The 227,355-nt window shown below is 72.4% G+C and carries 208 protein-coding genes and 2 pseudogenes (2 of these 210 cut by a window edge); 119 read left to right on the top strand and 91 right to left on the bottom strand.

Annotated elements, in window-relative coordinates; translation table 11 throughout:
* Positions 1-197 carry the beginning of an efflux RND transporter periplasmic adaptor subunit gene (locus N912_RS0104145; RefSeq protein ID WP_169747801.1) on the bottom strand. Its footprint begins 1,363 nt before the window's first position, so 197 of the gene's 1,560 nt are visible here — the first part of the coding sequence; the start codon lies at positions 195-197; its stop codon lies off the left edge, out of view.
* A gap of 411 nt (positions 198-608) precedes the next feature.
* On the opposite strand from N912_RS0104145, the gene N912_RS0104140 reads away from it, so the two are divergent.
* Genes N912_RS0104140 through entS form a run of 4 tightly spaced genes read left to right on the top strand, consistent with a single transcriptional unit; the run spans position 609 to position 16,853 of the window.
* Entirely contained in the window at positions 609-1,397 is a 789-nt protein-coding gene (locus N912_RS0104140) for a siderophore-interacting protein (protein WP_051579923.1), read from the top strand.
* A 50-nt stretch (positions 1,398-1,447) separates the two neighbouring features.
* The gene (locus tag N912_RS49360) at positions 1,448-14,647 is read left to right on the top strand and encodes a non-ribosomal peptide synthetase (protein WP_156993325.1); all 13,200 of its coding nucleotides are present in this window, start codon (positions 1,448-1,450) and stop codon (positions 14,645-14,647) included.
* Positions 14,644-15,612, top strand: a complete 969-nt coding sequence (locus tag N912_RS0104130; protein ID WP_028921437.1) for an ABC transporter substrate-binding protein — start codon at positions 14,644-14,646, stop codon at positions 15,610-15,612. Before N912_RS49360 ends, N912_RS0104130 begins: the two co-directional genes overlap by 4 nt.
* Positions 15,612-16,853 (top strand): enterobactin transporter EntS, encoded by a 1,242-nt coding sequence (gene entS, locus N912_RS0104125; protein WP_037062770.1) that lies wholly within the window; start codon positions 15,612-15,614, stop codon positions 16,851-16,853. The genes N912_RS0104130 and entS overlap by 1 nt, the downstream gene beginning before the upstream one ends.
* 42 nt (positions 16,854-16,895) lie before the next feature.
* Here entS and N912_RS49355 read toward each other — a convergent pair whose 3' ends face one another.
* The 5 genes from N912_RS49355 to N912_RS0104100 form a co-directional block, all read right to left on the bottom strand.
* Complete coding sequence (locus N912_RS49355) at positions 16,896-18,317, bottom strand: alpha/beta fold hydrolase (RefSeq protein WP_156993156.1); 1,422 nt, start codon at positions 18,315-18,317, stop codon at positions 16,896-16,898.
* Between the two features lie 268 nt (positions 18,318-18,585).
* Positions 18,586-19,257: an isochorismatase family protein gene (locus tag N912_RS0104115; RefSeq protein WP_028921435.1), complete on the bottom strand. Its 672-nt coding sequence runs from the start codon at positions 19,255-19,257 to the stop codon at positions 18,586-18,588.
* A gap of 3 nt (positions 19,258-19,260) precedes the next feature.
* Positions 19,261-20,919 (bottom strand): (2,3-dihydroxybenzoyl)adenylate synthase, encoded by a 1,659-nt coding sequence (locus N912_RS0104110; RefSeq protein WP_028921434.1) that lies wholly within the window; start codon positions 20,917-20,919, stop codon positions 19,261-19,263.
* Positions 20,916-22,115: an isochorismate synthase gene (locus N912_RS0104105; RefSeq protein ID WP_028921433.1), complete on the bottom strand. Its 1,200-nt coding sequence runs from the start codon at positions 22,113-22,115 to the stop codon at positions 20,916-20,918. Before N912_RS0104105 ends, N912_RS0104110 begins: the two co-directional genes overlap by 4 nt.
* Positions 22,116-22,164: 49 nt before the next feature.
* Positions 22,165-22,956, bottom strand: a complete 792-nt coding sequence (locus N912_RS0104100) for a 2,3-dihydro-2,3-dihydroxybenzoate dehydrogenase (RefSeq protein ID WP_028921432.1) — start codon at positions 22,954-22,956, stop codon at positions 22,165-22,167.
* 225 nt (positions 22,957-23,181) lie between these two features.
* Here N912_RS0104100 and N912_RS0104095 point away from each other — a divergent pair, with 225 nt between their 5' ends.
* The 4 genes from N912_RS0104095 (at position 23,182) to N912_RS0104080 (ending at position 27,076) form a co-directional block, all read left to right on the top strand.
* Positions 23,182-24,573 (top strand): purine-cytosine permease family protein, encoded by a 1,392-nt coding sequence (locus N912_RS0104095; RefSeq protein ID WP_028921431.1) that lies wholly within the window; start codon positions 23,182-23,184, stop codon positions 24,571-24,573.
* Positions 24,570-25,340 (top strand): LamB/YcsF family protein, encoded by a 771-nt coding sequence (locus N912_RS0104090; RefSeq protein ID WP_028921430.1) that lies wholly within the window; start codon positions 24,570-24,572, stop codon positions 25,338-25,340. The genes N912_RS0104095 and N912_RS0104090 overlap by 4 nt, the downstream gene beginning before the upstream one ends.
* 114 nt (positions 25,341-25,454) lie before the next feature.
* The gene (locus N912_RS0104085) at positions 25,455-26,327 is read left to right on the top strand and encodes a 5-oxoprolinase subunit C family protein (RefSeq protein ID WP_028921429.1); all 873 of its coding nucleotides are present in this window, start codon (positions 25,455-25,457) and stop codon (positions 26,325-26,327) included.
* Positions 26,328-26,395: 68 nt separating this feature from the next.
* Positions 26,396-27,076 carry a GntR family transcriptional regulator gene (locus N912_RS0104080; protein ID WP_169747800.1) on the top strand — a complete coding sequence of 227 codons (681 nt, stop codon included), beginning with the start codon at positions 26,396-26,398 and terminating at the stop codon, positions 27,074-27,076.
* A gap of 22 nt (positions 27,077-27,098) precedes the next feature.
* On the opposite strand, the gene N912_RS0104075 is transcribed toward N912_RS0104080, so the two are convergent.
* Positions 27,099-27,731: a TetR/AcrR family transcriptional regulator gene (locus N912_RS0104075; protein WP_028921427.1), complete on the bottom strand. Its 633-nt coding sequence runs from the start codon at positions 27,729-27,731 to the stop codon at positions 27,099-27,101.
* A gap of 60 nt (positions 27,732-27,791) precedes the next feature.
* On the opposite strand from N912_RS0104075, the gene N912_RS0104070 reads away from it, so the two are divergent.
* The 7 genes from N912_RS0104070 (at position 27,792) to N912_RS49350 (ending at position 35,764) form a co-directional block, all read left to right on the top strand.
* A complete protein-coding gene (locus tag N912_RS0104070; protein ID WP_051579580.1) occupies positions 27,792-29,201 on the top strand; it encodes an MDR family MFS transporter in 1,410 nt (469 codons plus the stop codon).
* 73 nt (positions 29,202-29,274) lie between these two features.
* Entirely contained in the window at positions 29,275-30,060 is a 786-nt protein-coding gene (locus tag N912_RS0104065; RefSeq protein ID WP_028921425.1) for an SDR family oxidoreductase, read from the top strand.
* 30 nt (positions 30,061-30,090) lie between these two features.
* Positions 30,091-31,755 (top strand): thiamine pyrophosphate-binding protein, encoded by a 1,665-nt coding sequence (locus N912_RS0104060; protein ID WP_037062765.1) that lies wholly within the window; start codon positions 30,091-30,093, stop codon positions 31,753-31,755.
* 17 nt (positions 31,756-31,772) lie between these two features.
* Entirely contained in the window at positions 31,773-32,114 is a 342-nt protein-coding gene (locus N912_RS0104055; protein WP_028921423.1) for a cupin domain-containing protein, read from the top strand.
* Complete coding sequence (locus N912_RS0104050; protein WP_028921422.1) at positions 32,111-32,926, top strand: FAD binding domain-containing protein; 816 nt, start codon at positions 32,111-32,113, stop codon at positions 32,924-32,926. The genes N912_RS0104055 and N912_RS0104050 overlap by 4 nt, the downstream gene beginning before the upstream one ends.
* Positions 32,923-33,402 carry a (2Fe-2S)-binding protein gene (locus N912_RS0104045; RefSeq protein WP_028921421.1) on the top strand — a complete coding sequence of 160 codons (480 nt, stop codon included), beginning with the start codon at positions 32,923-32,925 and terminating at the stop codon, positions 33,400-33,402. The genes N912_RS0104050 and N912_RS0104045 overlap by 4 nt, the downstream gene beginning before the upstream one ends.
* On the top strand, positions 33,395-35,764 hold the full coding sequence (locus tag N912_RS49350; protein WP_064745198.1) for a xanthine dehydrogenase family protein molybdopterin-binding subunit: 2,370 nt from the start codon (positions 33,395-33,397) through the stop codon (positions 35,762-35,764). Before N912_RS0104045 ends, N912_RS49350 begins: the two co-directional genes overlap by 8 nt.
* Here N912_RS49350 and N912_RS0104035 read toward each other — a convergent pair.
* Positions 35,761-37,314, bottom strand: coding sequence for an FAD-binding oxidoreductase (locus N912_RS0104035; protein WP_028921420.1), 1,554 nt, complete (start codon positions 37,312-37,314; stop codon positions 35,761-35,763). The genes N912_RS49350 and N912_RS0104035 overlap by 4 nt on opposite strands.
* 36 nt (positions 37,315-37,350) lie before the next feature.
* On the opposite strand from N912_RS0104035, the gene N912_RS0104030 reads away from it, so the two are divergent.
* Positions 37,351-38,316 (top strand): aldo/keto reductase, encoded by a 966-nt coding sequence (locus tag N912_RS0104030; protein ID WP_028921419.1) that lies wholly within the window; start codon positions 37,351-37,353, stop codon positions 38,314-38,316.
* Here N912_RS0104030 and N912_RS49345 read toward each other — a convergent pair.
* Positions 38,233-39,144 (bottom strand): helix-turn-helix transcriptional regulator, encoded by a 912-nt coding sequence (locus tag N912_RS49345; protein ID WP_051579576.1) that lies wholly within the window; start codon positions 39,142-39,144, stop codon positions 38,233-38,235. The genes N912_RS0104030 and N912_RS49345 overlap by 84 nt on opposite strands.
* A gap of 102 nt (positions 39,145-39,246) precedes the next feature.
* On the opposite strand from N912_RS49345, the gene N912_RS0104020 reads away from it, so the two are divergent.
* Positions 39,247-40,152, top strand: a complete 906-nt coding sequence (locus N912_RS0104020) for an MBL fold metallo-hydrolase (protein WP_028921418.1) — start codon at positions 39,247-39,249, stop codon at positions 40,150-40,152.
* A gap of 26 nt (positions 40,153-40,178) precedes the next feature.
* On the top strand, positions 40,179-41,507 hold the full coding sequence (locus N912_RS49340) for a carboxylesterase/lipase family protein (RefSeq protein ID WP_051579574.1): 1,329 nt from the start codon (positions 40,179-40,181) through the stop codon (positions 41,505-41,507).
* Here the strand turns inward: N912_RS49340 and N912_RS49335 are convergent.
* Positions 41,452-42,390: an aminotransferase class IV gene (locus N912_RS49335; RefSeq protein WP_051579573.1), complete on the bottom strand. Its 939-nt coding sequence runs from the start codon at positions 42,388-42,390 to the stop codon at positions 41,452-41,454. The genes N912_RS49340 and N912_RS49335 overlap by 56 nt on opposite strands.
* A complete protein-coding gene (locus tag N912_RS0104005; protein ID WP_028921417.1) occupies positions 42,387-43,169 on the bottom strand; it encodes a MoaF C-terminal domain-containing protein in 783 nt (260 codons plus the stop codon). The genes N912_RS49335 and N912_RS0104005 overlap by 4 nt, the downstream gene beginning before the upstream one ends.
* Positions 43,170-43,289: 120 nt before the next feature.
* Between N912_RS0104005 and N912_RS49330 the strand changes: the two genes are divergently transcribed.
* The 8 genes and pseudogenes from N912_RS49330 (at position 43,290) to N912_RS63240 (ending at position 51,538) form a co-directional block, all read left to right on the top strand.
* Positions 43,290-44,228 carry a LysR family transcriptional regulator gene (locus tag N912_RS49330; protein WP_169747799.1) on the top strand — a complete coding sequence of 313 codons (939 nt, stop codon included), beginning with the start codon at positions 43,290-43,292 and terminating at the stop codon, positions 44,226-44,228.
* 79 nt (positions 44,229-44,307) lie between these two features.
* Entirely contained in the window at positions 44,308-45,906 is a 1,599-nt protein-coding gene (locus N912_RS49325; protein ID WP_051579569.1) for a GMC family oxidoreductase, read from the top strand.
* Positions 45,903-46,109 (top strand): hypothetical protein, encoded by a 207-nt coding sequence (locus tag N912_RS0103990; RefSeq protein ID WP_028921416.1) that lies wholly within the window; start codon positions 45,903-45,905, stop codon positions 46,107-46,109. Before N912_RS49325 ends, N912_RS0103990 begins: the two co-directional genes overlap by 4 nt.
* Positions 46,110-46,397: 288 nt before the next feature.
* A pseudogene (locus tag N912_RS66935) lies at positions 46,398-46,553 on the top strand (helix-turn-helix domain-containing protein); the annotation flags it as partial.
* 145 nt (positions 46,554-46,698) lie between these two features.
* A pseudogene (locus N912_RS65545) lies at positions 46,699-47,139 on the top strand (DUF5753 domain-containing protein); the annotation flags it as partial.
* Entirely contained in the window at positions 47,127-47,363 is a 237-nt protein-coding gene (locus tag N912_RS65540; RefSeq protein WP_028921414.1) for a DUF397 domain-containing protein, read from the top strand. The pseudogene N912_RS65545 and the gene N912_RS65540, both read left to right, overlap by 13 nt.
* Positions 47,364-47,563: 200 nt before the next feature.
* Positions 47,564-50,827 (top strand): hypothetical protein, encoded by a 3,264-nt coding sequence (locus tag N912_RS0103975; protein WP_156993152.1) that lies wholly within the window; start codon positions 47,564-47,566, stop codon positions 50,825-50,827.
* Between the two features lie 180 nt (positions 50,828-51,007).
* Positions 51,008-51,538, top strand: a complete 531-nt coding sequence (locus N912_RS63240) for a hypothetical protein (protein WP_156993150.1) — start codon at positions 51,008-51,010, stop codon at positions 51,536-51,538.
* Between the two features lie 44 nt (positions 51,539-51,582).
* Here N912_RS63240 and N912_RS63235 read toward each other — a convergent pair whose 3' ends face one another.
* Both N912_RS63235 and N912_RS0103965 read right to left on the bottom strand, forming a co-directional pair.
* Complete coding sequence (locus N912_RS63235; RefSeq protein ID WP_156993148.1) at positions 51,583-52,557, bottom strand: hypothetical protein; 975 nt, start codon at positions 52,555-52,557, stop codon at positions 51,583-51,585.
* A 595-nt stretch (positions 52,558-53,152) separates the two neighbouring features.
* On the bottom strand, positions 53,153-53,983 hold the full coding sequence (locus N912_RS0103965) for a molybdenum cofactor biosynthesis F family protein (RefSeq protein WP_028921411.1): 831 nt from the start codon (positions 53,981-53,983) through the stop codon (positions 53,153-53,155).
* A gap of 122 nt (positions 53,984-54,105) precedes the next feature.
* On the opposite strand from N912_RS0103965, the gene N912_RS0103960 reads away from it, so the two are divergent.
* Complete coding sequence (locus N912_RS0103960) at positions 54,106-54,933, top strand: SDR family NAD(P)-dependent oxidoreductase (RefSeq protein WP_051579921.1); 828 nt, start codon at positions 54,106-54,108, stop codon at positions 54,931-54,933.
* On the opposite strand, the gene N912_RS0103955 is transcribed toward N912_RS0103960, so the two are convergent.
* The 7 genes from N912_RS0103955 to N912_RS0103925 all read right to left on the bottom strand — a co-directional run bounded on the left by N912_RS0103955 (position 54,918) and on the right by N912_RS0103925 (position 63,097).
* The gene (locus N912_RS0103955; protein ID WP_028921409.1) at positions 54,918-55,610 is read right to left on the bottom strand and encodes an ABC transporter ATP-binding protein; all 693 of its coding nucleotides are present in this window, start codon (positions 55,608-55,610) and stop codon (positions 54,918-54,920) included. The genes N912_RS0103960 and N912_RS0103955 overlap by 16 nt on opposite strands.
* Complete coding sequence (locus N912_RS0103950; RefSeq protein ID WP_028921408.1) at positions 55,607-57,343, bottom strand: branched-chain amino acid ABC transporter ATP-binding protein/permease; 1,737 nt, start codon at positions 57,341-57,343, stop codon at positions 55,607-55,609. The genes N912_RS0103955 and N912_RS0103950 overlap by 4 nt, the downstream gene beginning before the upstream one ends.
* Positions 57,330-58,190, bottom strand: a complete 861-nt coding sequence (locus N912_RS0103945; RefSeq protein WP_028921407.1) for a branched-chain amino acid ABC transporter permease — start codon at positions 58,188-58,190, stop codon at positions 57,330-57,332. Before N912_RS0103945 ends, N912_RS0103950 begins: the two co-directional genes overlap by 14 nt.
* Before the next feature lie 9 nt (positions 58,191-58,199).
* On the bottom strand, positions 58,200-59,387 hold the full coding sequence (locus tag N912_RS0103940; RefSeq protein ID WP_028921406.1) for an ABC transporter substrate-binding protein: 1,188 nt from the start codon (positions 59,385-59,387) through the stop codon (positions 58,200-58,202).
* Positions 59,388-59,537: 150 nt separating this feature from the next.
* Entirely contained in the window at positions 59,538-60,512 is a 975-nt protein-coding gene (locus N912_RS0103935) for an AraC-like ligand-binding domain-containing protein (protein ID WP_051579567.1), read from the bottom strand.
* 105 nt (positions 60,513-60,617) lie between these two features.
* Positions 60,618-61,991 (bottom strand): amidase, encoded by a 1,374-nt coding sequence (locus N912_RS0103930; protein ID WP_169747798.1) that lies wholly within the window; start codon positions 61,989-61,991, stop codon positions 60,618-60,620.
* A gap of 119 nt (positions 61,992-62,110) precedes the next feature.
* Positions 62,111-63,097 (bottom strand): terpene synthase family protein, encoded by a 987-nt coding sequence (locus N912_RS0103925; protein ID WP_028921403.1) that lies wholly within the window; start codon positions 63,095-63,097, stop codon positions 62,111-62,113.
* 987 nt (positions 63,098-64,084) lie between these two features.
* Here N912_RS0103925 and N912_RS0103920 point away from each other — a divergent pair.
* Positions 64,085-64,648, top strand: a complete 564-nt coding sequence (locus tag N912_RS0103920; protein ID WP_028921402.1) for a dihydrofolate reductase family protein — start codon at positions 64,085-64,087, stop codon at positions 64,646-64,648.
* Here the strand turns inward: N912_RS0103920 and N912_RS0103915 are convergent.
* Positions 64,630-66,012, bottom strand: a complete 1,383-nt coding sequence (locus N912_RS0103915) for an MFS transporter (RefSeq protein ID WP_028921401.1) — start codon at positions 66,010-66,012, stop codon at positions 64,630-64,632. The genes N912_RS0103920 and N912_RS0103915 overlap by 19 nt on opposite strands.
* Before the next feature lie 84 nt (positions 66,013-66,096).
* Between N912_RS0103915 and N912_RS0103910 the strand changes: the two genes are divergently transcribed.
* Together N912_RS0103910 and N912_RS49315 are read left to right on the top strand one after the other, a co-directional pair.
* Positions 66,097-67,068, top strand: coding sequence for an Lrp/AsnC family transcriptional regulator (locus N912_RS0103910; RefSeq protein ID WP_028921400.1), 972 nt, complete (start codon positions 66,097-66,099; stop codon positions 67,066-67,068).
* A gap of 64 nt (positions 67,069-67,132) precedes the next feature.
* Positions 67,133-67,825, top strand: coding sequence for an ATP-binding cassette domain-containing protein (locus N912_RS49315; protein ID WP_037062762.1), 693 nt, complete (start codon positions 67,133-67,135; stop codon positions 67,823-67,825).
* Here the strand turns inward: N912_RS49315 and N912_RS49310 are convergent.
* Positions 67,782-68,789: an MsnO8 family LLM class oxidoreductase gene (locus N912_RS49310; protein WP_037062760.1), complete on the bottom strand. Its 1,008-nt coding sequence runs from the start codon at positions 68,787-68,789 to the stop codon at positions 67,782-67,784. The two genes, N912_RS49315 and N912_RS49310, sit on opposite strands and share 44 nt — an antisense overlap.
* Before the next feature lie 94 nt (positions 68,790-68,883).
* Here N912_RS49310 and N912_RS0103895 point away from each other — a divergent pair, with 94 nt between their 5' ends.
* From N912_RS0103895 to N912_RS0103880, 4 genes are all read left to right on the top strand, one after another.
* Positions 68,884-69,870 carry a sigma-70 family RNA polymerase sigma factor gene (locus N912_RS0103895; RefSeq protein WP_037062758.1) on the top strand — a complete coding sequence of 329 codons (987 nt, stop codon included), beginning with the start codon at positions 68,884-68,886 and terminating at the stop codon, positions 69,868-69,870.
* A 91-nt stretch (positions 69,871-69,961) separates the two neighbouring features.
* Entirely contained in the window at positions 69,962-70,318 is a 357-nt protein-coding gene (locus tag N912_RS0103890; RefSeq protein ID WP_028921398.1) for a YciI family protein, read from the top strand.
* Positions 70,319-70,327: 9 nt separating this feature from the next.
* Entirely contained in the window at positions 70,328-71,572 is a 1,245-nt protein-coding gene (locus N912_RS0103885) for an RNA polymerase sigma factor (protein WP_028921397.1), read from the top strand.
* Between the two features lie 72 nt (positions 71,573-71,644).
* Positions 71,645-72,208, top strand: a complete 564-nt coding sequence (locus N912_RS0103880; RefSeq protein ID WP_028921396.1) for a hypothetical protein — start codon at positions 71,645-71,647, stop codon at positions 72,206-72,208.
* On the opposite strand, the gene N912_RS0103875 is transcribed toward N912_RS0103880, so the two are convergent.
* Positions 72,209-73,039: an IniB N-terminal domain-containing protein gene (locus N912_RS0103875; RefSeq protein WP_156993142.1), complete on the bottom strand. Its 831-nt coding sequence runs from the start codon at positions 73,037-73,039 to the stop codon at positions 72,209-72,211.
* A 209-nt stretch (positions 73,040-73,248) separates the two neighbouring features.
* On the opposite strand from N912_RS0103875, the gene N912_RS0103870 reads away from it, so the two are divergent.
* Positions 73,249-75,567, top strand: coding sequence for a molybdopterin-dependent oxidoreductase (locus N912_RS0103870; RefSeq protein WP_245645171.1), 2,319 nt, complete (start codon positions 73,249-73,251; stop codon positions 75,565-75,567).
* Here the strand turns inward: N912_RS0103870 and N912_RS0103865 are convergent.
* From N912_RS0103865 to N912_RS0103855, 3 genes are all read right to left on the bottom strand, one after another.
* Complete coding sequence (locus N912_RS0103865; RefSeq protein WP_028921393.1) at positions 75,564-75,767, bottom strand: YbdD/YjiX family protein; 204 nt, start codon at positions 75,765-75,767, stop codon at positions 75,564-75,566. The genes N912_RS0103870 and N912_RS0103865 overlap by 4 nt on opposite strands.
* The gene (locus tag N912_RS0103860; protein ID WP_028921392.1) at positions 75,764-77,920 is read right to left on the bottom strand and encodes a carbon starvation CstA family protein; all 2,157 of its coding nucleotides are present in this window, start codon (positions 77,918-77,920) and stop codon (positions 75,764-75,766) included. Before N912_RS0103860 ends, N912_RS0103865 begins: the two co-directional genes overlap by 4 nt.
* 85 nt (positions 77,921-78,005) lie before the next feature.
* Positions 78,006-78,944, bottom strand: coding sequence for a LysR family transcriptional regulator (locus tag N912_RS0103855; protein WP_064745148.1), 939 nt, complete (start codon positions 78,942-78,944; stop codon positions 78,006-78,008).
* Between the two features lie 129 nt (positions 78,945-79,073).
* Here N912_RS0103855 and N912_RS0103850 point away from each other — a divergent pair, with 129 nt between their 5' ends.
* From N912_RS0103850 to N912_RS49300, 6 genes are all read left to right on the top strand, one after another.
* The gene (locus N912_RS0103850; RefSeq protein WP_037062754.1) at positions 79,074-80,081 is read left to right on the top strand and encodes a tripartite tricarboxylate transporter substrate binding protein; all 1,008 of its coding nucleotides are present in this window, start codon (positions 79,074-79,076) and stop codon (positions 80,079-80,081) included.
* Positions 80,078-80,548, top strand: coding sequence for a tripartite tricarboxylate transporter TctB family protein (locus N912_RS0103845; protein ID WP_028921389.1), 471 nt, complete (start codon positions 80,078-80,080; stop codon positions 80,546-80,548). Before N912_RS0103850 ends, N912_RS0103845 begins: the two co-directional genes overlap by 4 nt.
* Positions 80,549-80,554: 6 nt before the next feature.
* Complete coding sequence (locus N912_RS0103840; RefSeq protein WP_037062752.1) at positions 80,555-82,057, top strand: tripartite tricarboxylate transporter permease; 1,503 nt, start codon at positions 80,555-80,557, stop codon at positions 82,055-82,057.
* Between the two features lie 19 nt (positions 82,058-82,076).
* Positions 82,077-83,480, top strand: a complete 1,404-nt coding sequence (locus N912_RS0103835; RefSeq protein WP_028921387.1) for an Nramp family divalent metal transporter — start codon at positions 82,077-82,079, stop codon at positions 83,478-83,480.
* 67 nt (positions 83,481-83,547) lie between these two features.
* Complete coding sequence (locus N912_RS49305) at positions 83,548-84,555, top strand: LysR substrate-binding domain-containing protein (RefSeq protein ID WP_084210561.1); 1,008 nt, start codon at positions 83,548-83,550, stop codon at positions 84,553-84,555.
* The gene (locus N912_RS49300) at positions 84,545-85,297 is read left to right on the top strand and encodes a GntR family transcriptional regulator (protein WP_051579565.1); all 753 of its coding nucleotides are present in this window, start codon (positions 84,545-84,547) and stop codon (positions 85,295-85,297) included. The genes N912_RS49305 and N912_RS49300 overlap by 11 nt, the downstream gene beginning before the upstream one ends.
* On the opposite strand, the gene N912_RS0103820 is transcribed toward N912_RS49300, so the two are convergent.
* Positions 85,270-85,989 carry a ribonuclease activity regulator RraA gene (locus N912_RS0103820; RefSeq protein WP_028921386.1) on the bottom strand — a complete coding sequence of 240 codons (720 nt, stop codon included), beginning with the start codon at positions 85,987-85,989 and terminating at the stop codon, positions 85,270-85,272. The genes N912_RS49300 and N912_RS0103820 overlap by 28 nt on opposite strands.
* A gap of 100 nt (positions 85,990-86,089) precedes the next feature.
* Here N912_RS0103820 and N912_RS0103815 point away from each other — a divergent pair, with 100 nt between their 5' ends.
* Entirely contained in the window at positions 86,090-87,406 is a 1,317-nt protein-coding gene (locus N912_RS0103815; protein ID WP_028921385.1) for an Nramp family divalent metal transporter, read from the top strand.
* 16 nt (positions 87,407-87,422) lie between these two features.
* Complete coding sequence (locus N912_RS0103810; RefSeq protein ID WP_211261120.1) at positions 87,423-89,060, top strand: thiamine pyrophosphate-dependent enzyme; 1,638 nt, start codon at positions 87,423-87,425, stop codon at positions 89,058-89,060.
* 12 nt (positions 89,061-89,072) lie between these two features.
* Here N912_RS0103810 and dinB read toward each other — a convergent pair whose 3' ends face one another.
* Genes dinB through N912_RS0103795 form a run of 3 tightly spaced genes read right to left on the bottom strand, consistent with a single transcriptional unit; the run spans position 89,073 to position 92,381 of the window.
* Positions 89,073-90,266: a DNA polymerase IV gene (gene dinB / locus N912_RS0103805; protein WP_028921383.1), complete on the bottom strand. Its 1,194-nt coding sequence runs from the start codon at positions 90,264-90,266 to the stop codon at positions 89,073-89,075.
* Between the two features lie 28 nt (positions 90,267-90,294).
* A complete protein-coding gene (locus N912_RS66395) occupies positions 90,295-91,692 on the bottom strand; it encodes a sensor histidine kinase (protein WP_064745146.1) in 1,398 nt (465 codons plus the stop codon).
* The gene (locus tag N912_RS0103795; RefSeq protein WP_028921382.1) at positions 91,683-92,381 is read right to left on the bottom strand and encodes a response regulator transcription factor; all 699 of its coding nucleotides are present in this window, start codon (positions 92,379-92,381) and stop codon (positions 91,683-91,685) included. Before N912_RS0103795 ends, N912_RS66395 begins: the two co-directional genes overlap by 10 nt.
* 145 nt (positions 92,382-92,526) lie before the next feature.
* Between N912_RS0103795 and N912_RS49290 the strand changes: the two genes are divergently transcribed.
* The gene (locus N912_RS49290) at positions 92,527-93,549 is read left to right on the top strand and encodes a DUF1259 domain-containing protein (RefSeq protein WP_245645170.1); all 1,023 of its coding nucleotides are present in this window, start codon (positions 92,527-92,529) and stop codon (positions 93,547-93,549) included.
* Positions 93,546-93,914: a hypothetical protein gene (locus tag N912_RS0103785; RefSeq protein WP_028921381.1), complete on the top strand. Its 369-nt coding sequence runs from the start codon at positions 93,546-93,548 to the stop codon at positions 93,912-93,914. Before N912_RS49290 ends, N912_RS0103785 begins: the two co-directional genes overlap by 4 nt.
* A 34-nt stretch (positions 93,915-93,948) precedes the next feature.
* On the opposite strand, the gene N912_RS0103780 is transcribed toward N912_RS0103785, so the two are convergent.
* A complete protein-coding gene (locus tag N912_RS0103780) occupies positions 93,949-94,671 on the bottom strand; it encodes an SDR family NAD(P)-dependent oxidoreductase (RefSeq protein WP_028921380.1) in 723 nt (240 codons plus the stop codon).
* 87 nt (positions 94,672-94,758) lie between these two features.
* On the opposite strand from N912_RS0103780, the gene N912_RS0103775 reads away from it, so the two are divergent.
* Positions 94,759-95,331: a TetR/AcrR family transcriptional regulator gene (locus tag N912_RS0103775; protein ID WP_028921379.1), complete on the top strand. Its 573-nt coding sequence runs from the start codon at positions 94,759-94,761 to the stop codon at positions 95,329-95,331.
* Between the two features lie 2 nt (positions 95,332-95,333).
* Here N912_RS0103775 and N912_RS0103770 read toward each other — a convergent pair whose 3' ends face one another.
* Positions 95,334-96,503, bottom strand: a complete 1,170-nt coding sequence (locus tag N912_RS0103770; RefSeq protein ID WP_028921378.1) for a phosphorylase family protein — start codon at positions 96,501-96,503, stop codon at positions 95,334-95,336.
* A gap of 79 nt (positions 96,504-96,582) precedes the next feature.
* On the opposite strand from N912_RS0103770, the gene N912_RS0103765 reads away from it, so the two are divergent.
* From N912_RS0103765 to N912_RS0103745, 5 genes are all read left to right on the top strand, one after another.
* On the top strand, positions 96,583-96,918 hold the full coding sequence (locus tag N912_RS0103765; RefSeq protein ID WP_028921377.1) for a YciI family protein: 336 nt from the start codon (positions 96,583-96,585) through the stop codon (positions 96,916-96,918).
* Positions 96,919-96,925: 7 nt separating this feature from the next.
* On the top strand, positions 96,926-98,155 hold the full coding sequence (locus N912_RS0103760; RefSeq protein ID WP_028921376.1) for an RNA polymerase sigma factor: 1,230 nt from the start codon (positions 96,926-96,928) through the stop codon (positions 98,153-98,155).
* A gap of 90 nt (positions 98,156-98,245) precedes the next feature.
* Entirely contained in the window at positions 98,246-98,992 is a 747-nt protein-coding gene (locus N912_RS0103755; RefSeq protein ID WP_028921375.1) for a DUF899 family protein, read from the top strand.
* Between the two features lie 4 nt (positions 98,993-98,996).
* Positions 98,997-100,349: an MFS transporter gene (locus N912_RS0103750; RefSeq protein WP_037062749.1), complete on the top strand. Its 1,353-nt coding sequence runs from the start codon at positions 98,997-98,999 to the stop codon at positions 100,347-100,349.
* Positions 100,346-101,200: an alpha/beta fold hydrolase gene (locus N912_RS0103745; protein WP_028921373.1), complete on the top strand. Its 855-nt coding sequence runs from the start codon at positions 100,346-100,348 to the stop codon at positions 101,198-101,200. Before N912_RS0103750 ends, N912_RS0103745 begins: the two co-directional genes overlap by 4 nt.
* Positions 101,201-101,261: 61 nt before the next feature.
* Here the strand turns inward: N912_RS0103745 and N912_RS0103740 are convergent, their stop codons facing one another.
* Positions 101,262-101,783: a hypothetical protein gene (locus tag N912_RS0103740; protein WP_037062748.1), complete on the bottom strand. Its 522-nt coding sequence runs from the start codon at positions 101,781-101,783 to the stop codon at positions 101,262-101,264.
* A gap of 95 nt (positions 101,784-101,878) precedes the next feature.
* On the opposite strand from N912_RS0103740, the gene N912_RS0103735 reads away from it, so the two are divergent.
* The gene (locus N912_RS0103735) at positions 101,879-102,517 is read left to right on the top strand and encodes a TetR/AcrR family transcriptional regulator (protein WP_051579560.1); all 639 of its coding nucleotides are present in this window, start codon (positions 101,879-101,881) and stop codon (positions 102,515-102,517) included.
* A 53-nt stretch (positions 102,518-102,570) separates the two neighbouring features.
* Complete coding sequence (locus N912_RS0103730) at positions 102,571-103,725, top strand: aromatic ring-hydroxylating oxygenase subunit alpha (RefSeq protein ID WP_028921370.1); 1,155 nt, start codon at positions 102,571-102,573, stop codon at positions 103,723-103,725.
* On the opposite strand, the gene ggt is transcribed toward N912_RS0103730, so the two are convergent.
* Genes ggt through N912_RS0103715 form a run of 3 tightly spaced genes read right to left on the bottom strand, consistent with a single transcriptional unit; the run spans position 103,715 to position 106,930 of the window.
* A complete protein-coding gene (gene ggt, locus N912_RS0103725) occupies positions 103,715-105,532 on the bottom strand; it encodes a gamma-glutamyltransferase (protein ID WP_051579558.1) in 1,818 nt (605 codons plus the stop codon). The genes N912_RS0103730 and ggt overlap by 11 nt on opposite strands.
* Before the next feature lie 43 nt (positions 105,533-105,575).
* Positions 105,576-106,241: a hypothetical protein gene (locus N912_RS0103720; protein WP_028921368.1), complete on the bottom strand. Its 666-nt coding sequence runs from the start codon at positions 106,239-106,241 to the stop codon at positions 105,576-105,578.
* Positions 106,238-106,930 (bottom strand): IclR family transcriptional regulator, encoded by a 693-nt coding sequence (locus tag N912_RS0103715; protein WP_028921367.1) that lies wholly within the window; start codon positions 106,928-106,930, stop codon positions 106,238-106,240. Before N912_RS0103715 ends, N912_RS0103720 begins: the two co-directional genes overlap by 4 nt.
* 109 nt (positions 106,931-107,039) lie before the next feature.
* Between N912_RS0103715 and N912_RS0103710 the strand changes: the two genes are divergently transcribed.
* The 7 genes from N912_RS0103710 to N912_RS0103680 all read left to right on the top strand — a co-directional run bounded on the left by N912_RS0103710 (position 107,040) and on the right by N912_RS0103680 (position 113,877).
* Positions 107,040-107,468, top strand: coding sequence for a nuclear transport factor 2 family protein (locus N912_RS0103710; RefSeq protein WP_028921366.1), 429 nt, complete (start codon positions 107,040-107,042; stop codon positions 107,466-107,468).
* Complete coding sequence (locus tag N912_RS0103705) at positions 107,465-108,271, top strand: SDR family NAD(P)-dependent oxidoreductase (RefSeq protein ID WP_028921365.1); 807 nt, start codon at positions 107,465-107,467, stop codon at positions 108,269-108,271. Before N912_RS0103710 ends, N912_RS0103705 begins: the two co-directional genes overlap by 4 nt.
* Positions 108,264-109,700 (top strand): FAD-dependent oxidoreductase, encoded by a 1,437-nt coding sequence (locus N912_RS0103700; protein ID WP_028921364.1) that lies wholly within the window; start codon positions 108,264-108,266, stop codon positions 109,698-109,700. The genes N912_RS0103705 and N912_RS0103700 overlap by 8 nt, the downstream gene beginning before the upstream one ends.
* Complete coding sequence (locus N912_RS0103695; protein ID WP_028921363.1) at positions 109,697-111,007, top strand: MFS transporter; 1,311 nt, start codon at positions 109,697-109,699, stop codon at positions 111,005-111,007. The genes N912_RS0103700 and N912_RS0103695 overlap by 4 nt, the downstream gene beginning before the upstream one ends.
* Complete coding sequence (locus tag N912_RS0103690; protein ID WP_037062747.1) at positions 111,004-111,555, top strand: NUDIX hydrolase; 552 nt, start codon at positions 111,004-111,006, stop codon at positions 111,553-111,555. The genes N912_RS0103695 and N912_RS0103690 overlap by 4 nt, the downstream gene beginning before the upstream one ends.
* A gap of 28 nt (positions 111,556-111,583) precedes the next feature.
* On the top strand, positions 111,584-112,531 hold the full coding sequence (gene ligD, locus N912_RS0103685; RefSeq protein ID WP_211261118.1) for a non-homologous end-joining DNA ligase: 948 nt from the start codon (positions 111,584-111,586) through the stop codon (positions 112,529-112,531).
* 68 nt (positions 112,532-112,599) lie between these two features.
* Positions 112,600-113,877, top strand: coding sequence for an MFS transporter (locus tag N912_RS0103680; protein ID WP_037062746.1), 1,278 nt, complete (start codon positions 112,600-112,602; stop codon positions 113,875-113,877).
* On the opposite strand, the gene N912_RS49285 is transcribed toward N912_RS0103680, so the two are convergent.
* Positions 113,874-114,500: a TetR/AcrR family transcriptional regulator gene (locus N912_RS49285; RefSeq protein ID WP_051579556.1), complete on the bottom strand. Its 627-nt coding sequence runs from the start codon at positions 114,498-114,500 to the stop codon at positions 113,874-113,876. The two genes, N912_RS0103680 and N912_RS49285, sit on opposite strands and share 4 nt — an antisense overlap.
* A gap of 129 nt (positions 114,501-114,629) precedes the next feature.
* On the opposite strand from N912_RS49285, the gene N912_RS0103670 reads away from it, so the two are divergent.
* From N912_RS0103670 to N912_RS0103655, 4 genes are read left to right on the top strand one after another with little or no spacing between them, the layout of a single operon-like run.
* Positions 114,630-115,643: a phosphotriesterase family protein gene (locus N912_RS0103670; RefSeq protein ID WP_037063420.1), complete on the top strand. Its 1,014-nt coding sequence runs from the start codon at positions 114,630-114,632 to the stop codon at positions 115,641-115,643.
* Positions 115,640-116,929, top strand: a complete 1,290-nt coding sequence (locus N912_RS49280; RefSeq protein ID WP_051579555.1) for an MFS transporter — start codon at positions 115,640-115,642, stop codon at positions 116,927-116,929. The genes N912_RS0103670 and N912_RS49280 overlap by 4 nt, the downstream gene beginning before the upstream one ends.
* Positions 116,922-117,800 carry an amidohydrolase family protein gene (locus N912_RS0103660; protein WP_211261117.1) on the top strand — a complete coding sequence of 293 codons (879 nt, stop codon included), beginning with the start codon at positions 116,922-116,924 and terminating at the stop codon, positions 117,798-117,800. Before N912_RS49280 ends, N912_RS0103660 begins: the two co-directional genes overlap by 8 nt.
* Entirely contained in the window at positions 117,797-119,344 is a 1,548-nt protein-coding gene (locus N912_RS0103655) for an AMP-binding protein (protein WP_051579553.1), read from the top strand. The genes N912_RS0103660 and N912_RS0103655 overlap by 4 nt, the downstream gene beginning before the upstream one ends.
* Positions 119,345-119,376: 32 nt before the next feature.
* Here the strand turns inward: N912_RS0103655 and N912_RS0103650 are convergent, their stop codons facing one another.
* The gene (locus N912_RS0103650; RefSeq protein WP_028921356.1) at positions 119,377-119,775 is read right to left on the bottom strand and encodes an ester cyclase; all 399 of its coding nucleotides are present in this window, start codon (positions 119,773-119,775) and stop codon (positions 119,377-119,379) included.
* 106 nt (positions 119,776-119,881) lie between these two features.
* On the opposite strand from N912_RS0103650, the gene N912_RS0103645 reads away from it, so the two are divergent.
* A complete protein-coding gene (locus tag N912_RS0103645) occupies positions 119,882-120,496 on the top strand; it encodes a TetR/AcrR family transcriptional regulator (protein ID WP_064745145.1) in 615 nt (204 codons plus the stop codon).
* A 21-nt stretch (positions 120,497-120,517) separates the two neighbouring features.
* Here the strand turns inward: N912_RS0103645 and N912_RS0103640 are convergent, their stop codons facing one another.
* Positions 120,518-121,468 (bottom strand): quinone oxidoreductase family protein, encoded by a 951-nt coding sequence (locus tag N912_RS0103640; RefSeq protein ID WP_028921354.1) that lies wholly within the window; start codon positions 121,466-121,468, stop codon positions 120,518-120,520.
* A 104-nt stretch (positions 121,469-121,572) separates the two neighbouring features.
* Here N912_RS0103640 and N912_RS49275 point away from each other — a divergent pair, with 104 nt between their 5' ends.
* From N912_RS49275 to N912_RS49270, 3 genes are read left to right on the top strand one after another with little or no spacing between them, the layout of a single operon-like run.
* The gene (locus N912_RS49275; RefSeq protein WP_051579550.1) at positions 121,573-122,478 is read left to right on the top strand and encodes a LysR family transcriptional regulator; all 906 of its coding nucleotides are present in this window, start codon (positions 121,573-121,575) and stop codon (positions 122,476-122,478) included.
* A 29-nt stretch (positions 122,479-122,507) separates the two neighbouring features.
* Complete coding sequence (locus N912_RS0103630; RefSeq protein WP_037062745.1) at positions 122,508-124,571, top strand: hydantoinase/oxoprolinase family protein; 2,064 nt, start codon at positions 122,508-122,510, stop codon at positions 124,569-124,571.
* Positions 124,564-126,420, top strand: a complete 1,857-nt coding sequence (locus tag N912_RS49270) for a hydantoinase B/oxoprolinase family protein (RefSeq protein ID WP_084210556.1) — start codon at positions 124,564-124,566, stop codon at positions 126,418-126,420. Before N912_RS0103630 ends, N912_RS49270 begins: the two co-directional genes overlap by 8 nt.
* On the opposite strand, the gene N912_RS49265 is transcribed toward N912_RS49270, so the two are convergent.
* The gene (locus N912_RS49265; protein ID WP_051579548.1) at positions 126,336-127,772 is read right to left on the bottom strand and encodes an APC family permease; all 1,437 of its coding nucleotides are present in this window, start codon (positions 127,770-127,772) and stop codon (positions 126,336-126,338) included. The two genes, N912_RS49270 and N912_RS49265, sit on opposite strands and share 85 nt — an antisense overlap.
* Before the next feature lie 118 nt (positions 127,773-127,890).
* On the opposite strand from N912_RS49265, the gene N912_RS0103615 reads away from it, so the two are divergent.
* From N912_RS0103615 to N912_RS0103605, 3 genes are all read left to right on the top strand, one after another.
* Positions 127,891-128,508 carry a TetR/AcrR family transcriptional regulator gene (locus N912_RS0103615; protein WP_028921352.1) on the top strand — a complete coding sequence of 206 codons (618 nt, stop codon included), beginning with the start codon at positions 127,891-127,893 and terminating at the stop codon, positions 128,506-128,508.
* A complete protein-coding gene (locus N912_RS0103610; RefSeq protein ID WP_028921351.1) occupies positions 128,505-129,599 on the top strand; it encodes a DmpA family aminopeptidase in 1,095 nt (364 codons plus the stop codon). Before N912_RS0103615 ends, N912_RS0103610 begins: the two co-directional genes overlap by 4 nt.
* 713 nt (positions 129,600-130,312) lie before the next feature.
* Entirely contained in the window at positions 130,313-131,140 is an 828-nt protein-coding gene (locus N912_RS0103605) for a lipase family protein (protein ID WP_028921350.1), read from the top strand.
* Between the two features lie 15 nt (positions 131,141-131,155).
* Here N912_RS0103605 and N912_RS0103600 read toward each other — a convergent pair whose 3' ends face one another.
* The 6 genes from N912_RS0103600 to N912_RS0103575 are packed head-to-tail and all read right to left on the bottom strand — an operon-like array spanning position 131,156 to position 137,352.
* Positions 131,156-131,689: a 2,4'-dihydroxyacetophenone dioxygenase family protein gene (locus tag N912_RS0103600; RefSeq protein ID WP_028921349.1), complete on the bottom strand. Its 534-nt coding sequence runs from the start codon at positions 131,687-131,689 to the stop codon at positions 131,156-131,158.
* 13 nt (positions 131,690-131,702) lie between these two features.
* Positions 131,703-132,749, bottom strand: coding sequence for a 3,4-dihydroxyphenylacetate 2,3-dioxygenase (gene hpaD / locus N912_RS0103595; RefSeq protein ID WP_028921348.1), 1,047 nt, complete (start codon positions 132,747-132,749; stop codon positions 131,703-131,705).
* A gap of 10 nt (positions 132,750-132,759) precedes the next feature.
* Positions 132,760-134,262 carry a 5-carboxymethyl-2-hydroxymuconate semialdehyde dehydrogenase gene (hpaE, locus tag N912_RS0103590; protein WP_028921347.1) on the bottom strand — a complete coding sequence of 501 codons (1,503 nt, stop codon included), beginning with the start codon at positions 134,260-134,262 and terminating at the stop codon, positions 132,760-132,762.
* Between the two features lie 19 nt (positions 134,263-134,281).
* A complete protein-coding gene (dapA, locus tag N912_RS0103585) occupies positions 134,282-135,208 on the bottom strand; it encodes a 4-hydroxy-tetrahydrodipicolinate synthase (RefSeq protein ID WP_028921346.1) in 927 nt (308 codons plus the stop codon).
* A gap of 3 nt (positions 135,209-135,211) precedes the next feature.
* On the bottom strand, positions 135,212-135,925 hold the full coding sequence (locus tag N912_RS0103580; protein ID WP_037062744.1) for a GntR family transcriptional regulator: 714 nt from the start codon (positions 135,923-135,925) through the stop codon (positions 135,212-135,214).
* Complete coding sequence (locus N912_RS0103575; RefSeq protein ID WP_028921344.1) at positions 135,892-137,352, bottom strand: fumarylacetoacetate hydrolase family protein; 1,461 nt, start codon at positions 137,350-137,352, stop codon at positions 135,892-135,894. Before N912_RS0103575 ends, N912_RS0103580 begins: the two co-directional genes overlap by 34 nt.
* A gap of 229 nt (positions 137,353-137,581) precedes the next feature.
* Between N912_RS0103575 and N912_RS49260 the strand changes: the two genes are divergently transcribed.
* Entirely contained in the window at positions 137,582-138,910 is a 1,329-nt protein-coding gene (locus N912_RS49260; protein ID WP_156993140.1) for an MFS transporter, read from the top strand.
* On the opposite strand, the gene N912_RS59910 is transcribed toward N912_RS49260, so the two are convergent.
* A complete protein-coding gene (locus tag N912_RS59910; protein ID WP_051579545.1) occupies positions 138,864-140,066 on the bottom strand; it encodes a nucleoside 2-deoxyribosyltransferase domain-containing protein in 1,203 nt (400 codons plus the stop codon). The genes N912_RS49260 and N912_RS59910 overlap by 47 nt on opposite strands.
* 30 nt (positions 140,067-140,096) lie before the next feature.
* Between N912_RS59910 and N912_RS0103560 the strand changes: the two genes are divergently transcribed.
* From N912_RS0103560 to N912_RS0103540, 5 genes are all read left to right on the top strand, one after another.
* Entirely contained in the window at positions 140,097-141,245 is a 1,149-nt protein-coding gene (locus N912_RS0103560; protein ID WP_028921343.1) for an acyl-CoA dehydrogenase family protein, read from the top strand.
* A 250-nt stretch (positions 141,246-141,495) separates the two neighbouring features.
* Complete coding sequence (locus N912_RS49250; RefSeq protein WP_037062742.1) at positions 141,496-143,040, top strand: carboxylesterase/lipase family protein; 1,545 nt, start codon at positions 141,496-141,498, stop codon at positions 143,038-143,040.
* A gap of 97 nt (positions 143,041-143,137) precedes the next feature.
* Positions 143,138-144,553 (top strand): MFS transporter, encoded by a 1,416-nt coding sequence (locus N912_RS49245; RefSeq protein ID WP_037062739.1) that lies wholly within the window; start codon positions 143,138-143,140, stop codon positions 144,551-144,553.
* Positions 144,554-144,711: 158 nt separating this feature from the next.
* Entirely contained in the window at positions 144,712-146,067 is a 1,356-nt protein-coding gene (locus N912_RS49240; RefSeq protein WP_051579542.1) for an MFS transporter, read from the top strand.
* Complete coding sequence (locus tag N912_RS0103540; protein ID WP_028921342.1) at positions 146,054-147,241, top strand: PucR family transcriptional regulator; 1,188 nt, start codon at positions 146,054-146,056, stop codon at positions 147,239-147,241. The genes N912_RS49240 and N912_RS0103540 overlap by 14 nt, the downstream gene beginning before the upstream one ends.
* Here the strand turns inward: N912_RS0103540 and N912_RS0103535 are convergent, their stop codons facing one another.
* Positions 147,242-148,543, bottom strand: coding sequence for an NAD(P)/FAD-dependent oxidoreductase (locus tag N912_RS0103535; protein ID WP_028921341.1), 1,302 nt, complete (start codon positions 148,541-148,543; stop codon positions 147,242-147,244).
* 108 nt (positions 148,544-148,651) lie between these two features.
* Here N912_RS0103535 and N912_RS0103530 point away from each other — a divergent pair, with 108 nt between their 5' ends.
* Genes N912_RS0103530 through N912_RS0103515 form a run of 4 tightly spaced genes read left to right on the top strand, consistent with a single transcriptional unit; the run spans position 148,652 to position 151,082 of the window.
* A complete protein-coding gene (locus tag N912_RS0103530) occupies positions 148,652-149,023 on the top strand; it encodes a YidH family protein (RefSeq protein WP_028921340.1) in 372 nt (123 codons plus the stop codon).
* Positions 149,024-149,030: 7 nt separating this feature from the next.
* Positions 149,031-149,327 carry a DUF202 domain-containing protein gene (locus tag N912_RS49235; RefSeq protein ID WP_051579539.1) on the top strand — a complete coding sequence of 99 codons (297 nt, stop codon included), beginning with the start codon at positions 149,031-149,033 and terminating at the stop codon, positions 149,325-149,327.
* A 21-nt stretch (positions 149,328-149,348) separates the two neighbouring features.
* Entirely contained in the window at positions 149,349-150,782 is a 1,434-nt protein-coding gene (locus N912_RS0103520) for an amidase (RefSeq protein WP_028921339.1), read from the top strand.
* A 33-nt stretch (positions 150,783-150,815) separates the two neighbouring features.
* Positions 150,816-151,082, top strand: a complete 267-nt coding sequence (locus tag N912_RS0103515) for a hypothetical protein (RefSeq protein WP_156993138.1) — start codon at positions 150,816-150,818, stop codon at positions 151,080-151,082.
* Here the strand turns inward: N912_RS0103515 and N912_RS0103510 are convergent.
* The 3 genes from N912_RS0103510 to N912_RS49230 are packed head-to-tail and all read right to left on the bottom strand — an operon-like array spanning position 151,079 to position 153,952.
* Entirely contained in the window at positions 151,079-152,359 is a 1,281-nt protein-coding gene (locus N912_RS0103510) for a TRAP transporter large permease (protein ID WP_064745143.1), read from the bottom strand. The genes N912_RS0103515 and N912_RS0103510 overlap by 4 nt on opposite strands.
* A complete protein-coding gene (locus tag N912_RS0103505) occupies positions 152,356-152,904 on the bottom strand; it encodes a TRAP transporter small permease (RefSeq protein WP_028921336.1) in 549 nt (182 codons plus the stop codon). The genes N912_RS0103510 and N912_RS0103505 overlap by 4 nt, the downstream gene beginning before the upstream one ends.
* A gap of 1 nt (position 152,905) precedes the next feature.
* Positions 152,906-153,952, bottom strand: a complete 1,047-nt coding sequence (locus N912_RS49230) for a DctP family TRAP transporter solute-binding subunit (RefSeq protein WP_169747797.1) — start codon at positions 153,950-153,952, stop codon at positions 152,906-152,908.
* Between the two features lie 88 nt (positions 153,953-154,040).
* Here N912_RS49230 and N912_RS0103495 point away from each other — a divergent pair, with 88 nt between their 5' ends.
* The 3 genes from N912_RS0103495 to N912_RS0103485 all read left to right on the top strand — a co-directional run bounded on the left by N912_RS0103495 (position 154,041) and on the right by N912_RS0103485 (position 156,508).
* Positions 154,041-155,198 (top strand): CaiB/BaiF CoA transferase family protein, encoded by a 1,158-nt coding sequence (locus tag N912_RS0103495; protein WP_028921335.1) that lies wholly within the window; start codon positions 154,041-154,043, stop codon positions 155,196-155,198.
* Positions 155,195-155,869 (top strand): GntR family transcriptional regulator, encoded by a 675-nt coding sequence (locus tag N912_RS59905; RefSeq protein ID WP_051579535.1) that lies wholly within the window; start codon positions 155,195-155,197, stop codon positions 155,867-155,869. Before N912_RS0103495 ends, N912_RS59905 begins: the two co-directional genes overlap by 4 nt.
* Positions 155,870-155,983: 114 nt before the next feature.
* Positions 155,984-156,508 carry a hypothetical protein gene (locus N912_RS0103485; RefSeq protein WP_028921334.1) on the top strand — a complete coding sequence of 175 codons (525 nt, stop codon included), beginning with the start codon at positions 155,984-155,986 and terminating at the stop codon, positions 156,506-156,508.
* A gap of 3 nt (positions 156,509-156,511) precedes the next feature.
* Here N912_RS0103485 and N912_RS0103480 read toward each other — a convergent pair whose 3' ends face one another.
* Positions 156,512-157,936, bottom strand: a complete 1,425-nt coding sequence (locus N912_RS0103480; protein WP_037062734.1) for a protein kinase family protein — start codon at positions 157,934-157,936, stop codon at positions 156,512-156,514.
* A 107-nt stretch (positions 157,937-158,043) separates the two neighbouring features.
* Between N912_RS0103480 and N912_RS0103475 the strand changes: the two genes are divergently transcribed.
* The gene (locus N912_RS0103475) at positions 158,044-158,763 is read left to right on the top strand and encodes a GntR family transcriptional regulator (protein WP_211261115.1); all 720 of its coding nucleotides are present in this window, start codon (positions 158,044-158,046) and stop codon (positions 158,761-158,763) included.
* A 1-nt stretch (position 158,764) separates the two neighbouring features.
* On the opposite strand, the gene N912_RS0103470 is transcribed toward N912_RS0103475, so the two are convergent.
* The 3 genes from N912_RS0103470 to N912_RS0103460 form a co-directional block, all read right to left on the bottom strand.
* Complete coding sequence (locus N912_RS0103470; RefSeq protein WP_028921331.1) at positions 158,765-159,913, bottom strand: epoxide hydrolase family protein; 1,149 nt, start codon at positions 159,911-159,913, stop codon at positions 158,765-158,767.
* 45 nt (positions 159,914-159,958) lie between these two features.
* Entirely contained in the window at positions 159,959-160,693 is a 735-nt protein-coding gene (locus N912_RS0103465) for a maleylpyruvate isomerase N-terminal domain-containing protein (protein ID WP_028921330.1), read from the bottom strand.
* A gap of 61 nt (positions 160,694-160,754) precedes the next feature.
* Positions 160,755-161,891, bottom strand: a complete 1,137-nt coding sequence (locus N912_RS0103460) for an MFS transporter (protein ID WP_028921329.1) — start codon at positions 161,889-161,891, stop codon at positions 160,755-160,757.
* Positions 161,892-162,037: 146 nt separating this feature from the next.
* Between N912_RS0103460 and N912_RS0103455 the strand changes: the two genes are divergently transcribed.
* Positions 162,038-162,925, top strand: a complete 888-nt coding sequence (locus N912_RS0103455; protein ID WP_028921328.1) for a LysR substrate-binding domain-containing protein — start codon at positions 162,038-162,040, stop codon at positions 162,923-162,925.
* Positions 162,926-163,061: 136 nt separating this feature from the next.
* Here the strand turns inward: N912_RS0103455 and N912_RS49220 are convergent, their stop codons facing one another.
* Together N912_RS49220 and N912_RS0103445 are read right to left on the bottom strand one after the other, a co-directional pair.
* Positions 163,062-163,847 (bottom strand): inositol monophosphatase family protein, encoded by a 786-nt coding sequence (locus tag N912_RS49220; protein WP_037062732.1) that lies wholly within the window; start codon positions 163,845-163,847, stop codon positions 163,062-163,064.
* A gap of 4 nt (positions 163,848-163,851) precedes the next feature.
* Positions 163,852-164,484: a GTP cyclohydrolase II gene (locus N912_RS0103445; protein WP_028921327.1), complete on the bottom strand. Its 633-nt coding sequence runs from the start codon at positions 164,482-164,484 to the stop codon at positions 163,852-163,854.
* A 107-nt stretch (positions 164,485-164,591) separates the two neighbouring features.
* On the opposite strand from N912_RS0103445, the gene N912_RS0103440 reads away from it, so the two are divergent.
* Positions 164,592-165,305: a creatininase family protein gene (locus N912_RS0103440; RefSeq protein ID WP_028921326.1), complete on the top strand. Its 714-nt coding sequence runs from the start codon at positions 164,592-164,594 to the stop codon at positions 165,303-165,305.
* On the opposite strand, the gene N912_RS49215 is transcribed toward N912_RS0103440, so the two are convergent.
* From N912_RS49215 to N912_RS0103415, 5 genes are read right to left on the bottom strand one after another with little or no spacing between them, the layout of a single operon-like run.
* A complete protein-coding gene (locus tag N912_RS49215; protein WP_037062730.1) occupies positions 165,219-166,217 on the bottom strand; it encodes a lysylphosphatidylglycerol synthase transmembrane domain-containing protein in 999 nt (332 codons plus the stop codon). The genes N912_RS0103440 and N912_RS49215 overlap by 87 nt on opposite strands.
* Positions 166,214-167,017 carry a class I SAM-dependent methyltransferase gene (locus tag N912_RS0103430; RefSeq protein ID WP_028921325.1) on the bottom strand — a complete coding sequence of 268 codons (804 nt, stop codon included), beginning with the start codon at positions 167,015-167,017 and terminating at the stop codon, positions 166,214-166,216. Before N912_RS0103430 ends, N912_RS49215 begins: the two co-directional genes overlap by 4 nt.
* The gene (locus N912_RS0103425) at positions 167,014-168,090 is read right to left on the bottom strand and encodes a glycosyltransferase family 4 protein (RefSeq protein WP_425415264.1); all 1,077 of its coding nucleotides are present in this window, start codon (positions 168,088-168,090) and stop codon (positions 167,014-167,016) included. Before N912_RS0103425 ends, N912_RS0103430 begins: the two co-directional genes overlap by 4 nt.
* Positions 168,087-168,485, bottom strand: a complete 399-nt coding sequence (locus tag N912_RS63230; RefSeq protein WP_028921324.1) for a 6-pyruvoyl trahydropterin synthase family protein — start codon at positions 168,483-168,485, stop codon at positions 168,087-168,089. Before N912_RS63230 ends, N912_RS0103425 begins: the two co-directional genes overlap by 4 nt.
* Positions 168,486-168,508: 23 nt before the next feature.
* Positions 168,509-169,489 (bottom strand): zinc-dependent alcohol dehydrogenase, encoded by a 981-nt coding sequence (locus N912_RS0103415; protein ID WP_028921323.1) that lies wholly within the window; start codon positions 169,487-169,489, stop codon positions 168,509-168,511.
* A gap of 89 nt (positions 169,490-169,578) precedes the next feature.
* On the opposite strand from N912_RS0103415, the gene N912_RS0103410 reads away from it, so the two are divergent.
* On the top strand, positions 169,579-170,379 hold the full coding sequence (locus N912_RS0103410; protein ID WP_084210551.1) for a CDP-alcohol phosphatidyltransferase family protein: 801 nt from the start codon (positions 169,579-169,581) through the stop codon (positions 170,377-170,379).
* Here the strand turns inward: N912_RS0103410 and N912_RS49210 are convergent.
* Positions 170,291-170,677, bottom strand: a complete 387-nt coding sequence (locus N912_RS49210; protein WP_051579531.1) for a nuclear transport factor 2 family protein — start codon at positions 170,675-170,677, stop codon at positions 170,291-170,293. The two genes, N912_RS0103410 and N912_RS49210, sit on opposite strands and share 89 nt — an antisense overlap.
* A 114-nt stretch (positions 170,678-170,791) precedes the next feature.
* On the opposite strand from N912_RS49210, the gene N912_RS49205 reads away from it, so the two are divergent.
* Both N912_RS49205 and N912_RS0103395 read left to right on the top strand, forming a co-directional pair.
* Positions 170,792-171,364, top strand: a complete 573-nt coding sequence (locus tag N912_RS49205) for a sigma-70 family RNA polymerase sigma factor (RefSeq protein WP_051579530.1) — start codon at positions 170,792-170,794, stop codon at positions 171,362-171,364.
* A 104-nt stretch (positions 171,365-171,468) separates the two neighbouring features.
* Positions 171,469-171,861, top strand: a complete 393-nt coding sequence (locus tag N912_RS0103395) for a VOC family protein (RefSeq protein ID WP_028921321.1) — start codon at positions 171,469-171,471, stop codon at positions 171,859-171,861.
* Positions 171,862-172,190: 329 nt separating this feature from the next.
* Here N912_RS0103395 and pqqB read toward each other — a convergent pair whose 3' ends face one another.
* The 6 genes from pqqB to N912_RS0103360 all read right to left on the bottom strand — a co-directional run bounded on the left by pqqB (position 172,191) and on the right by N912_RS0103360 (position 175,746).
* Positions 172,191-173,078, bottom strand: coding sequence for a pyrroloquinoline quinone biosynthesis protein PqqB (pqqB, locus tag N912_RS0103385; protein WP_028921320.1), 888 nt, complete (start codon positions 173,076-173,078; stop codon positions 172,191-172,193).
* Positions 173,075-174,157 (bottom strand): pyrroloquinoline quinone biosynthesis protein PqqE, encoded by a 1,083-nt coding sequence (gene pqqE / locus N912_RS0103380; RefSeq protein ID WP_028921319.1) that lies wholly within the window; start codon positions 174,155-174,157, stop codon positions 173,075-173,077. Before pqqE ends, pqqB begins: the two co-directional genes overlap by 4 nt.
* Entirely contained in the window at positions 174,157-174,423 is a 267-nt protein-coding gene (gene pqqD, locus N912_RS0103375; RefSeq protein ID WP_037062728.1) for a pyrroloquinoline quinone biosynthesis peptide chaperone PqqD, read from the bottom strand. Before pqqD ends, pqqE begins: the two co-directional genes overlap by 1 nt.
* The gene (pqqC, locus tag N912_RS0103370) at positions 174,423-175,133 is read right to left on the bottom strand and encodes a pyrroloquinoline-quinone synthase PqqC (RefSeq protein WP_028921317.1); all 711 of its coding nucleotides are present in this window, start codon (positions 175,131-175,133) and stop codon (positions 174,423-174,425) included. Before pqqC ends, pqqD begins: the two co-directional genes overlap by 1 nt.
* Positions 175,134-175,144: 11 nt before the next feature.
* A complete protein-coding gene (pqqA, locus tag N912_RS66750; RefSeq protein WP_156993134.1) occupies positions 175,145-175,276 on the bottom strand; it encodes a pyrroloquinoline quinone precursor peptide PqqA in 132 nt (43 codons plus the stop codon).
* 71 nt (positions 175,277-175,347) lie between these two features.
* Positions 175,348-175,746, bottom strand: a complete 399-nt coding sequence (locus N912_RS0103360; RefSeq protein ID WP_028921316.1) for a nuclear transport factor 2 family protein — start codon at positions 175,744-175,746, stop codon at positions 175,348-175,350.
* Between the two features lie 58 nt (positions 175,747-175,804).
* Between N912_RS0103360 and sigJ the strand changes: the two genes are divergently transcribed.
* Genes sigJ through N912_RS0103345 form a run of 3 tightly spaced genes read left to right on the top strand, consistent with a single transcriptional unit; the run spans position 175,805 to position 178,541 of the window.
* Positions 175,805-176,641, top strand: a complete 837-nt coding sequence (gene sigJ / locus N912_RS0103355) for an RNA polymerase sigma factor SigJ (RefSeq protein ID WP_037063386.1) — start codon at positions 175,805-175,807, stop codon at positions 176,639-176,641.
* Positions 176,638-177,561 (top strand): arginase family protein, encoded by a 924-nt coding sequence (locus N912_RS0103350; protein WP_037062727.1) that lies wholly within the window; start codon positions 176,638-176,640, stop codon positions 177,559-177,561. The genes sigJ and N912_RS0103350 overlap by 4 nt, the downstream gene beginning before the upstream one ends.
* Entirely contained in the window at positions 177,558-178,541 is a 984-nt protein-coding gene (locus tag N912_RS0103345; protein WP_028921313.1) for a nucleoside hydrolase, read from the top strand. The genes N912_RS0103350 and N912_RS0103345 overlap by 4 nt, the downstream gene beginning before the upstream one ends.
* Positions 178,542-178,543: 2 nt before the next feature.
* Here the strand turns inward: N912_RS0103345 and N912_RS63220 are convergent, their stop codons facing one another.
* Positions 178,544-178,750 carry a hypothetical protein gene (locus N912_RS63220; RefSeq protein WP_156993132.1) on the bottom strand — a complete coding sequence of 69 codons (207 nt, stop codon included), beginning with the start codon at positions 178,748-178,750 and terminating at the stop codon, positions 178,544-178,546.
* 188 nt (positions 178,751-178,938) lie between these two features.
* On the opposite strand from N912_RS63220, the gene N912_RS49200 reads away from it, so the two are divergent.
* From N912_RS49200 to N912_RS0103325, 3 genes are read left to right on the top strand one after another with little or no spacing between them, the layout of a single operon-like run.
* Positions 178,939-179,985, top strand: coding sequence for a LacI family DNA-binding transcriptional regulator (locus tag N912_RS49200; protein ID WP_064745142.1), 1,047 nt, complete (start codon positions 178,939-178,941; stop codon positions 179,983-179,985).
* Between the two features lie 9 nt (positions 179,986-179,994).
* Positions 179,995-180,864, top strand: coding sequence for a carbohydrate kinase family protein (locus tag N912_RS0103330; RefSeq protein WP_028921311.1), 870 nt, complete (start codon positions 179,995-179,997; stop codon positions 180,862-180,864).
* Positions 180,861-181,784, top strand: a complete 924-nt coding sequence (locus tag N912_RS0103325) for a pseudouridine-5'-phosphate glycosidase (protein WP_028921310.1) — start codon at positions 180,861-180,863, stop codon at positions 181,782-181,784. The genes N912_RS0103330 and N912_RS0103325 overlap by 4 nt, the downstream gene beginning before the upstream one ends.
* Positions 181,785-181,828: 44 nt before the next feature.
* On the opposite strand, the gene N912_RS0103320 is transcribed toward N912_RS0103325, so the two are convergent.
* Positions 181,829-182,683 (bottom strand): MBL fold metallo-hydrolase, encoded by an 855-nt coding sequence (locus tag N912_RS0103320; RefSeq protein ID WP_245645168.1) that lies wholly within the window; start codon positions 182,681-182,683, stop codon positions 181,829-181,831.
* 78 nt (positions 182,684-182,761) lie between these two features.
* Here N912_RS0103320 and N912_RS0103315 point away from each other — a divergent pair, with 78 nt between their 5' ends.
* On the top strand, positions 182,762-183,184 hold the full coding sequence (locus tag N912_RS0103315; RefSeq protein WP_028921308.1) for a MarR family winged helix-turn-helix transcriptional regulator: 423 nt from the start codon (positions 182,762-182,764) through the stop codon (positions 183,182-183,184).
* A gap of 15 nt (positions 183,185-183,199) precedes the next feature.
* Here the strand turns inward: N912_RS0103315 and N912_RS0103310 are convergent, their stop codons facing one another.
* Positions 183,200-183,469: a DUF2277 domain-containing protein gene (locus N912_RS0103310; RefSeq protein WP_028921307.1), complete on the bottom strand. Its 270-nt coding sequence runs from the start codon at positions 183,467-183,469 to the stop codon at positions 183,200-183,202.
* Between the two features lie 112 nt (positions 183,470-183,581).
* Here N912_RS0103310 and N912_RS49195 point away from each other — a divergent pair, with 112 nt between their 5' ends.
* Genes N912_RS49195 through N912_RS0103290 form a run of 4 tightly spaced genes read left to right on the top strand, consistent with a single transcriptional unit; the run spans position 183,582 to position 188,233 of the window.
* Positions 183,582-184,799 carry a cytochrome P450 gene (locus N912_RS49195; RefSeq protein ID WP_051579527.1) on the top strand — a complete coding sequence of 406 codons (1,218 nt, stop codon included), beginning with the start codon at positions 183,582-183,584 and terminating at the stop codon, positions 184,797-184,799.
* Between the two features lie 47 nt (positions 184,800-184,846).
* The gene (locus tag N912_RS49190; RefSeq protein ID WP_051579525.1) at positions 184,847-186,229 is read left to right on the top strand and encodes a purine-cytosine permease family protein; all 1,383 of its coding nucleotides are present in this window, start codon (positions 184,847-184,849) and stop codon (positions 186,227-186,229) included.
* A complete protein-coding gene (locus N912_RS0103295; RefSeq protein ID WP_037062724.1) occupies positions 186,226-187,188 on the top strand; it encodes an isopenicillin N synthase family dioxygenase in 963 nt (320 codons plus the stop codon). The genes N912_RS49190 and N912_RS0103295 overlap by 4 nt, the downstream gene beginning before the upstream one ends.
* A gap of 52 nt (positions 187,189-187,240) precedes the next feature.
* Positions 187,241-188,233 (top strand): asparaginase, encoded by a 993-nt coding sequence (locus N912_RS0103290; RefSeq protein WP_028921305.1) that lies wholly within the window; start codon positions 187,241-187,243, stop codon positions 188,231-188,233.
* Between the two features lie 10 nt (positions 188,234-188,243).
* Here the strand turns inward: N912_RS0103290 and N912_RS63215 are convergent, their stop codons facing one another.
* Both N912_RS63215 and N912_RS0103280 read right to left on the bottom strand, forming a co-directional pair.
* Positions 188,244-189,596, bottom strand: coding sequence for an NsdA family TPR-like regulatory protein (locus N912_RS63215; RefSeq protein ID WP_483826442.1), 1,353 nt, complete (start codon positions 189,594-189,596; stop codon positions 188,244-188,246).
* Between the two features lie 27 nt (positions 189,597-189,623).
* A complete protein-coding gene (locus N912_RS0103280) occupies positions 189,624-190,085 on the bottom strand; it encodes a DNA-processing protein DprA (RefSeq protein ID WP_028921303.1) in 462 nt (153 codons plus the stop codon).
* Positions 190,086-190,158: 73 nt separating this feature from the next.
* Here N912_RS0103280 and N912_RS0103275 point away from each other — a divergent pair, with 73 nt between their 5' ends.
* Both N912_RS0103275 and N912_RS0103270 read left to right on the top strand, forming a co-directional pair.
* On the top strand, positions 190,159-190,347 hold the full coding sequence (locus N912_RS0103275; protein WP_028921302.1) for a hypothetical protein: 189 nt from the start codon (positions 190,159-190,161) through the stop codon (positions 190,345-190,347).
* On the top strand, positions 190,340-190,705 hold the full coding sequence (locus N912_RS0103270; protein ID WP_028921301.1) for a hypothetical protein: 366 nt from the start codon (positions 190,340-190,342) through the stop codon (positions 190,703-190,705). Before N912_RS0103275 ends, N912_RS0103270 begins: the two co-directional genes overlap by 8 nt.
* A 285-nt stretch (positions 190,706-190,990) precedes the next feature.
* Here the strand turns inward: N912_RS0103270 and N912_RS49180 are convergent, their stop codons facing one another.
* On the bottom strand, positions 190,991-191,929 hold the full coding sequence (locus tag N912_RS49180) for a LysR family transcriptional regulator (RefSeq protein ID WP_064745141.1): 939 nt from the start codon (positions 191,927-191,929) through the stop codon (positions 190,991-190,993).
* 193 nt (positions 191,930-192,122) lie between these two features.
* Here N912_RS49180 and N912_RS0103260 point away from each other — a divergent pair, with 193 nt between their 5' ends.
* Complete coding sequence (locus tag N912_RS0103260; protein WP_425415287.1) at positions 192,123-193,142, top strand: pyridoxal-phosphate dependent enzyme; 1,020 nt, start codon at positions 192,123-192,125, stop codon at positions 193,140-193,142.
* On the opposite strand, the gene N912_RS0103255 is transcribed toward N912_RS0103260, so the two are convergent.
* Positions 193,123-193,722, bottom strand: coding sequence for a TetR/AcrR family transcriptional regulator (locus N912_RS0103255; RefSeq protein ID WP_028921299.1), 600 nt, complete (start codon positions 193,720-193,722; stop codon positions 193,123-193,125). The genes N912_RS0103260 and N912_RS0103255 overlap by 20 nt on opposite strands.
* Before the next feature lie 66 nt (positions 193,723-193,788).
* Between N912_RS0103255 and N912_RS0103250 the strand changes: the two genes are divergently transcribed.
* Positions 193,789-194,994 carry a cytochrome P450 gene (locus N912_RS0103250; RefSeq protein ID WP_028921298.1) on the top strand — a complete coding sequence of 402 codons (1,206 nt, stop codon included), beginning with the start codon at positions 193,789-193,791 and terminating at the stop codon, positions 194,992-194,994.
* Here the strand turns inward: N912_RS0103250 and N912_RS49175 are convergent.
* From N912_RS49175 to N912_RS0103230, 4 genes are read right to left on the bottom strand one after another with little or no spacing between them, the layout of a single operon-like run.
* Positions 194,939-195,814 (bottom strand): enoyl-CoA hydratase/isomerase family protein, encoded by an 876-nt coding sequence (locus N912_RS49175; protein ID WP_051579524.1) that lies wholly within the window; start codon positions 195,812-195,814, stop codon positions 194,939-194,941. The two genes, N912_RS0103250 and N912_RS49175, sit on opposite strands and share 56 nt — an antisense overlap.
* Entirely contained in the window at positions 195,814-196,401 is a 588-nt protein-coding gene (locus N912_RS0103240) for a TetR/AcrR family transcriptional regulator (RefSeq protein WP_028921297.1), read from the bottom strand. Before N912_RS0103240 ends, N912_RS49175 begins: the two co-directional genes overlap by 1 nt.
* A gap of 36 nt (positions 196,402-196,437) precedes the next feature.
* Entirely contained in the window at positions 196,438-199,836 is a 3,399-nt protein-coding gene (locus tag N912_RS0103235; protein ID WP_028921296.1) for a molybdopterin cofactor-binding domain-containing protein, read from the bottom strand.
* Complete coding sequence (locus tag N912_RS0103230) at positions 199,833-200,348, bottom strand: (2Fe-2S)-binding protein (RefSeq protein WP_028921295.1); 516 nt, start codon at positions 200,346-200,348, stop codon at positions 199,833-199,835. The genes N912_RS0103235 and N912_RS0103230 overlap by 4 nt, the downstream gene beginning before the upstream one ends.
* 164 nt (positions 200,349-200,512) lie before the next feature.
* Between N912_RS0103230 and N912_RS0103225 the strand changes: the two genes are divergently transcribed.
* Both N912_RS0103225 and N912_RS0103220 read left to right on the top strand, forming a co-directional pair.
* Positions 200,513-201,838 carry an MFS transporter gene (locus N912_RS0103225; RefSeq protein WP_028921294.1) on the top strand — a complete coding sequence of 442 codons (1,326 nt, stop codon included), beginning with the start codon at positions 200,513-200,515 and terminating at the stop codon, positions 201,836-201,838.
* 15 nt (positions 201,839-201,853) lie between these two features.
* Positions 201,854-202,648: an alpha/beta fold hydrolase gene (locus N912_RS0103220; RefSeq protein ID WP_028921293.1), complete on the top strand. Its 795-nt coding sequence runs from the start codon at positions 201,854-201,856 to the stop codon at positions 202,646-202,648.
* A 60-nt stretch (positions 202,649-202,708) separates the two neighbouring features.
* Here the strand turns inward: N912_RS0103220 and N912_RS0103215 are convergent, their stop codons facing one another.
* Positions 202,709-203,398 (bottom strand): TetR/AcrR family transcriptional regulator, encoded by a 690-nt coding sequence (locus tag N912_RS0103215; protein ID WP_028921292.1) that lies wholly within the window; start codon positions 203,396-203,398, stop codon positions 202,709-202,711.
* A 57-nt stretch (positions 203,399-203,455) separates the two neighbouring features.
* Positions 203,456-204,469, bottom strand: coding sequence for an LLM class flavin-dependent oxidoreductase (locus tag N912_RS0103210; protein WP_051579916.1), 1,014 nt, complete (start codon positions 204,467-204,469; stop codon positions 203,456-203,458).
* A gap of 174 nt (positions 204,470-204,643) precedes the next feature.
* Between N912_RS0103210 and N912_RS0103205 the strand changes: the two genes are divergently transcribed.
* Genes N912_RS0103205 through N912_RS49165 form a run of 4 tightly spaced genes read left to right on the top strand, consistent with a single transcriptional unit; the run spans position 204,644 to position 210,080 of the window.
* Complete coding sequence (locus N912_RS0103205; protein WP_037062717.1) at positions 204,644-206,551, top strand: GMC family oxidoreductase; 1,908 nt, start codon at positions 204,644-204,646, stop codon at positions 206,549-206,551.
* Positions 206,551-207,213: an isochorismatase family protein gene (locus N912_RS0103200; protein ID WP_051579522.1), complete on the top strand. Its 663-nt coding sequence runs from the start codon at positions 206,551-206,553 to the stop codon at positions 207,211-207,213. Before N912_RS0103205 ends, N912_RS0103200 begins: the two co-directional genes overlap by 1 nt.
* Positions 207,214-207,240: 27 nt before the next feature.
* Positions 207,241-208,683: a purine-cytosine permease family protein gene (locus tag N912_RS49170; protein WP_051579520.1), complete on the top strand. Its 1,443-nt coding sequence runs from the start codon at positions 207,241-207,243 to the stop codon at positions 208,681-208,683.
* Complete coding sequence (locus N912_RS49165; protein ID WP_051579518.1) at positions 208,680-210,080, top strand: amidase; 1,401 nt, start codon at positions 208,680-208,682, stop codon at positions 210,078-210,080. Before N912_RS49170 ends, N912_RS49165 begins: the two co-directional genes overlap by 4 nt.
* 33 nt (positions 210,081-210,113) lie before the next feature.
* Here the strand turns inward: N912_RS49165 and N912_RS0103185 are convergent, their stop codons facing one another.
* The gene (locus tag N912_RS0103185) at positions 210,114-210,758 is read right to left on the bottom strand and encodes a class F sortase (RefSeq protein WP_156993128.1); all 645 of its coding nucleotides are present in this window, start codon (positions 210,756-210,758) and stop codon (positions 210,114-210,116) included.
* A gap of 5 nt (positions 210,759-210,763) precedes the next feature.
* On the bottom strand, positions 210,764-211,186 hold the full coding sequence (locus tag N912_RS63210) for a hypothetical protein (protein WP_156993126.1): 423 nt from the start codon (positions 211,184-211,186) through the stop codon (positions 210,764-210,766).
* A 361-nt stretch (positions 211,187-211,547) separates the two neighbouring features.
* Here N912_RS63210 and N912_RS0103180 point away from each other — a divergent pair, with 361 nt between their 5' ends.
* Positions 211,548-212,315 carry a mechanosensitive ion channel family protein gene (locus N912_RS0103180; protein ID WP_028921287.1) on the top strand — a complete coding sequence of 256 codons (768 nt, stop codon included), beginning with the start codon at positions 211,548-211,550 and terminating at the stop codon, positions 212,313-212,315.
* A 55-nt stretch (positions 212,316-212,370) separates the two neighbouring features.
* Here the strand turns inward: N912_RS0103180 and N912_RS0103175 are convergent, their stop codons facing one another.
* The 4 genes from N912_RS0103175 to N912_RS66930 all read right to left on the bottom strand — a co-directional run bounded on the left by N912_RS0103175 (position 212,371) and on the right by N912_RS66930 (position 216,006).
* Positions 212,371-213,504 carry an L-talarate/galactarate dehydratase gene (locus N912_RS0103175; protein WP_028921286.1) on the bottom strand — a complete coding sequence of 378 codons (1,134 nt, stop codon included), beginning with the start codon at positions 213,502-213,504 and terminating at the stop codon, positions 212,371-212,373.
* Positions 213,501-214,400: a LysR family transcriptional regulator gene (locus N912_RS0103170; protein WP_028921285.1), complete on the bottom strand. Its 900-nt coding sequence runs from the start codon at positions 214,398-214,400 to the stop codon at positions 213,501-213,503. The genes N912_RS0103175 and N912_RS0103170 overlap by 4 nt, the downstream gene beginning before the upstream one ends.
* Positions 214,397-215,776 (bottom strand): MFS transporter, encoded by a 1,380-nt coding sequence (locus N912_RS0103165; RefSeq protein ID WP_028921284.1) that lies wholly within the window; start codon positions 215,774-215,776, stop codon positions 214,397-214,399. The genes N912_RS0103170 and N912_RS0103165 overlap by 4 nt, the downstream gene beginning before the upstream one ends.
* A gap of 101 nt (positions 215,777-215,877) precedes the next feature.
* Positions 215,878-216,006: a hypothetical protein gene (locus N912_RS66930; protein ID WP_281176253.1), complete on the bottom strand. Its 129-nt coding sequence runs from the start codon at positions 216,004-216,006 to the stop codon at positions 215,878-215,880.
* Between the two features lie 47 nt (positions 216,007-216,053).
* Between N912_RS66930 and N912_RS66925 the strand changes: the two genes are divergently transcribed.
* Positions 216,054-216,626: a hypothetical protein gene (locus tag N912_RS66925; RefSeq protein ID WP_425415263.1), complete on the top strand. Its 573-nt coding sequence runs from the start codon at positions 216,054-216,056 to the stop codon at positions 216,624-216,626.
* A 64-nt stretch (positions 216,627-216,690) separates the two neighbouring features.
* A complete protein-coding gene (locus N912_RS0103150) occupies positions 216,691-218,193 on the top strand; it encodes an Nramp family divalent metal transporter (protein WP_028921282.1) in 1,503 nt (500 codons plus the stop codon).
* Here N912_RS0103150 and N912_RS0103145 read toward each other — a convergent pair.
* Together N912_RS0103145 and N912_RS0103140 are read right to left on the bottom strand one after the other, a co-directional pair.
* Entirely contained in the window at positions 218,183-219,484 is a 1,302-nt protein-coding gene (locus N912_RS0103145) for an MFS transporter (RefSeq protein WP_028921281.1), read from the bottom strand. The genes N912_RS0103150 and N912_RS0103145 overlap by 11 nt on opposite strands.
* 7 nt (positions 219,485-219,491) lie before the next feature.
* On the bottom strand, positions 219,492-220,559 hold the full coding sequence (locus tag N912_RS0103140) for a class III extradiol ring-cleavage dioxygenase family protein (protein WP_028921280.1): 1,068 nt from the start codon (positions 220,557-220,559) through the stop codon (positions 219,492-219,494).
* Positions 220,560-220,715: 156 nt separating this feature from the next.
* On the opposite strand from N912_RS0103140, the gene N912_RS0103135 reads away from it, so the two are divergent.
* The gene (locus N912_RS0103135; protein WP_028921279.1) at positions 220,716-221,237 is read left to right on the top strand and encodes a MarR family winged helix-turn-helix transcriptional regulator; all 522 of its coding nucleotides are present in this window, start codon (positions 220,716-220,718) and stop codon (positions 221,235-221,237) included.
* Position 221,238: 1 nt separating this feature from the next.
* Here the strand turns inward: N912_RS0103135 and N912_RS0103130 are convergent, their stop codons facing one another.
* Entirely contained in the window at positions 221,239-222,633 is a 1,395-nt protein-coding gene (locus tag N912_RS0103130) for an aminotransferase class I/II-fold pyridoxal phosphate-dependent enzyme (protein ID WP_211261114.1), read from the bottom strand.
* A gap of 116 nt (positions 222,634-222,749) precedes the next feature.
* On the opposite strand from N912_RS0103130, the gene N912_RS0103125 reads away from it, so the two are divergent.
* The 4 genes in view from N912_RS0103125 to N912_RS0103110 are tightly spaced (at most 60 nt apart) and all read left to right on the top strand, a layout consistent with a single transcriptional unit that may run on beyond the window.
* Positions 222,750-223,592, top strand: a complete 843-nt coding sequence (locus tag N912_RS0103125; protein ID WP_028921277.1) for a nitrilase-related carbon-nitrogen hydrolase — start codon at positions 222,750-222,752, stop codon at positions 223,590-223,592.
* Between the two features lie 9 nt (positions 223,593-223,601).
* Complete coding sequence (locus N912_RS0103120) at positions 223,602-224,909, top strand: aspartate aminotransferase family protein (protein WP_028921276.1); 1,308 nt, start codon at positions 223,602-223,604, stop codon at positions 224,907-224,909.
* 60 nt (positions 224,910-224,969) lie between these two features.
* Positions 224,970-226,364 carry a dihydropyrimidinase gene (hydA, locus tag N912_RS0103115; RefSeq protein ID WP_028921275.1) on the top strand — a complete coding sequence of 465 codons (1,395 nt, stop codon included), beginning with the start codon at positions 224,970-224,972 and terminating at the stop codon, positions 226,362-226,364.
* Between the two features lie 10 nt (positions 226,365-226,374).
* Positions 226,375-227,355 carry the 5' portion of a TIGR03842 family LLM class F420-dependent oxidoreductase gene (locus N912_RS0103110; RefSeq protein WP_028921274.1) on the top strand. It continues 18 nt past the right edge of the window, so only the first 981 of its 999 coding nucleotides appear in the window; its start codon is at positions 226,375-226,377; its stop codon lies beyond the right edge, outside the window.

The raw sequence follows: 227,355 nt of genomic DNA, 5'->3' as shown, positions 1-227,355 counted from the left end.
TCACCGACCTTGACGTTGACCTCCTTGAGCTGGGCACCCTTGGGGAACCCCAGGTTCTGCGAGGTCACCGCCGTGAGCGCGCCGGTCGCGGTCACCTTGGCGGCCACCGTGCCGCGTTCCACCCGCGCCGTGGGCGCCGTCGGCGGCGCCGACGAACAGGCCGCCGCCAGTGCCACCACCACCGTCCCGATCGACACCGTCGCCACCCGACGGCATGTGCCGGAACGGACCTTCCAACTGATCACCGAGCCCCCGCCTTCCCCGCGCTAGGTCGCCGGGCGGGAGTTCGACGCGGGGTGCGCCGGCCGTTACCGGTTTCGGCGAAGATCGGCCCCAGGGGCTAGCGGGCGCGGCCGGTCGGCGGCGGCACAATGTTGGGGTCGCTCCACCGGATGGTCCAGAGGCCCCGGGGAGATCAATGCGCGGCGCGAGGGCGTAACAGAGCGCGCGTGACCGACGTCCCGATGCCACTGCTTCGGGCATCAAATTAGGTTAGGCTCCGCTTCCATGAGAGGTACGTGGCCGGCCCTGGACCAGCACGATCACCGGGACGGCGCGGAGTGAGCCTCGACGCCCATCTGGACCGGATTGCCGAGGTCAAGGCCGGCATGAGCTCGGCCAAGGTGGCGTATCCGATCGGCCTGCGCGAGCTCGAGGTGGTGTCCACCCGGATGCTCGGCTCCGGGCTGCTGCGGGTGACGCTCGGCGGCGAGGGCGCGCGCGGGTTCGAGAGCCACGTCCCGGAGGAGCACGTCAGGCTGATCTTCCCCGACGAGCACGGCCAGCTGCGGCTGCCGGAGCGCGACGGGCTGTCGCTGCGCTGGCCGCGCCCGCTGCCGGTGTCGCGGGAGTACACGGTCCGCCGCTACGACCCGGCGGCCGAGCTGCTCGACGTCGACGTGGCGCTGCACCCGGGCGGGGTGGCCTCGGACTGGGCGGTGTCCGTCGAACCGGGCACGCGGATCTACGTGGCCGGTCCGCCGGGCGGCTACGTGACGCCGGAGGTCTACGCCCGGTACCTGTTCGCCGGCGACATCACCGCGCTGCCGGCGATCGCGCGCTGGTTGGAGATGCTCCCGCCGGACATCGTCGGCTGGGCGTTCGTCGAGGTCGCGGACGCCTCGGAGGAGATCGAGATGACGGTCCCGGCGTGCGTGCAGCTGCGGTGGGTGCACCGGGGCGCGGTGCCGATCGGCCACGGCGACGCGCTGGAGCGCGCGCTGCGCGAGGTCCGGCTCCCGGCGGGGGAGCGCACGTTCGTCTGGATCTCCGGCGAGGCCGGCGTGCTCAAGCCGCTGCGCCGCTGGGTCCGCGACGAGCTGGGCGTGCCCCCGACCGACCGGCGGATCACCGGCTACTGGAAGCGCGGCGTCGCGGACTTCGACGACGAGGACTAGATCCTCGCGCGAGGCCCGAATCCGAAGAACCCGAGGAGATCTTGTTGAGCGTGCCCCCCGTCACCGGCTCAGGTACCCGGGTCGGTGAGTCCCTGGCGTTGTCCGGTGCCCAGCTCGGCGTCTGGAACGCGCAACGGCTGGAGCCGGACTCGCGCAACTACCTGGTGGGCGACGTGCTGGAGATCTCCGGTCCGGAGCCGATCGACGTGGGGCTGCTCGTGGAGGCGCTGCGGGACACCGTCGGCGAGGCGGAGACCCTGCGGCTGCGCATGTTCGACACCCTGGACGGGCCGCGCCAGGTGCTGACCGACGAGCCCGTGGAGCCGGCCGGCGTCATCGACCTGCGCGCCGAGCGCAACCCGGTCGCGGTGGCGAACGCGCTGGTCGACGCCGAGCGCGGGCGGTCGGCGGACAGCTTCCGGGGGCTGGTGGACCGGCCGCTCTACACCCACCAGGTGATCAGGCTGTCCGAGACCACCGTCTGGTGCGTGCTGCTGTACCACCACGTGATCATCGACGGGTACACCGCGACGATGCTGACCCGCCGGGCCGCCGCCCGGTACACGGCGGCGGCGCGGGGCACCGCCCTCAAACCCGCCGCGTTCGGGTCGATCGCCGACATGATCGCGGCGGATCAGGAGTACCAGGCCAGCGACCAGTTCGAACGGGACCGGGAGTACTGGCGGGACCTGCTGACCCCGCTGCCCGAGCTGGGCGGGCGGGGTGAGGTCGCCGAGGGGCCGGCGGACCGGACGCTGTCCGCGCGGGCGATGCTGGGCGCCGAGACGCTGGATCGGCTCAGGGCCGTCGCCGACGAGACCGGCACCACCTGGGTGGAGGCGCTGATCGCCTGCTACGCGGCGTTCCAGTACCGGGTGTGGGGCGAGTCCGACGTGGTCATGGCGATGCCGCTGATGGGGCGGCTCGGCTCGGTGGCGCTGCGGACGCCGGCCATGGCGGTGAACGTGCTGCCGCTGCGGCTGGCCGTGCGCGGCGGCGACCGGCTGGGCGAGCTGAGCCAGCGGGTGGCGGCCGCGATGCTGGACATGCGCGCGCACCAGCGCTACCGGGGCGAGAACCTGCCCCGCGACCTGGGCGTACCGGGCGCCGGCGGGCTGCTGCACGGGTCCGGGATCAACGTCAAGGCGTTCGACTACACGCTCGACTTCGCCGGCGCGACCGGCGTGATGCGCAACGTCGCCGGCGGTCCGCCGGAGGAGCTGGGGCTGACCGTGACGCCGGGCGCGGACGGTGCGTTCATGCTCGGCTTCGAGGTCGACGCCCGCACCAACGACCAGGCCAAGGTGGACGGCCGGATGGCGGCCCTGCTGCGGATGATCACCTCGCTGGCGGGGGAGGACGCCCCGTCGGTCGGCCAGGTCTCGCTGGTGGAGCCGGCGGAGCGGGCGCGGCGGCTGGCCGGGCTGGCCAGGCCGGCGCTGCCCGGGCGGCCCAGGGACGTTCCGGCGGTGCTCGACGACCTGGTCGCCGAGCGGCCGGCGGACACCGCGCTGGTGTGCGGCGACGAGCGGGTCAGCACGGCGGAGCTGGGGCAACGGGTGCACCGGCTGGCCCGTGCGCTGCGGGCCAGGGGGGTCGGGCCGGACGAGGTCGTGGCGATCGCGCTGCCCCGGTCGGTGGACCTGGTGGTGGGGCTGCTGGCGACGCTCGACGCGGGCGCGGCCTACCTGTCGCTGGACCTGGACCATCCGGCCGAGCGGCTGCGCGAGCTGATCGACGACGCGCGGCCGGCCGTGGTGCTGGCCACGGGCGAGCTGACCGGTCCGAACGTGGTGGCGCTGGACGCCATCGCCGACGAGCTGGACGGGCTGTCCGGCGAGCCGCTGGCCGAGCACGAGCTGGCCGCGCCGCGCCACCCCGAGCACCTGGCCTACGTGCTCTACACCTCCGGCTCGACCGGCCGTCCCAAGGGCGTGCTGGTCCGCGCCGGCGGGCTCGCCGCGCTGCTGCACCACCACGGCTCGACGATCTTCGCCGAGGCGGCCGGCGGGCGGCGGTTGCGCGCCGCGCACACCTACTCGTTCGCCTTCGACTCCTCGGTCGACCAGCTGCTGTGGCTGCTGTGCGGGCACGAGCTGCACCTGTATGACACCGACCTGACCCGGGACGCCGCCGCCCTGGTCACCGCGTTCGCACGGGACCGCATCGACGCGGTGGACATGACGCCGTCGCTGGCCGCCCAGGTGGTGGACGCCGGCCTGCTGTCCGCCGCGCACCGCCCGGCGCTGTTCGTGATCGGCGGCGAGGCGGCACCGCCCGCGCTGTGGCGGCGGCTGCTGGAGTCCGGGGTGCCGTCGTACAACCTGTACGGCCCCACCGAGACGACGGTGGACGCCACCGGCGCGCCCGTCGACGAGGGCGGCCCGACCATCGGCTTTCCGCTCGCCGGCACCCGCGCCTACCTGCTGGACGCGGCGCTGCGGCCGGTCGCGGAGGGGGAGCGCGGCGAGCTGTACGTGGCCGGTCCGCACCTGGCCAGGGGCTACCTGGACCGGCCGGGCGCCAGCGCGGAACGGTTCGTGGCCGACCCGTTCGGGGCGCCCGGCGAGCGGATGTACCGCACCGGCGACCTGGGGCGGTGGACGGCCGGGCGCGGCATCGAGTACCTCGGCCGGGCGGACAACCAGGTCAAGATCCGCGGCCACCGGGTCGAGCTGCGCGAGGTGGAGGCGGCGCTCGCGGCGGTCGAAGGCGTGGGCGCCTCGGCCGCGATGGTCAGGACCGACAGTGGACGGCCCCGGCTGGTGGGCTACGTGGTGGCAACCGACGGCGCGCAGGTGGAGCCGGATGTGGTGCGCCGCGCGCTGGCCGCCCGGGTGCCCGACCACCTGGTTCCGTCCGCCGTGGTGGTGCTGGACGCGCTGCCGATCACCGTCAACGGCAAGCTCGACCGCAACGCGCTGCCGGCGCCGCCCGCGGTGGCGAGCGCCGGGCGCGCCCCGAGCACCCGGCGCGAGCGGGTGTTGTGCGAGGTCGTCGCCGAGGTGCTCGGGCTGGAGCGGGTCAGCGTCGAGGACGACTTCTTCGGCCTCGGCGGGGACAGCATCACCGCGATCAGCGTGAGCAGCCGGGCCCGGGCGCGCGGGCTGGACCTGCGGCCCAAGGAGCTGTTCAACCGGCGCGACCTCGGCTCGCTGGCCGCCGAGGCGCGCGACATCGACGAGGGGCCCGGCGCCGTTGTCGACGTCGCGACGGGCTCGGTCCCGGCGCCGCCGATCGTGCGGGCGCTGCTCGACCCGAACCCGTCGGACGAGGCGGTGGCCGGCTATTCGCAGTGGACGGCGGTGCGGGTCGAGGAACCTCTTGCGCTCGCCGACCTGGTTGCCGGCGTGGACGAGATCCTGGATCGGCATGACGCGCTGCGCCTGCTGCTGTCCGGCGAGCTGATCGTCCGGACCAGGGGAGCGGTGCGCGCCGAGGACATCGTCACGGAGGTCACCGGCCTCGACGCGACGGCCGTGGCCGAGGAGGAGACCGCCCGGCTCGACCCCCGGGCCGGCGAGATGCTGCGCGTCGCGCTGCTGCGCACTCCGGCCGGCGAGCCGGACCTGCTGGTCATCGTGGCCCATCACCTGGTCATCGACGGCGTGTCCTGGCGGGTGCTGCTGCCCGACCTGCATGCGGCGTGCACGGCCCGCGCGCCCCTTCCGGAGCGGGTCGGAAGCTCCTGGCGGCGGCACGCCACGCTGCTGGCCGGGCAGGGCGCGCGCGGGGAGCGGCGGGGCGAGCTCACACACTGGCGGGAGGTGCTCGGCCCTGTTGGCGAACGGCTCGGGGACCGTGCGCTGGATCCGGAGCGGGATACGGTGGCCACCGCGGCACGCACCCGAACCACAGCCTCCGCCGAGGTCACGGACGCTTTGCTGCACACCTTGCCGGCGGCCTACCGCGCGGGCGTCGACGAGGTCCTGCTCGCCGCGCTGGTGCTGGCCGTCCGCTCCTGGCAACACCAGCGGCGCCTGCCCGCTGACGCCGCGCGGACGGTCTCCATGGAAGGCCACGGGCGCGAGCAGCTCGCCGAGGACGTCGACCTTTCCCGAACCGTGGGCTGGTTCACCAGCGAGTTCCCGGTGCGGGTGCCGATGGCGGCGGTGCACGCCGAGCGGGACCTGGCCGACGCGCTCGGCGGCGGCATCGCGGCCGGACGGCTGCTGCGGGCGGCCAAGGAGGCCAAGCGCGCGGCCCCGGACGCCGGGATCGGGTTCGGCGTGCTGCGCCACCTCGACCCGGACACCGCCGGCGAGCTGGCCGCGCTGCCCGCCCCCGAGCTGCTGCTGAACTACCTCGGGCGGTTCACCGCTTCGGTAGGGCCGACCTGGCGGCTGCCCGAGCGGGACGCGTTCGCCGTGATCGAACCGCCGTCGATGGCGCTGAGCCAGGCGCTGGCGCTCAACGCGTTCGTCCACGAGGCCGGCGCGCCCCGGCTGGCGGTGGAGTGGACGGCGGCGGGCGGCGTGCTCGACGAGGCCGCCGTCGGTGAGCTGCAGGAACACTGGGACATCGCGCTGGAGGCACTGGCCGCGCACGCCGTCCGGAGCCCGGGCGGGCTCACCCCTTCGGACTGCGCCTCGGCGGGCGTGGACCAGGACGGGATCGACGAGCTGGAGCGCCTGCACGGCCCGCTGGACGACCTGCTGCCGCTGTCGCCGCTGCAGGAGGGCCTGCTGTTCCACGCGGTGCGCGACGGCGCGGCCGACGTGTACACCCTGCAGGCCCGGTTCGACCTGGTCGGGCCGCTGGTCGAGCAGCGGCTGGAGGCCGCCGTCAACGCGCTCGCCGAGCGCCATCCGAACCTGCGCGCCGGGTTCCACTTCGAAGGCCTGGACCGTCCCGTCCAGGCGATCCCCCGGGCCGCGCGGGTGCCGTGGCGGGCCGTCGACCTGACGGCGCTGCCGGCCCGCGCCGCCCAGCGCGCGGCCGACGGGCTGGAGGAGGAAGCGGCCGGGCACGTCTTCGACCTGAGCAGCCCGCCGCTGCTGCGCGCGCTGCTGATCCGGTTGCCCGGCGACGCGCACCGGCTGATCCTCAACGCCCACCACATCCTGGTGGACGGCTGGTCCAGCCCGATCGTGATGCGCGAGCTGCTGGAGACCTACCACGGGCGGGGCGCGGACCTGCCGGCCCCGGCGCCGTACCGCCGCTACCTGTCCTGGCTGGCCGCCCGTGACCGGGACGAGCAGCGCACCGCCTGGACCGAGCGCCTCGACGGCCTGCCGGGGCCGACGCTGCTGGCCGCCGGGGCCGAGCGGCGCGCCGCCACGACCCGGATCCCGGTCCCGCTGGCCGAGAACCTCGCCGACGCGCTCGTCGCCCTCGGCCGTGAGCGGGGCCTGACGGCGAACACGCTGGTCCAGGGCGCGTGGGCGGTGGTGCTCGCGGAGCAGACCGGCCGGGCCGACGTGGTGTTCGGGGCGACCGTGGCCGGCCGGCCCGCCGACATCGCCGGCATCGAGGGCATGGTCGGGCTGTTCAGCAACACGATCCCGGTGCGGATGACCGTGGGTCCGGAGCGGCCGCTGCTCGACCAGTTCGCCGCGCTGCAGGACGCCCAGCTCGCGGTGCGCGACCACGAGCACCTCAGTTTGGCCGAGATCGAGCGGTTCGCCGGCCTGGGGCAGTTGTTCGACACGCTGCTGGTGTTCGAGAACTTCCCGAACAAGGGGCGCGGCCAACCCGACTCGGACGAGCTGCGGGTCGCCGGGTTCGCCAACCGGGGCGTGACGCACTACCCGATGACGGTGCTGGCCCCGCCGGGGGACGGGCTGTCGCCGATCTGCGACTACGACCCGGCCGCCGTGCCCGCCGAACGGGCGGAGGCCATCGCGTCCCGGCTCGCGGAGGTCCTCACCAGCCTGGTGGACGCGCCGGAGCTGCCCGCGTCGGAGTTGCTCTCGATCACGGAGACGGCGGTGGCTGTCGCGGCGCCGGCGCCGGTGATCGCCCAGCGCGGGCCGGCCGGTGTCGGTGAGGTGGATGACGCCGTGCTCGCGGCGGTGTGCACGGCGGCCTCGGTGGTGCTCGAACTGCCCGAGGTTCGTCCCGAGGATGACTTCTTCGCCCTCGGCGGGCACTCGCTGACGGCGATGCGCCTGGTCGGCCGGCTGCGTCGGGACGGCGTTCGGCTCACGGTCCGCGAGGTGTTCGACGCGCGCACCGTCCGCACGCTCGCCGAGCGCGCCCAGGTCGACGCCGGGCGGTTCGCGTCCAGGCGGCCCGCCGAGGTCGTGACCACCGCCGAGCCCGCGCCGCCCGTTCCGCTCGACGTGCCCGCGGTGGCGGACACGGCGCTGTCGCCGGCCCAGGAGCGGCTGTGGTTCCTGCACCGGCTGGAGGGGCCGTCGACCACCTATGACGTCCCGGTGGTGGTGCGGCTGCGCGACCGGCTGGACGCCGAGGCGCTGACCGCGGCCTGGCGGGACGTGGTGGACCGCCACCCCGTCCTGCGCACCGCATACCCCGACGACGCGGCCGGCACGGCCACCACCCGGGTGCTGCCCGTCGACCAGGCCGGCGACCTGCGTGTCCGTACCCCCGAAGTCAGCGTCGAGGCGGAGATCGCGGCCTGCCAGTCCGAGCCGGTGGACATCACCGCATCCGCGCCCGCCCGCGCCACCCTGCTCAGGGTCGCGGCGGACGAGCACGTACTGGTCCTGGTCGTGCACCACATCGCGATCGACGAGTCGTCGCTGCGCCCGCTGTTCACCGACCTCGGCCACGCCTACACCGCCCGGTGCGCCGGCCACGCGCCGGACTGGGCACCGACCGGCCCCGGATACGAGGTGTACGCCCGACGCGAGCGGGAACGCCTCGCCGAACTCGGCGCGCAGACCGACTACTGGCAGGGCGCGCTGGCCGGGCTCCCGGTCGAGCTGGACCTGCCGTTCGATCACCCCCGGCCGGCCCGAGCGGCGCACCGGGGCCGCACGCTGACCCGGCCCCTGCCACAACCGACACGCGACGGGATCGCCCGGCTGTGCACCGAGCACGGGGTCAGCCCGCTCATGGTGTTCCAGGCGGCCGTCGCCCTGACCTGGAACAAGCTGGGCGCCGGCCAGGACGTCCCGCTGGGCACCACGGTGGCCCACCGCGAGACCCAGGACGACGACTTCGGCGACGCGATCGGCTACTTCGTGAACACCCTGGTGGTGCGCTGCGACGTGTCGGGCCGGCCGGCGTTCACCGAGCTGCTGGGCCGGGTCCGGGACGCGTCGCTGTCCGCGCTTGCCCACCAGGACCTGCCGTTCGAGCGGCTGGTCGAGGTGCTGTCCCCGCCGCGTTCGCTGGCCCGGCATCCGCTGTTCCAGACGATGGTGGCGCACGAGCGCGCCGCCACGCCGCCGCCGATGGGCGAGCTGACCTGCGAGCCGATGCCACCGTCCACCTCGGCCGCGCGGTTCGACATCGGGCTGTGGCTGGTGGACACCCCGGCCGGTGACGCGGCGCTGCGGATGGTCGCGGACGCGGACCTGTTCGAGCAGGCGACCTCCGACGCGATCCTCGACCACCTCGTCCGGGTGCTGGACTGGGTGATCACGAACCCCGGGCGCCCGACCGGCGAGCTGGCGCTGTCCGCCCCGGCCGAGGCCCCCACCCGCCGGGACAGGACTCCCGACGGCGTCGCGGTGGCCTTCGCCGCCCAGGCCCGGCGCACCCCGGACGCGCCCGCGCTGGTGGCCGGCGGGCGGACGCTGACCTACCGCGACCTGGCGGAGCGGGTCGAGACGCTGGCCCGGCGGCTGGTCGCGGCCGGCGCCGGGCCGGAGCGGGTCGTCGCGGTGGCGCTGCCACGCACCGCCGACCTGGTCGCCGGGCTGCTCGCGGTGCTGCGCACCGGTGCGGCGTACCTGCCCCTGGACGTCGACTACCCGGCCGAGCGGCTGGAGTTCATGATCGACGACGCCAGCCCGGTGTGCGCCCTGACCTGCTCGGAGGTGGCCGACCGACTGCCCGCGAACGCCCCGCCGGCGGTGCTCACCGACCGCGACGGCGCCCGGTCCGGAGAACTCCCCGAACCACTCCCGGCCGGCGACCACCTGGCGTACGTGATCCACACCTCCGGCTCCACCGGTCGGCCCAAGGGCGTCACGGTGACCACCGCCAACCTGGCCGCCTTCGCGGAAACGGTCGTCGGCGAGGGCTGGATCCGTCAAGGTGACCGGCTGGTCGCGGTGACCACCGTGTCGTTCGACATCGCGGCGCTGGAGCTGCTCTGCCCGCTGCTGGCCGGCGCCACCGTGGTCCTCGCCGACCGCTGGGAGGTGCTGGACCCCGACGCCCTGCACGAGCTGATCACCGCCAACGGCGCGACGGTGCTGCAGGCGACCCCGTCGCTGTGGCGCCCACTGGTCGAGCACGAGCACGCCGACCGGCTGCACGGCGTCCGGGCGCTGGTCGGAGGCGAGGCGCTGCCCGCCGACCTGGCCGCCGAGCTGACCGCCCGCTGCGGCCACGTCCGCAACGTGTACGGCCCCACCGAGGTGACCGTCTGGGCCACCGCCGCCGACCTGGCTCCCGCCGACCCGGTGACGATCGGCGCGCCATGGACCGACGTGCACGTCCGCATCCTGGACGACGACCTGTGCGACGTCCCGGACGGTGTGGCGGGCGAGCTGTACCTGGGCGGCGCGCAGGTCGCGCGCGGCTACCTCGGCCGGCCGGGGCAGACCGCGAGCAGGTTCGTCGCCGACCCCGGAGCGCCGGGCCGGCGGCTGTACCGCACCGGTGACCTCGTACGACGCCGCAACGGGCGGCTGGAGTTCCTGCGCCGGGTGGACGACCAGGTGAAGGTGCGCGGCTTCCGGATCGAGCTGGGCGAGGTGGAGGGCGCACTCGGTGCCGCTCCCGGCGTGGCCCGGTCGGCGGCGACGGTGCTCGCCGACTCGCTTGGCACCGGCCGGCTGTTCGGCTACGTGGTGGCCGAGACCGGCGTCGAGCTGGATCCGCCGGCGGTGCGCGAGCACGTGTCGCGGCTGCTGCCGGAGTACATGGTCCCGCAGGCGGTGACCGTCCTCGACGCGCTCCCGCTCACCCTCAACGGCAAGATCAACCGGGCCGCGCTGCCGGAGCCGGCGGTCGCTGTGGCCGGGGGCAGGGCCGCCCGCACCGACGCCGAGCGGCTGGTGTGCTCGCTGGTCGGCGAGGTCCTCGGGGTCCCAGACGCCGGCCCCGACGACGCCTTCTTCGCGCTCGGCGGGGACAGCATCAGCTCGGTCCGGCTGGTGGCGAACGCGCGCCGGCACGGGCTGAACCTGAGCGTCGCCGACGTCTTCGAGCAGGAGTCGCTGGCGTCGCTGGCCCGGGTGGCGAGCGAGCGGACCCCCGCGCCGGAGCCGGCCGCCGACCTGGAGCCGGTCGCTCTGGATGACGACCGGCGGGGACGGCTGGACGCGCTGCGCCCGGACTGGCGCGAGGTGCTGCCGCTGGGGCCGCTGCAGGAGGGCATGTACTACCAGTCCGTGCTGGACGGCTCTTCGGGTACGGACGTCTACCTGGTTCAGCACCGGTTCGACTTCGCCGACGCCGGCGAGGTCTCGGTGCCCGCGCTGCGCGCGGCCGGCGACGCGCTGCTGCGCCGATACCCGAACCTGCGGGCCGGCTTCACCCACGCCGGGTTCGACAAGCCCGTGCAGTTCGTGGTCGACGCCGCCGCCATGCCGTTCCGGGAGGCGGACCCGGGCGAGGTCGACGAGCTGGGCGAGCGCGAGTTCGCGGCCGGCTTCGACCTGGCCGCCCCGCCGCTGATCCGGATGGTGCTGGCCCGGCTGCCCGGTGGCCGGGCAAGGCTCGTGCTCACCCACCACCACCTGCTCACCGACGGCTGGTCCCAGTCGCTGCTGATGGCCGAGCTGTTCGCGCTCTACGAACACGCCCGAACCTCACCGGACACACTGGACACGGCGCTGCCCCCGGCGGCGGACTTCCGCGACTACCTGCGGTGGGCGGCCGGCGCCGACACCGGCGCGGCGGAGTCGGCCTGGCGGGCCTACCTGGACGACCTGGACCAGCCCACACTCGTCGCCGGCAAGCCCAGAACTGGCGGCCCCGACCGTGCCCCGCTGCCGGTGTTCCACACCGCTCACCTCGACGACACGGACACCGACGCGCTGCGCGCACTGGCCCGCGAGCTGGGCGTCACCCTGTCCACGGTGGTCTCCACCGCGTGGGGCCTGGTGTTGCGGGCGGCCACCGGCACGGACGACGTGGTGTTCGGCTCGACGGTCTCCGGCCGCCCGCCCGAGGTGGCCGGCGCCGAGCGGATGGTCGGGCTGATGCTCAACACCGTCCCGGTCCGGCTGGCCACCACGCCGGGAGAGCCGCTGGTCGCGCTGCTGCGGCGGGCGTTCACCGAGCAGGGCAGGCTGACCGCGCACCACCACCTCGGCCTGGGCCGGCTGCAGCGGGCGGTGGGGCGCTCGACGCTGTTCGACACCCTCTACGTGTTCCGCAACCTGCCGCGTGACGAGCCCGCCCGCGCGGCCACCCTGGCCCGCAACGGGATCACCTCGGCGAGCGCGGTGGACGGCACGCACTACGCGCTGACCCTGGACGTCGACCCCGGCGCCGCGCTCGGCCTGACCCTGGAGAACCGGCCGGACCTGGTCCCGGACGAGGTGGCCACGAAGTACCTGACCCGGCTGGTCGACGTGCTGCGGGTGCTCGCCGACCCGGCCACCGCGCGCGGCGAGCGGGTGGTCGCGGACACGGCGGCGGCGGACGCCACGGTTCCCGCCGAGTTCGCCCCCGCCCGGGTGCGGGTTCCCCAGCCGGGGGAGCCCGGCGGCAGCGTGGACGCCCTGCTGCGCGAGCGGGCCGACGCCACGCCCGAGGCCACCGCGCTGGTCTTCGGGGACATCGAACTGACCGCCCGCGAGCTCGACGACCGGGTCGACCGGCTGGCCCGCGTGCTGGCCGCGCGCGGCGCCGGTCCGGGGGAGGTCGTCGCGCTGGCGCTGCAGCGCACGGCCGACCACGTGGTGGCCATCTTCGCGGTGATGCGGACCGGCGCCGCCTACCTGCCGCTGGATACGGCGCACCCACCCGCCCGGCTGCGCGAGCTGATCACCGACAGCCGCGCGGCACTGCTGGTGACCACCGCCGGCCTCGACACGCCGGCGCCCACCGTCCTGCTCGACGACCCGGCCGTCGCCGCCATGCTGGACGGCACGACACCGGCACCGCCCGTACCGGTGACCGGCCCGACGCACCCCGACCAACCCGCTTACCTGATCTACACCTCGGGCTCCACCGGCCGGCCCAAGGGCGTGGTGGTCGGCCACCGTGGCCTGACCGCGATGTACCACAACCACCTCGCGGAGATCTTCCAGCCGACCGAGCATCGCACCGGCGGCCGCCGCCTGCGGGTCGCGCACACCGTGTCGTTCTCCTTCGACATGTCCTGGGAGGAGCTGTTCTGGCTGCTCGCCGGCCACGAGGTGCACGTGATCGACGAACGCGCCCGCCTGGAACCGACGTCCCTGGTCCGGCACTACCACCAGGTCGGCATCGACGTGATCAACGTGACGCCGTCATACGCCCGCGAGCTGCTGGCCGCCGGCCTGCTCGACGACGAGCGGGCGCCCGCCCTGGTCATGCTGGGCGGCGAGGCGGTACCGCCCGAGCTGTGGACCCGGCTGCGCGAGCAGGACGGGGTGGACGGCTACGACCTCTACGGACCCACCGAGTTCACCATCAACGCGATGGGCTCGCCGGTGCGCGGCAGCGCCACGCCGTGCCTGGGCCGCCCGGTCCGCAACGCCTGCGCCCGGGTCCTGGACTCCGGGCTGCGCCCGGTCCCGATCGGCGCCGTCGGCGAGCTGTACATGTCCGGCGACGGCACCGCGCACGGCTACTCCGGCCGGGGTGGGCTGACCGCGTCCCGGTTCGTGGCCGACCCGTTCGGCGCTCCCGGCGAGCGGATGTACCGCACCGGTGACCTGGTTCGCCGCCGGCCCGACGGGGAGCTGGAGTTCGTCGGCCGCTCCGACGACCAGGTCAAGGTGCGCGGCTTCCGGATCGAGCTGGGCGAGGTGGAGGCGGCGCTCGCGGCCTGCCCCGGGGTGCGCCGCGCGGCGGCCAGCGTCCGCACCGACGGCCGAGGCACCGCCCGCCTGGTCGCGCACGTGATCCTGGACGCGGACGAGCCGGACCCGCAACGCCGGCTGCGGGCGGCGCTGCGCGAACGGCTGCCCGCGCACCTGGTGCCGTCCGCGCTCATGACCGTCGACGCGATGCCGCTGACCCCCAACGGCAAGCTCGACCGCAACGCCCTGCCCGCCCCGCCCGAGCGCTCGGACTCCCGCCCGCCGCGCGACGACCGGGAACGCGCGCTGTGCGAGCTGTTCGCGCGGGTCCTGGACCTGCCGAAGGTCGACCCCGAGGAGAGCTTCTTCGACCTCGGCGGGGACTCGCTGACGGCGATGCGCCTGGTCGGCGCGCTGGATCGGGAGCTGGGCGCGACCGTCGAGGTCGCCACCCTGATGGCAAGGCCCACCGTGGCGGACCTGGCCACGGCGTTGGCCGGCGAGAAGCAACCCCGCGAGCACGTGCTGCACCTGCGCCCCGAAGGCGCGGCCGAGCCGCTGTTCTGCGTCCATCCCGCCGGCGGGTACGCCTGGCCGTTCGCCGGGCTGGCGCGCGTGCTGCGGGCGGACCGCCCGGTGATCGGCCTGCAGCTGCCCTGGCTGGACGGCTCCCCGGCCCCTGCCGACACCGTCGACGACCTCGCCGCGCGCTACCTCGCCACGATCCGGGAGATCCAGCCCCACGGCCCGTACCACCTGCTCGGATACTCCTTCGGCGGCAACGTCGTGCACGCCATGGCGTCACGGCTGGCCGCCGGGGGAGAGCCGGTGGCCTTCGCCGGGCTCATCGACTCCGGGCCCGTCACCGACGAGCCGAGCGACCAAGGCGAGGACGCGGCGCTCCTGCACGCCGGCCTCCCGCCCGAGCTGGTCGAGGCCGAGCCCGGGCTGGCCGACACCGTCCGCACCTCGTTCACCTGGTGTGTCCGGCTGCTGGACCGCTCGGAGAACCCCCGCTACGCCGGCCCGCTCACCCTGTACGTCGCCGGCGAGGGAGAACGGCTCGTCCGAGCCTGGCGCGATGTCCACCCGGCCGGGCTGGACGTGCACCCGCTCCCGTTCGATCACGCCGGCATGGTCTCGGCAGCCGGTTGGGCCGCCCTCGGGCCGCTGATCGACGCCCACCCCGGCGTCCGGACAGACCGATGACCCGCTGGCTGCCGGCGGCCTGCGTCACGCTGGTGGCGCTGCTGCTGGCCGGATGCGGCACGGCCGGCGCGGGCAAGGCCGCCGGCCCGGGAACGAGAGTGGTCACCACCGCGCACGGCCCGGTGAACGTCCCGTCCGACCCCCAACGGATAGTCGTGCTCAGCGGCGGCCAGACCGGCTACCTCTACGAGCTCGGCGTACCGGTCGCCGCCACCGACACCAGGGTGCTGGGCATCCCGAGCGACGCCACCGGCTTCCCGCCGACCTGGTCGGCCGACGCGACCAGGCAGGGCACCAAGGCGCTGCCCGGCGGCGACGAGCTGAGCATCGAGGCGGTCGCCGCCCAGCGCCCCGACCTGATCATCGGCGGCGGCCAGGGCATCACCGGCCTGCAGGCGGAGCAGAACTACGACAAGCTGTCCAAGATCGCGCCCACCGTGCTGGTCCCGAACACCGTCGTGACCTGGCAGGAGGAGCTGCGGCTGCTGGCCGACGCGGTGGGCAGGTCGGACCGGGTGCCGGCGCTGATGCGGGCCTACACCGACAAGGTCGCCACCCTGCGCTCCTCGATCAAGGTCCCGCCCGGCCCGGCGGTGATCCTGCTGTCGCTGAGCAACAACCAGCCCTGCCTGGTCCCGGCCGACGCCGCGCTGGCCACGCTGCTGCGCGAGCTCGGGTTCGTCCCCGACGACGTGCTCCGCAAGGCCGGCAACCCGCCCCGCTACGGCACCGGCGACTCCTTCGTGGTCAGCGCCGAGCTGGTCTCGCAGGTCGCCGACGCCCCGACGGCGTTCGTCATCCCCATCGGCGGCCGGTCCGCCTCGGAGCTGGCGAAGGACCCGCTCTACGCCCAGCTCCCCGCGTTCAGGGCCGGCCGGGTGCACGAGCTGCCCGCGCTGAGCTACCGGCCCGACTATCGAGGTGTGATACGCACCCTGGACGTGCTCGGCGGTGACTTCCGGTGATGCGCCTCGGCGGCCTGGCCATCGACATCGACCCGCTGCGGACCAGCCGGCCGTTCCGGTTCGTGTTCACCGCCCGGCTGATCTCCCTGGTGGCGATCGGCATGCTGGTGGTCGCGGTGCCCGCCCAGACCTACCAGCTCACCGGGTCGACGCTGCAGGTCGGCGGCGTCGCCACCACGATGGGGGTGGCGCTGTTCGTGGGCAGCCTGGGCGGCGGGGTGCTCGCCGACCGGTTCGAGCGCAGGCGCACCATCCAACTGGCCCGCTCCGCGGCCGGCCTGTGCTTCCTGGTGCTCGGGCTCAACTCGCTGCTGCCCACGCCCTCGGTGTGGGTGATCTACCTGGCCGCCGTGGTGGACGGCCTGGCCGGCGGCGTCAGCGGCACCGTCCTGATGGCCGTGACGCCCACCCTGGTCCCCAGGGAGAAGCTCGCCGCCGCCGGCGCGCTGGTGGCGCTGACCACCGACCTCGGCGCGATCGTGTCACCGGCCGTGGCGGGCGTCATCATCGCCGCCGGCGGGGTGGCCGTGACCTACTTCGTGGCCGCGGCGGCCACCGTCGCGACCGTGAGCCTGATCAACGGCCTGGGCCCCGCGCCCGCCCCCGGCACCAGCCACGAGCCGCCGCTGCGCGCCCTGGTCACCGGCCTGCGGTTCGCCGGCCGGCACCGGGTGGTGCGCGGCGTGCTCCTGGTCGGGCTGCTCACCATGCTGGCCAGCGGCCCGATGGTGCTGCTCCCGGCGTTCGTGGACCGCGCCCTCGGCGCCGGCCCCTCCACGCTGGGCCTGCTCTACGGCGCCCCCGCCGTCGGCGCCGTGATCGGCTCGCTCACCAGCGGCTGGACCGGACGCCTCCGCCGCAGCGGGGCGGCGCTGCTCACCTCGGTCGCGCTGATGGCGCTGGGCCTGGTGGTGCTCGGCCTCTCCGGCGCCGCGGTCCTGGCGTTCCTCGGGCTCGCCGGCCACGGCCTGGGCCGGGCGCTGACCGACATCCTCCGGTTCGCCGTCCTGCAGAAGAACACCCCCGACGAGCTGCGCGGCCGGATCTCCAGCCTCTGGCAGGTCCAGGTCGTCACCGGCACCGCCGTCGGCTCCATCGTGGCCGGCCTGCTCGGCCGCTGGCTCGCACCGGACACCGCGCTGCTGGCCTACGGCGCCGCCTGCCTCATCCTGACCGCCGCCCTGGTGACCATGCTCGGCCCGCTCTGGCGGCTCACGTCCGAACCCCAGCCGCACCAGTGAGGGCTGGCAGCGCTGTTCGTCGCGTCACGCCGCCGCCGACCGCTACTTGAGACCTGGCCGATCCACGAGGAACTCGGTCACGACATCGCGTCCGACACGGCCAAAGGCGACGTCCTGGGTGATGTGGCCGGCGCCCGGAACCACCACGAGGCGGTGGTTGGGCGCGCGGGCGGCCTCTTTCTGTGTCCAGCCCAGCGGTGTGGTCAGGTCTCTCTCGCCGGCCAGCAACAGCGTCGGCACCGGCGGCAGGTCACGCCCGACGGAGAACGCCGGCACCGAGGTTTCCGGCCACCGTTCGCAGGCCACCACGGTTCCATTCGTGAGCGCGGTGGCTCGGTCGAACGGGAAGAACGCCCGCTCCGGCAGCGCGGCGGCGACCTTGTCCGCGGCTTCTGCCCGCCCCACCGCCGGAGCGGAAACACCTCCCCAAGGCCCGTGCATGTCCTGGCACGAAGTCGTGACGTTCAGACCCCGGCTGAACTCGTCCGCCGGCGACCCGCCCGCGCCCTTGGGTTTGCGCACATCGACCAGGAGGGTGTCCAGTCCTCGGCCGTCGCCCCGCGCGGCCTCACGCAGCGCGACCAGCAGCTCCGCCAGTCGCGGCTTGGGCGCCAACTTGGTGACCACGTTGAGCATCTCGAGCCCGTTGTGTCGAACGCGTATCACCTCAGCGAGGTCGGCCGCGGCATCGGTGGGGCATCTCGACCGGGCGCAGGCGCCGCGCAGCACCTCCGCGGCGCGGGGGAACACGTCCAGCATCAGTGGGTCGAGGCCATCGTGCGGCACCACGGAATCCAGCACGAGCCGTGCGACCCGATCTGGATACTTCATCGCATAGCGCGCGGCGGGTACCGTGCCGTAGGACGCGCCGGCCAGGGTCAGCTTGTCCGCTCCCAACGCCCGGCGCAGGGCCTCCAGATCAGCGACGGTGTCGGCGGTACCGAAGAATCGTCGGTGTGAGCCGATTGCCTGCGCACAGTCTTCCACCACGCCCGGCGGCGGCACCTCCATGGCGGAGCCCACGGCTTCTTGCAGCCCTGGGCATTGCAGGGCATTCGGACCGGTGCCACGCTGGCTGAACAGCACCAGGCGGTAGTCGCGCAGCACCGCCGGATCGAACTGGCCCGCGATCTCACCCGCCAGCTGCACCCCCGGGGAGCCCGGTCCGCCGTTCAGCCACACCAGCACCCCCCGCGGCGCCACCGCGTTCTCCGTCATGGCGATCGGCAACGCCAACTGCCGGTCGACCCGCGGGCCCGGCATGAGACGGTGATCCAGCGGCACCGCGAGCGTCGCGCAGCTGAACTCGACGTTCGGCGGCGGCGCGATCGAGCCCAGCGTCGCCGGGTCGCAGGGATGCACGTCGGCCAGCGCCGGCGTCGGTGGGTGATCACCACATCCGGCCGCCACACCACAACCGGCCAGCACCGCGGCTACCAACACCACTCGCGCGAATCCGCGCACCCGATCCCCCTACGTCGTTGCGTTAGCCGGGACCGCCGATGCGCCAAATCATCCAGTCAACGGTCGAGCCGAAGCTGTTTCACCAGCGTGACAATCCACCAATAGCAGCGCCGAACCGTAGGGACATTCGGAACCTTGCGGCAATTCATTAACAATTCATAAAGAGCCATTAGCAATTTAGACGATATTTCGCCACATCCCAGAGGCGTGGGCGCTGCCCGTGATGGTCCGACCTTGGGCGACGCGATCGACATTCCCCGGCGTAGGGTCACGCCGGCGCGGCCGCCGCCGGGGCGTCCAGGGCGGCGAGCACGTCGGCGGTCGTGATCGTCACCCCGCAGCGCTGCGCCACGTACTCCAGCGCCCGCTCGTGGTGTTGCCGGGAGAAGTCGGCGACGCCGTCCGCGACCAGGAACGGGCGGACGTCACGCATGAACGCCTCCACGGCGGTGGCCTGGCAGCCGATGTGCGCGTAGATGCCCGTGATCAACAGCTGGTCGCGCCCCCGCCGGCCGAGGTCCTCGGCGAACGTGCTGCGCTGGAACGCGCTGTAGCGCCACTTGGTCAGCCGCACGTCGGTGGGCAGCGGCGCCAGCTCGTCGACGATCTCCTCGGCGCGCGGGTCGGACTCGATCACCGCCCCGATGCCCTCGCCCCAGAACTCGGTGAGCAGGCCGCGGTCGCGCACGCTCTGGCGGCCGGGCTGGGCCGTGTAGAAGATCGGGATGTCACGGGCCCGGCACGCCTCGATCAGCGTGGCCACGTTCGAGATCAACCCGGACAGCGGCTCCGCGCCCGGGGTGTAGGGGGCCAGGAAGTAACGCTGCATGTCGTGCACCAGCAGCGCCGCCCGCCCGGGGTCCGGGCGCCAGTCGACCCGTCCGTTCGGGAGCTCGTCGGCACCGGGCAGCGGATAGGGCTGGATGCGAGGAATGGACACGGCTCACCCCTTCGTGGGTTGGTCGGAGAACTCCTGGGCGGCAATGGCGGCGCGCAGCTCGCGTTTGCTGATCTTTCCGACGCCGGTGACCGGGAACGCGTCGACGACCAGCACCCGGTCCGGGACCTTGAACGCCGCCACGCCCCGCTCGCGCACGAACCGGCGCAGCTCGGGCGCGGTCGGGGTGGGGGCGTCGGCCACCGGCACCACGTACGCGCAGCTGCGTTCGCCGAGCTGCTCGTCGGGCATGGCCACCACGGCGGCGTCGAGCACGCCGGGGTGCGCCATCAGGTGGTTCTCCACCTCCTCGGCCGCGACCTTCTCACCGCCCCTGTTGATCTGCTCCTTGATCCGCCCGACCACCTCGATGTGCCCGCCGGCCGTGCGGCGCACCAGGTCCCCGGTGCGGTAGAAGCCGTCGGGGGTGAACGCGACGGCGTTGTGCTCGCCGGCGCGGTAGTAGCCGCGGATGGTGTACGGCCCCCGGGTGAGCAGCGCGCCCACCTCGCCGGGGGCGACCTCCGCGTCGGAGCAGGGGTCCACCACGCGGATCTCGTCGTCCAGCGAGATCGGCCGCCCCTGGGTGCCGAGCACCACCTCGTCCGGGTCGTCCAGCCTGGTGTAGTTGACCAGGCCCTCCGCCATGCCGAAGACCTGCTGCAGCGAGCAGCCCAGCGCCGGCCCGATCCGCTCGGCCAGCTCGCGCCCGCACTTCGCCCCGCCGACCTGCAGCACCCGCAGGCTCGACAGGTCGCGCCGAGTGTGCTCCGCCGCCTGCACCCACACCGCGGCCAGCGGCGGCACCACGCCGGTGATGGTGACCCGCTCGCGCTCGATCAGCTCGAACACGGTGTCCGCGTCCGGGCGCGGGGCGAGCACCACCGTCGACCCCGCGTGCAGCGCGCCGAGCACGCCGGGGGAGCTGAGCGGGTAGTTGTGCGCGACCGGCAGGGTCGCCAAATACACGCTCTCCGGGCTCAGCGCGCAGATCCGCGCGCTCTCCCGGACGCTGTAGAGGTAGTCGTCGTGGGTGCGCGGGATCAGCTTGGGCAGCCCGGTGGTGCCGCCGGAGAGCTGCAGGAACGCCACGCCCTCCGGGTCGGGCTCGGGCAGCTCGCGCGGTGGCGCATCCAGCTCGTCCAGGGCGACGGCACCGGCGCCGTCGGAGGGCCCGAGGACGATCACGTGGCGCACCGAGGCCACCCGCTCGGCGACCCGGCCGGCCAGCGCCGCGTGGTCGTACCGCTCGTGCGTGCCGACGGTCAGGACGGCCTTCGCCTCGGAATGCGAGGCGAAGTGGCACAGCTCGCTGTCGCGGTGCGCAGGCAGCGCGAACACCGGCCACGCCCCCAGCCGGAACAGCGCGAACACCACCGGCAAGAACTCCGGCACGTTCGGCAGCTGCAGCACCACCCGGTCCCCGGACCGCAGGCCCAGCCCGTACAGCCCCGCCGCCAACCGGTGCGCCCGCTCGTCCAGCGAGCGGTAGCTCCACCGCGCCGGGCCGGCCGGCGACTCGCCCACCACCGCGGTCCGCTCCGCGTGCGCCTCGGCGAGCGAGGTGAGCAGCGCGCCGAAGGTCTGCCCCCGCCAGTGGCCGGCGGCTCGGTAGCGGGCGGCCAGCTCGGCGGGCCACGGGGTGTGGTCCGGACCGTCGCTCACAGCGCCTCCTCCACCTCGATCGCCCGGAGCATGGTGCGGAACTTCGCGCTGGTCTCGGCCAGCTCGGCCTCGGGCTGGGAGCCGGCGACCACCCCGGCGCCGGCGAACAGCGTGACCGTCCGGTCGCACACCTCGGCGGCGCGGATGGTCAGCGCCCACTCGCCGTCGCCGTCCAGCGAGCTCCAGCCGACCAGCCCCGCGTAGTAGCCCCGGGCCTCGGCCTCCAGCGCGGCGATCGCGGCGTGCGCCCGGCTCGGCGGCACGCCACCGACGGCGGGCGTCGGGTGCAGCGCCTCGGCCAGCGCCAGCGACGAGACGGCCGGGTCCACCAGCCGCCCGGTGATCGGGCTGGACAGGTGCCACATCGTGGCGGTGCCGGTCACCTCGGGCTCGGACGGCACCCGCACGTCCGTGCAGAACCTGCCCAGCACCTCGGCCACGTGGGCGCTGACCAGGGCATGCTCGCGGCGGTCCTTGTCCGAGGCCCGCAGCGCCGCGATCCGCCGCCGGTCCTCCGCCGGCTCGTGCGCCCGGGCGGCGGAACCGGCCAGCGGGTTCGCCGTCACCTCCCGGCCGCGCCGGCTCACCAGCAGCTCCGGGCTGGCGCCCAGCACCGTGCGGGTGGCCGGGTCGCCGGGCGCGGTGACGTCCGCGGCGAACACGTGCGCGTCCGGGTCGGTGCGCACCAGCTGGGCGAGCAGGCTCGGCACCGCGACCGGCACGGCGGCGGTCAGCTCCAGGCACCGGGCCAGCACGACCTTGCTCAGCTCGCCCGCCTCGATCAGCCGCAGGGCACGGCGGACGGCGTCCATGTAGCGCTCCGGGGCCGGCCGGTGCGAGACCGACCAGGTGCCCCGGTAGGAGGCCGGGAACACCGAGGGCGGCCAGCCGCCGTCCTCCGACGTCGCCGCCCGCCGCACCACCGAGGGCACCACCAGGCTCGCGGCCGAACCGGGCGCGAAGCCGACGGCGCCGACCACTATCGGATCGCGCACCCCCGCCTCCGCCGCCCCGGCCAGCGCCTCGGACACCGCCTCGGCCCGTTCCGGGCGGTCCGCCGGCACACGCGCGTGCACCCCGTCGGCCAGCACACAACCCCGGGGCGAGGCGTAGAAGAACGACCCCGGAAGGTACGCCGTGAGCAGGTCGGCGGGGTTGTGCCGAGGACGTGGCCGGACCAAGGCCGGTGTGGGCATCGAGCGTTCCTTTCGACGGGCGAGACGACTTCGGATCGGTGGGGCCGCGTCAGACGCCGAGCGTCGCGCCGCCGTCCACCGTGAGGGACTGCAACGTGATGTGGCGCGAGGCGTCGCCGGCGAGGAACACGACGACGTCGGCGATGTCGGCGGGGTCGGCCACCCGACCGAGGGGGATGCCGAGGCGAAAGGACTCCGGCGAGCCGGCCACCACCGCATCCGCGCCGCCGTCGTCCTCCGGGTCGGGCCACAACGCCCGCTGCATCGCCGTGTCCGTCGAGCCGGGGCACACCACGTTGCAGCGCACGTGCGGCGCCAGCTCGAGCCCCAGGCCGCGAGTGATCATGACGGAGGCGGCCTTCGACGCCGCGTACGCCGCCATGCCGACCCGGGGGACCGCCGCCGCGTTCGAGGCGACGGTGACGATGCTGCCCGCGCCGCGCTCGCGCATGAGCCGGCCCACCGCGCGCCCGGTGTTCCACACCCCGGTGGCGTTCACCGCAAGGCAGGCCGCCCAGTCCCGATCGTCCAGGTCAAGCACCGGGCCGACCCGGAGCACGCCGGCCACGTTGGCCAGCACGCCGATCGGCCCGAGCCTGCGCTCCGCCGCCGCCACCGCCAGGTCCACCGCGTGCCGGTCGGCGACGTCGGCGACCACGGAGTACACCTCGGCACCCGAACCGCGCAGCCGCTCGGCGGTCTCGTGCACCGCCTCGTCGTGGTCCAGCAACGCGACCGGCGAGCCCGCCCTGGCCAACGCCGACGCGACCGCCGCACCGATCCCACCGGCCGCCCCCGTGATGAAGGATGTCCCGCGTAACGGCGCGGTCGACGCCACCATCGTCCCCCAGACAGTCGCAGTAAGTCACACCTTAGTGTGGTGAGGCTATCCTAATTGGGTGATGGCTGTCCGCAAGCTCGGCGCGACGGAACGTGTCCGAGATCGCGGACGGCGGGGGAGGCCCGGGCCGGCCTGACCGCCGCCCGGACACGATTGACTGACATCTCAATTCGTTCTAATCTGACATATTACTTGCACACAAATCTGCTCGATGCGGGAGTCAGCGTGGACTCGAACCAGACGAGCGCCGAGCTGCACGGGTTCGGCCCCATCCCCGACGACCAGCGGCACGGCAAGGTCTCCAGCCAGTTCTACAACTGGTTCGGCTCGCAGATCCACCTCTCCTCGATGGTGCTCGGCGGCGTCGGCATCGCCGCCGGCCTTGGCTTCTGGGCAACGGTGTCCGCGGTCGCGGTGGGCAACGTGCTCGGCGCGGTGGTCACGGCGGCGTGCGCGTCGATGGGTCCGCGCCGGGGCCTGCCGCAGATGGTGATCAGCAGGCTGGGCTTCGGACACGTCGGCAACTACCTCCCGGCGATCTTCACCACGATGTTGTTCATCGGCTGGGCGGCGGTCGGGCTCTCGCTGAACAGCCAGGCGTTCAACCAGCTCTTCGGCATGGACCGGGTGGCCGCGGTGGTGGTGCTCGCGCTGGTCGGGCTGGCGCTGGCGCTCTACGGGTACCGGTGGATCCACCTGTTCAACCGCTGGCTGACGATCGCCAGCGTGGTGGTGTTCGGGGTGCTCACGGTGGTCGCGTTGGCACGGTCGGACGCGGGCACGTTCGCCGGCACCTCGGCGGGGGTGAACGGCCCCAAGCAGTGGCTGCTGGAGTTCGCGATCGCGTTCTCGTTCACCCTGAGCTGGTCGTCCTACGCCTCGGACTACTCGCGGTACCTGCCCGCGTCGGTCACCAGCAAGCGGGTGTTCTGGGCCTGCTTCTCGGCGCTGTTCGTCGCGGCCACCTGGGCGATGGTGCTCGGCGCGCTGGTCACCGCGCTGGCCAGGACCGCGTCCATCCCGGCGGTGGCGACGATCTCCGGGGCGCTCGCGCCGGTGGTGTTCCTGGTGCTGATCCTGAGCCAGCAGATCGCCGTGGTGCTCAACATGTACAGCGGCTCGCTGGCCACCCTGAGCTGGGACGCGCCCGGCCGGCGGTGGTTCGTGGCGATCCTGCTGGCGGCGGTGTCCACCGCGCTGGCGATCGCGTTCGGGGGCCCGGAGTTCCTGCTGCGCTACGAGCAGTTCCTGTTCCTGATCGCCTACTTCGTGACGCCGTGGTTCGCGGTCACGCTGATCACCGTCTACGTCAGGTACCGGCGGGTGGAGACGCTGCCCCCGGCGTCCGCGTTCTACGACCGCGCCGGCCCGCTCGCCGGGACGCGCTGGCCGGCCTGGTTGTGCTTCGTGGTCGGCATCCTGGCCTCGGTGCCGTTCATGGCGACCAAGCTCTACACCGGCCCGATCGGCCACGCGCTGGGCGGGGTGGACCTGAGCTACCTGGTCGGGTTCGTGGTCGCCGGCGCGGCCTACCTCGCGAGCGGTACGCGGGCGAGCGCCGAGGTCCCATCTAGTTTGTCGGGTGAACCTCTGAGCGACCGAAGGGATCCGGTATGAGCATCGATGCGCCCGCCGTCTCGCTGACCACCGACGTGGGCGAGGGGTTCGGACGGTGGACGATCGCCGACGACGAGGCCCTGCTCGGGATCGTCACCGGCGCGAACGTCGCCTGCGGCTTCCACGCCGGCGACCCGACCATCATGCGCCGGACCTGCGAGACGGCCGCCCGCAACGGCGTGGCGGTCGGCGCGCAGGTCAGCTACCGCGACCTGGCCGGGTTCGGCCGCCGCTACATCGCCGTGCCGAAGGACGTGCTGGTCGACGACCTGCTCTACCAGATGGGCGCGCTGGAGGCCTTCGCCAAGGCGGCCGGGACCGAGACCAGCTACGTGCGCGCGCACGGCGCGCTGTACAACGTCGCCGCCACCGACGAGGAGCACGCCGAGGCGATCGTGGAGGCCACCCGCACCTTCGACGCCTCGCTGCCGCTGCTGTGCCAGGTCGGCACGGCCACCTGGAAGCGGGCCGAGCAGGCCGGCGTCCGCACCGTGGCCGAGGCGTTCGTGGACCGGGCGTACACCCCCGACGGGCTGCTGGTGCCCAGGACCCACCCCGAGTCGATGGTGACCGACCCCGAGGCCGCCGCCCGGCGGGCCGTACAGATGGTGCTCGAAGGCCAGCTGACCGCCCTGGACGGCAGCGTCATCCCGGTGACGGCCCAGTCGCTGCTGGTGCACTCCGACACCCGGGGCGCCGTCGCGATCGCCACCGCGACCAGGGCGGCGCTGGAGGCGGCCGGGGTCCGGCTGACCGCCCGGATATGACGGGTGCGCGGACGCCGGCCTGCTGGTCGAGGTTCCCGGCCTGACCGAGGTACGTGAGCTCTACCTGGCGCTGGCGCGCTCCCGCCCGCCGGTCCGGTTCGAGGAGGTCGGCGGGTGACGGACCTGGAGGTGGTCAGGCCGGGGGTGCTCGCCACCGTGCAGGACCTGGGCCGGCCGGGGCTCGCCGAGCTGGGGGTGGGACCCTCCGGCGCGGCCGACCGGCGCTCGTTCCGGCTGGCCAACCGGCTGGTCGCGAACCCGGAGGGCGCGGCGGCCGTGGAGGTCACCCTCGGCGGGTTCGCCGCCCGCGCGCACCGGCCGCTCACGGTGGCGGTGACCGGGGCGTCCTGCCCGGTCAGGGTGGACGGCCGCCGGCACGGGCTCAACGCCGTGCTGCTCCTGGCGCCCGGCCAGCTGCTCGAGCTGGCCGAGCCGGAGCGCGGCCTGCGCAGCTACGTCGGCGTCCGCGGCGGGCTCGCGGTCGAGCCCGTGCTCGGCTCCCGGTCCACCGACGTGCTGGCCGGCCTCGGCCCGCCCCCGCTGCGGCCGGGGACGATGCTGCCCGTCGGCCCCGCACCGGCTCAGGCACCGGCGATCGACCTCGCGCCGGTGGCCGCCGTGGCCGGCGGCGAGCTGGTGCTGCGCGTGCTCCTCGGCCCGAGGCACGACTGGTTCGAGGAACGGGCCGTGCGCACCCTGCTGACCGAGCCGTACACCGTGAGCACCGACAGCAACCGGGTCGGCATGCGACTGGAGGGCCCGACGCTGCCCCGCACCGTGCCCGGCGAGCTGCCCAGCGAAGGGCTGGTCCCCGGGGCGATCCAGGTGCCGACGCTCGGCCGGCCCACGCTGTTCCTCGCCGACCACCCGCTCACCGGCGGATACCCGGTCATCGCCGTGGTGCGCTCGGCCGACGTGGACAGCGCGGCCCAGGCGTGCCCGGGCCAGGTGCTGCGGTTCCGTCTCGACCGCGTGACAAGGCGGTAGAGCACCGGAAACGACTGGTATGTTACTTGAAGAACGAGCTGTATACGTACCCTCGGAGGCGTGCCGTGGTGGCCGACAAGACGGGCGTCCGGGTGGACGGCCGCAAGACCCGGGGCAGCCGCGACGAGTCGCTGGTCGAGCACGTGCGCCGGCTCGTGCTCGAGGACATCATCCAGGCCCGCATCAAGCCAGGGACGATGTTGCAGCTCACCGACCTGAGCAACCTCTACGGCGTGTCCCGCACCCCGGTGCGCGAGGCGATGACCTTGCTGGAACGGCAGGGCCTGGTGACGGCCATCGCGTACAAGGGCTACCTGGTCAAGGGCATCGAGCCGGGCGACGTGCACGACGTCTACCTGCTCCGCAAGGTCATCGAGAGCGCCGCGACCGAGATCGCCGCCACCAAGATCACCGACGAGCGCCTTGCCGAGCTGCGCGACGCCCGCCCGTCCGAGGTGGCCACGATGAACCTCGATCATGACGAGTACTCGCACGACTTCCACGGCACGATCGTCGCGGCGTCCGGCAGCAAGCGGCTGCTCGCCGTGTTCGAGGACATCTACAACGACGTCCGGCGGATCCAGTACGCCGGCATCGGCAACCCCCGCCCGGACCTGATCTACCAGGAGCACCTGGCCATCGTCGAGGCGTTGACCGACCGGGACGGCCCTAGAGCCCGCCGGCTGATGGAGCAGCACATCGACGCCATCCGCGTCCGCGCCCTGGAAAGCTGGCTGGACGAGCGCTGAGCGGCCGCGCCGGGCCGAGGGCTCAGCGCGTGGTGCCGTACCGGCCGAGCGCGGGTTCGAGCAGGTCGTAGGCGGTGCGCGCGCTGTGGGCCAGTGCGGCGCAGGTGTCGTCGTCGTTCCGCCCGGCGCCGCCGAAGGCTTGCGCCTCGGCGAAGAGGACGCGGTCGACGGCGACGAGCTGGGCGGCGACGATCTTGGGGAGTGGGCCGGGGTCGCCGGTCTGGGTGGCGATGGCGCCGGCCAGTTCGTGTTCGGCCTGGTCGAAGATCTCGCGGAGCCGGGCCTGCAGCGCCCGGCTGCTGCTGATCATGTTTGTCCAGGTGGGGCCGGCCAGGCCGATCGAGTGAGCCCGGTCGGCCAGTCGCCGGGCGTAGCCGGCCCTGGCCGCGGCCAGCACGGAGACGCCGTCGGCGCGTTCGGCGACCGGCCGGACGATGTCGTCGATGACCTGTTCGTGCGCGTCGATGGCGAGGTCTTCCTTGCGCGCGAAGTAGTTGGTGACGGTCATCTTGGACACCCGCGCGGCCGCGGCGATCTCGGCGATCGTGACGTTCTCGAAGCCGCGCTCGCCGAACAGCCGCGTGGCGACCGCCGCGATCGCGTCCCTGGTCTCTTGTTTCTTGATCTCCCGTAGCCGCGGGCCGGCGGTCCCCATACGCACAGTCTACTAGATTTAGGTTGCACACATCTTTAGGTCGGACATAAATTTATGTCCATGACAAACCAGACGACGAGGCAGCCGCTGGATCGGCGGTTGCTCCGGATCGGGGCGGTGCTGCTCGCCGCGCCCGTGATGGCCAACATCGACGCCACCAGCGTCGGCGTGGCGACCGACACGCTGGCCGAGAGCTTCGATGCGCCGCTCTCGGCGGTGCAGTGGGTCGCCGCCGGCTACCTGCTGGCGGTGGCGATGGTGATCCCGGCCGCCGGGTGGGCCAGCGACCGGTTCGGCGGGAAACGGGTGTGGATGTTCGCGGTCACCCTGTTCACCGCCGGCTCGCTGCTGTGCGGGCTGGCCTGGTCGTTGCCGAGCCTGATCGTGTTCCGGCTGGTGGAGGCCGTCGGCGGTGGTCTGATGAACCCGGTGGGGCAGGCCATCCTGGCGCGTGCGGCCGGCCGGGACCGCATCGGGCGGCTGATGAGCCTGGTGAGCATCCCGGTGGCGTTCGGTCCCGCCCTCGGGCCGGTGCTCGGCGGTGTGCTGGTGCACGAGTTCGGTTGGCGCGCGATCTTCTTCGTCAACCTGCCGGTGTGCCTGGTCCTGCTGCCGATCGCGGCGCGGCTGCTGCCCGCCGAGCGCGACGCCAGGGACCGTGGCCAGCGGCTCGACCTGATGGGGCTGGCGCTGCTCTCGCCGGGGATCGCGGCCGCCGTCTACGGGTTCACCAGCCTCGGTGGGGGTGGCGGCGCGCCGTTGGTCGCCGGCAGCCTCGGTGTTGCCTTGCTGCTCGTCGCCGGCTACGTGGTGCACGCCCTGCGCGGTGCCGGTACGCCGTTGATCGACCTACGGCTGTTCACCAGGGGCGGGTTCGCCGCGGCGACCGGCACCGCGTTCCTGCTCGGCGCCTCGCTGTACAGCTCGATGCTGCTGGTACCGCTCTACTACCAGCAGGTTCAGGGCGCGAACGCGCTGACGGCGGGGCTGCTGCTGACCCCGCAGGCGGTCGGTGCGGCCGCCGGTGCGTTCGTCGCCGGCCGGTTCACCGACCGCTACGGACCCAAGTACGTGCTGCTCGCCGGCATCGTGCTCGCCATGGCCGGCACGGTGGTGTTCACACAGGTCACCGCCTCACCCCCGGGGTGGCTGCTGGTCTGCTCGCTCGCCGTCCGGGGCCTCGGGCTCGGCGCGGTCATGGGGCCGAACCTCGCCGCCGCGTACTCCTCGGTCGAGAAGCACGAGGCGTCGCGTGCCTCCAGCGCCTACACCGTGATGCACCGGGTCGGCGGTTCACTGGGCACCGCGATCCTCACCGTGGTGTTGCAGCAGTCGCTGGCGGGGGCGCCGCCCGGGCCGGCCTCGTCCGCGGGGTTCGGCCACACCTTCTGGTGGGCGCTGGCGCTCTGCGTCCTGGCGCTGGTTCCGGCCGCGTTCTTCCCCGCCCGCCGCGCCACCGCGAAGCCATGACGGGAGCGCTTGTCCGAGGCCGCGTATCCAACTAAGGTTCAAGTAACATAATACCTTCGGTAGGGAGCTCGACGTGGAGCTTGGCGTGCGCGGGAAGGTCGCGATCGTGACCGCCGCCAGCCGTGGCCTCGGCCGCCGGTGCGCGTCCACGCTGGCCGCCGAGGGCATGAAGGTAATCCTGGCCGCGCGCAACGCCGCCGCGCTCGAGCTCGCGGTGAAGGAGATCGCCGACGCCGGGGGCACCGCGCACGCCGTGCCCGCCGACCTGGGCGAACCGGGTGTTCCCGAGCGGCTGGTGGACGTCGCGGTGCGGCGGTGGGGGCGGCTGGACGCGCTGGTGGTGAGCACGCCGGGGCCGCCGTCGATGCGGTGCGAGGAGGTCACCGACGACGCCTGGCGGCTGGCGATGGACATGAACTGCCTGGTGCCCATCCGGCTGTCCCGGGCGGCGCTGCCCGCGATGCGCGCGGCCGGCGGCGGGCGGATCGTCTACATCGGCACCATCGGGGTGCGGGTGGCCCAGCCGGACATGGTGCTGTCCAACGCGACCCGGCTGGCGTTGATGGGCTACGCCAAGACGCTGGCGGCCGAGGTCGCCCCGGACGACATCCTGGTCAACACGGTCGCGCCGGGGCCGTTGGCGACCGAGCGGATGGACGAGCTGGCGGCGCAGACGGCGCTGCGGCTGGGCATCGACGAGGAGCAGGCGCTGCAACGCTGGGTGGATGAGGTCCCGCTGCGGCGGATGGGCCGGCCCGAGGACCTGGCCAACCTGGTCGCGCTGCTGGTCTCGGAGGCCTGCGGCTACGTCACCGGCGCGGTGCTCCCGGTGGACGGCGGGAAGGCACCCGCCTACTGAGGCGCCCACGGAAGCGAGGCGAGCAACGACATGGCCGAGGCAGTGACGGGCGGGCGGCTCCTGGTGGAGGCGCTGCGGGCGCGCGGGGTGGAGCGGCTGTTCTCCGTGTCCGGCGGGCCGATCAACCCGGTGTACGACGCCTGCGCGGACGGTCCGGTGCGGCTGCACCACGTGCGGCACGAGGCGGCGGCCGCGTTCATGGCGGAGGCCGGCTACCGCGCCACCGGCCGTCCGGGGGTGGCGGTGGTGACGCTCGGCCCGGGGGTGACGAACACGGTGACCCCGTGCGTGTCCGCCTCGCTGGCCGGGGTGCCGATGCTGGTGGTGGGCGGTCAGGCCCCCGCCGTGGTCGCGGACAGGGGCGCCGGGATGTCCACCGACACGCTCGCGGTGATGGGCACCGTCACCAAGTGGGCGGTGGCCGTGCGCGACGCCCACCGCATCCCGGAGTATGTGGCCGAGGCGTGGCGGCGGATGCGCGCGCCCACGCCGGGCCCGGTGTACCTGGAGATCACCGCCGACGTGCTGCACCAGGAGCTGGACCGCGACGCCGCCGACGACCTGCTCGCGCGGTACGCGCCGAGGCCGGCCCCGGTGCTGACGGCGCCCGCCTCGGTCGGTGAGGTGGTGGAGCGGCTGCGGGCGTCGGCGCGGACTCTGGTGCTGGTCGGGGACGACTGTTTCCATACCGCGGACCGCCCGGCCGTCGCGGGGTTCGTGGCCGCCACCGAGGCGGCGTTCGCGCCGTTGCGGCTGGCCAGGGGGCTGCTGCCGGACCGCGACCCGCGGTGCATCGGGCCGGGCTACCTGCCCTGCAACCCGGTGCTGGCCACCGCGCTCACCGAGGCGGACACCGTGGTGCTGCTCGGCCACCACTGGGAGTTCGACCTGGAGTTCGGCTCGGGTGTCGGGCCGGACACGACGGTGATCCAGGTCGATCCGGACGCCGCCCGGCTGGGGCGCAACGGCCGGGTGGACCTCGCGGTGCCGTGCACGGTCGGGGGTTTCCTCGCGGCGTTCGCCTCGGCGTGGGCAGCCCAGCCGGCCGGGGCGGTGGCGGGGGACGAGGCGTGGGTCGGGCGGCTGGCCTCGGACTGGTCGGCGCACCGGGACCGCTCGTTCGAGCCCGGCGCGGACCCCCGCCTGCATCCCGCCCAGATGGTGCGCGCGGTCGCGGCGGCCACCCCCGCCGGCACCACGTTCGTCACCTCGCACGGCAACGTGGACTTCTGGGCCGACGAGCTGCTCACCGTGGACGGGCAGGGCGGCTACCTGCGCGCCGGGCAGAGCGGCACGCTGGGCGCCGAGGTCCCGTACGGGGTCGCGGCCGCGCTGGCGCACGACCGGCCGGCCGTCGTGTTCGTCGGGGACGGCGGCATCGGGTACGCGGTCGCCGAGCTGGACACGGCGGCCCGCTACGGCGCCCGCGTGCTGGTGGTGGTCGGCGACGACCAGTGCTGGACGGCCATCGCGCTGCCGCAGGCCCGCCGGTTCGGCCGGGCCGTGCAGCTCGACCTGCCCGGGCGCGACTGGCCGGGCGTCGCGGCCGGGCTGGGCGCGCGCGGGCGGCGGGCGGAGACCGAGGCCGAGGTGGCCGACGCGGTGCGCGAGCTGCTGTCCGGCTCGTCGCCGGCGCTGCTCCAGGTGCCGATCCGGCCGGTGGAGAGCGCGTACATGAGGCACATCTCGGGCTAAGACGAGGAGGAGCGCGGATGCATCGTTTCCAGGCCGAACAGGCGCCGAGGGTCGAGCCGGCCGGGCACTACGGCGGGCTGGAGCTGTCCGACGTGGTGCCGTGGCCGGTGGGCGACAACTTCAGCGTCTCGCTGTCGTACTGCCCGCCGGGCGGTGGCGGGCACCGTCATCACCACGACCACGAGGCGCAGCTGTTCCTGGTGGTCCGGGGCCAGCTCAGCTTCGACACCGGCGACGAGGCGTTCACCCTCACCGAGCGGCAGGGGGTGTTGTTCGCGCCGGGGGAGCCGCACGCCACCCGCAACGACGGCGCCGAGGAGTCGGTCTCCGTCGTCGTCACGGTTCGCCGCCCGGCGTGAAGCCGCCGCCCTTCGACTACGTCCGCGCCGAGCACCTGGACCACGCGCTGGAGCTGCTGCGCGAGCACGGCGAGGACGCCAAGCCGGTGGCCGGCGGGCAGAGCCTGATCCCGCTGCTCAACCTGCGGATGGCGCGGCCGGCGCTGCTGGTCGACATCAACGACCTGCCGCTGGGCGAGCTGGCCGTGGACGGCTCGACCCTGCGCACCGGCGCCCTGGTCCGCCATCACGCCCTCTGCTCCGACCCGAGGGTGAGCGCAACGAACCCGCTGCTCGGGGCGGCGGCCAGGCACATCGGGCACCGGGCGATCCGGCACCGGGGCACCGTCGGCGGCAGCGTCGCGCACGCCGATCCGGCCGCCGAGCTGCCGCTGGTCGCGCTGGCCTGCGGCGGGCGGATCGTGGCACGAAGTGCCGGCGGAACCAGGGAGATCGCGGCCGCCGAGTTCGGCAACGGCCCGTTCATGACCGCGCTCGAAGCGGACGAGCTGATCGTGGAGCTGCGCTGGCCGGGCGGCGGCGCCTGGGGTTTCGCCGAGTTCGCCGAACGCACCGGCGACTTCGCGACGGCGGCCGCCGCCGCCGTCGTTCTCACCGGAAGGGTGGCGATCACCGGGGTGCCCGGGTCGCCGGCACGGCTGCCCACCGTCGAGGCGGCGATACGGGCGGACCCCGGCCTGGCGGCGGAGGAGCTGCGCGCGGTGGCCGAGGCGGAGCTGCGCGAGCACGAGCCGCACCTGGCCGGACTGGTGGCCGAGATGGTGGTGCGCGCGGTGGCCCAGGCACGGCACCGAGAACGGGGAGCGGCATGAAGATCACCTTGTCGGTGAACGGCGAGGAGCACCCGCTGGACGTCGAACCGAGGCGGCTGCTCAGCGACGTGCTGCGCCACGACCTGGGCTTTTACGGCGTGCACCTGGGCTGCGAGCACGGGGTGTGCGGGGCGTGCACGGTGCTGCTGGACGGGCGCTCCGCGCGCTCCTGCCTGATGCTCGCGGCCATGGCGCAGGGCCACCGGGTGACCACCGTGGAAGGCCTGGGTACGCCGGCGAACCCACACCCGGTGCAGCGGGCGTTCGGCGAGGAGCACGGACTGCAGTGCGGGTTCTGCACACCGGGCTTCGTGCTCACCGTCAGCGAGCTGGCCGGCTCGTCCTCGGAGCTGACCGACGACGAGCTCCGCGAAGAACTGGCCGGCAACGTCTGCCGCTGCACCGGCTACGTGAACATCCTCCGTGCCGCCCGCCGCGCCGAACACCTGCTGGCCGAGGAAGCGCCACATGAGTGACGCGACGGGGTTGATCGGCCGCCCGGTGCGCCGGGTGGAGGACGCCCGCTACACCACCGGAACCGGCCGCTACCTCGACGACCTGAACCTGCCCGGCATGCTGCACCTGCGGCTGGTCCGCAGCACCATCGCGCACGGCGTGATCGACTCCATCCGGCTCGGCGACTGGGCACCGCCGCCGGAAGGCACCCTGCTCGTCACCGGCGCCGACTGCCCCGACCTGAGCATCGCCGCGGACGTGCCCGTCGAGTCCTGGCAACACTCCGCCCAGCCGGCGCTCGCCGTGGACCGGGTCCGTTTCGTGGGCGAGCCCGTGGCCGCCGTGCTGCACCCCGACCCCTACGTGGCCGAGGACGCCGCCGAGCTGGTCGAGGTGGACATCCGCGAGCTGCCGCCCGTCCTGGACCTGGAGTCCGCGCTGCGCGGTGAGCACGATCCGATCCATCCGAGCTGGTCGAACCACCTGTTCGTGAAACGCCGCCGAGTGTCCGGCGACCTGGACGCCGCCCGCGCCGGAGCCCACCGGGTGATCCGCCGGGTGTTCCGCAACCACCGCCAGGCCGGCGTCCCGCTGGAGAACCGGGGTTGTGTGGCGGTGCCCGACCCGACCGGCCAGGGCGTCACCCTCTGGTCCTCCACCCAGATGCCGCACCTGGTCCGCACCCTGGTCGCCGAGAAGCTCGAACTCCCGGAGTCGGCGGTCCGGGTGGTCGCGCCGGACGTGGGCGGCGGGTTCGGCGTCAAGGGCCACGTGTTCGCCGACGAGGTGCTGGTGTGCTGGCTGGCGCTGCGCCACCGCCGGCCGGTGAAGTGGGTGGAGGACCGCTGCGAGCACCTGCTCGCCAGCATCCACGCCCGCGACCACCTGCACTGCGTGGAGGCCTACGTCGACGAACGCGGCAGGCTGGACGGGATCAGGCTGCAGGTGGTCGTGGACGCCGGCGCCTACTCGGTGTACCCGTGGACCGCCGGCAGCGACTCCGGCATGGTCGGCAAGGTCTTCCCCGGCCCCTACGACCTGCGCAACTACGAGGTCGAGGACCTGGCGGTGGCCACCAACAAGTGCCCGCTGGGCACCTACCGGGGCGTGGGCCGGCCGGCGGCGGTGTTCACCATGGAACGGCTGATGGACGAGATCGCCGCCGAGCTGGGCCTCGACCCGGTGGAGGTCCGCCGCCGCAACGTGATCACCGAGTTCCCGTACACCACCGCGACCGGCTTGACCTACGACCCCGGCTCGTACCGCGAGACCCTGGAGCTGGTCGCCAAGGAGCTGTCCGAGGTTCCCGGAAGCGACGGCGACATCGCGATCGGCACGGGTTTCGCGCTGTACAACGAGCAGAGCGCGCACGGCGCGCTGGACTTCGCGCTGCGCCAGACGCCCATCGAGTCCGGCTACCAGTCCACCACCGTGCGGGTCGGCACCGACGGCGGCGTACAGGTGTTCACCGGCCTGCAGTCGCACGGCCAGGGCCTGGAGACCACCCTGGCCCAGGTGGTGGCCACCGAGCTGGACGTGCCGCTGGAGCAGGTCAAGGTGGTGCACGGCGACACGGCCACCAGCCCGTACGCGATGGGCACCTGGGGCAGCCGGGGCGCCACGCTGGGCGGGGCCTCGGCCGCCTCGGCCGCGCGCGAGGTACGGCGCAAGGCCCTGGAGATCGCCGGCCACCTGCTCGAATGCCGTACCGAGGACCTGGAGATGCGTGACGGCATGGCGCGCGTCAAGGGCCATCCCACCGCCGGCGTCAGCCTGGCCACCGTCGCCTACACCGCCATCCGGACCATCCACGACTTGCCCGAGGGCATGGACCCCGGGCTGGAGTCGACCATCTACCTGGACGGCCCGCCGCGCGGCACGTTCTCCAACTCCTGCCACGGCGCCGTCGTCGAGGTGCACCGGCGCACCGGGCAGGTCAGGGTCCGTCGCTACGTGGTCGCCGAGGACTGCGGCACGATGATCAACCCGATGGTGGTGGACGGTCAGGTGCACGGCGGCGTGGCCCAGGGGATCGGCTCGGCGCTGCTGGAGGAGATGCCCTACAGCGCCGACGGCCAGCCCCTGGCCAGCACCTTCGTCGACTACCTGATGCCCACCTGCACCGACGTCCCGGACATCGAGGTGCATCACCTGTGCACGCCCTCGCCGTGGACCGAGCGCGGCATGAAGGGCATGGGGGAGGCCGGCGCGATCGGCCCGATGGCGGCCATCGCGAACGCGGTCGCCGACGCCCTGCGGGTCCCGGTGTGGGAGACCCCGCTGCGCCCCGCCCGGGTGGCCGCGCTGCTCCGGGGCGCCACCCCCGAGGGCCTGTGGGAACGCTGGACGGGCACCGCCGAGCTGGCCGGCTTCTGGATCTAGTCGATCAGCACCCCCGGGTTGAGCACGCCGGCCGGGTCGAGCGCGGACTTCGCGGCCCGCAGCGCGGCGGCGAACGGCTCCGGACGCTGCCGGTCGTAGCCGGGGCGGTGGTCGCGGCCCACGGCGTGATGGTGCGTGCAGGTGGCGCGGTGGCGGACCAGGATCTCGCTCGCGGCGGCCTTGATCTCGTCGTAGACCGCCACCTCGGAGCCGGGCCGCCCGGTGGCGACCACCGTGAAGTACGGCGCCGGCCCGTCCGGGTACACGTGGGTGAACCGGCAGTTGATCACGCCCGGCCGTCCGGTGATCTTCTCGATGACCGGGTGCAGCTCGGCGCGCACCGCGTCGATCAACCCGACCGCGCGGTCCCAGGTGCACGCCGTCTCGAAGGTCTCCACGATCACGCTCATCCGGGCCAGCCCGTCGCGCCGGTACGGCATCCGCAGGAACGCCGACCGCCACGCCCCGACGGCGCCTCGAGACTCCTGGGGCACGCCGCCGTGCGAGGCGGCGATCCCGACGGCCTGGGCGAGCCGGTCCTCCACCGGGGCCACCGCCGACTCGAACCCCAGCACCAGCACGCTGCTCGTCCCGTCCGCCGCGCCGGAGAACGCGGCCTCGCCGGGGTCGAGCAGCCGGCAGTTGGTCGGGTACAGCGCCGACTGCGACACCGCCCGGACCGCGTCGACCGCCGCGCCGAAGTCGCCGAACAGCACGGCCGCCGACGCCTTGTGGATCGGCCGGTCCTGCACCCGCATCCACGCCTCGGTGATCACCCCGAGGATGCCCTCCGAGCCGAGGAACAGCCGGTCCGGCGAGGGCCCGGCGCCCGAGCCAGGCAGCCGCCACGACTCGTTGACGCCCACCGGCGTGACCACCCGCATCGATTCCACGAACTCGTCGATGTGGGTGTACAGAGTGGCGTAGTGCCCACCGGACCTCGTAGCCAGCCAGCCGCCGAGGGTGGAGTGCTCGAAGCTCTGCGGAAAGTGCCGCAGGGTGTAGCCGCGCGGGCGCAGCTGGTCCTCCAGCACCGGCCCCCGCGCGCCGGCCTGGATCCGCGCGGCCCGGCTGACCGGGTCCACCTCCAGCACCCTGTCCAGCCCCGACAGGTCCAGCGACAGCACGCCGGCGTGCGCGTCGCCCCGGTACTCCACCCCGCCGACCACCGAGCTGCCGCCGCCGTACGGCACCACCGCGACCCCGGCCCCACCGGCCCAGTCCAGCAGGTCGACCACGTCCGCCTCGTTCCGGGGGAACGCCACCAGGTCCGGCGCTGTTGCCACCTCACCGCGCAACGCCCGCACCACGTCCCGGTAGGCCTTGCCGAAGGTGTGCCCCGCACGCACGTCTGGCGCGGACGACACGACCCCGGCCAGCGAGCCCGGCGGGGACACCCGAACCGTCGGCAGCGCCAGCTCGGATACGTCGGGAACCGGCCGCGGCCGAGCCGGCGTGCCCGGCAGCGCCGCCGCCATCGCGACGCACTCCTCGTCGGAGAGGGCGTCCTCGGCCAGTCCCCAACCCCACCAGGAGCGTGTCCCCGTCATCGGCTTCTCCCTCGGCCCGGCGTGTTTAATCGGATCATGTCCGAACGTCGCCCCCTCGGCCCATCCGATCTCGCCGTGTCCCCGCTGTGCCTGGGCGGGAACGTGTTCGGTTGGACCGCCGACGAAGCTCAGTCGTTCGCGGTGCTGGATGCCTATGCCGACGCGGGCGGCAACTTCGTCGACACCGCCGACTCGTACATGTACCAGTTCCCGGGCAACGATGCGGGCCAGTCCGAGACCATCATCGGCCGCTGGCTCGCCACCCGCCGCAACCGCGACGACGTGGTCGTCGCGACCAAGGTCAGCGACCACCCCCGGTACAAGGGCCTCGCGCCCGCGAACATCGAGGCCGCCGCCGAGGCGTCCCTGCGGCGGCTGGGCACCGACCGCATCGACCTCTACTACACCCACTTCGACGACGAGTCGGTCCCGGTCGAGGACATCATCACCGCGCTCGACGGCCTGGTGAAGGCCGGCAAGGTCCGCGCCATCGCGGCCTCCAACATCAGCGCCGAGCGGCTGCGCGCCTCGCTGGACGCCTCCGACCGTGAGGGCCTGGCCCGCTACGTCGCGCTCCAGCCGCACTACAACCTGGTCTCGCGCGACACCTACGAGGGCGAGCGGCGGGAGATCGTCCAGCGCGAAGGCCTTGCCTGCATCCCGTACTTCGCGCTCGCGTCCGGCTTCCTGACCGGCAAGTACCGCCCCGGCAAGGCCGTCGACAGCATCCGCGACATGCCCGGCCTGGCCGGCGGCTACGCGGACACCGAGCGCGGCGTCAACGTCCTCACCGCGCTGGAGGACGTGGCGACGGCGCGCGGCGCGCAGATGGCGACCGTCGCGCTGGCCTGGCTGGCGCAACAGCCGACGGTGGTCGCGCCGATCGCCTCCGCGCGCACGGTCGAGCAGCTCTCAGCGCTACTGGCCCTGCACGACCTTCGCCTGTCCGACACCGAGCTCCAGACCCTGACGGCCGCCTCCGCCGCTCAGCTGTCGGAGTAGGGCGAGAGCCTCCTCGGAAGGGGAGCCGGCGGGGGTCGTGCACACGATCAGCGCCTGATCCGGCGAGCGGGCGATCGACAGCGCCTGCTGGGTCACCGTCACCGTGCCGACGACGGGATGGTGCAGGTCGTAGGACGCGGCGTCGCAGGGTGTCACCCGGTGGTCGCCCCAGAGCGCGACGAACTCCGGGCTCTTCATCGTCAGCTCGCCGATCAGCTCGGCGAGCAGCGGGTCCCTCGGGTGCCTGCCGACGGCGATCCGCAGGTTGCCGACCACCGCGCGGGTCTTGCGCCTCCAGTCCGCGTACAGCTCCCGGCAGTGCGGGTCCAGGAACAGCATCCGGCTCATGTTCGGCCGCCCCGCCGGGTTGTCCGGGCCGTCGACGTCCAGGTGGCCGGCGAGCAGCGCGTGCCCGAGCGTGTTCCACGCCAGCACGTCCGTGCGCCGGCCGAGCACCATCGCCGGGACGCCGTCCACGGCCCGCAGCAGGTCCCGTGTCTCGTCGGCGAGCTTCTCGGGCCGTGGCCGGCGTGCCAGGGGAGCGCGGCGGGCGGTCCCGGCGAGCCGGTTGAGGTGCTCGCGCTCGTGATCGTCGAGCAGCAGCGCGCGGGCGATCGCCTCCAGCACCTCGGCCGAGGCCCCTCGGGACTGCCCCTGCTCCAACCTCGTGTAGTACGACACGCTGACGCCCGCGAGCTGGGCCAGCTCCTCGCGCCGCAGCCCGGCCACCCTCCTGCGTGGCCCGAGGTCGCGCAGGCCGACGTCCTCCGGTCGCAGGCGGGCACGTCTGGCCTGTAGGAAGTCGCCGAGCGGGCCAGGTCCGTCCATGCCCCGAGTATCCGTGGCACGGCCAGACCCCAGCCACACCCCGCGAGGGGTAGGACAACGCGGGAGTGGCTCATGCCTGCCCAGGTGTCCAGGCTCGGCGGCATGGACCAGATCACCCTGGGCGACGTCACCGTCACCCGCATCAAGGAGTTCTACGGCCCGGTCGAGATGACCCCGGGGCAGTTCTTCCCGGACAGCCCCGACGGCTCGTGGGACGAGCACCGCGGCTGGCTGGAGCCCGACTTCTGGGACCCCGAGACGGACCAGTGCCACTCGGCGATCCAGTCCTGGCTGCTGCGCAGCGAGGGGCGCACGATCCTGGTCGACACCGGCGTCGGCAACGACAAGGACCGGCCCTACGCGTCGGTGTGGAGCCGCCGGGACTCGAACTTCCTGGACAACCTCGCCGCGGCCGGGGTGCGGCCCGAGGACGTCGATGTCGTGGTCAACACGCACCTGCACATCGACCACGTCGGCTGGAACACCCGGCTCGACGGCCGCGCCTGGGTCCCGACGTTCCCGAACGCCACGTACCTGATGACGCGGCGGGACTTCGAGTTCTGGGATCCGGCCAACGAGTCCAGGACGGTGCTCGGGCGAGGCAACCAGAACGTCTTCGAGGACAGCGTCCTGCCGGTGCATGAGGCGGGGCTGACGCACCTGTGGGAGGGGTCGTACCGGATCGACGGCAACCTGCGGCTCGACCTTGCTCCCGGGCACACCCCCGGCTCGTCCGTGCTCGCCCTGGAGTCCGGTGGTGACCGGGCGCTGTTCGTCGGAGACCTGGTGCACACCGCGTTGCAGATCGTGGAGCCGGAGACGAACTCCTGCTTCTGCGAGGACCCGGCCGAGTCCCGGGCCACCCGGCACAGGCTGCTCGGCCACGCCGCCGAGCACAACGCGCTCGTCTTCCCGGCGCACTTCCCCGGGCAGGGCGCGGTGGAGGTCGAGCGCAACGGGTCGAAGTTCGCGATCAAGCAGTGGGCGGCCTTCCCGCGCATCTCCTGACATTCAACGGAAAGGAAGCGTTTCTCGTGATCGTCGAAACGAGAGCGGGCGCCGTGCGCGGCGTCCGCGACGACTCCGGCGAGCTCTACCGTGCGATCCCGTACGCGGCGGCACCGGTCGGCGCCGGCCGATTCGCCGCGCCTGCGCCGCATCCGGGCTGGTCCGGCGTCCGCGACGGCACGCAGCCCTCGCCCACGGCTCCCCAGCCGGTCCGCGACTTCGGCCGGCTCGACATGACGCCCTACTTCGGGCCGGGCTGGGTCCCGGGCGAGGAGTACCTGAGCCTCGACGTGCGCACGCCTTCCGCCGACGGCGGCGGGAGACCCGTGATGGTGTTCGTGCACGGCGGTGGGTTCGTCACGGGCTCCAACCGCGCCGCGCTCTACGACGGCGGTGCGTTCGCCCGCGACGGCGTCGTCCTCGTGACGGTGAACTACCGCCTCGGCGTGCCCGGTTTCCTCGACCTGCGCGGCGCCCCGGCCAACCGGGGGCTGCTCGACGTGCTCGCCGCGCTCGGCTGGGTCCGCGCCACGATCGCGGCGTTCGGCGGCGACCCGGACAACGTCACGGTCTTCGGCCAGTCCGCGGGCGCCACGCTCGTCGGAGCGCTGCTCGCGACCCCGGAGGCCAAGGGCCTGTTCCGGCGGGCGATCGTGCAGAGCGGCAGCGGCACGGGCGCCTTCACCCCGGAACAGGCGCAGCGGGTCACCGCCGCGGCGGCCGCCGCGCTGGGCGTCGAACCGACCGCCGACGCATTCGCCGCCATCTCGGACGAGCGGTTCCTGGGCATCCTGCCCGCCCTGGCCGGGCTCGACCTGCGCACCCGCACCGCCACCGACCCGCTCGCCGGCCTGAGCCCGTTCGGTCTGGTCCTCCCGGTCCAGCCCGCCGACGCTCTCGCCGACGGCCCGGCTCGCGACGTCGACCTGCTCATCGGCACCAACACCGAGGAGGGGCGCCTCTACGACCCGGATCCCGCCACGGCGGCGGACGCGCTCGGCGAGACCCTGTTCGGGGCCGGAACCGCCCGCATGGCCCAGGCCCACGCCCAGATCTCGGGCGGCCGTCGCACCTACGTCTACTCGTTCGGATACCGCTCGACGGCCCTGGACGGACAACTCGGCGCCGCCCACACCGTCGAGCTGCCCTTCGTCTTCGACATCGCCGACAAACCGTGGCTGCACGGCGCCACCGGCCTGCTCGGCCCCGACCCCGCCCCAGCCGGCCTCGCGGCACGAGTGCACTCCGTCTGGGTCTCGTTCGCCAACACCGGCGACCCGGGCTGGGCCTCGGACGTCGTCACGACGCTCGGCGCCGGCCCGGCTTCGGGAGCAGCTCGTCCAGGCCGGTCGTGAACGCCGGGTCGGTGAGGACACGCTCGTAGGCGTCGCGCAGCGCGCGGGTGACCGGTCCCAGCGGGCCGTGGTCGGGGCGGCGGCCGTCCACCGCGCCCACCGGGATGACCCCGCCCGCCGTGCTGGTCAGGAACACCTCGTCCGCCGAGTACACGTCGGCCAGCGTGAGCCGCGCCCGCTCGGAGGCCATACCGAGGTCGGTGGCCAGCCGCTCCACCACGCCCCGGGTGACGCCCTCCAGCGCGGCCGACGAGGACGGCGTGCGCAACCGACCACCGTGCACCACGAAGATGTTCTCCGTGGTCGCCTCCGCGACCTCGCCGTTCGTGTCCAGCAGCAGCGCCTCGTCCGCGCCGGCCTCGATCGCCTCGATCTTGGCCAGGATCGGGTTCAGGTAGTTCAGGCTCTTGATCTTCGCGTCCAGCGTCTCCGGTCCGTTGCGCCGCACCGCCGCCGTCTTCAGGGTGATCCCGGCCCGCTCGGCCTGCTTGTCCACCATGTGCATGAGCGGCTCGCCGAACACCACGCAGGTCGGCACCAGCCCGCGCGGGTCCGGCGACGGGGCCGGGCTCGCGCCACGGGACACGATCGCCTTGACGAACGACGCCTCGCCCAGCCCGTTCGCGTGCACCACCTCGGCGATCGCGGTGCGCAGCCGGTCCAGGTCGTAGTCGATGCGCAGCGCGCGCAGCGAACGCCGCATCCGCTCCAGGTGCGCGTCCAGCATGAAGATCCGGCCCTCGGTCACCACCAGCGCCTCGAAGCAGCCGTCGCCGTGCATGAACCCGTGGTCCAGCGGCGACACCGCCGCCTCGGCGCGGGCGACCAGCCCGCCGTCCACGTGGATGTAGGGCGGTGCGTCGTAGTCGTCGTACAGCGTCATACCGGCCGCACCCCGTCCGGATACCGGGTCTCGCTGAGCACCGAGATGAACGCCCCGCCCCAGTTGTTCTCGATACGACCGGAACTGGCGATCCCGAAGAACTTCCCGGTCGACCGCATGTCGTCCATGTTGAAGAAGAACACGGTCGCAACCGGAATCCTGAACTCCCGGAAAGCGAACACATACCGATTCTCGTCGAACTTGTAGTAGCTCGCCAGGTCGCAGTCACCGTGCCCTTGCTGGACACCTTTCAGGCACTGCCAGCAATACCGGTTCGAGTTGACATAAATATGCTCGTACAGATGGTTCGGGCTGTAGTCGTTGAGTATCCGCTTGCCCAGCAGGTCCCGGGTCGGCGCCGGTTCCGGGCCGGTCGGGGGTGCGGACGGATCCTCGATGACGCCGGGCACGAAACGCTGTCCCACCTGGGGTTCTCCCTCTGTGGGCACCTCGGCCACCGTGGAGAAGACGGCCAGCGCGCGCCGGGATCCCATGTTGGCGATGAGCGTCAACGACACCCGCTCACGAGCATGGAACCACACCTCGACGAAATAGGTGTGGGTGTCGACCCGCACGGCCTCATAGCGGTCCGCATCGGCCAGCTCGCCATCGCTCCAGCTCACCGTGTCGCCCCCGGTGAAGTTCAGGGTCAGCCCGGTGCCGTCGGTCAGCGTGACCGACAGCTCACGTCCGACGAGATCCTGGGTCAGCGGAAGGCGGTTCGTGTCGATTCCGTAGGCGAGCTCTTCGAGCGTCTTCCAGTCCGGAGGGTTGGCCATGCCGTCCTTTCTGCCGGCAGTCGGCACCCCGTCACAAGGGGCAAAATGCGAACGAACGATTGGTCTGGCCGATCGGTGCGGGCTATCCTGGCCGCCTCGCTGGACCGTCGGAGGTCGTCGATGGAGCTTCGGCAGCTCCGCTACGCGGTGACGCTCGCGGACACCCTGCACTTCGGCCGCGCGGCCGAGCGGGAGTACATCGCCCAGTCCACGTTCAGCCAGCAGATCGCCCGCCTGGAGCACGAGCTCGGCGTCCTCCTGTTCGACCGCAACTCCAAACGGGTCAGCCCGACGGCGGCCGGCGAGCTGTTCGTCCGCCACGCCCGCCAGATCCTCGCCGCGCTGGCCGCCATGGAGTCCGAGGTGCGCGCCAGCACGACGCTGCGGGTCGGGGTCTTCGCCGAGGGCGCGGGGGAGCTGACCCCGCTGATCTTCCAGGCCTTCCGCGACACCTACCCGGGCACCGCGCTGCACATCGTCGAGCTGTCCTTCGCCGACCAGGTCGAACGGCTCGCCACCGGCGACGTCGACGTGGCCATCCTGCGCCCGCCGCTCTCCGACCCCCGGCTCGCGTTGCGGGTGCTGTTCGCCGAGCCGTGCTTCGTCGGGCTGCCGGTGAACCACCCGGCCGCCACCACCGCGTCGCTGAGCGTGGCCGACCTCGACGGCGAGCGCTGCGTCGACGCGACGGCCTCGCCGGTGCCGTGGAACCGGTTCTGGCGCTACGACGAGGCCGCGCCCGGTTCGCCGCCGGCCCGGGCGGTGGCCAGCGGCTCGGTCGCGGAGAGCCTGGCCGCGATCGGCTACCTCGGCGCCGTGGACATCTTCCCGGCGTCGGCCACCCGCCGCTATCCGCACCCCGGCGTCGCCTACGTGCCGCTGCGCGACCACGGCTACGCGTGCGTCGCGGTGGCGCACCGGCGCGGCGACACCCGGGCGCTGGTGCGCGAGTTCGGCGAGCTGGCGGCGAAGGTGAGCCGCGACAACCTCGACGTGGTGCCGCTGGCCGTGCCGCCCGAGCACGCACCGCCCGGCACGCCGCTGCCCGACCCCGTCTGAACACCGCTGTTCGCCGACAGCCAAGCGCTGTGCCGGCTCACGCAAGACCGCGGCCTCGGCACCCCGATAGAACGTAACAATGCCCGACCAGCGAGGAACCACGCGGCGCGCGGTCGACGTGATCGTCGTCGGCGCCGGCTCCGCCGGGGCGGCCGCGGCCGGGCGGCTGGTCGAGCGGGGCCGCCGGGTGCTGCTGCTGGAGGCCGGCGGCACCGACACGAACCCGGCGATCCACGACCCGGCGCGCTCCCACGAGCTGTGGTTCGCGCCCGAGGACTGGGGCTACCACACGATCCCGCAGCGGCACGCCGACGGACGCCGGCTGCACTGGCCGCGCGGGCGGGTCCTCGGCGGCTCCAGCGCGCTCAACGCGATGGTGTTCGTGCGCGGCCACCGGGCCGACTACGACCACTGGGCCTACCTCGGCAACGCCGGGTGGTCGTGGCACGACGTGCTGCCGATCTTCCGCCGCATGGAGGACTTCGACGCCGGCGCCTCCGAGCTGCACGGCACCGGTGGCCCGCTGCACGTCATGACCCGCTACCGGGCCAACCCCGTGCACGACGCGATCGTCGCCTCCGCCCAGCAGACCGGCATCAGGCTCGACGCCGACTACAACGACGGCGACCCTGACGGCGTCTCCTACATCCAGCTCAACATCAGGGACGGACAGCGCAACGGCACCGCCGCCGGCTACCTGCGCCCGATCCTGGGCCACCCGAACCTGACGGTGCTGACCGACGCCCACGCCCGGCGACTGCTCTTCGACGGCGACCGGTGCACCGGGGTGGAGTGGGTCAGGGGTGGACGCGTCGAGCGCGGTTTCGCCGAGTCCGAGGTCATCGTGTCCGCCGGCACCATCGAGTCGCCCCGGCTGCTCATGCTCTCCGGCATCGGGCCCGCGGACGAGCTGCGCGGGCTCGGCATCGACGTGCGCACCGACCTGCCGGGCGTCGGCGGCAACCTGCACGATCACCTGCTCTCGCCGGTCATCGTCACCGCGCAGCGGGAGATCGAGCCGCCGGCGCCCGGCCTCTCCCAGGCCCAGACGCACCTGTTCTGGCGCAGCCGAGGCGACCTCCCGGCGCCGGACGTGCAGCCGATCCACTTCAGCGTGCCGCTCTACGAGCCGTGGATGGACGGGCCGGCCAACGGGTTCTCGCTGATGGCCGGCATGATCAGGCCGGCCAGCCGGGGACGGATCAGGCTCGGCGGCACCGAGCTGGACTCGCCGCCGCTGATCGACCCGGCCGTGCTCTCCCAGGAGGCCGACCTGGCGGCGCTGGCGGCCGCCGTCGAGCTGTGCCGGGAGGTCGGCGCGGCGGCGGCGCTGCGCGAGTGGGGCGCCGAGGAGCGCTACCCGGGCCCGCGCGTGCGCACCGCCGACGAGCTGCGCCGCTACGTCCGGTCGACCGCGATCACGTACCACCATCAGGTCGGCACCTGCAAGATGGGCGTGGACTCGGAGGCCGTGGTGGACCCCGAGCTGCGGGTGTACGGAACTGAGGGCCTTCGGGTGGCCGACGCCTCGGTCATGCCCGCCGTGACCTCGGGAAACACCAACGCACCCTCGGTGCTCATCGGCGAGCGGGTGGCCGACTTCGTTGCACCGGTAACGACCCCGGCGGGTGGCGCGATGGCCCACATGTCACACCCACCACGCGAAGGCAGTTCATGATCGACGAGCCGCGCTCCCCGCAGGCACACGAAAGCCCCACGCTCGCCTACCTCCAGATGCTCGGCGACACCGACCTCACGCCGGCCCCCATGAGCCACCGCACGCCCGGCTACGCGTACGCGCTCATCGCCGAGCTCCACGACCTGGGCATGCTGACCGACGACGAGCATCAGGCACTCAAGGAACGCTGTCTCTGGCTTTAGCTCGACCGAGTTATTTACGAATCGAGTCCCTAGTTCTGTAGCATCGTTGTCCCTCTGTGCGACGTTCGTGGAAAACGTCCGGCGGATCGTTGTCTTGAAATGATCCTGAACCAGAGGAACCGCGCAGAAAAGAACTCCGTCGCTGTCTGTGCATGACGGTCGAGCCCGGTGGCTTGTACCGAGCTTGTACAAACGGCGGCGGAGTTCAAGGCAGCGGTCAAGCACCAGGGAGCCGAGCGATGCCGCCGTCCAACCGTCCAGACACCCCGCCCGCCATGTGGGGCCGCCATGCTCAAGCACCACCGCGACCGGACCGGGCTCAGCCAGGACCAGCTCGCGCAGCGGATCAACTTCAGTGCCTCGCAGGTCGCGTCGGTGGAGACCGGGCGACGCAGGCCCAGCGAGGAGCTGGCGCGCCTCTGCGACGAAGCCACCGGGGCCGAAGGCACCCTGACAACCCTGTTCGCGATTTTTCTCGAACACCCCGGCTTCAAACCCGGTTTCCGAGAATGGGCCGAGCTGGAGCGTAAAGCCGCCATGATTCGAGGCTGGGACTCAAGGCTGGCGCCCGGGCCCCCAGACCCCCGACTACATGGCGGTCGTGCTCCGCATGGAGAACCCGGAGGCCCTCGCCAACCGGCTCGCCCGGCAGCGAATCCTCACCAAGGAACAACCTCCGGCGGTACGCCTCGTGATCGACGAATACGCCCTGCGACACCCGGTCGGCAACGCAGAGATCATGGACGCCCAGCTGGAGCATCTGGAGCAGGTCGTTGCCGACAGGCTGGCTCACGTTCAAGTGGTTCCGGCGGGCGCGCTGCCCGGCATCGGCGGGTCGTTCGTCTTGGGCACCATCGATGGCCGAACAGTAGGCTACGAAGAGTCGACAACCCACGGCACGGTCTTCACGGGCGAGGAGGATCTGCACCAGTTGGAGGTCGTCTACGACCATCTCCTTGGCGAGGCGGACCCGCCAGCCCGCTCGATAGAGCGGATACAGAGAGTAAGGGACGAGCTATGGAGGAGCTGACTGGGCTCCGCTGGTTCAAGTCGAGCCACAGCGGCGGCAGCGGCGGTGCGGGCGCCGGTGAGTGCATCGAAGCCGCCGCGCTGGGCGACCGCCGTGCGGTGCGCGACTCCACGGACCCCGAAGGGCCGGCGTTCGTTTTCCCGAGCGCCTCGTGGGCCGGGTTCGTCGCGGCCGTCAAGCGCGGCGACTTCGACGGCGGAGAAGCCGGTTCCGCAGTGGCCTAGGCCAGCCTTGTAGATCATCCGCCGGCCGGCTCGCAGCGGAGGCCAGCGGTCGCGGCGGTTGGTACCTGACGCCTTGTGAGCGTTTGATTCCCGGATTCGAGCCGCGTTCACACCGGGCGGCGGGACGGCGCCGCAGGCACCCGGCCATTTGCCAACACGTCAGGCGTTAACAAACGACCCGCGCAACATATGCTCACCGCATGACAGGTGTCGGAGGCGGCGTTGCAGCAGCATTCGGATTTCGATATCAATACCTGGTCACCGTCGAGTTGCTGCTGGACATGTACGAGTCGTTCTCGCAACCGGACTGGCGCGTTGACGTCGACCGCGTCGATCAGGATTCAGCGGACATCCTCGTCTGTGCGGCCGCGGAGCAGTGCCCGGTTCGCGCCCTGCAGATCAAGGCTTCGATGCCCGCGTCGTCCACCACCATGGGCTTGCGCATGGCCGTAAGCTGCCTCGACGCACTGGAAGCCGAGCACCCTGATGCGCGCGAACTGATACTGATCACAAACCGTAGGCTCACTTCGGATGCCGTCGAGCACGCCGCCCGGCTGGAGGCGCGCAGCGCGGTCGCACCGGATGAGCGGCGCCGGATCATCGACGCACGCACGGAGACGCTGCTCGCGCTGACCTCCAGGCTTGTCGAGCGCGTTGCCCGGATTCGAGTGCGCGGCAAGGGCGGGATCGGTCAGCGGGTGCACCTCATCCTGGTCAGGCAACTGGTCGATCTTGTCCACGACTGCGGCTCGCAGACCGCGTGCCAAGGCATCGATCGCGATCAGATCGCCAGCATTCTGGACGAGTCTGCGGCCGTGCTCGCGGATGTCGGCGGCGGGCGCACCTGGGGACGGACGTTCGGCGTGCCCGACGACAGGTACCTCCCGCGACCGGAAATCGCGTCCTTCCTCTCCTTCCGGCTGGACGGCGACGGTCTGATGTCCGGGGCGCCTCCGGTCGCCGTGCTCTCCGGCATATCAGGGTCGGGCAAATCTGCTGCGGCGGCGGCATGGGCCGCTTCCCGCCGAGATCATTATGCCTTCACCCTGTGGATGGACGCGTCGTCCAACGAAGTGCTGATGGAGCAGCAACCAGCGATCCTGAGCCGGCTGGGCGGAGAAGGCTACGCGGGGGATACGTTTGCGCAGTCCTTCTGCGATCTTCTGTCGGACGTGCCCGTTCCCTGGCTTCTGGTTCTCGACGGAGCCGCAGACTGGTCCACGATACGCGAGTGGGTTCCATCCTCTGGGTATGGCCATGTGATCGTGACGACGAACCGGGGCGACTGGCCGCACGATATCGCTCCGCTGAAGGAGGTCGAGGAGATGACCCCCGCGGAAGCGACTGGTCTGATCCGAGACAGGCTATCGACGCCGAGCCCGGCGGATTCGGCCCACGCCGCCGATCCGGTCGCGGCCGAATTGGCCGCTCGCCTGGGCTTTTGGCCGCTGGCGATCGATCTGGCGTGCGCTTGGGTCCGCTCGCTCGGCGGCGACTTCTCCCACCTACCAGACTTTCTGGAACGAATGGACCGCTTCGACCTGACGGAAGAAGACAAGACGCTGGAAAGCTATCCGAAAAGTGCCGGGCGCGTCGTCCGCGAGCTCCTGGACGGCCTTTCCGAGCAAGGACTTGTTGTGCTCTACATCGTCGTCATGGGCGGAGGATCTCACGTTCCGGTCGTGCTCGTCGAGAAGTGGGCGTCGTCCTTGCCGGAAAACGGCCTGAGCCTGGTCGATGCGCGGGCGGCTGTCGACGAACTGGTAAATGTATCTCTGGTCAAAAAGCGGCTTCGTTACGATGTCAAAAGCGTTCAACGTCTCGACGAAGCCCTTTATGTGCACGACGGCGTCCTGGCCGTTGTTCGCGGATTGGCGATTGGGATCGAAGTCGGCTATGCGTATAACTGGGTGCGTTCCTGTAGCGACGTTCTGACCAGACTGGTCGATGAAGCACTTTTTTCCGACGCCTCAGCATTGCTGCCTACCGCCGATGCCACCTTGAGAGCGGTACTGTCTGTGGCGCCCGGCAACGACGATCCGAATCGACAGGTCGCAGATTCGTTCCAACTCGTCGCTACGATCCTGATGCACAATGTCGGCACGCTGGCGACCTTGACCGGCCTGTTCGATCTGGCGTCGAAGTGGCTGACCGTGGCCTTCAATCTCCGCGAACACCTGGGCGACGATGCCGATCGCAACGAACCAATGCTGGCGGCCACGCAGATCCAGACACTCGCCACACTCGTACAGGCAGTCGTCCGTGAGAGGCGCCTCGATCAAATCAGGCCCATTCTCGCTGCGGCCGCGCGCTACGGGCAGGCGCACCCTATTGCTGATCTCGACACACCTATCACACCGATTTCAGCTGCGCTCCATACTCTTCGAGACGCGGCGAACTACGCGCTGGAAGACTGCACGGACCTTCGCGGCTGGATCGTCGACGCACTGGAGCAGAAGCAAAGCAAAGCGCCAGAGAAATCTCCGGGCCAACTTCGAATCCGAGGGTTCGCCGATGCCGTCGAACATGCTCGACGTTATGCGGAAACCGAGCAGTGGTCCAAAGCGACGGACACAGTGCTCGTCCTTGTCAACGAGGCGGCAGAAGCCGGAGTGCTCGTCCACGACGGAATCGAAGCCGTACTCGACGTCGGGCTGTCCCTGATCGGTTCGTTGCTTCGGCGTCCGCATCGCCAGACCCCCGCATCGTTGACAAACGCCATGCAGCGACTCGCTCGATGGTGTCACGAATTCTCTGACTTGCTGAACGACGCTCAGCGAGCGCGAGCCTCCATCCTCGCGCCGATCGCCGAGCTTGACGTTCACGAGTTGCGCCTCGCTCTCGAAAACGTCCGCATGACAGCAGAGGACTCGAGACAACTGCGAGGCTGGGTAAAGCTTGGAAAAGCAGTGGGAGAAACCATCGAGGCATCGAACCGAACGCACCAGCTTTGGGGCGTTGGCAACCTTCCCGAGGGTTTCACTGTTGTGCGGTCGATCGACGGCGGAACGAACACACTCTGGTGGTCGGTGATTGCCAGCGGCGAGCCATTGCTTGTCTTCGTGACCGCGAGCGCATCGAAGTTCGTCGGCGATGTCGTTACGGACCCATTACTGGAGATGATGGTGCACGCGGGGTTCCCCGATCGGCTTGACGCCGACAGGCAGCCGCGTGCTATCCCCGGCTGGACGGTACAGGTCGATGGGCTGAACCTGGTGCTGCGCGACGGGAGCGGCCACGTATGGCTCGAACTGGACGTCGACCCAGACGAGCAGATGCGAGTCGTCTGGATCAATGCCATAGACCAAGCGGACCGGGTCCGTGTGATATACACCGACCCGGCGGACCTGCCTCTCGACGAGTTGTTGACCGTCCCGAACCAAGGACTCGTGGACGTCACCGGAAAACTCACCTGGTTCGCGCACCGGCTGCGGAGATTCCTGACGCGAGGCAGCAACCGCTGAGCACGATGTTCTCCCGCTGCATGGCGCGGACCGCTCCACCTGGCGGCCACGCGCGCCGTCGTGAAGCAAATGGTACTTGTTATCTCCCGCGAGGAATGCTGTGACCATTTCTAACCAGCCTCTACCCCAACGGCGCAGGCGACGCAAGCCTTGCTGGCAGGGAGCGCGCGCACTGCGCCGGTGAGCGAGCGGCGCTACGTCGGCTTGAACCTCCGCCGCTCTCGTCACCCGTTCAGCTCTCTTGATGACAGCGGGTTGGGTTCTAATCTGGTCACTATGAGAGCCCAGACGAAGCGGAAGCTGGGTAAGTTCATGCTCCATAACTGGGGTTACATCGTTTTGATCGTGGTCGCCATCTGGTGGCACCTTGGGACGATTGGCCCACTTCCGATCGCCATAGGATCAAGCCTGGTCGTGATCTTCGCCTTATTCTGCGCAGAAGTACCTTGCTGCGCACCCAACAAGCGTCTTGTGAACGGGGAGATCGACTTCTGCGGCAACAACGGGAATGGGATCCTGGGTGCCTGCCATTTGAAAAGACACAAGTGGCTCAATCTCAAATCCCTGGTCAGTAGGCAGACCTACGTGCGGTCACTGAAGCATTGCGTTTCGTCGTTCAGTGGAGCTGCCGGCTCCTTCTCCGCCTTGGCCGGTCTCGGTTCGTTCACCGTGGCACTCTTGACCTATCTCTTTGTTACGACCAAGAAGTAGGTGAGTCGGCACCCCTCGAGGGCGAGTGGAAGGCTAGCCGCCATTTACTCAGCGTGAACTTGAGATTGCTGGATGTATCTGTCCCTGTCGCTGCTAGGCGGCGGCTCTGATTCCGGATCGAGACCTTCGGTGAGCTCCGGCGGCAGCGCCGCTTTTAGTCTTTCTTTGATCTCCTTCTCCAACACCATGTTGCCGACGGGAACGACGCAGTATTGCATGACTGTGCGATGGTTCTCGAGCGCAGGGCAGCACAGAATCGCGAGTAGCTGGAGCGCTAGACGTGCTTTCTTGTGATTGAAACTCTGCTCAATCAACTGCTCGACGGCGCCCCATGCTTTCGTGACTGCGGCCTTGACGATGGGGCGGATGATGAGCGTTCGCTTTTTGTGGTGCTCAGATGTGAGGATGGCATCGGTGACCCACTCCGGCACCTTGTCCAGCGCATCTTCAAAGAGCTTGATTGCCTGGGCGAGAGTGGCGAAAAGGTCGCACCAGAAGTGATGTTGCGCGAGTTGCTTTCGTGTGGGCGTGCGGGTGGGCTTCAGAACCAGGGCATCAATCACTTGCAGGGTCGGCTTGGCGATGGCGCTGCCTAGGGCATCAACCGCCTTGACGAGCGCCTCATCAACGACTGGTGTGTCAACGAGTTTCTCGACATCGCTCTCCGGTGTTGTGTCCGCAACGGGCCGGAGGCCGCCACTCGACCCAGATGACGGCATTGGTATCCCACGCGTCGCTTGGGCGACCCTGGGGAACAAGGCGCGGGCGAGCCAGCGAACGAATCCGAGCTTGGCGCCGTCGGTGGCAGCCTCCCGGCTGGCCTTGCTCGGTCGTCGAGCACCGGGCTTGAAGCACGAGCGCCATCGAGCGTCAGCTTCCCGCACGCGCCGGTCGAGCTCATCGGTTCGATCGGCTGCGGCCAGGGCAAGAGCGCCGCCCCAGCCGTGCTCGGCTCCACCACAGCCGGTGCACGTACAGGCGTGTCCAGTTGCTTCTGCGCAGGCGCTGGTATGTGCCACGATGATCTCCCCGACGGTGACCTCTCCGAGGCTCCTGAGCGGTATGCACCGGCCCTAGAGCTCGGTGTGCTCAGATTGAGAGGCTTGGGGCTGGCTGCGTGATGTTATGAAGGACAATCACTGAAAAAGAGCAGCCGACGACCTCGGACCGTTACTTTCGACTGGTGGTGTCTCCCTGTTGTGCGCAAATGCCAATGCGAGTGAACGGCGAGCTAAGTAGGCCAGGAACCCTGGCTGCAGCCGAGGACAGGTTCAGACACCGTGCCAGGTCGCTCTAGGTTTTCCGGTCTCGCGCTTGCCGTCGGAGAGCTCGTAGCCAGGCTTACAGTCGGTTTCCTGCTTCTTAGTCGCCGTCGCCGTGCTGCCCGTTCGTGTGCGTGCTCCGTGGGGTGCCCGTTGGCGCGCTCTTGGCTAGGGGGGAGGAGTCCTGTGCTTGCGTCGCCCCGTGCCTCCGTTACCTCACAGCATGATCCCCAGCCGATCTGTTAATGATCGGTTTAGTAACGTCAGGCGCCTGAAGTTCGTTCAGACAAGCCGGAGGTTCGTGGCGGCCAGTCCGATTCAGGAGTCGACGCGGCGCGTGCTCGCTAGCGGCTCACCGGGCCGGGTCGTACTCGGCGGGGTGCACGGTGCTGCTCAGCAGCCGCCCGTAGGCGCCGAACGTGAAGTGGGTCGGCACCTTGCCGGACTCGTCGAGGCCGAACAGCACGCCGTGCGAGCGCAGCGCGCTGACGTCGCGGTGGTCCGCGATCGTGACCGAGGCGCACGGGATGACCTTCTCCCGCCAGGCGAACACGTAGATGCCCGGGCGCACCTCGTACGCGGTGTTCTCGTCGGTGTCCGCGAGCCCGCGCTCCGGCCCGGCGAGGCAGTGCCACGTGTACCAGTCCGGGGTGAGGTAGACGTGCTCGTAGGCGTGTTCCTTGCTGTACACCCACATCACCCGCCGGCCCAGCAAAGAAGTAGTCGGCGCGGGCGCCGGGCCACTGGCCTCGATCCCGTCGATCCGGCCCGGGACGAACACCTGCCGCACCCGGGTCCGCCCGGGCTCCGGGTCGGCGATCGTGGTGATCACGGCCAGGGTGTGCCCGGTGGAGAAGTCCAGAACCAGGCTCACCGCCTCGTTCGCCGGGTCGCTGTGGCGGAACTGGGCATAAACCAGCCCGTCGGCTACGTCGAAGGCTTCGTACGGATCCTGCCCAGAAGACTCCGGAATGGGATCACCCGTCCCGGGGGAGTAGTTCCAGCTCACGGTGTCCGCGTCGAAGCGGTGGGTGATCCGGGTGCCTCGGTCGTCGACCACGACGACCTCCCGCCCGGCCAGCGTGGCCGACGGCTCGGCCTTGTTGGCATCGAACCCCGGCGCCAGCCCGTCCAGGGGCAGCCAGGTCGAGGTGTCCGAGATGTTGACGCGCGTGTCCGCCATGAGGTGAGTATCGCCCCCACCGGCCGGGCCCGACTTGTCGCTGCGCGCGAGGACGTGTGCCGCACGCGCACACCGCCCGCCGCGCGCGCGGCGGGCACGCCAGGATGCTCAGTATGACCACGATGGCGGACCGGGTGGTTGCGATCACCGGCGGTGGCACCGGAATCGGCGCCGCCGTCGCGCGCCGGTATGCGAAGGAAGGCGCTCAGGTCGTCGTGATCGGCCGGCGCAGGGGACCTCTGGACGAGGTGGCGGCCGAGTCGGGCGCGATGGTCGTGGTGGCCGACGCGAGCGACCGCGAACAGGCCGACCAGGCGATCGTCGAGATCATCGACCGGTTCGGGCGGCTGGACGTGATGGTGGCGAACGCCGGCGGGAGCCACGGGCTGAGCCCGGTCGGGGACCTCGACGACGCCGAGTGGGCGCTGTCCCTGCAGTCCAACCTGACCAGCGCGTTCGTCATCTGCCGGGCGGCGCTGGGGGCGCTGGTGGACGCCGGCGGCCAGATCGTGATCGTGTCCTCGCTGGCCGGGCTCTTCGCCGGGCCCAACGTGGCCGGCTACACGGTCGCCAAGCACGCCCTGGCCGGGCTGACCCGCAGCATCGCCCGCGACTACGGCCCGAGGGGAGTGCGGGCGAACGCGGTGTGCCCCGGCTGGGTCCGTACCCCGATGGCGGACGCGGAGATGGACGAGTTCGCCACGGTGGCCGGCCTCACCGACCGCGACGAGGCCTACGTGCGCGTGACCGAGGACGTGCCGCTGCGCCGGCCCGCCGAGCCCGAGGAGATCGCGTCCATCGTGCGCTTCCTCGGCTCGGCCGACTCGTCGTACATGACCGGCGCGGTCCTGGTCGCGGACGGCGGCGCGCACATGGTCGACCTGCCCACGCTCGCGTTCGAGCGCGTCGGCCGCGACGCCGTCCGCGAGCCCGCTCAGCCGCCCAGATAGGCCGAGTGCAGCAGGTCCGGCGCGTTGATCAGGGCCTGCGCGTCGCCCTGGTAGGTGACCTTCCCGGAGGCCACCACCAGGGCGTGCTGGGCCAGGCCGAGCGCCAGGTGGGTGAACTGCTCGACCAGCAGGATGCCTGCGCCGTCCTCGGCGAAGCGCCGCACGATCGGCAGCAGCCGGGTGAACACCACTGGCGCTAGCCCCAGCGACATCTCGTCGATGAGCAGGAACTCCGGCTTGGCCGCGAACGCGCGGGCCAGCACGACCATCTGCTGCTCGCCGCCGCTGAGCAGCGCCGCCGGTGAGTCGCGGCGCTTGTCCAGCTCCGGGAAGACCTCCATGGCCCGCTCGAACTCGGAGGCGTCCCTGGCGGTCAGGCGCAGGTTCTCCGCAACGGTCAGGCCGGGGAACACCGCCCGGCCCTGCTCGATGTGCGCCAGCCCGAGCTTGGTGCGCCGCACCCGGGACAGCTTGTTGATCGGCGCGCCCCGCATCAGGATCGTCCCGTCCGACGCCGCCACCACGCCGGAGATCGCCTCCAGCAGGCTGGTCTTGCCGGCGCCGTTGGGGCCGACCAGGGCGGTGATCGTGCCCGGTTCGACCGTGAGGCTGACGTCTCGGATGACCGGGCCGGCGCCCCTGGTGACGGTGACGTTCCGCAGCTCCAGTGCCGTCACAGCATCTCCGTCTCGCCCATGTACGCCTTGAGTACCGCCGGGTTGGCCAGCACCTCCTGCTGCGGGCCGCTGGCCAGCACCTCGCCGAAGTCCAGCACGGTGATCGTGTCGCACACCGACCGAACGAGGTCCAGGTCGTGCTCGATCAGCAGCACCGACACCCCGAACCGGTCGGGGACCTGACGCAGGCGCTCGCCGAAGGCCACGTGCTCCTCGTGCGACAGGCCGGCCGCCGGCTCGTCCAGCAGCAGCACCCGGGGCCGGGACAGCAGCTGACCGACCACCTCGACCAGCCGCCGGGTGCCGGCCTCCACGGTGGCCAGCCGGGTATGCGCCGGCGGGCAGCCGAAAAAGTCCAGCACGTCGGCGATCTCGGTGGGGGACAGCCGCCGCCGCGCCACGAACCGCAGGTAGGCCTCCACCGTGAGGCTCGGCGGCACCCTGTTCTGCTGGAAGGTGCGGCGCAGGCCCCTTCGGGCGCGCCGGGCGGGGGAGTGACCCGCGAGGGACTGGCCGTCCAGCGTGATGGTGCCCTCGGCCTGGGGGAGGAAGCCGCTGATCGCGTCGACCATGGTCGACTTGCCGGCGCCGTTCGGGCCGATCAGCCCGACCACGGCGTGCTCGGCGACCTCCAGGTCGACCCCGCGCAGCGCCTTGACCTCACCGAAGGTCACCGACAGCCCGCTGACCGTGAGCACCGGCCGGCCGCCCGAGGCCCGGGGTGCGACCGGCGCGGCGGCCAGCTCCGGCGCGGCGCCCTGCAAGGTCATCGACGCGGTGCCCCGCGAACGGCGCCACCACAGCTCCCGCAGCGCGGTGCCCAGGTTGCTGCCGCTGGTCAGCGCCTGCACACCGAGCACGCCGAACACCACGAAGCCCCAGTCCTGCGGGATGCCCCAGCGTTTGAGCAGCTCGGGCACCACCACCCAGAGGATGCCGCCGAGCACCGCCATGTCGATCAGGTGCGCGCCGGACATGATCGCCAGCACGTAGAGCGCCAGCGACTGGATCGGCGTGAAGCTGGCCGCGAACACCAGCCCGACCTGCCCGGCCACCAGGCCGCCGCTGACGCCGCCGAGCGTGGCGCTGACCGCGAAAGCCGTCAGCTTCGAGACGCTCACACTCGCGCCCACCGACGCGGTGGCCCGCTCGGAGAACGCCACCGACCGCCACCCGCTGCCCCAACGCCCGAGCTGCAGGAAGTACACCAGCACGGCGCACACGACCAGCACCAGCACCGCGAGGAAGAAGTAGCCCCGGTCGTCGCTGAACGCGTCCGGGCGGGTCACGAACGTCCCGGATGTGCTGCCCGGGAACTGCGTCTGCACCAGCGCCAGGTCCGCCGCGGCCGCCAGGCCGAGGGTCACCACCGCGAGGTTGACCCCGCGCAGCCGCAGCGCCGGCAGCCCGACCACGACGCCGACCGCCCCCGCCGCCAGCCCGCCCGCCACCAGCCACCCGACGAACCCGCCCGGCGCGTTGATCAGGTTGAGCCCGGACACCACCCACGCCCCGACCGCCGCGAAGGTGAGCTGGCACAGCGCGATCATGCCCGCGCTGCCGGTCACCACGCCCAGCCCCAGGATGGCGATGGCGGCCACGATCGCGCTGGTGCCCAGGTAGACGATGTAGCTGGGCAGGCCGACGCTCAGCCCGTACCCCACCCCGACCGCGGCCAGGCCCACGAGCAACGGCACCGCCGCCCGCGCCGGGCCGCCGCTACCGAGCCGCATCCCAGACCTCCTTGCGCTGCAGCCACAACAGCAGCCCCAGGATGACCAGGAACGGCAGGAAGTGCCGCAGCAGCGAGAGCTTGTCGCTCTGCGCCGCGGCGCCCTGGATCAGCCCGAGCATCAGCCCGCCGCCCACCGCCAGGTCCAGCCGCCGGAACGCGCCGGACAGCGCCGCGGCGGCCGCCGGCACCACCAGCATGGACAGCGCCGTGGCGTCGTTGGACTGCGACGGCGCGATCAGCGAGATGACCGCCGTGCTCACCACCCCGGTCGCACCCCAGACCGCGATGCTCAGCGGCGTGGCCGGGATGCCGGCCAGCTCGGCGGTCGTGGGCCGCTCGGACAGCGCGCGCAGCCTGATGCCGATGGTGGTCTTCACCAGCACCAGGTGGCACGCCACCGCGACCAGCACCGCCAGCGCCACGGTGACCACCGTGACCTGGCTGATCACCACCCCGCCGACCTCGAACGCCGGACCGGCCAGCACCGGGCGGAACGGCTGCGGCTTGTTGCCGAACAGGATGAACGACAACGAGATCAACAGCAGCAGCACCGCGACGGTGACGGCCGACCGGGTGCTGGTCTCCGCCTCGGACAGCCACGTCGCGACCACCCAGCCGATCAGCGCGTTGAGCGCCCCGCCGATGACGATCCCGATCACGGTCGCCAGCGCGATGCCCAGGCCCTGCTGGCTGACCAGCCAGACGGCGATGTACGTACCGAACATGCCCGATGCCGCCTGGGCGAAGTTGACCACTCGCACCAGGCGGGACATCAGGGTCAGGCAGACCGCGAGCACGGCGTAGAGCCCTCCGGCGGCGAGTCCCGCCAGTGCTCCCTGGAGCATCTGACTCCCTTACTGTGACTTGGCGGGGATGCGCAGCCAGTCGTTGGCGATGCGCTCCCACTGGTTGCTGCCGGTGGACAGCTTGACCGGCCAGCCGGACGTACCACCGGAGTGCACGTTGGCGGTGCCGAACTGGAACGGGTCGCCGACCATCGGGTTGGAGACCGGCTTCATCTCGTGCAGCGCCTTGGTGACCGACTCGCGGGTGACGTCGCCGTTGATGCCCTGCGCCACCTCGACGAAGTACTTCGCGGCCAGGTAGCCGCCCTGGCTGAACGAGGTGAGCGGGATGTTGTTCTTGGCCATCAGGTCGTGCCATTCCTTGTTCTGCGGGCTGTTCACGTCGGTGAACGGGTAGAACTCGGCGGGGACGTAGACGCCCTTGCCCGCGTTCGTGACGGCCTTGGCGTAGTTCGTGCTGTAGACGCTGGTCAGCAGCAGCCAGGTGACGTCGTTCCAGCCCTGCGCCTCGGCGGCCTTGAGCTGGCCGATCGAGTCCGGCTCCACCGGGTTCACGGTGACCGCCTGGCAGCCGGCCTGGCGTGCCTTGACGATGTAGGAGGTGTAGTCCGAGCCGCCGTAGGGCACCGTGGCGTCGATGTACTTGAGCTTCTTGCCGGTGATCTGGCTCCACTTGTCGATCGCCGCCTGGTAGGAGGGCAGCGTGTTGCCGGCGATCTCCAGCAGGGCGCAGATGTTGTCGAGCTTGAGCACCTCGGAGCCGTAGAGCAGCGTCAGCGTCATGTCGTTGTACGGCCCGACGTTGGCCGGCGAGATGTTCGGGCTGTTGAAGCACGCCGGGTCGACCCCGATGCCCGGGATCGAGAGGATCTTGTTCTGCTCGTAGTACTTGGTGTTGATCTGGCACTCCAGCAGGCTGGCCGAGCCGATCAGGGCCACCGCCTCGTCGCTGCCGACGACCTGGCGCGCCGCCGAGGCCGCCGAGGCCGGGTCGCCCTTGTCGTCCACCGCGCGGTAGGAGATCTGCCGGCCCTTGATCCCCCCGCTGGCGTTGACCTGGTCGAACACGGCCTTCGCCGCCTGGGACGCCTCGGGGAACGTGGCCGGGCCGCTGATCGAGTTCACCGAGCCGACGACGATCGGACCCTGCGAACCGCCGCCACCGCCCCCGCAGCCGCTCACGATCAGGAGGATGGATGCGGCGAGAGCGACCAGCCCGAACGCCTTGGTTCTCATGGTTGTCTCCGTGATGGCAGGACCCTCCGCTGAGGGCGGGTCGTCAGGCTGTCTCGCCGGTGGTGCGGGTCTCAAGGGGGTGCGCCGGGTCAGCACGCTCGCCGACAACGCCTGTTCGCTCCTGGTCAACCCCCGGCGCCAACCCCGGCGTCAGCCCCCGGACGGGAGGCGGTTGCACCGCAGGTCGCTCGGCGGGCGGCCGAACGCGGCCTTGAACACCCGGCTGAAGTGCGCGGCGTCCACGAAGCCCCACTTCGCGGCGATGGCGGCGATCGGGCGGTTCGCGTAGACCGGGTCGAGCAGGTCACGGCGGCAGCGCTCGAGCCGCCGTGACCGGATCCAGTTCGACACGGTGGTGCCCTGCTCGCGGAAGATGCCGTGCAGGTGCCGGGTGGAGATGTAGTGCGCGGCGGCGATCTGGCCCGGACCGAGGTCGGTGCATGCCAGGTTGGCGTCGATGTAGGCGCGGATGCGCTGCATGAGCGCGTGGTGCGGGTCCTCGGCGGCGCGGCCCAGGTCGAGCTCGCTGGCGAACAGCGTGGTCACCAGGTCCAGCGCGCCGTGGGTCAGCCGGGCGCCGGTCGCCCCGTTGAGCTGCTCCAGGTTGTCCGCGATCCTTGCCAGGAACGGCACCACCACGTTGCCCAGGCCCTCCCGGCCCGAGATCGGTACCGCGGTGAGCTGCCTGATCATGTCGGCCGGGAGGTCGATCAGGTGGTACGGGAACATCACCACCATGGTCCGGAAGTCCCGTTCGAAGATCAGCGAGTACGGGCGGCGGGTATCGTATATTGCCAGGTCACCGGGGCGCAGCAGCGCCTCGCGGTTGTCCTGGATGAGCAGGCCACTACCCGCGAGCAGCAGGCTGATCTTGTAGTACTGCCGGTCCGCCTGCTTGATCAGCTCCGGGGTCCGGTGCACCACGTGCCCGGCGGCGTTGATCTCCGTGACGCTGACCTCGGAGACCGCGCAGGACCTGATGCGGCCCCAGAAGTTGTCGGCACGGTCGCTGGTGACGCTCAGGGGCACGAAGGAGGCGGACACCGCGTTACGGAAGTCGTCGAACTCCTGGATCACCGAGGTCTTGACATGGTTGGCCCGTTCGGCCCGAGCGATGCTGGTCACGAGCTACCTCCATTGGTGATCGTGAGGACCCGACCACGGTCCGCGTATACGATGTTCTATACGAGCCGGAGCGTCAAGGCGCCGGAGAACCCCATGCCGGCCGCGCTAGACGGGGTCGGCGACCTCGACGGCGGGCAGCAGCGGCTCGATCGCCTCGGCGGTGGCGAGCAGGTCGGGCTCGTGGAACCGCCGGGTGACCAGCTGGATGCCGTTGGGCAGGGCCAGCCCGGGCAGACCGAACAGGTTCACCCACGGCACGCAGCGCATCCGGTCGAACAGGCGCGCGGAGGCCTCCCGGCCGATCAGGTGGTCGAAGTCCAGCGGTGGCGCCGGCATCCCGGCCACCGGCGCGACGATGATCGGGTAGTCCTCCAGGAATCGGACCAGGGCGTCCTGCAGCGCCCGCCGTTCGAGCCACACGGCGTGGTAGGCGCGCAGGTCGAGGCCGAGGTCGAAGATGCCGAACATGTCTTCGATGTGCTGGCGGCCGCTGCCGGTCATCTCGGCGCCGACCTCGGGCAGCGCGATGTTGATCAGCTCGGTGCCGTTGATGGCCGCCCACACCTCGGGCGCCCTGCGCAGGTCCGGGACGACGTCCTCGGCCACCTCGAAACCGGCCCGGCGCAGCGCGTCGACGGTCGCGTCCAGCCGCGCCTCGATCTCGGCGTCCAGGACGGCCCCGGTCTCTCCGCGCAGCACGGCCACCCTGGGCGACGCGGTGCCGGCCAGCGGCGCCGGGACGGACACCGGGTCGTGCGGGTGGGCGCCGGCGATCACGGAGAACATCGTCCGCAGGTCGGCGGCCGAGCGGGCGAACGGGCCGCTGGTGCCCATCGCGTCGAGGGTGGGGCTGGCCGGGAACGGCGGGATCACCGACAGGTTGGGCACCGTGCCCGCGCCGGGGCGCAGCCCGTAGACGCCGCAGAAGCTGGCCGGCACCCGGATCGAACCGCCCAGGTCCTGGCCCATGCCCACGGTGGCCATCCCGGCGGCCACGTTCGCCGCATCGCCGCCGGAGCTTCCCCCGGCGGTCCGCGACGGGTCCCTCGGGTTGCGCGCGATGCCGTAGAGCCCGCTGATGGTGTTCCACCTGATGCAGATGTCCGGGACGTTGGCGTGCCCGAGCACCAGCCCGCCCGCGTCGCGCAGCCGGGCGACCACCTCGTCGTCCTCGTCGGCGACCCGGTCGGCGTGCACCGGCAGGCCGTCCGTGCGGCGCAGGCCCCGCACCGCGAAGCTGTCCTTGATCGACATCGGCACGCCGTCCAGCGGACCGGACAGCTCACGCCCGTACTCCCGGTCCGCCGCGCGTGCCTCGGCGAGCACCTGGTCGCCGCGCAGCTCGCAGTAGGAGTTCGTGACCGGGTTGATCCGCTCGGTCCGACCGAGGTGCGCGGCCACGACGTCCTCGCGGCTGTACGCGCCGGACGCGATGCCCGCCTGGAGCTCGGCGATCGTGGCGTGACACGGTTCGGACACGGCGTACCACCTTCCGGTCGAGAGGGCGCTCATCATCGCCGTTCGGTCGGCACCCGGCCACCGGAGCGGGCCGGGGGAGCCCGCCGGCATCACCGGCGGCGGGCTCCCCGCGCGGGCGTCTACCGGGCCTTCACCGCCCCCAGGTCACGGTCGCGTTGGCGATAGCGCATCGTCTCGATGTGCCAGTCGACGCTGCCGCGCGACCAGTCCCACAGGTTGGTGGTGAACCGCCGCAGCGCCAGCGCGTCGGACACCGGCGCGATCCCGTGCTCGGCGAGCAGCTCCGTCTCCAGCCTGGTCAGCTCGACGGCCAGCACGCCCACCTCGTCCCTGGCCAGCGCCACCGCCTGGTCCCGGGTGCGGTTGCGGGTGCGCTCGATGACCAGCACGGCGTTGAGGTGGTCGCCGAGTGCCTCCTCCTTCTCCACCGAGAACACGTCGTTGACCAGGGCGATCATCTCGCCGGCCAGCCGGCGCATGGTGAGCAGCCGCTCGTCGCGGGCCAGCTCGGGCGCCAGCTCGCAGCGGTAGAGGCGCTCGGTGAGGTCGAAACAGGTCTCCATGCCCACCGAGCGCCGGCGCAGCGCCAGGTACTCCTCCAGCGAACCGGGCAGCGTGTGGTGGTAGCGACTGGCCGCCTCGTCGCCGTACGAGGTCAGGAAGTCCACCCAGTTGGCCCGGCTGCGCCCGATCCAGTCCTCGGACATGGCATCCGTCGCCTCGACCCACAGCAGCTGGAAGGCACGCAGCAGGCCCGAGGCACCCTCGATCCGGGCGCCGTTGACCACATCCACGAAGTCCTGGCACAGGGCGCTGGCCGCGGCCGGGTCCTGCCCCACCGGCCCGTCGAACTCGTCGTCATGCAGCAGGTACCAGCCCAGGAACTTCGCGGCCAGCAACAGGTCGGCACCCGTCGCCTCCGGCCACACCCGCGCGGCGCAGGACGCCACCTGCCAGGAGTCGAAGCTCTCCAGCGCGGCCCCGGGGTGCGCCGCCTCAACGATCCCGGAGTCCGCCAGCCACGCCTGGACGCCGCGGCGCGCCGCGTCGGCCTCCGGATTGAACTTGCTCGGATACGGAATGGGAAAATCCGCCACGTACGGCACCAGCCAAGCTTCCTTTCACACTGACTCGTTACGCCATCGCGATCGGGTTCTCGACCATCGCAGTCCTTTCTCGTCCCCCGACCCTGACCGCTGGTTCACCGTAACCCCCAATGCCCGGCCGCGGCGGCGAATTCTCGAAACTGACCTTCCGAACGTGATCGACCCGTCACCACAAACTCCCAGGTGGACAGACATATGCGCAGATGAACATCGATGATCGACGACAGACCACCTTGAAAAGATCGCACCGATGTTCGTTACACACGCGGTTCACGCCGAAACCTTCAGCATATGTCGGTTGTACCGGTTCTCGGTGCCGCGCGCTAATGAGGTTAAGGATTGAGACAACAACGTGGCATCGGCGCGAAAACGCAATCAGCTCGGCCCATTCGCCACCGATCCGCGATCAACTGGACGACATTTGTCGACGGCGGCACGGGCCGGCAGCGGCGATCAGTGGCACCGATGCGAACCGGTGCCCACACCCGGGAAGGTCATCCGAGCGACGAGCGCGCATTGAGTGGAACAGTTGCCGAACGGCCGTCATGGCCGTGGGGTGAGCGACTCTCCCCGGCGATCACGATCGGCCCCCCCAGGCCCATCGGACCACCTGTCGCTCACCCCACGGCTTCCCTCCCGTCGCTCGGCGGACCGACCGACGGGGTGGCCTTCGTGGCGATGCTCGCCGTGGTTCCAGTGGTCTCAACGACCGACCCGATCCGGGAAGAACTGCAGGTGGGCCGACTTCCCACCATCGAGTGACATATGTGATATCCAGGGGATTCGTGGTTCGTGACGGTAGCGCTCCGGCGCGCCCGACGTGTGGCCGGTGGCGGCCGAAGGGTGATCCACCTCACCGCCGGTAGCCGACGCGGCGGGTTGGTCCGAGGCGGTTGTCGATTCCGCTCCGACCCGGGCGTCGTACCAGTCGTACGGCCGGCGAGCCTCGGGCGCGCCGGGCATCCGACACAGGGAAGGAACCACGCCATGAGAACACTGATCGTCTCCGCGTTCGTCACGCTGGACGGCGTGATGGAGGCCCCGGGCGGCGAGCCCGGCCACCCGCACACCGACTGGGTCCGCGACTACGAGGACGCCGAGCAGATCGACCACAAGATGCACGAGATGCTCGCCGCCGAGCTGCTGCTCATCGGGAGGGTGACCTACGAGAGCTTCGCCGGGGCGTGGCCCACCTACACCGGCGAGTTCGCCGACCGGATGAACGGCATGCCCAAGTACGTGGTGTCCAGCACGCTGACCGACCCCGCCTGGAACAACACCACCGTGCTGCGCGGCGACGTCGTCAAGGAGGTGGCGGCGCTGAAGGCGGACGGTGACGGCCAGATCGTGGTGCAGGGCAGCACCACGCTGGTCCACGCCCTGCTGGAGAACGACCTGGTCGACGAGCTCCGCCTGATGGTCTTCCCGGTCACGGTGGGCTTCGGCGCGCGGGTGTTCCCCCGGTCGACGAAGAAGACGTCCTGGCGGGTCACCGGCTCGCGGACGTTCCCGTCCCAGGCGCGGGAGGACATCTACCGACGCATCGCCTGATCGCCGGCTCCCGCGGGTGCGGTGAAGAAGGCCACCGCGAGCAGGCCGGCGAGCAGGCTCAACGCGGCCGCGACCATGTTGACCCGCACCAGGCCGGCCGTGACGGCCCCGTCGCCGGCCTGGAACAGGATGCCGAACGCCGCCACGCCCAGGGTCTGGCCGAGCTGGCGGGTGGTGGACATCGCCCCGCTGGCCATCCCGGCCCGGTGCGGCGGCGCGGCCGCCAGCACCGCCGAGCCGAGCGCCGGGCCGGCCAGCCCGACCCCGATCCCGGTCACGACCAGGCCGAGGGTGAGGGCGGCCGGCCCGGAGTCGGCGTCCAGCCCGGTCTGCAACGCGCACCCCACCCCGTTGAGCACCAGGCCGGCGCCGACGGTCAGCCGGGGCGAGCGCCCGTGCAGCGCGCGGCCGGCGACCGTCGAGGTGAGGAAGGCGGCGCCGGCGAGCGGGACCATGGCCAGGCCGGCGGCCACCGGGCCGAGGCCGAGCCCGGCCTGCAGCCACACCGAGGTGAAGACCAACGCCGCGAACACCACCGACCACACCGCGCACGCCACCAGCGCGCTGGCGAACGCCGCCGTGCGCAGCAGCGACACGTCGAGCACCCCGTCCGCTCGGCGGGCCTCGACGGCCAGGAAGCCGACCAGCGCCGCAACCGCGACGGCCAGGGCGGCGACGGTGGCGGGGGAGGCCCAGCCGTGTTCGGACGCCGAGGTGAGGCCGAACGTCGCGCCCGCCGCGAACACGGCGAACAGGGCCATGCCCGGCAGGTCAAGTCGGGCGGGCCGGCCGGCGCGCGCGGGGTCGGCGGGCAGCGCCCACGCGGACATCGCCATGGTGAGCACGACGACCGGAACGTTGACGAAGAAGATCGACCGCCAGCCGAGGTGCTCGGTGAGCAGGCCGCCGACGATCGGCCCCACCGCCGCGGCCAGGCTGTTGACCGCGAAGTACACCCCGATCGCCGTGCTCCGGCGGCGGCCCTGGTACGCGGCCGCGACCAGCGCGAACCCGGTGACCGCCAGCGCCGCCCCGCCGATGCCCTGCGCACAGCGCGCCGCGACCAGCCACCCGGTTCCCGGGGCGAGCGCGCAGGCCAGGGACGCCACGCCGAACACGCCCAGCCCACCGAGGCAGGCGCGCCGCTGGCCGAGGCGGTCCGCGACCGACCCGGCGGACAGCATGAGCACCGCGAGCACGAGGGTGTAGCCGTTCGGCACCCACTCCAGCGTGGCCAGCGAGGCCGTCACATCGCCGCTGAGATCACGGCCGATGTCCGGCAGCGCGACCGCCACCACCGTCGTATCCAGCAGGAACAAGAACGACCCGAGACAGACCGCCACCAGCGGCCACCATGTACGCACCGCCGCAGAGTGGCGCGACAGCGTCACATGCACATACTCAGACGAGCGCACACGACAAATACCGTCGCGCTCTAGGCTTCTCCGGTGGATACCGTCACGCTGGACGACCTCGACCGAGCCCTCGCGCACGCCCTGCGCATCGACGGCCGCGCCCAGCTGCGCACCCTCGCCGAGGTCCTCGGCGTCTCGGAGAACACCGTCGCCCGCCGCTACCGCCGGTTGCGCACCTCGGGCGTGCTGCGTGTGGTCGGGGCGCTGGACGGCACCCGGCTCGGCTACGAGTCCTGGCACATCCGCCTCCGGGCCACGCCCGACGCCGCCGGGGCGATCGCCGCCGCGCTGGCCCGCCGCGACGACGCCTCCTGGGTGTACCTGGTCTCCGGCGGCACCGAGGTGGTGTGCACGGTGCACGTCAGCTCGTCGCAGGCGCGCGACGACCTGCTGCTGCACAAGCTGCCGCGCACCGACCGGGTCCTCTCGCTGTCCGCGCACGCCCTGATGACCGCCTTCGCCACCCCGTCCGACTGGGGCGGCCTGTCCTACCTGACGCCCGACCAGGAGTGGGCGCTGCGGCCCGCGCTCCCCGACCCCGACGACGTGCCCGCGCAACCGAGGCCGGCCGACCGCCCGCTGCTCGACGCGCTGGGCGCGGACGGGCGAACCTCGTACTCGGACCTGGCCGCCGCGACCGGATGGTCGGTGTCCACCGTGCGCCGGCGGCTCGACCACCTGCGCGCCGCGGGCATCCTGAACTTCCTGCTCGACATCCCGCCCGAAGCCCTCGGGCTGCGCGCCCAGACCCGGCTGTGGATGTCCGTCGCACCGTCCGGCCTTGTCGACACCGCGCGGACCCTGGCCACCCACCCCGAGGCCTCGTTCGTGGCCGCCACCACCGGGTCGACCAACCTCACCGCCACCGTGAACTGCCGCGACACCACCGACCTGTACCGCTACCTGACCGAGCGGGTCGCACCGCTGGAGGCCATCCGCGACCTGGAGACCGCCCCCATCATCCGCACCGTCAAACGGGCCGGGACCCTGCTCCCGCACCTTTGAAGTTGCCCGAATGGCGCATACTGAGGTGGTCGCTGTGTGACGGAGGACACCTTCTGGGGCCGCCATGATCGAGCTGGACCACGTCACCAAGATCTACCGGATGGGCACCGTGGAGTTGCGCGCCCTCGACAATGTCAGCCTCCGCATCGACGACGGTGACCTGGTGGCGATCATGGGACCGTCCGGCTCCGGCAAGACCACGTTGATGAACATCGTGGGCTGCCTGGACGTGCCGACCGACGGGCGCTACCTGCTCGACGGGATCGACGTGGCGACCCTGAAGGACAAGGAGCTGGCCTCGATCCGCAACCAGAAGATCGGGTTCGTGTTCCAGTCGTTCAACCTCATCCCCCGCACCAGCGCGCTGCGCAACGTCGAGCTGCCCCTGGTGTACGCAGGCGTCCGGAACCGGCGGTCCCGGGCGCGGAAGGCGTTGGAGGTGGTGGGGCTCGCCGACCGCGCGAAGCACCAGCCCACCGAGCTGTCCGGTGGCCAGCAGCAGCGGGTCGCGATCGCCAGGGCGCTCATCATCGAGCCCACCGTGCTGCTCGCCGACGAGCCGACCGGCAACCTGGACACCGCGTCCAGCGCGGAGATCATGAAGCTGCTGGTCGAGCTGAACAACGCCGGCCGCACCGTCGTGATCATCACGCACGAGGAGGACATCGCGGAGTTCACCAAGCGGGTCGTGCGGCTGCGCGACGGCCAGATCATCAGCGACGAGTCGCGACCGGCCCGGACGCCGACGATCGGCTGACCAGCGCGGCGAGGCGGGCGTCCGAGGAGCGCAGCGCGTCCAGGTCGAACGTCGAGGTCGACGCCAGCAGCTCGTCGGCCCCGGTGCGGGCCAGCAGCTCGTCCAGCTCGGCCGCGACGGACGCCTCGTCGCCGTGGATCGTGCGCCCGACCGCGTCCTCGACGATCGCGGCCTGGCGCGCGGACAGCGGCCGGTCGGGGTCGACGGGCTCCAGCGCGGGGAAGCGGCCGGTGGTGCGGGCGGCGGCGAGCGCCCAGGCCTCGGGCAGCGCCAGCTCGCGGGCGGCGCTCGCCGAGTCGGCCACCAGCACGTCCACCGCGACGACGACGTAGGGCTCAGCTCCCGCCGCGCGCGCCCGGGCGCGGTAGTCGTCGAGCGCGGCGTCCAGGGTGTCGCTGGTCAGGATGGGGCCGCCGAGCACGACAGGCAGGCCGGCGTCACCGGCGACGGCCAGGCCTCGGCCGGTGGCCAGGACGAACACCGGCAGCGGGCGGTCCAGCCGGGGCCGCGCGGTGACCGGGGCGCGCCCGTCAAGGTAGGCGCGCAGCTCGTCGAGGTCGTCGGCGAAGGTGTCCGGGGCGTCGGCGTCGCGGCGCAGCGCCCTGCGCACCGGCGGGGTGAACCCCAGCGAGCGGCCGACGCCGAGGTCGATGCGGCCGGGGAACAGCGCGTCGAGCATGGCGAACTGCTCGGCCACCACGATCGGCTGGTGGTTGGGCAGCATGACGCCGCCCGAGCCGACCCGGATCCGCTCGGTGCGGGCCGCGATCGCGGCGATCAGCACCGGAGGGCTGCCGCTGGCGATGCCCGGCACGGCGTGGTGCTCGGCCACCCAGAAGCGGTGGTAACCGAGCCGCTCGGCCCGTTGCGCGCGCTCCGCTGTGTGGCGCAGCGCCGTCGCGTCGGGCTCGCCGGCACGGGTGCGGGAGCGGTCGAGCAGCGACAACCGGACTGGCGGGGACATCGCCCCGACCAACGCCGGCGGCCGCGGCGGAATTCCGTCCGGCCGGTGGGGCGGGGCGGAGTAATCTGCTGCCGCCGTCGAGGGGGGAGCGCGCATGACGCGGGTGTCGCCGGACAACGCGGAGTTCGTCCGCCGCACCGAGCCGTACCGGCGTGAGCTGCTCGCGCACTGCTACCGCATGCTCGGTTCCATCCACGACGCCGACGACCTGGTGCAGGAGACCTACCTGCGGGCCTGGCGCTCCTACGACAGGTTCGAGGACAGGTCGTCGGTGCGCACCTGGCTGTACCGGATCGCCACGAACGCCTGCCTGTCCGCGCTGCGCAACCGCTCCCGCCGCCCGCTGCCCTCCGGCCTCGGCGGCCCCGGCGACGACCCGCACGCCACGCCCGAGATGGCCGGCCCGGAGGTCACCTGGCTGCAGCCGGTGCCGGACGCGCTGGTCGGCGCCGAGTCGGACGACCCGGCGGCGATCGTCGCCTCCCGGGAGAGCCTGCGGCTCGCGCTCATCGCCAGCCTGCAGTACCTGCCCGGCCGGCAGCGCGCGGTGCTGCTCCTGCGCGACGTGCTGGCCTGGTCGGCCTCGGAGGTCGCCGAGGTGCTCGACACGTCGGTCGCGGCGGTCAAGAGCACGCTGCAGCGCGCCAGGGCCCGCCTCGACGAGGTCACCCCGTCGGCCGACCGGGTCGCCGAGCCCACCGAGCCGCAGGCCCGCGCGCTGCTCGACAGGTACATGGCGGCCTTCGAGAACGCCGACACGGCGGCCATCGAGAAGCTGCTGCGCGAGGACGCCGTGCTGGAGATGCCCCCGTCCCGCACCTGGTTCTCCGGGCGCCGGACCTGCGCGCCCTACATCATCAACTACGCGCTCGGCGCGCCCGGCGACTGGCGGATGGTGCCCACCCGGGCGAACGGGCAGCCGGCCGCGGCCGCCTACCTCCGCGCGGAGGACGGCACCTACCAGGCCTTCGGCATCGCCGTGCTCACACTGGCCGCCGACGGCATCGCCCGGATCGTCGCCTTCGGCGACCCCGACCTGCTCGCCGCGTTCGGCTTCCCGCCGACTTACCAGAACTCGTGACGGGCGGGGTGTCGATACGGCGGTGGGCCGTGCGTATAGGGGGTGAGAGGCTGGCACCGGGCCGGCGCTCGCCGCACGAGGAGGCACCCCGATGACGCAGTACATGCTCAGCATCTACCAGCCCGACGGCGCCCCGCCGCCGCCCGAGGTGCTGGACCCGATCATGGCCGAGGTGGCGGCGGTGAACGCCGAGATGAAGGCGGCCGGCGTCTGGGTGTTCTCCGGCGGCCTGCACCCGCCGAGCACCGCCACCGTGCTGCGGCTCAAGGACAGCGACGTGCTCATGACCGACGGCCCGTTCGCCGAGGGCAAGGAGCACCTCGGTGGGTTCACCCTGATCGAGGCGCCCGACCTGGACGCCGCCCTGGAGTGGGGCCGCAAGCTGGCCCGGGCGATCACCCTGCCGATCGAGGTCAGGCCGCTGCAGGGCGGCGAGGGCTGCGGGTGACGCGCGCAGGTGCCTGAGCCGCTGCCCGCCCGCGAGATCGAGCGGGTGTTCCGCGAAGAGCACGGCAGGGCGGTCGCCGTCCTGATCCGCGTCCTCGGCGACATCGACCTCGCCGAGGAGGCGGTCCAGGACGCGTTCACCGAGGCCGTGCGCCGCTGGCCCGCCGACGGGCTGCCGCCCAGCCCGGCCGGATGGATCATCACCACGGCCCGGCGACGGGCGATCGACCGGCTGCGCCGGGAGTCCTCCCGGCACGACCGCCAGAACCAGGCCGCCGCCCTGCTGCACGCGCGCGGCGGCGACCCGGAACCGGGCGAGGAGGAGAGCGCGGTGACCGACGACCGGCTCCGGCTGATCTTCACCTGCTGCCACCCGGCGCTGTCCACCGGCGCCCAGGTCGCGCTCACGCTCCGGCTGCTCGGCGGGCTCAGCACCCCGGAGATCGCGCGCGCGTTCCTGGTGGCCGAGCCGACCATGGCGCAGCGGCTGGTACGGGCCAAGGGCAAGATCCGCGACGCCCGGATCCCGTACCGGGTGCCCCACGAAGCCGATCTCCCGGACCGGCTGGCCTCGGTGCTCGCGATCGTCTACCTGGTGTTCAACGAGGGCTATACGGCCAGCTCCGGCGATCACCTGGTGCGCGAGGACCTGTGCGCGGAGGCCATCCGGCTCGGCCGGTTGCTCGCCGAGCTGATGCCCGACGAGCCGGAGGTCCTGGGCCTGCTCGCGCTGATGCTGCTCGTCCAGTCGCGCCGGCCCGCCCGGACCGCCCCGGACGGGGCGATCGTGTTGCTGGCCGACCAGGACCGGAGACGGTGGGACCGCGAGCTGGTCGCCGAGGGCCAGGCGCTGGTGCGGCGGTGCCTTCGGCGCGACCGGCCGGGCCCGTACCAGATCCAGGCCGCGATCAACGCCGTGCACAGCGACGCGCCGACGGCGGCCGCCACCGACTGGCGCCAGATCCTGGCGCTGTACGACCGGCTGCTGTCGATCACGCCGAGCCCGGTGGTGGCGCTGCACCGGGCGGTCGCGGTCGCGGAGGTCGACGGCCCGCACGCCGCGCTCGACGTGATCGACGAGCTGGACCTCGACAGGTACTACCTGTTCCACGCCGTCCGCGCCGACCTGCTCCGCCGCTCCGGCCGCGACGCCGAGGCCGCACAGGCATACCGGGAGGCGATCGCGCGCACCGAGAACGCGGCCGAGCGCGCCTTCCTGGAACGCCGTCTGTACACCGTGGGCGATGTCCGCTGAGTCCATACCTGGGAGGGCTCCCCTCCGCGAGGGGCTAAGAACTGGGACATGAGGGCACCCTCCGTAGCGTCCGTGCGCTGGTACCTGATGAACGCTCCGGCGTGGGTGCTCTCCGTGATCACGGGGCTGGCCTTCGGGCTGCTCATGACGATCGCGTTCGCGCTGTTGTCTTCGGCGATCTGGAACACCCCGGCGACCTCGCTGACGTTCGACATCGTCGCTGGGGCGATCGGCGGTCTGATTTTCGGCGCGGTGATGGGGCCATTCGCCGCGATGCGCTATCGGCACGTGCGCTCCGTGCTCGGTCCGCTGTCGGCCGAGGACCTCGCCGTCGTGCTGCGCGCCGTCGCCCGAGGTCCCGTTCCCGCCGATCCCGAGCTTCGGCAGGCGGCGGGACGGCTCGCTCGACTGAAGCTCGACGATCTGCGTCGCAACAGGGTGTGGACGACGCTGATTTTCGTGTTGTTTCTTCTGCTGGAGGTCAGGGAAGCGGTGGTCACCTCGCCGTGGTTCTGGCTCGCCGCGGTGTTGTTCGCCTACTTCATCCTGCTCCAGCTGTGGTTGCCGCGCCGCCTGCGACGGCGCATCGAGCGGCTGGGCGCGTACGACGGTGAACGGCGTGGCCCTGTCGGGTAGTCAGGCGAGGTGGGCCTCGTAGTCGTGGCTGTCCGTGGCGGCGGTGTCGTTGAACGAGTCCGTCACGTTGTGGCTGTCGGTGTGTGAGGCGTCCTGGACGTGCTCGTGCGCGCTGGTGTCCAGGTCCTGCTGGTCGGCCATCTGGTCGGCGTAGCCGTGCGTGCCCGCCGCGTTGAGCGAGGTGGAGCCGGACCCGGAGGCGTGCACGGCGGTGTTCGTGTCGTTGTCGGTGGCGTAGCCGGCCGCCTCACCGGTCAGGGACACGGCGGCGCCGTCGCCGAAGCTGGCGTGGTCGAAGTTCGCGCTGGTGGCGTCGCCGGTGCCGAACGCGGTGGAGTTGCCGTCGCCGGTCACCGCCTGGTTGCCGTCGCCGACCACGTTGCCGTCGCCGGTGGTCAGGGTGCTGTCGGTGATGTCCCCGCCGGCGGCCACCGCCCCGTCGCCGGACGCCACCAGCGGGTCGTTGTCGATGACCTGGCTGAAGTCGCCGCCGTGGGTGTCGATGTCCTGGTGCACCGAGTTGTCGATGTTCGTGTCGTGCTTCTCGACGAACGTGTAGTTGTTGACGTGGTGCTCCAGGTACCGGGTGCCGTCCTCGTCGTGGTGGTAGTCCCGGGGCGGCGGCACCCGGCCGTGGTCGTCGTCGTCATCGGACCCGCCACCGGAGTCGTCCGCGTGCAGGCACAGGATGTCGTGCACGTCCGCGGCCGATAAGTTCCCGAAGCCGTGCTCGGCCGCGTATCCCTTCGGGTCCGCCTGGAACGCCTCGCGGGCGGCCGGATCCCGGAACAGACTGAGGATCCAGTCGAGCAGCGAGGTCGATGTCGTCATGCCGGTCGTCTCCTGAACGCGGGCCGGGCCGCCGTTTGCGGTGGCGGTCACCGTACGTGATCAGCTCGGCCACAAGATCGGGAAACAGTCGACCAGGTGACCCCCGACCAGGGCTTGTTCGTCGAGCGGCACCCCGACCGGGTGACTTACGCTGGACGGAGAGTCAGATCGGACGGCAAAGCGAGGTGCCCGTGGACCGTGGTCATCCGGTGCCGAACAGTACCCACTGGGGTGCGTTCACCGCGATCTCGGACGGCGGCCGGCTCCGCGTCGAGCCGCATCCGCTCGATCCCGAGCCGTCGCCGCTGCTGGCCAACATCCCGGACGCGCTCGACCACCCGGCGCGGGTCGCCCGGCCCGCGATCCGCAGGGGGTGGCTCGAACGCGGGCCCGGCGCCGACCCGGAACGGGGCTCTCACCTGGGCTCCGACCGGTTCGTCGAGGTCGAGTGGGACACCGCGCTGGACCTGCTGGCCGGCGAGCTCGACCGGGTCCGGTCCCGGTACGGCAACGCCTCGATCTACGCCGGGTCCTACGGCTGGGCCAGCGCGGGCCGGTTCCACCACGCCCAGAGCCAGATGCGGCGGTTCCTGAACTGCATCGGCGGGTTCGTCCGCTCGGTGAACACCTACAGCAACGGCGCGTCGACGGTGATCCTCCCGCACGTCGTCGGCGCCGCCGGGTCGCGGGAGGTGATGGCCGGCGGCACGTCCTGGCCGGTGATCGCCGAGCACACCGACCTGCTCGTCGCGTTCGGCGGGCTGCGGACCTCGAACGTCTGGGTGGCCCCCGGCGGCCACACCAGGCACCGGCTGGGCTCGCACCTCGCGGCGGCGGCCCGAAGGGGCATGCGGGTGGCGAGCTTCAGCCCGCTGCGCGACGACCTGCCGGCCGACGTGCCCGGCGACCGGTACGCCCTGGTCCCCGGCACGGACGTCGCGGTCATGCTCGGGCTGTGCTCGGTGCTGGTGTCCGAGGGCCTGGCCGACCTGGAGTTCCTCGAGCGGTACACGGTCGGCGCCGACCGCTTCCTGGCCTACCTGCGCGGCGAGGCCGACGGGCAGCCGAAGGACGCCGAGTGGGCGGCCGGGCTGTCCGGCATCCCGGCCGACGAACTTCGAACGCTGGCCCGGCGGATGGCGGCCGGGCGGACCTTGGTGCACGTGAGCTGGTCGCTGCAACGGACGCAGCACGGCGAGCAGCCGGTTTGGGCGGGGATCGCGCTGGCCGCCCTGCTCGGCCAGATCGGGCTGCCCGGCGGCGGGTTCGGCCACGGCTACAGCTCGATGGCCGACGTCGGCGACGGACGCGCGGCGTACGGGTCGCCGGTGATGTCGCAGGGGTACAACGCGGTCAGCGACTTCATCCCGGTCGCCAGGGTCGCGGACATGCTGCTCGACCCCGGTGGCCGGTTCGACTACGACGGCGGCGAGTACACCTATCCGCACGCCCGCCTGGTGTACTGGACCGGCGGCAACCCGTTCCACCACCACCAGGACCTGCAACGGCTGGGGCGGGCGTTCACCATGCCGGACACCGTGGTGGTGCACGAGCCGTACTGGACGGCGACGGCGCGGCACGCCGACATCGTGCTGCCGGCCACCACGACGCTGGAGCGCGACGACCTCGGGGTGGGGCGGGCCGACAGCCACCTGCTGGCCATGAAGCGGGTGCGCGGCCCGGTCGGGCAGGCGCGCGACGAGTACGACATCTTCTCCGGACTGGCGCGGCGGCTCGGAGTGGCCGAGGCGTACACCGAGGGCCGTACGGCCGAGCAGTGGCTGGTGCATCTGTACGACAGGTGGCGCTCACGGATGGCCGAGCGCGGGTACGAGGTGCCCGACTTCGACAGGTTCTGGTCGGACGGGGCGTTCGAGCTGCCCGACCGGCGCGAGGACCGGGTGCTGTTCGCGGAGTTCCGCGCCGACCCGGACGGGCACCGGCTGGACACCCCCAGCGGTCGCATCGAGATCTACTCGGAGACGATCGCCGGGTTCGGCTACGACGACTGCCCGGGCATGCCGAGCTGGCTAGAGCCCCGGGACTGGCTGGGCTCCGCGCGGGCGGCCGACTACCCGCTGCACCTGATCGCCAACCAACCGACCACCCGGCTGCACGCCCAGCTCGACATGGGCGCGCACAGCCAGGACTCCAAGGTCGCCGGCCGCGAGCCGCTGCGCATCCACCCCGACGACGCGGCCGCGCGCGGCATCCGCGACGGCGAGGTGGTCCAGGTCTGGAACGACCGGGGGAGCTGCCTGGCCGGGGCCGTGGTGTCCGAGGACGTCAGGCCCGGCGTGGTGCAGCTGTCCACCGGCGCCTGGTTCGACCCGTCCTCCGAGCTGGCGACCTGCGTGCACGGCAACCCGAACGTGCTGACCACCGACCTGGGGACCTCCCGGCTCGCCCAGGGCTGCGCCGGCCAGCACGCCCTGGTCGAGCTGGAGCCGGTGTCCGGCCCGGTGCCCCCGGTGCGGGCGTTCGAGCCACCCCGGTTCGCCGCCCTCGACGAGACGGCGCGGGTCTAGCAGCAGCGGCTGCCCGGCTCCGGGTCGCTGTGGTCGATGCGCCAGCGCTCGAACTCACGCCTGGTCATCGCCGGTTCGCCCGGGTGCTCGCGGCGGTGGCGTTCGAGGTAGTGGTCGTACGCCGCCTCCCCGGAGAACTCGCGCAGGTACCAGCGCACGCCCCGCCACGCCGACCCGATGCTCTCGGCCACCCGGCTCATGGCGAGCTCCCGTCATGGCCGGCGCCGACGAGGGCCTTGCGCTCCTCGGCGGTGGGGATCAGCCCGGACGGCGCGGTGATCTTGGACTCGACGAACGGCGCCTCGGTGCTGGGCAGCGGTTCGGTCGTGCGCAGCGCCTTGATCCAGACCCGGACCGCGTCGGCGAGGACCACCACGATGAGGATGGCGAACAGCGCTGACAGGATGCCGTCCACCGTCGAGTTCGTGACCACCGCACGCATGTCGTCGATGCTCTTGGCCGGGGAGAGCACCTTGCCCTGCTCCAGCGCGGCGGCGAACTTGGCGCGCTGGGCGAAGAACCCGAGCGTGGGGTCGGAGGAGAACACCTTCTGCCAGCTCGCGGTCAAGGTGACCGCCGCGTCCCAGGCCAGTGGCACCCCGGTGACCCACGCCCACTTGGCCTTGCCGGACTTGATGATCAGCGTGGTGCACACCGCGAGCGCCACCGCCGCGAGCAGTTGGTTGGCGATGCCGAACAGCGGGAACAGCTGGTTGATCCCGCCCAGCGGGTCGGCCACCCCGACGTAGAGAAAGTAGCCCCAGGCCGCGACGACGACCGCGCTGGTGGCGTACAGGCCCGGCTTCCAGGACACCTGGCGCAGCGGCTTGTACAGGTTGCCGAGGGTGTCCTGCAGCATGAACCGCCCGACCCGGGTGCCGGCGTCCACCGTGGTCAGGATGAACAGCGCCTCGAACATGATCGCGAAGTGGTACCAGAACGCCTTGAGCGCGGCCCCGCCGAACACCCCGGAGAAGATCTCCGACATCCCGATCGCCAGGGTCGGCGCCCCGCCGGTCCGAGCGATTAGCGTCTTCTCCTGCACCGCGGCGGCCGCGTCGTTCAACGTGTCGGTGGTGATCGCGAACCCGAGGTTGTTCACCGCCGCCGACGCCGACTGCACGGTGTTGCCCAGCAGCCCGGCAGGCGCGTTCATCGCGTAGTACAGGCCGGGGTCGATGATCGAGGCCGCGATCAGCGCCATGATCGCGACGAACGACTCCATGAGCATCGCCCCGTAGCCGATCATCCGGATCTGCTGTTCCTTCTGGATCATCTTCGGGGTGGTGCCCGAGGAGATCAGCGCGTGGAACCCGGACAGCGCACCGCAGGCGATGGTGATGAACACGAACGGGAACAGCGCCCCGGCGAACACCGGGCCGTTGCCGTTGATCGCGAACTTGGTGATCGCCTCGTTGTTGATCACCGGAGCGGCGATCACCACGCTGATCGCCAGCAACCCGATCGTGCCGATCTTCATGAACGTCGACAGGTAGTCCCGGGGCGCCAGCAGCATCCACACCGGCAGCACCGACGCGGCGAACCCGTACACGATCAGCCAGATGACCAGCGCCTTCGGGCTCAGGGTGAACGCACCCGCCCAGCTCGAGGACTGCACCCAGCCGCCGGCGATGATCGCCACCAGCAGCAGCGCGACCCCGATCGCGGTCGTCTCCATCACCCGACCCGGCCGCAGCGTGCGCAGGTAGAACCCCATGAACAGCGCGATCGGGATGGTCATCGCGATGGAGAACGTCCCCCACGGCGACTGCGCCAGCGCGTTGACCACCACCAGCGCCAGCACCGCCAACAGAATGATCATGATGACGAACACCGCGATCAGCGCCGCCGCCCCGCCGATCGGCCCGATCTCGTCGCGGGCCATCTGCCCCAGGCTGCGGCCGTTGCGGCGCATCGAGAAGAACAGCGTCACCATGTCCTGCACCGCGCCGGCGAAGATCACCCCGAACACGATCCACAACGTCCCGGGCAGATACCCCATCTGCGCCGCCAACACCGGACCCACCAACGGCCCGGCACCGGCGATCGCCGCGAAATGGTGCCCGAACAGCACCCGGCGATCCGTCGGATGGAAGTCCATCCCGTTGTTCAACCGCTCCGCCGGGGTGGCGCGCCGGTCGTCCACCCCCAACACCCGACGGCAGATGAACCGCGCATAGAACCGGTAGGCGATCGCGTACGAACCCAACGCCGCCGCCACCAGCCAGATCGCCGAGATCCGCTCGCCGCGCGACAGCGCCAGCACGCCCCACGCCACGGCGCCGACGACAGCGACGGCCGACCAGACCAACACCGACTTCGGCTTCAACCGGGACACTTGGAGGTCACTCATCGTCCAGTCACTTCCCTCAACGGCTTCGTCGCCCGCCCGCCTTCCGGCGCCCTGGCGCAACGTTAGCCATAGAGCATCCTTCTCGTCACTCACCGGCACCAAACTCGACGGTGCCGGATGGGGGAGCGGTGGCCACTATCTGCTCCAGCAGCGCGCCGGCGGCCCTGGGCAGGTAGCGGCGGGGGTCCCAGAACACGCCGACGGTCCTGCCCTGCGACAGCGTGCCGACCTCGGTGACCACCACGCCGGCGGTGTCGGACACGGTCATCGCCAGCCTGTTGGTGATGCCCACGCCCAGCCCGGTGCGCACGAAGTTGACCAGGGTCTGCGGCTGGTCGGTCTGCCAGGCGATCGTGGCGGGCGTCCCGCACTGCTTGAGCGCCGCGTGCGCCTCGTACATCACCTCCCGGTGGGAGCCGCCGATGGTCACCAGGCGGTGCTTGACCAGCTCGGACAGCTCCAGCGGTGCCGGAAGCCCGGCCAGCGGGTGGTCCGGGGGACAGACGGCCACCAGGGGCTCGCGCCACAGCGGGCGACACGCCAGCCCGTCGGTGTCCTCGCGCGGCGCGAGCGGGCGCAGCGCCAGGTGCACGCGCCCGGAGCCGAGCGCCTCGGACAGGTCCAGGCTGGGGCGCTCGGTGAGGTCGACGCCGACGTCCGGGTACCGCGCGCTGAACCCGCTCAGCACGGTGGGAACGAAGGCGGCGCTGGCGCTCGGGTAGCTGCCGAGCACGACGTGGCCCCTGACCACGCCGAGCACGGCGTCCACCTCGTTCTGCCCGCGCGCCAGGCCGGCCAGCACCTCGCGGGCGTGCGGCAGGAACGCCTCGCCGGCGTCGGTCAGCAGCACCGGGCGGTGGCTGCGGTCGAACAGGCGCGCGCCGAGCGCCTGCTCCAGCGAGGCGACGTGCGAGCTGACCCGGGACTGGGAGCGGTGCACGGCGTCCGCGGCCGCGCTGAAGCCACCGCTGTCGACGACGGCGACGAACGTCTCCAGCCAGTCCAGGTGCTCCACCCGTCCCACGCGCGTCACGTTATCCGTTTCGCGGATGGGAGCTAGCCGGGGAAGGCGATTGACCCGGATCGACCCGGCTGACCATCATCGGGAACCCGCTTCTGTCAATGCCGACCGGAGTCGACTGGAGCCGTGCCGATGTCGCGTCGTCGTATCCGGATCGCGGTGCTGTCCGCCGTTCTCCTGCTCGTCCTGGCCGGCTGCGGTTCCAGATCGCGCGCGGCGGGGGACACCCGGTGCGACCTGGCGCCGAACTATCCCCGGGGCACCGTCGAGCTGATCGTGCCGTGGGCGGCCGGCGGCGGCACCGACAGCGTGGCCCGGTTCATCGGCAGCCAGCTCGCCGAGAAGCTCCACACGCAGGTCAACGTGGTGAACAGGACGGGGGGCGGCGGCGCGGTCGGGCACAGCGCGATCGCGGGCGCGCGCCCGGACGGCTCCACGATCGGCCTGGCCACCGTCGAGATCACCATGATGCACTGGCAGGGCCTCACCGACCTGTCGTACCGACAGCTCACCCCGATCGGCATGGTCAACTCCGACCCGGCCGGCGTCACCGTGCGCGCGGACGCGCCCTGGACGGGCATCGCGGCCCTGCTCGACCACGCCAGGGCGAACCCGGGGGCGACCACCGCGTCGGGCACCGGCCGGGGCGGGATCTGGGACCTGGCCAGGGCGGGGCTGCTGCTCAAGACCGGCCTCGCGCCGGACGCGATCCGGTGGGTGCCCAGCGAGGGCGCGGCGCCGGCGCTGCAGGAGCTGGTGGCGGGCGGCATCACCGTCTCCACCGCCAGCCTGGCCGAGAACCAGACGATGATCCGGGCCGGCCGGGCCAAGGCCATCGCCGTGATGAGCGAGCAGCGCGACCCCAAGTTCCCGGACGTGCCCACGCTGCGCGAGCAGGGCATCGACTTCACCATGGCGGCCTGGCGCGGCATCGCCGGGCCGGCCCGGATGCCGGAGAACGTGGTGAACGAGCTGAGCTGCCACCTGGACGAGATCGCGCACGGCCCCGCCTATCAGGAGTTCCTCGCCAAGACCGGGTTCGGGCTCGCCTGGCGCAACGCCAAGGACTTCGGCGCCTACCTGGCCGAGCAGGACGCCCAGAAGGGCGAGATCATGAAGGCCGCTGGTCTCGGCTCGTGAGCCAGGAGTCTGGGCACGCCGACCTGGTGGCAGGGCTGCTGGCCGCCGCGCTCGGGGCCGGCGTCCTGGTCATGGTGCAGGGCTTCCCCGAGCTGCCGGCCGGGCAGCCGGGTCCGGCGCTGTTCCCTGGCATCGTGGGCGCCCTGCTGGTGCTCTTCGGGCTGGTCCTCACCGGGCGGTCCGCGCTGACCTTCCGCCGGGCCGCGTCCGAAAGCCCCGCCGTGGTCAGCTCCCCGCGAGGACGTCTCAACGCGCTGGCCGTGCTGGGGGCCGTCGCCGGTTACCTCGCGCTGGCCGAGACGCTCGGCTTCGTGCTGACCATGGCCCCGCTGTTGTTCCTGCTCATGTGGCGGCTCGGCACCCGCCCCCTGGTGGCGGCCGGCGCCTCCGTGCTCACCACCGGCGTCATCTGGGTGCTGTTCCAGCACGTGTTGCTGGTGCCGCTTCCTATTGGGCTCGTGGGGTAGCGACCGATGCTGGACAACCTCGGCACCGCGCTCGGCATGCTCGCCGACCCGACGTTGCCGCTGGCGGTGCTCGCGTCGGCGGTGTACGGGCTGTTCATCGGGGCCATCCCGGGGCTGACCGCGACGCTGGCCACGGCGCTGTTGGTGCCGTTCGCGTTCTTCCTCGAACCGCTGCCGGCCATCGCGTCGATCATCACCATGTCCGCGATGGCCATCTTCGCGGGCGACCTGCCCTCGGCGCTGGTCCGGATGCCGGGCACCCCGGCGAGCGCGGCGTACACCGAGGACGCCTACCGGCTCACCCAGTCCGGACACGGCGCCCGGGTGCTGGGCGTCGGGCTGGTCGGCTCGGCCATCGGCGGCATCGCGGGCGCCGTGGTGCTGATGGCCGCCGCGCCCGCGCTCGCCGAGTTCGCGCTGCGGTTCACCTCCTACGAGTACTTCTGGGTGGCCGTCCTCGGCCTCACCGCCTCGGTGATCATCTCGCAGGGCTCGCAGGTCAAGGGCGCGCTGTCGCTGCTGCTCGGGGTGCTGCTCTCGACCGTCGGGATCGACGTCGCGCTGGGCTACGCGCGGTTCACCTTCGGCAGCACGTCGCTGCTGCAGGGGATCAGCTTCATCCCGGCGATGATCGGCCTGTTCGGGCTGTCCGAGGTGCTGCGCAACGTGCTGCACCCGGCCGGGCGCCCGGACGCGGCCCGGATCCGCACCCGGGGCATGTTCCGGGACACCGCGCGCACCCTCTGGCGCTACCGCAAGGGGGTGGCCAGCGGCAACGCGATCGGCGCCGCCGTCGGGGCGCTGCCGGGGGCCGGGGGAGACATCGCCGCCTGGGTCTCCTACGCGGCGACGAAGAACGCCTCCCGGGAGGGCCACCTGTTCGGCAGGGGTCAGGGGCACATCGAGCCGGTCGTCTCCGCCGGCTCGGCCAACAACGCCGCGCTGGCCTCGGCGTACGTGCCCACCCTGGTCTTCGGGATCCCGGGCGACACGATCACCGCGATCCTGATCGGGGTTCTCCTGGTCAAGGGCGTACAGCCGGGGCCGGAGCTGTTCACCTCGCAGTCCGCGCTGCTGTACGGCATCTACCTGATCTTCATCGTGGCGAACCTGCTGATGCTGCCGCTGGGCTACCTGGCGGTCCGGGCCAGCGGGCTGCTGCTGCGGGTGCGCTCCGCCGTGCTGATGCCGATCATCGTCGCGTTCTGCGTCGTCGGGGCGTTCGCGATCAACAACGGCCAGCTGGAGATCGTCGTCATGCTCCTGTTCGGGGTGCTCGGCTACCTCATGGAGCGAACCGGGTTCCCGCTCGCCCCGGTCGTGCTCGGGCTGGTGCTCGGGCCGATCGTCGAGAAGAACTTCATGCAGAGCGTCATCAAGACCGACTGGGACCTCACGCAGTTCTTCACCAGGCCGATCAGCGCCACCCTGATGGTGATCACGCTGCTGGTGCTGCTCTACCCGGCCCTGCGCGGGCTCGTCCCGCGACGACGGACCGCCGATCCGTAAACCAGCAAGGGAGCTGGACATGTCCACCACGCCCGGGTACGACCGGACCGACCCGTACACCCTCACCGAGGAGGGGATCAAGGACCCGCCGGTGGGCTGGCGGGCCAGCTTCCGCTACCTCGGACCCGGGTTGATCCTCAGCGCGTCCATCGTCGGCTCCGGCGAGCTCATCGCGACCACCGTGCTCGGCGCCCAGGTCGGGTTCACGCTGCTCTGGCTGGTCGTGTTCAGCACGTTCGTGAAGGTCGCCGTGCAGGTGGAGCTGGCCCGCTGGACGATCGCCACCGGGCAACCCGCGCTCACCGGCTACAACCGGGTGCCGCCCACGGTCGGCGGGGTGGGCTGGGTGAACGTGCTGTGGACGCTGCTGGCGCTGTCCAAGCTGCTGCAGGCCGGCGGCATCATCGGCGGCACGGCGGTGGCCTTCAGCATCCTGCTGCCGATCGGCGGGGACCCGCTCGGCTCCACCTCGATCGTCGCCTGGACCGTGTTCCTCGCCGCGGGCAGCATCGCGCTGCTGTACTCCAACAGGTACTCGCTGATCGAGCGCGGCGCGTTCCTGCTCGTCGTCGTCTTCACCTTCGTCACGGTCCTGATCGCGCTCGGGCTGCCGCTCACCCCGTTCCCGTACGGCGCCGGCGACCTGGCCAGCGGGATGACCTTCCTCATCCCGGCCGGGGCGGTCGGCGCGGCGGTCGCGATGTTCGGCATCACCGGTGTCGGCGCCGACGAGGTCACCTTCTACACCTACTGGTGCATCGAGAAGGGCTACGCGCGCTGGGCCGGGCCGAACGACGGCAGCGAGGCCTGGCGGCGCCGGGCCAACGGCTGGATCAAGGTCATGTACAAGGACGCGCTGGTGTCCTGGGTCATCTACACGTTCGGCACGCTGGCCTTCTATCTCATGGGCGCGGCGGTGCTGCACCCGCAGCGCCTGGTGCCCCAGGGCAACGGGATGATCACCACGCTGTCCCGCATCTACACCGACACGCTCGGCGGCTGGGCGAGCGTGGTGTTCCTGATCGGCGCGATCGCCGTGCTCGGCTCGACCATGTGGGCGGCCATTCCGAGCTGGTCGCGGATGTACGTGAACCTGCTGGCCACCCTCGGCGTGCTGGACTGGCAGGACCCGGTCGTGCGGATGCGCTGGATCCGGGTGTTCACCGTCGCCCTGCCGATCGTCTGGGCGATCGCGTACCTGGCCATCCAGTCCCCGGTGCTCATGGTCCAGATCGGCGGGGTGATGACCGGGATCTTCCTGGTCGCCGTGGTCGCCGCCGTGTGGTACCTGCGGCGGGCCGAGACCGACCCCGGGCTCTACGGGGGGCGGGTCTTCAACGCCCTGCTGGTCGTGAGCAGCATCGCCATCGGGCTGCTCGGCATCTACACGCTCCTGCAGGTCTTCGGGGTCAAGATCGGCTGAGCGGAGCCATGCTCGTGTGCACAAGTCGCTCACGACAAGCATGGCCAGTGAGGCATATCCTCATGCGATGAACCCCGCGCGGCTGCTCGACGGCCGGTTGAAGCTCCGGCACCTGGTGCTGGTCACCACGATCGCCGAGCAGGGCAGCGTGGTCCGCGCCGCCGAGCAGCTGCACATCACCCAGCCGGTGGTGACGCGGGGCCTGCGCGACCTGGAGGCCATCCTGGGCGTCGAGCTGTTCGAGCGCGGGCCGCGCGGGGTGTCGCCCACGCTGGTCGGGGAGGCGTTCCTGGAGCACGCGCGCGCCGTGCTGGCCCAGATCCGCCAGGCGGGCCAGCACGTGACGGAGCTGAACGAGGGCCACGTCGGCACCGTCACGGTGGGCACCCATCTCGCCGGGTCGAACCTGCTGCTGCCCAAGGCGATCCTGAGCCTCAAGCGCGAGCGCCCCAGGGTCACCGTGGTGGTGAAGGAGGCCACGCCCGACGTGCTGGCCGCCGACCTGCTGGCCGGGCGCATCGACCTCATGGTCGGGCGGCTGCGGCCGGGGGAGGACGGCGGCCAGATGGCGCAGATCCGGCTGTACCAGGAGCCGATCCGGCTGGTCACCCGCGCCGGGCACCCGGCGCAGGCGCTGCCCGAGCCGTCGCTGGGGGAGCTGCTCGGCTACCCGTGGGTGCTGCCGGTCAGCCAGACCGCGCTGCGACACGAGCTGGAGGAGGTCTTCTTCGCCGACGGGCTGCCGCTGCCGCGCGACCGGGTGGAGTGCACGTCCATCCTGACCCTGCTGCACCTGCTGCTGGACAGCGACCTGATCGCGGCGCTGCCGATGTTGATCGCCGAGGAGGACGACCGGCTGACCACGCTGCCGACCGCGCTGCGCTCGGTGCACCGCCTGGTCGGGGTGACGGTGCCCAGGGACCGAGCGCCGAGCCCGAGCACCAGGCTGCTGCTCGAACACCTCCGACAGGCCGCCTCGGAGATCCGCGAACGCCTCACCGACCGCCCCACGCCCGCCGACGTCGATGCCGGGACGCTGGTCAACGCCGTGGTATACCAATCTGGTGACGCGTGAACCGGGTCAGCCCTCGCTGCCCCCGCTGGGCCGCTCGACGACCCGGTCGGACCTCGTCGCGGCGTCCCTCAAGACCGCGATCCTGTCCGGTGAGCTGAAGCCGGACGAGGTGCTCGTGGAGCGCCGGATCGCCGAGCTGCTGGGCGTCTCCAAGACCCCGGTTCGGGAGGCGCTGATCTCGCTGACCTCGACCGGGCTGCTCACCTCGACCCGCAACAGGGGCATCGCCGTGCGGCGGCTCGGGGCCGAGGACGTGCGGCGGATCTACGAGATGCGGATGCTGCTGGAACCGTGGGCGACGGCCCGGGCGGCCTCGGACGGTGGATTCGACCCCACCGAGGCGCGGCGAGCGCTGGACGACGCGGCGCGGTTCGTCGAGGCCGACGACCAGGTCCGGCTCAGCCTGGCGAACCGGGGGTTCCACCGCGCCCTGTACTCGACCTGCCCGAACGATATGGTCGTCTCGGCGCTCGACGACCTGCAGGACCTCACCGCGCTCGGCACCGTGAGCCTGCTCTGGGAGCAGTGGCCCACCTGGCGCCGCGAGCTGGACGAGCACCGCGAGATCCTGCGCGCCGTCGAGCGGCGCCGCCCCGACGAGGCCGAGGACCTGCTGCGCCGGCACATCGGGCGTTCCATCACGCGGCTGACCACCGCCGAGCCGAGTTCCTCGGCCGAGCTCGCGCCGAGCGGCTCGGTCGCGGGCCTCGACACTCACCGGTCGCTGGTCGACCGGCGGTAGTCCCGCAACGTGGACTCGTCCGGCGGATAGGTGCCCCGCAGCGGCGCGCCGGCGTCCACCCGGGCGAGGATGAACTCCTCGAGCCGGTCCTGCTCCACGGCGGCCGCCGCCACCTCGTCGGCGAGATGGCGTGGCACGCAGATCACGCCGTCGTCGTCGGAGACCATGATGTCGCCCGGATACACCGCGACCTCGGCGCAGCCGATGGGCACGTCGATGTCGACGGCGTGGTGCTGGGCCAGGTTCGTGGTGGCGGACACACCGGCCGCGAACGTCGGCAGGTCGAGCGCGGCGAACCCGTGGCTGTCCCGGACCGCCCCGTCGGTGACGATCCCGGCGCAGCCCCTGCGCATCAGGCGGGTCGCCAGGATGTGCCCGAGGGACGCCGCCCGGGTCCTGCCCCGGCAGTCGATCACCAGCACGGCGCCCGGGGCGACCGACTCCACGGCGCGGCGCTGCGGGTGGTCGTAGTCCTGGTAGACGGCGAGTACGTCAAGGTCCTCGCGGGCGGGGATGTAGCGCAGCGTGAACGCCTCGCCCACCATCCGGGTGCGTCCGGGGTTCAGCGCCGTCAGCCCGGACAGGTACGTGTTGCGCAGCCCGCGCGCCATCAGCTGGGTGGTCAGCGTCGCGGTGCTCGCGGCACCGAGCGCGCGCAGGGTGCCGGGCGCCAGCGGCGGATGGGTCGTCATCGCGGGATCCCTCTCGTCGGGAGTACCTCATCGCCGTGCGGCGTGGTATACCAGCGTACTGGCGCACCATCGGACCTCGACAACGGCGACGAGGAGAGTCATGGGCGAGCGGGAGTCCACCGGCACCACGCCACGGCGCGCGGCCAGCGATCCACCGGCCGAGAACTTCCTCGCCTACCTGAAGGCTTTCGGTCCGGGCATCGTGGTGGCGCTGAGCTGGGTCGGCACCGGCGACCTGATCGACAACTCGGTGGCCGGAGGCAACTACGGATACGCCCTGCTCTGGGTGCTGCCGCTGTCGCTGGTGTTCCGGTTCGTGTTCGTCAACGCGCTGGGCAAGTACCCGCTCTACAACGCGCGACGGGATCCGAGCATCGTGCGCGGCATCGCGCGGGTGCACCCGGCGTTCGGGTGGCTCATGCTCGTCTCGTTCGTCATCTACACGCACATCCTGCTGGCGTTCAGCCTGAGCGGGGTGGGGGTGGCGCTGGCGGGCCTGTTCGGCGGGCTGCCGTCGTTCTGGTGGGCGGTGGTCGGTGCGCTGTCGGTCTTCGCGGTCACGCTCAGGGGCGCGTACCGGGTGATCGAGCGCATCTTCAAGGCGGTGCTGGTGATCATGGTGGTCACCTTCGTGGTGGGCATCGCGCTGGTCGGGATCCGCTGGGGCGAGCTGGCCAAGGGCTTCGCCTTCGAGCTGCCCGCCCAACAGGGCATCTTCGACTCCGGCCTGGTCGCCTCCAGCCTGGTGTTGGCCACGCTCGGCTCCATGGCCAACCTGTTCTACCCGGAGTTCCTTCGTGAGAAGGGCTGGACGACCCCGGCACACCGCAAGGTCCAGCGTTACGACCTGCTGTTCGGCACGGTCGTCGTGCTGTTCCTCGCGGTGGCCGTGTGGGCCATCGGGGCCGAGGTGCTGTTCGGCAGGCAAGGCGTCAGCGAGGCAGGCGACATCGCCGGCGCCCTGGGCACGGCGGTGGGGCCGGTCGGGCCGTACATCTTCTACCTCGGCCTGCTCGGGGCGGCCTGGACCACCGTGGCCGGGTCGCTGTTCGCGCTGAGCACGATGGTGGTGGAGTCGCTGCACGTGGTGCGGCCTCGGCGGGCCGAGCGTTACCCGGAGGGCGGCGCCGGGCGGGACCCCGTCTATCGGTGGATGATCGTCTGGGGACTGGCCGCCGTGGTGTGGTCGCTGCCCCAGGCGCCGGGCTTCGTGGCGCTGGTGGTCGTCTCGCACGTGCTCACGTCGCCGTTCCTGCTGCTGATCGTGATCGCCCTGATCGTGCTGCTGAACCGGCGGGACATCATGGCCGAGTACGTGAACGGCTGGAAGGAGAACCTCGGCCTCGGGCTGGTGGCGCTGTTCGTCGCGGTGGCGGCGGTGCAGGGCATCGGCAAGGCTGTCGCGGAGATCTTCTGACGAGGGGAGACCGGCCGTGACCACAGTCGCCCACGCGGTCGTCGACGTGCTCGCCGAGGCCGGCGCCCGGCGGTGCTACACGGTCCCGGGCGAGTCGTTCCTGTCCGTGATCGACCAGATCGCCGCGCACGACCGGCTGCGGCTGATCTCGGTGCGGCACGAGTCGGGCGCCTCCTTCATGGCCGACGCCGACGCGCGGCTGACAGGCGTCCCGGCGGTGGCGCTGGCCAGCCGCGGGCCCGGAGCCGCCAACCTGGCCATCGGCGTGCACACCGCGCGGCAGGACTCCACCCCCATGATCGTGCTGTTGGGCCAGGTCGACTCCTCGGTGCGTGGCCGGGAGGCGTTCCAGGAGGTCGACCTCACCGCGTTCTACGGCCCGATCACCAAGTGGGCGGTCACCGCCGAGCGTGCCGAGGACATGCCCGAGCTGGTCGCTCGCGGCTGGCGGATCGCGACCACCGGGCGCCCCGGCCCCGTCGCCATCGCGGTGCCCAGCGACTTCTCCGGCGCCCCGTTGTCGGACGGGGCGGTACGGGGCAGCGTCTCGCCGACACCTTCCCCGACCGGCGGCTCGGCCGTCGAGTCGCTGGCCTCGCGGCTGCTGGACGCCGGCCGCCCCGTCGCTGTGCTCGGCGAGGGGGCACGGCCGGCCGGCGCGGCGCTGACGCGGATGGCCGAGCGGTTCGGTCTCGGCGTGTGCACCTCGTTCCGGCGCCAGGACGCCTTCCCGGTCGATCATGCGCAGTTCGTGGGCCACCTCGGCCTCTCCGTCCCGGACGAGACCTTCCGCGCCGTGCACGACACCGACCTGCTGCTGGTGATCGGCACCAGGCTGGACGAGATCACCACGCAGCGGTACCGGCTTCCCCGTGCCGGTTGCCCGGTGGTGCACGTGGGCCGCTACGGAGCGCCGGACTCGGAGAACCACGACTGGCTCGACGCCGACCCCGTCGAGGTGGTCGACGCCCTGGCCTCGTGGCCGGGCCCGGCGCGCGCCGTGGACTGGCGCTCGGCGCACGCGGCCGCCGACGCGTGGTCGCTGCCCGATGCGGTGGGCCAGCCACCCGCCGGCGACGGCGTACATCCCGCTCGGGTGGTCACCGCGCTGCACGCCGTTCTCCCCCCGGACGCCGTCGTCACCAGCGACGCGGGCAACTTCTCGTCCTTCCTGCACAGGTACTGGCGCTTCCCGCCGACGACCCGGCAGCTCGCACCGGTGAACGGGGCGATGGGATACGCGGTGCCGGCGGCGGTGGCCGCGAAGCTGGCCGCGCCGCACCGCGCCGTCGTCGCGGTGGTGGGGGACGGCGGAGCCCTGATGACCGGGCAGGAGATCGAGGTCGCCGCGCGTCACGGCGCGCCGATCGTGGTGGTGGTCATGCAGAACGGGCTGTACGGAACCATCGCCATGCACCAGGCCCGCGACCTCGGCCGCACGGCCGCCGTGGACATCGGGGCGGTCGACCTCGTGTCCTGGGCGGCCGGGCTGGGCGCGGCCGGCTATCAGGTCTGCGATGCCGGCGACCTCCACGCCGTGCTCCGCGACGCGCTTGCCCAGCCGCGACCGGCGGTGGTGGCCGTCCGCACCGAGCCGGACGTCATCTCGCCGACCGCACGGCTGGACCAACTGCTGGCCCGGCATCGCCATTGACGACCCGCGCGCTCAGTCGGGCAGCCGGGGCATCTCGTAACCCTGGTCCTTCCCGAGCAGCACGCCCCTGGTCACCGCCGAGGAGCCGAACCTGCCCTTGACCCGGTCGACCGCGATGTCCAGCGCCATCGGCGGGCCGTCGAACGGCAGCGTGAGCTGGACGGTCTCGTCGTCGCCCAGGTTGGCGACCGCGATCCCGACCAGCGTCAGCCCGCGCCGCTCGATCATCGGCGTTGCCGCCGCCAGCAGGGTTCGCGCGGTGGCCAGGATGGTCTCGGTGTGCGCGGTCGGGCCGGCCAGGGTGTGCGAGCGCGTGACGCGGGCGAAGTCGTCGAACCGCAGCCGCAGCACCACGGTGCGCCCCACCCGCCCGGCCGCGCGCATCCGCCGGGTCACCCTGTCCACCAGCCCGACGAGCACCGCGTCGACGGCCTCCGGCGACAGCCGCGAGCGGCCGAGCGCGCGCTGCGAGCCGATGGAGCCGCGCCGGCGCCCGGGCTGCACGGGCCTCGGGTCACGGTTGTTGGCCAGCGCGTGCAGGTGCCGCCCCGCGGCCCGCCCGAGCAGCGAGACCAGCGTCGACTCGCTCAGCTCGGCGACCTCGGCAACGGTGGTGATGCCCCAGCCGTGCAGCTTCTCGGCGGTGACCCGGCCGACGCCCCACAGCATCTCCACCGGCAGCGGGTGCAGGAACGCCAGCTCGCGCTCGGGCGGCACCACCAGCAGCCCGTCCGGCTTGGCGACCCGGCTGGCCACCTTGGCCAGGAACTTGGTCCGCGCCACGCCGACGGTGATCGGCAGCCCGACCTCCTCGGCGACCCGGCGCCGCAGCCGTTCCGCGATGTCGGCCGGCGCGCCCCGGATCCGCCGCAGGCCGCCCACGGCGAGGAAGGCCTCGTCGATGGACAGCGCCTCGACCAGCGGCGTGGTGTCGTGGAACACCTCGAACACCGCCCGGCTGGCCTCGGTGTACGCCGACATCCTCGGTGGCACCACGATCGCCATCGGGCACAGCCGGCGGGCCTGCGCGCCGCCCATCGCGGTCCGCACCCCGTAGGCCTTCGCCTGGTAGCTGGCCGCGAGCACCACCCCGCCGCCGACGATCACCGGGCGGCCCCGCAGGCGCGGGTCGTCCCGCTGCTCGACCGAGGCGTAGAACGAGTCCAGGTCGGCATGCAGGATGTCCGCGTCGCCCGACACGAACATATGTTCGCATGCGGCACCGACACTTGAGTCAGCCTCGACGGAGGGTGTGGGGGGTATCGGTGGGGGCGGGCAGGGTGATGGTGATGGTGGCGCCGCCCTCGGGGTGGTTGTGTGCGGTGACGGTGCCGTGCATGTGGTGGATGAGGGCGGCGGTGATGGCCAGGCCGAGGCCGGTGCCGGAACCGCCGCGGGCGGCGTCGGCGCGGGTGAAGCGTTCGAACGCGTGGGGCAGGAATGCGGCGGGGATTCCGGGGCCGTGGTCGCGGACCTCGATGGAGACGGCACCGTCCGCCGGGTTGTGGTGGGCGCGGAGGTGGATGGGGGCGTGGCCGTGGCGGGCCGCGTTGTCGAGCAGGTTGCGCACGGCGCGTTGCAGGTCGTCGGGGTCGGCGTGGACGGCGAGCTCGGCGGGGCAGTCCACGATGATCTCGCCGGCGCCCGGTGAGGTGTGCTCGGCCGCGGCCGCGAGTATCGATGCCAGTCGGGTGGGCAGGGCACCGGTTTCACCGCCGGCGTGGTGTGGCGAGTGTTCGGTGCGGGCGAGCAGCAGGAGGTCTTGGGCGAGGGTGGTCAGGCGGCGGGTCTCGTCAAGGGCCGAGCGCAGTGCGGCCCGTAGCTCGGTGGACTCGCGGGGGCGGTGCAGGGCGAGCTCGATCTCGGTGGTGAGCAGGCTGAGCGGGGTGCGGAGCTCGTGGCTGGCGTCCGCCACGAAGCGCTGTTCACGGTCCAGGGCGGCGCGGAGCCGGTCGAGCATGGCGTTGAGCGTGTGTCCGAGCCGGGCGAGCTCGTCTCGGGTGGGTGGCACGGGCAGGCGTTGGTGGGTGTTCTCGGCGCTGATCTGCTCGGCGTGCGCGCGGAGGCGTTCCACCGGGCGCAGCGCCGCGGTGGCCACGAGGTAGGCGCCGACCGCGGCGGCGGCCAGCACGAGCGGGAACGCCACCGACAGCTCCTCGCGCAGGTCGGCGACGGCGTCGTCGCGGCTGGCGAGGCTGCCCGCGACCACCGCCACGGCGTGTGCGTCGGAGGTCGGGGCGGCGAGCACGCGCACCGGCCCGGTCATTCCCGGCGCGGCGTCGTGCTCGGCGCGGACGAGCCCGCCCCGGCTGGCGGACGCGATCTCGGCGGGGTCGAGCAGCGCCCGGCCACCGAGCACCCCGGAGCCGGCCAGCGGGGCGCCGGCGAGGTCGAGCAGCTGCTCGGTGGTGTCCGAGGCACCGGTCGAGTCGCCGATCACGGCTCCCGGTCTCCGCAAGGCGTCCAGGCGGGCCTGCAGGGCCGCGTCGAGGGACTCGTCGTAGGCGCCCCGCAGATGCAGCACCGCGCCGATGCCCACCCCGGCCAGCACGAGCGCCATCACGGCCACCGACCACGCCGTCAGCCGCATCCGCAGCGGCCAGCGAGCTGCCGGCCAGCGCGTCACGGGCATGGTTGGCCACCGTCGGGATGGATGCGGTAGCCGACGCCGCGCACGGTCCGCACCGATGCGACCCCGAAGGGCCGGTCGACCTTGTCGCGCAGCGACCGGATGTGCACGTCGATGACGTTGGATCGGGCGGACCGGGACTGGTAGGCGAAGTCCCAGCAATGCTCCAGCAGTGCCTCGCGGGTGACCACCGTGCCCGGCCGACGCAGCAGCGCCTCCAGCACGGCGAACTCCTTGCCGGTCAACACGATCTCGTCGTCACCGCGCCAGCACCGCCGGCTGGCCGGGTCCAGCCGAAGCCCTCCGGCACTCAGCACGGTGGGCCGGGCGACCGGGCCGCGCCGGATCAACGCCCGGAGTCGGGCGAACAACTCGACCAGGTGAAAGGGCTTCGTCAGATAGCCGTCCGCGCCGCCGTCGAGGCCGTGCACGCGGTCACCGACACCGTCGCGGGCGGTGAGCAGCAGCACCGGCACCCACACCCGGCGCCGGCGCAGCTCGCGGCACACCTGAAAACCCGAGCTCCCCGGCAGCATCACGTCCAGCACCACCACGTCGTACGGGTGGGCGACGGCGGCGGCGAGCCCGGATGGTCCATCGGCGGCGAGGTCGACCGCATAGCCTTCCTCGGCCAGGCCCCGACGCAGCAGACCGGCCATCTTCGGCTCGTCCTCGACCACCAACACCCGCATCTCGGCCCGTCCTCTCGCCCGGGGCACACCAGTGTGGCCCCGAGCGGGTGATCGCCCCTTCCACCTTCATGAAGGCTTCATCTCGCCGGACTACCCAAGCACCATGCAACCACGCTCCCACCCACACTCGCGGGTGTTCCCGCCGGTGACCGCGGCAGCACACCAGCCACCAACCGCGCCGAGGAGAGCGCTGCGGGCCGCCGTGTCGCCCGCACTGTTGGCAGTGCTGTTGGCAGTGCTGTTGGCCGCGGTGGTCGCCTGCGGCGGGGGCGCCACACCCGACCACCCGCCCGGCGGCACATCCGCCGACCAGGCGCCGATGGCCACCACCGACGCGGACTGGAAGCCCGTCGCCGACGCACTCGCCCGCACCGGCAAGCTCGACAGCGCGGGCGTATACCGAATCCCGCTCACCCGCTCCGACCTGGCGGTGGTCTCCCAACAGGTGGCGATCAAGCCCGGGCTCTCGCTCGGCGGTTACGCCGCCTTCGCGCGCTACCACGACGCCACCCTGGCCATGGGCGACCTGGTCGTCACCGAGGCCGAACTACCCAAGGTGACCGACGCCCTGCAATCGCACGGCATCACCCAGACCGCGCTACACAAACACCTTCTCCAACAGACCCCGCCGGTGTGGTGGACCCACTTCCACGCCATGGGCGACCCGGCACGGCTGGCTCAGGGCCTACGAGCCGCGCTCGACACCACCACCATCCCGCCGGCCACCAACACCCCGCCGACCTCGGCATCCGGTCAGCCGCCGCTCGACCTGGACACCCCGGGCATCGACCACGCCCTCGGCCGCCCCGGCACCGCCGACGGCGGCGTCTACAAGTTCAGCATCCCGCGCCGCGAAACCATCACCGACAACGGGCACATCCTCCCGCCAGGTACCGGCGTCACCACCGCGATCAACTTCCAACCCCTCGGCGGCGGCCAGGCCGCCACCAACGGCGACCTCGTCCTGACCGCACCCGAAGTCACCCCGGTCATCCAAGCACTACGCCGAGGCGGCATCGGCCTCGTCGAACTGCACAACCACGCCCTCACCGACCAACCACGCCTGTTCTACCTGCACTACTGGGCCACCGGAGACGCCGTCACGCTCGCCACCACACGTCGCGCGGCAACCGAGGCCACCAACACCCAACCCGGGAAGCCGCAATGATCAGCTGGCCCACCATCGGCTACGGCGCCGCGCTCTCCGCGATCGTCGCCGCACTCGCGCTCGCGCTCACCAGCCGCAACCACCGCGTCCCCGTCACGGCCGCCGGCGCGCTCGCCGCGGCCACCGGCCCACTGGCCTGGAACGCCATCCTGCGCGCCACCCACGCCAGCACCTTCTTCACCGACGCCCCCATCCCCGTCTTCCCCATCAGCTGGCAGGACACCGGCTCCGGCATCTTCGCCCTCGCCTCGGCGTTCCTCCTGCTCTGCCTCGGCCCGCTGCGAACCGACCCGGCCCACCGCGTGATCGCCCCAGCCGCGCTGACCGCGCTGGCCGCCCTACTCGTCGACATCTACCTCTACTAGCACCCGACAACCACCGCCGGCACCGACAGGGGTGTCAGCGGTTGAGGATCCCGTCGGGGTAGGCGGCCTCGGCCGGACCCTTGCTGGCGTGCATGTCCCGGAGCAGGCCGGCGAGGTGGTCGGGGTTCACGGTCGGCCCCCAGTCACGGGCGCCGCCGCCGTCGGAGGTCGTCGTCCAGGTGTGGAAGGCGCTGTGCTCGACGATCGCGCCGATGTAGAGCATGCCGACGTAGACGCCCTTGCCGGCCACCTCGGCGTGCAGGGACTGCAGGTAGTTGCGTTGCGCGGCCTGCGCGGGGCCGGGGCCGCTCATGGTCGGCAGGCCTCGGAGGGAGCTGGCGCCCTGGGCGGTGAGGATTGCGCCGTGGCCGCGTTCGAGCATGCCGGGGAGGAACTGCTCCACGAGGTCGAGCAGCGTGTAGTAGGCGAGCGGCAGGTACTCCCGGGCGCGCCGGGCGGTCAGGTCGGCCGCGGGGACGAAGCCCCCGTCCGGAGTCGGGGCGTAGTAGAACGCGTCGAGGTGGCCGACCCGGCCGCGAACCCACTCGGCCAGCGCGGGGACGGACGCGGTGTCGGACAGGTCGGCGGCGACGACGTGGACCGCACCGCCACCGCCGGCCAGGTCTTCGGCCAGCCGCTCCAACGGCTCCCGGCGGCGGGCCACCAGGACGACGTCGTACCCCTCGCGGGCGTAGCGCCGGGCGACCGCCTGACCGAGGCCGGGCCCGGCGCCGAAGACGGCGATGGACGTGGACATGGCGAAACCCCTCATCTGACGACCACTGAAGCTAACTTGACGCTACTGTCATGTTGACGCCAGGGTCAAGTTGCTAACCTGGTGCTCATGACGTCCAGCGCGGGACCGGGCCTGCGGGCCGATGCCGCCCGCAACGTCGCCCAGATCCGGGCCGCCGCCATCGCCGCCTTCCACGGCCGGGGGCTGGGCACGCCCCTGGAGGAGATCGCCGCCGCCGCCGGGGTCAGCAAGGCGACCATCTACAACCGCTTCGGCGGCCGCCAGGGCCTCATCGACGCGGTCATCGAAGAGCTCGTCGGGGCCGAGATGCGCGCCATCCTGGACCGAGCCCGCCGGCCCGGCGACCCGTGGGAGCGGCTCGCCACCTACGTCACCGACCTGCTCGACCTGCAGTACCGCGAGCCGGCGGCGGTCGACGTGCACCTCAAGTCCTATCCCGACTCCGCGCAGGTCGCCGCGCAGTGGAACGCGGGCCGGGCGACCGGAATCGCCCTCGTCGAGCGGGCGCACAAGGCCGGCGTGCTCCGCCCCGACTTCACCGCCGAGGACATGTACCAGGCCCTGGTCGCCAACGCGCTGGTGCTGCGCCACCGGCCCAAGCCCGCCCGCGAGGACTACGACCGGCGCGGCCGCTTCCTCCTGGACAGCCTCCGCCCCTAGTTCTACTTCGCCCCGAACAGCGGCTCGTCGGGCGCGCGGATGTCGTCGTGGGGAAGCCCGTCGGGATATTCGGTGCGGACCCGGTCCAGGCAGGAGAGCGCGATGCTGAGATGTTCGCGCTTGCTCGCCTGGTAGAAGGCCATCGCCTTCGTGGAGAGTTTCGGCGACGCGTGCAACGGCTTGTCCGAGACGGCCAGCAGGGTGGCGTTGGGAATGCGATAGCGAAAACCGTTCGCCGCGACGGTGGCCGATTCCATGTCGATCGCGACACCCCGGGCGGCCTTGATCGCGGCCAGGGTCGCGCCCTGGTTGAACTCCCAGTTCCGGTTGGCGGTGGTACAGACCACGCCGACCCTGTACTTGGCGTCCCTGGCGTCGAGGGCGTCCAGCAGGAACGTGTTGAGCCGATGGTTGGGGAGCACCGGAACGGTGGCCGGCAGCACGTCGTCGAGGACCTTGTCCGCGCGCAGGTACGAGGTGGCGAGCACGAAGTCCCCGATGTTCTGATGGTTCCGCAGCCCGCCGCAGTGCCCGATCATGATCATCGTGTCCGGGCGCAGCACCGCGAGGTGATCGGTGATGGTCTTCGCGTTGGCGGGGCCGACCCCGATGTTCACCAGGCTCACGCCGTCCCCGGCGGGGGTGCGGTGATGCCACGCCGGCATTTGCACGCCGTCGCGGCCGGGGCCCTCCGTGTCGGTGAACCGACGTTGAAACTCCTCGACATGCATGGAGTAGTTCGTGAACAGGATATGCCGTTGGAATGATTCCGCGGGCGTGCCGCAGTAGTGCGAGAGGCGGTCGATCGACAACGCCATCCGCTCCGGGCCGAAAAGGAACAGCTTCTTCGCCCGCAGGTCGGAACGGTCCTCGTCCAGCGCACCGAAGAAGTCGGGGTCGGCAAACGTCAGCGCACGCCGGGACGGGCGAGCGGTCACCGCCGCACCCCTGCGCAGCAGCGTCATCAACTCGCGTCGCAAATACCACCGGACCGCGTCGGGCCGGGCAAACTCCCCGGTTATGCGTGGGTTGTGATCCGACCAGGGACGGACAACCTCCAACCCGGAGTACCAGCCATCCCGGTCGACGCCGGCAATAAAGTCCAGCAATCGCGTGACGGCCTCGTCGAGTTCCTCCGGTCTCAGCGTGGCCCCGTCTACGACCTCTTTCACGCAAGCAACCCTAGTGCCGCGTAAACGACACCAGACAGCCGGCGCGAGGCCCGGCCGAGGGGCGGGGCAGAATCGCGGTATGAAGTACGCGCTGTTGATCTGCGACGACGAGTCCGCCTCGCCGAGCAACGAGGAGCTCGAGGCGGACCCGGTGCACCAGGCGTGGCGGGCGGACCTGGACCGTCGTGGCGCCCTGGTCGTCGGCGCGCGGCTGCGCCCGGTGGTGGACGCGACGACGGTGCGGGTGCGGGACGACGAGACCCTGGTCTCGGACGGGCCGTTCGCCGAGACCAAGGACTTCGTCGGCGGCTTCGTGATCGTCGAGTGCGCGAACCTGGACGAGGCGATCGCGATCGCCGCCGGCCATCCCTACGCGCGGTGGGGCGGCGTCGAGATCCGGCCGCTCTGGGAGTGACGGCACCGTGACGCGGCCCGACGAACGGGTCCGGGCGGCGCTCGAGGCGGCGTACCGGGACGAGTGGGGCCAGGTCGTGGCGACCCTGATCGGGCTGACCGGCGACTGGGACCTGGCCGAGGACTGCGCGCAGGACGCGTTCGCCTCGGCGCTGGCCACCTGGCCGCGCGACGGCGTCCCGCGCCGCCCGGGCGCCTGGCTCACCACCACGGCCCGCAACCGCGCGACCGACCGGCTGCGCCGCGACACCGCCGGCGCGGGCAAGCTGCGCGAGCGGGCCGTGCTGGACCGCGACCCGGGCGAGGCGCCGGTGGAGGAGATCCCGGACGAGCGGCTGCGGCTGATCTTCACCTGCTGCCACCCGGCGCTGCCGTTCCCGGCCAGGGTCGCGCTCACCCTGCGCACGCTGGCCGGGCTGAGCACCGCCGAGATCGCCAGGGCGTTCCTGACCGCCGAGTCCGCGATGGCGCAGCGCCTGGTCCGCGCCAAGCGCAAGATCCGCGAGGCCGGCATCCCGTACCGGGTGCCGCCGGCCGAGCTCCTCCCGCAACGGCTCGCCGCCGTCCTCGCGGTGCTCTACCTGATCTTCAACGAGGGTTACGACGATGACGCCGAGGCCCCGAGGCGCGCCCTGACGGCCGAGGCGATTCGCCTGGCCAGGGTCCTGGTCGGGTTGATGCCGCGCGAGCCCGAGCCGCGCGGGCTGCTGGCGCTGATGCTGCTGCACGAGGCCCGCCGCGCGACGCGCACCGACGACGACGGCGTGCTGGTCACGCTCGAGCACCAGGACCGTTCCCGGTGGGACCGCGAGCTGATCGCCGAGGGTGTCGCGGCGCTCGACCGGGCGCGTGGCATGCGGCGCACCGGGCCGTACCAGGTGCAGGCCGCGATCGCCGCCTGCCACGCCACTGCGCCCGACGCCGAGAGCACCGACTGGCGCGCGATCGCCGGCCTGTACGACGAGCTGGCGCACCTGGCGCCGTCCCCGGTGGTGGACCTCAACCGCGCCGTGGCCGTCGCGATGGCCGACGGCATCGCGGCCGGCCTGAGCCTGGTCGACCAGCTCATCGCGTCCGGCCGGCTCGACGGATACCACCTGCTGCCCGCGACCCGCGCCGACCTGCTGCGCCGGGCCGGGCGCGCCGCCGAGGCCAGGGTGGCCTACCAGCAGGCCCTGGAGCTGGCCCCGACCGAGGCCGAGCGCCGCTACCTGACCGGCCGCCTGCGCCGGCTCTGACCCGGTCGCGAAACTTCCCGGCGGTCGATGTCGATCCTGGGCGGTGTCCTTCGTCGGTGGGGCGAAAGTCCACCGGGAAGGAGAAGTTCCATGAACACCGACACGACCCCGCCGACGCCACCGGTGACCGACCGGGCCGCCTGGCAGGCCGAACTGGACGCGCTGCGGGTGCGGGAGAAGGCACACACCCACGAGGGCGACGCGATCGCGGCCGCCCGCCGGCGGCTGCCGATGGTGGCGGTCGACCCCACCATCACGCTGGTCGGGCCGAGCGGGCCGGTCACGCTGCTGGACGTGTTTGAGGGCCGCCGCCAGCTGGTCGCCTACTTCCACGCGTGGTGGCCGGGCCACGACGCCGCCGGCCAGTGCGAGGGCTGCACGTTCTTCAACGGACAGGTCCGCGAGCTGTCGTACCTGCATTCGCGCGACGTCACCTACGCCACGTTCTGCAAGGGCCCGTACGCCGAGAGCGTCCGCTACCGGGACTTCATGGGCTGGGAGATGCCCTGGTACTCGGTGCGGAACTCAGCCGAGGCGCTGCTGGCCGGGCGCCCGGTCGAGATGTTCTACCTGGTGTGCTACCTGCGCGACGGCGACCGGGTGTTCGAGACCTACTGGACCAGCGGCCGGGGCATCGAGCCGATGGCCCCGACCGAGGGGCTGTTGGACATGACCGTGTACGGGCGGCAGGAGCTGTGGGAGGACTCGCCCGCCGGCTGGCCCCAGCGGTGGGACGCCAAGAACCCCGAGGTGTGGCGGACCAACGGGCGTCCCACGTCCCAGTGGCCCCGGCTGGCGGCCGGGCACTCCGACGACCTCGGCACCGGCGGTCGCTGAGCCCATGACTACCACTACCTGCCCGCCGGAGCGGATGACCGGGCAGCAGCGGCTGACCGTGTTCCTGCTGCTCGGTGCGAACTTCATGCTCTCGGTCGACTTCTCGATCCTGAACGTCGCGCTGCCCCACCTGGGCGCGGGCGTCGGCCTCGAGCTGTCCGCGCTGCCGTGGGTGGTCACGGCGTTCGCGCTGCCGGCCGCCGGGTTCACGCTGCTGTTCGGCCGGATCGCCGACCTGTTCGGGCGGCGCCGGATGTTCCTGGTCGGGATCGGGCTGCTGGCGGTGTCCTCGCTGGTCGGTGGGTTCGCCGCGAGCCCCGCGATGCTGCTGACCGGCCGCGCCCTGCAGGGCCTGGCCACCGCGATCGCCACCCCGGCGGCGCTGTCGCTGCTGGTCACGACGTTCAGCGAGGAGCGGCAGCGGGCGCGGGTGCTCGGTCTCAACGGCGCCCTGCTGTCCGGCGGGTTCACCGTCGGCGCGCTGGCCGGCGGCACCATCGTCGGCGTGCTGAGCTGGCGCTGGGCGTTCCTGATCAACGTGCCGGTGGCGGTGCTCATCCTGGTGGTCACGCCGTTCGTGGTGCGCGCGAGCCGGGCGCCGTCGGGGGTGCGGTTGGACGTGCCGGGCGCGGTCGCGGTGACGCTCGGCCTGCTCGCGTTCGTCTTCGGCGTGACCAACCAGAACCCGTATGCCCTGGCCGGCGGGGTGGCGCTGCTGGTGGTGTTCTGGCTGATCGAGCGGCGGGCGCAGGCGCCGCTGGTCGCGCTGGACATCCTGGCCCGGCCCACCGTGAAGTGGGGCAACCTGGCCGGCCTGACGGTGTTCGCGATGGAGTCCGGGCTGGTCTACCTGATGACGCTGTACCTGCAGGACGTGCTGCGCTTCGCGCCGCTGGCCACCGGGCTGGTCTTCGGCGTGCCCGGCCTCGCCTCGGTGGCCGCCGGGATAGTGGCCGGGCGGTTCATCGCCCGGCACGGCGCGCGCCACGTGCTGGCCGCCGGCCTGCTGGTGCAGGCGGGGTGCACCGCCCCGCTGATCCTGCTCGGCACCGACACGACGTCGCTGGCGGTGCTGATGCCCGCGCTGTTCCTCGGGTTCTTCGGGCACGTGACGGCGATCGTCGCGTTCATGGTGACCGTGACCTCGGGCCTGCGCGACTCCGAGCAGGGCCTGGCCACCGGCCTCGCCACGCTCACCCAGCAGGTCGCGCTCACCGTCGGCGTGCCGATCCTGGGCGCGGTCGCGGTGAGCCGGGCGACCCTGCTCGACGGCATCCACCTGGCGCTGGTGGTCGACGTCGCGCTGACCGCGGCCGTCGTGGCCATGGTCTGGACACGAACCGGGGAGAAGCGATGATCGGGGAGGGGTTCGTCTCCGGAACGGCCGACGTGAACGGCACCCGGATCCACTACGTCCGGGGCGGCCGCGGGCCCACCGTGGTGCTGCTGCACGGCTTTCCCCAGGACTGGTACGCCTGGCGGCGGATCATGCCTCGGCTGGCGGCGCGGTTCACCGTCCTCGCCGTCGACCTGCGGGGCGTGGGGGAGTCGGCGCCGAGCGCGGACGGCTACGCCTCGGTCGAGCTGGCGCGCGACGTCCACCAGCTCGTCGAAGGGCTCGACCTCGGGCCGTCCCACCTGGTCGGCCACGACATCGGCGGCATGGTCGCCTACGCGTTCGCCCGCGAGTTCCCCGAACGCACCCGCACCGTCGCCGTGCTGGAGGTCCCGATTCCCGGTATCGAGCCGGCGCCCGTCCTCGAGCTAGACGCACCCCTCTGGCATGCGGGCTTCCACATGACGCCCCACCTGCCCGAGGCACTCGTGACCGGCCGGCAGTCGGTCTACTTCCGCTACTTCTTCGACACGTTCACCGTCGACAACACCGCGATCGGCGACGCCGACCTCGCCCACTATGCCCACGCCTACCGCGACCCGGACCATTTGCGGTCGGCCTTCGAGTTCTACCGCGCCATTCCGGCCACCGCGGCCTACAACGCCGGGCGTACCGAGCCCATCGACGTGCCGCTGCTGCTGATCGGCGGCGAGCATCTCTTCGGGCCGATAATGCCTCGGATGGCCGAAAGTTTGCGCTCGAACTACGGCTGGTCCGATGTCCGGGTCGACGTCGTCGAGAACGCCGGTCACTATCTGGTCGAAGAACGGCCCGACGAGGTCGCCGGGCTCATCGAGCGCCATATCGGGTGACGAGACGGCACTGCCCGCCGCGCCGTCGAGGCGGCGCGGCGGGCAGGGGACCGGCGTCCGGTCAGGGCGTCCTGATCGGGGTCCAGGCCACGTTGGGCCCGCGCAGGTCGCGCTCGTCCTCGGTCGGCTTGCCGCCCTTGAGCGGCACCACCAGTGCGCCGACCGGGCCGAGCACCTTTCCTCGCGGCGCGTCCGGGGCGACGGTGAACGGGGTGTTGTGCACCCGCGACTCCCCGGGGGCCATCCTGCCGGAAGCGTCGCTGAAGTTGCAGCTGATCAGCGCGCCGCCCTGGGGGTTGTTGCCGGTCTTCTGACACGGCACGCCGGGGGACAGGGCCAGGTCGACGCGAGGGGGAAGCGAGACGTTGAGCAGGATTCCGTCGGTCGGGGTCCGGCCGGTGTTCGTGATGGTGTACTGCAACACGCCCTGCCCGCCCGGCACGGTCGCCGGAGGCCCTGTCAACTTGGTACGGAGCACCGACTGGGGCGCGGCGTACGCCGTTCCGGAAAACACCGTGCAGAGCGCGCCGATGGTGACGGCCACCGCCGCGGCGCCGACCACCCTGCCGATTCGTCTGCTCATTGCTGAGTTCATACAGTTCCCCTCTTCGTTTCGGGTCTCCCCGACTACGGCAGGCAATGTAGTGGCGCGTTCGGCGCGGCGGGTACCTTGGCGGCGTGTCGACCCCGGCCGAGGCGGCCACCGCCGCGATCCCGCTGACCGCGAAGGGCAGGGCGACCCGTGCGCGGCTGCTGGCGTGCGCGCGGGAGGAGGCCATCGCGCACGGCGGCCACCTCGAGATCGCGGGCGTGGCCCGGGCGGCCGGGGTGGCCCCGAGCCTGGTCCACCGCTACTTCGGGTCGAAGGCGGGGCTGGTCGGCGCGCTGGTGAACGAGTTCTTCGACAGGTTCCACGCCGAGGTGCTCGACGTCGACCTGAACGAGGAGGGCGACTGGGCGACCCACGAGCGGCTGCGCCTGGAGCTGGGCGTGCGGTTCCACTACGCCGATGCGTTCGCCGTCGTGCTGTACGCCCAGCTCGGGCGGGAGGCCGAGGTGGCCCGCACCGAGGCGGCCAGGATCGCGACGGTGATCGAGCACGCCGCGACCAGCATCCGGCGGGCGCAGCGGCTCGGCGAGCTGCCGGCCGGGGTGGACCCGAAGCTGGCCGGCGCGGCGATGTTCGGCGCGATACAGCGGGTGATGGTCGAGGTGCTCGGCCGCGACCCGCTGCCGCCCGCCGAGCAGGTGATCGACGTGCTGTGGCGGCAGGTCGCCGCGTCGGTCGGGATCGACCCGGGTCACGGCCAAAAGTGAATTGACGTCACTTCACTTTTTGCTAGCCTGGACACCCCTCGACGTGGAGGTGCATGGCGGTGACACTCCTGGCCGACGACCAGTCAGTCGCGCGGCGAATCCTTGATCACATCGACCACTCGACGACGGACCTGAGCGCCTCCACCTGGCGGGAGCCCGTCGAGCACTACCGGTCGCCGGGGCGTCTCGCCCTCGAGCTGGAGCGGGCCTTCCGGCACAGCCCGACCCCGTTCTGCCCCTCGGCGGCGCTCGCGGAACCGGGGGCGTACCTCGCGCGGGAGGCCGCCGGGACGCCGATCCTGGCGGTTCGCGGGCGCGACGGCGAGGTACGGGCGTTCCGCAACGCGTGCCGTCATCGCGGGGTGCAGGTCGCGGAGGGCAGCGGGTGCGGGACCGCGTTCGTGTGCCGCTACCACGGCTGGACCTACGGCCTGGACGGCGCGCTGCGGCACGTGCCGCACGCCCACGGGTTCCCGGACCTCGACCCGGCGCGCCACGGGCTGGTGCCGGTGCGCGCGGTCGAGCGGCACGGGCTGGTGTTCGTCACCCAGGACGAGCCCGAGCTGGCCGAGCCGTGCCTGGACGAGCTGGCCGGGGTGCTCCCGCCCGAGCTGCGCCTGCACAGCGTCACCGAGGAGGTGTTCGCGGCGAACTGGAAGATCCTCATGGACGGCTTCCTGGAGGGCTACCACCTGCGCGCGACGCACCGGCGGACGTTCTACCCGATCCAGTTCGACAACCTGAACGTCATCGAGCGGTTCGGCCGCAACAGCCGGGTCGCGTTCCCGTACCAGCGGATCGGCAAGCTGCGGTCGGTGCCCGCCGCCGAGCGGTCGGTGGATGGCATGCTGACCTACGTCTACCACCTGTTCCCGAACGTGGTCGTGGCGACCTTCCCGCTGACCAGGGCGGTGATCGTGCAGGAGCCGCTCGGCGTGGATCGCACCCGGGTGATCAACTACACGCTCACCGCGCTGCCCGAGGGCGACGCCGACGCCGAGGCGGCCCTGAAGAGCGCGCTGGACTTCCAGCGGGAGGGCGCCGCCGAGGACAGGGACGTGGCGTGCTCCGCCCAGCGGGCACTGGCCAGCGGCGCCAACGAGTTCTACGAGTTCGGGCGGTTCGAGGGCGCGCTCACCCACTTCCACCGCTCGCTGGCCGAGGTCGTCAACGGCGCGGCTGGAGCGGCTAGAGCGGCTAGCGGGTGACGGCCATGGCCGAGCCGCCGCCGCTGCGGGAAGTCTCGGCGGCGGCAAGCCAGCGGCCGTCCGGGAGCCGCTCCACGCCGGTTGTCCTGCCGATCTCGGGGTTCGAGCTGAACTTGTGCCCGAGCGCCTCCAGCTGGGCCCGCTCGGGCAGCGCCAGGAACGCCGGCTCGGCCTCGGTCTCGCCTCGGTTGCGCTGCGAGGCCCGGGGCGCCGCGATCGCGTCCACCAGCCGCAGGTCGCGGTCCAGGCGGCCGGTCAGGACCTGAAGCACGGTGGTGATGATCGTGGCGCCGCCGGGGGAGCCGAGCGCGAGCTTCGGCGCGCCGTTGTCGAGCACGATGGTCGGCGACATCGAGCTGCGCGGGCGCTTGCCGGGGCCGGGCAGGTTCGGGTCCGGCACGCCGGGCGTGACGGGGGTGAAGTTGAAGTCGGTGAGCTCGTTGTTGAGCAGGAAGCCCCGGCCCGGCACCACCATGCCGCTGCCGCCGGTCTGCTCGATGGTCAGGGTGTAGGCGACGACGTTGCCCTTGGCGTCGGCGACCGTCAGGTGCGTGGTGTTGGGGCCCTCGTTGCCGGCCGAGGACCCCGGGCCGGGGGCGCCGGCCGCGCAGGCCGCCGGCTTGCGCGGGTCGCCGGGGGCGACGGGGCTGGTCAGGGCGTGCCCCGGGTCGACCAGGCAGGCCCTGGAGTTGGCGAAGTCCTTGCTCAGCAGCGCGTCGGTGGGCACGTCCACGGCCGCCCGGTCGCCGACCCATCGGTTGCGGTCGGAGAACGCGATCCGGCTAGCCTCCAGGAACCGGTGCAGGTACTCCGCGGTGGGCAGCCCGCGCAGCTCGCCGCGCTCCAGGATGTTGAGCGCCTCGCCGACCGTGGTGCCGCCGGAGGAGGACGGGGCCATGCCGTAGACGTCCAGCCCCCGGTACCGCAGGTGGGTCGGGTCCTGCGCCGCGAGCTGGTAGCCGGCCAGGTCGGCCGGGGTGAGCTTGCCGGGCCGCACCACCCGCTTGGACCCCGGCGCGAGCTTCGGGGCGGTCGCGGTGGCGATGATGTCCGCCCCGATCGGACCCTTGTAGATCGCGCCGACGCCGTCGCGGCCCAGCTCGTCGTAGGTGGCGGCCAGGCCGGGGTTGCGCAGCAGGGTGCCGACAGTGGGCGGCGCGCCGCCGGGCAGGTACAGCTCGGCGGTGGCCGGGAACGCGGCGAACCGATCGGCGTTCTCCGCCGTCTGCGACCGGAACGTCTCGTCCACGACGAACCCGTCGGCGGCCAGCTTGGCGGCCGGAGTGAGCGCCTGGCCCAGCCGCAGCGTGCCCCACCTGCGCAGCGCCTCGTCCCAGGTGGCCGGCGTGCCCGGCACCCCGACCGACAGGCCGCTGGTGACCGCCTGGTCGAACGGGATGGGCTGGCCGTTCTCGGTGAAGTAGCGCTCGTCGGCGGTGGCCGGCGCGGTCTCGCGCCCGTCCAGGGTGAACACCTTGCGGCTGGCCGCCTCGTAGTACACGAAGTACCCGCCGCCGCCCACGCCGGCGGAGTAGGGCTCGGTGACGCCCAGCGCGGCCGCCGTGGCCACCGCCGCGTCGACCGCGTTGCCGCCCGCGCGCAGCACGTCGACGCCGATCGCGGTGGCGTACGGGTCGACGCTGGAGACCACGCCACCGTTGCCGACGGCCTCGGCGGCGCGCGGCGGGTGCTGCTGGGCGGGCGGCGCCGCCGGGGCTGGCGGAGCGCTCGAACACGCCGTGACGAGCGCGAGCAGCGCCCCGGCGACGAGCAGGGACCTGCCGACCGTGCGATCACCGGTGACCATTCGAACAATCCTGGTCGCTCCCGGCGGCACACCACAAGACCGCTCAGCGGTCGCGCGCGGGCAGGTAGCGGGCGAAGTGTTCGGCCAGGTCGTCGGCGACGGCCTCGGCGTCGCGCGACCCGTCGACCTCGACCACGCGGATGCCGAACGCGTCGGCGGCGCGCACGGCGTCCTCGGCGACCAGGCGGTCGCGGGCCAGCCGGTTGCGCTGGGCACGCTCGGGGTCACTAAGACCGGAGGCGCCGATCGCGGCGGCCCGGTCCAGGGTGTCGACCTGGTGGCGGCGGAACTCCTCGGTGGGCACCATCACCACCATCCGCCCTGGCGAGTCGATCATGGGCGCGACCAGCTCGGGGCGAAGGCCCCAGCCCTCGGCGAGGATCGGGCGCCCGGACACCAGCGCGCGCAGGTCGTCCAGCGCCCACTCGAACCGGACCGGGAACCCGGCCAGCGTCGAGGCGGCCATCCGCTCCGGCGTGTCGTGCACCCACACCGCGTCCGGGTCCGGGCCCGCCGCCGGCTCGCCGAGCCTGACCCGCCGCGCGACCCGCCGGTCGTCGTGGCCCCGGGCGTCGTGATAGTCGTAGTGGTAGGCCGTCAGTCCGTACCTGACGGCGAGCAGCCGCGCCACCGTCGACTTGCCGGCCCACTGCGCGCCGCCGATCCACAGCGCCGAGGCCAACGTCCCGAACGGGTCCCACACGGTCATCGCAGCAGGTCACCGAGCTGGCGCGCGGCGTCGACGACGATACACCCGAGCCGCTGCTCGTCCGGGGCCTCGAACACGGACAGCCCGATGCTGACGGCCTGGGCCGGGTCCCGGTGCGGCACGGCGGCCGAGATGCCGATGATCGAGTGCGCGATCTCCCCGTAGGACACCGCGAACCCCCGCTCGCGCGCCAGGCTCACCTCCGCGCGCTCCCCGGGCACCGGCGGCGCCGCGGCCAGCATGGCCAGGCCGGCCGACCCCCGGTTGATCGGGTCCACCTGGCCGGGCCGGAAGCTGACGTGCATCCGGGCCTGCCGGGGCTCGACGATCATCAGCATCCGCACCTGCCGCTCGTTCTCCCGCACGACCAGGTGCGCGGTGGCCCCGCCGGCGTCGGTGAGGGCCTCCAGCACGGGCCTGGCCAGGGTGCGCAGGTCCTGGTCGACGGGCTCGGCGAGCCGGACAAGGCCGGGCCCGAGGGTGATCCGCTTCGCGCCGTCGCGGCGACACAGCCGGTGCGCCTCCAGGGTGCGGACCAGCCGGTGCGCCACGGTCCGGTGCACCCCGACGGCCTCGGCCACCCCGGTGAGGGTCAGGCCGCGCGGATGGGCGGCCAGCAGCTCCAGGACCTGCAGCCCGTTGTGCAGCGTCTTGGACATCCCGGAGTCGAGCCGGACGCCTTCGGACATGCCTCTCCCTCGACGTCTTGACGTGCGCGCGACGACACTCTTACTGTTTCCACAGTTCGCACGTAGCGTGCGATATTAGCACACTTCTCGGAACTTCTCGGAGGCCGATGTGACGCCTGAGACGTTGGCGACGATCCACCAGCTCTACGGCGCGCAGAGCCATTTCATCGACGACGGCCGCGCCGCCGAGTGGGCGGCCACGTTCAGCGCGGACGGTGAGTTCGACTCGCCGACCTACCCGGAGCCGGTGCGCGGCACGGCCGATCTCACCGCGTTCGCGCGGCGGTTCTTCACGGCCGGTCGGGAGGCGGGCGAGCGGTCCCGGCACGTGCTGACCAACGTGTTCGTCGCGGCGGCCGGTGCCGAGACGGCGACCGTGCACGCCTACCTGCAGATCGTCACCACCCCGGTGGGCGGGCCGTCCCGGCTGGTGCGCCAGGCCACGATCACCGACGAGCTGGTCGTGGCGGACGGGCAGTGGCGGATCCGCCGCCGGGTGGTGAAGCGCGACGACGCCGCCGACGGGGGTCGGGCATGACCGGCCGGGTTCAGCACGAGCCGATGACCGCCGTGTACCCGGAGCTGCCCGGCAAGGCGGCCGTGGTCACCGGCGCGGCGCGGGGGATGGGTGCCCGGTTCGCGGCGGCGCTGGCCAGCCGGGGCGTGCACGTGGTGGGCGCGGACATCGACTCCGACCGGATGCGGGCGACGGCCGAGGAGATCAGCGCCGAGCCGGGGGCGGTGCACGAGCGGCCGGGGCGGGTAGTCCCCACCGGCGTCGACGTCTGCGACCCGGACCAGCAGGACGCGGTGGCGCGGCTGGCGGTGGCGGAGTTCGGGCGGCTGGACTTCTGGGTCAACAACGCGGGCATCTTCCCGTTCGCGGCGGCCGAGGAGATCTCGGCAGGGCAGATCTCGGACACCCTGGCGGTGAACGTGCAGGGGGTGCTGTTCGGCGCGCAGGCGGCGGCGCGGCACATGCAGGCCGGCGGGGCGATCGTCAACATGTCCTCGGTGGCCGCGGTCCGGGTGCGCAGGGGCCGGGGCGCCTACTGCACCTCGAAGGCGGCCGTCGCGCACCTGACCGAGTCGCTCGCTGTGGAGCTGGGCGACCGGGGGATCCGGGTCAACGCGCTGGCGCCCGGCTACATCGACACCGAGATGACCCGGTGGGTGAAGGAGGACCCGGCCGCGCTGGCGCACGCGTTGGACGTGGTGCCGCTGCACCGGCTCGGCTCGCCCGAGGAGGTGGTCGGGCCGCTGCTGTTCCTGCTCTCCGACAGCGCCCGCTACGTCACCGGCCACAGCATCGCCGTCGACGGCGGCTCCCGGCATGTCTGAGCCGATCCGCTGGGACGTCGTCGTCATCGGCGGCGGCGGTGCCGGGCTGGCGGCCGCGGTGTCGGCGGCGGAGGCGGGCGCGTCGGTCGTGCTGTTCGAGTCCGAGCCGGAGCTGGGCGGGTCCACCCAGCTCTCCGCCGGGATGTTCACCGCGGCGGGCACCTCGGTGCAGGCCGGGCTCGGCATCGAGGACTCCCCGGAGCGGTTCTTCCAGCACTACATGGACCTCAACGCCTGGATGCTCAAACCGGGCCTGGTCGCGGCGTTCTGCGAGCACGCGGGCCCGACGCTGGAGTGGCTGACCGGATTGGGCGTGAAGATCCCGGCCACGACCTCGCGCAACGCGCACATGCCCGGGCTGTGCCGGGCCGGGGTGGAGGACGTGTGGCGTGGCCACGTGCCGAGCGACCAGGGGTACGGGCTGGTCCAGGCGCTGACCGCGGCCGCGCGCCGGCACCGGGTGGAGGTCGTGCCGAACACCCGGGTGCGGCGGCTGCTGGTGTCCGGGGGTGCGGTGGTCGGGGTGGTCGCGGACGGCCTGGAGGTGCGGGCCGGGGCGGTGGTGGTGGCCAGCGGCGGCTTCGCGCGCGACCCGGAGCTGCTGGCCAGGCACTACCCGGCGGCGCTCGCGGCCGGCGACGACCTGTTCGTGGTCGCGGCGCCGGGGAGCAGGGGCGACCACCTGCGGTTCGGCGAGCAGGTCGGGGCGTCGGTCGCCGGGGACGGCTGGGGGCTGCTGCTGCCCACCGCCTACTTCCAGCGGCTGCACCACTGGCAGTCCGGCTTCCCGCCGGCCTCGCGGATCTACGTCAACGGCAACGGGCGGCGGTTCATGGACGAGGACGCGTCCTACGCGGTGTCCGGCGGCATCATCGAGGCGCAGGGCGGGCCGGTGTGGGCGGTGTTCGACGAGCGGGCGCGGCGGTCGCTGCCGCCCGGCTACGCGCACTGGGACGCCGACGCCGTGCTGCGCGAGGCCGACGCCGGGCGCACGGCGCGCGCCGACACCGTCGAGGAGCTGGCCGCGACGATCGGCGTCCCCGCGCCGGCACTGGCCGCCACCGTGCGGCGGTGGAACGACGAGCTTCCCGCCGGCACCGACACCGAGTTCCTGCGGCACCACTCGCTGGCCGCCAAGGGCGTCACCGAGCCGCTGGAGCCGATCGACACCCCGCCGTTCTACGCCGCGCGCACCCTGCCCGCCGAGCTGGTCTGCACCCACGCCGGGCTGGAGATCGACGCCGACGCGGCCGTGCTGGACCGGCGCGGGGCGGTGGTCCCCGGCCTGTTCGCCGCCGGTGAGGCCGGCGCCGGCGTGCTCGGACCCCGGTACGTGGGCGGCGGGAACGCGATAGCCAACGCGCTGACCATGGGCCGGATCGCCGGCCGCAACGCCGCGCACCAGACTCAACGAGGAGCAACGTCGTGAGCGATTCCGTCACCGCCGCCGAGGACAGCGACACCGGCCGAAGCGCCATCCGCAAGGTCGCGCTGCGGGTGCTGCCGGTCGTGTTCGGGCTCTACGTGTTCAACTACATGGACCGCTCGAACATCAGCTACGCCCAGCTCGGGATGCAGCACGAGCTGGCGATCACGGCGGCCACCTTCGGGACGGCGGCGGCGATCTTCTTCCTGGCGTACGTGGTGTTCGAGGTCCCCAGCAACATGATCATGAAACGGGTGGGGGCGCGGCTGTGGCTGGCCCGCATCGCGGTGACCTGGGGGATCGTCACGGTGGTCACCGGGTTCGTGCGGGACATCCCGCAGCTCTACGCGGCGCGCATCCTGCTCGGCATCGCCGAGGCCGGGCTGTTCCCGGGCCTGCTGCTGTACCTGACGCTGTGGTTCCGGGGCCGCGAGCGCGGGCGGGCGGTGGCCGGGCTGGCGCTGGCCCAGCCGGCCGCGATGATCCTGGGCAGCCTCACCGGCGGGGTGATCCTGGACCACGTGCACTGGCTGGGGCTGTCCAGCTGGCGCTGGGTGTTCATCCTGCAGGGCGCGCCGGCGATCGCGCTCGGCGTGTTCGTGCTGTTCTACCTGCCGGACGTGCCGAGCAAGGCCCGGTTCCTGTCCCGCGCGCAGAGCGAGTGGCTGGACCGGGAGATCCGCAAGGAGTACCGGCCGGAGGCGCCGGAGACGTTCCTCGGGCAGCTTCGGGTGGTCAAGAACCGCACGGTGCTGCACCTGGCGGTGGCCAACCTGTTCGCCGCGTGCGGCCTGTACGGGTTCACGTTCTTCCTGCCGTTGATCGTCAAGCAGATGGACCCGTCCTACTCGGCGACCAACATCGGCGTCCTGGGCGCGATCCCGTTCCTGGTCGGCGCGATCGGAATGTTCCTGGTCGCGCGCAACTCCGACCGGACCGGCGAGCGCAAGGGCCACGTGATCGCGATGATGCTGCTGGCCGCGATCGGGCTGTTCGGCACCATCCAGTTCCGGCACGACCCGGTGCCCGCGCTGACCTGCCTGTCCATGGTCGGGATCGGGGTGCTCGGGTACCTCGCGCCGTACTGGGCGATGGCCGCGCGGGTGCTCTCGCGCGAGCACACGGCGGTCGGGCTGGCCGCGATCAACTCGATCGCCGCGCTCGGCGGGTTCTTCGGCCCGTACGTGATCGGCAAGAACGCCACGGCGGACAACGTCTCGGCGGGCCTGTACTTCCCGATCGCCTGCCTGGTGATCTGCGCGGTGATGCTCGCCTTCCTCAGGCCGCCGCGGCTAGCGTCATCGACATGAACGCCGTCGATCTGCTCTCCGGTTACCGCCCCCGCAGCGAGGCCGAGTCCGCCGACCTGGACCGCACCCGCGACATGGTCCGAGCCGCCGACAACCCGTGGTCGCGCTCGACGGCGCTGCACCTCACCGCGTCCGCGATGATCGTGCACCCGGACAGCGGGCGGGTGCTGCTGCGCTGGCACCAGCGGCAGCGGGCGTGGCTGCAGGTCGGCGGCCACGCCGACCCGGGGGAGAGCGACCCGATCGAGATCACCCTGCGCGAGGGCCGCGAGGAGACCGGCCTGCCCGACCTGGCGCCGTGGCCGACGCCCGACCTGCTGCACCTCGTGATCGTCCCGGTGCCGGCGAAGGGCGACGAGCCCGACCACGAGCACGCCGACCTGCGCTTCGTACTGACCACCGCCGACCCGGACGCCGCCCGCCCGGAGCACCCAGACGCCCCGCTGCGCTGGCTGTCCCTGCCGGAGGCGCGGCGGGCCACCACGGAGGCCAACGTCCACGAGACCCTCGACAGGGTGGCCGGCCTGCTCGCGATCGGGGTTGCCTGAACGCCTCCCGCTCGGGAGGGTGATCGGCGTGGACGACAGTACGCGGGACGGCGTGTCGCTGACCAACCTCGACCAACAGCTGTTCGACGGCGCCGGCGCGACCAAGCGCGACCTGGTGGACTACCTGGACGCGGTCCGCGACCGGATCATCCCGGTGCTGCGGGACCGGCCGCTGTCGGTAATCCGGGTGCTGCGCGGCCAGGCCCCGTTCATGCAGAAGAACCTGCCCAAGTACACCCCGGAGTGGGTGGCGCGGACCTCGCTGTGGGCGGAGGCCTCGAAGCGGCAGGTGTCCTACGCGCTGTGCAACGACCGCCGCACCCTGCTCTGGTTCGCCAACCAGCGCGCCATCGAGTACCACGTCACCCTGGTCCGCGCCGAGCGCTGGGACCGCCCGACCCACCTGGTGCTCGACCTCGACCCGCCCAACGCCGACGCGTTCGCGGTGGTCGTCGGCGCGGCCCGACTGGTCCGTGAGGCCCTGGCCGGAGCCGGCCTGGCCGGCGCCGTCAAGACCAGCGGGGCGAAGGGCATGCACATCTTCGTGCCGGTCGAGGCGGAGACCACGATGGAGGAGGCGGCCGCCGCCACCCGCGCCATCGCCGCCCGCGCCGAGCGACTCGACCCGGCGCTGGCCACCACCGCGTACATCCGCGAGGACCGGGAGGGGAAGGTGTTCCTGGACTCGACCAGGGCCGGCGGCGCGACGGTGGCCTCGGCGTACAGCCCCCGGGCGCGTCCCGGCCTGCCGGTGTCGTTCCCGGTGCCGTGGGAGGAGCTGGACAACGTCTCGCCGGCGGACTTCACGGTGCGCACGGCGACGGGGCTGCTCGGCGAGCGCGACCCGTGGGCCGAGCTGATGCCCGAGCCACAGCGGCTGAGCCCGGAGCTGGTCGAGGAGGGCCGCGCCATCCCGGTGGCCAGGGTGGCGGCCATGCACGAGGGCAAGCGGCGGGCGCGAGCCCGTCGCGGCTGACGTCCTGTCGGTTCTGTCGTGCGGAATCTCGCGTCCCGCTCGGGAGAACACCCTTAGAGTCACCGACCATGGATACGAGCGTGACGACGGCGTCACGCCGCCAGGGGGCGGTGCTGGTCACGGCGCTGTGCTGGGTGGTCGTGGTGTTCGACGGCTACGACCTGATCGTCTACGGCTCGGTGCTCCCGGTGCTGCTGACCGAGCCGGGGTGGGGGCTCACGCCCGGGTCCGCCGGCCTGCTCGGCAGCCTGGCCTTCGTGGGCATGCTGGTCGGCGCGCTGCTCGCCGGGCGGCTCAGCGACAGGTTCGGCCGCCGTTTCATGATCTTGTGGTGCACGGCGTGGTTCTCGGTGTTCACCGCGCTGTGCGGGCTGGCGTCCGGGCCCGCGTGGTTCGGCGCGTTCCGGCTGCTGGCCGGCGTGGGGCTGGGCGGGCTGGTGCCGTCGGCGAGCGCGCTCGGCGCGGAGTTCGTGGCGGCCAGGCACCGCTCGCTGGTGGCCACCCTGATGATGTCCGGCGTGCCGATCGGCGGTTCGCTCGCGTCCGTGATCGGCATCGGCGTGCTGCCCGCGCACGGCTGGCGGCCGATGTTCGCCATCGCGCTGCTGGCGGTGGCGCTGGTGCTGCCGCTGTGCGCCTGGCAGCTCCCGGAGTCGCCGGCGTGGCTGCGCTCGCGGGGCCGGACCGAGCGGGCCGCGCGGCTGGAACGGCGCTACGGGCTGGCGCCGGAGCCCGAACCGGAGACCGCCGACGGCGTGGGAGCGCTGTTCCGTAGTCCGTACCCAAGAGCGACCGCCGTGTTCGCGCTGGCCACGCTGGCCACCCTGTTCGCCTGGTACGGGCTGGGCACCTGGCTGCCGCAGCTGATGCGCACCGCCGGCTTCGACCTCGGGCCGGCGCTGGCGTTCCTGCTGATCCTCAACCTCGGCGCCGTGGCCGGGTCGATGCTCAGCGCGTGGGGCGGGGTCAGGTTCGGGCCGGTGCGCACGGCGGTGGTGGCGTGCGCGGCGGCCGCTGCCGGGCTGCTGGCGCTGCTCGGCCAGCCGGGCACGGCGGTCTCGTACGCCGCGCTGGTACTGGCCGGGGTGGGCACGCACGGCACCCAGTGCCTGATCATCGCCGCCGTGGCGTCGCACTACCCGGCCGCCCTGCGGGGCTCTGCCCTGGGCGTGGCGCTGGGCGTCGGGCGGATCGGCGCGGTGGCGGCGCCGCAGGTGGGCGGGCTGCTGCTGGGCGCCGGCCTCGGCGTGTCGGCGAACTTCCTGGTCTTCGCGGTGGCCGCCGGCCTGGCCGGGGCGGTGCTGCTGCTGTGCCCTCGGCCGGTCGGGCCGACCCCGGTGACCTAGGCCGGTTCGCAGGGCAGCCGGCGGGCGCGCAGCTCCGGGCGCGGGCCGTGGTCCGGGCCCGGATAGCGGACCAGGTTGAAGGCCAGGCGCACGAAGATCTCCTCGATGCGCGGCAGGTCGAGCGGCCCGCCCGGCTGGTACCAGTGGGCGACGCCGTTGCACATCTCCAGCACCGCCAGCCGGGTGATCGACAGGTCGTCGACCGCGAAGTCGCCGTCGGCGACGCCCTGGGCGAGGACGTCCGACCAGTACCGCTCGTAGGCGTCGCGCTTGGCCACGATCGCCCGCCGGGGCAGCTCGGACAGGCTCCGCACCTCGCCGTCGACGATCTGGGCCGTGCGCGGGTTGGTGCCCTGGCTCGACACGTGCGCCCGCACCAGGCCCTCCAGCTTGTACGCCGCGGCCCGGTCGCCGTCGGTGGCCACCACCGCGGTCCGGAGCAGCTCGTCGAGCGCGAAGTGCATCACCGACTCGAGGATCGCCATCTTGCTCGACGCGTGCAGGTACAGCGCCCCGGACGTCACGCCGGCCTCGGCCGCGATGTCCCTGATGCCGGTCGCCGCGTACCCACGCTCGGAGAACGTACGGACGGCGGCTCGCTGAATGCCCTCCAGGCTGATCAACCGGCACCCCCGTATCCGTCGCGCCAACCGTAGCTTGACCCGCTCGACCGTTCCTGCCTACTCTACTAATCAATTGATTAGTGCTGGTCAGCAACGTGAGCAACGACGCTAGGAGCGCCAGTGGAGGTCATGCGGACGGTCCGGGGCGACGTTCCGGTCGAGCAGATCGGGCACACCCAGACCCACGAGCACGTGTTGTCCAACCTCGCCGCCACGGCCGTCCAACAGGGCAGCGTGAAGGCCGACGCCGAGGAGATACGGCTGGACAACTACTACGAGGTCCGCCGCCACCACTCGACGTTCGACCTGGTCATGAACGACGTCGACGACGCCGTCGAGGAGCTGCGGGCGTACCTGGAGAGCGGCGGTTCGGCGGTGGTGGACGCCACCAGCCTCGGACTCGGGCGCGACCCCGAGGGCCTGCACGCGGTCTCGGTCGCCACCGGCGTGCACATCGTGATGGGCAGCGGCTACTACCACCGCGACTACCACCCGGCCGACCTCGACGAACGCTCACGGTCGCGGCTGGCCGAGGAGATCTACGGCGACGTCACCGAGGGTGTCGGCGAGCGGCGGATCAGGTCGGGCGTGATCGGCGAGATCGGGCTGGGCTGGCCGGTGCATCCGGTCGAGCGCCGGGTGCTGGAGGCGGCCGCCGACGCGCAGCGCTCCACCGGCGCCGCGCTGCTGATCCACCCGGGCCGGCACGCCGACGCGCCGCTGGACGCGATGCGCATCGTCGCCGACTCCGGCGGTGACGCCTCCCGGGTGATCATGAGCCACATCGACCGGACGCTGTTCGACCTGGACTCGATGCTCCGGCTGGCCGACACCGGCTGCTACCTGGAGTTCGACCTGTTCGGGCAGGAGTCCAGCTACTACCCGCTGGCCGAGATCGACATGCCCAACGACGCCACCCGGGTGGACTACCTGGTGGCGCTCACCGAGAGAGGGCACGGGCGCCGGCTGCTGGTCGCGCAGGACATCTGCAGCAAGACCCACCTGCGCAAGTACGGCGGGGAGGGCTACGGGCACCTGATCCGCAACGTGCTGCCGCTGATGGCCCGCAAGGGCATGAGCCCGGAGGCCGTGCGGGACCTGACCGTCCGCAACCCCCGCGAAGCACTGGCGATCTCGACGTGACCGGGCCCGTGGACACCCTGGCGAGGACACGCTACCGCCCGCTGCTCGGCGCCGGCGTGGGCACGTTCGTGGAGTTCTACGACTTCGCCATCTACGCGCTGACCGTCCCGATCATCGCGACCCAGGTGTTCCCGGCCGGCGACCCGAACGCGGCCCTGATCTCGGCGTTCGCGGTGTACGGGGTGGCGTTCGTGATCCGCCCGCTGGGCGGCGTGGTGTTCGGGGTGATCGGCGACAGGTACGGGCGCCGGCGGGTGCTGACGCTCGTGCTCACCCTGATCGGCGTGTCCACCGCGCTGATCGGCGTGCTGCCCACCTACGCCCAGGCCGGCCTGCTCGCGCCGGCGCTGCTGGTCGGGCTGCGGTTGCTGCAGGGGCTCTCGGCCGGCGGTGAGGCGACGAGCGCGTCCTCGTTCGCGCTGGAGCACGCGCCGCCCTCGCGGCGGTCGCTGTGGAACACGGTGGTCATCGCGGCGTCGGCGGTGTCCTCGGTGGTCGGGCTCGCGGTGGTGCTGGGGCTGAACGCCGCGATGCCGGAGGCGGCGTTCGCGGCCTGGGGGTGGCGGGTGCCGTTCCTGCTGGCGCTGCCGCTGAGCCTGATCGGCCTCTACATCCGGGTGCGCACCGACGAGAGCCCGGCCTTCGAGCGGGCCAAACGCTCGGCGGCGCTCAGCTCCGGGCCGGTCCGGGAGGCATTCCGCCACAACCGGGCGGCGATCGCCATCGCGTTCGCGCTGTCCTCGATGACCGGGCTGGCGTTCTACTACCTCGCCGGGTACCTCCCGACCTACCTGCAGGTCACCGGCGGGCTGTCGCGCACCGGGGCGCTGGTGTCGAACGGGGTCGCCCTGGTGGTGTTCGCGGTGGCGCTGCCCGCCTGCGGCGCGCTGGCCGACCGCTACGGCCGGCGCCCGGCGATCCGCCTCGGCGCCGCGCTGCTGGTGGTCACCAGCGTGCCGGCGTTCCTGCTGGCCGGCGGCGGCGGGCTGGCCGGCGCGATCACCGGACAGCTGCTGCTCGCGCTGAGCCTGGCCGTCTTCGGCGGCGGCAGCTACGTGACGCTGATGGAGGTCTTCCCGACCCGCACCCGGATCACCGGCGCCGCCGTGGGCTACAACCTGGGCTACGCCCTCTTCGGGGGCACCGCGCCGCTGCTGGCCAGCGTGCTCGTGGCCCGCACGGGCAGCGCCAGCGCCCCCGGCTACTACCTCGCGGTCGTCGCGCTGCTGGTCCTGGCCTGCACGTTCCGTGTTCCCGAGACGAAAGAGGTGGACATCCGTGCCTGACGGCTCGCTCATGCCCGTGGACGCCCGGGTCCGGCTGCCCGTCGACCGCCGGCCGGCGACGACGGCCCGACCGGCGGCGATGGAGCGCCAGGAGTACGACCGGGTGCTCGACATGGGCGAGAAGGTGCGCGGGGCCACGGTGGCCGCGCTGCTCACGAGCCTGCGCGAGCACGGCGTCGGGCACGCGGTGGTGCACGCGGAGTACGAGGGCGGCGAGGACGCCGCCGCGCTCAACGCCGCCACCGTCGAGCTGGTCGGACAGCACCCCGGCCTGCTCTCCGGGTTCGGCACGATCACGATGCCGCCGGCCACCGCCGGGCGCACCGCGCGCGAGGTGCAGGCCTGCGCCGACGCGGGGCTGATCGGGGTGAACATCCAGCCCGCGTTCGCCGGCATGGACATGCACGACCGCCGGCTCTACCCCGGCTACGCCCGCGCCGAGGAGCTCGGGCTGATCGTCGCGGTGCACACCGGCGTGCACTACTCGCGGGTGTACCCGATGGCGCACGAACGCCCGGAGTTCCTCGACCAGATCGCCTGCGACTTCCCCGACCTGCGTCTGGTCGCCTGCCACGGCGGCTGGCCGTGGGTCGCGGAGTACTGCGCGGTGGCGCGCCGGCATCCCACCGTCTGGCTGGAACTGGGCGGGCTGTCCCCGAAGTACGTCACCAGGCCGGGCACGGGCTGGGACGTCCTCGCCGGCTACCTGAACAACCTGCTGCGCGAGCAGGTCCTGTTCGGCACCGACTGGCCGATCTTCGGGCACGAGCGCGCGCTGCGGGAGTGGCGTGCGGGCGGCCTGCGGGACCACACGCTGGACGCCGTGCTCGCCGGCAACGCCCGGCGGCTGTTCGGGTTGCCGAGCGCGTGATCACCGGGGACGGCAACCTCTCGGACCTGCTGGCCGGCGCGGCCCGGAGATGGGGGCCGAAGACCGCTCTGGTGTGCGACCGCCTCGGCCAGTCGGTGACGTTCGCCGAGCTGGACCGGCTGGTCGACCGGACGGCGTCCGCGCTGCGGGCCCGGGGGATCGGCCCGGGCGACCACGTGGCCGTGATGTTCCGCAACGACCTGGAGTTCCCGGTCGGCTGGCTGGGCGTGCTGCGCGCGGGCGCGGCCATGGTGCCGCTGAACATCCGGCTCGCCCCGGCCGACCTGGCCCCGATCCTGCGGGCAACGCGGCCCGCGCTGGCGCTCGCGGCCGCCGAGTTCGCCGGGACGCTTCGGGAGCTGGGCATGGAACCGTGGCCGTTCGACGTCGCCCGGCTGGATGTGCCCACGCACCCCGGCCCGCCGCCCCGGCCGGAGACGCTGGCGAACATCCAGTTCACCTCGGGCAGCACCGGCCTGTCGAAGGGCTGCCTGCTGTCCCACCGGTACTGGCTGGCCCTCGGCGAGGCGATGCGCGAGCACGGGCCGAAGCTGCGCCACGACGACGTGCTGCTCACCGCGCAGCCGTTCTACTACATGGACCCGCAGTGGAACCTGGTCGCGAGCCTGCTCACCGGGGCGAAGCTGGTGGTGCTCGAACGGTTCCGCTCCAGCACGTTCTGGCCGTCCGTACAACAACACGAGGCCACGTTCTTCTACTGCCTCGGCGTGATGCCGGCGATGCTGCTGCGCACGCCGCCGGTGGACGGGGAGCGCGACTCGAAGGTCCGCTACATCGGCTGCTCGGCCATCCCCGAGGGAAGCCACGCCGAGCTGGAACGGCGCTTCGGCGCGCCCTGGCACGAGCTCTACGGCAGCACCGAGACCGGTGCGGACATCCTGGTCGAGGCGCGCGACCACGACCGCGCGCTGGACAGCGGCATCATCGGCCGCCCACTGCCGCACCGGGAGATCCGGGTGGTGGACCAGGACGGGCGGCCGCTGCCGCGCGGCGTGGTCGGGCGGTTGCTGGTGCGGGGTGTCGCGATGAGCGACGGCTACCTGGGGGAGTCGTCGGCCAGCACCGTCGGCAACGGCTGGTACGACACCGGCGACCTGGCAATCTGGGAACCCGACGGCTTCGTGCGCTTCGCCGGCCGGGTGAAGGACATCATCCGGCGCAGCGGGGAGAACATCTCCGCCGCGCAGGTCGAGCAGGCCGTGCAGGGGCACCCGAAGGTACGGCTGTGCGCCTGCGTCCCGGTCGCCGACCCGGTGCGCGGCGAGGAGGTCAAGGCCTACGTCGTGACCGTCCCCAGCACGTCGGTCGAGATCGGCGAGCTGGTCGAGCACGCCAGGGGACAGTTGGGCTCGTTCAAGGTTCCGCGCTACTGGGAGCCGCGAAGCTCGCTGCCGCTCACCCCGTCGGAGAAGATCGCCAAGGCCGAGCTGCGCCGCGAGCGCGACGACGAGCTCGGACCGTGCTACGACGCCGTCGAACAGGCCTGGCTGGACCGGGTGCCCCCACTACCTCCGCCTCGATGACCCATGGCCTACGAAAGGCGGCGGGAGTCCTTTCACAGGCCCAACTGGTCGCGCATCGCGTCGCCGTCGAGCAGCGCCCAGTGCTCGATGATCCGACCGTTGCGGACGCGGACCATGTCCAGGCCGAGGACCTCGTAGCGTCGCCCGGAGCCGGTGTGGGTGCCCCGCACGGTGTACCGGTTGACGGAGGTGTCGCCGGAGACGACGTTCTGCTCGATCGTCACGGACACGCCGTGGAACGTGCGGTCCGCGCTGGTCCGCTCCCACTTCTGTCGCCAGGCCTCGCGTCCCCGGTGATCGCCCTGGGTGCCGCCCCGGTGATCGACGACCTCGGGGTCGATCAGTTTCAGGGCGTCCTCGAACCGGCCTTCCAGGACCTGCGCGAAGCTCTCGACGCTGCGCCGGTGAGTCTCTCCCGGTCCCTGCGGCATGCGGCATCTCCTCTGGTGGGGATGGGTGAGGCGACAAGTGGGGAGCTCCCCATTTGGCGTGTTCCGCTACCGTAACTGGGGGAGTCCCCACTTAGCAAGGAGGATCGTGCCGTCGCAGAGCGCCGGACCCGCACCCCGTCCGGAACCCCAGCGTCGTCGTCGCGCGGACGCTCAGCGCAACTACGACCTGCTCGTGTCCGCGGCCAGGGATGTCTTCCACCACCACGGCGTCGACGCCCCGCTCGACGACATCGCCCGCCGGGCAGGCGTCGGCAACGCCACGATGTATCGACACTTCCCGACCCGACGCGAACTGATCATCGCCGTCTACTCCGAGGAAGTGGCCGGGCTCTGCGCCCGGAGCCGGTCCCTGCTGGCCTCGGACCGACCCGGCAACGCCCTCTTCGGCTGGCTCCAGGACTTCATCGCACACGTGGCGGCCAAACGGGAACTGGCGCTGTCGATCACCGATGACCGCACCGCGCTTTTCGACGGCTGGCACCACTCGATGCACACGGCCGCGTCCGCGCTGCTGACCCGTGCGCAGAGCGCCGGCGCCGTCCGCCCCGACCTCACCGCAACGGAGCTACTCACCCTGGCCAACGGGATCGCGCTGACCGCCACGGACGCCACTCCAGCAGAGCGCCTCGTCCTCCTGCTCAGACAGGGCACGGACACTTCCTCGACTCCGACCGACAGCACCCGCCGCCACGACGCCTGATCGCCGGAGGTGACCGCCGGTTCAGGGCAGCAGGACGACCTTGCCGCCTGCGTGCCCGGTGGCCACGAGCCGGTGCGCGGCGGGCGCCTCGGCCAGCGGGAACGTCCTGGCGACCGAGATCGTCACCTTCCCCTCCTCGGCCAGCGAGACCAGCCGGGCACGGGCGTCGGCGCGTATCTCGGTACCGGGGTCGGTGGCGCCGCCGAGGTTGCCGAGGGTCTTGATGCCGGCGTCGTTGCCGCGCTGGAAGGCCAGCAGGGTCGCGATCCTGGCCCGGTCCGCGACGAGCGCGAGCGAGGTGTCGATCGCCTCGTCGGTGCCGACGGCGTCGATGGCGGCGTCGACCGACCGCGTTCCGGCGCTGTCGCGAACCCTGTCGGCCAGGCCCGGCCCGTACTCGACGGGCTCGACGCCGTAGCCGCGCAGCATCTCGTGGCGCGCGCGCCCGGCGGTGCCGATCACGGCCGCGCCCCGGAGCCGGGCGAGCTGCGCGGTGACCAGCCCGACGCCGCCGGAGACACCGTGGATGAGCACGGTGTCTCCGTCCCCGACACCGGTAGCGGTCAGCGCATGGACGGCGGTGGTCCCGACGAGCAGCAGGCCGGCCGCCTGCTCCCAGCCCAGGTTGACCGGCTTGGGAACCACGACCTCGGCCGGCCAGGTGACCTCGCTGGCGTAGGCGCCCGGAACCTCCCGGTGGTAGGCGATGACCTCGTCCCCGGGCCGGATGCGCCCGGCCGCGCCGGCGCCGACCGCCGTCACCACTCCCGCCAGCTCGTGACCCACCGGGAGCGGGAGCGCGCCGCGGTCCGTCCCCAACGCGCCGCTGTACTCGACGTAGTCGAGAGGGTTCACCCCGACCGCGCGGACCCGGATCGTCACCTCGCCCGGCCCGGGGTCGCGGACCGGCCGCTCGACCATCGACAACACCTCCGGGCCACCGAACCCGTTGGCGACCACCACCCGCGCCATCCTCGCCCTCCCTTGCCCCGTTTGTGCCATGCTCGGGCAGGTGGATCACGGTGTGAAACAACCATCGGTGGTGAAGTCACAACCACGAGCGCGAGCCCCGCTCCATGCCTGAGCTGCGCCAGTTGCAGATCTTCGCGGCCGTCGCCGAGGAGCTCAACTTCACCCGCGCCGCCCGGCGGCTCCACCTCGGCCAGCAGGCGGTGTCCAAGGCCGTGCACCAGCTCGAGCGCGAGCTCGGCGTCACGCTGCTCGAGCGCACCACCCACGAGGTGCGGTTGACCCCGGCCGGCGCGGCGCTGCGCGACGACGGCCGCCAGGCCCTCGCCGCCGTCGACGCGGCGTTCGACCGGGCCCGTCAGGTCGGCCTCGGCCTTGCGGGCACCGTCACCATCGGCGTGACGCCGGCCATCGCGCCGGCCGAGCGCGACCGGGTCGTGCGCGTGCTGCGCGACGGAGCGCAGCGGCTGCGGGTGTCCATACGGGACATCCGGCCGGGCGACATCCGCGACGAGCTGCGGGCCAGGGCCGTTGATCTCGTGCTCGCGCGGATCGGTGTCGACGGCGTCGCCAGCGCAACGCTGTCGTCCACCCCCGCCGTCCTGTGCGTGCCCACGGGGCATCCGCTGGCCACCGCCCGCTCCGTGCCTGCGTCCCGGCTCGACGGCCTCCGGCTGCTCACCTGGCAACCGCCCGGTACGCCGTTCACCGACCTCCTGAAAGCCCGGCTGGCGGCCGTCGGGGCCGCTGTCACCCCGGTCCAGTCCCGCGTCACCGGCGCCGTGCTCGCGTCGGAGCTGACAGACGTCGACGCCGTGGCGCTGCTGCCGACCGGGTGGCCGCCGAGCCACGGCATCAGCCTGGTCCCGCTCCAGGACCGGCTCACGTTCCCGCTGCTCATGCTGTGGCATCCCGACGCGACCTCCCCCTGGGTCGAGCGCATCCGCGCTCACTCCCAACGGCGGCACGGCGCGGACGCCGCCACGACGGGCCTGATCGCCGGCCGGGCCTGACAATGGCACCACGGAGATCGGAGGTGCCCATGAGCCTGCGCGTCGGGGTGGACATCGGTGGCACGTTCACCGACCTGGCGATCGTGGACGACGTCGGCATCGTGGCGGTGGGCAAGACGCTGACCACCCAGGCCGAGCCGTCCGCCGCGGTGGAGGCGCTGCTGCGGCGCACGCTGGCCGACAACCGGCTGGACCCCGCCGACATCACCGGCGTCGTGCACGGCACCACCCTGGTCACCAACGCCCTGATCGAACGCAGCGGCGCCCGCACCGCGCTGCTCACCACCGAGGGCTTCCGGGACGTGGTGGAGATGGGCCGCGAGCACCGCTACGAGCTCTACGACCTGGGGCTGGAGCTGCCGCGCCCGCTGGTGCCGCGCTGGCTGCGGTTCGGGGTGCGCGAGCGGATCCTCGCCGACGGCTCGGTCCAGGCCCCGCTGGACGCGGCCACCGTCGAGAAGCTGGCCACCGAGCTGTCCGCCGCCGGGGTGCCGGCGGTGGCCGTCTGCTTCCTGCACAGCCACACCAACGGCGCGCACGAGCGGCAGGCCCGGGAGATCATCGCGGCCGCCGCCCCCGAGCTGCGGGTGGCGCTGTCCTGCGAGGTGAACCCGGAGATCCGGGAGTACGAGCGGGCCTCCACCACGCTGGCGAACGTCTACGTGCAGGCCCTGGTGGAGACCTACCTGGAGGACCTGCGGGGACGGCTGCGCCGCATCGGCGTCCGGACGGACCCGCTGATCATGCTGTCCAACGGCGGGGTCGCCACCGTGGACGTGGCAGCGCGGTTCCCCATCCGGATGCTGGAGTCGGGGCCGGCCGGGGGAGCGCTCGGGGCGATCGCGTTCGGCCGCACCGGGGAGCGCCCGGACCAGATGGCCTTCGACATGGGCGGAACCACCGCCAAGCTGTGCCTGGTCGAGGACCACCGGCCGCTGGTCACCCACGAGTTCGAGGTGGACAGGGTGTACCGGCTGCTGCCCGGGTCCGGCCTGCCGGCCAGGGCGCCGGTCATCGACATGATCGAGATCGGCACCGGCGGCGGGTCCATCGCGCGGGTCAACGCGCTGGGGCTGATCAGCACCGGGCCCGAGTCGGCCGGCGCCGAGCCCGGGCCGGTCTGCTACGGCCGGGGCGGCACCCGGTGCACGGTGACCGACGCCGACGCCGTGCTCGGCTACCTCGACCCGGACCGGTTCCTGGGCGGCGAGGTGGCGCTGGACGTGGCCGCCTCGGCGGCCGCGATCAAGGAGCAGATCGCCGACAAGCTGGGTGTGAGCGTGGTGGAGGCCGCCTGGGGCGTGCACACCACCGCGAACGAGGGGATGGCCAACGCGGCCAGGGTGCACGCCATCGAGCGCGGCCAGGACCCGGCGCGGCTGCCGCTGTTCGTGTCCGGCGGGAACGGCCCGCTGCACGGCCCCGGGGTGGCCAGGGCGCTCGGCTCGCCGTCCGTGATCGCCCCGCCGGCCGCCGGCGTGCTCAGCGCCCTGGGGTTCCTGTCCGCGCCGATGTCCATCGACGTGGTCCGCTCCCGACACGCGGTGTTGGACGAGGTCGAGCAGGCCGCCGAGCTGTTCGACGAGATGGAGCGCGAGGGCGCCGAGGTGCTCTCCGGCATCGAGGACATCGGGTTCGAGCGCACGCTGGAGATGCGGTTCGTCGGCCAGGGCAACGAGATCGAGGTACCGGTGCCGCACCTCGGCGACCGCTGGCGGGACGACCTGCTGGCCGCCTTCCAGCGCGAGTACGCCAAGCGCTTCGGCACCGTCGCCCCGACCGGCGTGCAGGCCGAGGTGCTCACCTGGCGGGTCACCGCGCGCGGGCCCCGGCCCCGTGCCCGGCTGCGGTTCGAGTCCTCGGCGGACGGCACGCCCGAGCCCATCGGCTACCGCGAGGCGTACTTCCCGTCCGAGCACGGCTACGTCGAGACCGCCGTGTACGACAGGTACCGGCTGGCCGTGGGCGCGAGGATCACCGGGCCGGCGCTGGTCCAGGAACGCGAGTCCACCCTGGTGCTGCCGCCCGGCGCCGCCGGCACCGTGACCGAGGACGGCAGCATCGTCGTCCGGCTGGGATACGGCCATGAGTGAGCCCGCCGTGGACCCGATCGTCGTCGGGCTGGTCGCGAACCGGCTGCACTCGCTGCTGCAGGAGCAACAGGCCGCGCTGGTGCACACCGCGTTCAGCCCGGTGGTGCGCGAGTGCCTCGACCTGGCCTGCGCGGTGTTCACCTCCACCGGCGACATGGTCGGCCAGTCCACCGGCGGCACCCCCGGCCACATCAACGCGATGGCCACCGGGATGGCGCACATCGTGTCGGAGTGCGACCCGCACCGATGGGAAAGCAACCACCAGGCGAGCACTCATCGAGCCCCGCCGGCGAGTGAGGCGAAGACACAGTACCCGCCGGAGTCGCTCGCCGACGGCGACGTGCTGATCACCAACGACCCGTGGATGACCGCCGGGCAGATCAACGACATCACCATCGCCACCCCGGTGTTCCGGGACGGGACGCTGGTCGCCTGGTTCGCGAGCTGCTGCCACGCGCCGGACATCGGCGGCCGGATCCTGTCCGCCGCCGCGACCGAGGTGTTCGAGGAGGGCCTGCGCCTGCCGATCCTCAAGCTGCGCACCGCCGCCGGCCCCGACCCCACGCTGGAGCGGCTGATCAGGGCGAACGTCCGCACCCCCGACGAGACGATGGGCGACATCTACGCCCAGGTGTCGGCGAACCAGGTGGGCGCGCGCGGCCTGGCCAGGATGCTCGACGAGTTCGGCCTCGACGGCATCGACGAGGTCGCGCAAGAGATCATGCTCCGCTCCGAGCGGGCGCTGCGGGACGCGCTGCGCGCGCTGCCGGACGGGCGGTACTCCGCGCGCATGACCTCCGACGGGTTCGACGGCGCCACCATCGAGCTTCGCGTCACGGTGACCCTGGCCGGGGACACCGCGCACGTCGACTACACGGGCTCGTCGCCGCAGTCCCCGCACGGCGTGAACGTGGTGCTCAACTACACCCGCGCGTACACCTCGTTCGCGATCAAGGCGGCGCTGGCGCCCGAGGTGCCGCACAACGCGGGCTCGTTCCGGCCGGTCACCGTGGTCGCCCCGGAGGGGTCGGTGCTGAACTGCGTCGACCCCGCGCCGGTGGCGTCCCGACACCTGGTCGGCCACTTCCTGCCCAGCCTGCTGTTCGACGCGCTGCGCGAGGCCGTCCCCGGCGGGCTGCCGGCGGTGAGCACCGACGCGCTGTGGATGAGCGTGTGGCGCGGCGGTGACCTCGGCGAACCCCGGCCGTTCACCCTGACCGTGTTCGGCGCCGGCGGCACCGGTGCCCGGCCGGACAAGGACGGGCTGACCACCACCGGTTTCCCGACCGGGGTGCGGGCGGCGCCGACCGAGGTGCTGGAGACGCTCACCCCGCTGGTGCAGCGGCGGCGCGAGCTGCGCCCGGACTCCGGGGGAGCGGGCCGGCACCGGGGCGGGCTCGGCCAGGTGGTCGAGGTGCGCCGGCGGGGCGAGCACGGCTGGACGGTCAACGCGAACATCGACCGGGTGGACTTCCCGGCCGGCGGGACGTTGGGCGGCCGCTCCGGGGCGGCCGGCGAGTTCGTCGACGCCGCCACCGGCCGTGACCTGCCGCCCAAACGGCTGGTGCGGCTGGACCCCGACGCCCGGGTCAGGATGCGGTTCCCGGGCGGGGGCGGCTACGGCGACCCGGGCGAGCGGCCGGTCGAGCGCGTGCTGGACGACGTGGTGAACGGGTACGTCAGCATCGAGGCGGCCCGCGAGCTGTACGGGGTCCGCATCGAGTACGTGGGAGAACCCGACGCGCTGGTCCGGCCGCCCGAGTCCTACCGGGTGGTCGGCACCTCCGACTCGCGCGCCTCGTCGCCGCGCAGCACCCACTCGCCCCGCCTGCGCAGCCAGAGCAGGTAGTAGGCGGCGGCGATGACCAGCACGGCCACCGTGACGATCAGGCTGGGCCGGCCGACCTCCGGGTCCGTCGCGTTGGCGTAGATCACGTAGACCAGCGCGGCCAGCGCCAGGATCGGCGGCAGCGGGAACAGCGGCATCCGGTAGGCCGCATGCCCGGTGGACCCGGTGCGCCGGCCGTTCACGGCGGCCAGGCACAGCGCCGCGTACACCACGACCAGCGAGGTGCCGGTCAGCACGAGCAGCAGCTTCTCGTCGACGAAGCAGACTCCGGCGGAGATCACGCCGGCCGCGACCGTGGCCACCCATGGCGTGCCGAACCGGGGATGGATCGACTCCACCGCCCTGCTCACCGGCAGCGGCCACGCATCGTCGCGCCCGGTGCTGAACAGCAGCCGCGCGGTCAGCAGCATGATGGCCAGCACCGCGTTGATGATCGCCACCGCGACCCCGAGGCTGAGGAACGTGTTGAGCGTGCTCCCTCCGAGCGCGGTCACCGTGTACGCCAGCATGTTCTCCGACTTGAACAGCTCGGTCAGGTCGGGCGCGCCGAGCAGCACGGCGGTGACCGGGATCAGCTCGGCCGCGACGGTGATCCCGAGCGCCCACAGGATCGCCTTGGCGATGGACCGGGGCGCGTTGTGGGTCTCCTCGCCGAAGTAGACGGCGCCGCCGTACCCGTTGTAGGCGAAGATCGCCACCGCGGTGGCCGTCGCGATGACCGCGAAACTGGCCGGCTGCAACCCGCTCTCACCGGCGACCACCGGGTGCGCGAACAGTTCGGCGAACGACCGGTTCGTGTTCACGAACCCGAGCACGCACAGCACCAGCAGGGCCAGCATCTCGATGGCCAGGAAGATGCCGGTCATCACCGCGTTGACCTTGATGTCCAGCACCGCGAACACCGCCGCGAGCAGGCACACCACCGCGGCCACCACCGGCCCGGGCAGCCCGGGGATCAGCACCCCGAGGTAGGTGCCCACCCCCAGCGCGATCACGGCCAGGATCAGCAGCTGGGTGAACAGGATCAGCAGCATGATCATGAAGCCGGGCAGCCGGCCGAGGGTCCGGCCGACGATCGCGTACTCCCCGCCGGTCAACGGGTACGCCGAGGACAGCTCGGCGTAGACGAACGCCATGAACACGCCCACCACGGCGGCGGCCAGGAAGGCCAGGAACGCACCGGTGCCGGCCTGGCCGATCACGCCCGGCGCGATGATGAACACCGAGGACGCCGGGGTGATCGCGGACAGGGTGATCAGCAGGGTGCCGAGGACGGCGAGCCCCCTGCGGAGCCGGCGCGTCTCCTGCGGCGTGTGCCCGGCCTTGTCGGCGGACTTGTCGGGAGCGGCCACGATGCCTCCCTTGCTCGGGGGTTCTTCAAAGACGTATTGAAGAACTCTCGGTCAGGAACGTCAAGGCCAGCAGTGTGTCCGGTTGTAACTTTCAAACAACTTTGGACATACTTGCCGCATGGCCCGGCCCAAGCGACAGCAGGAGCGACGCGCCCAGCTCGTCGAGGTGGCCCGCCAGATCGTGGTGGAGCGCGGCGTGCTCGCGCTGCGGCTCACCGACGTGGCCAAGCGCGCCGGGCTCACCCCGGCCTCGGTGCTGTACTACTTCTCGGCGCTCACCGACCTGCTCAAGGAGGTCCAGGACCAGGCCGTCGAGCGGTTCTGCTCGGCGCGCGCCGAGGCCGGCCGCGAGGAGTCCGACCCGCGTCGCCGGCTGGTGGCGATGATCCGCAGCGGGCTGCCCAGCGGGCCGGACGACGAGCTGTGCCGGCTGCTCTACGAGCTGGGCACCGTGGCCCGGCACGACCCCGCCTACGCCGCCCGGTACATCGACCTCTGCCAGCGCCAGGTCACGCTGTACGTCGGCATCCTGGAGGCCGGCGCGGCGACCGGCGCGTTCGACCTGACCGACGACGTGCTCTCCGTCGCCCGCAACCTGGTCGTCCTGGAGGACGGCTACGGCCTGCACATCACCATGGCGGTACCCACCTTCGACGTGGCCACCGCCGAGCGCCTGCTGCTCGGCTACGCGGCCACCGCGACCCGCTGCGATCTCGATCCGGAGGTTGTTCGATGACGGCAAGGCCCCGTGCTCGCGCGCTGGACATCCCGTTCGACGGCGAGCCAGGCCCGCACAACGCCCTGACCGACGTGCCGGGCGTCGAGGTCGGCTACGTGACGTTGATCGACGGTGAGTCGGTGCGGACCGGCGTGACGGCGATCCTGCCCCGGGGCCGCGACGGTGTGGACGTGCCGTGCGCGGCCGGCTGGTTCTCGCTGAACGGCAACGGCGAGATGACCGGCACCGCATGGATCGAGGAGACCGGTTCGCTCTCCCTGCCGGTGCTGCTCACGAACACCCACGCCGTCGGCCCGTGCCACCGGGGTGCCATCGACTGGGTCGTGGAGCACAAGCCTGCGCTGGCCCGCGAGTGGCTGCTGCCCGTGGTGGCCGAGACGTGGGACGGCTACCTCAACGACGTCAACGGCCCGCACGTGCGCCCCGAGCACGCCGCCCAGGCCATCGACGCCGCGTCCGGCGGGCCGATCGCGGAGGGCGCCGTCGGTGGCGGCACCGGCATGACCTGCTACGCGTTCAAGGGCGGCAGCGGCACCGCGTCCCGCCGGGTCGGCTACGGGGACGACGAGTACACGGTGGCCGCGTTCGTCCAGGCCAACTTCGGCTCGCGGTCCGAGCTGACCATCGCCGGGGTGCCCGTCGGGCGCCAGCTCACCGACGACAATCCACAGGAGCGCCGCGAGGCCGCCGCCGCGCCGGGCGCCGGGTCTGTGATCGCCGTGGTGGCCACCGACGCCCCGCTGCTGCCCGGCCAGTGCAAGGCGCTCGCCCGCCGGGTGCCGCTCGGCCTGGCGCGCACCGGAACCAGCGGCTCACACTTCTCCGGCGACCTCTTCCTGGCCTTCTCCACGGCCAATGCCGGCGCGCTGGCCAGCGGTTTCCCCGACGACAACGCGGTGTACGAGACGCTGCGCTTCATCCCCTGGAGCCGGATGGACGCCTTCTACACGGCCGTGGTGCGGTCCGTCGAGGAAGCCGTCGTCAACGCCCTGGCGGCGGGGGAGACCATGATCGGCAAGAACGGCCACCGCTCGCCCGCCATGCCGCACGCCCGGGTACGCGAACTGCTCAAGCGTTCGATCAGCTAACCGAGCGAGCCGTCGGCGTCCAGGCCCGCAGTGGTGTGGATCATGGCGGTTTCGGCGACTTTGCCGACCGACCAAAGAACGGCGTGGTGGCAGCCGATGCTCAATGACCCGCGCCCACATGTGCGTCACCGTGCAGGACGACTCCAGCCGCACCTGACCGACAAGTGTTGAATCTGAGTCGATCTGCAAGCGGACTCGCAGGTGGTATTGGACCGAACGCTGTCAACGTCGTTTCCCGGACTCAGGTAGGCCACCACTGACGGCGCGCACGCTGACCCCGCTGATCTCGGGATAAGCGCTACCCTCGTTGTGCTTGACCTTTCTATCACAGGCTCAACTCGCGGCTCTCGCTGAGACCAACGCATGCCTTAAGAGGAGAAGCCGCTGCCCGAGCGACGAGATCACCATCGGCTACCAGCGTGGTTTGATCATGGTCTGGACCACGCCGCCGTTACTCTCTACGAGCTCGCACCGGATTCCGAGCTGAAGTACCACATGATTGACGGTCGACACACGATCGGGGCGTGTTCACGCTTACGCGAGGGATACCTTCGAGTAACTTTGTGTGCCGATTCCTCCATCGAGGGGGCGCCCGGACTGAATCGGTTGACGTCGAGGCACAAGCCTTGAATCCGCTTCGCGCGCCTTGCTTTCATCGAAACGGCCCGGCGGTGCGCGATCAGCGATTCGGCTCGTGAATGGGAGTTTCGGCGATGACCACCTCGATCACGATCGATCACCAGGCGAGCGGCTACAGCGACGAGCTGGCGTACGGGCTGGCCAACGCGGCGGCGTTGGCGTATCAGGATCAGCCGACGGTTGAGGCCGAGGTCGGCCGGTGGGGGTTCGACCGGGTCCGCCATCACCAAACCACGTTCACCCCGCCGTTCCCGCTGCAGGACACCCAGGCGTACACGGCCGCCAGCGACAAGATGATCATTACGGCGTTCCGGGGCACCGAGGTCGCCCAGCTGCGCGACTGGTTGGCCGACACCTCCACCCCGCCATGGCCGGGGCCTGCGGGGCGGGGCTTCGTGCACTACGGGTTCGCGCAGGCGCTGGAGTCGGTGTACCCGGACGTGCTGTCCGCGATCACCGAGCTGCGCGACCAGGGCCAGAGCGTGTGGTTCACCGGCCACAGCCTGGGCGGGGCGCTGGCCATGCTGGCCGGGGTGCGGCTCTACCTGGAGGATCCGCACCTGCTCGCCTCGGGGATCTACACCTTCGGACAGCCGCGCACCTGTGACCGGATCCTCGCCTTGGCCCACGACGACGCGCTGGCCAAGCGCACCTACCGATTCGTGAACAACAACGACATCGTCCCGCATCTGCCGCCGGAGCCGGCGTTCCACCACGTCAACGCCCTGCGCTACATCGACTCGCACGGCAAGGTGCACGAGTCGATGCCGCTGTTCGCCAAGCTGCCCACCCTCACCGCCGCGGGCGTGGCCGAGGCGCTGGCACCGGCCAGCAGGGCGCTGCGCGACCACGGCATGAAGAACTACATAGCCGCGCTCCAGGGCAATCTGACGCGCGCCTGAGCACCCGTCCTTGTCTCAGCGAAACAGCGAGTTGACGTAGGCGGCGCCGATGCCTACCTCGTCGTAGTGGCGGCGGCACATGTCGATGTAGTCGTGCACGTCGAAGTAGCCGGCGGTGTCGCCGTTCTCGTCCAGCCAGATCAGCGGGCCCTTGACGATGAAGAGGGTCTTCATCGGCTCCGGGCTCTCGTAGGCGACCAGGGTGTGGCCCTCGCCCGGTGCCTCGTAGACGAAGTCGCCGGCCGTGGCCGTCCAGTCCCGCTCCAGGTAGCCCCACTTGCCGGAGATGGTGTACGCGAACACCTCGTGCGGGTGGTAGTGCCGGTTCACCAGGCCCGCGCTCTTGGCCCGCAGGATGTCCGACCAGGAGTTGTCCTTGACGTTGATCCACAGCGGCCGGGAGCCGACGGTCTCGGTGAACGGCACGTAGTACCTGTCGTCGTCGGTGGCGACCTTGGACAGGTAGACCTCGGGCAGCGCGTCCGGCTTGGTGGAGTTCGCGATCGGCTTGAGGTCTTTCCAGAACTCCGTGCTGGCCTTCTCGGGCATTTGTTCAAACCTCTCAGACTTGGTGGCCGAGCTTGACGCCCTGGGTGACCCCGTCCTCGGTGATCACGCCGAAGCCGTCGGCGCCGACCGAGACCACTGACTCGCGGTGCGGCGGCTCGGTGGTCGGGACCGGGCGGCCGTCGAGGTCGAGCACGGTGGACGCCTCGGCGTACCAGGACGTGGCGACCTCGTGGCCCCAGAACGAGCGCCGGCGGTTGTCGTGGACGTCCCATCGGATGGTGGGGTTGTCCGGGTCGCCGGTGTAGTAGTCGCTGGTGTAGACCTCGATGCGGTGGCCGTCGGGGTCGCGCAGGTACAGGTAGAACGCGTTGGACACGCCGTGGCGACCGGGGCCGCGCTCGATGTGGTGCTCGCGCTGCAGCGCGCCGAGCATGTCGCAGGTGTGCAGGATCTGGCTGCGCTCGTTGGTGGCGAACGCGATGTGGTGCAGCCGGGGGCCGTCGCCGCCGGTCAGGGCGATGTCGTGGACCGTCTGCTTGCGGAACAGCCAGGCGGCGTAGACGTTGTCATCGCTGTCCTCGATGGTCTCCGAGACGCCGAAACCGAGCGAGGTGTAGTAGTCCCGGGCGGCGGCGACGTCCGGCACCACCACGTTGAAGTGGTCGATGCGGGCCAGCGCGTTGGCGCGGTGCATGTGGTAATGCTGGGTGAGCCGCTCGGTGTGCAGGGCGTGGTAGAAGAACTCGACGGGGAACCCGAGCGGGTCCTGGATGCGGACGGCCTCGCCGATGCCCCGGGTGGTGCCCTCGGGCACCCGCCTGGTGGGCACGCCCAGCTCGGTGAAGTACCGCTCGGCGGCGTCCACCTCGCGCGGGCTCCGCACCCGGTAGGCCAGCCTGGCCAGCGCGGGCTCGTCGCCCTGGCGCAGGACCAGGCTGTGGTGCAGGTACTCCTGGTAGGCGCGCAGGTAGAGGGCGTCGTCGTCCTCGGCGGTCACCACCAGGCCGAGCACGTCGCAGTAGAACCAGCGCGCCTGCTCCAGGTCGGTCACGATGAGCTCGGCGTATCCGGCTCGGATCACATCGGGTGGGTTGTTCACGGCGAGCTCCTCAGGCTGTACGTGCGCCGAACCGAGGCGTGTGCGGGGTGCCGAGCGAGACGTGCACGATCTGCTCGGTGGTGTAGAAGTCGATGCTGCGGTGCCCGCCCTCGTGCCCGACACCGCTGCTCTTCACCCCGCCGAACGGGGTGCGCAGGTCGCGGATGTTGTGCGAGTTGAGCCAGACCATGCCGGCGTCGATCGCGGAGGCGACCCGGTGGCCACGGGTGAGGTCGTTGGTCCAGACGTAGCCGGCCAGGCCGTACTTGACGTCGTTGGCCAGCGTGATCGCCTCGGCCTCGGTGTCGAACGGGGTCAGCGCGACCACCGGGCCGAAGATCTCCTCCTGGAAGATCCGGGCGTCCGGCTTGACGTCGGCGAACACCGTGGGCGCGAGGTAGTTGCCCTCGGGCAGGTGCGCGGGGCGCTCGCCGCCGGCCAGCAGGGTCGCCTCCTTCTTGCCGACCTCGACGTAGCCCATCACCCGCTCGTAGTGCTCCGGGTGCACCAGCGCGCCCACCTCGGTCGCCGGGTCGCGCGGGAGTCCGACCACGACGTTGCGCGCGCGCTCGGCGTAGCGGGAGCAGAACTCCTGATAGATAGATCGTTCTACCAGGATGCGGGAGCCGGCCGTGCACCGCTCGCCGTTCAGCGAGAACACGCCGAACAGGGTGGAGTCCAGCGCGGCGTCCAGGTCGGCGTCGGCGAACACCACCACCGGCGACTTGCCGCCCAGCTCCATGGACAGGCCCTTGAGGTGCGCGGCGGCGTTGCGCATGATCACCTGGCCGGTCAGCGTCTCGCCGGTGAACGACAGCCGGGGCACGTCGGGATGCTCCACCAGCGCCGCTCCGGCCTCCTCGCCGATGCCGCCGACCATGTTGAACACGCCCCTCGGCAGCCCGCCCTCGGCGAAGATCTCCGGCCACAGGCTGGCCGAGAGCGGGGTGAACTCGGCCGGTTTGAGCACCACCGGGCAGCCCGAGGCGATCGCCGGCGCGAGCTTCCAGCTCTCCAGCATGAACGGGGTGTTCCACGGCGTGATCAGCCCGGCCACCCCGACCGGCTTGCGCACCACGTAGTTGACCTGGGCGCCGGGCACCCGGTAGGCGTCCTCGTGCAGGGCGACGATCTGGTCGGCGAAGAACCGGAAGTTCTCCGCCGCGCGGCGGGCCTGGCCACGCGCCTGGGTGATCGGCAGCCCGGTGTCGAAGGTCTCCAGCTCGGCCAGCCGGTCCTCGCGCGCCTCGATCGCGTCGCCGATCTTGTACAGCACCTTGGCGCGGCCGCGCGCGTTCGTGGTCGGCCACGGGCCGTCGGTGAACGCGGCGCGGGCGGCGGCCACTGCCCGGTCGATGTCCTCGGACTGGCCGGCGGCCGCCGTCGCGTAGGGCTTGTTGCTCACCGGGTCGAGCACGTCGAAGGTGCGCCCGGAGACACTGTCGACCCACTCGCCGTCGATGTAGTGACGGATGTGCTCGGGCAGGTCGGCCGGTCGGTGGCCGTTGTCCATGCGTGTAGCCCCTTAGAGGTCAGGCGTCGATGGGGGAGAGCGCGTCGCGCCCGGTCGTGAGCAGTTGGCGGATCTTGTCGCGGCCCGGGGCGGTCGGCGTGATCAGCGGCGGGCGCACCCGGGCCGAGGCGATCAGGCCGCGCTGCGCGAGCACCCACTTCACCGGCGCCGGGTTCGTCTCCACGAAGGTCAGGTCGACCAGCGGGTGCAGCTGGTAGTGCAGGGCGCGCGCCCGGTTCAGGTCGCCGGCCACGAACGCCTCGTACATCTCGGCGACCGCGGCGGGGGCCAGGTTGGCGGTGGCGCTGACGAACCCGGCGCCGCCGAGCGCGAGCAGCGGCAGGCACAGCAGCTCGATCCCGGACCACACCATCAGCTGCGGGCCGACCTCGTGGAGCACCCGGGAGAAGTGCTCGAAGTCCTTGGTGGTCTCCTTGATCCCGACCAGGTTGTCGAAGTCGCGGTACAGCCGGCCCACGGTGGCGGGCGCGATGTCCACCGCGGTGCGGCTGGGCACGTTGTAGATGACCAGCGGCAGGTCCGGGAACTCGGCGGCGACCGTGGCGTACCACCGGTAGAGCGCCTCCTGGGTGGGGCGCGCGTAGTACGGCGTGATGATCAGCACCGCGTCCGCGCCGGCGTCCCTGGCGATGTCGGTGAGCTCCAGCGTCTCGTCCAGCTTCGCCGAGCCGGTGCCGGGCATGAACGGGACCCGGTCGGCGATCTCGTCGGCGGCGATGCGGATGGCGCGGGCGCGCTCGGCGGTGGTCTGCGCGCTCGGCTCGCCGGTCGAGCCGCCCAGGGAGATGCCGTGCGAGCCGTTGGCCAACTGCCAGCGGATCAGCCCGCGCAGGCTCTCCTCGTCGAGCGCGTCGTCATCGGTGAACGGTGTGATCACCGGGGCGATCGAGCCCCTGATGCTGCCGGGGTCACCTCGGAACTTCATGCCCTACCCCTCGCTCTCGTTCTGCTCGTTCTTCCAGGCAAGGAAGGCGTCGATGGTCGCGGTGCGGTGGGCGCGGGCCCGGTTCTCGATCCACTCCGGGGCCACCCTGGCGCGGATCAGCTCGATCAGCTGGTCGTGCTCGACCACCGACGCCTCGGCGCGGCCGGGCACGAAGGAGAAGGTGGACTCCCGGATCGCCGCCATCCGGGACCAGCCGTGCCGCACCACCTCGATCAGCCGAGGGTTCGGGCAGTGCTCGTAGAGGCTCTCGTGGAACTCGTGGTTGAGCCGGGTGAAGGCGATCGGGTCGAAGTCCCGCAGCGAGGCGCGCATCCGCTGGTTCAGCTCCGCCGCCGACGCCAGGGCCTCCTCGGGGATGTGCGGGGCGGCCAGCGCGGTGGCCGCGCCCTCCACGATCGCCAGCATCTGCATGGTGTGCTGGTACTCGACGGGGTCGATCGCGGCGACCGTTGCGCCCACGTTGTGCTCGAAGTGGACGAAGCCCTCCGCCTCGAGCAGCCGGATCGCCTCCCGGATCGGCACCGGGCTCACCCGGAACTCCTTGGCGAGCGTGCCGAGCACCAACCGGTACCCGGGTCCGTAGCTCCCGCCGGTGATCCGTGACTTGATCACCTGGTACGCGTACTGCGACTTGCTCATGCCGACCGGCCCGTCTACCGCCGTCACTGGTCGTCCCCGTTCCGTTTCCGCAGCCATTCCCGATAGGCAGGCTGCCAGTCCGGGCCCAGGGGGTACAGGCCGTCGATGCCCTCGCCCGCGCGCACCTGCTCGGTGATGAACTCCTCCTGGCGCTCCTGCTCGATCGCGGCCGCGAGGACCTCCTCGACCAGTGACGGCGGAATGACCAGCACCCCGTCGTCGTCGCCGACCACGACGTCGCCGGGGCAGACCGTCGTGCCACCGCAGCCGATCGCCACGTCGGACTCCCACGGCACGTGCCGGCGCCCGAGCACCGCGGGGTGCGTCGCGCCGTGGAACACCGGGATGTCCAGCCCGGCCACCACCTGGGAGTCGCGCAGCCCGCCGTCGGTGACGATCCCGACGGCGCCGCGCACCTGGGCGCGCAGCGCCAGGATGTCCCCGACGGTGCCGCTGTCCGGCACGCCGCGAGCCTCGATCACGAGCACCTCGCCGGGGCCGACGCTGTCCATCGCGCGCTTCTGCGCGTTGTAGCCGCCGCCGCGCTCGCGGAACAGGTCCTCGCGCAGCGGCAGGTAGCGCAGCGTCTTCGCGCGCCCGGCGAACCTCGCGCCGGCCCGCGCCGCCCGTACCCCTTCCACGTGCACGTTGTTCAGCCCGCGGGACCGCAGCTGCGCGGACAGGGTGGCCACCGCGACGGTGGTCAGGCGCTGGATCGTCGCGTCGCCGGGCCCGTCCTCGGGCACCTCCGTGCCGAAGGCCGCCGCCCGCAGCCCGTCGTCCACCTTCGGCGCCGCGCCCCAGCCCGCCAGCGGGGGACCGGCGACCACCGTGGTGCGCAGCCGCCCGGTGCTGGCCGGCCGCCCCGGGGCGATGTTGTCCACCTCGACCTCGACCAGGTCACCGGGCTCGACCACCGAGGCGCCGGCCGGGGTGCCGGTGAGGATCACGTCGCCCGGCTCCAGGGTGGACAGCCGGGACAGGTCGGCGACGAGCTGGCCGAACGGGAACAGCAGGGTGTCGGTCGTGTCGGACTGGACCAGCTCGCCGTTCACCCAGGTGCGCACCCGCAGCCCAGCGGGGTCCAGGTCGGCGGCCGGCAGGAAGTTCGGGCCGATCGGGGTGAAGCCGTCGCCGCTCTTGGCGCGCAGGTTCGACCCGGCGTCGGCGTGGCGCAGGTCGTAGAGCCCGAGGTCGTTCGCGGCGCTGACCCAGCCCACGTGCGACCACCCGTCCTCGGGCGACACCGCGCGCGCCCGGGTGCCGATCACCAGCGCGACCTCGCCCTCGAAGGCCAGCAGCTCGGTGCCCTCCGGACGGGCGACCTCGCCGCCGTCGGCCGCCAGCGAGGACGGCGCCTTCAGGAAGTACGACCCGTGCCGGGGCGTCCGTCCGCGCTGGGCGGCGCGGCTCGGGTAGTTCAGGTGTACGGCGATGACCTTCCCAGGGCGCAGGCCCAGCGCCGTGCTGACCGGATCGGGCACGTGGTCACTCCTCGGTCTGCGTCTACGAAATAATATATGAACAAATACTATGGCGGCCGGCTCGTCGTCAAGCTCCACACCCGCCACAACTCCGATGCGTGCTGGTCATCATCTGTTCAACGGGCGAGCGACCCACGTATGGCCCTTGTCACGATCCTCGCGATGTATATACGATCCCCGGCCCAAAGGTGAACAAGGTACCGCTGCTCGCGGGTGACAAGGGGGCATGATGTCCGCAGTGCTCGGAGGCGTCAGCAGGGAGCATCGACGCGTCGTGCTCGCCGCGATGGTCGGCACCACCATCGAGTGGTACGACTTCTTCATCTACGCGATCTGCGCGGGACTGGTCTTCTCCACCCAGTTCTTCGCCGAGCTGGGCGGGAACGCGCTGATCCTGTCGTTCGCGACGATCGGCATCAGCTTCTTCTTCCGCCCGGTCGGGGCGGTCGTCGCCGGTCACCTGGGTGACAAGATCGGGCGGCGGGCCATGCTGATCCTGACGCTGCTGATGATGGGCGTCTCGACGGTGCTGATGGGGCTGGTGCCGCCGGCCTCGGCCATCGGCGTGAGCGCCCCGATCCTGCTGGTGCTGCTGCGGATCGTGCAGGGGCTCTCGGCCGGCGGGGAGTGGGGCGGCGCCGCGCTGCTGGCCGTCGAGCACGCCCCCGCCGACCGGCGCGGGCTGTACGGCGCGTTCCCGCAGATCGGCGTCCCGATCGGGCTGCTGCTGGCCAACGGCGTGCTCGCGGCCGTCGCCGCGACGACCACGCCGGCCGCGTTCCTGGCCTGGGGCTGGCGCATCCCGTTCCTGTTGAGCGTGGTCCTGATCGCGGTCGGTCTGGTGATCCGGACCCGGGTCTCGGAGAGCCCGGTGTTCGAGGAGGTGCGCGAGGCGAGGGCACAGGCGAGCGTGCCGCTGGTCGAGCTGTTCGCCCGGCACTGGGGGCTGGTGGTGGCCGGCGCGCTGCTGTTCGCGGCGAACAACGCGGTCGGCTACATGACCACCGGCGGGTACGTACAGTCCTACGCGGTGAAGACCCTGCACCTGGACCGTTCCACGGTGCTGGTCGCGGTCATGATCGCCGCGCTGGGCTGGCTGGCCAGCACGCTGGCGGGCGGCTGGCTGTCCGACCGGCACGGGCGGGTCCGCGTCTACCAGATCGGCTTCGTGATCCAGCTGGTGTTGATGTTCCCGTTCCTGGCGCTGGTGAACACCGCGAACGTCGGGCTGCTGATCGTCGCGCTGCTGGCGTACTCGATCGGACTGGGACTGACCTACGGCCCGCAGGCGGCGCTGTACTCCGAGATGTACCCGACCCGGGTGCGCTACAGCGGCGCGGCGATCTCCTACGCCCTCGGCGCCGTCCTCGGCGGTGCCTTCGCGCCGACCATCGCCGAGGCGCTGCAGACCAGCACCGGGAGCGTCTACTCGGTGGGCGTGTACCTGGCCGCGATGACGATCGTCGGCATCGTGGCGAGCCTGTTCATCCGGGACGTCCCCGGCCGCGACCTCAGCGCGGGCAACGCGGCGCGAGACCGGGCCGCCGAGGCGTCCTGAGCAGGACCGCGGTGATCGCGCCGAGGGTCGACCAGTCGACGGTCGGCGAGTTGATCAGGTCTTTCAGGGTGTGGACCTCGGGGTAGGTCCGTTCGGAGTCCTCGGCCACGCCGTGCGGGTCGGTGCTCGCGCGGGCGAGGTCGATCTCCTCGGCGGTCAGCTCGACGGAGAACACGTGCTGGTGGTGCGCGGACAGGGTGGCCACGGGCTGGCGGGCGTGGTGGGTGCGGACCCGGCCGGCGTCGACGCGGATGCCGGTCTCCTCGGCCAGCTCGGCGAGCGCCTGCTCGATCGGCGAGGCGGGCACCCGGCCCGATCCGCCGGGCAGCTCCCGCACGAACCCGTCCGGGCTGCTCGCCGGGGTACGGAACTCCCGCACCAGCACCACCTCGGAGTCGAGCGGCTCGGGCGCGCGGCGGTAGGCGACCACGGTGGCGACGTCCGGCCGGGAGAAGACCAGCTCGTTCGCCTTCTCGCGCCCCTCGGCCGCCACCCGGACCACCGCGTGGAACGCCCAGAACAGCACGACGTCCCCGGTGCGGTGGGTCCACTCCAGGCGCCCGGACCGCAGGGTGTTGCCGGCCTCGGTCTGGGCGGTGAGCCAACGTTGGAAGGACTCGGTGCGCCACAGCAGCAGCGGCACATCCCGGTGCCCGCCCGCCCGGAGCGCGCCGGATCCGATGTGGGCCAGCGCGTTGGCCACCGTCGCGGCCAGGTCGTCGGCCAGCGGGACGCCCACCTCGGTGGCGTAGTCGCGCTGGTAGCGCACCTGCATGGCGTCCGGCGGGGTACCGAGCACGGCGCGGCCGGAGTCCTTCCACCTGCCCCATTCGTCGTTGGTGGTGCGGCCCTCCATCCCCGGCCGGCGCGGGATCCAGAACAGCACCACGTCGGCGCGGTCGCCCCAGTGCAGCTCCCAGGTTCGGTTGACGTCGTAGTCGGGCCACCGCCCGCCGTCCCTCGGCTCGGGCACGAACACGGCCAGTGGCGCGGACGCGTCGCCGCCGTTCCAGCCGTCGGTGATCAGGTCGATCGCGTCGGGGCGCCAGCTCGCGAAGTCGTCGGTGCGCGGGGTGGGGCCGGCCAGGAAGATGCTGGCCTGGTAGGCGTCCGGCGGTTCCTCACCGGCATGGACGAGAACGACATTCGCTGACAAGGTTCTGCTACCTCCGAGGGGGACGGGCACATGGCCGATGACCTGGCCGAGCGGGCACGGGGCCTGCACGGCATTCTCGACGGACAGGCCGAGGACAGCGAGCGGCTCGGCAGGCTGACCGACGACATCGACGCCGCGTTCCACGAGCGCGGGCTCTACGGCATGTGGGTGCCGCGCTGCCTGGGCGGTGCCGAGCTGGACCCGCTGTCCTCGCTGGAGGTCGTCGAGGCGGTCTCCTACGCGCAGCCGTCGGCGGGTTGGGTGCTCATGGCGGTCGGGCTGTCGATCGGGACCGCGGGCTCGTACCTGGGCGACGACGCCGTCGGGGAGCTGTTCGGCGGCGAGCGGTTCCCGGTGATCGCGGGCCAGGGCACCCGGCCGGGCACGGCCCGGGCGCGCGACGGCGGGCTCGACATCGGCGGGTCGTGGGGCTTCGCGTCCGGGATCAGGCACGCCGGCTACATCCACACGGCGGTGGCCGTCGAGGAGACCGGCGAGCCACGGATCTGCGTGGTGCCGGTGGGGCGGGCGACGCTGATCGACAACTGGGACGTGCTCGGGCTGGTGGCCACCGGCAGCATCGACTACACGATGGACGAGGTGTTCGTCCCCGGGCCGTGGTCGCACCCGATGCTCACCGAGGAGCCCGTGCGCGGCGGCGACCTCTACCGGCTGGGGATCATCCAGATCGCGATGATCGGCCACTCCGGCTGGGCGCTCGGGGTCGGCCGCCGCATCCTCGACGAGCTGGCGGCGATGGCCCGGCGCAAGGCCGGGCGCCCGGGGCAGTTGGCCGGCAGCGAGCACTTCCAGATCGGGTTCGCGCAGGCCGAGGCCGGTTTTCGCGCGGCGGCCGCGTTCGCGCGAGAGGCCTGGGGCGGGGCGTGGGACACGCTCGCCGCGGGCGGGTCGCTGTCCGTGCGCGAGCGGACGCTGCTGCGCCTGGCGCTGGCGCATCTCACCTGGACGGTTCACGACGTCGCGCAGTTCGCCTACCGCAACGGCGGCACCACAGCGCTGCGCTCGGGCACCCTGCAACGCCTGGTCCGCGACGTGCAAGCGGGCACCCAGCACATCACCTCGGCCCACGGCGTGATCCGGGCCTGCGGCCAGGAGCTGGCCGGGCTCGCCCCCGGCAAGGACTGGCGCTTCCTGGACCTCGCCGACCCCACACGGTGATCGCCCACGGCATGCGGGCGTGTCGTCGCTGCGCGCGAACTCCCGGGAGCCGGGGAGGTGCTGCACGGGAGAAGTGAGAGTGCGCCCGGCTCTCAGGTGTCGGTGATCACTGGACCACAGGGTTGTCCGCCCTCGCGCCGGCACCTACAGTCTCGACTGACCGACAGTCAGTCAGGACCGTCGGAGGAGTTGCGGCCGGCGGAGGGGAGATCCTGTGCGGACGAGGTTGGGGGTCGGGTGCGCTGTCGCGATGGCGGTGTGGGCCGGCGGCTGCGCCGCGGTCACCGGGCCGACCGATGCGACGGTGCGTGTCGAGTCTGGCGAGGTCCGTGGAGTGTCGTCGGCCGACTATCGGCGGTTCGACGGCGTTCCCTACGCCGCGCCTCCGGTGGGTGAGCTGCGCTGGCGCGCGCCACAACCGGTTCCGCCGTGGTCCGGGGTCCGGGACGCGTCCAGGCCCGGCGGCCGCTGCGCCCAGCCCGACAGTCCCATCGGTGGGCCGCGAACCACCAACGAGGACTGCCTGTACCTCAACGTGACCACCCCTCGCGGGGCCGGAGCCGCGAGACTGCCGGTGATGGTGTGGCTGCACGGCGGCGAGAACCAGATCGGCGCGGGCAGCGACTACCTGGCCCACCGGCTTGCCACCGAGGGCGACGTCGTGGTGGTGACGGTGAACTACCGCCTGGGCATCCTCGGGTTCTTCGGCCATCCGGGCCTGCCCGACTCCGGCAACTTCGGCCTGCTCGACCAGCAGGCCGCGCTGCGCTGGGTGCAGCGCAACATCGCCGCGTTCGGCGGCGACGCCGGCAACGTCACGCTGTTCGGCGAGTCGGCCGGTGGCATGAGCAGCTGCACCCACCTGACCTCGCCTTCCGCCGCCGGCCTGTTCCACAAGGTGATCATCCAGAGCGGATCCTGTCTGACCTACTTCTCCCGCAACGGTGTGCGCCCCGGCGATCCGGGCTTCTCGCCGTGGGCACCGTTGCACGCCGTGGAGGACGCCGGGCGGCGGGCGAGCGACCTGCTCGGGTGCGGGGGCGACGGGCAGCCGGTGCGGTGCCTGCGCCGCATCACCGACATCGACAAGCTCCTCGCCCACAACGCGGAGTTCGTCAAGCCCGCTTTCGACTCCACCCTGGTGCCGCTGGAGCCGTCCCTCGCCTTGAGGCAGGGCGCGTTCCACCGCGTTGCGGTGCTGATCGGCACGACCCGAGACGAGATGACCTCGTTGACCTCGCTGATCACCGAGCCAATCGACTCCCAGCGCTACCGGGACCTGCTCCGTGACAGCTTCGGAGCGGCCGCCGATGCGACGGCCGCGCGGTATCGCGAGGCGTCCTATCCGTCACCGGCGGCGGCATGGGCGGCGATCAACACCGATCGGGGCATGACCTGTCCCTCGTTGGCCAGCGCACAGCTCCTCGCGCGGCAGGTGCCGACCTACGCCTACGAGTTCGCCGACCGTGACGCCCCGAACCCCGGCTACAAGATCAAGGACGGGCTGCCGCTCGGCGCCACGCACGCCGCCGAACTCGGATACCTGTTCGACAGGCCCGGTACCACGGAGAGCCTGTCCGCGCCGCAGCGAGATCTCGCCAGCACGATGATCCGATACTGGGCTCGGTTCGCCCACTCCGGCGATCCGAACGGCGCTGGCCTCCCATTCTGGCCACCCACCCAGGCCGGCAACCTCCACTCGGCGGCACAGGTCCTGGCACCGGGGGCAGGGGGCATCCGCTCCGCCGAACCGCATTCCGCGCACCACTGCGACCTCTGGCGGGACGGCCACTGAGATGAACCGGGATGCGCAGACCCCACGCGGCCGCCGACACACGGTCGATCAAGACAAATCCGCGCGGACGGCGGCTCCCGGTGCGCGGGACGGCGCCATGCCGTGGCTGGTGCTCACGGTGCTCGTGACCGGTGCCGCGCTGGCTCAGTTCGCGGTGTTCGCCATCAATGTGGCTGTCCCGGCGATCCAGCGAGGACTGCACGCCTCGGACGCCGCAATCCAGCTCGTGGTCGCGGGATACTCCCTGACGTATGCGATCTTTCTGATCACCGGCGGGCGTTTGGGTGATCAGTACGGGCGGCGCCGCCTCTACCTGGTCGGTCTGACGGTGTTCACCGCGGCGGTCCTCGGCGCCGCCGTCGCCCCCGACGCCGGCTGGCTGATCGCACTGCGGTTGCTGCAGGGCATCGGCGCGGCGGCCATGTTCCCGCAGCTCTTCGCGCTGCTTGTCGACACCGTGCCAAAAGAACGCCAGGCCACGGCGTTCGGGTTCCTGGGTGCCGCGATCGGGTCCGCCGCCGTCATCGGTCAGTTGATCGGTGGACTGCTGGTGCACGCGAACCTGGCGGGCACGACCTGGCGGCCGGTTTTCGGCCTGGTCGCGCTGGTGGGAGTCGGGCTGCTGATCGTCGCACCGTTGGCGCTGCCCGCATCGCCTACGGGGACCGCCCGTTCCATCGATCTCCTCGGCACCGTCCTGCTCACCGTCGTACTGCTACTGGTGGTCGTGCCGCTGATCGAGGGCGGGGACCACGGATGGCCTCCGTGGGTGTGGGTGTGCCTGGTCGCGGCGCTCCCGGTGTTGACGATCTTCGGCAGCCATGAACGCCGGTTGGCCCGGCGGGGCGGCGATCCGCTGGTCGAACCCGGTCTGCTGCGGGACAGGGCCTTCGCCGTCGGGGTGTTGTTGATGTTGGCGGTGTACGCGCTGTTCGCGTCGACCTACCTCGCGCTGGCGGTGACCTGGCAACGGGGACTCGGCTACTCCGCGCTCGACGCCGGGGTGGGTTTTCTCCCGCTCGGGCTTGCGCTCCTGCTCGCCTCGCTGGTCGCGCCCCGGTTCGTCGCGCGCCACGGACGGCCGGTCCTGATCGCCGGCGCCGTGGTGGCCATCGCCGGCCTGGTATGGGCCGCCGCGCTCTCCACCGGGCCTCATCCGCCGGACGCCGTCGCGCTCATCCTTCCGTTGATCTTGCAGGGAGTCGGTGAAGGCTTCCTGTTCAGCCCGCTGCTCGCCGAGATCCTCGGTCGGGTTCGACCGGCGATAGCCGCCACCGCCGCCGGGGTGATGTCCACCGGCCAGCAGGTCGGCGGCGCGCTCGGCATCGCCCTGCTCGGCGTGGTGTTCTTCGGTCACCTCCACGAGGGGCACGGTGCCGATGCGGGCACCGCTCACGCCGACGCCTTCCGCACGAGCATGCTGCTCGGCGCCGGGATCAGCGTGCTCATGGTGGCCATGCTCTTTGCCTTGCCCCGACGCCGAGCGGCCGAACGCGGCGAGGAGGGCAGGTAGCCGAGGAACGCGATCGTCGGTCAGCGCGTCGCCGACGCCGCACGCGCAGCGGTGCAACAGATGTTGTGTCGGGAGGCGTCGAGGTTCGTCAGGCGTCTCTACTGGGGCGCGGCGGCCGCCGTCACCATGAAGGGAACTCAGGGCGGCGGAGGTACGGGATGGTCGGTTACGCGATCGACGACGCCAGGTTCTCGGGCTTCCACCTGCGGGTCACCGCGTACAGCGCGGGCGGCATGTTCTGTGACGGCTACCTGCTCGGGATCATCGCGCCGGCGCTGGCCGTGTACGGGCGCCAGCACGAGGTCAGCACCCTGTGGGCGGGGCTGATCGGCGCGTCCGCGTTGGTCGGGCTGTTCGTCGGCAGCGTCGCGTTCGGCTGGCTCACCGACCGGGTCGGGCGGCAGGCCATGTACCTGGCGGACCTGATGATCTTCGTGGTGGGGTCCGCCGCGCAGGCGCTGGTCACCGAGGTGGCCTGGTTGTTCGCGCTGCGGCTGCTGCTCGGGATCGCCATCGGGGCCGACTATGCGATCTCGCCGACGCTGCTCTCCGAGTTCACCCCGCGCCGGCACCGGGGCTGGATGCTGTCCAGCCTGAACGTGGTGTGGACGGTGGGGTACGTGGCCTCGTTCGCGGTCGGTTACCTGCTCAGCCCGCTCGGGCCGGACTCGTGGCGCTGGATGCTGGCCAGCAGCGCGGTGCCGGCGCTGGTCGTGGCGCTGCTGCGGATCGGGACACCGGAGTCGCCGCGCTGGCTGCTGCACCAGGGCAGGGCGGACGAGGCACTGCGGGTGGTGCGCACGCACATCGACCCGCACGCCACCGCCGAGGACCTCGTGGACGACGAGGCCGAGGGCGGTTCGGACTATCGGGCGCTGTTCCGGCGCGGCATGCGGCGGCGGGTGCTCTTCGGCGGGCTGTTCTGGTTCTGCCAGGTGGTGCCGTACTTCGCGCTGTTCACCTTCCTGCCGACCGTGCTGGCCGCGCTCGAGATCGAGGGTGACCTGGCCCAGTCCGTCATCGTGAACGTGTTCCTGCTGGTCGGGGCCGTGGTCGGGATGGTGGTGGTGAACCGGGTGGATCGGCGGCCGTTCGTGCTGGGCTCGTTCCTGCTGCTCGCCGCGGTCACGGCGGTGCTCGGGGTGTGGGTCGGGGCGCCGGCGGCCGCGGTGGTCGGGTTGTTCGCGGTGTTCGCGTTCGTCGTCTCGGCGGCGCAGTCGCTGGCGTTGGTGTATCCCAGCGAGCTGTTCCCGACGGGGGTGCGTGCCTCGGGCGTGGGGGTGGTGACGGCGTTCAGCAGGGTGGGGGCGGCGATCGGCACGTTCCTGCTGCCGGTCAGCGTGGCTGGGCTCGGCATCCATCCGACGACGTTGATCGCGACGGCGGTGCTGCTGGTGGGGCTGGTCGCGTCGGCCGCGTGGGCGCCCGAGACGCGGCGGATGACGCTGGGTGGCGCGGCGGCTGTTGCGCCGGCGCGGATCCGTCACAACGATCGTGGCGGTGCACGGGGATGACATCCAACCGATCGTCGACGCGCTGGCCACCCGGCTCGGGCGGTCGGTGGCCGTCGACGACCCGTCGATCCGGCTGATCGCCGCCAGCCGGCACTTCGGCGACGAGGACGCCATCCGCATCCGGTCGGTGCTCGACCGCGAGGTGCCGCCGAACATCCAGCGCTGGGTGCTGGGCCAGGTCGCCGGCTGGACGCGGCCGGGGGTGTTGCCGGCCAACGAGGGGCTCGGGTTGCGGGCGCGGGTGTGCGCGCCGGTGCGGTGCAACGGCATGCACCTTGGTTATCTGTGGCTGATCGACCGCGACGGCGAGACGGCCGGGGCCGACCTCGCGGCGGCGGGGGAGGCGGCGGACGCGGTGGGCCTGGCGCTGTACCGGCGGATGCTGGTGCGCGAGCGCGAGCGGTCCCGCGAGGAGGCCACCCTGCGGCTGCTGCTCTCGCCCGAGGCCGAGGACCGCCGCGCGGCGATCGACGACGTGCGGGACTCGCGGCTGGTCGCCGACGCGTCGCACGTGGTGCTGCTCATCGCCGAGATCGAGGACGACGGCGGTGAGGAGGCCGCGGTCGCGCTGGAGGCCGCCGTGGACGAGCTGCGCCGGGCCGTCCCGCCGCGCTCCACGCTCGCGCTGGTGCAGCGGCGGCGCGCGGTGGTCGCGCTGGTCACCGGGTCTGGTGAGCGGCGCGGGCTGGTGCTCGCCGAGCGGCTGCGGTCCCGGTTCGCCGAGCTGACGTTCCGGCGGCACCGCTGCGTGGTCGGCCTCAGCGGCGGCCACGAAGGGCTGGACTCGCTGGTCACCTGCCATCGGGAGGCCAGCACGGCGGTCCGCGCGGCGCGGTTCCTGCCGATGTTCGGGCAGGTCGCCTCGTGGGCGGCGCTGGGACCGTTCGCGCTGCTGCTGCGGGTCGACTTCGACGAGCTGGCCCGCGAGCTGCCGTTCCCCGGCCTGCGCGAGCTACTCGCCGACGACCGGCACGCCAGCCTGGTGGCCACCGCCGAGGAGTTCCTGGACCGGGCCGGCGACGTCAACGCCACGGCGCGGGCGCTGCACGTCCACCGCACCACGCTCTACCACCGGCTCAAGCGCATCGAGGCGGTGACCGGGCTGTCCCTGCAGGACGGGCTGGACCGGCTCACCCTGCACCTGGCGCTGAAGCTCTCCGCCCTGTCCGGCTGATCAGCCCATCACGGTGCCGGAGCTGTCCTCGTTCACCGGGCGGCGGCGGGAGAACGCGGACAGGTCGATCTCCGCGCCGGTGTGCTCGGCGACGAACCGCACCGGGTCGGCGTCGTGGTCGCCGCCGTTCTCGACGCGGTCCACGATGGCGGCCAGGAACTTCCCGACGACCGGCGCGTTCTTGAACTGGTTCCCGCTGGTGCCGATCGCCACGTAGAACCCGGGGACGTCGGTGCGGTCGTAGATCGGCGTCCAGTCGTCGGCCACGTCGTACACGCCCACCACCCCGCGAGGCCGGTTCGGCACCCCCAGCGTCGGGAACCGCCGCGCGGCGCGGGTGACCTGCGCCTCGAACACCTCGGCGGTCGGGTACGGGTGCGCGTCGTCGGGGTCGGCGAGCCACTGGAACGGGTCGCAGGCCGGCTCGGTGCCGCCGACCAGCAGCCCGTCGTTGATCTCGGCGCGCAGATAGGTGCCCAGGTCGAGGTCCGCGACGGCCATGCCGAAGCCACCGGGCGGGTTGTACCCGCGCTGGGCGGGGACGTGGTGCACCTCCTGGCGCATCGGGCGCACGCCGATGGTGAAGTCGGCGCCGGCGCCGGCCAGGTCGTTGAGCCCGCCCGACCACGGGCCGGCGGCGTTGACCACCACCGGGGCCCCGATGCGCCGCCCGTCGGCCAGCTCCACGCCGTCGACCCGGTCGCCGGACTTCGGCACCGCCACCACCCGTTGGCCCAGCACCAACGCCACCCCGTGGCGGCGGGCCGCGTCGGCGAGGTTCTGCGCGGCCAACTGCGGGTCGCTGACGAACCCCGCGTCCGGGGTGAACAGCGCGCCGAGCGTCCCGGACGGATCGTGCCAGAACCGCTCCTCGGTGATCCGCGACGGCGGCCAGTAGCGCCCGGTGTCGATGCCGGGCAGCCTGGTCGCCAGCGTCGCGGCGTCCCACTCCTCGTAGCGGACCCCGGCCCTGTCGAACAGCGGGATGAACGCGCTCCTCGGCGCCAGGTCCACGTCCAGCAGCGCCAGGCCGGTGCGCCGGTAGCGGGCCAGGCCGTCGGCTTGCGGGGCGTCCAGATGCTCGGCCCACGCCTCCCAGCAGTGCCTGGCCTCCCAGGCGGTGGCCACCCCCGCCCAGGTGGAGAAGTTGAACCTGACCACCGCGCTGGACGCGCCGGTCGAGCCGTGCCCGATCCCGCCCGCCTTGTCCACCACTGCCACCCGGTGCCCGGACCTGGCCAGTTCGAGGGCGATCGATGTCCCGATCACGCCGGCGCCGATGACCACCGCGTCCACGTTCACGTTTCCCAGCATTGCCTACGTCGCATCCCGCGGCATCCGTCATCCGATGCCCGTTCGTGGGCGTGGCCACAACATCCGACGCGGCGGCGGGGGTCGTACCGTGGCGGCATGCCAGGCCCACCCGAGCGCCGGTTCCCGCGCGGCGTCTACCGCGTCGGCGAGGAGCCCGACCCCCGGTTCTCGCTGGCCAACGAGCGCACCTTCCTGGCCTGGATCCGCACCTCGCTGGCGTTCCTCGCGCTCGGGGTCGCGCTGCGGGCGCTGCCGGTGGCGATGCCGCCGGGCGTCCGGTTCGTGGCCGCGCTGGCGTTCGTCGGCGTCGGCGTCGTGATCCCGGCGGCGGCGTGGTGGGGCTGGGCGCGGACGGAGCGGGCGCTGCGTACCGGGGCGCCGCTTCCCGCGTCGACGGTGGCGCCGGTGGTGGTGGCCGGGGCCGTGCTGGCCGGCGTGCTGGTGCTGGTCGGCGCGGTGCTGGCCTGAGGCCGGCATGACGCGCCCCGACCCCGGGCTGCAGCCGGAGCGGACCGCGCTGGCCTGGCGGCGCACCGCGCTGGGGCTGGCCGCCGCGGCCGCGGTCGCCGCTCGGGTGCTGTTCCCGACGCTGGGCGTGCTCGCCGTCTGCCTTGCGGCGGTCGGGGGAGCGGGCGCGATCGGGCTGTGGGTGTGGGGGTCGCGGCGGTACCGTCAGGTCCATCGCCGCCCGGACGGCGTCGCGCTCGCCGGGTTCGCCGTCCTGGCCACCGCCGCCGGCCTCGCGGCGCTGCTGTTCGTGTGCCGGCGCTGAGCCCGCGAAGGGAGCGCAAGGATGCGCGCAGTGGAGTACGCCTCGTTCGACGCGACAGGCCTGGCCGAGCTCATCCGCACCGGACAGGTCACGCCCGCCGAGGTCTGGGCGGCGGCCGCCGAGGCGCTGGACGGCGTGTCCCCGAAGCTCAACGCGCTGGTCGGGCCGAGGTTCGCCGAGCCGCTCGCGCACTCGGCGGACGGCCCCTTCGGCGGCGTCCCGTTCGCGATCAAGGACCTGGTCCTGCACGCCGCCGGGGTGCCCCAGCGCGCCGGCAGCCGGCTGCTCGGGGACGGCGTCACCGCGCCGAACGACACCTACCTGATGGCCAGGTTCCGGGCGGCCGGGCTGGCCACGATGGGCGTGACGGCAACGCCCGAGCTGGGCTTCAACGCCAGCACCGAGTCGGTGGCCACCGGCCAGGTGCACAACCCGTGGGACCCGACGCGCAGCCCCGGCGGCTCCAGCGGCGGCTCGGCGGCACTGGTCGCGGCGCGCGCGTTGCCCGTCGCGCACGCCAACGACGGCGGCGGCTCGATCCGGATCCCGGCCGGGGCCTGCGGGCTGGTCGGGCTCAAGCCCAGCCGGGGCCGGACCACCGCCGGGCCCGACATGTCCGACCCGCTGCTGGGCATGGCCGTCGAGTTCGCGCTGACCCGCACCGTGCGCGACTGCGCGGCCCTGTTCGACGCGGTGCACGGCGCGGAGGTCGGCGACAGGTACCTCTACCCGGCGCCGGAGCGGCCGTTCGCCGAGGCCGCCCGGGACGGGAGCCGGCCGCTGCGGGTCGCGGTGACCACGACACCGCTGTGCGGCACCGGCGTCGTCGACCCCGAGTCCGTGGCCGCCGTGCGCGCGGTCGCCGACGAGCTGGCGAACTCCGGGCACGCCGTGACCCGGGCGGCCCCCTCGGTCGACACCGAGGCGTTCGACGACGCCGCGCTGATCGCCTGGACCAGCTCGCTGGCCGACACCGCCGACCTGCTCGCCTCGCTGACCGGGGCGAGCGTCGGCCCGGACACCCTGGAGGCCACCACGCTGGCCTGCGTCGAGCACGGGCGCGCGCTGCGGGCCGTGGACATGTACGCCATGGACAGGGTGTTCAACGCGGTCACCCGCACGGTCGCGGCGTTCTTCGTCGAGCACGACGTGCTGCTCAGCCCGACCACCTGCGCGCCGAACACCGCGCTCGGCTACCTCAACGCCGACGACCCGACGCTGAGCGCGCGCGGCTGGTACGACAAGCTCTTCGGCTTCGCCGGGTTCACCCCGCTGGCCAACGTGACCGGGATGCCGGCGATCTCCCTCCCGCTGGCCTGGTCGTCGCGGGGCTGGCCGATCGGCGTGCAGCTCATGTCCGGCCTGGCCCGGGAGGCGGACCTGCTCGCCCTGGCCGGCGACCTGGAGCGGTCCCGCCCGTGGGCCGACCGCAGGCCACCTGTGTGTGCCGGGTGACTGATTGGTGTTACTGCCGGTAACATGCACGGCATGAGCCACGCCCCGGTCGTCACGCTGTTCACCCACGCGGTCCGCGAGACCCGCGAGGACGTCGAGGAGGTCGCCTCCCGGCTGCTGGTCCGCGTCGGCGACCTCGCCGCGCTCGCCTCCGGCGCCCTGGCCAGCCAGGTCGACGAGCTGGGGGAGTTCGTGTCCGACCGCGTCGACGACGTGGTCGGGCGGGTGTCCGCCGTGGTCGGCGACCGGGTCGTCGGGCTCGGCGAGACGCTCACCGGAACCGCCCGCGAACGGGACTAGCCTCCCAGCGCCAAGCTGATCTTCGGGACGAACGTCACCAGCAGCAGCGCGACCAGCAGCATCACCGCGCTCGGCACGGCCGCCTTGGCGACGCGCAGCACACTCATCCGGGAGATGCCGCTGGCCACGAAGAGGTTCAGCCCCAGCGGCGGGGTGATCATGCCGATCTCCAGGTTCATCACGATGACGATGCCCAGGTGCACCGGGTCGACCCCGAGCTTGACGCCGATCGGGAACAGGATCGGGGCCAGGATGAGGATCGCGCTGGACGTCTCCATGAAGCAGCCGACGATCAGCAGCAGCACCGTGGTGAGCAGCAGGAACGACCACGGTGCCAGGTCCATGTCGACCAGCGCGGCGGTGATCTGGCGCGGGATGCGCTCCGAGGTCAGCACGAAGGAGAACAGGATCCCGTTGGCGATGATGAACATGATCATCGCCGAGGTCCGGGCCGAGCGGAGCAGGATCGGGCCCAGGTCGCGCCAGCCGATCTCGCGGTAGAACACCAGCGAGACGATCACGGCGTAGAACACCGCCATCGCCGCCGCCTCGGTGGGGGTGAACACGCCGCCGTAGATCCCGCCGAGCACGAACAGCGGCAGGGCCAGGCTCAGCGCCGCGTCGCGGAAGGCTCGGAGCTTCTCCTCCCTGGTCATCCGTATCGCGTCGGCGCCGGCGCCGTAGCCGCGCCGCCGGGAGACCACCACCACGAGCACCAGCAGCAGCACGCCGGCGAGCAGCCCGGGCACCACCCCGGCCAGGAACAGGTCGCCGATCGAGGTCTCGGTGGCGATGCCGTAGACGATCAGCGGGATGGACGGCGGGATGAGGATGCCCAGCGAGCCGGAGGTGGCCACCACGCCGGTAGAGAACTCCCGCCCGTACCCGGCGCGGATCATCCCCGGGATGAGCAGCGTGCCGACCGCGACCACGGTGGCCGGGCTGGAGCCGGAGATGGCCGCGAAGAACACGCAGGACAGCACGGCGGCCATGGCCATCCCGCCCCGGAACCCGCCGACCAGCGCCAGCCCGGCGTCGGTGAGCCGGCGGCTGATCCCGCCCTGGCTCATGATCGTCGCGGCCAGCACGAAGAACGGCACGGCCATCAGCGGGAACGCGTTGAGCGCGTTGAACAGGGTGTCCGGCACCTGGGTGAGTGGGACGGTGGTGAAGTAGAAGAAGTAGGCGAAGCTGGTCAGGCCCAGCGCGACGGCGATCGGCGCCGAGGTCAGCAGCAGCGCCAGCAGCGTGACGACCAGCGCGACGGCGGCGCTCAACTCGCCACCCCTTCCAGCTCGTCCCCGGCGGCCTCCGGATAGGGGTCTCGCCCCCGCAGCAGCCGCGCGCCGACCTCGCAGGTGCGCAGGAACATCAGCGTGAACCCGACCGGGACCGGGAGCATCACCGCCCACAGCGGCAGCTTCAGCGCCGGGGTGATCGTGTTGGTGGCGTACGGCTCGAACAGCACGAACCAGCCGTAGGTCCCGACGACGCCCAGGTAGACCAGGCTGACCGCGACGCCGACCAGCTTGATGATCCGCTTGCCCCGCTCCTTGAGGAACAGCGAGACCAGCTCGACGTTGACGTGCTCGTTGTGCCGCAGGGTGATCACCGCGCCGACGAACGTGGAGGTGATCACGAGGTAGACGATGGCCTCCTCGGACCAGAAGATGATCTCGTTGAACAGCGCGCGGAGCAGCACCGCGACGATCGCGATCAGCACGGCCAGGCCCAGCGAGCCCGCCGCGAGCACGTTCTCCACCCTGGTCAGCACCGCGTCGAACCGGGACACCCGGGCCTCCTCTTTGTCGCTCGGGGTCATGTCAACGACCGCCTCGGCGGGCGAGCAGCTCCTCGACGATGTCCTTGCCGATCACGTTCTCGTACTGCCGCCAGACCGAGGGGATCACCGCGTCGGTCAGCGCCCGCCGCTGCTCGGGGGTGAGCGTGAGGATCTCCGTGGTGTGGGCCTGCTGGATGGTGCGCTTGGCCTCGGCGTTGAGCCGCTCGCTGACCTGGCGGTTGTAGGCGGCCGAGTCGCGCGCGGAGTCGAGCACCACGCGCTGCAGGTCCGGCGGGAGGCCGGCGAAGAACTTCTCGTTGATCGTGAGCAGGTATCCGATGTAGCCGTGGTCGGACTCGGTGATGTAGCGCTGGACGGTGTGCATCTTCTGCGAGGAGATGTTCGAGTACGGGTTCTCCTGGCCGTCGATGAGGCCCTGCTGCAGCGCGCTGTACACCTCGGCGAAGGCCAGCGGCGTGGACCGCGCGCCCCAGGCCTCGAACTGCGAGCGCAGCACATCCGAGGGCTGGATCCGGAACCGCAGCCCGGTCAGGTCGGCCGGCGTGGTCATCGGCCGGTTCGAGGAGAGCTGCTTGAGCCCGTTGTCCCACAGCTCGAGCGCCCTGATGTTGCGCTTGGCCAGCTCCTGGCTCTCGAAGATGGCCCGGCCGGCGGCGGTGTCCCTGGCCACGACCTTGGGGATCTCCTGCACGCTGCCGAACAGGAACGGCAGGTCGAGCACCTGCAGCGCGGGCGCGATCGTGGTGAACTTCGCGCTGGCCGGCGCGAGCATCTGCACCGCGCCGGACTGCAGCGCCTGCATCTCGTTGCCGTCGCCGTAGAGCTCGGAGTTGGGGTAGACCTCGACGTGGATCCGGCCGGCCGAGCGCTGTTCGACCAGCTCCTTGAACTTGGTCGCCGCCTGGCCCTTGGGCGTCGACGGGGTGACCACGTGCGAGAACCGGATGGTGAAGCTGCCGGCACCGCCGGGCTGGCCGGCTCCCCGCAGCCCGCACCCGGCGAGCACCGAGGTCATCATCAGCACCACGGCGACCAGTGCCCGCCGCCGCCAGACCGATCCACTCACCAGGACGCCTCCCCGGCACGACATCCGCGTCGCGCCACGCCGGCAGATTATGCATTGTTTTCAAAGTCATGCATACTCGAACCTCGTGATGGCCCGGGAGCTGCCCCTGGAGGGCGTCGTCGTCGTCTCGTGTGAACAGGCCGTGGCCGCGCCGCTGGCCACCCGGCACCTCGCCGACCTGGGAGCGCGCGTGATCAAGGTCGAGCGGGAGGGCGCGGGCGACTTCGCTCGCGGCTACGACGAGGCGGTGCAGGGCCTGTCCAGCCACTTCGTCTGGCTGAACCGCTCGAAGGAGAGCCTGGCGCTCGACCTCAAGCGGCCGGATGCCCAGGAGACGATGCACCGGCTGCTGGCGCGCGCGGACGTGTTCGTGCAGAACTTCGCGCCCGGCGCCGCCGAGCGGCTGGGGCTGGGCGCCGCCGAGCTGCGCGAGCGGTTCCCCCGGCTGGTCACCTGCTCGATCTCGGGCTACGGCTCCAGCGGCCCCTACCGCGACGCCAAGGCCTACGACCTGCTCATCCAGGCCGAGGCCGGGCTGATCTCGGTCACCGGCACCGAGGAGCACCCGGCAAAGAGCGGCATCCCGGCCGCGGACATCGGCGCCGGGATGTACGCGTTCTCCGGCATCCTGGCCGCGCTGTACGAGCGGGAGCGGACCGGTGAGGGCACCGGGATCGAGGTGAGCCTGTTCGACGCGCTCACCGAGTGGATGGGCTTCCCGCTGTACTACACCGGGTACGGGGGCCAGCCGCCGCGCCGGACCGGCACCGCGCACGCCGCGATCGCGCCGTACGGGGCGTTCACCGCCGGCGACGGCGCCGAGGTCGTGCTGGGCATCCAGAACGAGCGGGAGTGGGTGGCCTTCTGCGCGACCGTGCTCGCCCGTCCGGAGCTCGCCGAGGACCCGCGCTACGACACCGGCTCGCGCCGAGTGGCCAACCGCGACGCGCTGCACGCGGAGATCGACGCCGTGTTCCGGGCGCTGACCGGCGACGAGGTGACGGCACGGCTGGCCCGGGCGCGGGTCGCGCACGCGCGTCGCCGGGAGGTCGCCGAGGTGCTGGAGCACCCGCAGCTCGCGGCCAGGGACCGGTGGGCCGAGGTGGACTCCGAGGTCGGGCCGCTGCGGGCGCTGCTGCCGCCGATCGGGCTGGCCGGGCGCACGCCGAGGATGGACCGCATCCCGACCGTGGGCGAGCACAACCAGCGGATCCTGAGCTGGCTCGACCAGGAGCCGGACGGGTGAGCGAGGCCTTCCCGACCAAGCGCGACCAGATCGTCGACGAACTGCGCAGGCAGATCCTCGCCGGCGACCTCGCGCGCGGGGCGCGGCTGCCCCAGGACGAGCTGGCCCGCCGGTTCCGGGCCAGCATCACCCCGGTGCGCGAGGCGCTGCGCCAACTGGAGGCCGAGGGCCTGCTGGAGGCGCAGCCGCACCGGGGGATGCGGGTGGCCGGGGTCGACCTGGAGCGGGTCACCGCCACCTACGTGGTACGCCGGCTGACCGAGACCTACGCCATGCGCCGCGCCACGCTGCGGCTGTCCCGGCGCGACCTGGCCAGGGCGCGGGAGCTGCTGGCCGAGGAGGCCGCCGGAACGGAGCAGGACGCCGCCACCATCCGCGAGCGCAACCGCCGGTTCCACTTCCTGTGCTACGAACGCTGCGGGATGCCCGCGTTGACCGAGCGCATCGCCGGCATGTGGGAGGCGTTCCCGTGGGACCTGATGCTGCACTCCTCGACGCGTTCGAAGGCCTCGCACCGCGAGCACCTGGACATCATGGCCGCACTGGAGGCCGGCGACCCGGACGCCGTCGCGGAGGCCACCGAGCGGCACCTGCGCAACGGCTTCGCCCCGATCCTGCGGCGGCTGACCGGCCGGGACGGGCCTGACCCGTTCGACATCGAGGTGGACTGAGACACACTGCGCCGTACGGAGTAGGCGCGGTCGCCGGGCTACCGCCGCCGCGGCAGGCGGGGTGTCTTCCCGGGCCCGACGCGGGCGGCCGGTCGGCTGGGCATGCTCGTCGGCATGCAGGCAACCGGCACGGTTTCGACACGGCCCCGACGGCTCGGCGCCCGGACCCGACGCGCGGTGCTGATCGCGCACATCTCCTCGGCCGGGGTGTGGCTGGGGATCGACGTGGTGATGGCGGTGTTCATCCTGACCGCGCTGTTCACCGACGACCCCGGGCTGCGCGCGCTGTGCTACCTCGCGCTGGACCGGTTCGCCGTGTGGCCGCTGCTGGTCACCGGGCTGGTCTGCCTGGCCAGCGGCGTGGTGCTGGGGCTGGGCAGCAAGTGGGGGCTGGTCAGGTACTGGTGGGTGGCGGTCAAGCTGGGGCTCAACGTGGTGCTGACCGGGCTGGTGCTGGTCGCGCTGCAGGGCGCGGTGGCCGGGGCCGCCGAGCAGGCGCTGCGGTGGCTCAGCGGCCGGCCGGCGAACCTCGCGGTCGGTGACCTGATCTACCCGCCGATCGTCTCGCCGACCGCGCTGATGATCGCGATGGCGCTCGCGGTCATCAAGCCGTGGGGACGCATCCGGCGGCGTGGCTGAGGGTCAGCCCGGCGGAGGGAGCTTGGCGGCGGCGGCCTCCGCCACCGTGGTGGCCGCCGTGCACGCCGACCCGGTCGGCGACCTCGGCAGGTAGACGCTCACGTAGAGCAGCTCGACGGTGGGCTGGTCGAACGACCCCTGGAAGGTGCGCTGGGCCAGCCGGACGATACAGCTCGCGGCGCCGTCCGGGGCGACAGTCGCCGAGCGGCCGCCGATCGTCCTGACCTCACCGGCCAACGGAATGTCACGCGTGACGAACATCTGCACGAACGGTGCATCGGCGAGGGCGGCGTCGTTGCCCCACTCGCAGCCCCAGCCGGCGTTCAACCGGTCGCGAACCGCCGGGTTGATCCCGGGCACCGCGCGCAGCGTCGACTCGTCGGCCAGGTTGCAGGCCTCGAGCCAGACCAGCGAGTTCGGCGGGCCGGTCACCGTGCGGCGGGGGAGGGCCGGGCCGTCGAGCGCCGCGGCCGCCACCTGCACCGCGGCGTCGGACACCGCGCAGTAGTCGAGCGCTCCGGTGCTGCTGCCCCCTTGGGTCCGGAGGTAGACCCGCGTCCTGTCGGGCAACATCAGCAGCCGGAAGCAGGCGTTGGACTGTGCCGGCTCCTCGTAGAGGGCCAACCGCCCGAGCTGGCGGCGCTGCATCTTGGCCAGGTCGTGGTCGTCCTTGGTGGCCTCGCTCAGGGTCGCCTGCAGCCATGCGCCGTTGCCCGTGCCGGGCAGGATGTAGACCATGCAGGCCGTGATGGCGTTGCGGTCCGGGTAGAGCCTGGTCGAGCCGAAGCGCTGCATCTGTTTCGCGTCCACCAACGCGCACGGGTCGGCGGTGCGCACCTCACCGATCGGGCTCGCCCACTCCGGCCCGACCAGGTAGGGCCGCGCGACCAGCCAGGACCCGCCCAGCACGGCGGCCACCACGACCACCGCCACGGCAATGACCAGCGGCTTGCGGTGCTTGCGGTGGTTGCGCTTGCGCTTGCGGGCGGCGGGCGCGGCCTCGTCGGAGAACGTGTCGAGGCGCGCGGCGAGCTGGGCGGCGCTCGGGCGGCGAGTCGGCTCGGAGTCGCCGGTCCAGGCCCACAGGTCGGCCAGCCCGGGCTCGGCGCCGGCGCCGGCGCCGTGCAGCAGCGCGCCCAGCGCGTAGACGTCGGCGGCCGGGGACGGCCACAGCTCAGGCGTCCACTCCGGCGCCGGGTACGTCGGCCGCCGCGCCCTCGGCAGGCCGAACCCGCCCAGGTGCACCGAACCGTCCGGGCGGACCGTCACCACCGAGGCGCGCACGTCGCCGTGGCTGGTCCCGGTCGCGTGCGCGGCGGCCAGCGCCCGCGCGAGCTGCGCGCCCCACCGGACCAGCGTGGCGACCGGCACCGGCCCGCGCGCCAGCACCTCGGACAACGGCGTTGCTGCCAGCCGCGGCTGCTCCACGAGAGGATCATCCCCGGCCTCGGCGCGCGACGCACGGTTTTGTTTCAGTTCCGGCCCGTCGACAGTTAACCGTCAACTTTGACCACGGTAGAGGCACGTTCTACGGTGTGACGAGCGCGGACCGCGTCCCGACCGACCAGGAAGGACGACGCACGGTGATCGTCAGCCCGATCCGGCATCCGCCGCTGGGCGAACAGCTGCTGGCACAGCTGCGCGGGCTGATCGTGCGGGGCGACCTCGCGCCGGGACTGCACCTCGTCGAGGGGTGGGTGGCGGAGCGGTTCGGGGTGAGCCGGGGGCCGGTGCGCGACGCGCTGCGCCAGCTCGAGCTGGAGGGCCTGGTGGAGACCCGCAAGCGCGGGGTGTACGTGCGCGGCCTGACCGACTCCGACCTCGTCGAGTTCTACGCGGTGCGCGGCGCGCTGGAGGGCCTTGCGGTACGGGAGGCCATCGCGCGGCTGCCCGGTGGCGACTGGTCGGTGCTCGACGGGGCCGTCGAGGCGATGCGGGCCGCCGCCGAGGCCGGGGACCCGTCCGCGTTCGCCGCCGCCGACCTGGAGTTCCACAGCGGCTTCTACGTCATCGGCGGCAACCGGCGGCTGGCCGCGAGCTGGGCCACCCACCGGCCGCTGTTCGCCGCCATGCTCGACGTCACCAACACCCGCGACCGTGACCTGCGGCCGGTCGCGGCCGACCACGCGGAGCTGGCGGCGGTGGTCCGCTCCGGCGACGTCGAGGCGGCGCAGGCCGCGCTGGCCGAGCACCTCGGCGGTTCCCGGGACCGGATGCGCGCGGCGTTGGCCGAGGGGCAGCGCTCGGCGTCCTGACTCAGTTGGGCCGCACCCGCCGGAAGAACGCCCGGATGTCGCCGACCAGCAGGTCGGGCGCCTCCATCGCGGCGAAGTGCCCGCCCCTGTCGAACTCCGACCAGTACACGACGTTGTGGTCCCGCTCGGTGATGTGCCGGATCGAGGGGTCGGTGGGGAACACGGCCACCCCGGTGGGCACGTCGCCCGGCTCGACGGTCACCTTCGCCTCGTTGCGCACCTCGTAGTAGAGGTGCGCCGACGACGCGCCGGTCCCGGTCAGCCAGTAGAGCGTGACGTTGGTGAGCAGCTGGTCCAGGTCGACGGCCTGCTCCGGGAGCACCTGGGCCGGGTCGGTCCAGGCCTGGAACTTCTCCACGATCCACGCGAGCTGCCCGACCGGCGAGTCGTGCAGCCCGTACCCGATGGTCTGCGGGCGGGTGGACTGGATGTCGGCGTACCCGGTGCCGTCCCAGCGCAGCCGCCCGGCGGCCTCGATCCGCTGCCGCTCGGCGGGGGAGAGGCCGACGAAGTCCTCCGGCTCGCCGGTCGGGTAGGCGAGGCCACCGCAGATGTGCACGCCGATGACCCGCTCCGGCACCACCCGCGCCAGCTCCGGGGACACGATCGAGCCGGTGTCGCCGCCGTGCGCGCCGTAGCGGCGGTAGCCGAGCCGTCTCATCAGCTCCGCCCAGGCACGGGCGATGCGCCGGTGGCCCCAGCCCGGTTCCTCGACGGGGGTGGAGAACCCGAAGCCGGGCAGCGACGGCGCCACCACGTGGAACGCGTCCCCCGCCGTGCCGCCGTGCGCGCGCGGGTCGGTGAGCGGGCCGAGGACGTCGAGGAACTCCACGACCGAGCCCGGCCAGCCGTGGGTGATGATCAGCGGCACCGCGTCCGGCTCCGGCGAGCGGACGTGCAGGAAGTGGATCGGCTGGCCGTCGATCTCGGTGGTGAACTGCGGGAACGTGTTGAGCCGCGCCTGCCAGGCCGACCAGTCGTACTCGTCTCGCCAGTACTCGACCAGGTGCCGCAGGTAGTCCGGCGGCACCCCACGGGTCCAGCCGATATCGGGTATCGCGGACGGCCATCGTGCCCGGTCCAGCCGGTCGCGCAGGTCGTCGAGCGCCTCGCGCGGGAACTGGATCTGGAACGGCGCGATCTGGGTCACTGGCTCTCCGGCCCGTTCGGTGTCGGGGACGAAAGAGTAGGTTATTCAGCGGTGATCGCTTCCGGTGAGGCGGGGGAGGAGATCGTCCACCGTCTCCGGCCGGCCGTAGGGGCGGCGTAGCCGGGGCGGGATCCGTCCCCAGAGCACCAGCAGCCGCTCGTGTGCCGGTAGCTCGGCGGCGGCGCCGGACGGCTCGGCCAGCGACTGGCCGCCGGGGGTGAGCACCACGTCGGGCCGGCCGGGGGAGCGCAGCCGCCTCGGCCCGGTCGCCCCGGTCCACCGTTGGGCCTCGTCGAGCGCGGGTATCGCGGCGAAGACGGCCAGTGCGTGCTCGGTCAGCGCCGGGTCGGACAGTAGTTGGACGCCCACATCGTCGTCTCCGACCAGGTCCCAGCGGTGCAGCGCCGCCTCGCTGTGGCTGTGTGTCCGCATCCGCCGGGCCGTCATGTCCCAGCCGGTGTAGGCGATCCGGGTGTCGTCGGGCAGCGCGTCGGCGGCGCGTTCGAAACGGGCGGCCTCCTCGACCAGGCGGCGGCGCAGTTCCCCGCCCGGCAGCGCCCGGAACGGCGGCTCCCGCTCCTCCCAGCTCCGGGTGCGCCGGGGTGGCCGGCCGGCCAGGTGCTCCTCGATCAGGTCGGCGCGCTCGGCCGCGGCCGCCGTGACGTGGGCCATCAGCTCCCGCGCGCTCCAGCCGACGCACCAGCTCGGCGCCGAGTCCTCCACCGCGCCGACCGTCGCGATGAACGCCCGCATCGCCTCGTCCTGGATGGCCGGTGGCATGCGTCTCCCTTCGCCGGGTCCTGTCTGTGGCGAACACCGGCCGGGCCGGGGCGGTTGCGGGCTATCGCGGGCGGGACAGCCGGTGGGCCAGCTCGGACAGGGCCAGCGCGAGCGCTCCGAGGGCCGCGGCGATCAGGCCGATCCGGCCGGCGCCGAACCAGGCCACCCCGAGCCCGCCGATCGCGCCGGCCAGCGCGATGGCGAGGTACAGGATCGAGGCGTGCAGCGAGATCAGCACCGGGGCCGACGCGGGGTTCAGTGTGATCAGTCGGTGTTGTTGGGGCGGGCTCATGCTGAACCCGGCGACGGCGAACACGGCGATGAACACCAGCGCGCCGGTGAACGTCGTCGCGGCCAGCGGCAGCACCAGCATGCAGGCCACCACCCACGCCAGGCACACCGCCATCACGCCGCGACCGCCGATTCGGTCGGTCAGCGCGCCGGCGGCCATGTTCCCGGCGATCGAGATCGCGCCGAAAACGAAGATGAGCAGCGCCAGCCTTTCGCCGGAATGCCCGGTGGCCACGCCGAAGACGTCCGCGATGTAGGTGTAGAGCACGTAGACGGCCGCGAACGAGACCATCGTGGTGGCCAGCGTCGCCAGCACCCTCGGGTCGGCCAGCGGGGCAACGCGGTTGCGCAGGCCCTCCGGCGCGGGCGCCGTGACGCGGCGTGGCACGGTGGCCACCAGCCCGAGCATCCCGACCAGGGCCAGCGCGGCCACGAACCACATGGTCGCCCGCCAGCCGAGCTGGCTGCCCACCGCCGTGCCGATCGGGGCGCCGAACGCGGTGGCGGTGGTGAACCCGGTGAGCACGGTGGCGATCGCCCGACCCCGGCGCTCCGGCGCCACCAGCGCCGACGCGGTGGCGGCGGCGACCGGCACGAACAGGCCGGTGCCCGCCGCGGCCACCGCCTGCGCCACCAGCAGCACGCCGAACAGCGGGGCCAGCGCCGCCCCGGCGGTGCCCACCAGGTAGACCAGCACGGCCAGCAACAGGGCGCGGCGGCGCGGCCAGCCCGCGGTCACGGTGGCGAGCACCGGCCCGAGCAGCGCGCAGGCCAGCGCGAAGACGGTCACCACCTGGCCGGCGGCCGGAATCGTGACACCCAGCGAGGCGCTCAGGTGCGGCAACATTCCGGCCAGCACGAACTCGTTCGTCGCGACGGCAAAGACACCGAAACCCAATATCGGCACCGTGCCCCGGACGACACGGTCCGAATCGACAGTACGCGCGTACGACAACGCTTTTCCTCACATTCCCCGGAACCTCTGAACAAGAATTCAGCAGGCGGTCAAGGAAGTCCAATAACCAATCCGGCTGACGGCTAGAATCAACGGTTATGGAACTGCGTCAGCTGGAGTATTTCGTCGCGGTCGCCGAGGAGGCGAGCTTCACCAGGGCCGCGGCCAGGCTCCATGTCGCCCAGCCCGGCGTGAGCGCCCAGGTCCGCCAGCTGGAGCGTGAGCTGGCCCAGCCGCTGCTGGACCGGTCGGGCCGTTCGGTCCGGCTCACCGAGGTGGGAGCCGCCGCGATGCCGTACGCGCGGGCCGCCCTGGCCGCCGTCGCCGACCTGCGCCACGCCGTCGAGGAGCACACCGGGCTGCTGCGCGGGCGGGTCTCGGTCGGCATGCTGGCCTCCTCCTCGTCCGGCTACGACCTGGCCCGGCTGCTCGCGGGGTTCCACGACCGGCACCCGGCCGTCGAGATGACGCTGTCCGAGGCGAGCTCGGACCAGCTGGTCGAGGCGCTCGGGGCCGGGCGGATGGACGCCGCCGTGATCGCGCCGGGGGTCACGGCACCGACGGGCCTGGAGACACTCACGGTGGCCGACGAGCCGCTGGCCGCCGCGGTCGGCCACCGCGACGCGCTGGCCGACCGTGACACGATCACGCTGGCCGAGCTGCGGGACCGGCCGCTGGTCAGCTTTCCGCACAGCGTCGGCACCCGCGCCCTGATCGACGACGCCTGCGCCTCGGCGGGGTTCCGGCCTCGGATCGCGTTCGAGGCCAGCGACCCGAACGTGCTCGCCGAGCTCGCCGCGAGCGGGCTGGGGGTGGCCATCCTGCCCGCGCCCTACGCCCAGGCCCGCCCGGCCGACCTGCGCACGATCACCATCACCCGGCCCGACCTGCGCGGCCAACTGGCGCTCGCCTGGCGCGCCGACGCCCCACTGAGCCCGGCGGCCCGCGCGCTCATCGACCACATCCGCCGGGCGCGCGCCAGCTAGCACATATCCGCCGGCGTCACAACCAATGGCACCCGTTTCCGCAGGTCAAGACCCGTGAGTGGTTAGGGGTGCTATGGCACCCCTAACCACTCACGGGTTCTGACCAGGCACGATGCCGCGGTTTCGGAGAGCGCGCCTAGCTGCTCCGGGCCGCTCGGAGGCTCGCCATGATGTCGTGGCGCAGGCCGGGGCAGGTCGCGATGGTGGCCGTGGAGTCGGCGGTGTGGTCGGTGTCGTCCTGGTCGAGCACGGCGCCGCCGGCCTCGCGCACGAGCAGGGCGCCGGCCATGGTGTCCCACGGCTGGTTGGCGAGGATGATCGTGGCGTCCAGCTTGCCGTGCGCCACCCAGGCCAGGTCGATCGCGGCGGCGCCGAGCATCCGGATCTTCTGGGCTCGCGCGCCGAGCCGGGCGAGCAGTTCGAGACGAACCCGGTTCTTCGCCTCGGCGCCCTCGCCGACCGCGAAGTCGCCGATCGAGATCACCGCCCGGGAGATCTCCCGTACCGGCGAGGCGGCGATGCGCTCGTCGCCCACGTACGCGCCCCGCCCGTCCAGCGCGGTGTAGCCGACGTCCAGGAACGGCAGGTCGATGGCGGCCAGCACCGGGCGGCGGCGGGCCACCAGCGCGAGCGAGACGGCGCACAGTGGGATGCCGCGCGCCAGGTTCGAGGTGCCGTCCACCGGGTCGAGCGCCCACCACAGGGTGTCGTCCGGCGGACCGGTGCGGCCGTGCTCCTCGCCCAGGATCCCGACGTGCGGGGTCTCGCGGGCCAGGAACTCCCGCACGGCGGGCTCGACCGCGAGGTCGACGTCCGTGACGAGGTCGCGCTCGCCCTTGGCGGTGACCGTCCCGGGCGCCCGGGACCGAACGATCCGCCGGGCGAGAGCGACCGCCTCGCGGGCGACCGGAAGGTAGCTCACCGGATCAGGAGTCCGCCGAGGCGGCCGCGGTGAGGTGCGGCAGGTGGTGGCCGAGGCGGTCGCGCTTGGCGGTGAGGTAGCGGATGTTGGTGTCGTTCGCCGGGACCAGCAGCGGCACCCGCGCGGTCACGCCGATCCCGTGCGACTCCAGGGCGCGGATCTTGTCCGGGTTGTTGGACAGCAGCCGCACCGAGCGGACCCCGAGGTGCCGGAGCACCCGCGCCGCCGCGCCGTAGTCCCGGGTGTCGACCGGGAGGCCGAGCGCGGTGGCCGAGTCGACGGTGTCCAGGCCCTGCTCGTCCTGCAGGGCCTGGGTCCGCACCTTGGCGACCAGGCCGATGCCCCGGCCCTCCTGTCCCCGCAGGTACACCAGGACGCCGCTGCCCTCGCGCACGATCGCGTCCATCGCCGAGTTGAGCTGGTCGCCGCACTCGCAGCGCCTGGCCGCGAAGATGTCGCCCATGATGCACTCCGAGTGCACCCTGACCAGCACGTTGTCCCGAGCGTCGCCGAGGACGACGGCGAGGTGCTCGTACCCGTCGACCGGATCTCGGAAGGCCACCGCCCGGAAGGTGCCTCGTCGGGTCACCAGCTCGGACTCCGCGATGTCCTCGCGGCCGTCGGTGTGATCGGGCATCCGTTACCCCCAGTAGTTGGCGTCCCGACCACTATTGCCGTTCGCGGCGGCCCCGGCCACTGGGTGTGACGAGCGGCGGAATGGGCGATAGGCCAGCATGGTGGCGTATGGACGCCGAACGCGAACAGCCGCTCCCGACGAGCACCACCGAGGACGAGCGGGACCGGGGCGCGGCCGTCGCGCTGCTCCCGATCGGGAGCCTGGAGCAGCACGGCCCGTTCCTGCCGCTGACCACCGACACGGTCATCGCCTGCACGATCGCGCGCGAGATCGCCGCCGCCCACCCGGTCCGCGTGCTGCCGCCGGTGACGATCTCGTGTTCGCACGAGCACGCCGCCTGGCCGGGGACGGTGAGCATCTCCCCGGCGACGCTGCGGGCGGTGGTGCGCGACGTGGCCGACTCGCTGCGCGCGTCCGGCACGCCCGGGTTGGTGCTGGTCAACGGGCACGGCGGGAACTATGTGCTCGGCAACGTGGTGCAGGAGGCCGGCGGCGGCATGGCGCTGTACCCGACCGTCCAGGAGTGGCAGCTCGCGCACGCCGCCGCCGGGCTGGAGACGTCCCTGGACAGCGACATGCACGCCGGCGAGCTGGAGACGTCCATCCTGCTGCACGCCCACCCGGAGCTGGTGCGGCCGGGGTACCGGTCGGGCGATCGGATCGCCGACGACCGTCGGCACCTGCTCACGCTGGGCCTGGGCGCCTACACCGACTCGGGCGTGGTCGGCCGGCCGTCACTTGCCTCCGCCGGCAAGGGCGGGGCGCTGCTGGCCAGCCTGGTCGAGTCGTTCGGCACACACCTGGAGATCCTCGGGCGCTGACGCCCTGGCGCGGCGGCGAAACAGCAGCACCGTGATGCCGGGCAGGCTCGCCACCAGCGTCAACACCCCGTACACCACCGCCACCGTGAGGCCCTGGGCGATGTCCAGGCCGGCCGCGCCGAACGCCGCCGCGCAGACCGCCTCCCTCGGCCCCCACCCGCCGACGTTGAGCGGCAGGCCCATCGCGAGCAGCGCGAGCACCAGCGGCGGCAGCAGTTGGGCCAGTGGTGCGGCCGCGCCGGCCGCCCTGGCCGCGAGCACGAACAGCACCAGGTGTCCCAGCAGCGCGGCGGCGGAGAGCATGGCCACCCCGGGCCAGCTGCGCCGGGCGAGCAGCCCCCGCCGCACGTCGACCAGCGTGGCCGTCAGGGCGCGGCGCCACCGCGAGCCTTTCTGACGGGCCATGGCGGCGACCACGATCACGGCTACGACCAGCACCAGGGCCACCAGCAGCGCGCCTCGGCCCGGCATCAGCGCGGTGAGCACCTCGGGCTGGGTGAACAGCACGGCGGCCCCGACGGTGATCAGCACCGCCTGGCCGGCCAGCCGTTCCAGTGCCACCGCGCGGATGCCCCTGCCGACGTCGCCGGCGTCCTGGCCGTGGCTGACCGCCCGGTGCGCGTCGCCGAGCACGCCCGCCGGGAGCACCGCGTTGAGCAGCAGCGCGCGGTAGTAGTCCGCGACCGCCGTCGGCAGCGCCAGCTTCAGCCCGAGCCGGTGCGCCACCAGGCACCACCTCGCCGCGCTGAACACCGTGGTCAGCAGGCCGATGCCGAGCGCGGCGAGCACCACGCCGGCGTCGATCGCGCGCAGTCCGGCCAGGAACGAGCCGGTGCCGAGCCGCCACACCAGCGCGACCACGATGCCCAGCGCGATGAGCAACCGCGTCCACGGCCACAGCCGGCGGGTCACGGGGCGCCCCCGGCGGGCAGCGCGAGCAGGTCCTCGTGCCCGACCACCACCCGCAGCTCGCCGGCCGCGCACGCGTCGAGCCGCCGGCGCAGGTACTCATCGGTGGCGAGGTCGGGGCGCTGTTCGCGGGCGGCGCCGACCCAGCCGTCCAGCCATCGCGCCGCCAGCTCGGCCCGGTCCGCACCGAGCCGCCACGGGCTGTTCCCGCGGTGCACGGCCGCGCCGAGGCGTTCGAAGGCCTCGGCGGCGACGGCCACGGCGTCCGGCCCGAGCAGGCGGCGGCCGCGGTCGCAGCGCCGCTGGTGGGCGTCGAACGCGGCGGCGACCTCGGCGTCGAGCGGGTCGCCCGGGGTCAGCTCGACCCGACCGGCGACGGACAGGGTGAGCAGCGCCGGGCAGCCGGCGCGGACGCAGGCGTCGGCGAGCGCGTCCACCTCGTCGGCGGTGAGCAGGTCCAGCAGGGCCGACGCCGCTACCAGGGAGGTGCCAGCGAGGTCGGCGGCGCGCAGCTCGGTGAGGTCGCCGAGGCGGGTCTCGACGGTGCCGGCGTCCGAGGCGGCGAGGGCCAGCAGGTCGGGGTCGCGGTCGTGCAGGATCCAGTGCTGTGGGCCGGGCAGGCGGTCGGCAAGCCACCGCCGCAGCGACCCGGTGCCGCAGCCGAGGTCCCGGATGACCAGCGGCCCGGGGGGCAGGTGCGCGCGCAGCGTGTCCAGGAGCTCGGACGCCCGCGCGTCGGCGTCGGCGGGCTCGCGCAGGGCCAGCCACGCGGGGTCGAACCCGGCCGGATCCGGCTCGCTCAGGTCGGGCTCGCGGACAGCCGATCCAGCACGGCCGCCATCCTGCGCGAGGTCTCCGTCCACCCGGCCAGCGTGCCACGCCGCCCTCGGGCCGCTTCGCGCAGGCATCGGCGTTTCTCCTGCGTAACCAGCCAATGACGGAGCGCATCCGCCAGCGCGGCCGGGTCCGCCGGGGGCACCAAGATCCCCGGCAGGGCGCCGTCCGGGGCGTGCCCCAGGGCGTCCGGCACCCCGCCCACCGCGCTCGCCAGGACCGGGATTCCCCTGGCCAACGCCTCGGTCACGACCATGCCGTAGGTCTCCGCCCTGGACGGCAGCACCAGCAGGTCGGCGGCGGCGTACGCGTCGTCCAGCCGCCGCCCGGCGAGAGGGCCGGCGAGCGTCACTCGTCCATCCAGACCATGGCGCTGCACCAGTTGCCACAGCCGGGTCGCGTAGTCCGGGTCGCGGGCCAGCGGCCCGACGCAGGTGCACGTCCAGGGCAGGTCGGCGACGTCCGCGAGCGCGTCGACGAGCACGTCGTGCCCCTTGCGTTCGGTGACCGAGGCGACGCAGAGCAGCCCGGAGGCGCCGTCGGTGCCGGGGGCGAGCGGCGCCGGGTCCGCCCCGGGGCTCACGACGTGCACCCGATCCGGGGCCAGGCCGTGGTGTTCGACCAGCCGTCCCGCCGCCCATCCGCTGGTCGCGACGACCACGCCGGCGGCGCGCAGGGTCTCCCGCTCGCGGGCGTCCAGGTCAGCGGCGTCGGCCGGAGCCAGCCCGGTCTCGTCGGCCAGCGGCAGGTGCACCAGCACCGCCAGCCGCAGCCGCCGCGCCGCCGGCGCGATCACCTCCGGGACGCCGCACGCCACCAGCCCGTCGACCAGCACCATGGCGCCGTCGGGCGGCCGGGCGAGCGCGCGCGCCAGCTCGGCACGGGCACGGGCAGACGGCCGGGGCCAGTCCCCGGCGACGCCGACCTCCCGCACCGGGCGGCCGAGCGCGCGCAGGCCCTCGCACACCCGCCGGTCGTAGGCGTTGCCGCCGCTGGCTACCGCCGCGTCGTCGACGTCCCCGGGCAGCACCGCCCAGATCACAACGGCCGCTCGTAGCTCGCCCAGGCGATGTGCGACTCGTGCAAGGTCACCGTGATCCCGGCCAGCCCCCGGGCACCCTCGCCCAGCGCGCCGGCGTGCACCCGGTCGGCCAGCCGGTCGGCGATGACCTTGGCGAGGAACTCCGTCGAGGTGTTGATGCCGGCGAACTCGGGCAGGTCGTCGAGGTTGCGGTAGTTCAGCTCGCCGAGCAGCTCGCCCAGCTGCTCGGTGGCCAGCCCGATGTCCACGACGATGTTGTCGGCGTCCAGCTCGGCGCGCCGGAAGGTGGCGTCCACCAGGAACGTCGCGCCGTGCAGCCGCTGCGCGGGCCCGAACACCTCGCCCCGGAAGCTGTGCGCGACCATGATGTGACCACGGACGGTGATGCCGAACATCGGGACTCCGATCATCGTTGCAGCTAGGCGGCACCGTAGACGATCCGGTGGCACAGCGCGCGGCGGTCGCCGCCGGCCAGCTCGGGCATCACCCGGGGGAGGTCGGCGAACTCGCTCTCGCCGGTGATCAGCGCGTCGAACCGGGGGTCCGCGAGCAGCCGCAGGGCCAGCGACATCCGGTCGGTGAAACCGCGCCGCCCCCGCCGGGCGGGGGACACCGCGCCGACCTGGCTGCCGCGCACCGCCAGCCGCCGGGAGTGGAAGAACTCACCGAGCGGCAGGCTGACCTTCCGGTCGCCGTACCAGCTCAGCTCGATCACCTCGCCCTCCGGCGCCAGCAGCTCCAGCGAGCGGACCAGCCCGGCCTCGCTGGCGCTGGCGTGGATGACCAGGTCGCGGTCCCCGTCGGCGTCCTCGGGCGACGCGAAGCCCACCCCGAGCGCGGCCGCCACCGACGAGCGCCCAGGGTCGACGTCCACCAGTTGGACGTCCACCCCCGGGAAGCCCGCGAGCACGGCGGCCACCGCACAGCCGACCATCCCGGCCCCCACCACCGCCACCCGGTCACCGACCAGCGGCGCGGCGTCCCACAGCGCGTTCACCGCCGTCTCCACCGTCCCGGCCAGGATCGCGCGCGCCGCGGGCACCCCGTCCGGCACCGGTGTGACCGAGTCGACAGGCACCACGTACCGGGTCTGGTGCGGGTAGAGGCAGAACACCGTGCGCCCGACCAGATCCGCCGGCCCGTGCTCGACCACCCCCACGTTCAGGTAGCCGTACTTGACCGGCCACGGAAAGTCACCTTCCTGGAACGGCGCCCGCATGACCTGGTACTGGCTCTCCGGCACGCCGCCACGAAAGACCAGGGACTCGGTGCCCCGGCTCACCCCGGAGAAGAGGGTTTGAACCAGGACGTCGCCCGGTCCGTGTTCGGGGAGGACGACGGACCGAACCTCCCCTTCGCCCCGGGAACGCAACCAGAACGCGCGGGCCGAACGGTCCATCGTCAACCTCCAGCACGGCTGGGTGGCAACCTTGAATGTGATAACGGCCGGCACGCTACCCGGCCCGCGACGATCAGGAACCGGAGGACATGATCACACCAGCTCCCATCCACGGTCGCCTGGACGGCTCCGAGCTGGCCGTCGGCGCGGGCACCCTGCTCGTCCTGCTGGCGCTGCTGTGGGCGGGCGTCGGGCTCAGCACGCTCGGGTGGTTCGCGGGGGTCGGGTACGCCGCGGTCGGGTGGGCGGTGCTCACGGTCGGCCTGCATCGGGCACGGCGGCTCACGCTCAGCCTGGCCGACCTGGTCACGCTGGTCCGGGCGGTGCTCGCCGGCGGCGTGGTGGCGCTGGTGGTGGACCGGCTCCCGGAGGGCGCGCCCGCGTCGCCGCTGGTGGCGCTCGCCTCGGTTGCGCTGGTGCTGGACGCCGTGGACGGCCACCTCGCCAGGCGCACCGGGACGGTGTCGCCGCTGGGCGCGCGCTTCGACATGGAGGTCGACGCGCTGCTCATCCTGGCGCTGAGCGTGCAGGTCGCGACGTCCTTCGGCGGCTGGGTGCTGGCGATCGGCGCCATGCGGTACGTGTTCGTCGCGGCCTCCTGGGTGGCGCCCTGGCTGAAGGCGGCGCTGCCCCCGAGCCTGGGCCGCAAGACGGTGGCCGCCCTGCAGGGGATCGTGCTGGTGGTGGCCTGTTCCGGCGTGCTGCCGCGGTCGGTCGCGGCGGTCTCGCTGGTGCTGGCGCTGGTGTTGCTGGGCTGGTCGTTCGGCCGCGACGTCATCTGGCTGCACCGGAACCGCCGGGTCAGAACATGCCGTGCGGGTTCGCCGGGTCCGGTGGTAGTGCCTGAACCACGTCCCAGTGTTCGGCCACCAAGCCGTCGCGCACCCTGAAGATGTCGACGGTCGCCAGCTCGAGCCCGTGCGCGGTGGTCACGTGGTTGTGCACGGCGACCAGGTCCGCGTCGGCGAGCACGCGTCTCGTCTCGATCGAGCCGGCGAGCAGGTCACGGCCGAACGGCGTGGACAGGTAGGCCAGGAAGGCCCGCTTGCCGGTGGTCGCGGCCGGGTCGTGTCGGACGCCCGGGTTGTGCGAGACGAAGTCCTCGTGCAGGAGGTCGGCGAAGCCCGGAACGTCGCCGGCGCGGAACCGGGACACCAGCTCACGGACCAGGCTCTCGTTGGATGTCATGTTGTGTCGCCCCTCTCGTCGGTGACGCTTCCTCCACGCAAGCGACCGTCTCGGCGTCACGCGTGACATCGGGCCGACGCGAAACGTGGTAGTGGTTGGGGAGAGGAGCCGATCGTGCGAGACGCGTTCGAACGGAACCGCGACGAGTTGTTCGCGGCCGCAAACCGGATCGTCGCCAACCGGGCCGACGCGGAGGACGTCATGCAGGACGCCTGGCTGAGCTGGCGCCGGCTCGACGCGAACTCGATCGAGGACGCGCGGCCGTACCTGTTCCGCCTGGTGACCCGGCAGGCGATCGATCATCTGCGACGGCGGGCCGCCCGGCGTGAGACAGGCTGGGACGTGGATCCGGCCGGCCTTGAAACCGAGGACGCGGCCCGCGCGACGGAGTTGGCCGACGCCGTCGAGGCCGGCCTGCGGATCGTGCTGGAGACCCTCGCTCCGATCGAGCGCTCGGTGTTCCTGCTGCACGAGGTGTTCGGCCTCACGCACGAGGAGATCGCCGCCGACCTGGGCCGCACCGAACACGCCGTCCGCCAGGTGGCGTACCGCGCCCGACGGCACGTCCTCACCGGGCGACCCCGGTACCGTCCGACGCGGTCCGAGCACCGGAGCGCGGTGGCTCAGTTCCGTTCGGTGTCCGCCGGCGGTCGAATCCCCACCGGCGCCCGGGCATGCGGAGCCTGAGACCGGCAGTCGGCACTGAGCGGCCAACCTGAAGAGGAGCCCCGCGAGCGTCGCGATGAGTCCGCGCGCTCTCGCCGGTCTATCCGTCCATACACAGCGGCAGAGTGGAGGACACGGTGGGCAAGCGGACGCGAATCACCGGGCTGCGGACGGTCGGGGTGCCGGTCGGCGACCGGGACCGGGCGCTGAAGTTCTACGGCGACGTGCTGGGCTTCGAGACCCGGGTCGACACAACCGGCCAGGGCATGCGCTGGGTGGAGGTGGCCCCGCCCGGTGCCTCGACCTCGATCGCGCTGGTCGCCGCCACCGAGGAAACGCCCCCCGGTACGGACACCGGCATCCGGCTGACCACCGAGGACGCCGAGGCGGACCACACCTACCTGGCGGCGCACGGAGTACAGGTGGACCCGGCAATCTCCCGGTGGCCTGGGGTGCCGCCGATGTTCCAGTTCTCCGACCCGGACGGCAACCGGCTCGTGATCATCCAGTCGGCCTGAGGGTGTAGGTGAGGTTTCTGTTGCGCACGGTGTCAGCGTGATAGAAATGCGTGCCGTTTGATCACCGACCGGAGGAGATCCGACATGACAACGCGCCTCATTCGCTGGCTCGCCGTCACCGCTGGTGCGGCCATGGCGGCTGCCCTCATCGCCACGGGTGGCGCGAACGTCGGCACGGGCACGACCACACTGGACGCGCAGGGGTCCGTACCGACGAAGTGGTGTCCGCTCGGGGGAGTGTTGATGGGCCAGTGCTAGTGAGTTGATCAGCGGGAGCTGGCGGTCGGCCGCGCTCCCGCCCAGCGGCCGCCATGTCCCGTTGGGGCGCGCTAGATGTGCAGTTCGGTGCCGTCGTCGAGGACGGTGGCGCCGGCGGCGGCGAGCTGTTCGCGCGGCGTGGAGCCGGCGTCGAGCAGCGGGTTGGTGTTGTTGAGGTGGGTGTACACCCAGCGCGGGCCTGGGCGTTCGCGGATCCGGGCCAGGCTGCCGGCGGGGCCGTCGACGGGCAGGTGACCCATCGGCGTGCTCGCCCCCGGGCCGGGCGCGGCCGCGCGGCCGGCCGCCCCTGGCAGCTCGTCGGCGGTCCAGAACGTGCCGTCCAGCAGCACCACGTCGGCGCCGGGGAGCAGGCCGTCCAGCGCGTCCGGCCATTCGGCGAGGCAGGGCGCGTACACCGCGGTGCCGCCGGTCGCCGGGTCGTGGATCCGGTACGCGACGACCCAGCCGCCGACGGGCGCGCTCGCGGCGTACCGGGGGCGCTTGCCGCTGATCACCGCGGCCGTCACCTCGAGGCCGCCGCCGAGCTCGACGGGCGCGTCGACCCCTCGCCAGTCCCACTGTCCGTAGCCGTCGATCACGGTGCGCAGCGGGAAGGCGCCGGCGACCGGGCCGGGCGCCCAGACCCGCAGGCCAGGAGCGCCGCGCAGGATGGCCAGCCCGAGGGTGTGGTCCAGCTCGCCGTCGGTGAGCAGCACGCCCCGGACCGGGGTGTCGCGCGGACCCGGGCCGGGGCGCAGCGCGGGCGTGGCCAGGACCTGGGCTCGCAGGTCGGGGGAGGCGTTGAGCAGGTACCAGTCGGTGCCGTCCGCGCTCACCGCCACCCCGTCCTGGCTGCGCGCCGGCACCCCGGGCTCGCCCGCGCGGGCACACAGCGCGCAGGCGCAGTCCCACTGCGGGAAGCCGCCGCCGGCCGCCGTGCCGAGCAGCACCAGCCTCACCGGGCGGTCACCCGCCTCGGCGTGAGCACCGACGACGATGACGGCGGCGAGGCGAGCACGGCGTCCACCAGCGGCCGGTGCGGCGAACGGGAGCAGATCGGGTCGGACTCGGCGGCGTCGCCGGTGAGCTGGTAGGCCTGGCAGCGGCAGCCGCCGAAGTCGATCTCCTGACGGGGACAGCTCCGGCACGGCTCGCGCATCCACGAGGTGCCCCGGAACGCGGTGAACGTCTCGGACTCGTACCAGATCCGGCGCAGCGGCACCCGCGTGACGTCCTGGCGGGGCAGGTTCGTGATCACCGAGGCGGCCGGGCAGGGCAGCGCGGCGCCGTCCGGGGTGATGGTGAGCTGGCGGCTGGCCCAGCCGTGCATGCACGGTTTCGGGTACGGCTCGTGGTAGTCGGCGGTCACGTACGAGATCACCGGGCGGTCGCCGAACCGTTCCCGGGCCGCCGCCACCACAGCCTCCGCGTCCGCGAGCTGGGCGGGGGTGGGCATCAGCGCCGCCCGGTTGCGCAGGCCCCAGCCGTAGTACTGGGTGTGCGCCAGCTCGACCCGGTCGGCGCCCATCTCGGCGGCCAGCTCGACGATCGCGCCGAGGCGGTCGAGGTTGCCCCGGTGCAGGACCACGTTGACGGTCAGCGCGAGCCCGAGCGAGTCGACCACGGCGGCGGCCGCCAGCTTGCGGCGGTGCGCGCGGATGCCGGCCATCTCGTCGGCGGGGCCGGGCTCGGCGTCCTGCATGGACAGCTGCACGTGGTCGACGCCGGCCTGCGCCAGTTCGCCTGCCCGGCGCTCGTCCAGGCCGACGCCGCTGGTCACCAGGTTGACGTAACAACCCCGCGCACGAGTGTGCCGGACGATCTCGGCCAGGTCGGGGCGCAGCAGTGGCTCCCCGCCGGACAGGTGCACCTGCAGCACGCCCAGGTCGCTGGCCTGGCCGATCACGTCCCGCCACGCCTCGGTGTCCAGCTCGGCGGACCGGGTTACCAGCTCGAGCGGGTTGGAGCAGTAGGCGCACTTCAGCGGGCACCGGTGGGTCAGCTCGGCGAGCAGCCCGAGCGGCGGGTCGGCGGCCATCAGCCAGGCCCCGCGTCGACGATCCCGCGCTCCGCCAGCCGGGACACCAGCTCACCGACCTGGCCCGGATCCACCGACCGGTAGGCGCCGCCCAGGTCGGCCGCGATCTCGTCGACGGTGGCGGTGCCGTCGCAGCGCCGCAGCACCGCCACGGCCGTGTGGTTCGGGAACAGCACGCCCTCCGGGTAGAGCAGCACGTCGGCGCCCCGCACCCGGTCGAAACCGAGCCGTACGCCCCGGCGCAGCCGAGGCCGGGCGCCCTCCATCACAACTGTGACAACCTAGGCCGGACCGTCGCGTAGTCCAGCGCGTCGAGGACCGCCCACAGCACGTCGCACTTGAACGCCAGCGCCGCCACCGCCGCCCGTTGCTGCTCGCGGGTCAGGCAGTGGTCGACGACCAGGTCCAGGGTGGCCGCCCCCTCGGCCGGGGTGATCTCGATGCGGGCGGTGAAGTACTCCAGGCCGTCCGCCGCGATCCACGGGTACTGGGCGCGCATGGCCGCCACCCGCCGGCGCATCAGGCCGGGCGCGAACAGCTCCGTCAGTCCGGCGGCGACGCCCTCCACCCATGGCCGGGTGCGGGCGAAGTTGACGTACGCGTCCACCGCGAACCGAACGCCCGGCAGCAGGTGCCGCTCGTCCAGCACCTCCTCACGGGGGACGCCGACGGCCTCGGCCAGGCGAAGCCAGCGCTGCGCGCCGCCCTCGCCGGCCGAGGCACCGTCGTGATAGCTGATCCTCGACATCCACTGCCGGCGGACCTCGGGTACCGGGCAGGCCGCCAGGATCGCGGCGTCCTTCATGGGAATGCAACGCTGGTAGTACCAGCGGTTGGCGGCCCACAGCTGGACGTCACCCTTGCTCAGCTCACCGTCGTGCAACCGCCGGTGAAACGGGTGCGAGTCCCAGTACCGGCCTTCCAACGCCCGAAGCTCGGCGACGAACTCGGACCTGCTCAGCGCCGCCTCGGGCATGCTCGTCGGGGTCAGCGCTGGCCGGCGTAGGCCGTGACCTCCGGCGGGGTGGCGAACTCGTCGAAGTCCGGGCGGGTCCACTCCGCGCGCTCATCGCGCTCGGTGGCGGTGTCGAGAACTTCGGCCGTTTCGGCGATCGGCATGGTGCCCTCCGTGTCCGGCTGGTTCGTTCCAGCCCGACACTAGTGACCGGTCGCCGTGCGTGCACCCGCATTCACACCATCCCGTGTTGGTTCGCGGGCGAGTCGGGGATGGGCTGGACCACGTCCCAGTGCTCCACCACCAGCCCGTCGCGCAGCCGCAGGATGTCCACGACCGCCACGTCCGGCGGCTGGGACCGGCTGATCCTGCTGTGCACCACCACGTGCTCGGCGTCGGCCACGATGCGCCGGACCTCGCTGTGCGCGTGCATCAGCACCTGGCCGGCGGGGGTGCGGAAGTAGTCGATGAACGCCTGCCGGCCGCTGGTGGTCGCGGGGTCGTGCGGGATCAGCGGGTTGTGCGAGACGAAGTCCTCGTGCAGCAGCTCGAGCGCCGCGTCCAGGTCGTGCACGTCGAAGACGCGGCGCAACAGCTCTTCGACGATCTTCTGGTTCTCCTCGGGAGTGCTCATGTCAGGTGAGACGAATGCCGGCGCGCCGGCGTCACGCGCGGCTAGGGTCGTGGTCGACATGGGCGATCTCTTCGAGGCCAACCGGGCCGCGTTGTTCGGCGTCGCGTACCGGATGCTGGGCACCCGCGCGGACGCCGAGGACGTGCTGCAGGAGGCCTGGCTGCGCTGGCGGCGCGCCGACCCCGACGGGGTGGCGAACCCGCGCGCCTATCTGTTCCGGCTGGTCGCGAACGAGGCGATCGACCAGCTCCGGCGGGCGCGGGCACGCCGCGAGGAGTACGTCGGGCCGTGGCTGCCCGAACCGATACTCGGCGACGCGACCGAACGCACCGAGCTGGCGGAGTCGGCGTCGGTCGGGCTGCTGGTCGTGCTGGAGACGCTCACGCCCGACGAGCGCGTCGTGTTCGTGCTGCACGAGGCGTTCGAGTTCTCGCACGCGGAGATCGCGGCGATGCTCGGGCGGGGGGAGCGCGCGGTCCGCCAGCTCGCCTACCGGGCGCGCCAGCACGTGCGGACGCGGCGGCCACGGCGGGAACCGGCCGACGGCGAGCACCGCGAGCTCACCGAGCGGTTCGTGGCGGCGGCGGTGGACGGCGACATCGACGGGCTGTTGGGGCTGCTGGCGCCCGACGCGGTGCTGCGCGCGGACTCCAACGGCCGGCGCGAGACGCCGCGCGAGCCGATGCACGGGGCCGAGGAGATCGCGCGCTGGTTCCGGTTGGCGGCGCCGTTCTGGCCCGAGCGCCTGGCCGTGCGGGTGTCGGCCGTGAACGGCGGGCCGGGCGCGCTCGTGCTCGGCGGCGACGCCCCGTTCCTGGTCTTCGCGCTGGACGTGGACGAACGCGAGCGGGTCACCGCCGTGTACGCCGTGCTCAGCCCCGAGAAGCTGCCGTGACGGCGCGCCCCGAGAACGGCGGGCGGCCGGTGGTGCTGGACGCGCCGTCCAACCTCGGCCTGCGCCCGCCGCTGGTCGGCGCGGTGCCGGGCTGTTACAAGCTGGCCGGCGCGGTGCGCGACAACGGCCTGGTCGCCCGGATCGGCGCCGAGGACGGCGGCTGCCTGACCCCGCCCCGCTACGACCGCACCGGCTGGCGGCCCGGCGACGGCGTGTTCCACGCGGCCGCCATCGCGTCCTACAGCGCGCGGCTGGCCGACCGGATCACCAGGCAGCGACGCAGCGGCCGGTTCCCGGTGGTGCTCGGCGGCGACTGCGGCATCCTGCTCGGCCCCGCGCTGGCGCTGCGCCGGGCCGGCCGCTACGGGATGGCGTACCTGGACGGCCACTCGGACTTCCGCCACGGCGGCAACTCCCGCCACGTCGGGGCCGCCGGCGGCGAGGCGCTGGCGCTGGTCACCGGGCGCGGCCAGCCCGACCTGACCGGCCTGGAGGGCCTCGCCCCGTACGTCCGCGACGACGACGCCGCGCTGCTCGGGATCCGCCCGGACGACGCGTACGCCGACGAGGTCCGCGCCGCCGGCATCCCCGTCTGGCCGGCCGACGCGATCGCCCCCGACCCGCCCGCCGCCGCGACCGCCGCGCTCGCCCACCTCGAACGCGGCGAGCTGGACGGCTTCTGGGTGCACCTGGACGTCGACATCCTGGACGCCGCCGTGATGCCGGCCGTGGACAGCCCGGAGCCGGGCGGGCTCGACCACCCCCAGCTGCGGGCGCTGCTGGGGCCGCTGGTCGCCTCGCCGAGGTGCGCCGGCATCGACGTCGGCATCTTCGACCCGGACCTCGACCCCGACGGCCGCCTGGCCGCCGAGCTGACCGACACCCTGGTGGCCGTGCTGGCCGGGAGGGACACGGCATGACGATCCCGCTGGTCATCGACACCGACACCGCGCAGGACGACTGCGTCGCGCTGCTGGTCGCCCTGCTCGACCCGCTGGCCGACCTGCGGGCCATCACGATGGTGGCCGGCAACGTGGGCTTCGACCAGCAGGTGCGCAACGCGTTCCTGACCCTGAACGTGGCCGGGCGCCTGGGCGAGGTCCCGGTGCACACCGGCTGCCGGCGTCCGCTGGTCCGGGACTGGGTGAGCGCGGAGAACGTGCACGGCGACGGCGTCGGCGGCATGAGCATGGACATGGCCGGCCACGGCCCGCAGGCCGAACACGGCGTCGACGCGCTGATCCGCCTGGCAGCCGAGCGGCCCGGAGAGCTGTCGATCGTGGCCATCGGGCCGCTGACCAACCTGGCCGCAGCCTCGGTGAAGGACCCGGACTTCGCGCGCAACGTCAAGGCGCTCTACGTCATGGGCGGGTCGAACAACGGGCACGGCAACATCACCGCGGCGGCGGAGTTCAACTTCTACGTCGACCCGGAGGCGGCGAAGGCCGTGTTCCGGGCCGGTTTCGAGATCACCGTGCTGCCGTGGGACCCGGTGACGCTGCGCCACGCGTTGTTCGCCCAGCCCGCCCTGGACGAGCTGGCCGCCCTGGGCACGCCGATCTCGGAGTTCTTCACCCGGGCCTGCGCGGCCACCCTCGAGTTCAACCGGAACGTCGGCATCGACGGCAGCACCCATCCGGACTCGCTCACGGCCGCCGCGCTGCTGCATCCGGAGCTCGTCACCCGGGCCGCCGGGTATCACGTCGACATAGAGACCGCCGGCGAGCTGACCCGAGGCTACTCGGCGATGTCGTGGGGCATACACGGACTCACCGAGAATGCAACGGTTATCGAGGAAATCGATTCCGCTGGCTTTTACCGCTACCTGCGGGACCTCTTAGCAAAGAAGACGACCTGCCGTCTACCAATTCTTCTGCCGGACGGCGCCACAATCGGGTGACATCAGCCGAGCCGAAGCTGAAGGTCCAGCGGTATGTCCAGGTCGAGGACGGGGTCGTCGGTGGAAACGAGGTCGTCCTCGCCGCACGCACGGTGGCCGGCGGCGGCCTGGAACTCGTCGTCACACGGGCTTTCCGTGCCGATCCAGTCATCGGCGGGCGCGAATGCGCCAACGACGACCAGGGCGGAAGCGGCCAGCAGGGCTGACACGTCGGTTCTCGTCATGCGGGTCACTCCCGTTATGCGGCGGGGGAAATTCGGTGCCAATTCTATGGAAATCCGGCGACAAGCAAGATCTCGGTAGGGCAGACCACTCGAACGTGCGCATCCCCGGGTCGCCATCCGGGTGTGGCACCGCTGCAATAGGATGGCGGGCCGGCATTTTCGAGGAGGCGCGGTTGTCGGGGAGCGGCCAGTCACCCCGCCCGACCGGGCGGCGTCCGAAGGCTGCGGACGTCGCCGCCGAGGCGAACGTGTCGATCGCCACCGTGTCGCTGGTGATCAACGGCAAGGCCGGCGGCCGGGTCGCGCCGGCCACCCAGGAGCGGGTGCGGCGGGCGATCGACAGGCTCGGCTACGTCGTGGACTCGGCGGCCCGCAGCCTGGTCACCGGCCGCAGCCACTGCGTCGCGCTGGTCGCCCCGGACGTGGCGAACCCGTTCTACTCGCAGGTCGCCGCCGGGGTGGCCAGCGCGCTGGGGGGCGCGTACCGGCTGCTGCTCGCGGTGGCGGGGCCGGATCGGGACCTGCCGGACCTTGACGAGCTGGTCGCCTTCGGGGTGGACGGCATCCTGATCGGCCTGCCCGGGGTCACGGTCGACCCCGGCGAGCTCGGGCGCCCGGTCGTGCTGCTCGACGAACCCGTCGGGCCGAGCGAGCTGTCCCGGGTCTACTTCGACACCGGACCCAGCGTGCGGGCGCTGGTCGACCGGCTGGTCGCCCTCGGCCACCGCCGGCTGGCCTACCTGGACGCGACCAGGGACGCGCAGACGTTCGCCAGCCGCCGCCGGCAGGTGCTCGACCGGCTCCGGGACACCCAGGGCACCTCGGTGACCAGGGCGCGGGCCGACCTCACGGTGGACGCCGCCAGCGCCGTGGTCGCCGAACGGTGGCCGGCCTGGCGGGCCGACGGGGTCACCGCCATCATCGCCGCGACCGACGTGCTCGCGTACGGGGCGCTCGCCGCATTCGCCGTGCTGGACGTCGCGGTGCCGGACCAGGTGTCCCTGGGCTCGTTCGACGACCTGCCGTTCTCCGCGATCACCTCGCCGCCGCTGACCACCATCCGGCTGTCCGCCTACGACCTGGGCCACACCTCGGCGACGGTGCTGCGCGAGCTGATGGCCGACGCACACCGCGCCCCCACGAAGACCGCGCTGGCCACCACCCTGGTGGAACGCCGCTCGCTCGGCCCGGTCCTTGCCACCCGCAAGTTAAACGCATAACTTACGGGCGTGACTGACCTCGCGGTGCTCGGCGACCTCGTGGAGGACGTCGTGGTGTGGCTGCGCGGCCCGCTGCGCGCCGGCACCGACAACCCGGCGAGCGTGCACCGCACCCGGGGCGGCAGCGCGGCCAACGTGGCCATGTTCGCCGCGCCGCTGGTGTCCACCAGGTTCATCGGCAGGGTCGGCGAGGACCCGCTGGGCTGCGCGCTGGTCGAACGGCTCCGGGCGTCCGGGGTGGACGTCCGGGTGCAGCGCGGCGGGCGGACCGGCAGCATCGTGGTCCTGGTGCACCCGGACGGGGAGCGCACCATGCTGCCCGACCGAGGCGCCAGCGCCGAGCTCGCGCCGGTGCCGGCCGGGTGGCTGGACGGCGTCCGGTACCTGCACGTGCCCGGGTACGCGTTCGCCGCCGAGCCGGCCGCGAGCAGTGCGTACGGGCTGATCAAGTCGGCCTCGTGCGCGGTGACGATGGACGCCTCGTCCACGGCGCTGCTGGACGAGTACGGCCCGGCGCGGTTCCGGGAGCTGGTCGCGGACGTCCGGCCCGCCGTGCTGTTCGCGAACGCCGCGGAGGCCCGGGCGCTGCGGCTCGGCGATCACGAGCCACCGGCCGGCACCCTGTTCGTGATCAAGAACGGCGCCGGGCCGACCACCGTGCGCGGGGCCGGCACGCCGCCGATCCGGGTGCCCGTCCCGACCCGAGGCCGGGCCAGGGACACCACCGGCGCCGGCGACGCCTTCGCGGCCGGCTACCTCGCCTCGGCCGCCGGCGGCGCCGATCCGCGCACCGCCGTCGAGGCCGGCCACCGCCTCGCCGCCCGGGTGCTCGACGCGCCGGGAGCCAGTTTCGCCAGCCCTTCCCTGGAGGCCACATGAGCCACCCCCCGTTCGCGCTGTCCGAGGAGGTCGCCGCCGCCGTGCGCGACGGCGACCCGGTCGTGGCGCTGGAGTCCACGATCTTCTCCACCCTCGGGCTGCCGGCGCCGCACAACGCCGAGGCGCTGCGCCGCTGCACCGGGACGCTGCGCCGGGCCGGGGTGACGCCGGCGGTGGTCGCCGTGCTGGACGGGGTGTGGCGGGTCGGCCTGGAGCCTGGGGAGGAGGAGCGCGTTCTCACCGGCGAGCGCAAGGTCGCCGAGCGTGACCTGGCGGTCGCGGCCGCGCAGCGCTGGCCGGTCGGCGTGACCACCGTCTCGGCCACCGTCGCGCTGGCCGAGCGGGCCGGCATCGCGGTGTTCGCCACCGGCGGCATCGGCGGCGTGCACCGGGGCGCGGCCGGCGACGTCTCCGCGGATTTGGACGCGCTGGCCCACCACCCGGTGATCACGGTGTGCGCCGGCGCCAAGGCGTTCCTGGACCTGCCGCGCACGCTGGAGTACCTGGAGACCGCCGGGGTGCCGGTGCTGGGCTGGCGGCACGACGACTTCCCCGCGTTCTACGTCCGCTCCAGCGGCCTGCCGGTGCCGCACCGGGTGGACACCGCCGCCGAGGTGGCCCGGGTGCTCGCCTACCGGGCCCGGCCGGCGACCGGCGCGCTGCTCACCGTGCCGATCCCGCGCGAGCACGAGCTGGACGCCGCCGAGCTGACGGCGAGCATGGACGCCGCGCTCGCCGCCGCCGACACCGCCGGGGTCAGCGGCGCGGCGGTGACCCCGTACGTGCTGGCCAGGCTGGAGGCGGAGACCGACGGCGCGAGCGTGCCGGCGAACCTCGCGCTGGCCGAGAACAACGGCGCCGTCGCCGCCGAGGTCGCCATCGCCGTCGCCACCATCCGCCGCCAGGCCGACGACCCGTGAGTGGCTAGGGTCGCTATGACGGCCCTGGCCACTCACGGGTTCGCTTACGGGAGCGGCCGCCACCCGGGGCCGTCCCCGTCCCGGCGGACCCGCCCGAACACCACGTCCGCGAAGTGCACGCCGTAGCCGATCGTGTCCGGCCGCTCCAGCTCGGCCACCACACGGCGGCGGGACGCCCCGGACAGGCCGGCGTCGTGGTCGGACGCGGCGCGCCACTGCGGGTGGTCGACCTGGATGGGGGAGTGCAGGGCGTCGCCGAACGCGACCAGGCGCTGTCCGCCCGAGCTGATCACGTACCCGGTGTGCCCGACCGTATGCCCGGGGGTGAACAGCACCCGCACGCCCGGGAAGATCTCCTCCCCGTCCCGCACCGTGCGCACCCGAGGCGCCAGGGCCGCGAGCATCTCCTCGGTGGTGCCGTGCGCGACGATGTGCGAACGCCCCGACCACTCGGGCTCGGCCACCAGGTGGTCCGCCTCGGGGAACACCCCCCGCGGCGCCCAGCCGATGTGATCGACGTGCAGGTGGGTGAAGGCCACCGCCTCGATCCGCTCCGGCGGGCACCCGACCGCGGCCAGCCCGTCCAGCAGCGCGCCGCCCTGGACGGTGCCGCGCGGATCGCCCGGTTCCGGGGGCAGCGAGCCCGGGCCGAACCCCGCGTCGATCAGCATCGCGCGGTCACCGGCCTGAACCAAGAGCCCGCCGATGCTGGCAACCAGGTATCCGGACTCGTCGAGGTACTCCGGGTGGTCCGCCCACACCGCGTCCGAGGTCTCCGGCAACCAGCCGCGCGGCGCCAGCGGGACCACGCCGTCCGGCAGGTAGGTGACCTTCATCTCGCCCAGCGACAGCGAACGCAGGGTCGCGGGCCGGCGCAGCCGTTCATCGGTATCCGTCACGACGCCGACCATAAACTTCGAGCTTGAATGATTCAAGCTGTAAATATGGTCGCTTGATGTTGTTGGTAGCATCGCCAGGTGCCCCCGGAACCCGAAGCCGCCGCCGAGCGCGAGCTGTGCGGCCTGGTGACCGGCCTGTCCCGCCAGATCGCCGACCACGTGCGCGAGCGCGCCGCCACCCTGGGCCTGACCGCGCCCCAGGCCACCGCGCTGCGCGAGCTGGCCGGCCCGATGACCATGCGCGAGCTCGCCGAACGCATGAGCTGCGAGCCGTCCAACGCCACGTTCGTGATCGACCGCCTGGAGAACCAGGGCCTGCTGGAACGCCGCCCGCACCCCACCGACCGCCGCGCCAAGCGCCTGGTCCTGACCGCCAAGGGCACCGCGCTACGCGAACGCCTCCTCGAACTGCTGGTCCAGGAGTCCCCACTGGCCGGCCTCACCCAGCCCGAACAGGACACCCTGCACGAACTGCTCCAACGTGCCGTGATCCGACCCTGAACGCGCCCAAACAGGTCAGCGGCGGGCGGCCATGCGGGCGCGGACCTCGGGGCGGCGCAGCGGGGGCACGGTGGTCGGCGGCTGGCGGCGGGCCGGCAGCTCGCCGAGAAGCCGGGTGGTGATCGCCGCGATCTCCGCGACGGCCGCCTCGAACGGCTCCCGGGTGGCGTCGGACAGCGACTGCACGCCGCTGACCTTCCGCACGTACTGCCGCGCGGCGGCCTCGATCTCCTCGGAGGTGGCCGACGGCTCCAGGCCGCGAAGCGTGGTGATGTTCCTGCACATGCGGCCAGACTAAGGCTTGCCGCCGACAGCGCGAGAACCTTACGATCCCCAGCACGTTAAAGGATTAACTTCCTCGGTACGCCGGCGCGACGCGGCGCGGATTGGTGCCACCATGACCCACTGCGAGTTCGACCACCACACGGCCGAGTTCGCCGCCGACCCGTGGCGGGTGTACCGGGACCTGCGGCAACGCTGCCCGGTCGCGCACTCCACGGCGTACGACGGCGGCTTCTGGGTGCTGTCGGGCTACCGGGACGTGCGCCGCTGCACGCTGGACACCGGGGTGTTCTCCTCCGCTGCGGACGACCTGCTGATCCCGGCGGAGAACCCGGGCCGGCTGCTGCCGGTGCAGGCCGACCCGCCGCTGGCCACCGCCTACCGCAGGGTGATCAACCCGCTGTTCACGGCGTCGGCCGTCGCGGCGATGGAGCCGCACATCCGCCGTTATGTCGACCAGGCGCTGGACGCCTTCGCCGACGAGGCGGAGCTGGTCGCGGATCTCGCGCTGCCGGTGCCGGGCAAGGTCACCATGCGCCTGGTCGGCTGGCCGGAGCAGGACTGGCCGGACGTGGTGCTGCCGATCCGGGCGTTCTCCACCCACCCGGTCGGCTCCCCGGAACGCGACACCGCCGGCGAACAGCTGGCCGCGATCCGGCGCCGCGTCGCCGACGACGTCCGCGGGCGCCGCGCCGGCGAGCCGGGGAACGACCTGGCCGCCCGGCTGGCCGCCGGCACCGTACAGGGACGGCCGCTGACCGACGACGAGGCCGTGGACACCATGATGATGGTGCTCTTCGGCGGGGTGGACACCACGGTGGCCGCGATCGGCAACATGGCGCTGTACCTGGACGAGGACCGCGAGCTGCGCCGGCGGCTGGTCGAGCGGCCCGAGCTGGTCCCGGCCGCCGTCGACGAGCTGCTGCGCTACCAGGCCCCGGTGCAGGGCTTCGCCCGGTTCGTCACCGCCGACACCGAGGTCGGCGGCCAGCGGATCGGCCGGGGCGAGAAGGTGTTCCTGGCCTGGGCGGCGGCGAACCGCGACCCCGAGGTGTTCGACGACCCGGACAGCGTGCGGCTGGACCGGCGGCCGAACCCGCACCTGACCTTCGGCATCGGCCCGCACCGCTGCATCGGCGCCACCCTGGCCAGGGCGGAGCTGCGGATCGTTCTGGAACGGATGCTTGCCCGGATCCCGGACTATCGGGTCGACTGGGGCGCTGTCGAGCCGACGGTGAGCTGTGGCACCACCTTCGGCCGCCAGCGCATCCCGGTGTATCTCACGCGCGACCGGCACCGAGGCGAAGGCAAACAGCGCGCTGAGCGCGCCTGAGCCTCGCCGGCGCGTGAGGCGATATAACAGAGAGGGCGGGTTTCGCGATGACCGAGCCGGAGAAGCTGTCGCTGTCCAGTCGGGTCGGAGCCGAGGTGGAGACGGTCGGGGTGCTGCCGGTGCCCGACGACCAGCGGGTCATGCGGCCGTTCCGGATGTTCGTGGTGTGGCTGATGGCCGCCAGCTCGGCCACCACGCCGCTGATCGGGCAGCTGCTCTTCGACTACGGGCTGAAGAACTTCGTCATCGCGTGCCTGATCGCGTGGCTGATCGCGCTGGTCCCGGCCGGGCTGTTCTCCGAGATGGGCCGGGAGGTGCCGCTGTCCGGGCTGGTGGTGGCGCGGCGGACCTACGGATGGCACGGCGCGTTCGGCTTCTCCGCGCTGTTCACCGTGGTGAACCTGGGCTGGTTCGGGCTGAACACGGCGGTCGGGGCGGTCATCCTGGCCGCGATCACGAACTCGTCACTGCTGCTGTGGAACATCGTGGTCGGCGGCGTGCAGATCGTGCTGGTGCTGTTCGGCATGAAGTGGCTGGAGCGGTTCTACCGGTACACCGCGCTGCTGCTGATCGTCTGCTACGGAGCGCTGTTCATCTACCTCGCGCTGCGCTACGACCTGGTCGCGCCGGCCCAGACCAAGCCGATGAACTGGGGCAGCGCGCTGACCATCATCGTGTCGTTCTCCATCCTGTCCTGGACCTACAAGCTCTCCACGGTGTCGCGGTTCGCGGTGCCGGCCGAGCGGACCGGCGGGCAGCGGCCGTCGTACTTCCTCGCGCCAACGGCGGGGATCATGGTCGCGCTGATCGGGATGGGCGTGGTCGGGCTGTACTCGCAGGCAGCGACGGGGCAGTGGAACGTCGCCCTGCTGGCCCAGAACATCCCCGGCTGGGGGATCGTCGCCGCGGTCGGTGTCGCGGTCGCGGTGCTGCACACGAACGCGATGAACCTCTACCCGGCGATGGTGGACCTGCTGGTCGCGCTGAACACGGTGCGCAAGCCGCGCCGGTGGGAGCAGCCGGTGGCCACCGTGGTGCTCGGCGTGTTCGGGGTGGTGCTGGCGGTGGCCGGCATCCTGGAGAACGCCGAGGCCTTCCTGGAGGCGTGCGGGAACGTGGTCATTCCGTTCACGTTCGTGATGCTGGCGGACTGGGTGTTCGTGCAGCGCCGCCGCACGCCGGCCAGCGAGTTCTTCCGCCCGGCCACGAGCTGGCGGGAGCTGTGGCGGCTCGACGCGGTGGCCGCGTCCGTGGTCGGGGCGCTGATCGGGTTCTTCGGGCAGAGTTTCCTGCCGAGCTTCTGCTACGAGCTGGCGCCGCTGCCGGTGGTCGCCGGCCTGGTGTCCGCCGCGCTGTTCGTGCTGCTGGCGCTGCCCCGCATCCGGGCCGGCGCCGCCGAGGCCACCGCGCCGGCGACGGTGGTCGAATGACGACGGTGGTACCGGTCATCGAGCTGGACCGCGACGCCGCCGCGGTGGCGGCCGAGCTGGACGAGGTGTGCCGGGAGATCGGGTTCTTCCAGGTCGCCGGGCACGGCGTGGACCCCGGGGCGGCGGATGCGGCGTGGCGGGCGGCGCGGGCGTTCTTCGACCTGCCGCTGCCGGCTCGCACGGCGGTGGCGATGCCCGAGCCCGGCTACCCGTTCGGCTACAGCCCGGTGTCCGGCGAGTCGCTGGCCCGCTCGCTGGGCTCCGACACCGCGCCCGCCGACCTCAAGGAGTCGTTCAACGCCGGCCCGCCCGAGCCCCCGGCCGGCGGGTTCACCGAGCCCGACGAGGCCACCGCCTACGCCCCGACACCCTGGCCGGACGCCGACCTGCCCGAGCTGCGCCGCGCCTGGCGCCGCTACTACGACGAGATGCTCGCGCTCGGCGCCAGGCTGATGTCGCTGTCCGCGCTCGCGCTCGCCCTCCCACCGGACTACTTCGCGGACAAGATCGACCGCTCGGCCAGCTCGCTGCGGGCGCTCAACTACCCGGAGCAGGACCGCCCGCCCGAGCCCGGGCAGCTGCGCGCGGGCGCGCACACCGACTACGGCATGCTCACCGTGCTGCGCCAGGACGACGCCCCCGGCGGGCTGCAGGTGCGCGCGCCGGACGGCCGGTGGGTGGACGTGCCCAGCGTGCCCGGCGCGTTCGTGGTGAACATCGGCGACCTGATGGCCCGCTGGACCAACGACAGGTGGCGCTCCACGCTGCACCGGGTGGTGAACCCGCCGCCGCGGCCCGGCCGGCCCACCCGCCGCCAGAGCATGGCGTTCTTCTTCAACGCGAACTGGTCGGCGCGGGTGGAGTGCCTGCCGACCTGCCTGGACGGTGGGTCGCCGAGGTACCCGCCGGTGCTCGCCGGCCCGCACCTGATGGGGAAGTTCCGCGCCACCATGAGCTGACCCACACCGTCTTCGGCGGGTGAGCGCGCCGCCGTCGTGATCGGATGGGGTCATGGACGGCAAGCCAGTCATCGCGCTGATCACCACCGGGGGCACCATCGACTCGCTGGGCGCCTCCCGGCTCGACCTCGTCGACTACCCGGACCGGGGCGAGCGGCTGGAGTCGGGGCGACTGGTCGGCGGGATCCCCGAGCTGGCCGAGCTGGCCGAGGTGCGGGAGGTCGCCTTCCGCCGGCTGCCCAGCCACGCGCTGGTCTCGGCGGACTGGTTCGAGCTGGCGGCGGCGACCACCGGGCTGCTGGACGATCCCGACGTCGACGGCGTGGTCATCACGCACGGCACCAACACGCTGGAGGAGACCGCGTACTTCCTGCACCTGACGGTGCGGTCCCCGAAGCCGGTGGTCGTGGTCGGCGCGATGCGCCCGGCGTCCGCGCTCAGCTCCGACGGCGAGCTGAACCTGCTGCGCGCGGTCCAGGTCGCGGCGTCCGAACGTGCCCGCGAACAGGGCACGCTGGTGGTGCTCAACGACGCGATCTGGTCGGCCCGGGACGTCACCAAGGGCTCCACCATGCGGGTGCAGGCCTTCCACGCGCCCGACCTCGGCCCGCTGGGCTACGTCGACGGCGACGGCCGCACCAGCTTCTACCACCGGCACACCCGCGAGCACGGGGCGTTCGACATCGCCGGGCTGGACGCGCTGCCCCGGGTGGATGTGATCGTGTCCTATGTCGACGCCGACGAGGTGATGATCGACGCGGCGGTGGCGGCGGGTGCTCGCGGCCTGGTCGTCGCCGGCACCGGCGCCGGGCGGCCGACCCCGCCGCAGGTCGACGCGCTCGCGCGGGCGGCCGAACAGGGCGTGGTGATCTGCCTGGGCCAGCGGACCGGCTCCGGCCGGGTGCCGAGCACCGGTTGGCAACGCTCGATCGGCGCAGTGACCACCGACAACCTTCAACCGTGGAAGGCCAAGGTGCTGCTCTCGCTCGCGCTCACCCAGACCAACGACCCGGCCGAGATCCAGTCCCTGTTCGACAGCAGGTAACCGCCGGACACTACTTGCCGAGTAGCGCATCGTGGATGTGATCGTCCAGATCTGCAACGAATGACTCGGCACGCCACTGCCGCAGTTCAAGCCGTGCTTGCCGGATGCGCTGTGCTGGGACGCGGCCGCCTGTGCTGGCCACGATGTCCACGGATTTGTGCAGTAGCTCTGTCGCGGCTCGTGGATCGCCAAGCCGTTGCCGAGCCATCGCTAGGTCTGCGGTGTTGATTCCCAGTTGAATGGTGCTACGTGGGGATTGAAGGCCTCTGATGCAGCGCTCGATATGCTCGCTGGCGGTGCCTGGTCGATCGGTGTGGAGTTGGCAAACTCCCTCAAAGCCGTCCAGGCGGTCGCTGCCGAACTCATCCGTCGGATCGCCCGCGGTATTGCGGTCGATTGTCTTCCTTGCTCGGAGCAGGCCGATATCTGCCTCGCGGTGGCGCCCCGTCCGGGCGGACAGTTCAGCTTGAACAGCCAGTGCTCGCGCCCGAATTCTGATACTGGATCCACTTTCGGCTGCTCTGACGGCTTCTTGGGCGATTCGGCGAGCAGCACTCGGTATGCCGGTTGCGTAGTGGGCCACCATTGCGTGACTGGCGTGTACTGCAGCTAGATGCCACGAGTCGTTGAGCGTGTCTGCTGCTTCGGTGGCTGCCTGATACAACAGGGCCGATGCGCTGTCATCGTGCGTTTCGAACGCAAGCCGACCGGCGAGGACAAACGCGTCGGATGCGAGTATGCACAGGTCACTATGAAGGCTTTTCGGCGTTTCTGTCGCACCGGTGAGACGGCGACAAGACTCCACGACCGGCGCAAGTCGAAGCTGGAGCCTGACGAACGGCTGCGTGCCCACATCTCGGTTGACCTCCGTAACCGCCTGTTGGAGCTCCACGATGACGCCCTGATCCAACTTAGCCGGGCTACGGAGTGCACGAGCTAAGGCCGGTGAAGACTCCGGTCCCAATAATGCTAGTAGGGCGCTCTCTTTCCGGGCGGCACTTTCGACGACCAAATCCCGGAGGCTGCGCAATCGCTCCTCGCTGATGCCAAAATGGTGCAACGCGGAGAGTAGTGCGTCGAAGTCGGAACCGCCTCCGATGGAAGCTTCACCCGTACTCGTTTTGGAATATAGGTGAGCCAAGAGCAACTGATTACGTTCGCTCGGTCTGCCCGTATAGGTTGGACTTTCCCATCGGGCAACACTGCGCTGGATGCTTGCGACCTGTACGTCTGACACTGATGAGATACCGAGATCCCGTGCCGTGTCCCGTATCGCGCGAGCCAGGTCGGCCCAGGACCAACCACGCGCTTCCCGGAGCCGCCGCAAGATGACGGCTCCGGTGTCCTGCTCGCTTCCGCTCATGCTGACTAGTAGCTCGCTCGGCCTGCCCTAGATGGGCACGATCATCCGCGGCTTGCCCTGCCCTGCGGCGTAGTTGAGCGTATACCACGTGCCGCTGCACTGATCGTTATCACGAGGGAATCCTACGATGAACTCGCTGCGGTCAACCATCCAGCGGTTCCTAGCGTGGTAGGCATCCGTGCCAAGTTGTGGTGCGTTCAGCTCCACCACCTCCGTCAGGCGCCTCTGGGTGTCCCAGAACTTGATGGCATGCGACGCCTCCTGAGGCTGAGCGTCCACGGTGCACGGCACAACAACGGCGATCGAGGAACGCGTGTAGGCGGCCAGCCAGCTCAGCGTCAGGGTGTCGATCCCCACCGCTCCGCCGACGTAGAACTGAGAATCCCGGTGGGCGAACGGCGCCAGATACAGACCGAAGAGCTTCTGGAAGTGCTCCGGTGACCGACGGTCTGTGGAGCGCGAGCCGGTGATCGTCACCGTGCGCGCCATCGTGCACCTGACCTCGGCCGATGTCATCGAATGTCATCTCCCGTCATCCCGCTGATCAGGATTGCATTGGGTCGTGAGCATGCACAACGAGGCCCTCCACGTCGAGGACATGATCACTCAGAGTGCGCCGGCCAAGGCATTGTCGCTGGTGCGGGCGCTGCGCACAGCGGCGGTGGCCGCGCCCGGCCGGCCGAGCCCGCGTGACCTGGCAAGCATCCACGCAGAGATGACCCCAGCAGCGGAGCGGCGACGCCATGGCTGAGCCCCCCGTGTCGTCGGAGACGCTGACGTTCGGCCTGTTGCTGGACATGACCGACTACCACGTCCACGCCGTCTACGACCCCGCCGATCCGCTCCCGGTCGCGGCCTGCGGCGTGCACGTCCTCCCCGGGATCTTCATACCTGGTCCCGCCCTGTTGTGCCGCCGGTGTCTTTCGGCCATCCCGGACCCGGGTCACGTCGAGCTTCGCCCGGCATCGGCCGTCCGGCGGCGCGTACTGGCCGCCGACCCGCACGACGATGCGGGGCCTTTCCTCGAACTCTCCCGCTGGTATCTCGCGCGACAGTACGACCGGCGGATACGCCGCGCGGTGGCGCTGAAGTGGAGTCACCATGGCTGACAAGACCAGCTACGTCCGGCTCATCGTGTCGCGCGGTGCTGGCTTCGCCAGGCTGCTCCTGGAATCGTTCCTGCTCGAACGCGCAGTGCGCCCGCCAGACTCATCCGTGCATGTGGCACCGGTGCGCGAGCGTGGCGCTTCGGACGATCGAAGCGCCACGCTCGGAGTGCGCCGGTCAGCCCCGGAATCGAGGCCGGGCAGAGTGCCGGCGACGGCCGGGGGATGCGCGGCAGTAGTCGCTGAGATCTGCGCTCGACACGCGGCAGAGCCTGATGGCTAGGCGGGCTACCCGTCGTCGTCAGCGGCCGAACCGTCCCCCTCGGGCTTGATGCCGAAGCGGCGGCAGGCGCCCTCGAAGGAGCGGCGCACCGCGACCACCGCGGGGTGGCGGGCGCTGCCGCGCCGGGTGGTGGCGACCAGCCGGCGGTGCGCCGCGCCGGGCAGCTCGACCATCGGGACGCGGGGTGGCTTGCCCCGCCACACCAGGTCCGGCAGCACCCCGACGGCCTGGTCGGCGAGCACCAGCTCGATGTGCGCGAGCATGTCCTCGGTCTGGAAGGCGACGTCGGGCTCGAAGCCCGCCTCCCGGCAGCGGGTGATCGTCCACCGCCACGGCGGGCTGCCCGGCGGCTCCAGCACCCACCGCCGGTCGGCCAGGTCGGCCAGGCTGGTCAGGCGGGTGCCGTCCATGCTGGGCGGCAGCGCCACCCGCATCCGGTCGGCGCCGAGGTCGACCCGGTCCACGCCGGCCGTCCTCGGCACCGGCTGGCCGGGGTACTCCTCGACGATCACCAGGTCACAGTCGCCGACCGTGAGCGACTCCAGCGCCCGCTCCGGCTCGAGCTGCACGACGTCGATCCGCAGGCCGGGCGCCTTCTCCCGCAGGTCCGCGAGCACGGCGGGGACCAGCGTGAGCATGACCGTCTGGAAGCACGCCACCCGCACGGTGGCCTGGATCGCCGTCAGCGACGCGGCGACCTCGGCCTCCGCGCTCTCCAGCTGGTCGAGCACCGCGTCGGTGTGCCTGACCAGGATCAGGGCCTGCGGGGTCAGCCGAACCCCGCGCCCCACCCGTTCCAGCAGCTGAACGCCCACCTCCCGTTCGAGCAACGAGAGGTGCTGGGACACCGCGGACGCGCTGTAGCCGAGGGTTCCCGCCGCCGCGGCGATCGTGCCCCGACGGTGCAGCTCGCGGAGAAGACGCAGCCGATGAACGTCGAGCACCTGACCTCCATCCCGCAATAGCTAAGCCGAACTTAAGTATTGCCATTACTATCACGCGCTTTTTTCGTAGCATATGCGCCGCCATCCTTGGCGCATGACAAGGAGCAGCCACGCCGCAAGCTGGCTACGGCCGCGGGCCAGTAGCTGGCGCTGCGACCCCGCCCCTTCCGGCGCGACCGAATTTCACCAGAGCCTGCCGGGCTACCGACCAACGGCCTTGGTCGAGAGCCCCGCGCTGGCCTCCGAGCTGGGGATCGGCCGGCTGTTCGTCAAGGACGAGTCGAGCCGGCTGGGGCTGCCCGCGTTCAAGGCGCTCGGCGCGTCGTGGGCGATCCACCAGGCGATCAGCGCGCGGGTGCTCGGCCCGGGAGCCACCGGCCCCGGGTCGCTCGAAGGCCTGCGAGAGCTGGCATCCCGCGCGGGGGAGCTCCGGTTGGTGACCGCGACCGACGGCAACCACGGCCGGGCCGTCGCCCGGTTCGCGCGGCTGCTCGGCCTCCCGTCGGAGGTCTACCTGCCCGAGGTCATCGCGCGGACACACCCGGCTTCGGTGGAGGCGATCCGGGCCGAGGGAGCACGGGTGGTCATCGTGGCCGAGGACTACGACGCGACGGTCGCGACGGCGGCGCGGGCGGCGGCGGGCTCGCCCGAGGCGGAGCTGGTCCAGGACACCGGGTGGCCCGGCTACGAGACGATCCCGGCGACGATCGTGGCCGGCTACTCGACGCTGTTCCGGGAGATCGACGACCAGCTCCGGGCGGCCGGTGTGACCACGGCGGACGCGGTCGTGGTGCCGGTCGGGGTCGGCTCGCTGGCCCAGGCAGCGGTCACGCACTACCGGGGCGGCGAGGCCCCCGAAGGCACCGTCCTGGTCAGCGTCGAACCGGATGTGGCGGCGTGCGCGCTGGCCAGCCTGCGCAACGGGACGCTCACCACCATCCCGACCGCCGCGACGACGATGGCCGGGCTGAACTGCGGCACGCCGTCCTCGCTGGCCTGGCCGCACCTGCGCGACGGTCTGGACTGCGCGGTCGCGGTCAGCGACGACCAGGCCGACACCGCGTCCCGCGACCTTCGCGCCCAGGGCGTCGACTCCGGACCCTGCGGCGCGGCCAGCCTGGCCGGACTCCGCGCGGTCCTGGACGGGTTCGGCAACGATCTCGGCCTCGGGGCGGAGTCACACGTCGTGCTGCTCAGCACCGAGGGTCGGTGAACCAGGTCGCGCGCTGAAGCTCGCCCACCGCGCGCAGGAAGCTGTCCGGGGGCGTGCTGTCCGGGTCGATGAGCCGGTGCAGCCGGAAGCCGTCCTCCAGCGCGAGCAGCAGCGCGCTGGCCCATTCCGGGTCGTCGACGGCGCCGGTGCCTTGGATGATCTCCGCGATCAGCTCGCGGCGGGCGCGCAGCCGCTTGGCCAGCTCCGGGCGCCGTTCCTCGGCCCGGGCGGCGTAGAGGATCAGCTCGATGTGCAGCAGCGGTGAACGACCGAGCGGGTCCTGCTGGCCCCGGTCCACCGCACGCAGCGCCGCGATGAAGTCGGCCGGGTCGCGGTGGCGGGCCAGCAGCTCGAGGTTGCGGCGCACCGACCGGTCGACGTGGTCCTCCAGCATGGCGATGATCAGGTCGTCCTTGCCGGCGAAGTTGGAATAGAAGGCGCCTCGGGTGAAGCCGGCGGCCGCCGCGATCGTCTCGATGCTCGCCGCGCCGATGCCCCTGCGCTCGAACACCTCGGCCGCCGCCTCGAACAACCGCTCGCGCGTCTGCTCACGGGTGGGACGGGTGCGCTCCCTTGACATGCGCGTCAGGATACAAGACTGTATCCACTCGATACACTTTTGCATCGAGTTGCGGAGGGCACCGCCATGACCGGGACGAGCCTTGCCGAGCGGTTCTTCATCGACGCCATGTCGCCGCGGTTCCGGGAGGACCCCTACCCGCACTACGACGGGTACCGGGGCGACGATCCGCTGCTGCGGGCGGACGAGACGGTCTGGCTGTGCCTGAGCCACGCCGAGGTCACCGCGCTGACCCGGCACCCGAAGCTGTCCTCGAACGAGGCCAGGGCCACCACGGAACAGGGCCAGCCGGAGCGGGACGAGAGCCTGAGCCTGCTGTTCATGGACCCGCCCGACCACACCCGGCTGCGGGCACTGGTGTCGCGGGCGTTCACCCCGAAGCGCACCGCCGACCTGCGCCCGGCCATCACCGCGATCGTCGCCGAGCTGCTCGAGCCGATCGCCGGGCGCACCGTGGACCTGGTCCAGGCCTTCGCCTACCCGCTGCCGGTGCGGGTCATCTGCGCCCTGCTCGGCGTGCCGGCCGGCGACCAGGCGATGTTCACCGAGTGGTCACGTATGCTCGCCCGCTCGCTGGACCCCTCGGTCCTCGGGTCCGCCGAGCTGGACGCCGCGATCGCCGAGGCCAGGCGCGGCATGCGCGGCTACCTCGGCGAGCTGCTCGCGTTCCGAACCGAACACCCCGCCGACGACCTGCTCTCCGCGTTGCTCGCGGTGCGCGACGCCGGTGACCGGATCTCCCGCGACGAGGTACTGGAGCTGGCGCTGCTGCTCCTGGTCGCCGGGCACGAGACGACCGTCAACCTGATCGGGAACGGCGTGCTGGCGCTGCTGCGCCACCCCGACCAGCTCGACCTGCTGTGCCGGCGACCCGACCTGGTGCCCAACGCCGTCGACGAGCTGCTGCGCTTCGACGCGCCGGTCCAGATGGCCCAGCGCATCGCCACCGAGGACCTCGACCTGGCCGGCCGGCGGGTCCGGGCCGGCGACGAGATCATGCTGGTGCTCGGGGCGGCGAACCGGGATCCGGCCGCGTTCGCCGAGCCGGGACGGCTGGACGTCACCCGGGACGCGCGCCGCCACGTGTCCTTCGGCGGCGGCATCCACTACTGCCTGGGCGCCTCGCTGGCCCGCCTGGAGGCAGGGCTGGCGTTCTCCGCGCTGCTCGGCACGTTCGAGCTGGAGCTGGCCGGCGCGCCGGCCTGGCGCCCGACGTTCACCCTGCGCGGCCTGGCGGCGCTGCCGGTGCGCTCGACGAGGTGCGCGCGGTGACCTGGCGGACGCCCCTGGCGAAGCCCTCGGTGGTGAAACAGATCGGCTCGGCGAACTCCTCCATGGTCAGCGCGTGCTCCCAGGGCAGCTCGGCGGCGGCGCGCAGCAGCGGCTTGGCCATCGGCAGCGCGTGCGGGGGCAGCTCGGCGATCCGGTCGCACCAGCGCAGCGCGGTGTCGAGCAGCTCGTCGGCCGGTACCACCTCGTTGACAAGGCCGAGCTCCAGCGCCCGGTCCGCGTCGATGTGCTCGCCGCCGACGTAGTACGCGAACGCCCGCCGGTAGCCCAGCGCGTGGGTCAGCGCCCAGCTGGTACCGACCTCGGGCACCAGCCCGAGCTTGCCGAACGCCGGCACCAGCACCGCGCCGCGCGCGGCGATGGCGAGGTCGCAGCTCAACGCGAACGCGAGCCCGACACCGGCGGCCGGGCCGTTGAGGGCGGCGATGAACGCGGTGTCGCCGCGCGCGATGAGCCGGGCCATGGCGCCGAACTGGTAGCGGATCCACCGCCACGGCAGCGTGGCGCCCTCCCGGTCGTCCGGGTCGCGCAGCCGCTCGGTGGCCTCGGCCATCATCCGCAGGTCGCCGCCGGCGCTGAACGCCCGGCCCGACCCGGTCAGCACCACCGACCGCACCGCCGGGTCGCGCACCAGGTCCTCGGCGGCGGCCAGCAGCTGGACCATGAGCGGGCCGCTGAGGACGTTGAGCTTGTCCGGGTCGGCCAGGCGCAGCACGGCGTGGTCGCCGTCGCGCTCCACGTCGACCAGGCGGGTCGTCGTCTCGTGGGCGGACGCGAGCACGTCCTGGTAGGACATCTCCATCAGGCTCCTTCCGGTGATCTCAAGGCCTGCCAGGCACCGTCGGCGAGCGCCCGTTCGGCGCGGGCCGGGGCGACCCGGGTGCGGCCGGCCAGGCGCAGCCGGCAGTACTCCAGCGCCGGGCCGAGCCAGAGCGCGTAGGCGAGGTCCAGGTCCAGCTCGCGCAGTGCCCCGTAGCGGACGTGCGGGCGCCACCAGGCGAGCACCGAGGCGAAGAACTCGCGGTTCAGCTCGGCCAGCCGCTCGGCGCCGGCGGCGCGCGCGGCGTCGCCGTGGAACAGCAGGAAGCGGGCGCGCTCGGGGTGGCGGCGCAGGCACCAGCGCAGGTGCTCGCGCACGGCGGCGCGGACGCCGGCGCGCGCGTCGTCCGGGTGGCGGCGCAGCGCGGCGAGGAAGCTCACCTGGTAGTCGGCCATCGCCTCGGTGAACACGGCGCCGGCCAGGCCGTCCTTGCCGCCGAAGTGGTGGTAGACGCTGCCCACGCTGGCCCCGGACCTGGCGCACACCTGCTCGATGCCGGCGCCCGCGACGCCGTGCTCCAGGAAGCAGGCCAGTGCCGCGTCCAGGATCGCCGTGCGCCTCTCGGTCATTAGAAAAGTATTCTAGTAGAGACGAACGATCTTTGACTACGGGCGCAGCAGTTCGACGGCCTGCTCCATGAGGCCGGCTGCCGCGTCGAGCTTCCAGGCGTTGCCGGGCAGGGGGTGGGCGGCGCGGTCGAGGTCGGCGTCCACGGCGGCGCGCACGGTGGCCGGCGTCGGTTTGGTTCCGCGCAGGGTTCGTTCCGCGCCGCGTGCCCGCCACGGCGTGGGTGCCAGCGCGCCGAACACGAGCCGGGCGTCGGTCCACCGGCCGTGGGTGTCCGCCTCGACGGCGAGCGCGGCGGAGGCCGTCGCGAAGTCGCCGGTGTAGAGGGCGAGCTTGGTGAACGCTGTTCGGCGGCGCAGGGCGTGTTCCGGGATCGTGACGGCGGTGGCCAGCTCGTCGTGGCGTAGGACCGTCTCGCCGGGGCCTCGGTAGAGGTCGGCCACCGGGAGCGTGCGGGAGTCGTGGGCGCGGTGGAGCTCGACGGTGGCGTCCAGGGCGACCAGCACGGTGGCCAGGTCGGAGGGTGTGACGGCCTGGCAGCGGTGGCCGTCGATGACGGCGTGCTGGAAGCGGTGGTCGCCGAGCACTGCGTAGCACGGGCTGGTCGGGCCGTTGCGCTTGTAGCAGTCGAAGCCGTTGCGGTAGAACCAGCAGCGCTTGGCCTGCAGCAGGTTGCCCGCGACCGTGGCGGCGTTGCGGATCTGCGCGGACGCGATCGTCGAGACGGCCGTGACCAGCGCGTTCGGTGCGTCCGGGTGTGCGGCGAGGTCGGCCAGGGGGACAGCGGCGCCGATGCGGAGGCCGGCGGCGACGCGCTCGATCCGGCGCAGCTCGGTCACGGCGGCCACGGACACGAGCACCGGGGCGGGGGAGCGCTCGCGGCGGCGTTCGACGGGGGCGTCGGTGGCGCCGCCCAGCACGGCGGCGCCGGCGTTCTCGGTGAGTAGTGCGCTGGCTTCGGCCAGGTCGGTGGGGGCGTGCACGGTGGGCGGGGTAGCCGGTGGGCGGCGCGGGCCGAGCCTGGTCCCTACCGAGTCGAGCAGCCGGTGCAGGCCGCGCGGGTAGGCCCAGCGGACCATTGCGATCCACCACCGGTTCGGGCGCCGCCACAGCCGGTGCCGCCGCCGGGCGCGCCCATCCTGTTCGGCCAGGGCAGCGAGCACCTTGTCCGGGGTGATCGGCAGTTCGCGGATCCGGATGCCCACCGCGTCGTAGACGGCGTTGGCCACGGCGGCGGCGGGCGGGATGATCGACATCTCGCCGACCGCCTTCGCGCCGTACGGGCCGGCGGGGTCGTGCCCGTCCACGATCACCGCGCGGATCGAGGGCAGGTCGGCGTTGCGCGGCAGCGGGTAGTGCAGGTAGGTGCCGTTCACCACCCGGCCGCCCTCGCGGATCAGCTCCTCGCCCAGCGCGGCGCCCAGGCCCATGGCCGCGCCGCCCACGATCTGGCCCTCGACAGCCGTGGGGTTGATCGCGGCGCCGACGTCGTGCGCGGCCAGGTAGTCGACCACCTTGACCTGCCCGGTGCGCCGGTCCACCTCGACCACTGCGCCGTGCGCGGCGAACGCGTAGCTCGGGGAGAGGTTCGCGGTGTCCTTGTCGGGGGTGAGCATCTCGGTGCCTTCGAGCAGGTAGGACGCCTCGTGGGCGAGCACGTCCGGCTCGCCGTCGACGCCCCCACGCGCATCCTCGGACAGGCCGACCAGGTCACCGAGCGGCACCGAGTCCTCCTCGGCGTCCCTCCCGACCGCGCACCCGCCGCGCAGCCGCACCGCCGCCGGGTCCACGCCGAGCTTCGCGGCGGCCAGCGCCCGGACCCGCTCGGCCAGCTCGCGCGCCGCCTTGCCGACCGAGGACCCGGTCATGTGCGTGCCCCGCGACGACCAGGCGCCCAGCTCGAACGGGGTGCGCTCGCCGTCCATGGACAGCACCTCGACGTCGCCGACGTCCACCCCCAGCTCGTGCGCCGCGATCTGGGCGAGGATGGTGTTCTGGCCGGTGCCGGCGTCGCCGCTGCCGTGACGCACCCTGACCCGGCCGTCCGCGAGCAGGTCGACCCCGGCATCGGCGCGGTTGGCGTACTCGTAGGCGTAGGCGCCGCTGCCGTGGCTGCCGGCCGCGACGCCCCACCCGCGCGCGACCTGCCCGTCCGCCGGCCGCGCCGCCCTGGCCCGGTCCCAGTCCAGGCCGTCGCGGACCGCGCGCAGGCAGTCGCCGAGCCGGTTGGTGGTGACCCGGTAGCCGCACAGTGTGGTGGAGTGCTCGGGCGCGAGGTTGCGCAGCCGCAGCTCGATCGGGTCGATGCCGAGCCGCGCGGCGATCTCGTCCACCTGGGACTCCATGGCCAGCGACACCTGCGGGGTGCCGTAGCCGCGGAACTGGCCGCCGGGCTGCGTCGCGGTGTCCACCAGCCGGGCGGTGGCCCGGACGCCGTCCGGCCGGTACATCGAGCCCAGGGTGATCGCGCCGACCCGCATCACCGAGCTCCCCATGTGGTTGTAGGAGCCGTTGTCCACCGCGATGTCCGCCTCCAGCGCGCGGATCACCCCATCCGCGTCGGCGGCGGTGCGCAGCGTCGTCTCGAACCGGTGCCGGGGCTTGTTCGCCGTGAACTCCTCCTCCCGGCTCAGCGCGACCAGCACCGGGCGGCCGGTGACGCGGGCCAGCGCGGCGGCCAGCACCTCGTGCTCGGACGCCTTGGACTTGCTGCCGAAGCCACCGCCGACGGCGACCTCGCGGCAGATCACCTGCTCATGGCGCAGCCCGAGCAGGTGCGACACCTCCTTGGCGATGAACCAGGGCGCCTGGGTGGACGTCCACAGCTCGACGATCTCCCGCTCGGCGTCCCAGGCTGCGAGGGTGGTGTTCGGCTCCATGCAGGCGTGCGCGACGCTGGGGTAGACGAACCGTCCGGACACCGCGACCGCGGCGGCCGCGAAACCGCCGTCCGGGTCGCCCCACTCGGTCTCCAGCAGCGTGGAGACGTTCGGCTCCGGCGTGGTGCGGCGGTGCAGCCGACGGGCGCCGGCGGCCCTGGCCTGCGCGATGGTCAGCGGCGCGCGGCGGCGGCGGTACCGGACGTTGATCGCCCGGCAGGCGGCGGCGGCCTGCTCGGCGGTGTCGGCGGCGACGGCCGCGACCTCCTGGCCGACGTGCCGGACCACGCCGTCGGCCAGCGGGGGCCGGTCGGACAGCGGGCCGCCCCGGTGCAGGTAGCGGATGCCGGGGGCGAAGTCGGCGGCGGTGATCACGGCGTGTACCCCGGGCAGCGCGCGGGCCGCGTCGGCGTCGATGCCGGTGATCTCGGCGTACGGGTGGGGGGACCGCAGGATGGCGCCGACCAGGTGCTCGCCGGTCAGGTCGGCGGTGTAGGGCAGCAGGCCGGCGCTGCGGGCCTGCCAGTCGATCGGGCGTACCCGCGCGCCGACGCTCATCGATCCGGTCCCGCCTGCTCCTCGGCCACGGCGCACACCGAGTCCACGATGGCCTGGTAGCCGGTGCAGCGGCAGATGTTGCCGGACAGCGCGTGCCGGACCCGCTCCCTCCGGGCGGCGGCGCCCATCCCGGCGTCCGCCCGCGCGAGGTCCTCGCGCAGCAGTGCCGTCGCGTGCACCACCTGGCCCGGCGTGCAGAAACCGCACTGGAACGCGCCGCTGTCGGCGAACCGTTCCCGCAGCGCCGCGCTCTCCTCCGCGAGCCCCTCGCCGGTCTCCACCGGTTCGTCCACCAGCGCCGCCGGCGTCACGCAGGCCATCCGGGGGCGGCCACCGATCAGCACCGTGCAGGCCCCGCACTCGCCCCGGCCGCAGGCCACCTTCGTCGCCGTCAGCCCGAGCTGGTCGCGCAGCACCGAGGCGAGCGGCTCCAGCCGGTCCGCGCGCACCGTGACCGCCCGACCGTTGACCACCAGTCGCCGGGTGCCGTCCCTCGCCGCCTCCTCGGACACGCTCCGTACTTTGTACCGTTCGAGCGCTCCGGGCAACCGGGCCGAGGGGCGGACCGGAACCCTTGACATCGTGCGGCGAACCGTACACAGTACGCCGACTTGTCGCCCGGCCGTCTCGTCGACGTCACCTTCGGTGAGTGGCCGCCGCCCCTCGGAGACACGCCATGACCACCACCGCACCGCCAGCACGCCAGGGCTTCAAGACCGTCCTCGCCAGCTGGATCGGCACCACCATCGAGTACTACGACTTCGCCATCTACGGCCTGGCCGCCTCGGTGATCTTCGCAAAGGTCTTCTTCCCGACCACCGACCCGCTGGTCGGGACGCTGATCTCGCTGTCCAGCTTCGGCGTCGGGTACGTGGCACGGCCGCTGGGCGGGCTGGTGTTCGGCCACCTCGGCGACCGGGTCGGCCGCAAGGCCATCCTGGTCACCACGCTGACCATGATGGGCTCCGCCACGTTCCTGATCGGCCTGATCCCGAGCTACCAGCAGATCGGCATCCTGGCGCCGATCGTGCTGGTCGTGTCCCGCATCGTGCAGGGCGTGTCCCTCGGCGGCGAGTACAGCGGGGCCACGCTGATGACCGTGGAGCACGCCGGCGAGCGCCGGCGCGGCCTGCACGGCGGGCTGATGAACACCGGCACCGGCTCCGGGATGATCCTGGCCAACCTCGCCTTCCTCGGGGTGTTCGGGCTGCCGGACGACCAACTGCTGTCCTGGGGCTGGCGGATCCCGTTCCTGCTCTCGGCCGTGCTGGTGATCATCGGCCTGGTGGTGCGCCTGAAGATCGCGGAGAGCCCGGACTTCGCGGAGGTCAAGCGGCGCGGCGAGATCCGCAAGCTGCCGATCCTGGACGTGCTGCGCCACTCCGGCCGCTCGGTCGTGCTGGTGACGATGGGGACCGTCGGGGCGGGGGTCGCGTTCACCATGACGACGGTGTTCTCGCTGACCTACGGCAAGGTCGCGCTGGGCATGACCAGCGGCGCGATGCTGGCGGTGCTGCTGCCGGCCGCGCTGGTCACGGTGATCTGCGTGCCGCTGTTCGGCGCGCTGGCCGACCGGACCGGGATGCGGCCGGTGTTCGTCTGGGGCGCGGCGTCGCTGCTGGTCTCGCCGTTCGTCTGGTTCGCGCTGCTGAACACCCGGCAGTACGGGCTGATGCTGCTGGGGTTCGTGCTGCTGTTCGTGGGCTACTCGGCCAACTACGCGATGTTCCCCGGCTTCTTCTCGCTGGCTTTCCCGGCCGCCGTACGGTTCAGCGGGCTGTCCGTCGGCTTCACGCTCGGCACCATCTTCGGCAACGCGTTCGCGCCGGCGATCGGCTCGGGCCTGCTGGCCAGCGGCGGCGGCTGGGTCGCGCTCGCCCTGTACATGGCGGGCACCGGGGCGATCTCGCTGGTCGCGGGCCTGCTGCTGCGGGAGCCGGCGCGCGAGGACACGCCGCCGACGCCGGCCACGACGATCGACTCCACCCCGGCCACCCGCTGAGCGACGAGGAGACCCATGCGGCACGGTTTCGTGGACACCCGGCACGGCCAGGTCCACTACGTCGAGCACGGCACCGGCCACCCGGTGCTGCTGCTCCACCAGACCCCGAGGTCGTGGGACGAGTTCCGGGACGTCGTACCGGACCTCGGCCGGGACTTCCGCGTCATCGCGATGGACACGCCCGGCTACGGCGCCTCGCCCGCCCCCGCCGAGCCGTGGACCATCCAGCTGTTCGCGAGCGCCGCACTGGACGTCTGCTCCGAGCTGGGCCTGAACCGGGTGGCCCTGGTCGGCCACCACACCGGCGCGGTGGTCGCGCTGGAGGCCGCCGCGACCGAGCCGGACCGGGTCGGCGCCCTGGTCCTGTCGGCCATGCCGTACGTGGACGCCGAACGCCGGCGGGCGGTGGCGAGCCGCCCGCCGATCGACCACGTCGAGCCGGCCGACGACGGTTCGCACCTGGTCCAGCTGTGGCGCAACCGTGCCGGGTTCTACCCGAAGGACCGCCCCGACCTGCTCGAACGGTTCGTGCGCGACGCGCTCGGCGTGCTGGACCGGGTCGAGGAGGGCCACCGGGCGGTGAACGACTACCGGATGGAGGACCGCATCGGCCTCGTCACGGCACCCACGCTCGCGCTCTGCGGCGAGCTCGACGAGTTCTCCCTCCCGTCGCTGCCCACGATCGTCGCCGCGATCCCCGGCGCCCGTTCCGAGGTTCTCCCCGGCACCGGCGTCCCCGCGGTCGACCACGTGCCCGCCCAGTTCGCCCAGGCCGTGCGCGCGTTCCTGCGCGAGTCGGGTGCCGCATAGCTTGTTGGGGTGTCGCGCATGGCGCGGGATGTGCGGAGCCCCAGGTAGGTATGCGGTGGGTCAGTCTTGACCACGCAGGGTGGACTGGATGAAGGCCTCGACGCCGGCGGCGAACTGCTCGTCGCCGGCCATCTCGACCACGTCCTCGGCCAGGCAGACGATCCGGGGGAACTCGTCGATCGGCAGGCCGGCGTAGAAGTGCCGGCGCTGGCGGCGCTGCTCGGCCGAGGTGTCGGAGTCGCGGCGGCCCCACGGCCTCGGCGCCTGGTAGCTGGCGAACCCGATCGCGTAGGTGATCAGGAAGCCGTAGCAGCGGACCGCGACCGGGCCGGGGAGCCCCGCGTCCACCAGCCGCTGCAGCACCGCCTCCATGGCCCCGCGCAGCGCGGTCTGGCTGTCGGTCACCCGGCTGCCGAGCAGGCGGACGATGCTGGGGTGCTCGCGCATCATGGTGAGGAAGGCGTAGGCGACGGTCCGCAACGCCTCGGCCGGGCCGGCGTCCGGGGTGGACGGAAGCCGCATCCGACCGAGCACCCGGTCGGCCATCCCGTCCAGGATCTCGTCCTTGCCCCGGAAGTAGCCGTAGAGCGTCATCGTGCCGATGCCGAGCTGGTCGGCCAGCCGGCGCACGGTCAGCCGGTCCAGGTCCGCCTCGGTGTCGGCGATCCGCAGCGCGGCATCGATGATCAGCTCCGGGGTCAGCGCCGTGTCCCTGGCGCGCGCCGGTTTCCTGCGTTGCCGCGTCGCCACCGAGTTCCTCCGTGCTCGTTCAGGACGGACTGACAGACTAAGTCCGGTACAAGCGTTTCACGCCGCTGAGCTGGCGCGCAGCCGGGGCAGTACGTGGTCGGCGACGCCGGCGAGCAGCGCGTCGGGCAGGTCGTAGGAACCGACGTGCTGCAGGAACACCGCGTCCACCCCGGCGGCGCGTACGGCGGCGAGCCTGTCCACGATCTCCCCGGCGGTGCCGAACAGGCAGAAGGTCTGGGCGAACCGCACGGCGGCCGCGTCGCTCACGTACTCGTCGCAGGCGCGCACGGCGGCGTCCCAGTCCTCGGCGTGCACCAGGTCGGGATAGACGTCCGGGAGCCGTTCGGGCGCGCGGACGTCCACCCCGGCCATGGCCAAGAACGGGCCGCCACCGCCCTGGGCGATGGCCGCGCAGATCGGCTTGAGCTCCCGCGCGTCGCGCTCCAGGTCGTCGGTGACCCGGCAGAACGCCGACGCGGTGATCGGCACCGGACCCCGGTCGCCGCCGCCCTCGCGGACCTTGGCGACCGCGGCGGCGAGCGGCTCGGGGGAGACGCCGGAGAGCAGGATCGCCCCGTCCGCGATCTCCCCGGCCAGCCGCAGGTTCTTCGGCCCGCTCGCGGCCAGCACGATCGGCACCCGAACCGGGTCCCGCAGCCGCGACACCGCGCCCTCGCCGAAGTCCACGGCCTCGCCCGCGAGCAGCGCACGGATCATGTCGATCCCGGCCCGCAACCGTGCGGAGGTGGCCGGCCGCCGCCCGATCGGCGCGACCGAGCTGTTGCCCACCCCGGCCCCGAGCACGAACCGCCCCGGCGCCAGCTCGGCGACGGTGCGCGCCGCCGAGGCCAGCACCGACGGGTGCCGGGTGACCAGGTTCGTGACCGCCGTGCCCACCGCGATCCGCGAGGTCGCGCCGGCGGCGGCCGTCGCGACGGCGAACACGTCGCGCCACAGCAGCTGCGAGTCGGGGAACCAGACCTGGTCGAGGCCGCCGCGCTCGGCGTCCCGGGCGATCTCGACCAGCCGGCCGACCGGCGCGCACGGCGGCACCCGGATTCCCACCTTCATCGACACCTCCATGTAACGGACGTCCGGTACTACGTACGGTGCATTGCCCGGTAACGGCGGTCAACCCGAGCCGGCGCGGTCCGTAGAGCGAGACGCCTGTGTTGCCCGGACCGGGGCCGCCGATCAGGGTGCACATCAACCTTTCCGACGGCGGCAGGGAATGTGAGGTCATCGATGATCGCCGACCGGCTCGACACGCTCGCCGCCGTGTGCGACACCTACCTGCCCTCGGTCGAGGCCCCCGCCGGCGAACCGGCCGCGTTCTACGCCCGATCCGCCTCCGACCTGGGCATTCCCGGGCGCATCACCGTCGACACCGCCACCCGCGACCTCCTGGACGCGCTCGAAGAGCAGGGCTTCACCGCCGCGACGCTGGCCGAGCGCACCGCGCTGCTCCGCCGCTGGGCACTGCACGGCCCGCACACCCGGACGGTGAACGACCTGCGCGCCACCGTCCTCGGCGCCGGCTACTCCGTTCCGGACGCGGACGGCCGCAACCCCAACTGGCCGGACATCGGCTACCCCGGCCCGGTCACCGCCCCGCCGCCCACCGCGCACCTGATCGAGACCATCGAGCCGGCCGGCGACCCGGTGCGCCTGGCCGCCGACGTCTGCGTGGTCGGCTCCGGCGCCGGCGGCTCGGTCATCGCCGCCGAGCTGGCCGCCCGGGGCCGCTCGGTGCTGGTGATCGAGGCCGGCCGGCAGTGGTCGGAGGCGGACTTCCGGCAGCTCGAGCACGACATGCCCGGCATGTACCTGCGCGGCGGCCAGTTCGCGGCCGAGGACGGCACCATCGGACTCCTCGCCGGCTCCGCCCTCGGCGGCGGCACGGTGATCAACTCCATGGTGTGCCTGGACCCGCCGGCCGGCGTCCGCGCGGCGTGGGCGTCCGACCACGGCCTCACCGACGTGCCCACGGCCGCCTTCGACGCCCACCTGGACGCGGTGCGGACCCGGCTGAACGTCAACACCGAGCGCACCGTGGTCGCCCCGGCCGCCGAGCCGATGGTCGACGGCCTCGACAAGCTCGGCCTGGACTGGGAGATGATCGCGCGCAACTGCTCGGACGACGACGACCCGGCGTTCTGCGGGTTCTGCAACGCCGGCTGCCAGCAGGGCGCCAAGCAGTCCACGACCAGGACCTACCTGCTCGACGCCGCCCGCGACGGCGCCCGCTTCCTGCTCCACACCACCGTCGAGCGGGTCCGGGTCCAGAACGGCGCCGCCGCCGGCGTCATCGGCACCATGACGAGGCCCGACGGCTCCACCGCCCGCGTGGTCGTGGACGCCCCGGAGGTGGTGCTCGCCGCCGGCGGCATCGAGACCCCGGCGGTGCTGCTGCGCTCCGGGATCGGCGGTCCGGCCGCCGGCAAGCACCTGCGGCTGCACCCGGCGTACTTCGTGAACGGCGTGTACGACCGGGAGATCCACGCCTGGTCCGGCCAGATCCAGACGGTGGTGTCGTTCGCGTTCCAGGGCTCGGTGGCCGACGCCGGCTTCCTGGTCGAGCACGTGACGCTGAGCCCGAAGGCCTGGGCAGCGCAGCTGGACTGGACCGACGGCGCCGCGCACAAGCGGGAGATGCGCAAGCTGTCCCGGGTGGCGCCGTGGCACGGCGTGGCGCACGACCACGGCAGCGGCGAGGTGGCGCTCGGGCCGGACGGCACGGCGGTGGTGCGCTGGCGCCTCGCCGACCCGGTGGACCGCGAGGTCGCGACGCGCGCCCACGTCGAGCTGGCCCGCCTGCACCGCGCGGCGGGCGCCGAGGAGATCTACACCTTCCACTCCCCGGAGCTGCGCTGGCGCTCCGGGGAGGACTTCGAGGCGTACCTGGGCGCGCTGGCGAACGCCGAGCACGAGGGCGTGCCGGCGTCGGCGCACCAGCTCGGCTCGGCCCGGATGGGCGACGACCCGACCACCTCGGTCGCGGACACCTACGGGCAGCTGCACGACGTGCGCGGGGTGTGGATCGGCGACGCCGCCGCGATGCCCACCTCGCCGGCGGTTAACCCGATGATCACCACGATGGCGCTGGCCAGGCGCACCGCGTACGCCATGGCCGGTGAGACAGGGAGCTCCTGATGTCCGACCGGCACATGATGTCCGTCTCCGACCGGGAGCTGCCGTTCCACCCGGACCGGGCCGCCCTGCTGGTCATCGACATGACCAACGACTTCCTGGAGAACGGCGCGCCGTACGAGTGCGCGCAGGGCCGGGCGCTGATCCCGAAGATCAACCAGCTGATCGGCGCCGCCAGGGCGAGCGGCCTGCCGGTGGTGTGCACCACCCAGGTGCACCGGGGCGACGGCGTCGACCTGGGCATGGTCCGCTACCTGCACCCGATCACCGCCAGCGGCAAGGCACTGGTCGAAGGCACCCACGGCGTCGAGGTCCACCCCGAGATCGACTTCGACCCGGCCGCCGACGAGCTGCTGGTCAAACGCCGGTACTCCGCGTTCTACGGCACCGACCTGGAGAACTTCCTGCGGCGCAGGGGAGTGGACTCCGTGATCATCACCGGGGTCGCCACCCACTCCTGCTGCGAGGCCACCGCGCGCGACGCCCTGTTCCGCGACTTCGCGGTCTGGTTCGTCTCCGACGCCACCGCGACGGTCGGGCTGGCCGACGCCGGCTGGGGGTCGTTCAGCCCGGACGAGGTGCAGCGGTTCGCGCTCACCGACATCGCGCACTTCGTCGGGCGGGTCGGCAGCACCGACGAGCTCACCGCGCTGCTGGCCGGCTGAGGCCCGCCCTAACCCCGGAGGTAGCCCGTGCACGACGACAACGCCACCACCACGGCCCGGTCCGGTGGCTCGCTGCGGGAGGCGATCGACGACAACTCGCTGACCCCGGTGCCCGAGGACCAGCGCAGGTCCGGCTGGTACCTGTCCTGGCTGCCCGCCGGCATCGCCACGTCGCTGCTGCAGCTGACCATCGCCGGCAACATCACCGCGCTGGTCGGCTCGGTGTTCGGCCTGGTGGCCGGCGCGCTGGTCGGCACGTTCGTGATGGCGCTGGGCTGGCTGTTCGGCAACATCGCGCGCACCGAGGGCCTGTCCAGCACCGTGCTGCCCCGGTTCTACGGCCTGGGGCTGCGCGGCTCGGCGATCTCCTCGCTGGCCTTCGGCGTCATGATCATCGGGTTGCTGGCCAGCGAGAACGTCGTGCTGTACCACGGCACGCTGTTCGCGTTCGGCTGGGAGGACACGGTCGGCAACCGGGTGCTGATCTACGGCGCGCTCACCCTGGTCTGGATCCTGCTCAGCATGTTCGGGATCAAGATGGTGACCCGGACCTCCTCGGCACTGGTGATCGTCTTCCTGTGCCTGCTGGCGTACATGACCTTCCGCATCTACAGCGACGCCTCGGTCAGCCTGGCCGACGCGTTCACCCAGGCCAGCACGTCGATGGTGGGCTCGGAGTCGTCCCGGTTCTTCACCGTGATCGGCATGCTGGGCGGGCAGGGCGGCGCGTTGATCCTGGTCAACGCCGACTACTGCCGGTACGCGCGCAGCAGCCGGGCGGTCGGCGGGGTCAGCCTGACCGGCGTGATCATGCTGGACATCGTGGGGATCGCGCTGGGCATCCTGGTGCTCACCGGCGGGAACAAGCTGGTCGGCGAGTACCTGGTCGCGCACGGCCAGGCCACCAACGCCAACGCGCTGGAGCAGGCCACCCACCTGGCGGCGCAGAACACCGGCGCCTACTTCGTGGTGCTGTCCGGCATGGTCGGGTTCGCGCTGATGTACGTGGCCCAGACCAAGGTGCAGGTGCTCAACGTCTACTCGGGCTCGCTGGCGCTGTCGAACCTCTGCTACGTGCTGTCCGGCCGCCACCCCAACCGGCTGGTGATGATCCTCGTCAGCAACGTGATCTGCCTGCTGATGATCGCCGCGAACGTGTTCGAGCAGCTCTCCGGCTTCCTCAGCGTGCTCGGCATCGTGATCATCGGCTTCATCGCGCTGGCCATCGCCGACTTCTACATCGTGGCCAGGTTCCGGCCCCGGGTCGGGTCCGAGGTGGAGCTGGTCAACTGGGCGGGGGTGCTCACGCTGGCGTTCGCCTCGGTCGTGGCCTACCTGCTCAGCGAGACCGGCGTGTTCCCGTTCGGCTTCATCGCCTCGACGGTGATCGTGCTGCTGGTGTACCCGGTCGTGCGGCTGAAGCTGTCCAGGCCGGCGGCCGAGCCGGAGAAGGCCGCGGCCGGCCGGTGACGGAGCCGTCCGCGCTGGAGTGGGTCGCGCGGCTGCGCGCGGGTGAGCTGTCCGCCCGGGAGCTGGCCGAGCACTACCTGGACCGCATGTGGTCGGCGGACGAGCGGGTGCACGCCGTGCTGGCCTGCGACCGGGAGCGCGTCCTCGCCGACGCCGACGCCGCGGACCGGCGGCTCGCGGCCGGCGGTGTCGACGACGACCCGCCCCCGCTGCTCGGGCTGCCGGTCACCGTGAAGGACTCCATCGAGGTGGCCGGCCTGCGCTGCACCGGCGGCTCGGTGGCCCGCCGCGACCACGTGCCGACCGAGGACGCCACGGTGGTGCGGCGGCTTCGGACGGCCGGCGCGCTGGTGCTGGCCAAGACGAACCTGCCCGAGCTGAGCTGCTCCTACGAGACCGACAACGCGGTCCACGGCCGCACCGACCATCCGCTGGACCCGGCGCGCACCCCCGGCGGCTCCAGCGGCGGCGAGGCGGCGCTGCTCGGGGCGGACGCGTCACCGCTGGGCCTGGGCACCGACGGCGGCGGGTCGATCCGGCTGCCCGCGCACTACTGCGGGCTGGTCGGGCTGCGGCCCACGGCGGGTCGGGTGCCGGGGACCGGGATCTGGCCGCCGACCAGGGCGAGCGGGCTGATGGACATCATGACCGCCGGGCCGATGGGTCGCACGGTCGCTGACGTGGCCGCGCTGGCGGCGGTCATCGGCGGCCCGGACGACGTCGACTTCTACGCCCGGCCGGTGCCGTTCGGCGACCCGGACCGGGTGCGGGTGGACGGGCTGCGGATCGGCTGGCACCGGGGGACCGGGCCGGTGCCGGTCAGCCCGGGTACTCGGGACGCGGTGGAACGGGTCGCCCGCGTGCTCGCCGACGCCGGCGCCGAGGTGACCGAGGTCGACCCGCCGCCGTGGGCCGCCGACGCGACCGAGTTGTTCTTCGCCGCGTCCGGGGCGGACGGCGGGGCCGCGATGCGCGCCCAGGTCGCCGGCGCGGGCGGCGCGCACCACCCGCAGTTCGTCGCGCTGCTGGAGTCCTTCCCGGAGCGGCCGCCGAGCGCGGCGGAATGGTTCGAGCTGCAGGAACGGATCTTCGAGTTCCGCTCGCGGGTGCGCCGGTGGGTCGCCGGCTACGACGCGGTGGTCACGCCGGTGTGCACCGGGCCGGCGCCCGAGCACGGGCGGCCACCGTACGGCGTGGATCCCGCCGACTACCTGAGGTACCTGGCGCACAACGACACGCACGTGTACAGCGTCGCCGGGCTGCCCGCCCTGTCGGTGCCGGCCGGGTCCGAGCACGGCCTGCCGATCGGGGTCCAGGTCGCGGCGCCGGCGTGGCGCGAGGACCTGGCGCTCGCGGTCGGCTCCGTCATCGAAGCGGTGGAACCGTCATCGAAGTAATAGAACGATCTATCTAGAGCTAGAACGATCTATCTAGGCGGGAGTGGCGGCAGTGGCGGGAGTGGCGTAGACGACGACGTTGTCCTTGTACTGGCGGGTGGCGTGGTCGAAGGCGCCGCCGCAGCTGATGAGGACCAGGCGCGGGTTGCCGGTGGTGTCGAACACCTCGGCCGGGAGCGCGGACTTGGGGTAGTGCCGCACCGCCTGGACGACGTAGTTCGCGGCGCCGTCCGCCGTGCGCAGCGACACCGTCGCGCCCGGCGAGACCGAGGCGATGCGGAACAGCGCGCCCGGGCCGGCCTCCCTGGTGTCGACGTGGCCATCCAGGACCACCGTCCCCCTCGGCGCCGCCGGCCACGCGCCCCCGCGCCACCAGCCCAACACCGCCGGGTTGTCGGGCACCCCCAACTGACCGTCCGTACCCACCGTCACCCCGACCACCGGTGCGTCGACCCCGAGCGCCGGCAGGCTCAGCCGCGTCGGCTCGGCGACCGGTGGCGGCGACGACACGGCCGGCGGCTCGGCGCGGCGCTCGGCTGGTGGCACCGCGGGTGACACGGCCAGGGCGGCGGGCACCGAACCGGCATCCCGAAGATGGGCGTCGACCATCTGACCGACGCCCACCCCGGAGATGGCCAGGCTCAGCGCGAACACCAGCCACAGCGGCCCCTGCCGCACCCAGGTCACCCCAGTCGACGACGGCGGGCCAGCAGCCCGCCGGTAGCGGCGGCGGCGGCCAACCCGCCGAGCGCCAACGCAAGACCATCCAGGCCGGAGTCCTCGGCGGCCTGGCCGCCCGAGCCGGCGTTCACCCCGCTCGGGGCCTTCGCACCGCCACCGGAGCCACCGGAGCCACCGGCCGCTCCACCTTGACCGGCCCCGCCCTGACCGGCCGCACCCGAACCGCCCTGGCCGCCGGCGCCCGGAGCACCGCTCGGCGCGGATCCCGCGCCCGCACCACCGGGCGGCGCGGTGGTGGGCGCTCCGCCCGGAGCACCGGCACCGCCGGGAGCGGTCGACGCGGCCCCGCCCGCCGGCGCGGTAGGGGCGGGCGCCTGCGCGCCGCAGGCGCCGACCGAGAGCACACCGAGGACAACGGACGCCACGAGGGCGGCATGCCGGAAGCGAGGGCCGCGAAGAATCATGCGGGCACCCTAGGGCCAGTCCACCAACGCGGGAACGCTATGCAATCCGATTGTGTGATCTTTTGTGGGACACCGGCGCGCCGCCCGCGCTCGGAGTGTCGCGCTTACATTTCATTTCTCTAACTAAGTTTCAACACCCGCACGTTAGTCCCTGTGTGTCACGCCGATTCCCACTTTTGGGCGTACGGCGGTGCTGACCGCGTGTTTTGCTGTCGCTCTTTCGAGTTGCCCCGGTTGCTTTCGGTCATTCCGCGGGTACTCACTTTGATCGTCAGTGTCCGGCCGCTGCGAGAGCGGCGCTGAGCAAGAGAGGGGCAAGACTATGCCAATGTGGCTTCAGGACGGCCTCGCGACGGTCGTGAGTTTCGTGCCGCGGCTGGCGCTGTTCTTGGTCATCCTGATCATCGGATGGATCGTCGCCAAGCTGCTGCGGAAACTGGTGGCCGCGCTGCTGGCGAAGGTCGGCTTCGACCGTGCCCTCGAGCGGGGCGGGTTCGGCAGCAAGATACAGGACAGCAAGTACAAGGCCAGCGACGTGGCAGGCATGCTGGTGTACTACGCGGTGCTGCTGTTCGCGTTGCAGCTGGCGTTCGGGGTGTTCGGGCCCAACCCGGTGTCCGAGCTGATCACCGGCATCATCGCGTTCCTGCCCAAGCTGTTCTTCGCGCTGCTCATCGTCGTGGTCGGTAGCGCGATCGCGGGTGCGGTGGCGGACCTGATCAGAGGCGCGGCCGGTGGACTGAGCAGCGCACGCATCATGGCCACGGTGGCGCAGGTGTTCATCATCGCGCTCGCCGTGATCGCGGCGCTGAACCAGATGGGCATCGCGATCACGGTGACCATGCCGGTGCTGATCACGGTGCTGGGGACCGTCGGCGGCATTGCGATCGTCGGTGTCGGTGGCGGCCTGATCGGGCCGATGCGGCAACGCTGGGAGCGCTGGCTGGCCGCCGCCGAGCGCGAGACCGCCCGGGCCAAGGCGCAGGCCGCGACGCAGGAGACCGGCCCCGGGGCCACGGTGCCGGAGGCCAGGTCTCCGGAACCGCCGGCCTCGCCGGTCACGCCTGGGGTCGACGCGCAGAGCAGATAACCAGGCGTCACACGGTGCCCGCCGGCGGACCCCACCCGCCGGCGGGCACCCGTGCTTATGCGCGCTCCCGGTGCTCGGCGACGGTCCAGGCGCGGGCCTGGTCGCTGATCGTCACGCCCAGCCCCGGGCGCGGCGACAGGTGCATCCGGCCGTCGGCGATCTCCAGGTGCTCGTCGAACAGCGGGTCGAGCCACTCGAAGTGCTCCACCCACGGCTCGCGCGGGTAGGCGGCGGCCAGGTGCACGTGGATCTCCATCGCGAAGTGCGGCGCGAGCTGCAGGTTGTGGTGGTCGGCCAGCGCCATGACCTTGAGGAACGGAGTGATTCCGCCGATCCGCGGCGCGTCCGGCTGCACGATGTCCGCGCCCCCGGCACGGATCAGCTCGGCGTGCTCGGCCGCGCTGACCAGCATCTCCCCGGTGGCGATCGCGGTGTCGAAGGTTGACACCAGCGCGGCGTGGCCGTCCGCGTCGTAGGCGTCCAGCGGCTCCTCGATCCACACCAGCCCGAGCTGGTCCAGCGCCCGGCACATGCGCCGCGCGGTCGGCCGGTCCCACTGCTGGTTGGCGTCGACCATCAGGGCGACCTCGCCGAGCTTCTCCCGCACCGCCGTGACCCTGGCCAGGTCGGTGGCGCCGTCCGGGTGGCCGACCTTGAGCTTGATGCCGCCGATGCCGCGCTCCACCGCCGCCTCGGCGTTGTCCAGCACCTGCTCGATCGGCGCGTGCAGGAACCCGCCCGAGGTGTTGTAGCAGCGCACCGAGTCGCGGTGCGCGCCCAGCAGCTTGGCCAGCGGCAGCCCGGCGCGCTTGGCCTTCAGGTCCCACAGCGCGATGTCGAACGCCGCGATGGCCTGCACCGACAGCCCGCTCCGCCCGACCGAGGCGCCCGCCCAGACCAGCTTGTCCCAGATCTTGGCGATGTCGCTGGGATCCTCGCCGAGCAGCACCGGCGCGATCTCCCTGGCGTGCGCGAACTGCCCGGGCCCGCCGGCCCGCTTGCTGTAGCCGAACCCGACCCCCTCGTGCCCGGCGGCCGTGTTGACCTCGGCGAAGAGCATGGCGACCTCGGTCATCGGCCGCTGCCTGCCGGTGAGCACCTTCGCGTCACTGACCGGCACCGCCAGCGGGAGGGTGACCGAGGACAGCCGGACTTCGGTGATCCGGTCCTGGGTGGCGGACGTCGTCATGATCGGAACCTTTCTGGACGCAACATGTCGAGCAGCTCGACGACCCGCAGCAGCGCCGGGTTCGCCGCCTCCCGGCGCCAGACGGCGTACAGCTCGACCGGGTCGTCGGGCGGGTCGGCCAGCGGGCGGAACCGCACGCCGTCCGGGTGCAGCCGGGTCGCCGAGGCCGGCACCAGCGCCAGGCCCCGTCCGGCCGCGACCAGCGCGAGCATGGTGTGGATCTGGGTCAGCTGGTGCGCGGGCGAGTACCGGACGCCGGCCAGCACCCGCGCCACCAGGTCGGCGAAGTACCGGGCCTGGCCGGGGGCGTAGACCAGCAGGGTCGTCCCGTTCAGCTCGGCGACCGGGATCGGGGCCGGGTCGGCGGCCAGCGCGTGGTCGGCCGGCGCGGCCAGCACCAGCGGTTCGCTGTGCACCAGCCGCGAGTCGAACTCCCCGGCGTCGAACGGCGGCCGGGCCAGCGCGAGGTCCAGCCGCCCGCTGTGCAGGTCCTCGAACTGCGCGGAGCTGACCATCTCGCGCAGCACCAGCTCGACACCGGGCAGCGCCGCCTCGACGTGGTTGAGGATCCGCCCGAGCACGCCGAACCCGGAGGCGGCGGTGAACCCGATGCGCACCGTGCCCACCCGGCCGTCGGCCACCAGCCGCGCGGTGTCCGGCGCCGCCTCGGCGAGCGCGAGCAGCCGCCGGGCCTCGGCCAGGAACACCCGCCCGGCCGGGGTCAGCTCGACCCCGCGCGGCGTGCGGTCCAGCAGCCGCGCGCCGACCTCGCGCTCCAGGTTCCGCACCTGCCGGCTCAGCGGCGGCTGGGACATCCGCAACCGGGCGGCCGCGCGCCGGAAGTGCCCCTCCTCGGCCACCGCCACGAACCCGCGCACCTGTTCCAGGGAGATCACGGGTCGAAGTCGATCCGCCGGATGGTGCCCATCACCGCGAGGCCGACCAGCGCGAGCAGCGCGTGGCCGGCGACGAACCACAGCGCGATGGTGAACGAGCCGGTCGCCTGCACGGTGTAGCCGATGACGATCGGCGTGACGATGCCCGCCGCGTTCCCGAACGCGTTCATCGTCGAGCCCACGAAGCTGGTGGCCTGCGGGGGAGCGATGTCGGTTGTGATCGCCCAGCCCAGCGAGCCGATGCCCTTGCCGAAGAAGGCCAGCGTCATGATCGCGACGATCAGCGCGGTGCTGTCGGTGAGGCTGCACACCGCGATCGAGGTGGCCAGCAGCATGCCGATCACGGACGGGACCTTGCGGGCGGCGGTCAGCGACCAGCCTCGGCGCAGCATGGCGTCGGAGACGAACCCTCCGGCCAGGCCGCCGGCGAACCCGCACAGCGCCGGCAGCGCCGCCACGAACCCGACCTCCAGCAACGACAGCCCCCGGCCCTTGACCAGGTACACCGGGAACCAGGTGATGAAGAAGTAGGTCAGCGCGTTGATCGCGTACTGCGAGATGTACACGCCCCACAGCGGCCGGGTGGAGAAGATGCGGGCGAACGTGGCGCGGTTGAGCGGCGCGCGCTGCTGCACGTTCTCCGCCCCGTCGCCGCTCTTCGGCGCGTCCAGGTGCACCAGCCCGCCCCCGGAGCGGATGGTCTCCAGCTCGGCCGCCGTGACCCTCCGGTGCCGCGCCGGCACGTCCATCCAGCGCAGCCACAGCGCCGCCAGGACGAACCCGAGCACGCCGAGCAGCACGAACACCCAGCGCCAGCCGAAGGAGTGGGTGACCCAGCCCATGATCGGCGCGAACATCGCGGTGGCGAAGTACTGCGCCGAGTTGAACACCGCCGTGGCCCTGCCGCGCTCGGCGGTGGGGAACCAGGTGGTGGCGATCCGCGCGTTGGCCGGGAACGCCGGCGACTCGAACACCCCCAGCAGCAGCCGCAGCCCGAAGATGATCGTCACCGTGACCAGCACCGGCGTGGTGACCAGGCCGACCAGGCTGATCAAGAACGTCACCAGCGTCCACAGCGCGATGCTCACCCCGTAGATCCGCCGCGCGCCGTACCTGTCGAGCAGGATGCCGCCGGGCAGCTGGCCCACCACGTAGGCCCAGCTGAACGCCGAGAAGATGTACCCGAGCTGCACGGTGCTGAACCCGAGCTCGGCCTGCACGCCGCTGCCGGTGATGGACAGGCTGCTCCGGTCCGCGTAGTTCACCGACGTGATCACGAAGATGAGCGTCAGCACCAGGTAGCGGGTGGGGATCCGCCGCCATCCCCGCGCCGGCCGGGCGGGGGAGACGGCCGGGGCGGTGCCGGTCTCAGACATCGTCGTCCTCCTCATGGCGGCCCTCGCGATGTCAGGAGGCTAGGACGCTGCGGTGATACTCGTCCAAGACCAATTGGACATCTCGCGATGCACGATCGGTATCAGGGCAGCGAGCCGTCCAGGCCGCCGGCCAGCAGCGCGAACGCGCGGTCGGCGGCGCGGACCGCGGCCTCGTGCGCGGCGTCGACGTCCCTTCCGTCCAGGACCAGGCGGGTGTTGTGTTCGGCCAACCTGCGCGGCGGCGAGGGCGGCGGCGAGCGGGTCCCGCGCGGCGCCGGTGGCCAGCAACGCCTCGGCGCGCGCACTCACCGCGCCGGTGGTGCCCGAGCAGCCCGACGGTGAGGCTCGGCGTCGTGGTGATCATGCGCGCCAGCGCGAGCGACTCGGCGTCGTCGGTGAGTCCGGTGACCTGGTCCTCCTTGGCCGGGAAGTGGCGAACAGGGTTCGCTTGGACACCTCGGCGGCGTCCGCGATCTCCGCCACCGAGACGCCGCCGAAGCCGCGCGCCAGGAACAGGGCGATCGCGGCGTTCGAGATCGCCTCCCGGGTTCGGCGCTTCTTGCGCTCGGCTGGGTTCGCCACCGCCAGCTCGGACCGGGTCGCCGACCGCATCGGGGACTACCGGACGCCGGCGTGGGTCGACCAGGCCGACGACGGCGGCCCGCCGCCCGGGAACCCGGACACGGCGGCGGCGGCCGTGCTCGCCCTCGCGGACGATCCGAGCCCGCCGTTGCGGCTGCCGCTCGGAAGGGACGCGATCCAGCTGATGCGGACCAAGCTGGCCTCCGTGAGCGCGGACCTGGACGCGGTCGAGCGGGCCGCGCCCCCGACAACCGCTGCCATTCTGTGATTGCGATCACACCGCACGGTGCCGCATCCTGTGCTGATCATCCGTCGGAGGCTCGGAGGCAGCCATGACCGACGTCTCGCCCGCGCGCACCTTCCCGCTCGGCGTCAGCCGGCCCTCGCTGGAGGTCGACGACCTGCCCACCCCGGAGGAGGTGTTCAAGGTCCGCCGGCTCGGCGCCCGGGAGCTGGTCATGTATGCGATCGGGCCGAGCCTGATCGCGCTGGGGGTGTCGATCGGCAGCGGCGAGTGGCTGCTGGGGCCGCAGGCGGTGGGCCAGTACGGGTTCGTCGGGATCGGCTGGGTGATCACCGTCTCCGCGCTGTTGCAGACCTTCTACAACGTGGAGTGTGCCCGGTACGTGGTCGCCACCGGCGAGGTCCCGGTGGTGGGTTGGGGACGGGTGCCGCCGGGCCGGCTGCTGTGGATCCCGCTCTCCGTGTTCGTAGTGATCTTCGCGTTCATCGCGGGCGGTTGGGCCGCGTCCGCCGGCCAGGGGGTGTTCGCGCTGGTGGAAGGCAGGGTCGCGACCGCCGCCGAGGCGCAGCAGACCCGCTGGTACGCCATCGGGCTGCTGGTGGTGGTCTTCCTGATCGCGGCGACCGCCCGCAAGATCAGCCGGGCGCTGGAGCTGTCCAACTGGGCGATGGTGGGCGCCATCCTGGTGGGGCTGCTGGTGGTCGACCTGCTGGTGGTGCCGGGCCGGCTGTGGTGGGAGGCGATCAGGGGGTTCGTCACCCCGGCGGCGCCACCGCCCGGCATCAGCGCCACCCAGCTCGGCGCGCTGGCCGGGTTCACCGCGCTGGCCTCCGGGCTGAACTGGTACATCATGGGCCACTACCGGGACAAGGGCTACGGCATGGGCCACCGCACCGGTTTCCTGTCCGGACTGCGGGGCGAACGCAGCGAGCTCCGCTCGGTGGGCGTGACGTTCCCCGACGACGAGCTCAACGCCGGCCGGTGGCGCCGATGGTACCGGCTGCTCAGGGTGGACATGTGGGTGGTGTTCTTCGGTGGCGCGATGCTGGGCATGCTGCTGCCGACCGTGCTGATGGCGCAGGCGGTCCTGCTGTCCGGGAAACAGCCGACCACCGCGAACGTGCCGACCTTCGCGGCCGACGCGCTGCGGCCGGAGTACGGCCAGGGCATGTTCTACTTCCTGCTGGTGATGGGGGTGTTCGTGCTGTTCTCCACGCAGCTGGGCATCTTCGAGGCGCTGGTCCGGATCGTCACCGACGCCACCCACGCCTCCAGCCCGCGCATCCGCGCGCTGATCGAGGACGACCCGAGGCGGTTCTACTACCCGTTCATGATCGTCCTGCTGGTGGCGATCTCGGTGATCCTGCACCTCGCGGTGCCGGTGGCGCTGGTGCAGTGGTCTGCGAACATGTCCAACCTGGGCGCGCTCATCTACCCGTTCCTGCTGATGTACCTGAACAGCCGGTTGCCCCGGGCGGCGCGGGCGCGCTGGTGGCACCACCTGTTCCTGGTGCTCAACTTCGTGTTCTTCGGCTTCTTCTTCGTCAACTTCATCGCCGACACGGTGGGCGACCCGCTGGTCACGTTCTAGCCGCCACCCGGCCGGGCAGCCGTGCCGGGCGGACCGCCGCGATCAGCAGCGCGCCGGCCAGTGCGACGGCGGCGAACACGAAGAAGATCCCGCCCAGCGGCATCCCGGCGGTGAGCAGCACGCCGCCGAGGAACGGGCCGAGGATGCCGCCGAGCCGGCCGACGCCGAGCGCCCAGCCGATGCCGGCCGCCCGCGCCGATCCCGGGTAGTAGCCGGTGACGAACGCGTTGAGCAGCGTCTGGGTGCCGACCGTGCCGTACCCGCCGACCGCGAACAGCAGGTACAGCGCCAGCTGGCTGCCGGTGAAGGCGAGCAGCGCGACGGAGATCCCGGCCAGCGCGAACCCGGTGGCGGTGACCGCGCGCTGGCCGAACCGGTCGGCGGCCGGCCCGCCCAGGAACAGCCCCAGGATGGCGCCGACGTTGAACACCAGCAGGAAGCTGAGCGCCGACCCCAGCGGGTAGCCGGACTGGCGCATGAGCTGCGGCAGCCAGGTGTTCAGCGCGTAGACCAGCAGCAGCGAGCAGAACGCGGCCAGCCAGAACAGCACGGTCGCGGCCCGGTAGCCGGCGGCGAACAGCGGCTTCGGCCCGCCGCCGGCCGCCGCGGCCGCGACCGGTTCGGCTGCTTCCAGCGTCACGCCGAGCCGGTCGGCCAGCGCCCGTGCCTGGTCGGTTCGGCCCCGGGCGAGCAGGTACTCCAGCGACTCGGGGAGCGCGCGCACCGCCAGCGGCAGCACGACCAGCAGCGGGGTGGCGCCGATCAGGTACATCACCTGCCAGCCGGACGCCGGGATCAGCGGGATCGCCAGCGTCGCCGCCAGCAGGCCCCCGACCGGGTAGCCGACGGCCATGCTCACGTAGACGAGGTTGCGCCGGCGCGGCGGGGCGTACTCGATGGTGAGCGCGTTGAGGGTGGGCAGCACGCCGCCGAGGCCGAGCCCGGCCAGGAACCGCAGGGCGCCGAACGCCTCCGGCGAGCTGGTCGCGGCGCACAGCGCGGTGAACACCGAGAACCAGGTGACGCAGCCGATGAGCACCCGCCGCCGGCCGAGCAGGTCGGTGACGCTGCCGACGGCCAGGGCGCCGATCAGCATCCCGATCAGCGCATAGCTGCCGACCGCGCCCGCGACCGCCGGGCTGACCCGCCACTCCGCTAGCAACGTCGGCAGCGTGGTGCCGTACACGACCAGGTCGTACCCGTCGAACAGGTACGAAAGCCCGCAGGTGACGAGGACGACGGTCAGGGAGCGGCCCGAAAGCTCCCCCCGGCGCTGCAAACCAGACGACATGGAAACCTCACGGCTCGTAACTGGCGAACACCTTGTTGGAGTTGAACACGTCGGTGCCGACGAACTCGGTCCAGGTCGGCTTGCCTCGTCCGAGCTCGTGCATGGCGCCGACCAGCGGGAACCAGTTGAGCAGCTCCTGCTGGCCGGCCTCCTCGATGGCCGCGAGCGGCGTGGACCGCCAGGCCTGCAGGTCGCCGCGCACCAGCGCGTCGTAGAGCCGCTCGTCGGCCTCGGTGTCCGGGCGCAGCCGCCAGGTCCTGTCGCACAGGAACGCGTGCGACCAGCTCGACGAGGCGACCACCGCGATCCGCCACGGCGAGTCCCGCAGCGCCCGCGCGGCCGCCGCGCCGACGTCGATCATGCGGGCCGGCGACGGCGACGGCGGGTCCAGCTCGCGCCGCTCGCCCATCCGGGACAGGAAGCCGCGATAGCTGATCACCCGGCGCCCGTAGCAGTTGACCGGGAACGCGATCACCGGGTACGGGAAGCCGCGCCGCTCGTAGTCCAGGTACAGCACGGCGTTGAGGAACGCGTGCGCGAGCCCCGGGTGGTGCAGCGGACGGTAGGCGTACGCCACGTCGACGCCGTCGTCGAGCAGCCGGCCGGCCAGGTAGCGGGCGATGTCCGGGCGGCCCTTGATGGTGAACGTGGTGTCCGCCGGCTCGCCCCACACGTTCGGCTTGCCCGCCATGTCCGAGGAGCCCTGCGCCTGCCGCCACGGCCGCACCTCGAGGTCGTCGTAGGCGAGCACGGCGTAGGGCGGGATGACGTCCTCGCGGAAGTTCTCGTACTGGTCGTCGCCCCAGATCACCACCGCGTCGGGCCGGAACGCGTCCAGGGCGGCGCGGGCGCGCGCGAACGCGGCGACCAGGGCGGCCCGATGGCTCGCGGCGGCCTCGGCACCGCCGTCCTCGCCCCACTCCGCGCGCATCCGCTCGCCCCACCGGGCCGGGTCGCGCTCGGCCTCCGGGATGGCCGGGTCGTCCATGGTCCAGCGCAGGATGTCCGCCATGTCCGCGTCGGTGCCGCTGAACGGCGGGTAGTGCGACAGCCCGAGCCCCAGGATCTCCGCCATACCCTTCTCACCTCCGTCGACTTGTGATCGGTGCCACACATTTACTCATGCCAGTGAACTATCGTCAATCTTGATCTTTCACTCACATAACAATTTGTTATCGCTGGTCAGCTAGGAAGATCGAATAGAACGGCGCGAGCTTGTACAGTTCACTCTGTGAAGCAACCGCCCGTCACCCACGGCGAGAGCTCGATCGCCGAGCAGATCGCGAGGGCCGCCCGGCGGGAGGGCCCCGGCTTCGATCCGACCGTACTGGGGATCACCCTCTCGCTGCTGCGGGCCTCCGCCGAGCTGGAGCGCGCGCACGTCGCGGAGCTGTCCCCGTACCGGCTCACCACCAGCCAGTTCAACGTGCTCACCGTGCTGGACCGGGCGGACGAGCCGCTGACCATGGGGCGGCTGGGCCAGGCCATCTCGGTGCTCCCGGCCAACCTCACCTCGGTGGTCGACGCCCTGGCGCGGCGGGAGTACGTCGAGCGGCTGGCCAACGAGCGGGACCGGCGTTCCTCGCTGGTGCGCATCACCGAGAGCGGCCGGGCGTTCCTGCGCGACTTCCTGCCCGGCCACTGGGCGCACCTGCAGCGGCTCATGTCAGACCTGCGCCCGGAGGAGCGCACCCAGCTGCACTCGCTGCTGGAACGGTTCGTCGAGTCGCTGCGGCTGTCCCGGTCCGGCTAGCTCACCGGTGCAGCCCGCCGCCCCGGCGGCTGGCCGAGGCGACGAGCGCGTCGGCGACCTCCTCGGCGCCCTCGACCCGCAGCGCGGCCGTGGTGATCCGCAGGTGGTCACCGCCCTCGGGGGCGACCAGGAACGGCCGGCCGGGCGCCGCGCCGATGCCCTGGGTGGCGAGCAGCACGAGCGCGTCCCGCTCGTGCTCCACCGGGACCCAGACGTTGAAGCCGTCCCTGGCGAGCACCGGGATGCCGCGGTCGGCCAGCGCGCAGGCGAGCGCCTGCCGCCGGTCGATGTAGACCTCGCGGGCGCGGGCAACGGCGCGCACGCAGCGCGCGTCGGCGAGCATGTCCGCGAGCAACTGCTGCAACAACCGCGACGACCAGGCCGGCCCGAGGTTGCGGCGGGCGATCACCGGCTCGATCAGCTCGGCGGGACCGGCGACCGCCGCCAGCCTCAGGTCCGGCCCGTGCGACTTGGAGAAGCTGCGGATGGTGACCGTCCGGTGCGGCAGGTGCATGGCCAGGCTGACCGGCCCGGCCACGGCGATGTCGCCGACGTGGTCGTCCTCGACCACCGTGCAGGACGGCGCGGCCGAGCGCAGCACCGACGCCAGCTCCAGCGCCCTGGCGTGGCTCATGCTGGCACCGGTCGGGTTGTGCGCCCTGGGCTGCAGCAGCAGCACGGCGGGTTCCTCGGGCGGCAGCGGGCCGGCGCCACTGTCCAGCGCCGCGCGCAGCGCCCGAGGGCACATGCCCTCCGCGTCGATGCCGACCGGGACCGGCCGCGCCCCGATCAGCTCGAGCAGGTCCAGGAACGGCGGGAAGGTCGGGTTCTCCACCAGCACCCGGTCGCCGAGGCGCAGCACGCTGGTCAGCACCCGGTCCACCGCGTCCAGCGAGCCGTCCACCACGGTGACGCACTCCGGGTCCCAGACGTCCTGCCAGGACCGGCGGATGATCCGCTCCAGCGCCGGCAGCACCGGCGGGTCGAGGTAGCCGGACAGCTGGGGTCCGCGCCGGATGCCGGCCAGCACCTCGTGCATCGGCGGCAGCAGCGCCGGGTCCGGGACCCCTGCCGACAGGTCCAGCGCGAACTCGCCGGCGGTGCCCGCGATGCGCCAGAACCGGCTCGGCCAGCCGGCCCGGTGGTGGGCGTCGGCCACGAACGAGCCGTTGCGGCCGTTGGTCCTGACCGCCCCGATCCGCACCAACGAGCGCCACGCCTCGTTCACCGTCGTCGGGCTGGTGCCCAGCTCGCGCGCGAGCGCCCGCACCGTCGGCAGCCGTGAACCCGCCGCCAGCTCGCCCGACTTGATCAACCGGCTCACCGCGGCCGCGATCCCGGCGGCGGACCGGTTCTCGGCGGCCTGCGCGATCCGGACCGTGGTCTTCTCGTCCACCGCCGCCCCGATTAATTGGTCTGTAACAAACGAGCTATTGCTCCAAGTATGAACCGAACAATATGGTCCAGGCCACAGGGGACCGCCAGCGGGTCACGATCCGGGAGTGAGTTGGCATGCCGAACCTCGTCCGCGCCGCACTGGTACAAGCCAAGTGGACCGGCGACACCAGTTCAATGGTCGACGCGCACGAGGCGCACGCCCGTGCCGCCGCCTCGGCCGGTGCAAAGATCATCGGCTTCCAGGAGGTCTTCAACGCGCCCTACTTCTGCCAGGTGCAGGAGGCCGAGCACTACCGGTGGGCCGAGCCGGTCCCGGACGGGCCGACCGTCCAGCGGATGTGCTCGCTGGCCAAGGAGTTGGGCATGGTGCTGGTGGTGCCGATCTACGAGATCGAGGGCTCGGGCTTCTACTACAACACCGCCGCGGTGATCGACGCGGACGGCCGCTACCTGGGCAAGTACCGCAAGCACCACCTTCCGCAGCTGCCCGGCTTCTGGGAGAAGTTCTACTTCCGGCCCGGCAACCTGGGCTGGCCGGTGTTCGACACCGCCGTCGGCAGGGTCGGCGTCTACATCTGCTACGACCGGCACTTCCCGGAGGGCTGGCGCGCGCTGGGCCTGGCCGGGGCGCAGCTGGTGTACAACCCGTCGGCGACCAGCCGGGGGCTGTCGTCCTACCTGTGGAAGCTGGAGCAGCCGGCCGCCGCCGTGGCCAACGAGTACTTCATCGCCGCGATCAACCGGGTCGGCGTGGAGGAGTACGGCGACAACGACTTCTACGGCACCAGCTACTTCGTGGACCCGCGCGGCCAGTTCGTCGGCGAGGTGGCCAGCGGCGACGCCGAGGAGCTGGTGGTGCGCGACCTGGACTTCGACCTGATCGACCAGGTCCGCCAGCAGTGGGCGTTCTACCGGGATCGCCGCCCGGACGCCTACCAGTCGCTGGTCCAGCCGTAGGGGGCCGCCGTGTCCGAGGGAATCCACGCAGAGCTGCTCAAGCGCCGCCAGGCCGTGCTGCCGTCCTGGCTGTCGCTCTACTACGACGAGCCGATCGAGATCGAGTACGGCGAGGGCCGCCACGTCGTCGACGCCGAGGGCAACAGGTACCTGGACTTCTTCGGCGGCATCCTGACCACGATGACGGCGCACGCGCTGCCTGAGGTCGCGGCCGCTGTATCGACGCAGGCCGGCAAGATCCTGCACACCTCGACGCTGTACCTGAACCGGCCGATGATCGAGCTGGCCGAGCAGGTGGCCGAGCTGTCCGGGATCGACGACCCCCGGGTGTTCTTCACCTCCAGCGGCACCGAGGCGAACGACACCGCGCTGCTGCTGGCCACCGGGTTCCGCTCGTCCAACCAGGTGCTGGCGCTGCGCAACGCCTACCACGGGCGGTCGTTCTCCGCGATCGCCATCACCGGCAACACCGGCTGGGCGCCGACCAGCCTGTCCCCGGTGCAGACCTACTACGTGCACGGCACCCGCCGCCGCGGCACCCCGTTCGCGGATCTCTCTGACGAGGAGCTGACCGCCGCCTGCGTGGCCGACCTGGAGGACGTGCTCGCCCAGGTCCGCGACAACGTGGCCTGCTTCATCGCCGAGCCGATCCAGGGCGTCGGTGGGTTCGCGATGCCGCCGGACGGGCTGTTCGCCGAGTTCAAGAAGGTGCTGGACCGGCACGGCATCCTGTGGATCTCCGACGAGGTGCAGACCGGCTGGGGCCGCACCGGCGACCACTACTGGGGCTGGCAGGCGCACGCCACCGGCGGCGCCCGCCCGGACATCATGACCTTCGCCAAGGGCCTGGGGAACGGCCTGTCCATCGGCGGCGTGGTGGCCCGCGCCGAGATCATGGACAGCGTCGCCGCGAACTCGCTGTCCACCTTCGGCGGCAGCCCGGTGACCACCGCCGGCGCGCTGGCCAACCTTCGCTACGCGCTGGACCACGACCTGCAGGGCAACGCCCGCCGGGTGGGCGCCGTGCTGCGCGCCCGCCTCGACGAGGCGGCCGCCCGGCTGCCGGTGGTGGCCGAGGTGCGCGGCCGGGGCCTGATGATCGGCGTCGAACTGGTCGACCGCGACGGCGGACCGTCGCCCAAGGCCGCCACCGACGTCCTGGAACACGCCCGACGCGGCGGCCTGCTGATCGGCAAGGGCGGCCTGCACGGCAACGTGCTGCGCATCGCCCCACCGCTGACCCTGACCGCCGAAGAAGCCGAAGAAGGCGCCGCCGCCCTGGTGGCCGCCCTCGAACATGCAGGTCACAAGCCGTGAGTGGCTAGGGGCGCTATAGCGACCCTAGCCACTCACGGGCTCTGAGCTGGGAGAATGCGTATGGGCACGACGTTGGTTACGGGCGGTCTGGTGATCTCGGCGTCGGACGAGGTCACGGCGGACGTGCTGGTGGACGGGGAGCGGGTGGTTGCGCTGCTCGCGCCCGGGTCCGGGCTGGTGGACAGCGCGGACACGGTGATCGACGCGAGCGGGAAGTACGTGATCCCGGGCGGGGTGGACGCGCACACGCACATGGAGATGCCGTTCGGCGGGACGTATGCCAGCGACACCTTCGAGACCGGCACCCGAGCGGCGGCGTGGGGCGGGACGACCACGATCATCGACTTCGCCATCCAGAGCGTGGGGCATTCGCTGCGCGAGGGACTGGACGCCTGGCATGCGAAGGCGGACGGCAACTGCGCCATCGACTACGGCTTCCACATGATCATTTCTGACGTGGACGAGCAGTCCATGAAGGAGATGGACGTGCTGGTCGGCGAGGGCGTGACCAGCTTCAAGATGTTCATGGCCTACCCGGGGGTGTTCTACTCCGACGACGGGAAGATCCTGCGCGCGATGCAGCAGGGCGCCGCGAACGGCGCGCTGACCATGATGCACGCGGAGAACGGCATCGCCATCGACGTGCTGGTGCAGCAGGCGCTCGCGGCCGGCCGGACCGACCCGCGCTACCACGGCGACGTGCGGCACGCACTGCTGGAGGCAGAGGCCACCCACCGGGCCATCCAGCTCGCGCGGGTGGCCGGCTCGCCGCTGTACGTGGTGCACGTGTCGGCGCAGGAGGCGGTGGCCGAGATCGCGGGGGCGCGGGACAGCGGGCTGCCGGTGTTCGCCGAGACGTGCCCGCAGTACCTGTTCCTGTCCACCGACGACCTGGCCAGGCCGGACTTCGAGGGCGCCAAGTACGTCTGCTCCACGCCGCTGCGGCCGAAGGAGAACCAGGCGGCGCTGTGGCGCGGGCTGCGCACCGACGACCTCTCGGTGGTGTCCACCGACCACTGCCCGTTCTGCTTCAAGGGCCAGAAGGAGATGGGCCGGGGCGACTTCTCCAAGATCCCGAACGGCATGCCGGGCGTGGAGAACCGGATGGACCTGCTGCACCAGGCGGTGGTCGACGGGCACATCAGCCGCCGCCGTTGGGTGGAGCTGGCCAGCACCGCGCCGGCCCGGATGTTCGGCCTGCACCCGCGCAAGGGCACCGTCGCGCCGGGGGCCGACGCGGACATCGTGGTGTACGACCCGGGCGCCGAGCAGGTGCTGTCCGCGCAGACCCACCACATGAACGTGGACTACTCCGCCTACGAGGGCAGGACGATCACCGGGCGGGTGGACACCGTGCTCTCCCGTGGTGAGGTGATCCTCTCCGGCGGGGAGTACACCGGGCGCCCCGGCCGGGGCAACTACCTGAGCCGTTCGACCTGCGACTACCTCGGTTAAGGGAGTGACCATGGACTTCGGGCTGGTGCTGCAGACCGACCCGCCGGCATCCGAGCTGGTGGCGCGGATGGGCAGGGGAGAGCAGGCCGGGTTCGGCCACGGCTGGACGTTCGACTCCTGCGTGCTCTGGCAGGAGCCGTTCGTGATCTTCTCCCAGATCCTGGAGCACACCAGGAACCTCAAGGTCGGCACCATGGTGACCAACCCGACCACTCGCGACTGGACGGTCACCGCGTCCGGGTTCGCCACCCTGAACGAGATGTTCGGCAACCGCACGGTGTGCGGGATCGGTCGCGGCGACTCCGCGGTGCGGGTCACGGGCGGTCGGCCCGCCACGCTGGACACCCTGGGCAGGGCCATGCACGTGATCAAGGAGCTGGCCGAGGGCCGCGAGGTGGACCTGGACGGCACGCCGGTGCGCCTGCCGTGGGTGGTGGACGGGCGGCTGCCGGTCTGGATGGGCGCGTACGGCCCGAAGGCGCTGAAGCTGGCGGGGGCGCGGGCGGACGGGTTCATCCTGCAGCTCGCGGACCCGTACCTGACCCGGTGGATGGTCAAGCACGTCCGCGACTCCGCCGCCGAGGCCGGCCGCGACCCGGACTCGGTCACCATCTGCGTCGCCGCGCCCGCCTACGTCTCCGACGACCTCGCACACGCCAGGGACCAGTGCAGGTGGTTCGGCGGGATGGTCGGCAACCATGTCGCGGACCTGGTCACCCGGTACGGCGAGAGCTCGGACCTGGTCCCGCTCGAGCTCACCGAGTACATCAAGGGCCGCGCCGGCTACGACTACCGCCACCACGGCCGCAGCGGCAACCCGGACACCCAGTTCGTGCCGGACGCGATCGTGGACAGGTTCTGCCTGGTCGGGCCCGCCGAGGCGCACATCGAGAAGCTCCAGGAGCTGCGCGACGCCGGGGTGGACCAGTTCGCGGTCTATGACATGCACGACGCGGTCGACGCGACCATCGACGCCTACGGCGAACACATC

This window comes from Actinospineispora acaciae DSM 45401, from assembly GCF_000620785.1.
In the GTDB taxonomy this organism is placed as follows: Bacteria; Actinomycetota; Actinomycetes; order Mycobacteriales; family Pseudonocardiaceae; genus Pseudonocardia; species Pseudonocardia acaciae.
The sequence above is the reverse complement of the archived record's forward strand: the minus strand, read 5'-3'. Positions and strand labels throughout refer to the sequence as shown.

Excerpts from the sequence above, each read along its gene's own strand:
- N912_RS0103775 (WP_028921379.1), top strand. The coding sequence starts at position 94,759 with ATGACGTCCAGCGCGGGACCGGGCCTGCGGGCCGATGCCGCCCGCAAC.
- N912_RS0103455 (WP_028921328.1), top strand. The coding sequence starts at position 162,038 with ATGGAACTGCGTCAGCTGGAGTATTTCGTCGCGGTCGCCGAGGAGGCG.
- N912_RS0103225 (WP_028921294.1), top strand. The coding sequence starts at position 200,513 with ATGACCACCACCGCACCGCCAGCACGCCAGGGCTTCAAGACCGTCCTC.
- N912_RS0103175 (WP_028921286.1), bottom strand. The coding sequence starts at position 213,504 with ATGACGACGTCCGCCACCCAGGACCGGATCACCGAAGTCCGGCTGTCC.
- N912_RS0104060 (WP_037062765.1), top strand. The coding sequence starts at position 30,091 with ATGGCCGAGGCAGTGACGGGCGGGCGGCTCCTGGTGGAGGCGCTGCGG.
- N912_RS49310 (WP_037062760.1), bottom strand. The coding sequence starts at position 68,789 with ATGTCCCCGCCAGTCCGGTTGTCGCTGCTCGACCGCTCCCGCACCCGT.
- N912_RS0103650 (WP_028921356.1), bottom strand. The coding sequence starts at position 119,775 with ATGCCGCAGGGACCGGGAGAGACTCACCGGCGCAGCGTCGAGAGCTTC.
- N912_RS0103815 (WP_028921385.1), top strand. The coding sequence starts at position 86,090 with ATGGGCGAGCGGGAGTCCACCGGCACCACGCCACGGCGCGCGGCCAGC.
- N912_RS0103200 (WP_051579522.1), top strand. The coding sequence starts at position 206,551 with ATGTCCGACCGGCACATGATGTCCGTCTCCGACCGGGAGCTGCCGTTC.
- N912_RS0104140 (WP_051579923.1), top strand. The coding sequence starts at position 609 with ATGAGCTCGGCCAAGGTGGCGTATCCGATCGGCCTGCGCGAGCTCGAG.
- N912_RS0103755 (WP_028921375.1), top strand. The coding sequence starts at position 98,246 with ATGAACACCGACACGACCCCGCCGACGCCACCGGTGACCGACCGGGCC.
- N912_RS49190 (WP_051579525.1), top strand. The coding sequence starts at position 184,847 with ATGACCGAGCCGGAGAAGCTGTCGCTGTCCAGTCGGGTCGGAGCCGAG.
- N912_RS0103850 (WP_037062754.1), top strand. The coding sequence starts at position 79,074 with ATGTCGCGTCGTCGTATCCGGATCGCGGTGCTGTCCGCCGTTCTCCTG.
- N912_RS0103670 (WP_037063420.1), top strand. The coding sequence starts at position 114,630 with ATGCGGACGGTCCGGGGCGACGTTCCGGTCGAGCAGATCGGGCACACC.
- N912_RS0103630 (WP_037062745.1), top strand. The coding sequence starts at position 122,508 with ATGAGCCTGCGCGTCGGGGTGGACATCGGTGGCACGTTCACCGACCTG.
- N912_RS49245 (WP_037062739.1), top strand. The coding sequence starts at position 143,138 with ATGCCGTGGCTGGTGCTCACGGTGCTCGTGACCGGTGCCGCGCTGGCT.
- N912_RS49175 (WP_051579524.1), bottom strand. The coding sequence starts at position 195,814 with ATGGAGATGTCCTACCAGGACGTGCTCGCGTCCGCCCACGAGACGACG.
- N912_RS0103220 (WP_028921293.1), top strand. The coding sequence starts at position 201,854 with ATGCGGCACGGTTTCGTGGACACCCGGCACGGCCAGGTCCACTACGTC.
- N912_RS0104070 (WP_051579580.1), top strand. The coding sequence starts at position 27,792 with ATGACAAACCAGACGACGAGGCAGCCGCTGGATCGGCGGTTGCTCCGG.
- N912_RS49195 (WP_051579527.1), top strand. The coding sequence starts at position 183,582 with ATGACCCACTGCGAGTTCGACCACCACACGGCCGAGTTCGCCGCCGAC.
- N912_RS0103950 (WP_028921408.1), bottom strand. The coding sequence starts at position 57,343 with ATGCGGCTCGGTAGCGGCGGCCCGGCGCGGGCGGCGGTGCCGTTGCTC.
- N912_RS0103820 (WP_028921386.1), bottom strand. The coding sequence starts at position 85,989 with ATGACGACCCATCCGCCGCTGGCGCCCGGCACCCTGCGCGCGCTCGGT.
- hpaE (WP_028921347.1), bottom strand. The coding sequence starts at position 134,262 with ATGGACAACGGCCACCGACCGGCCGACCTGCCCGAGCACATCCGTCAC.
- N912_RS0103860 (WP_028921392.1), bottom strand. The coding sequence starts at position 77,920 with ATGAGTGACCTCCAAGTGTCCCGGTTGAAGCCGAAGTCGGTGTTGGTC.
- N912_RS0103610 (WP_028921351.1), top strand. The coding sequence starts at position 128,505 with ATGACGGCAAGGCCCCGTGCTCGCGCGCTGGACATCCCGTTCGACGGC.
- N912_RS65540 (WP_028921414.1), top strand. The coding sequence starts at position 47,127 with ATGGAGGAGCTGACTGGGCTCCGCTGGTTCAAGTCGAGCCACAGCGGC.
- N912_RS0103210 (WP_051579916.1), bottom strand. The coding sequence starts at position 204,469 with ATGAAGGTGGGAATCCGGGTGCCGCCGTGCGCGCCGGTCGGCCGGCTG.
- pqqA (WP_156993134.1), bottom strand. The coding sequence starts at position 175,276 with ATGCCGATCGCCGAAACGGCCGAAGTTCTCGACACCGCCACCGAGCGC.
- hydA (WP_028921275.1), top strand. The coding sequence starts at position 224,970 with ATGGGCACGACGTTGGTTACGGGCGGTCTGGTGATCTCGGCGTCGGAC.
- N912_RS0103940 (WP_028921406.1), bottom strand. The coding sequence starts at position 59,387 with ATGAGAACCAAGGCGTTCGGGCTGGTCGCTCTCGCCGCATCCATCCTC.
- N912_RS0104045 (WP_028921421.1), top strand. The coding sequence starts at position 32,923 with ATGAAGATCACCTTGTCGGTGAACGGCGAGGAGCACCCGCTGGACGTC.
- N912_RS0103125 (WP_028921277.1), top strand. The coding sequence starts at position 222,750 with ATGCCGAACCTCGTCCGCGCCGCACTGGTACAAGCCAAGTGGACCGGC.
- N912_RS0103745 (WP_028921373.1), top strand. The coding sequence starts at position 100,346 with ATGATCGGGGAGGGGTTCGTCTCCGGAACGGCCGACGTGAACGGCACC.
- N912_RS0103325 (WP_028921310.1), top strand. The coding sequence starts at position 180,861 with ATGAGCCACCCCCCGTTCGCGCTGTCCGAGGAGGTCGCCGCCGCCGTG.
- N912_RS0103680 (WP_037062746.1), top strand. The coding sequence starts at position 112,600 with ATGGATACGAGCGTGACGACGGCGTCACGCCGCCAGGGGGCGGTGCTG.
- N912_RS0103835 (WP_028921387.1), top strand. The coding sequence starts at position 82,077 with ATGTCCACCACGCCCGGGTACGACCGGACCGACCCGTACACCCTCACC.
- N912_RS0103445 (WP_028921327.1), bottom strand. The coding sequence starts at position 164,484 with ATGCCCGATCACACCGACGGCCGCGAGGACATCGCGGAGTCCGAGCTG.
- N912_RS0103600 (WP_028921349.1), bottom strand. The coding sequence starts at position 131,689 with ATGCCCGAGAAGGCCAGCACGGAGTTCTGGAAAGACCTCAAGCCGATC.
- N912_RS0103865 (WP_028921393.1), bottom strand. The coding sequence starts at position 75,767 with ATGAGCCGGGTGGCCGAGAGCATCGGGTCGGCGTGGCGGGGCGTGCGC.
- N912_RS0103785 (WP_028921381.1), top strand. The coding sequence starts at position 93,546 with ATGATCAGCTGGCCCACCATCGGCTACGGCGCCGCGCTCTCCGCGATC.
- dinB (WP_028921383.1), bottom strand. The coding sequence starts at position 90,266 with ATGTTCGTGTCGGGCGACGCGGACATCCTGCATGCCGACCTGGACTCG.
- N912_RS0103715 (WP_028921367.1), bottom strand. The coding sequence starts at position 106,930 with ATGTCCGAAGGCGTCCGGCTCGACTCCGGGATGTCCAAGACGCTGCAC.
- N912_RS0103415 (WP_028921323.1), bottom strand. The coding sequence starts at position 169,489 with ATGGACCGTTCGGCCCGCGCGTTCTGGTTGCGTTCCCGGGGCGAAGGG.
- N912_RS0104100 (WP_028921432.1), bottom strand. The coding sequence starts at position 22,956 with ATGGTGGCGTCGACCGCGCCGTTACGCGGGACATCCTTCATCACGGGG.
- N912_RS0104130 (WP_028921437.1), top strand. The coding sequence starts at position 14,644 with ATGACCCGCTGGCTGCCGGCGGCCTGCGTCACGCTGGTGGCGCTGCTG.
- N912_RS0104055 (WP_028921423.1), top strand. The coding sequence starts at position 31,773 with ATGCATCGTTTCCAGGCCGAACAGGCGCCGAGGGTCGAGCCGGCCGGG.
- ggt (WP_051579558.1), bottom strand. The coding sequence starts at position 105,532 with ATGGTCACCGGTGATCGCACGGTCGGCAGGTCCCTGCTCGTCGCCGGG.
- N912_RS0103795 (WP_028921382.1), bottom strand. The coding sequence starts at position 92,381 with ATGCGGGTGTTGGTGGTCGAGGACGAGCCGAAGATGGCCGGTCTGCTG.
- N912_RS0103975 (WP_156993152.1), top strand. The coding sequence starts at position 47,564 with ATGACAGGTGTCGGAGGCGGCGTTGCAGCAGCATTCGGATTTCGATAT.
- entS (WP_037062770.1), top strand. The coding sequence starts at position 15,612 with ATGCGCCTCGGCGGCCTGGCCATCGACATCGACCCGCTGCGGACCAGC.
- pqqC (WP_028921317.1), bottom strand. The coding sequence starts at position 175,133 with ATGCCCGAGGCGGCGCTGAGCAGGTCCGAGTTCGTCGCCGAGCTTCGG.
- N912_RS0103520 (WP_028921339.1), top strand. The coding sequence starts at position 149,349 with ATGCGCGCAGTGGAGTACGCCTCGTTCGACGCGACAGGCCTGGCCGAG.
- N912_RS0103165 (WP_028921284.1), bottom strand. The coding sequence starts at position 215,776 with ATGTCTGAGACCGGCACCGCCCCGGCCGTCTCCCCCGCCCGGCCGGCG.
- N912_RS0103255 (WP_028921299.1), bottom strand. The coding sequence starts at position 193,722 with ATGTCAAGGGAGCGCACCCGTCCCACCCGTGAGCAGACGCGCGAGCGG.
- N912_RS0103345 (WP_028921313.1), top strand. The coding sequence starts at position 177,558 with ATGACGATCCCGCTGGTCATCGACACCGACACCGCGCAGGACGACTGC.
- N912_RS0103250 (WP_028921298.1), top strand. The coding sequence starts at position 193,789 with ATGACCGGGACGAGCCTTGCCGAGCGGTTCTTCATCGACGCCATGTCG.
- N912_RS0103705 (WP_028921365.1), top strand. The coding sequence starts at position 107,465 with ATGACCGGCCGGGTTCAGCACGAGCCGATGACCGCCGTGTACCCGGAG.
- N912_RS49350 (WP_064745198.1), top strand. The coding sequence starts at position 33,395 with ATGAGTGACGCGACGGGGTTGATCGGCCGCCCGGTGCGCCGGGTGGAG.
- N912_RS0103360 (WP_028921316.1), bottom strand. The coding sequence starts at position 175,746 with ATGAGCACTCCCGAGGAGAACCAGAAGATCGTCGAAGAGCTGTTGCGC.
- N912_RS0103290 (WP_028921305.1), top strand. The coding sequence starts at position 187,241 with ATGGACGGCAAGCCAGTCATCGCGCTGATCACCACCGGGGGCACCATC.
- N912_RS49260 (WP_156993140.1), top strand. The coding sequence starts at position 137,582 with ATGTCCGCAGTGCTCGGAGGCGTCAGCAGGGAGCATCGACGCGTCGTG.
- N912_RS0103530 (WP_028921340.1), top strand. The coding sequence starts at position 148,652 with ATGCCAGGCCCACCCGAGCGCCGGTTCCCGCGCGGCGTCTACCGCGTC.
- N912_RS49330 (WP_169747799.1), top strand. The coding sequence starts at position 43,290 with ATGGAGCTTCGGCAGCTCCGCTACGCGGTGACGCTCGCGGACACCCTG.
- dapA (WP_028921346.1), bottom strand. The coding sequence starts at position 135,208 with ATGAAGTTCCGAGGTGACCCCGGCAGCATCAGGGGCTCGATCGCCCCG.
- N912_RS0104005 (WP_028921417.1), bottom strand. The coding sequence starts at position 43,169 with ATGGCCAACCCTCCGGACTGGAAGACGCTCGAAGAGCTCGCCTACGGA.
- N912_RS0103440 (WP_028921326.1), top strand. The coding sequence starts at position 164,592 with ATGGACGCCGAACGCGAACAGCCGCTCCCGACGAGCACCACCGAGGAC.
- N912_RS0103515 (WP_156993138.1), top strand. The coding sequence starts at position 150,816 with ATGAGCCACGCCCCGGTCGTCACGCTGTTCACCCACGCGGTCCGCGAG.
- N912_RS0103235 (WP_028921296.1), bottom strand. The coding sequence starts at position 199,836 with ATGAGCGTCGGCGCGCGGGTACGCCCGATCGACTGGCAGGCCCGCAGC.
- N912_RS0103310 (WP_028921307.1), bottom strand. The coding sequence starts at position 183,469 with ATGTGCAGGAACATCACCACGCTTCGCGGCCTGGAGCCGTCGGCCACC.
- N912_RS0103780 (WP_028921380.1), bottom strand. The coding sequence starts at position 94,671 with ATGTCCACGTCCATCGCCGTCTTCGGCGCCGGGCCCGGCCTCGGTCAG.
- N912_RS0103730 (WP_028921370.1), top strand. The coding sequence starts at position 102,571 with ATGGCGGTGACACTCCTGGCCGACGACCAGTCAGTCGCGCGGCGAATC.
- N912_RS0103720 (WP_028921368.1), bottom strand. The coding sequence starts at position 106,241 with ATGACCGTGTGGGACCCGTTCGGGACGTTGGCCTCGGCGCTGTGGATC.
- N912_RS0103895 (WP_037062758.1), top strand. The coding sequence starts at position 68,884 with ATGACGCGGGTGTCGCCGGACAACGCGGAGTTCGTCCGCCGCACCGAG.
- N912_RS66395 (WP_064745146.1), bottom strand. The coding sequence starts at position 91,692 with ATGCCCGTGACGCGCTGGCCGGCAGCTCGCTGGCCGCTGCGGATGCGG.
- N912_RS0103465 (WP_028921330.1), bottom strand. The coding sequence starts at position 160,693 with ATGCCACCGGCCATCCAGGACGAGGCGATGCGGGCGTTCATCGCGACG.
- sigJ (WP_037063386.1), top strand. The coding sequence starts at position 175,805 with ATGGGCGATCTCTTCGAGGCCAACCGGGCCGCGTTGTTCGGCGTCGCG.
- N912_RS0103485 (WP_028921334.1), top strand. The coding sequence starts at position 155,984 with ATGCAGGCAACCGGCACGGTTTCGACACGGCCCCGACGGCTCGGCGCC.
- N912_RS0103990 (WP_028921416.1), top strand. The coding sequence starts at position 45,903 with ATGATCGACGAGCCGCGCTCCCCGCAGGCACACGAAAGCCCCACGCTC.
- N912_RS0104075 (WP_028921427.1), bottom strand. The coding sequence starts at position 27,731 with ATGGGGACCGCCGGCCCGCGGCTACGGGAGATCAAGAAACAAGAGACC.
- N912_RS49240 (WP_051579542.1), top strand. The coding sequence starts at position 144,712 with ATGGTCGGTTACGCGATCGACGACGCCAGGTTCTCGGGCTTCCACCTG.
- pqqD (WP_037062728.1), bottom strand. The coding sequence starts at position 174,423 with ATGGAGGGCGCCCGGCCTCGGCTGCGCCGGGGCGTACGGCTCGGTTTC.
- N912_RS0103605 (WP_028921350.1), top strand. The coding sequence starts at position 130,313 with ATGACCACCTCGATCACGATCGATCACCAGGCGAGCGGCTACAGCGAC.
- N912_RS0103150 (WP_028921282.1), top strand. The coding sequence starts at position 216,691 with ATGACCGACGTCTCGCCCGCGCGCACCTTCCCGCTCGGCGTCAGCCGG.
- N912_RS49345 (WP_051579576.1), bottom strand. The coding sequence starts at position 39,144 with ATGGACGGACCTGGCCCGCTCGGCGACTTCCTACAGGCCAGACGTGCC.
- N912_RS0103875 (WP_156993142.1), bottom strand. The coding sequence starts at position 73,039 with ATGACGACATCGACCTCGCTGCTCGACTGGATCCTCAGTCTGTTCCGG.
- N912_RS0103270 (WP_028921301.1), top strand. The coding sequence starts at position 190,340 with ATGGCTGAGCCCCCCGTGTCGTCGGAGACGCTGACGTTCGGCCTGTTG.
- N912_RS49325 (WP_051579569.1), top strand. The coding sequence starts at position 44,308 with ATGCCCGACCAGCGAGGAACCACGCGGCGCGCGGTCGACGTGATCGTC.
- N912_RS63230 (WP_028921324.1), bottom strand. The coding sequence starts at position 168,485 with ATGTTCGGCATCACCGTCCGTGGTCACATCATGGTCGCGCACAGCTTC.
- N912_RS49210 (WP_051579531.1), bottom strand. The coding sequence starts at position 170,677 with ATGACATCCAACGAGAGCCTGGTCCGTGAGCTGGTGTCCCGGTTCCGC.
- N912_RS0103140 (WP_028921280.1), bottom strand. The coding sequence starts at position 220,559 with ATGGCGGAGATCCTGGGGCTCGGGCTGTCGCACTACCCGCCGTTCAGC.
- N912_RS0103640 (WP_028921354.1), bottom strand. The coding sequence starts at position 121,468 with ATGGCGCGGGTGGTGGTCGCCAACGGGTTCGGTGGCCCGGAGGTGTTG.
- N912_RS0103765 (WP_028921377.1), top strand. The coding sequence starts at position 96,583 with ATGAAGTACGCGCTGTTGATCTGCGACGACGAGTCCGCCTCGCCGAGC.
- N912_RS0103740 (WP_037062748.1), bottom strand. The coding sequence starts at position 101,783 with ATGAGCAGACGAATCGGCAGGGTGGTCGGCGCCGCGGCGGTGGCCGTC.
- N912_RS0103690 (WP_037062747.1), top strand. The coding sequence starts at position 111,004 with ATGAACGCCGTCGATCTGCTCTCCGGTTACCGCCCCCGCAGCGAGGCC.
- N912_RS0103965 (WP_028921411.1), bottom strand. The coding sequence starts at position 53,983 with ATGGCGGACACGCGCGTCAACATCTCGGACACCTCGACCTGGCTGCCC.
- N912_RS49235 (WP_051579539.1), top strand. The coding sequence starts at position 149,031 with ATGACGCGCCCCGACCCCGGGCTGCAGCCGGAGCGGACCGCGCTGGCC.
- N912_RS0103205 (WP_037062717.1), top strand. The coding sequence starts at position 204,644 with ATGATCGCCGACCGGCTCGACACGCTCGCCGCCGTGTGCGACACCTAC.
- N912_RS0103495 (WP_028921335.1), top strand. The coding sequence starts at position 154,041 with ATGGCCCGGGAGCTGCCCCTGGAGGGCGTCGTCGTCGTCTCGTGTGAA.
- N912_RS0103750 (WP_037062749.1), top strand. The coding sequence starts at position 98,997 with ATGACTACCACTACCTGCCCGCCGGAGCGGATGACCGGGCAGCAGCGG.
- N912_RS0103580 (WP_037062744.1), bottom strand. The coding sequence starts at position 135,925 with ATGGCTGCGGAAACGGAACGGGGACGACCAGTGACGGCGGTAGACGGG.
- N912_RS49250 (WP_037062742.1), top strand. The coding sequence starts at position 141,496 with ATGGCGGTGTGGGCCGGCGGCTGCGCCGCGGTCACCGGGCCGACCGAT.
- N912_RS0103890 (WP_028921398.1), top strand. The coding sequence starts at position 69,962 with ATGACGCAGTACATGCTCAGCATCTACCAGCCCGACGGCGCCCCGCCG.
- N912_RS0104090 (WP_028921430.1), top strand. The coding sequence starts at position 24,570 with ATGAGCATCGATGCGCCCGCCGTCTCGCTGACCACCGACGTGGGCGAG.
- N912_RS0103945 (WP_028921407.1), bottom strand. The coding sequence starts at position 58,190 with ATGCTCCAGGGAGCACTGGCGGGACTCGCCGCCGGAGGGCTCTACGCC.
- N912_RS49315 (WP_037062762.1), top strand. The coding sequence starts at position 67,133 with ATGATCGAGCTGGACCACGTCACCAAGATCTACCGGATGGGCACCGTG.
- N912_RS49335 (WP_051579573.1), bottom strand. The coding sequence starts at position 42,390 with ATGACGCTGTACGACGACTACGACGCACCGCCCTACATCCACGTGGAC.
- N912_RS0103960 (WP_051579921.1), top strand. The coding sequence starts at position 54,106 with ATGGCGGACCGGGTGGTTGCGATCACCGGCGGTGGCACCGGAATCGGC.
- N912_RS0103700 (WP_028921364.1), top strand. The coding sequence starts at position 108,264 with ATGTCTGAGCCGATCCGCTGGGACGTCGTCGTCATCGGCGGCGGCGGT.
- N912_RS0103145 (WP_028921281.1), bottom strand. The coding sequence starts at position 219,484 with ATGTCGTCTGGTTTGCAGCGCCGGGGGGAGCTTTCGGGCCGCTCCCTG.
- N912_RS0103920 (WP_028921402.1), top strand. The coding sequence starts at position 64,085 with ATGAGAACACTGATCGTCTCCGCGTTCGTCACGCTGGACGGCGTGATG.
- N912_RS0104035 (WP_028921420.1), bottom strand. The coding sequence starts at position 37,314 with ATGACGGGGACACGCTCCTGGTGGGGTTGGGGACTGGCCGAGGACGCC.
- N912_RS0104105 (WP_028921433.1), bottom strand. The coding sequence starts at position 22,115 with ATGCCCACACCGGCCTTGGTCCGGCCACGTCCTCGGCACAACCCCGCC.
- N912_RS49305 (WP_084210561.1), top strand. The coding sequence starts at position 83,548 with ATGAACCCCGCGCGGCTGCTCGACGGCCGGTTGAAGCTCCGGCACCTG.
- N912_RS49275 (WP_051579550.1), top strand. The coding sequence starts at position 121,573 with ATGCCTGAGCTGCGCCAGTTGCAGATCTTCGCGGCCGTCGCCGAGGAG.
- N912_RS0103295 (WP_037062724.1), top strand. The coding sequence starts at position 186,226 with ATGACGACGGTGGTACCGGTCATCGAGCTGGACCGCGACGCCGCCGCG.
- N912_RS0103280 (WP_028921303.1), bottom strand. The coding sequence starts at position 190,085 with ATGGCGCGCACGGTGACGATCACCGGCTCGCGCTCCACAGACCGTCGG.
- N912_RS0103505 (WP_028921336.1), bottom strand. The coding sequence starts at position 152,904 with ATGACCCCGAGCGACAAAGAGGAGGCCCGGGTGTCCCGGTTCGACGCG.
- N912_RS0103840 (WP_037062752.1), top strand. The coding sequence starts at position 80,555 with ATGCTGGACAACCTCGGCACCGCGCTCGGCATGCTCGCCGACCCGACG.
- pqqE (WP_028921319.1), bottom strand. The coding sequence starts at position 174,157 with ATGGCCGCCGACCCGCCGCTCGGGCTGCTCGCCGAGCTGACCCACCGG.
- N912_RS0103410 (WP_084210551.1), top strand. The coding sequence starts at position 169,579 with ATGATCACACCAGCTCCCATCCACGGTCGCCTGGACGGCTCCGAGCTG.
- N912_RS49270 (WP_084210556.1), top strand. The coding sequence starts at position 124,564 with ATGAGTGAGCCCGCCGTGGACCCGATCGTCGTCGGGCTGGTCGCGAAC.
- N912_RS0104030 (WP_028921419.1), top strand. The coding sequence starts at position 37,351 with ATGTCCGAACGTCGCCCCCTCGGCCCATCCGATCTCGCCGTGTCCCCG.
- N912_RS63215 (WP_483826442.1), bottom strand. The coding sequence starts at position 189,596 with ATGAGCGGAAGCGAGCAGGACACCGGAGCCGTCATCTTGCGGCGGCTC.
- N912_RS0103240 (WP_028921297.1), bottom strand. The coding sequence starts at position 196,401 with ATGACCGAGAGGCGCACGGCGATCCTGGACGCGGCACTGGCCTGCTTC.
- N912_RS0103180 (WP_028921287.1), top strand. The coding sequence starts at position 211,548 with ATGCCAATGTGGCTTCAGGACGGCCTCGCGACGGTCGTGAGTTTCGTG.
- N912_RS0104020 (WP_028921418.1), top strand. The coding sequence starts at position 39,247 with ATGGACCAGATCACCCTGGGCGACGTCACCGTCACCCGCATCAAGGAG.
- N912_RS0103560 (WP_028921343.1), top strand. The coding sequence starts at position 140,097 with ATGGCCGATGACCTGGCCGAGCGGGCACGGGGCCTGCACGGCATTCTC.
- N912_RS0103615 (WP_028921352.1), top strand. The coding sequence starts at position 127,891 with ATGGCCCGGCCCAAGCGACAGCAGGAGCGACGCGCCCAGCTCGTCGAG.